The 230,686-nt window shown below is 55.0% G+C and carries 204 protein-coding genes, 5 tRNA genes, 3 rRNA genes and 10 pseudogenes (2 of these 222 cut by a window edge); 92 read left to right on the top strand and 130 right to left on the bottom strand.

Annotated elements, in window-relative coordinates; all coding sequences use genetic code 11:
• Both Electrica_RS22705 and Electrica_RS22700 read left to right on the top strand, forming a co-directional pair.
• On the top strand, positions 1 to 617 hold the 3' portion of the coding sequence (locus Electrica_RS22705) for a lactonase family protein (RefSeq protein ID WP_141965462.1). 535 nt of this gene lie to the left of the window's left edge; 617 of the gene's 1,152 nt are visible here — the last part of the coding sequence; its start codon lies off the left edge, out of view; its stop codon occupies positions 615 to 617.
• 22 nt (positions 618 to 639) lie between these two features.
• Positions 640 to 2,550, top strand: a complete 1,911-nt coding sequence (locus tag Electrica_RS22700) for a BglG family transcription antiterminator (protein WP_141965461.1) — start codon at positions 640 to 642, stop codon at positions 2,548 to 2,550.
• 6 nt (positions 2,551 to 2,556) lie between these two features.
• On the opposite strand, the gene nrdG is transcribed toward Electrica_RS22700, so the two are convergent.
• The 5 genes from nrdG to treR all read right to left on the bottom strand — a co-directional run bounded on the left by nrdG (position 2,557) and on the right by treR (position 10,047).
• A complete protein-coding gene (nrdG, locus tag Electrica_RS22695) occupies positions 2,557 to 3,021 on the bottom strand; it encodes an anaerobic ribonucleoside-triphosphate reductase-activating protein (RefSeq protein ID WP_100685375.1) in 465 nt (154 codons plus the stop codon).
• A gap of 195 nt (positions 3,022 to 3,216) precedes the next feature.
• A complete protein-coding gene (nrdD, locus tag Electrica_RS22690; protein WP_141965460.1) occupies positions 3,217 to 5,352 on the bottom strand; it encodes an anaerobic ribonucleoside-triphosphate reductase in 2,136 nt (711 codons plus the stop codon).
• A gap of 491 nt (positions 5,353 to 5,843) precedes the next feature.
• Positions 5,844 to 7,499 carry an alpha,alpha-phosphotrehalase gene (gene treC, locus Electrica_RS22685; protein ID WP_141965459.1) on the bottom strand — a complete coding sequence of 552 codons (1,656 nt, stop codon included), beginning with the start codon at positions 7,497 to 7,499 and terminating at the stop codon, positions 5,844 to 5,846.
• 52 nt (positions 7,500 to 7,551) lie between these two features.
• Entirely contained in the window at positions 7,552 to 8,970 is a 1,419-nt protein-coding gene (treB, locus tag Electrica_RS22680; protein ID WP_100685372.1) for a PTS trehalose transporter subunit IIBC, read from the bottom strand.
• A 129-nt stretch (positions 8,971 to 9,099) separates the two neighbouring features.
• Positions 9,100 to 10,047: a trehalose operon repressor TreR gene (treR, locus tag Electrica_RS22675; protein ID WP_141965458.1), complete on the bottom strand. Its 948-nt coding sequence runs from the start codon at positions 10,045 to 10,047 to the stop codon at positions 9,100 to 9,102.
• 179 nt (positions 10,048 to 10,226) lie between these two features.
• Here treR and mgtL point away from each other — a divergent pair, with 179 nt between their 5' ends.
• The 3 genes from mgtL to Electrica_RS28505 all read left to right on the top strand — a co-directional run bounded on the left by mgtL (position 10,227) and on the right by Electrica_RS28505 (position 13,680).
• Positions 10,227 to 10,280, top strand: a complete 54-nt coding sequence (gene mgtL, locus Electrica_RS29405) for a mgtA regulatory leader peptide MgtL (RefSeq protein WP_155417144.1) — start codon at positions 10,227 to 10,229, stop codon at positions 10,278 to 10,280.
• 143 nt (positions 10,281 to 10,423) lie between these two features.
• Positions 10,424 to 13,132, top strand: a complete 2,709-nt coding sequence (mgtA, locus tag Electrica_RS22665) for a magnesium-translocating P-type ATPase (RefSeq protein WP_131049436.1) — start codon at positions 10,424 to 10,426, stop codon at positions 13,130 to 13,132.
• Positions 13,133 to 13,425: 293 nt separating this feature from the next.
• The gene (locus Electrica_RS28505; RefSeq protein WP_266095173.1) at positions 13,426 to 13,680 is read left to right on the top strand and encodes a family 20 glycosylhydrolase; all 255 of its coding nucleotides are present in this window, start codon (positions 13,426 to 13,428) and stop codon (positions 13,678 to 13,680) included.
• 57 nt (positions 13,681 to 13,737) lie between these two features.
• Here Electrica_RS28505 and ridA read toward each other — a convergent pair whose 3' ends face one another.
• From ridA to Electrica_RS22635, 5 genes are all read right to left on the bottom strand, one after another.
• Positions 13,738 to 14,124: a 2-iminobutanoate/2-iminopropanoate deaminase gene (gene ridA / locus Electrica_RS22655; protein ID WP_004857278.1), complete on the bottom strand. Its 387-nt coding sequence runs from the start codon at positions 14,122 to 14,124 to the stop codon at positions 13,738 to 13,740.
• A 168-nt stretch (positions 14,125 to 14,292) separates the two neighbouring features.
• Positions 14,293 to 14,754 (bottom strand): aspartate carbamoyltransferase regulatory subunit, encoded by a 462-nt coding sequence (gene pyrI / locus Electrica_RS22650; RefSeq protein ID WP_100685369.1) that lies wholly within the window; start codon positions 14,752 to 14,754, stop codon positions 14,293 to 14,295.
• Positions 14,755 to 14,767: 13 nt separating this feature from the next.
• Complete coding sequence (gene pyrB / locus Electrica_RS22645; protein ID WP_131049437.1) at positions 14,768 to 15,703, bottom strand: aspartate carbamoyltransferase; 936 nt, start codon at positions 15,701 to 15,703, stop codon at positions 14,768 to 14,770.
• 2 nt (positions 15,704 to 15,705) lie between these two features.
• Complete coding sequence (locus Electrica_RS29155) at positions 15,706 to 15,765, bottom strand: pyrBI operon leader peptide (protein ID WP_112150686.1); 60 nt, start codon at positions 15,763 to 15,765, stop codon at positions 15,706 to 15,708.
• Positions 15,740 to 15,844: a pyrBI operon leader peptide gene (locus Electrica_RS22635; RefSeq protein ID WP_100685367.1), complete on the bottom strand. Its 105-nt coding sequence runs from the start codon at positions 15,842 to 15,844 to the stop codon at positions 15,740 to 15,742. The genes Electrica_RS29155 and Electrica_RS22635 overlap by 26 nt, the downstream gene beginning before the upstream one ends.
• A 193-nt stretch (positions 15,845 to 16,037) precedes the next feature.
• Between Electrica_RS22635 and Electrica_RS22625 the strand changes: the two genes are divergently transcribed.
• A complete protein-coding gene (locus tag Electrica_RS22625; protein ID WP_141965456.1) occupies positions 16,038 to 16,490 on the top strand; it encodes a YhcH/YjgK/YiaL family protein in 453 nt (150 codons plus the stop codon).
• A gap of 91 nt (positions 16,491 to 16,581) precedes the next feature.
• Here the strand turns inward: Electrica_RS22625 and argF are convergent, their stop codons facing one another.
• Positions 16,582 to 17,586: an ornithine carbamoyltransferase gene (gene argF, locus Electrica_RS22620; protein WP_141965455.1), complete on the bottom strand. Its 1,005-nt coding sequence runs from the start codon at positions 17,584 to 17,586 to the stop codon at positions 16,582 to 16,584.
• 163 nt (positions 17,587 to 17,749) lie between these two features.
• On the opposite strand from argF, the gene rraB reads away from it, so the two are divergent.
• Positions 17,750 to 18,175 carry a ribonuclease E inhibitor RraB gene (rraB, locus tag Electrica_RS22615; RefSeq protein WP_100685363.1) on the top strand — a complete coding sequence of 142 codons (426 nt, stop codon included), beginning with the start codon at positions 17,750 to 17,752 and terminating at the stop codon, positions 18,173 to 18,175.
• A gap of 175 nt (positions 18,176 to 18,350) precedes the next feature.
• The gene (gene miaE, locus Electrica_RS22610; RefSeq protein WP_131049441.1) at positions 18,351 to 19,115 is read left to right on the top strand and encodes a tRNA isopentenyl-2-thiomethyl-A-37 hydroxylase MiaE; all 765 of its coding nucleotides are present in this window, start codon (positions 18,351 to 18,353) and stop codon (positions 19,113 to 19,115) included.
• 120 nt (positions 19,116 to 19,235) lie between these two features.
• Here the strand turns inward: miaE and Electrica_RS22605 are convergent, their stop codons facing one another.
• From Electrica_RS22605 to pepA, 4 genes are all read right to left on the bottom strand, one after another.
• On the bottom strand, positions 19,236 to 19,739 hold the full coding sequence (locus Electrica_RS22605; protein WP_100685361.1) for a GNAT family N-acetyltransferase: 504 nt from the start codon (positions 19,737 to 19,739) through the stop codon (positions 19,236 to 19,238).
• Between the two features lie 115 nt (positions 19,740 to 19,854).
• Entirely contained in the window at positions 19,855 to 22,710 is a 2,856-nt protein-coding gene (locus tag Electrica_RS22600) for a valine--tRNA ligase (RefSeq protein WP_131049442.1), read from the bottom strand.
• On the bottom strand, positions 22,710 to 23,153 hold the full coding sequence (holC, locus tag Electrica_RS22595; protein ID WP_100685359.1) for a DNA polymerase III subunit chi: 444 nt from the start codon (positions 23,151 to 23,153) through the stop codon (positions 22,710 to 22,712). Before holC ends, Electrica_RS22600 begins: the two co-directional genes overlap by 1 nt.
• 122 nt (positions 23,154 to 23,275) lie before the next feature.
• Positions 23,276 to 24,787, bottom strand: coding sequence for a leucyl aminopeptidase (pepA, locus tag Electrica_RS22590; RefSeq protein WP_100685358.1), 1,512 nt, complete (start codon positions 24,785 to 24,787; stop codon positions 23,276 to 23,278).
• A gap of 391 nt (positions 24,788 to 25,178) precedes the next feature.
• Between pepA and lptF the strand changes: the two genes are divergently transcribed.
• Complete coding sequence (gene lptF / locus Electrica_RS22585) at positions 25,179 to 26,276, top strand: LPS export ABC transporter permease LptF (protein WP_131049444.1); 1,098 nt, start codon at positions 25,179 to 25,181, stop codon at positions 26,274 to 26,276.
• On the top strand, positions 26,276 to 27,358 hold the full coding sequence (lptG, locus tag Electrica_RS22580; RefSeq protein ID WP_100685356.1) for an LPS export ABC transporter permease LptG: 1,083 nt from the start codon (positions 26,276 to 26,278) through the stop codon (positions 27,356 to 27,358). Before lptF ends, lptG begins: the two co-directional genes overlap by 1 nt.
• A 144-nt stretch (positions 27,359 to 27,502) precedes the next feature.
• On the opposite strand, the gene Electrica_RS22575 is transcribed toward lptG, so the two are convergent.
• Both Electrica_RS22575 and Electrica_RS22570 read right to left on the bottom strand, forming a co-directional pair.
• Complete coding sequence (locus Electrica_RS22575; RefSeq protein WP_141965454.1) at positions 27,503 to 29,005, bottom strand: helicase HerA-like C-terminal domain-containing protein; 1,503 nt, start codon at positions 29,003 to 29,005, stop codon at positions 27,503 to 27,505.
• 98 nt (positions 29,006 to 29,103) lie between these two features.
• Positions 29,104 to 29,925 (bottom strand): TIM barrel protein, encoded by an 822-nt coding sequence (locus tag Electrica_RS22570; RefSeq protein WP_131049446.1) that lies wholly within the window; start codon positions 29,923 to 29,925, stop codon positions 29,104 to 29,106.
• Positions 29,926 to 30,276: 351 nt separating this feature from the next.
• Between Electrica_RS22570 and Electrica_RS22565 the strand changes: the two genes are divergently transcribed.
• Together Electrica_RS22565 and iolB are read left to right on the top strand one after the other, a co-directional pair.
• Positions 30,277 to 31,782 (top strand): CoA-acylating methylmalonate-semialdehyde dehydrogenase, encoded by a 1,506-nt coding sequence (locus Electrica_RS22565; RefSeq protein WP_141965453.1) that lies wholly within the window; start codon positions 30,277 to 30,279, stop codon positions 31,780 to 31,782.
• Positions 31,783 to 31,800: 18 nt separating this feature from the next.
• Entirely contained in the window at positions 31,801 to 32,610 is an 810-nt protein-coding gene (gene iolB / locus Electrica_RS22560; RefSeq protein WP_141965452.1) for a 5-deoxy-glucuronate isomerase, read from the top strand.
• Positions 32,611 to 33,046: 436 nt separating this feature from the next.
• On the opposite strand, the gene Electrica_RS22555 is transcribed toward iolB, so the two are convergent.
• Together Electrica_RS22555 and Electrica_RS22550 are read right to left on the bottom strand one after the other, a co-directional pair.
• Positions 33,047 to 33,907, bottom strand: a complete 861-nt coding sequence (locus Electrica_RS22555) for a MurR/RpiR family transcriptional regulator (RefSeq protein WP_100685351.1) — start codon at positions 33,905 to 33,907, stop codon at positions 33,047 to 33,049.
• A 149-nt stretch (positions 33,908 to 34,056) separates the two neighbouring features.
• The gene (locus Electrica_RS22550; protein WP_141965451.1) at positions 34,057 to 35,970 is read right to left on the bottom strand and encodes a bifunctional 5-dehydro-2-deoxygluconokinase/5-dehydro-2-deoxyphosphogluconate aldolase; all 1,914 of its coding nucleotides are present in this window, start codon (positions 35,968 to 35,970) and stop codon (positions 34,057 to 34,059) included.
• A gap of 527 nt (positions 35,971 to 36,497) precedes the next feature.
• Here Electrica_RS22550 and iolD point away from each other — a divergent pair.
• The 8 genes from iolD to Electrica_RS22505 all read left to right on the top strand — a co-directional run bounded on the left by iolD (position 36,498) and on the right by Electrica_RS22505 (position 47,761).
• Positions 36,498 to 38,438, top strand: a complete 1,941-nt coding sequence (gene iolD, locus Electrica_RS22540) for a 3D-(3,5/4)-trihydroxycyclohexane-1,2-dione acylhydrolase (decyclizing) (RefSeq protein WP_141965449.1) — start codon at positions 36,498 to 36,500, stop codon at positions 38,436 to 38,438.
• A gap of 47 nt (positions 38,439 to 38,485) precedes the next feature.
• Entirely contained in the window at positions 38,486 to 39,499 is a 1,014-nt protein-coding gene (locus tag Electrica_RS22535) for a Gfo/Idh/MocA family protein (RefSeq protein WP_100685347.1), read from the top strand.
• 126 nt (positions 39,500 to 39,625) lie between these two features.
• The gene (gene iolE / locus Electrica_RS22530; protein WP_141965448.1) at positions 39,626 to 40,525 is read left to right on the top strand and encodes a myo-inosose-2 dehydratase; all 900 of its coding nucleotides are present in this window, start codon (positions 39,626 to 39,628) and stop codon (positions 40,523 to 40,525) included.
• A gap of 180 nt (positions 40,526 to 40,705) precedes the next feature.
• A complete protein-coding gene (locus Electrica_RS22525) occupies positions 40,706 to 41,311 on the top strand; it encodes a hypothetical protein (RefSeq protein ID WP_141965447.1) in 606 nt (201 codons plus the stop codon).
• 188 nt (positions 41,312 to 41,499) lie between these two features.
• Entirely contained in the window at positions 41,500 to 42,408 is a 909-nt protein-coding gene (locus tag Electrica_RS22520) for a dihydrodipicolinate synthase family protein (protein ID WP_131050811.1), read from the top strand.
• Between the two features lie 14 nt (positions 42,409 to 42,422).
• On the top strand, positions 42,423 to 44,390 hold the full coding sequence (locus Electrica_RS22515; protein WP_141965446.1) for a YjhG/YagF family D-xylonate dehydratase: 1,968 nt from the start codon (positions 42,423 to 42,425) through the stop codon (positions 44,388 to 44,390).
• A gap of 359 nt (positions 44,391 to 44,749) precedes the next feature.
• Positions 44,750 to 46,129: a glycoside-pentoside-hexuronide (GPH):cation symporter gene (locus Electrica_RS22510; protein ID WP_100685343.1), complete on the top strand. Its 1,380-nt coding sequence runs from the start codon at positions 44,750 to 44,752 to the stop codon at positions 46,127 to 46,129.
• Positions 46,130 to 46,141: 12 nt separating this feature from the next.
• Positions 46,142 to 47,761, top strand: a complete 1,620-nt coding sequence (locus Electrica_RS22505; RefSeq protein WP_141965445.1) for a glycoside hydrolase family 43 protein — start codon at positions 46,142 to 46,144, stop codon at positions 47,759 to 47,761.
• 4 nt (positions 47,762 to 47,765) lie between these two features.
• Here Electrica_RS22505 and Electrica_RS22500 read toward each other — a convergent pair whose 3' ends face one another.
• The 7 genes from Electrica_RS22500 to ahr form a co-directional block, all read right to left on the bottom strand.
• Positions 47,766 to 48,524, bottom strand: a complete 759-nt coding sequence (locus Electrica_RS22500; RefSeq protein WP_100685341.1) for an IclR family transcriptional regulator — start codon at positions 48,522 to 48,524, stop codon at positions 47,766 to 47,768.
• 1,093 nt (positions 48,525 to 49,617) lie between these two features.
• Positions 49,618 to 50,922, bottom strand: a complete 1,305-nt coding sequence (locus Electrica_RS22495; RefSeq protein WP_141965444.1) for an ABC transporter substrate-binding protein — start codon at positions 50,920 to 50,922, stop codon at positions 49,618 to 49,620.
• A complete protein-coding gene (locus tag Electrica_RS22490; protein ID WP_141965443.1) occupies positions 50,915 to 51,988 on the bottom strand; it encodes an ABC transporter ATP-binding protein in 1,074 nt (357 codons plus the stop codon). The genes Electrica_RS22495 and Electrica_RS22490 overlap by 8 nt, the downstream gene beginning before the upstream one ends.
• Before the next feature lie 5 nt (positions 51,989 to 51,993).
• The gene (locus tag Electrica_RS22485; protein WP_141965442.1) at positions 51,994 to 52,818 is read right to left on the bottom strand and encodes a phosphodiesterase; all 825 of its coding nucleotides are present in this window, start codon (positions 52,816 to 52,818) and stop codon (positions 51,994 to 51,996) included.
• Between the two features lie 10 nt (positions 52,819 to 52,828).
• A complete protein-coding gene (locus tag Electrica_RS22480) occupies positions 52,829 to 53,716 on the bottom strand; it encodes a carbohydrate ABC transporter permease (protein ID WP_100684833.1) in 888 nt (295 codons plus the stop codon).
• Complete coding sequence (locus tag Electrica_RS22475; protein ID WP_131050795.1) at positions 53,706 to 54,578, bottom strand: carbohydrate ABC transporter permease; 873 nt, start codon at positions 54,576 to 54,578, stop codon at positions 53,706 to 53,708. Before Electrica_RS22475 ends, Electrica_RS22480 begins: the two co-directional genes overlap by 11 nt.
• Before the next feature lie 156 nt (positions 54,579 to 54,734).
• A complete protein-coding gene (ahr, locus tag Electrica_RS22470) occupies positions 54,735 to 55,754 on the bottom strand; it encodes an NADPH-dependent aldehyde reductase Ahr (RefSeq protein ID WP_131050796.1) in 1,020 nt (339 codons plus the stop codon).
• 278 nt (positions 55,755 to 56,032) lie between these two features.
• On the opposite strand from ahr, the gene Electrica_RS22465 reads away from it, so the two are divergent.
• Both Electrica_RS22465 and Electrica_RS22460 read left to right on the top strand, forming a co-directional pair.
• Positions 56,033 to 56,117: transfer RNA gene (locus Electrica_RS22465), tRNA-Leu, on the top strand.
• A gap of 89 nt (positions 56,118 to 56,206) precedes the next feature.
• Entirely contained in the window at positions 56,207 to 58,156 is a 1,950-nt protein-coding gene (locus Electrica_RS22460; protein WP_142255933.1) for a site-specific integrase, read from the top strand.
• Between the two features lie 198 nt (positions 58,157 to 58,354).
• On the opposite strand, the gene tnpC is transcribed toward Electrica_RS22460, so the two are convergent.
• From tnpC to Electrica_RS22420, 8 genes are all read right to left on the bottom strand, one after another.
• The gene (gene tnpC, locus Electrica_RS22455; RefSeq protein ID WP_141964155.1) at positions 58,355 to 59,911 is read right to left on the bottom strand and encodes an IS66 family transposase; all 1,557 of its coding nucleotides are present in this window, start codon (positions 59,909 to 59,911) and stop codon (positions 58,355 to 58,357) included.
• A 19-nt stretch (positions 59,912 to 59,930) separates the two neighbouring features.
• On the bottom strand, positions 59,931 to 60,278 hold the full coding sequence (tnpB, locus tag Electrica_RS22450; RefSeq protein ID WP_141964154.1) for an IS66 family insertion sequence element accessory protein TnpB: 348 nt from the start codon (positions 60,276 to 60,278) through the stop codon (positions 59,931 to 59,933).
• A complete protein-coding gene (tnpA, locus tag Electrica_RS22445; RefSeq protein ID WP_141964153.1) occupies positions 60,275 to 60,949 on the bottom strand; it encodes an IS66-like element accessory protein TnpA in 675 nt (224 codons plus the stop codon). The genes tnpB and tnpA overlap by 4 nt, the downstream gene beginning before the upstream one ends.
• Before the next feature lie 158 nt (positions 60,950 to 61,107).
• Positions 61,108 to 61,824: an HNH endonuclease gene (locus Electrica_RS22440; protein ID WP_045281728.1), complete on the bottom strand. Its 717-nt coding sequence runs from the start codon at positions 61,822 to 61,824 to the stop codon at positions 61,108 to 61,110.
• A gap of 374 nt (positions 61,825 to 62,198) precedes the next feature.
• Entirely contained in the window at positions 62,199 to 62,636 is a 438-nt protein-coding gene (locus Electrica_RS22435; protein ID WP_141965441.1) for a hypothetical protein, read from the bottom strand.
• Between the two features lie 227 nt (positions 62,637 to 62,863).
• Positions 62,864 to 63,196, bottom strand: coding sequence for an NIPSNAP family protein (locus tag Electrica_RS22430; RefSeq protein WP_112204405.1), 333 nt, complete (start codon positions 63,194 to 63,196; stop codon positions 62,864 to 62,866).
• A gap of 578 nt (positions 63,197 to 63,774) precedes the next feature.
• A protein-coding gene (locus Electrica_RS22425) for an IS5 family transposase (protein WP_141963343.1) occupies positions 63,775 to 64,619 on the bottom strand; the annotation gives its coding sequence in 2 pieces (ribosomal slippage) (positions 63,775 to 64,274 and positions 64,274 to 64,619; 846 coding nt in all).
• Positions 64,620 to 65,080: 461 nt separating this feature from the next.
• Complete coding sequence (locus Electrica_RS22420) at positions 65,081 to 66,001, bottom strand: hypothetical protein (RefSeq protein ID WP_111465017.1); 921 nt, start codon at positions 65,999 to 66,001, stop codon at positions 65,081 to 65,083.
• Between the two features lie 223 nt (positions 66,002 to 66,224).
• Here Electrica_RS22420 and Electrica_RS22415 point away from each other — a divergent pair, with 223 nt between their 5' ends.
• The gene (locus Electrica_RS22415; RefSeq protein ID WP_141965440.1) at positions 66,225 to 66,782 is read left to right on the top strand and encodes a recombinase family protein; all 558 of its coding nucleotides are present in this window, start codon (positions 66,225 to 66,227) and stop codon (positions 66,780 to 66,782) included.
• 152 nt (positions 66,783 to 66,934) lie between these two features.
• On the opposite strand, the gene Electrica_RS22410 is transcribed toward Electrica_RS22415, so the two are convergent.
• Positions 66,935 to 67,432, bottom strand: coding sequence for a hypothetical protein (locus tag Electrica_RS22410; protein WP_141965439.1), 498 nt, complete (start codon positions 67,430 to 67,432; stop codon positions 66,935 to 66,937).
• A 240-nt stretch (positions 67,433 to 67,672) separates the two neighbouring features.
• On the opposite strand from Electrica_RS22410, the gene Electrica_RS22405 reads away from it, so the two are divergent.
• The 5 genes and pseudogenes from Electrica_RS22405 to Electrica_RS29400 form a co-directional block, all read left to right on the top strand.
• Positions 67,673 to 68,137 carry a helix-turn-helix domain-containing protein gene (locus Electrica_RS22405; protein WP_142255932.1) on the top strand — a complete coding sequence of 155 codons (465 nt, stop codon included), beginning with the start codon at positions 67,673 to 67,675 and terminating at the stop codon, positions 68,135 to 68,137.
• 713 nt (positions 68,138 to 68,850) lie between these two features.
• Positions 68,851 to 69,778: pseudogene (locus Electrica_RS22395) on the top strand (tyrosine-type recombinase/integrase); the annotation flags it as partial.
• Positions 69,779 to 70,157: 379 nt separating this feature from the next.
• Positions 70,158 to 73,457, top strand: coding sequence for an STY4851/ECs_5259 family protein (locus Electrica_RS22390; protein ID WP_141965437.1), 3,300 nt, complete (start codon positions 70,158 to 70,160; stop codon positions 73,455 to 73,457).
• Between the two features lie 12 nt (positions 73,458 to 73,469).
• Positions 73,470 to 79,077, top strand: a pseudogene (locus Electrica_RS22385) (DEAD/DEAH box helicase); the annotation flags it as partial.
• An 86-nt stretch (positions 79,078 to 79,163) separates the two neighbouring features.
• Positions 79,164 to 79,790 (top strand): annotated as a pseudogene (locus tag Electrica_RS29400) (hypothetical protein); the annotation flags it as partial.
• A 40-nt stretch (positions 79,791 to 79,830) separates the two neighbouring features.
• Here the strand turns inward: Electrica_RS29400 and symE (Electrica_RS22380) are convergent.
• From symE (Electrica_RS22380) to Electrica_RS22350, 7 genes are all read right to left on the bottom strand, one after another.
• Positions 79,831 to 80,169 carry an endoribonuclease SymE gene (gene symE, locus Electrica_RS22380; RefSeq protein WP_167686256.1) on the bottom strand — a complete coding sequence of 113 codons (339 nt, stop codon included), beginning with the start codon at positions 80,167 to 80,169 and terminating at the stop codon, positions 79,831 to 79,833.
• Positions 80,170 to 80,519: 350 nt separating this feature from the next.
• Positions 80,520 to 81,890, bottom strand: a complete 1,371-nt coding sequence (locus tag Electrica_RS22375; protein WP_141965434.1) for a restriction endonuclease subunit S — start codon at positions 81,888 to 81,890, stop codon at positions 80,520 to 80,522.
• Entirely contained in the window at positions 81,887 to 83,476 is a 1,590-nt protein-coding gene (locus tag Electrica_RS22370; RefSeq protein ID WP_141965433.1) for an N-6 DNA methylase, read from the bottom strand. Before Electrica_RS22370 ends, Electrica_RS22375 begins: the two co-directional genes overlap by 4 nt.
• 70 nt (positions 83,477 to 83,546) lie before the next feature.
• Positions 83,547 to 87,056: a type I restriction-modification system endonuclease gene (hsdR, locus tag Electrica_RS22365; protein ID WP_141965432.1), complete on the bottom strand. Its 3,510-nt coding sequence runs from the start codon at positions 87,054 to 87,056 to the stop codon at positions 83,547 to 83,549.
• Between the two features lie 201 nt (positions 87,057 to 87,257).
• Positions 87,258 to 87,917 carry a winged helix-turn-helix domain-containing protein gene (locus Electrica_RS22360; protein ID WP_141965431.1) on the bottom strand — a complete coding sequence of 220 codons (660 nt, stop codon included), beginning with the start codon at positions 87,915 to 87,917 and terminating at the stop codon, positions 87,258 to 87,260.
• 34 nt (positions 87,918 to 87,951) lie between these two features.
• Positions 87,952 to 88,821, bottom strand: a complete 870-nt coding sequence (locus Electrica_RS22355) for a phosphorothioated DNA-binding restriction endonuclease (RefSeq protein ID WP_141965430.1) — start codon at positions 88,819 to 88,821, stop codon at positions 87,952 to 87,954.
• An 88-nt stretch (positions 88,822 to 88,909) separates the two neighbouring features.
• Complete coding sequence (locus tag Electrica_RS22350; protein ID WP_141965429.1) at positions 88,910 to 89,416, bottom strand: SH3 domain-containing protein; 507 nt, start codon at positions 89,414 to 89,416, stop codon at positions 88,910 to 88,912.
• A gap of 354 nt (positions 89,417 to 89,770) precedes the next feature.
• Here Electrica_RS22350 and Electrica_RS22345 point away from each other — a divergent pair, with 354 nt between their 5' ends.
• Together Electrica_RS22345 and Electrica_RS22340 are read left to right on the top strand one after the other, a co-directional pair.
• Entirely contained in the window at positions 89,771 to 90,124 is a 354-nt protein-coding gene (locus tag Electrica_RS22345; protein ID WP_141965428.1) for a hypothetical protein, read from the top strand.
• A complete protein-coding gene (locus tag Electrica_RS22340) occupies positions 90,073 to 90,471 on the top strand; it encodes a toll/interleukin-1 receptor domain-containing protein (RefSeq protein ID WP_167686255.1) in 399 nt (132 codons plus the stop codon). The genes Electrica_RS22345 and Electrica_RS22340 overlap by 52 nt, the downstream gene beginning before the upstream one ends.
• A 333-nt stretch (positions 90,472 to 90,804) precedes the next feature.
• Here the strand turns inward: Electrica_RS22340 and Electrica_RS22335 are convergent, their stop codons facing one another.
• Genes Electrica_RS22335 through srlA form a run of 4 tightly spaced genes read right to left on the bottom strand, consistent with a single transcriptional unit; the run spans position 90,805 to position 93,716 of the window.
• Positions 90,805 to 91,821, bottom strand: coding sequence for a Gfo/Idh/MocA family protein (locus Electrica_RS22335; protein WP_142255931.1), 1,017 nt, complete (start codon positions 91,819 to 91,821; stop codon positions 90,805 to 90,807).
• Between the two features lie 22 nt (positions 91,822 to 91,843).
• Entirely contained in the window at positions 91,844 to 92,824 is a 981-nt protein-coding gene (gene srlE, locus Electrica_RS22330) for a PTS glucitol/sorbitol transporter subunit IIB (RefSeq protein WP_141965426.1), read from the bottom strand.
• The gene (locus Electrica_RS22325) at positions 92,821 to 93,192 is read right to left on the bottom strand and encodes a PTS glucitol/sorbitol transporter subunit IIA (RefSeq protein WP_141965425.1); all 372 of its coding nucleotides are present in this window, start codon (positions 93,190 to 93,192) and stop codon (positions 92,821 to 92,823) included. Before Electrica_RS22325 ends, srlE begins: the two co-directional genes overlap by 4 nt.
• Positions 93,189 to 93,716 carry a PTS glucitol/sorbitol transporter subunit IIC gene (gene srlA / locus Electrica_RS22320; RefSeq protein WP_100684806.1) on the bottom strand — a complete coding sequence of 176 codons (528 nt, stop codon included), beginning with the start codon at positions 93,714 to 93,716 and terminating at the stop codon, positions 93,189 to 93,191. The genes Electrica_RS22325 and srlA overlap by 4 nt, the downstream gene beginning before the upstream one ends.
• A gap of 398 nt (positions 93,717 to 94,114) precedes the next feature.
• Between srlA and Electrica_RS22315 the strand changes: the two genes are divergently transcribed.
• A complete protein-coding gene (locus tag Electrica_RS22315; RefSeq protein ID WP_407081243.1) occupies positions 94,115 to 94,420 on the top strand; it encodes a helix-turn-helix domain-containing protein in 306 nt (101 codons plus the stop codon).
• Positions 94,421 to 94,659: 239 nt separating this feature from the next.
• Here Electrica_RS22315 and Electrica_RS22305 read toward each other — a convergent pair whose 3' ends face one another.
• On the bottom strand, positions 94,660 to 95,733 hold the full coding sequence (locus Electrica_RS22305) for an FUSC family protein (RefSeq protein WP_004118212.1): 1,074 nt from the start codon (positions 95,731 to 95,733) through the stop codon (positions 94,660 to 94,662).
• Positions 95,734 to 95,999: 266 nt separating this feature from the next.
• Between Electrica_RS22305 and Electrica_RS22300 the strand changes: the two genes are divergently transcribed.
• The 5 genes from Electrica_RS22300 (at position 96,000) to Electrica_RS22280 (ending at position 98,418) form a co-directional block, all read left to right on the top strand.
• The gene (locus tag Electrica_RS22300) at positions 96,000 to 96,497 is read left to right on the top strand and encodes a DUF2778 domain-containing protein (protein WP_141965424.1); all 498 of its coding nucleotides are present in this window, start codon (positions 96,000 to 96,002) and stop codon (positions 96,495 to 96,497) included.
• A complete protein-coding gene (locus Electrica_RS22295) occupies positions 96,478 to 97,014 on the top strand; it encodes a hypothetical protein (RefSeq protein ID WP_141965423.1) in 537 nt (178 codons plus the stop codon). The genes Electrica_RS22300 and Electrica_RS22295 overlap by 20 nt, the downstream gene beginning before the upstream one ends.
• Before the next feature lie 131 nt (positions 97,015 to 97,145).
• Positions 97,146 to 97,595: an STM2901 family protein gene (locus Electrica_RS22290; protein ID WP_141965422.1), complete on the top strand. Its 450-nt coding sequence runs from the start codon at positions 97,146 to 97,148 to the stop codon at positions 97,593 to 97,595.
• Entirely contained in the window at positions 97,589 to 97,915 is a 327-nt protein-coding gene (locus Electrica_RS22285) for a DUF1493 family protein (protein ID WP_141965421.1), read from the top strand. Before Electrica_RS22290 ends, Electrica_RS22285 begins: the two co-directional genes overlap by 7 nt.
• Before the next feature lie 17 nt (positions 97,916 to 97,932).
• Positions 97,933 to 98,418, top strand: a complete 486-nt coding sequence (locus Electrica_RS22280) for an Hcp family type VI secretion system effector (protein ID WP_141965420.1) — start codon at positions 97,933 to 97,935, stop codon at positions 98,416 to 98,418.
• 203 nt (positions 98,419 to 98,621) lie between these two features.
• On the opposite strand, the gene symE (Electrica_RS22275) is transcribed toward Electrica_RS22280, so the two are convergent.
• Positions 98,622 to 98,921 (bottom strand): endoribonuclease SymE, encoded by a 300-nt coding sequence (gene symE, locus Electrica_RS22275; protein WP_141965419.1) that lies wholly within the window; start codon positions 98,919 to 98,921, stop codon positions 98,622 to 98,624.
• A 515-nt stretch (positions 98,922 to 99,436) separates the two neighbouring features.
• Here symE (Electrica_RS22275) and Electrica_RS22270 point away from each other — a divergent pair.
• The 7 genes from Electrica_RS22270 (at position 99,437) to Electrica_RS22240 (ending at position 107,254) form a co-directional block, all read left to right on the top strand.
• Entirely contained in the window at positions 99,437 to 99,679 is a 243-nt protein-coding gene (locus Electrica_RS22270; protein WP_160702387.1) for a hypothetical protein, read from the top strand.
• A gap of 1,523 nt (positions 99,680 to 101,202) precedes the next feature.
• Positions 101,203 to 101,769 carry a hypothetical protein gene (locus tag Electrica_RS22265; RefSeq protein WP_141965418.1) on the top strand — a complete coding sequence of 189 codons (567 nt, stop codon included), beginning with the start codon at positions 101,203 to 101,205 and terminating at the stop codon, positions 101,767 to 101,769.
• Between the two features lie 35 nt (positions 101,770 to 101,804).
• Positions 101,805 to 102,509, top strand: a complete 705-nt coding sequence (locus Electrica_RS22260; RefSeq protein ID WP_141965417.1) for a fimbria/pilus periplasmic chaperone — start codon at positions 101,805 to 101,807, stop codon at positions 102,507 to 102,509.
• An 8-nt stretch (positions 102,510 to 102,517) separates the two neighbouring features.
• Positions 102,518 to 105,088, top strand: coding sequence for a fimbria/pilus outer membrane usher protein (locus Electrica_RS22255; RefSeq protein ID WP_228267379.1), 2,571 nt, complete (start codon positions 102,518 to 102,520; stop codon positions 105,086 to 105,088).
• Between the two features lie 64 nt (positions 105,089 to 105,152).
• The gene (locus tag Electrica_RS22250; protein ID WP_131050622.1) at positions 105,153 to 105,704 is read left to right on the top strand and encodes a fimbrial protein; all 552 of its coding nucleotides are present in this window, start codon (positions 105,153 to 105,155) and stop codon (positions 105,702 to 105,704) included.
• A gap of 146 nt (positions 105,705 to 105,850) precedes the next feature.
• On the top strand, positions 105,851 to 106,651 hold the full coding sequence (locus Electrica_RS22245; protein WP_141965416.1) for a hypothetical protein: 801 nt from the start codon (positions 105,851 to 105,853) through the stop codon (positions 106,649 to 106,651).
• Between the two features lie 216 nt (positions 106,652 to 106,867).
• On the top strand, positions 106,868 to 107,254 hold the full coding sequence (locus tag Electrica_RS22240; RefSeq protein ID WP_100684790.1) for a hypothetical protein: 387 nt from the start codon (positions 106,868 to 106,870) through the stop codon (positions 107,252 to 107,254).
• Between the two features lie 93 nt (positions 107,255 to 107,347).
• On the opposite strand, the gene Electrica_RS22235 is transcribed toward Electrica_RS22240, so the two are convergent.
• From Electrica_RS22235 to Electrica_RS22215, 4 genes are all read right to left on the bottom strand, one after another.
• On the bottom strand, positions 107,348 to 107,674 hold the full coding sequence (locus Electrica_RS22235; RefSeq protein ID WP_131050620.1) for an NIPSNAP family protein: 327 nt from the start codon (positions 107,672 to 107,674) through the stop codon (positions 107,348 to 107,350).
• A 169-nt stretch (positions 107,675 to 107,843) separates the two neighbouring features.
• Positions 107,844 to 108,314, bottom strand: a complete 471-nt coding sequence (locus Electrica_RS22230; protein ID WP_141965415.1) for a hypothetical protein — start codon at positions 108,312 to 108,314, stop codon at positions 107,844 to 107,846.
• 630 nt (positions 108,315 to 108,944) lie between these two features.
• Positions 108,945 to 110,624, bottom strand: a complete 1,680-nt coding sequence (locus Electrica_RS22220; RefSeq protein ID WP_141965414.1) for a glycoside hydrolase family 43 protein — start codon at positions 110,622 to 110,624, stop codon at positions 108,945 to 108,947.
• A gap of 61 nt (positions 110,625 to 110,685) precedes the next feature.
• Positions 110,686 to 112,125, bottom strand: coding sequence for an MFS transporter (locus Electrica_RS22215; protein ID WP_160702580.1), 1,440 nt, complete (start codon positions 112,123 to 112,125; stop codon positions 110,686 to 110,688).
• Between the two features lie 444 nt (positions 112,126 to 112,569).
• On the opposite strand from Electrica_RS22215, the gene xylA reads away from it, so the two are divergent.
• Both xylA and Electrica_RS22205 read left to right on the top strand, forming a co-directional pair.
• On the top strand, positions 112,570 to 113,889 hold the full coding sequence (gene xylA / locus Electrica_RS22210) for a xylose isomerase (protein ID WP_141965413.1): 1,320 nt from the start codon (positions 112,570 to 112,572) through the stop codon (positions 113,887 to 113,889).
• Between the two features lie 526 nt (positions 113,890 to 114,415).
• Positions 114,416 to 115,798 (top strand): carbohydrate porin, encoded by a 1,383-nt coding sequence (locus Electrica_RS22205; RefSeq protein ID WP_141965412.1) that lies wholly within the window; start codon positions 114,416 to 114,418, stop codon positions 115,796 to 115,798.
• Between the two features lie 110 nt (positions 115,799 to 115,908).
• Here Electrica_RS22205 and Electrica_RS29395 read toward each other — a convergent pair.
• Positions 115,909 to 116,061 (bottom strand): annotated as a pseudogene (locus tag Electrica_RS29395) (hypothetical protein); the annotation flags it as partial.
• Positions 116,058 to 116,303: a helix-turn-helix transcriptional regulator gene (locus Electrica_RS22195; RefSeq protein WP_032689680.1), complete on the bottom strand. Its 246-nt coding sequence runs from the start codon at positions 116,301 to 116,303 to the stop codon at positions 116,058 to 116,060. The gene Electrica_RS22195 and the pseudogene Electrica_RS29395, both read right to left, overlap by 4 nt.
• Before the next feature lie 125 nt (positions 116,304 to 116,428).
• Between Electrica_RS22195 and Electrica_RS22190 the strand changes: the two genes are divergently transcribed.
• Positions 116,429 to 116,689 carry a helix-turn-helix domain-containing protein gene (locus Electrica_RS22190; protein ID WP_141965411.1) on the top strand — a complete coding sequence of 87 codons (261 nt, stop codon included), beginning with the start codon at positions 116,429 to 116,431 and terminating at the stop codon, positions 116,687 to 116,689.
• A 475-nt stretch (positions 116,690 to 117,164) separates the two neighbouring features.
• Entirely contained in the window at positions 117,165 to 117,377 is a 213-nt protein-coding gene (cspE, locus tag Electrica_RS22185; protein WP_031520308.1) for a transcription antiterminator/RNA stability regulator CspE, read from the top strand.
• A 236-nt stretch (positions 117,378 to 117,613) separates the two neighbouring features.
• Here cspE and Electrica_RS22180 read toward each other — a convergent pair whose 3' ends face one another.
• Positions 117,614 to 117,772, bottom strand: coding sequence for a YqaE/Pmp3 family membrane protein (locus tag Electrica_RS22180; protein ID WP_141965410.1), 159 nt, complete (start codon positions 117,770 to 117,772; stop codon positions 117,614 to 117,616).
• Positions 117,773 to 117,990: 218 nt separating this feature from the next.
• On the opposite strand from Electrica_RS22180, the gene pspE reads away from it, so the two are divergent.
• Positions 117,991 to 118,329, top strand: coding sequence for a thiosulfate sulfurtransferase PspE (pspE, locus tag Electrica_RS22175; protein WP_131050713.1), 339 nt, complete (start codon positions 117,991 to 117,993; stop codon positions 118,327 to 118,329).
• A gap of 110 nt (positions 118,330 to 118,439) precedes the next feature.
• Here pspE and Electrica_RS22170 read toward each other — a convergent pair whose 3' ends face one another.
• Positions 118,440 to 119,984, bottom strand: coding sequence for an MFS transporter (locus tag Electrica_RS22170; RefSeq protein ID WP_131050714.1), 1,545 nt, complete (start codon positions 119,982 to 119,984; stop codon positions 118,440 to 118,442).
• 23 nt (positions 119,985 to 120,007) lie between these two features.
• Entirely contained in the window at positions 120,008 to 121,414 is a 1,407-nt protein-coding gene (gene uxaC / locus Electrica_RS22165; protein WP_141965409.1) for a glucuronate isomerase, read from the bottom strand.
• A 464-nt stretch (positions 121,415 to 121,878) separates the two neighbouring features.
• Between uxaC and uxuA the strand changes: the two genes are divergently transcribed.
• Positions 121,879 to 122,949, top strand: a complete 1,071-nt coding sequence (gene uxuA, locus Electrica_RS22160) for a mannonate dehydratase (RefSeq protein ID WP_131050716.1) — start codon at positions 121,879 to 121,881, stop codon at positions 122,947 to 122,949.
• Between the two features lie 113 nt (positions 122,950 to 123,062).
• On the opposite strand, the gene Electrica_RS22155 is transcribed toward uxuA, so the two are convergent.
• Positions 123,063 to 123,956: a LysR family transcriptional regulator gene (locus Electrica_RS22155; protein ID WP_141965408.1), complete on the bottom strand. Its 894-nt coding sequence runs from the start codon at positions 123,954 to 123,956 to the stop codon at positions 123,063 to 123,065.
• A gap of 116 nt (positions 123,957 to 124,072) precedes the next feature.
• On the opposite strand from Electrica_RS22155, the gene Electrica_RS22150 reads away from it, so the two are divergent.
• Positions 124,073 to 124,255: a 4-oxalocrotonate tautomerase gene (locus Electrica_RS22150; protein ID WP_141965407.1), complete on the top strand. Its 183-nt coding sequence runs from the start codon at positions 124,073 to 124,075 to the stop codon at positions 124,253 to 124,255.
• A 145-nt stretch (positions 124,256 to 124,400) separates the two neighbouring features.
• Positions 124,401 to 125,381 (top strand): DMT family transporter, encoded by a 981-nt coding sequence (locus tag Electrica_RS22145; protein ID WP_131050718.1) that lies wholly within the window; start codon positions 124,401 to 124,403, stop codon positions 125,379 to 125,381.
• 49 nt (positions 125,382 to 125,430) lie between these two features.
• Here Electrica_RS22145 and Electrica_RS22140 read toward each other — a convergent pair whose 3' ends face one another.
• The 3 genes from Electrica_RS22140 to Electrica_RS22130 form a co-directional block, all read right to left on the bottom strand.
• The gene (locus Electrica_RS22140) at positions 125,431 to 125,952 is read right to left on the bottom strand and encodes a DUF2867 domain-containing protein (RefSeq protein ID WP_167686254.1); all 522 of its coding nucleotides are present in this window, start codon (positions 125,950 to 125,952) and stop codon (positions 125,431 to 125,433) included.
• A 197-nt stretch (positions 125,953 to 126,149) separates the two neighbouring features.
• Positions 126,150 to 127,478, bottom strand: a complete 1,329-nt coding sequence (locus tag Electrica_RS22135; protein ID WP_141965405.1) for an OprD family outer membrane porin — start codon at positions 127,476 to 127,478, stop codon at positions 126,150 to 126,152.
• A gap of 77 nt (positions 127,479 to 127,555) precedes the next feature.
• Positions 127,556 to 128,338 carry a histidine phosphatase family protein gene (locus tag Electrica_RS22130; protein ID WP_141965404.1) on the bottom strand — a complete coding sequence of 261 codons (783 nt, stop codon included), beginning with the start codon at positions 128,336 to 128,338 and terminating at the stop codon, positions 127,556 to 127,558.
• Between the two features lie 544 nt (positions 128,339 to 128,882).
• On the opposite strand from Electrica_RS22130, the gene surE reads away from it, so the two are divergent.
• A complete protein-coding gene (gene surE, locus Electrica_RS22125; RefSeq protein WP_141965403.1) occupies positions 128,883 to 129,758 on the top strand; it encodes a 5'/3'-nucleotidase SurE in 876 nt (291 codons plus the stop codon).
• Positions 129,759 to 129,808: 50 nt separating this feature from the next.
• Here the strand turns inward: surE and Electrica_RS22120 are convergent, their stop codons facing one another.
• Genes Electrica_RS22120 through Electrica_RS22105 form a run of 4 tightly spaced genes read right to left on the bottom strand, consistent with a single transcriptional unit; the run spans position 129,809 to position 136,046 of the window.
• Entirely contained in the window at positions 129,809 to 132,967 is a 3,159-nt protein-coding gene (locus Electrica_RS22120) for a CusA/CzcA family heavy metal efflux RND transporter (RefSeq protein ID WP_141965402.1), read from the bottom strand.
• 11 nt (positions 132,968 to 132,978) lie between these two features.
• Positions 132,979 to 134,238: an efflux RND transporter periplasmic adaptor subunit gene (locus tag Electrica_RS22115; protein WP_141965401.1), complete on the bottom strand. Its 1,260-nt coding sequence runs from the start codon at positions 134,236 to 134,238 to the stop codon at positions 132,979 to 132,981.
• A gap of 45 nt (positions 134,239 to 134,283) precedes the next feature.
• Positions 134,284 to 134,631 carry a cation efflux system protein CusF gene (gene cusF / locus Electrica_RS22110; RefSeq protein ID WP_100684769.1) on the bottom strand — a complete coding sequence of 116 codons (348 nt, stop codon included), beginning with the start codon at positions 134,629 to 134,631 and terminating at the stop codon, positions 134,284 to 134,286.
• A 29-nt stretch (positions 134,632 to 134,660) separates the two neighbouring features.
• Positions 134,661 to 136,046, bottom strand: a complete 1,386-nt coding sequence (locus Electrica_RS22105; RefSeq protein ID WP_141965400.1) for an efflux transporter outer membrane subunit — start codon at positions 136,044 to 136,046, stop codon at positions 134,661 to 134,663.
• A gap of 173 nt (positions 136,047 to 136,219) precedes the next feature.
• On the opposite strand from Electrica_RS22105, the gene Electrica_RS22100 reads away from it, so the two are divergent.
• Both Electrica_RS22100 and Electrica_RS22095 read left to right on the top strand, forming a co-directional pair.
• Positions 136,220 to 136,903 (top strand): copper/silver response regulator transcription factor, encoded by a 684-nt coding sequence (locus tag Electrica_RS22100; RefSeq protein WP_141965399.1) that lies wholly within the window; start codon positions 136,220 to 136,222, stop codon positions 136,901 to 136,903.
• On the top strand, positions 136,893 to 138,344 hold the full coding sequence (locus Electrica_RS22095; RefSeq protein ID WP_141965398.1) for a Cu(+)/Ag(+) sensor histidine kinase: 1,452 nt from the start codon (positions 136,893 to 136,895) through the stop codon (positions 138,342 to 138,344). Before Electrica_RS22100 ends, Electrica_RS22095 begins: the two co-directional genes overlap by 11 nt.
• A gap of 56 nt (positions 138,345 to 138,400) precedes the next feature.
• Here the strand turns inward: Electrica_RS22095 and Electrica_RS22090 are convergent, their stop codons facing one another.
• Positions 138,401 to 139,522: a ribosomal protein uL16 3-hydroxylase gene (locus tag Electrica_RS22090; RefSeq protein ID WP_141965397.1), complete on the bottom strand. Its 1,122-nt coding sequence runs from the start codon at positions 139,520 to 139,522 to the stop codon at positions 138,401 to 138,403.
• Between the two features lie 627 nt (positions 139,523 to 140,149).
• Between Electrica_RS22090 and Electrica_RS22085 the strand changes: the two genes are divergently transcribed.
• From Electrica_RS22085 to rrf, 4 genes are all read left to right on the top strand, one after another.
• A 16S ribosomal RNA gene (locus tag Electrica_RS22085) occupies positions 140,150 to 141,689 on the top strand.
• Positions 141,690 to 141,774: 85 nt separating this feature from the next.
• Positions 141,775 to 141,850 (top strand) — tRNA-Glu (locus Electrica_RS22080).
• Positions 141,851 to 142,041: 191 nt separating this feature from the next.
• A 23S ribosomal RNA gene (locus tag Electrica_RS22075) occupies positions 142,042 to 144,949 on the top strand.
• A gap of 200 nt (positions 144,950 to 145,149) precedes the next feature.
• Positions 145,150 to 145,265, top strand: a 5S ribosomal RNA gene (gene rrf / locus Electrica_RS22070).
• The 16S, 23S and 5S rRNA genes sit together here with 1 tRNA gene alongside, the layout of an rRNA operon.
• Before the next feature lies 1 nt (position 145,266).
• Here rrf and Electrica_RS28500 read toward each other — a convergent pair.
• A complete protein-coding gene (locus Electrica_RS28500) occupies positions 145,267 to 145,443 on the bottom strand; it encodes a hypothetical protein (protein ID WP_167686212.1) in 177 nt (58 codons plus the stop codon).
• Positions 145,444 to 146,040: 597 nt separating this feature from the next.
• Here Electrica_RS28500 and Electrica_RS22065 point away from each other — a divergent pair.
• Both Electrica_RS22065 and Electrica_RS22060 read left to right on the top strand, forming a co-directional pair.
• The gene (locus Electrica_RS22065) at positions 146,041 to 146,358 is read left to right on the top strand and encodes a hypothetical protein (RefSeq protein ID WP_131049455.1); all 318 of its coding nucleotides are present in this window, start codon (positions 146,041 to 146,043) and stop codon (positions 146,356 to 146,358) included.
• A gap of 173 nt (positions 146,359 to 146,531) precedes the next feature.
• Positions 146,532 to 147,941 carry a GGDEF domain-containing protein gene (locus Electrica_RS22060; protein WP_141965396.1) on the top strand — a complete coding sequence of 470 codons (1,410 nt, stop codon included), beginning with the start codon at positions 146,532 to 146,534 and terminating at the stop codon, positions 147,939 to 147,941.
• Between the two features lie 18 nt (positions 147,942 to 147,959).
• Here Electrica_RS22060 and trpS read toward each other — a convergent pair whose 3' ends face one another.
• From trpS to Electrica_RS21935, 25 genes are all read right to left on the bottom strand, one after another.
• Positions 147,960 to 148,967 (bottom strand): tryptophan--tRNA ligase, encoded by a 1,008-nt coding sequence (trpS, locus tag Electrica_RS22055; protein WP_131049457.1) that lies wholly within the window; start codon positions 148,965 to 148,967, stop codon positions 147,960 to 147,962.
• Positions 148,968 to 149,240: 273 nt separating this feature from the next.
• Positions 149,241 to 149,570 carry a DMT family transporter gene (locus tag Electrica_RS22050; protein ID WP_004857466.1) on the bottom strand — a complete coding sequence of 110 codons (330 nt, stop codon included), beginning with the start codon at positions 149,568 to 149,570 and terminating at the stop codon, positions 149,241 to 149,243.
• Between the two features lie 17 nt (positions 149,571 to 149,587).
• The gene (locus Electrica_RS22045; RefSeq protein ID WP_100684704.1) at positions 149,588 to 150,007 is read right to left on the bottom strand and encodes a DMT family transporter; all 420 of its coding nucleotides are present in this window, start codon (positions 150,005 to 150,007) and stop codon (positions 149,588 to 149,590) included.
• Positions 150,008 to 150,021: 14 nt separating this feature from the next.
• A complete protein-coding gene (locus Electrica_RS22040) occupies positions 150,022 to 150,714 on the bottom strand; it encodes a hypothetical protein (protein WP_141965395.1) in 693 nt (230 codons plus the stop codon).
• An 11-nt stretch (positions 150,715 to 150,725) separates the two neighbouring features.
• Positions 150,726 to 151,346, bottom strand: coding sequence for a phosphate propanoyltransferase (locus Electrica_RS22035; RefSeq protein WP_141965394.1), 621 nt, complete (start codon positions 151,344 to 151,346; stop codon positions 150,726 to 150,728).
• Complete coding sequence (locus Electrica_RS22030) at positions 151,343 to 151,783, bottom strand: BMC domain-containing protein (RefSeq protein WP_100684701.1); 441 nt, start codon at positions 151,781 to 151,783, stop codon at positions 151,343 to 151,345. The genes Electrica_RS22035 and Electrica_RS22030 overlap by 4 nt, the downstream gene beginning before the upstream one ends.
• Positions 151,784 to 151,794: 11 nt before the next feature.
• A complete protein-coding gene (gene cutD / locus Electrica_RS22025) occupies positions 151,795 to 152,742 on the bottom strand; it encodes a choline TMA-lyase-activating enzyme (RefSeq protein WP_100684700.1) in 948 nt (315 codons plus the stop codon).
• Between the two features lie 54 nt (positions 152,743 to 152,796).
• The gene (cutC, locus tag Electrica_RS22020; protein WP_141965393.1) at positions 152,797 to 156,189 is read right to left on the bottom strand and encodes a choline trimethylamine-lyase; all 3,393 of its coding nucleotides are present in this window, start codon (positions 156,187 to 156,189) and stop codon (positions 152,797 to 152,799) included.
• A gap of 123 nt (positions 156,190 to 156,312) precedes the next feature.
• Positions 156,313 to 157,449 (bottom strand): 1-propanol dehydrogenase PduQ, encoded by a 1,137-nt coding sequence (locus Electrica_RS22015; protein ID WP_141965392.1) that lies wholly within the window; start codon positions 157,447 to 157,449, stop codon positions 156,313 to 156,315.
• Positions 157,450 to 157,464: 15 nt separating this feature from the next.
• Positions 157,465 to 157,722, bottom strand: coding sequence for a EutN/CcmL family microcompartment protein (locus tag Electrica_RS22010; protein ID WP_141965391.1), 258 nt, complete (start codon positions 157,720 to 157,722; stop codon positions 157,465 to 157,467).
• Between the two features lie 26 nt (positions 157,723 to 157,748).
• Entirely contained in the window at positions 157,749 to 159,350 is a 1,602-nt protein-coding gene (locus Electrica_RS22005; RefSeq protein ID WP_141965390.1) for an acetaldehyde dehydrogenase (acetylating), read from the bottom strand.
• Between the two features lie 53 nt (positions 159,351 to 159,403).
• The gene (locus tag Electrica_RS22000) at positions 159,404 to 159,682 is read right to left on the bottom strand and encodes a BMC domain-containing protein (RefSeq protein WP_015585230.1); all 279 of its coding nucleotides are present in this window, start codon (positions 159,680 to 159,682) and stop codon (positions 159,404 to 159,406) included.
• A gap of 14 nt (positions 159,683 to 159,696) precedes the next feature.
• Positions 159,697 to 159,981 carry a BMC domain-containing protein gene (locus Electrica_RS21995; protein ID WP_004857488.1) on the bottom strand — a complete coding sequence of 95 codons (285 nt, stop codon included), beginning with the start codon at positions 159,979 to 159,981 and terminating at the stop codon, positions 159,697 to 159,699.
• Between the two features lie 16 nt (positions 159,982 to 159,997).
• On the bottom strand, positions 159,998 to 160,276 hold the full coding sequence (locus tag Electrica_RS21990) for a BMC domain-containing protein (protein WP_010634659.1): 279 nt from the start codon (positions 160,274 to 160,276) through the stop codon (positions 159,998 to 160,000).
• A 407-nt stretch (positions 160,277 to 160,683) separates the two neighbouring features.
• Positions 160,684 to 161,202, bottom strand: coding sequence for a FidL-like protein (locus Electrica_RS21985; RefSeq protein ID WP_141965389.1), 519 nt, complete (start codon positions 161,200 to 161,202; stop codon positions 160,684 to 160,686).
• Positions 161,199 to 162,011 carry a winged helix-turn-helix domain-containing protein gene (locus tag Electrica_RS21980; RefSeq protein ID WP_141965388.1) on the bottom strand — a complete coding sequence of 271 codons (813 nt, stop codon included), beginning with the start codon at positions 162,009 to 162,011 and terminating at the stop codon, positions 161,199 to 161,201. The genes Electrica_RS21985 and Electrica_RS21980 overlap by 4 nt, the downstream gene beginning before the upstream one ends.
• 132 nt (positions 162,012 to 162,143) lie before the next feature.
• Positions 162,144 to 162,728, bottom strand: coding sequence for a TetR/AcrR family transcriptional regulator (locus Electrica_RS21975; protein WP_131049465.1), 585 nt, complete (start codon positions 162,726 to 162,728; stop codon positions 162,144 to 162,146).
• Positions 162,729 to 162,877: 149 nt separating this feature from the next.
• Positions 162,878 to 163,624: a 2-dehydro-3-deoxy-phosphogluconate aldolase gene (gene dagF / locus Electrica_RS21970; protein ID WP_141965387.1), complete on the bottom strand. Its 747-nt coding sequence runs from the start codon at positions 163,622 to 163,624 to the stop codon at positions 162,878 to 162,880.
• Positions 163,611 to 164,720 (bottom strand): D-glucosaminate-6-phosphate ammonia lyase, encoded by a 1,110-nt coding sequence (dgaE, locus tag Electrica_RS21965; RefSeq protein WP_141965386.1) that lies wholly within the window; start codon positions 164,718 to 164,720, stop codon positions 163,611 to 163,613. Before dgaE ends, dagF begins: the two co-directional genes overlap by 14 nt.
• Before the next feature lie 3 nt (positions 164,721 to 164,723).
• The gene (locus Electrica_RS21960) at positions 164,724 to 165,584 is read right to left on the bottom strand and encodes a PTS system mannose/fructose/sorbose family transporter subunit IID (protein WP_160702579.1); all 861 of its coding nucleotides are present in this window, start codon (positions 165,582 to 165,584) and stop codon (positions 164,724 to 164,726) included.
• Positions 165,581 to 166,330: a PTS mannose/fructose/sorbose/N-acetylgalactosamine transporter subunit IIC gene (locus Electrica_RS21955; protein ID WP_100684689.1), complete on the bottom strand. Its 750-nt coding sequence runs from the start codon at positions 166,328 to 166,330 to the stop codon at positions 165,581 to 165,583. The genes Electrica_RS21960 and Electrica_RS21955 overlap by 4 nt, the downstream gene beginning before the upstream one ends.
• Positions 166,331 to 166,354: 24 nt before the next feature.
• Complete coding sequence (locus tag Electrica_RS21950) at positions 166,355 to 166,840, bottom strand: PTS system mannose/fructose/N-acetylgalactosamine-transporter subunit IIB (protein WP_141965385.1); 486 nt, start codon at positions 166,838 to 166,840, stop codon at positions 166,355 to 166,357.
• Between the two features lie 10 nt (positions 166,841 to 166,850).
• Positions 166,851 to 167,279, bottom strand: coding sequence for a PTS sugar transporter subunit IIA (locus tag Electrica_RS21945; RefSeq protein WP_100684687.1), 429 nt, complete (start codon positions 167,277 to 167,279; stop codon positions 166,851 to 166,853).
• Between the two features lie 119 nt (positions 167,280 to 167,398).
• Positions 167,399 to 170,200: a transcriptional regulator DagR gene (gene dagR, locus Electrica_RS21940; RefSeq protein WP_167686286.1), complete on the bottom strand. Its 2,802-nt coding sequence runs from the start codon at positions 170,198 to 170,200 to the stop codon at positions 167,399 to 167,401.
• A gap of 191 nt (positions 170,201 to 170,391) precedes the next feature.
• On the bottom strand, positions 170,392 to 171,174 hold the full coding sequence (locus Electrica_RS21935; RefSeq protein WP_141965383.1) for an NAD(P)H-dependent oxidoreductase: 783 nt from the start codon (positions 171,172 to 171,174) through the stop codon (positions 170,392 to 170,394).
• 87 nt (positions 171,175 to 171,261) lie between these two features.
• Here Electrica_RS21935 and Electrica_RS21930 point away from each other — a divergent pair, with 87 nt between their 5' ends.
• From Electrica_RS21930 to Electrica_RS21915, 4 genes are all read left to right on the top strand, one after another.
• A complete protein-coding gene (locus Electrica_RS21930) occupies positions 171,262 to 172,170 on the top strand; it encodes a LysR family transcriptional regulator (RefSeq protein ID WP_141965382.1) in 909 nt (302 codons plus the stop codon).
• Positions 172,164 to 172,607 (top strand): FosA family fosfomycin resistance glutathione transferase, encoded by a 444-nt coding sequence (locus Electrica_RS21925; RefSeq protein ID WP_141965381.1) that lies wholly within the window; start codon positions 172,164 to 172,166, stop codon positions 172,605 to 172,607. The genes Electrica_RS21930 and Electrica_RS21925 overlap by 7 nt, the downstream gene beginning before the upstream one ends.
• Positions 172,608 to 172,941: 334 nt before the next feature.
• On the top strand, positions 172,942 to 173,229 hold the full coding sequence (locus Electrica_RS21920; protein WP_131049471.1) for a BrnT family toxin: 288 nt from the start codon (positions 172,942 to 172,944) through the stop codon (positions 173,227 to 173,229).
• Positions 173,216 to 173,518 (top strand): BrnA antitoxin family protein, encoded by a 303-nt coding sequence (locus Electrica_RS21915; protein ID WP_141965380.1) that lies wholly within the window; start codon positions 173,216 to 173,218, stop codon positions 173,516 to 173,518. Before Electrica_RS21920 ends, Electrica_RS21915 begins: the two co-directional genes overlap by 14 nt.
• A 140-nt stretch (positions 173,519 to 173,658) precedes the next feature.
• Here Electrica_RS21915 and Electrica_RS21910 read toward each other — a convergent pair whose 3' ends face one another.
• Positions 173,659 to 175,071 (bottom strand): aminotransferase-like domain-containing protein, encoded by a 1,413-nt coding sequence (locus Electrica_RS21910; protein WP_100684676.1) that lies wholly within the window; start codon positions 175,069 to 175,071, stop codon positions 173,659 to 173,661.
• 177 nt (positions 175,072 to 175,248) lie between these two features.
• Here Electrica_RS21910 and Electrica_RS21905 point away from each other — a divergent pair, with 177 nt between their 5' ends.
• The 4 genes from Electrica_RS21905 (at position 175,249) to Electrica_RS21890 (ending at position 178,601) form a co-directional block, all read left to right on the top strand.
• Entirely contained in the window at positions 175,249 to 175,413 is a 165-nt protein-coding gene (locus tag Electrica_RS21905; protein ID WP_100684675.1) for a DUF1127 domain-containing protein, read from the top strand.
• 598 nt (positions 175,414 to 176,011) lie between these two features.
• Positions 176,012 to 176,476, top strand: a complete 465-nt coding sequence (locus tag Electrica_RS21900) for a MarR family transcriptional regulator (protein ID WP_141965379.1) — start codon at positions 176,012 to 176,014, stop codon at positions 176,474 to 176,476.
• 3 nt (positions 176,477 to 176,479) lie between these two features.
• Positions 176,480 to 177,547, top strand: a complete 1,068-nt coding sequence (locus Electrica_RS21895) for an HlyD family secretion protein (RefSeq protein WP_141965378.1) — start codon at positions 176,480 to 176,482, stop codon at positions 177,545 to 177,547.
• On the top strand, positions 177,537 to 178,601 hold the full coding sequence (locus tag Electrica_RS21890) for a DUF2955 domain-containing protein (protein ID WP_141965377.1): 1,065 nt from the start codon (positions 177,537 to 177,539) through the stop codon (positions 178,599 to 178,601). Before Electrica_RS21895 ends, Electrica_RS21890 begins: the two co-directional genes overlap by 11 nt.
• 423 nt (positions 178,602 to 179,024) lie before the next feature.
• Here the strand turns inward: Electrica_RS21890 and Electrica_RS21885 are convergent, their stop codons facing one another.
• The 8 genes and pseudogenes from Electrica_RS21885 to Electrica_RS21855 form a co-directional block, all read right to left on the bottom strand.
• Positions 179,025 to 179,279, bottom strand: coding sequence for a DUF3343 domain-containing protein (locus Electrica_RS21885; protein ID WP_141965376.1), 255 nt, complete (start codon positions 179,277 to 179,279; stop codon positions 179,025 to 179,027).
• Positions 179,276 to 179,885, bottom strand: a pseudogene (locus Electrica_RS21880) (acyl-CoA dehydratase activase); the annotation flags it as partial. The pseudogene Electrica_RS21880 and the gene Electrica_RS21885, both read right to left, overlap by 4 nt.
• A pseudogene (locus Electrica_RS29005) lies at positions 179,876 to 179,941 on the bottom strand (hypothetical protein); the annotation flags it as partial. The pseudogenes Electrica_RS29005 and Electrica_RS21880, both read right to left, overlap by 10 nt.
• Before the next feature lie 94 nt (positions 179,942 to 180,035).
• The gene (locus Electrica_RS21875) at positions 180,036 to 180,275 is read right to left on the bottom strand and encodes a DUF2164 domain-containing protein (RefSeq protein ID WP_141965375.1); all 240 of its coding nucleotides are present in this window, start codon (positions 180,273 to 180,275) and stop codon (positions 180,036 to 180,038) included.
• Between the two features lie 37 nt (positions 180,276 to 180,312).
• Positions 180,313 to 181,557 carry a multidrug efflux MFS transporter MdtM gene (gene mdtM / locus Electrica_RS21870; protein WP_141965374.1) on the bottom strand — a complete coding sequence of 415 codons (1,245 nt, stop codon included), beginning with the start codon at positions 181,555 to 181,557 and terminating at the stop codon, positions 180,313 to 180,315.
• 57 nt (positions 181,558 to 181,614) lie between these two features.
• Entirely contained in the window at positions 181,615 to 182,907 is a 1,293-nt protein-coding gene (locus tag Electrica_RS21865) for a DUF445 domain-containing protein (RefSeq protein WP_100684667.1), read from the bottom strand.
• The gene (locus Electrica_RS21860) at positions 182,900 to 183,562 is read right to left on the bottom strand and encodes a LysE family translocator (protein WP_131049486.1); all 663 of its coding nucleotides are present in this window, start codon (positions 183,560 to 183,562) and stop codon (positions 182,900 to 182,902) included. The genes Electrica_RS21865 and Electrica_RS21860 overlap by 8 nt, the downstream gene beginning before the upstream one ends.
• Before the next feature lie 46 nt (positions 183,563 to 183,608).
• Complete coding sequence (locus Electrica_RS21855) at positions 183,609 to 184,424, bottom strand: AraC family transcriptional regulator (protein WP_141965373.1); 816 nt, start codon at positions 184,422 to 184,424, stop codon at positions 183,609 to 183,611.
• 216 nt (positions 184,425 to 184,640) lie between these two features.
• On the opposite strand from Electrica_RS21855, the gene Electrica_RS21850 reads away from it, so the two are divergent.
• The 6 genes and pseudogenes from Electrica_RS21850 to Electrica_RS21830 all read left to right on the top strand — a co-directional run bounded on the left by Electrica_RS21850 (position 184,641) and on the right by Electrica_RS21830 (position 188,209).
• Positions 184,641 to 185,558 carry an Rpn family recombination-promoting nuclease/putative transposase gene (locus Electrica_RS21850; protein WP_141965372.1) on the top strand — a complete coding sequence of 306 codons (918 nt, stop codon included), beginning with the start codon at positions 184,641 to 184,643 and terminating at the stop codon, positions 185,556 to 185,558.
• A gap of 211 nt (positions 185,559 to 185,769) precedes the next feature.
• Positions 185,770 to 185,892: pseudogene (locus tag Electrica_RS29000) on the top strand (hypothetical protein); the annotation flags it as partial.
• A gap of 48 nt (positions 185,893 to 185,940) precedes the next feature.
• Positions 185,941 to 186,123 (top strand): annotated as a pseudogene (locus Electrica_RS21845) (IS4 family transposase); the annotation flags it as partial.
• A gap of 702 nt (positions 186,124 to 186,825) precedes the next feature.
• On the top strand, positions 186,826 to 187,494 hold the full coding sequence (locus Electrica_RS21840) for a hypothetical protein (protein ID WP_141965371.1): 669 nt from the start codon (positions 186,826 to 186,828) through the stop codon (positions 187,492 to 187,494).
• Positions 187,481 to 187,720: a hypothetical protein gene (locus tag Electrica_RS21835; RefSeq protein WP_141965370.1), complete on the top strand. Its 240-nt coding sequence runs from the start codon at positions 187,481 to 187,483 to the stop codon at positions 187,718 to 187,720. Before Electrica_RS21840 ends, Electrica_RS21835 begins: the two co-directional genes overlap by 14 nt.
• A 9-nt stretch (positions 187,721 to 187,729) precedes the next feature.
• Entirely contained in the window at positions 187,730 to 188,209 is a 480-nt protein-coding gene (locus Electrica_RS21830) for an Hcp family type VI secretion system effector (protein ID WP_141965369.1), read from the top strand.
• Between the two features lie 210 nt (positions 188,210 to 188,419).
• On the opposite strand, the gene Electrica_RS21825 is transcribed toward Electrica_RS21830, so the two are convergent.
• The gene (locus tag Electrica_RS21825; RefSeq protein WP_100684660.1) at positions 188,420 to 188,965 is read right to left on the bottom strand and encodes a YfaZ family outer membrane protein; all 546 of its coding nucleotides are present in this window, start codon (positions 188,963 to 188,965) and stop codon (positions 188,420 to 188,422) included.
• Between the two features lie 35 nt (positions 188,966 to 189,000).
• Positions 189,001 to 189,845 (bottom strand): IS5 family transposase gene (locus tag Electrica_RS21820; RefSeq protein ID WP_141963343.1). Its coding sequence is split into 2 segments (ribosomal slippage): positions 189,001 to 189,500 and positions 189,500 to 189,845, totalling 846 coding nucleotides; the frame shifts between segments, so codons are not numbered across the junction.
• Positions 189,846 to 190,452: 607 nt separating this feature from the next.
• Between Electrica_RS21820 and Electrica_RS21815 the strand changes: the two genes are divergently transcribed.
• On the top strand, positions 190,453 to 191,145 hold the full coding sequence (locus tag Electrica_RS21815; RefSeq protein ID WP_131049493.1) for a hypothetical protein: 693 nt from the start codon (positions 190,453 to 190,455) through the stop codon (positions 191,143 to 191,145).
• A 240-nt stretch (positions 191,146 to 191,385) separates the two neighbouring features.
• Positions 191,386 to 191,865: an Hcp family type VI secretion system effector gene (locus Electrica_RS21805; RefSeq protein ID WP_141965368.1), complete on the top strand. Its 480-nt coding sequence runs from the start codon at positions 191,386 to 191,388 to the stop codon at positions 191,863 to 191,865.
• A gap of 49 nt (positions 191,866 to 191,914) precedes the next feature.
• On the opposite strand, the gene yjiA is transcribed toward Electrica_RS21805, so the two are convergent.
• The 5 genes from yjiA to hpaB form a co-directional block, all read right to left on the bottom strand.
• Entirely contained in the window at positions 191,915 to 192,871 is a 957-nt protein-coding gene (gene yjiA / locus Electrica_RS21800; RefSeq protein WP_131049496.1) for a GTPase, read from the bottom strand.
• Between the two features lie 11 nt (positions 192,872 to 192,882).
• The gene (locus tag Electrica_RS21795; RefSeq protein WP_004857555.1) at positions 192,883 to 193,086 is read right to left on the bottom strand and encodes a YbdD/YjiX family protein; all 204 of its coding nucleotides are present in this window, start codon (positions 193,084 to 193,086) and stop codon (positions 192,883 to 192,885) included.
• A 98-nt stretch (positions 193,087 to 193,184) separates the two neighbouring features.
• The gene (locus tag Electrica_RS21790; protein WP_131049497.1) at positions 193,185 to 195,335 is read right to left on the bottom strand and encodes a carbon starvation CstA family protein; all 2,151 of its coding nucleotides are present in this window, start codon (positions 195,333 to 195,335) and stop codon (positions 193,185 to 193,187) included.
• A gap of 333 nt (positions 195,336 to 195,668) precedes the next feature.
• Positions 195,669 to 196,181, bottom strand: coding sequence for a 4-hydroxyphenylacetate 3-monooxygenase reductase subunit (locus Electrica_RS21785; RefSeq protein ID WP_131049498.1), 513 nt, complete (start codon positions 196,179 to 196,181; stop codon positions 195,669 to 195,671).
• A 19-nt stretch (positions 196,182 to 196,200) separates the two neighbouring features.
• Entirely contained in the window at positions 196,201 to 197,763 is a 1,563-nt protein-coding gene (gene hpaB / locus Electrica_RS21780) for a 4-hydroxyphenylacetate 3-monooxygenase, oxygenase component (RefSeq protein ID WP_141965367.1), read from the bottom strand.
• Positions 197,764 to 198,091: 328 nt separating this feature from the next.
• Between hpaB and Electrica_RS21775 the strand changes: the two genes are divergently transcribed.
• Positions 198,092 to 198,727, top strand: a complete 636-nt coding sequence (locus Electrica_RS21775) for a hypothetical protein (protein WP_141965366.1) — start codon at positions 198,092 to 198,094, stop codon at positions 198,725 to 198,727.
• Here the strand turns inward: Electrica_RS21775 and hpaA are convergent.
• The 8 genes and pseudogenes from hpaA to Electrica_RS29390 form a co-directional block, all read right to left on the bottom strand.
• Entirely contained in the window at positions 198,666 to 199,556 is an 891-nt protein-coding gene (gene hpaA, locus Electrica_RS21770; protein ID WP_100684652.1) for a 4-hydroxyphenylacetate catabolism regulatory protein HpaA, read from the bottom strand. The two genes, Electrica_RS21775 and hpaA, sit on opposite strands and share 62 nt — an antisense overlap.
• Before the next feature lie 9 nt (positions 199,557 to 199,565).
• Complete coding sequence (gene hpaX / locus Electrica_RS21765; RefSeq protein WP_141965365.1) at positions 199,566 to 200,924, bottom strand: 4-hydroxyphenylacetate permease; 1,359 nt, start codon at positions 200,922 to 200,924, stop codon at positions 199,566 to 199,568.
• A gap of 21 nt (positions 200,925 to 200,945) precedes the next feature.
• Positions 200,946 to 201,743 carry a 4-hydroxy-2-oxoheptanedioate aldolase gene (gene hpaI, locus Electrica_RS21760; RefSeq protein ID WP_100684650.1) on the bottom strand — a complete coding sequence of 266 codons (798 nt, stop codon included), beginning with the start codon at positions 201,741 to 201,743 and terminating at the stop codon, positions 200,946 to 200,948.
• 11 nt (positions 201,744 to 201,754) lie between these two features.
• Positions 201,755 to 202,558 carry a 2-oxo-hept-4-ene-1,7-dioate hydratase gene (gene hpaH / locus Electrica_RS21755; protein WP_100684649.1) on the bottom strand — a complete coding sequence of 268 codons (804 nt, stop codon included), beginning with the start codon at positions 202,556 to 202,558 and terminating at the stop codon, positions 201,755 to 201,757.
• Positions 202,559 to 202,777: 219 nt separating this feature from the next.
• Positions 202,778 to 203,158 carry a 5-carboxymethyl-2-hydroxymuconate Delta-isomerase gene (locus tag Electrica_RS21750; RefSeq protein WP_141965364.1) on the bottom strand — a complete coding sequence of 127 codons (381 nt, stop codon included), beginning with the start codon at positions 203,156 to 203,158 and terminating at the stop codon, positions 202,778 to 202,780.
• A 9-nt stretch (positions 203,159 to 203,167) separates the two neighbouring features.
• Positions 203,168 to 204,025, bottom strand: coding sequence for a 3,4-dihydroxyphenylacetate 2,3-dioxygenase (hpaD, locus tag Electrica_RS21745; RefSeq protein ID WP_141965363.1), 858 nt, complete (start codon positions 204,023 to 204,025; stop codon positions 203,168 to 203,170).
• Between the two features lie 71 nt (positions 204,026 to 204,096).
• Positions 204,097 to 205,563, bottom strand: coding sequence for a 5-carboxymethyl-2-hydroxymuconate semialdehyde dehydrogenase (gene hpaE / locus Electrica_RS21740; protein ID WP_141965362.1), 1,467 nt, complete (start codon positions 205,561 to 205,563; stop codon positions 204,097 to 204,099).
• Positions 205,560 to 206,953 (bottom strand): annotated as a pseudogene (locus Electrica_RS29390) (fumarylacetoacetate hydrolase family protein). Before Electrica_RS29390 ends, hpaE begins: the two are co-directional and overlap by 4 nt.
• Before the next feature lie 289 nt (positions 206,954 to 207,242).
• Between Electrica_RS29390 and hpaR the strand changes: the two are divergent.
• The gene (hpaR, locus tag Electrica_RS21720; protein WP_131049507.1) at positions 207,243 to 207,734 is read left to right on the top strand and encodes a homoprotocatechuate degradation operon regulator HpaR; all 492 of its coding nucleotides are present in this window, start codon (positions 207,243 to 207,245) and stop codon (positions 207,732 to 207,734) included.
• 127 nt (positions 207,735 to 207,861) lie between these two features.
• On the opposite strand, the gene Electrica_RS21715 is transcribed toward hpaR, so the two are convergent.
• A complete protein-coding gene (locus tag Electrica_RS21715; RefSeq protein WP_131049508.1) occupies positions 207,862 to 208,395 on the bottom strand; it encodes a GNAT family N-acetyltransferase in 534 nt (177 codons plus the stop codon).
• A 32-nt stretch (positions 208,396 to 208,427) separates the two neighbouring features.
• Here Electrica_RS21715 and Electrica_RS21710 point away from each other — a divergent pair, with 32 nt between their 5' ends.
• Entirely contained in the window at positions 208,428 to 209,261 is an 834-nt protein-coding gene (locus Electrica_RS21710; protein WP_141965360.1) for a GNAT family N-acetyltransferase, read from the top strand.
• 41 nt (positions 209,262 to 209,302) lie between these two features.
• Here Electrica_RS21710 and opgB read toward each other — a convergent pair whose 3' ends face one another.
• The 6 genes from opgB to Electrica_RS21680 all read right to left on the bottom strand — a co-directional run bounded on the left by opgB (position 209,303) and on the right by Electrica_RS21680 (position 215,120).
• Entirely contained in the window at positions 209,303 to 211,594 is a 2,292-nt protein-coding gene (gene opgB, locus Electrica_RS21705) for a phosphatidylglycerol--membrane-oligosaccharide glycerophosphotransferase (RefSeq protein WP_141965359.1), read from the bottom strand.
• Between the two features lie 256 nt (positions 211,595 to 211,850).
• A complete protein-coding gene (locus Electrica_RS21700; protein WP_131049511.1) occupies positions 211,851 to 212,342 on the bottom strand; it encodes a DUF2501 domain-containing protein in 492 nt (163 codons plus the stop codon).
• A 65-nt stretch (positions 212,343 to 212,407) separates the two neighbouring features.
• Entirely contained in the window at positions 212,408 to 213,145 is a 738-nt protein-coding gene (gene dnaC / locus Electrica_RS21695) for a DNA replication protein DnaC (RefSeq protein ID WP_142255929.1), read from the bottom strand.
• Positions 213,146 to 213,147: 2 nt separating this feature from the next.
• Entirely contained in the window at positions 213,148 to 213,687 is a 540-nt protein-coding gene (gene dnaT, locus Electrica_RS21690) for a primosomal protein DnaT (protein ID WP_141965358.1), read from the bottom strand.
• 192 nt (positions 213,688 to 213,879) lie between these two features.
• Positions 213,880 to 214,353, bottom strand: coding sequence for a threonine/serine exporter (locus Electrica_RS21685; RefSeq protein ID WP_100684637.1), 474 nt, complete (start codon positions 214,351 to 214,353; stop codon positions 213,880 to 213,882).
• Positions 214,344 to 215,120 (bottom strand): threonine/serine exporter family protein, encoded by a 777-nt coding sequence (locus tag Electrica_RS21680; protein WP_141965357.1) that lies wholly within the window; start codon positions 215,118 to 215,120, stop codon positions 214,344 to 214,346. Before Electrica_RS21680 ends, Electrica_RS21685 begins: the two co-directional genes overlap by 10 nt.
• Positions 215,121 to 215,406: 286 nt before the next feature.
• Here Electrica_RS21680 and pobA point away from each other — a divergent pair, with 286 nt between their 5' ends.
• From pobA to bglJ, 4 genes are all read left to right on the top strand, one after another.
• Positions 215,407 to 216,591, top strand: coding sequence for a 4-hydroxybenzoate 3-monooxygenase (gene pobA / locus Electrica_RS21675; RefSeq protein ID WP_131049513.1), 1,185 nt, complete (start codon positions 215,407 to 215,409; stop codon positions 216,589 to 216,591).
• A gap of 22 nt (positions 216,592 to 216,613) precedes the next feature.
• A complete protein-coding gene (locus Electrica_RS21670) occupies positions 216,614 to 217,483 on the top strand; it encodes a helix-turn-helix domain-containing protein (RefSeq protein ID WP_100684634.1) in 870 nt (289 codons plus the stop codon).
• Between the two features lie 260 nt (positions 217,484 to 217,743).
• On the top strand, positions 217,744 to 218,487 hold the full coding sequence (locus Electrica_RS21665; RefSeq protein ID WP_141965356.1) for a helix-turn-helix transcriptional regulator: 744 nt from the start codon (positions 217,744 to 217,746) through the stop codon (positions 218,485 to 218,487).
• Entirely contained in the window at positions 218,436 to 219,113 is a 678-nt protein-coding gene (bglJ, locus tag Electrica_RS21660) for a DNA-binding transcriptional activator BglJ (RefSeq protein WP_165457178.1), read from the top strand. Before Electrica_RS21665 ends, bglJ begins: the two co-directional genes overlap by 52 nt.
• Positions 219,114 to 219,120: 7 nt before the next feature.
• On the opposite strand, the gene Electrica_RS21655 is transcribed toward bglJ, so the two are convergent.
• Entirely contained in the window at positions 219,121 to 219,588 is a 468-nt protein-coding gene (locus Electrica_RS21655; RefSeq protein WP_100684632.1) for a YbaK/EbsC family protein, read from the bottom strand.
• Positions 219,589 to 219,927: 339 nt separating this feature from the next.
• Between Electrica_RS21655 and Electrica_RS21650 the strand changes: the two genes are divergently transcribed.
• The gene (locus tag Electrica_RS21650; protein ID WP_131049516.1) at positions 219,928 to 221,271 is read left to right on the top strand and encodes a PTS sugar transporter subunit IIC; all 1,344 of its coding nucleotides are present in this window, start codon (positions 219,928 to 219,930) and stop codon (positions 221,269 to 221,271) included.
• A 43-nt stretch (positions 221,272 to 221,314) separates the two neighbouring features.
• On the opposite strand, the gene fhuF is transcribed toward Electrica_RS21650, so the two are convergent.
• Positions 221,315 to 222,103, bottom strand: coding sequence for a siderophore-iron reductase FhuF (gene fhuF, locus Electrica_RS21645; protein WP_131049517.1), 789 nt, complete (start codon positions 222,101 to 222,103; stop codon positions 221,315 to 221,317).
• A gap of 112 nt (positions 222,104 to 222,215) precedes the next feature.
• A pseudogene (locus Electrica_RS21640) lies at positions 222,216 to 223,263 on the bottom strand (GGDEF domain-containing protein).
• Positions 223,264 to 223,527: 264 nt separating this feature from the next.
• Here Electrica_RS21640 and Electrica_RS21635 point away from each other — a divergent pair.
• Positions 223,528 to 223,767, top strand: coding sequence for a DUF1435 domain-containing protein (locus tag Electrica_RS21635; protein WP_100684708.1), 240 nt, complete (start codon positions 223,528 to 223,530; stop codon positions 223,765 to 223,767).
• A 21-nt stretch (positions 223,768 to 223,788) separates the two neighbouring features.
• On the opposite strand, the gene Electrica_RS21630 is transcribed toward Electrica_RS21635, so the two are convergent.
• From Electrica_RS21630 to rsmC, 4 genes are all read right to left on the bottom strand, one after another.
• Positions 223,789 to 223,874 (bottom strand) — tRNA-Leu (locus Electrica_RS21630).
• Positions 223,875 to 223,905: 31 nt separating this feature from the next.
• Positions 223,906 to 223,991 (bottom strand) — tRNA-Leu (locus Electrica_RS21625).
• Between the two features lie 28 nt (positions 223,992 to 224,019).
• A tRNA-Leu gene (locus tag Electrica_RS21620) sits at positions 224,020 to 224,106 on the bottom strand.
• Positions 224,107 to 224,272: 166 nt separating this feature from the next.
• Complete coding sequence (gene rsmC, locus Electrica_RS21615; protein WP_141965355.1) at positions 224,273 to 225,301, bottom strand: 16S rRNA (guanine(1207)-N(2))-methyltransferase RsmC; 1,029 nt, start codon at positions 225,299 to 225,301, stop codon at positions 224,273 to 224,275.
• A gap of 204 nt (positions 225,302 to 225,505) precedes the next feature.
• Between rsmC and Electrica_RS21610 the strand changes: the two genes are divergently transcribed.
• The 7 genes from Electrica_RS21610 to Electrica_RS21580 form a co-directional block, all read left to right on the top strand.
• Complete coding sequence (locus Electrica_RS21610) at positions 225,506 to 225,919, top strand: DNA polymerase III subunit psi (protein ID WP_100682653.1); 414 nt, start codon at positions 225,506 to 225,508, stop codon at positions 225,917 to 225,919.
• Entirely contained in the window at positions 225,888 to 226,334 is a 447-nt protein-coding gene (gene rimI, locus Electrica_RS21605) for a ribosomal protein S18-alanine N-acetyltransferase (protein ID WP_100682652.1), read from the top strand. The genes Electrica_RS21610 and rimI overlap by 32 nt, the downstream gene beginning before the upstream one ends.
• A 101-nt stretch (positions 226,335 to 226,435) precedes the next feature.
• On the top strand, positions 226,436 to 227,113 hold the full coding sequence (gene yjjG, locus Electrica_RS21600) for a pyrimidine 5'-nucleotidase (protein WP_100682651.1): 678 nt from the start codon (positions 226,436 to 226,438) through the stop codon (positions 227,111 to 227,113).
• A 91-nt stretch (positions 227,114 to 227,204) separates the two neighbouring features.
• Positions 227,205 to 228,794, top strand: a complete 1,590-nt coding sequence (gene prfC / locus Electrica_RS21595; RefSeq protein ID WP_100682650.1) for a peptide chain release factor 3 — start codon at positions 227,205 to 227,207, stop codon at positions 228,792 to 228,794.
• Positions 228,795 to 229,009: 215 nt separating this feature from the next.
• The gene (gene osmY, locus Electrica_RS21590) at positions 229,010 to 229,621 is read left to right on the top strand and encodes a molecular chaperone OsmY (protein ID WP_141965354.1); all 612 of its coding nucleotides are present in this window, start codon (positions 229,010 to 229,012) and stop codon (positions 229,619 to 229,621) included.
• A 229-nt stretch (positions 229,622 to 229,850) separates the two neighbouring features.
• A complete protein-coding gene (locus tag Electrica_RS21585; RefSeq protein ID WP_100682648.1) occupies positions 229,851 to 230,012 on the top strand; it encodes a DUF1328 domain-containing protein in 162 nt (53 codons plus the stop codon).
• Between the two features lie 252 nt (positions 230,013 to 230,264).
• Positions 230,265 to 230,686: the start of a patatin-like phospholipase family protein gene (locus tag Electrica_RS21580; RefSeq protein WP_100682647.1), read on the top strand. 652 nt of this gene lie beyond the right edge of the window; the window shows 422 of its 1,074 coding nt (coding positions 1–422); it begins with the start codon at positions 230,265 to 230,267; the stop codon falls past the right edge of the window.

Here is a 230,686-nt window from a genome sequence, read left to right as displayed (position 1 = left end):
ATATGATCGCCGCCGATCCGAGCGGGAAATATGTCTATTCTACCGATCTGGGGCTGGATCGGATCTATCAGTACCGGCTGGACAACGGCAGCGGCAAGCTGACGCCGAACGATCCGCTGTTTATCGCCGCCTCTTCTGCCGGCGCCGGGCCGCGGCACTTTGTCTTTACGCCGAAAGGGGACGGCCTGTGGCTGATTAATGAAGAATCCTCGACGCTGACGTTCTATCATCTTGATAAGCAGAGCGGGCTGTTGCGCGAGGGCAAAACGGTCTCTGCGTTGCCGAAAGGGTATAAAGGCACCAGTTTCGCGGCGGGCCTGGCGCTGAGCGCAGATGGAAAACAGCTGTATGTCGCCAACCGTTTACATAACAGCATTGCGCATTTTAGCGTGATGGCCGATGGCAGCCTGAGCCATCAGGAAGATATCTGGACCCGCGGTGACTACCCCCGCACGCTGACGCTGGATACTCAGGGGCGGTGGCTGTACGTCATGAATCAGCGTAGCGATAATATTACCCGTTTTAGCGTGGCGCCACGGAGCGGCAAGCTGACCTTTGCCCCGGATTACACCCCGGTAGGCAGCCCATCACAGATGGTTATCTCCGCTCAACCGTGAGCCGTAAGATGAAGGAACCGACATGCGATTTCCCAACCAACGTTTAGCGCAACTGTTTACTTTGCTGCAAAACGAAACGCTGCCGCAGGATGAACTGGCGCAGCGGCTGTCGGTTTCTACTCGTACCGTGCGCGCCGACATTACCGCGCTTAACGCGTTGTTAGTGGAGTATGGCGCGCAATTCATGCTGACTCGCGGCAGCGGCTATCAGCTGAAAATCGACGACCCGCTGCGCTACCGGACCCTGCAGGAGCATGCGCCGAAGCCGCAGCAGATTCCGCGTACGGCGACGGATCGCATCAATTTTCTGCTGGTGCGCTTTTTAACCTCCGCGTTCTCCATCAAGCTCGAAGATCTGGCGGACGAGTGGTTTGTCAGCCGGGCGACGTTGCAAAGCGATATGGCCGAAGTGCGCGAGCGCTTTCAGCGCTATCAGCTGACGCTTGAGACCCGTCCACGGCACGGCATGAGGCTGTTTGGCAGCGAAGTGTCGATTCGCGCCTGCCTGACCGATCTGTTATGGCAACAGGCGCAGCAGGGGGGAATAAACCCGCTGATGGATGAGGAAGCGCTGAACTCGGATGTGCAGGAGCAGCTTGGCGATGTGTTGCAGGAGATCCTGACCCGCCACCATGTGCGCCTCACCGATGAAGGCGAGCGCTTTATCCGGATGTACAGCGCAGTGACGGTGCGTCGCGTCAGCCAGGGCTATCCGCTGGCGGAATTCAGCGCGGAGGATGTCGCGCAAAACGTGCGGGATGCCGCGCGCGATCTGGCCGGCGTATTGCAGCAGCTGGCGGGCAAGGCTCTCTCTCCGGCAGAAGAAGCGTGGCTGTGCGTGCATCTTGCCGCCCGTCAGGTTCAGGACGTCGATCCGGGCACTATCAGCGCCGACGATGGCGAAGCGCTGGTGAACTACATCCTGCGCTACATTAACAGCCAGTATAACTACAACCTGCTGGACGACGCCCAGCTACATGCCGATCTGCTGACCCACGTTAAAACCATGATCACCCGGGTTCGCTACCAGATAATGATCCCCAACCCTCTGCTCGATAATATTAAGCAGCACTACCCGATGGCGTGGGATATGACCCTCGCGGCGGTGACCAGTTGGGGGAAATACACGCCCTATGCCATCAGCGAAAACGAGATTGGTTTCCTGGTGTTGCATATCGGCGTCGGACTGGAACGTCATTACAACATTGGCTATCAGCGGCAGCCGCGGGTGCTGCTGGTGTGCGATACCAGCAATGCGATGGTGCGGATGATCGAAGCCATTTTGCAGCGTAAATATCCGCAGTTAGAAATCGCCGCCACCCTGTCACAGCGGGAGTATGAGCAGCAGACGGCGGTCGCTGAAGATTTTGTCATCTCGACCGTGCGGATTGGCGAAAAGGATAAGCCGGTGGTGACCATTGCGCCATTCCCGACCGATTATCAGCTGGAGCAAATCGGCAAGCTGGTGCTGGTGGACAGGACCCGTCCGTGGGTGCTGAATAAATATTTCGATGCGGCCCATTTCCAGGTTATCGATGCGCCTCTCGACCGCCAGACGCTGTTTGCCGGGTTGTGCCAGCAGCTGCAGCAGGAAGGATTTGTCGATGCCGGGTTCCATGACTCGGTGGTCGAACGCGAGGCCATCGTCAGCACCATGCTGGGCGACGGTATTGCGCTACCTCACGCCCTTGGCCTGCTGGCGCAAAAAACCGTGGTCTATACCGTCATTGCGCCAAACGGTATTGCCTGGGGCGATGAAACCGCCCATATCATCTTCCTGCTGGCGATCAGCAAAAGCGAGTATGAAGAGGCGATGGCGATCTACGATATTTTTGTCACCTTCCTGCGCGAACGCGCGATGACCCGGCTTGCCGCGACGCGCAGTTTCGAGGAGTTCAAAGCGGTGGCGGTGGAGTGCGTCAGCCGTTTTTGATTACCGTTATCTTAAGCGGTGGACGACCTGATTGCTGCTGCCGCGCCAGATCAGCGCCGGATCTTTTAAATCCTGCACGAACTTACCGTCGACCAGCACGTTAATCAGATCAACCACTTCCCGCTGCGCGTCGTTCAGCTCGTCGAGCTTATAACCGGTCCAGACCCAGATATCCTTCCCGGGGCATTCGGCGAGGATGCGGCGCACCAGCGCGAGGATCTCCGGCACGTTCTGCGGATGCAGGGGATCGCCGCCGGAAAGGGAGATCCCCTGGCGTTTGATTCGCGTGTCGTTGAGATCGGCAATGATACGGTCGGCCATCGCGGTTGTGAACGGTAGCCCGGAGTTGAGTCGCCAGGTGCTTTTGTTATAGCAGCCGGGGCATTCGTGGACGCAGCCGGAGACAAACAGGGTGCATCTTGTCCCTGGCCCGTTGACGATATCGACGGGGTAGTATTGGTGATAATTCATTGTTTCCTCTTCTCATTTGACGCTGCAGCGGCGTTGACTGCGCTCGCTCGCCCGGGTCACTTACTACAGTAAGCTCCCCGGGACTGACTCGTTTGCCGCCTTGCTACAATGCCAACTGATTTGAGGAAACCTACGCTGGTGCGTTGTAGCCCGGATAAGCCGCTGGCGGCGCTATCCGGGATGACGGTGGCGAGATTAGCCGAGTTGACCGTTGCCGAGATGTTTGACGCGGCGCTTCACCTCTTCCTGTTTACCGGCGTTGAACGGACGGGCGTCCGGGCTGCCGAGATAGCCGCACACGCGACGGGTCACCGACACCCGTGCCGCATCGTGGTTGCCACATTTCGGGCAGGTAAAGCCTTTACTGGTACATTCGAACTCGCCGGTAAAGCCGCACTCATAGCACTCGTCGATCGGCGTGTTGGTTCCGTAATAGGGGACGTGCTGGTAGCTGTAATCCCAGACATCTTCCAGCGCCCTCAGGTTATGCTGGATATTCGGGTACTCGCCGTAGCAAATGAAGCCGCCGTTGGCCAGCGGCGGATACGGCGCTTCGAAGTCAATCTTGTCGTACGGATTAACCTTTTTTTCCACATCGAGGTGGAAACTGTTGGTGTAGTAGCCCTTATCCGTTACGCCCTCAATAACGCCAAATTCGGCGGTATCAAGACGGCAGAAACGATCGCAGAGGTTTTCGCTCGGCGTGCTGTACAGGCTGAAGCCGTAGCCGGTCTCTTCTTTCCAGCGGTCGACGGCGTCACGCAGACGCTGGACGATGGCGACGCCTTTTGCACGCAGCGCATCGCTGTCGTACATGTGCTGATTACCCGACAGCGCGTTGATGGTTTCGTGGATGCCGATATAGCCCAGCGAAATGGAGGCGCGACCGTTTTTGAAGATCTCTGACACCTCGTCGTCGGCATTCAGGCGTACGCCGCAGGCGCCTTCCATGTACAGGATCGGCGCCACGCGAGCTTTCACCCCTTCCAGGCGAGCGATGCGCGTCATCAGCGCTTTGTAAGCCAGATCCAGACGGTTATCCAGCAGCTTCCAGAACGTCGCTTCATCCCCTTTGGCTTCCAGCGCAATGCGCGGCAGGTTCAGGCTGATCACGCCGATATTGTTGCGGCCATCGTGGATCTGCTCGCCGTTTTCTTCATACACGCCGAGGAAGCTGCGGCAGCCCATTGGCGTTTTAAACGAACCGGTGACTTTCACCACCTGATCGTAGTTGAGGATGTCCGGGTACATCCGTTTGCTCGCGCACTCCAGCGCCAGCTGCTTGATGTCGTAGTTCGCATCGCCGAACTTGTGGTTCAGGCCGTCGCGAATGGCGAACACCAGTTTCGGGAACACCGCGGTTTTGCGGTTTTTGCCAAGACCAGCGATGCGGTTACGCAGAATCGATTGCTGAATCAGGCGGGATTCCCAGCTGGTGCCGAGACCAAAGCCAAAGGTGACGAACGGCGTCTGCCCGTTGGCGGTATGCAGAGTATTGACTTCGTACTCCAGCGACTGGAAGGCGTCGTAGCACTCTTTCTCGGTGCGCGAGCGGGCATAGCCTTCCACATCAGGGATCTGCCACTGTTCGGCGATTTTACGGTGCTTGTTGCAGCTTTCTTTGACGAACGGCGCCAGCACTTCATCGATGCGGTTAATGGTGGTGCCGCCATAAATATGGCTGGCGACCTGGGCGATAATCTGCGCCGTCACCGCCGTGGCGGTGGAGATCGATTTCGGCGGTTCAATCTCCGCGTTGCCCATTTTAAACCCGTGGGTCAGCATACCTTTCAGATCGATAAGCATGCAGTTGAACATCGGGAAGAACGGCGAATAGTCGAGATCGTGGTAGTGAATCTCACCGCGCTCGTGGGCAAGCACCACATCGCGCGGCAGCAGATGCTGACGGGCATAGTGTTTGGCGACGATCCCGGCCAGCAGGTCGCGCTGGGTCGGGATGACTTTACTGTCTTTGTTGGCGTTTTCGTTGAGCAGGGACGAGTTGGTTTGTTCAACCAGACCGCGAATCTCCTGGTTCAGGCGGCCGCGTTTTTCACGCTCGATATCGCGGTCGTGGCGATATTCGATATAGGCGCGGGCCAGCTGTTTCCACGGCCCTGACATCAGCTGGTTCTCAACGGCGGTCTGAATCTCGTTGATATCAACCTGGCTACGGCCCTGCATCTGCTGGCTAACGACTTCTGCGACGGTGGCGCAATAGTCTGCGTCATCGACTCCCGCTGCTTTAGCTGCACGCAGAATTGCTTCTTGAATGCGCTCAGATTTGAACGGCACTTTACAGCCATCACGTTTCATCACATGCGGTGTCATGATCACTCCATACTTTATAAAACAGGTTATCCACAGAGGCGGAAGAATCACCGGCGTCGCCGGGGCTATACCTGCCGCCGTTTTACGTCGGTTCCGGCCCTTTTTATCCACATCCCACCACCGCCACAGAACGATGGGATGTGCTGACATAATAGACGATTAATACAAGATGTAGGGCCGGGATGCATTCTAAATTCTATATGTAGTGATTTGCATCAAAGATGTTTGCGATTTTATTGATGCAGAACAAAGTAAAAAGGTGAGAGTACGGATGGTGGGCGCTGGGACTTATGTAAATTTATCTGACTATAAAATAAGCAAAAATTGGCCTGGAGGGCGGAAGTATTCAGGCCGGAAATACCGTGCCTCAAACCATCACGGTGGCGTTGAGTCAATCGACCTGCTGCGGCAGGGGATAGCGTGCCGGTTGCGGGCTACGGGCCCGGCAAAGTTGGCCGACCCGTAGCCCGGTAAGCGCAGCGCGCCAGGGCTTATTCCTGTAACCACCATACCGCTTCAAACGGCCGCAGGGTCATGGCGGCAGGGCGATTCGCCGCTTCCGCGTAATTGCTTATCAATACCTGCCAGTCGCCGTCCGCCTCCTCCGGCTGCCAGCCCTGGAACTCGCGGCTCAGGTTTGCCGCGACGACCAGCGTTTTCCCTTGCCACTGGCGGCGATAGCACCACAGCGACGGATGCTCAGGCAGCAGATCCTGATAGTCGCCCCAGGTCAGCACCGGCGTGGTTTTACGCAGCGCAATCAGCTGCTGATAGGTGTAAAAGACCGAATCCGCATCCGCCAGCGCCGCCTCGACGTTGATCGTCTGATAGTTATCGCACAGCGCAATCCACGGTTCACCGGCGGTAAATCCACCCTGCTCGCGAGCGTTCCACTGCATCGGCGTGCGGCTGTTATCGCGCGATTTACTCGCCAGAATCGCCAGCAGCTCGTCGGGTGCCTGGCCCTGCGCCGAGCGCTCAATAAACATGTTATGGCTCTCGAGGTCGCGATACTCGTCGATCTGCGAGAAGTGCGGATTGGTCATGCCAATCTCTTCGCCCTGATAAATGTAGGGAGTGCCCTGCATGCCGTGCAGGACCATCGCCAGCATTTTTGCCGCCGCTACCCGATATTCGCCTTCATCGCCAAAACGCGACACGATGCGCGGCTGATCGTGGTTACACCAGAACAGCGCATTCCACGCCCGGTTGTGCATGCCCTGCTGCCAGTGGCTGAACAGCGCTTTCAGCGCCACGTAGTCCGGGCGCGCGAGGGTCCATTTTTCACCGCCGGGATAGTCCACCTTCAGATGGTGGAAGTTAAAGGTCATCGACAGCTCGCGACCGTCCTGTGCGGCATATTGCTGGCAATGTTCCAGTGAGGTGGAGGACATCTCGCCGACCGTCATCAGATTACGCGGCGTGAAGACATCGCGGCTCATCTCCTGCAGGAATTCGTGGACCCGCGGACCGTCGGTATAAAAACGGCGGCCATCGCCCTGGGTATCCGAGGGGAAGGTTTGATCTTTCGAAATCAGGTTGACCACATCGAGCCGCAGGCCGTCGACGCCGCGGTCGGCCCAGAACTCGCACACCTTTTTGAGTTCCGCGCGCACGGCCGGGTTTTCCCAGTTGAGATCCGCCTGTTCCGGCGCGAACAGATGCAGGTAGTACTGCCCGCTCTCTGCGTGCCACTGCCAGGCGTTGCCGCCAAACTTCGAGCGCCAGTTATTGGGCGGCGTCGTCGGTTCGCCATCGCGCCAGAGATAAAACTGGCGGTACGGGCTCTCTTTGTTTAACGACTCGCGAAACCAGGCATGGGCGGTAGAGGTATGGTTGAAAACCATATCCAGCACGATGCGGATGCCGCGGGCTTTCGCCTCGGCCACCAGTTCGTCGAAATCATCCAGCGTGCCGTAAGCGGGGTCGATGGCGGTATAGTTCGCCACATCATAGCCGTTATCGACCTGCGGAGAGACGTAGAAGGGCGTCAGCCAGATGGCGTCCACGCCAAGTTTTTGCAGATAGTCGAGGCGCGAGGTGACCCCACGCAGATCGCCGGTCCCGCTGCCGGTCGTGTCCTGGAAACTCTTCGGATAAATTTGATAAATAACGCCGTTTTGCCACCAGTGGGGGAGGGTATTCATATCGCTTTCCTGCTACAACGAAGGGGGCGCCAGCGCGCCCCGGAAGAAAAAATCAGACAATCTGTAACGTGCCCTGACGGAACTTACGCTGATAGACGACGGTGGTGAGCACAATCGGTACCACGACCGCGATGACCATCGCTAAACCGTACACCTGCCAGTAAGTCGGCTGAATGGAGAGAATGCCCGGCAGGCCACCGACGCCAATCCCGTTCGCCATCACGCCGTTCAGGCCGCACAACAACCCGGCAAGACCAGAGCCGATCATCGCGCAGAGCATCGGGAAGCGGTATTTCAGGTTGATCCCGTACATCGCCGGTTCGGTGACCCCGAGGTAGGCCGAGATAGCGGCCGGGACCGAGATCTCGCGTTCGTTCTGTTTGCGGCTGGCGATAATAATGCCGACCACGGCCGACGCCTGGGCGATGTTGGACAGCGCAATCAGCGGCCACACCGGCGTACCGCCCATGCTTTGAATCATCTGCATATCGATAGCCAGCGTGGTCTGGTGGACCCCGGTAATGACCAGCGGTGCGTAGAGGAAGCCGAACAGCGCGGCGCCAATCGGCGCGAAACTGCCGGTCATCAGGTGGCGCACGGCAAAGGCGACGCCGTCGCCGATCATCCGACCAAACGGACCGATAAAGGCGTGGGCGAGGAATACCGCCAGAATCAGCGAGCAGACCGGCACCACCACCAGATACAGATAATCAGGGACCATGCGTTTCAGGCGCGTTTCGATAAAGCCGAGCGCCAGACCCGCCAGCAGCGCCGGGATGACCTGCGCCTGATAGCCGACCTTCGCAATCGTAAACAGACCGAAGTTCCACACTTCCGGCACCTGCTGGCCCAGCAGATAGGCGTTCATCAGTTGCGGAGAGACCAGCGTGACGCCGAGCACGATGCCGAGGATCGGCGTGCCGCCCATTTTCTTCACCGCGGACCAGCAGATACCGACCGGCAGATAGAAGAAGATGGCTTCGCCAATCAGCCACAGGAAGTCATAAAGGGTTTTCAGCGACGGGTGCATTTGCGCCAGCGTCTGCCCGTTGCTCATCGGCAGATCGCCGATCACGTTACGGAAACCGAGGATCAGACCGCCGCTGATCAGCGCCGGCAGCAGCGGGAAGAAGATCTCGGCAAAGTGCGAAATCAGCTGCTCGTGCCACTTCATGTTTTGCCGCGCGGCCTGTTTCGCCTGCTCTTTATCGGCAGAGGCTTTGCCGGTGGTGGCCAGCAGGGCTGTGTAGTAATCGCCGACGTCTGTGCCGATCACCACCTGGAACTGCCCGGCGTTGGTAAAGCAGCCCTTCACCATGCGCAGTTGTTCAATTTCTTTCGGTCTGGCGATGGCCGGGTTATTCAGCACAAAGCGCAGACGGGTAATACAGTGACTGACGGTGGCAATGTTATCGCGCCCGCCGACCAGTTCGATTAATTTATCGATGTCCTGCTGATTTACTTTACTCATGATGAGGCCTCAAAACAGAGGGGAGAGATTGCGTAATGACCTGAGACGAATCCTAACCGCTCCGTTCAACTTTCAAAATGGGAACGTTCCCGAAACGCAGCAACGATCACATAAATCCCACAAACGGGCTTAAATCAGCGCGGCGGGGATGACGATTTGACGAGGTTCAGCGTGGCCGCCGATCTGGGCGATCAGCTGCTGGGCCGCCTGGCGACCGGCCTCGGCGTAACCGGGATTCACGGTGAGGATTTCCGGATGGAGGAACTTCATCAGCGGCGTACTGCCGACGCTGGCGACCTGCAGATGTCCAATGCGTTGCTCTTGCAAATACTTGCTGGCGCCGAGGGCGAGGGTATCAGTCGCGCACACCAGCGCGCTGGTATCGGGGGTCAGAACGCTGGCGACATTTTCATAACCCTGTTTCATGGCCAGGCCCGGCAGGGCGGCGGACGGAGTCAACCGATGCTGCTCACAAAAATTGAGGTACGCCTGATGGCGGCGCTGCCCGGTGGTGACGTCGCTATGCGGCACCCCGAGGAAGCTGATATGCCGATGGCCGTCATCGTACAGGCGCTGCATCAGCATGTTCACCGCGCCGTTGTCATCGTAGCAGACGGAGGCGAACCCCGGCGCATCGCGGGCCAGCAGCACCATCAATTCCCGCCACGGCGTCAGCATCTCTTCGCTAATACCGGTAAAGCCGAACAGCACCACGCCGTCGATATGGCGGCGGGCGAGGATCCCCAGGTGTTCGTTGACCAGCGCGGGAGAAAACTGGCTTTCCATCATAATCGGATCGTAGCCCTGCTCGTAAAAGGCGGGCAGCATCGTCTGTACGGCAAGGTTTTCCGACAGCGAGTCCAGACGGGTGACGATAATGGCAACCACTTTGTCGCTTTGACCCCGCATCGCCCGCGCTGAACGGGAGGGCGAGAAGCCGTGCTGCTGCATAACCGCCTCGACCCGTTCACGGGTGCGCTCATTGACGCCGCTTTCGTTATTGAGCACGCGGGATACCGTCGATTTCCCGACGCCGCTTAAGCGCGCGATATCTTTGATGGTCAGCCGGTTTTGCATGCAGAGGTCTCGTCGTAGTCCGCCAGAAGTGAGCCTAATGCTACTCAACCAAACCGCAATGAGCAAAGTCTGGTTTACGTCTTGTTTAGTTACGCGGGGTTATCATTCCGACAGTGGCGATAAAATGCCTGTTGCTCGCGGTTCTCTCGCGCCGCTTTTACTCACTTACCGGAGATTATATGGACCCCGATCCCACTCCTCATCCTCGATGGAGTTACATCCTTTTCCGGTAAGCCTGCTTAACACTGCTTTACCGGAAGCGTAAAGCAGTGACGTCCTTGATGTCCCTGCCATAAAAAAATAATACCTGACGGGTAAGGTTCTCGTACCTGTCTGTTTTGCCGCGTTCGCCTGTGCGAGCGTGGAGGGACTGTTTATGCTGAAAAATATCACCCGGCAGCTGTTTACACAGCTCAGCCGCCATTTGCCGCGCCGACTGGTGCAGCGCGATCCGTTACCTGATGCCCGCAATCTGGCCACTGCGCCGATTCCGGATTCGCTGGGTAAGCACTGCCTGAACGTCGCGGCGATGGACGAAAATGAAATCTGGCGCGCCTTCGAAAGCCACCCGGAAGGGCTTAACGACGCCGACGTAGCGCAGAAAATTGCCCGCTATGGCGATAACCAAATTCCGGCGCAAAAACCGGCACCGTGGTGGGTGCATCTCTGGACCTGCTACCGCAACCCGTTCAACCTGCTGCTGACCGTGCTGGGCATCGTCTCGTATTCGACGGAAGACCTGTTTGCCGCGGGAGTGATTGCGCTGATGGTGGGGATCTCCACGCTGCTCAACTTCATTCAGGAAGCCCGCTCGACCAAAGCGGCGGATGCGCTGAAGGCGATGGTCAGCAACACCGCGACGGTGCTGCGGGTGGTCAACGAACAGGGCGAAAGCCGCTGGTGCGAACTGCCGATTGACCGCCTGGTGCCAGGCGATATCGTCAAGCTGTCGGCCGGGGATATGATCCCGGCGGACCTGCGTATTCTCCAGGCGCGGGATCTGTTCGTGGCCCAGGCGTCGCTGACCGGTGAATCGCTGCCGGTTGAAAAAGTGGTGCGCAGCCGCGACCCGCAGCAGAGCAATCCGCTGGAGTGCGATACCCTGTGCTTTATGGGCACCAACGTGGTGAGCGGATCGGCGCAGGCGATGGTCTTCGCCACCGGCGGCAACACCTGGTTTGGTCAGCTGGCCGGACGGGTTAGCGAGCAGGAGAGCGAACCTAATGCGTTCCAGAAAGGCATCAGCCGCGTCAGCATGTTGCTGATCCGCTTTATGCTGGTGATGGCGCCGGTGGTGCTGCTGATTAACGGCTATACCAAAGGCGACTGGTGGGAAGCCGCGCTGTTTGCCCTTTCGGTAGCGGTGGGCCTGACGCCGGAAATGTTGCCGATGATTGTTACCTCAACTCTGGCGCGCGGGGCGGTAAAGCTGTCGAAACAGAAAGTCATCGTGAAGCACCTCGACGCGATTCAGAACTTTGGCGCGATGGACATCCTGTGCACGGATAAAACCGGCACCCTGACTCAGGATAAAATCGTACTGGAAAACCATACTGATATTTCCGGTAAGGTCAGCGAACGGGTTCTGCATTGCGCATGGCTGAACAGCCACTATCAGACCGGGTTGAAAAACCTGCTCGATAAGGCGGTGCTGGAAGGGGTGGATCTGGAGGCGGCACGCCAGCTTTCTGAACGCTGGCAGAAAGTCGATGAGATTCCGTTCGACTTCGAACGTCGCCGTATGTCGGTGGTGGTGAGTGAACAAGACGGCGTGCATCAGCTGATCTGCAAAGGCGCGCTGCAGGAGATCCTCAACGTCTCGACCCAGGTGCGCCACAACGGTGAAATCGTGCCGCTGGACGATACCATGCTGCGCCGTATCAAACGCGTCACCGATACTCTCAATCGCCAGGGGCTGCGCGTAGTGGCGGTGGCGACCAAATATCTGCCCGCGCGTGAAGGCGACTATCAGCGCATTGACGAGTCCGATCTGATTCTCGAAGGCTACATCGCCTTCCTCGACCCGCCGAAAGAGACCACCGCCCCGGCGCTGAAAGCGCTGAAGGCCAGCGGGATTACCGTCAAAATTCTCACCGGCGATAGCGAGCTGGTGGCGGCGAAAGTGTGCCATGAAGTGGGGCTGGACGCCGGCGAGGTGGTCACCGGTAGCCAGATTGAAGGTATGAGCGATGACGAGCTGGCGACGCTGGCTAAACGCACGACCCTGTTTGCACGTCTGGCGCCGTTACATAAAGAGCGCATCGTCACGCTGCTTAAACGCGAAGGCCATGTGGTCGGCTTTATGGGCGACGGCATCAACGATGCTCCGGCGCTGCGCGCGGCGGATATCGGTATCTCCGTGGATGGCGCGGTAGATATTGCGCGCGAGGCCGCGGATATCATCCTGCTGGAAAAAAGCCTGATGGTGCTGGAGGAGGGGGTGATCGAAGGTCGCCGCACTTTCGCCAACATGCTGAAGTACATCAAAATGACCGCCAGTTCGAACTTTGGTAACGTCTTCAGCGTGCTGGTGGCGAGCGCCTTCCTGCCGTTCCTGCCGATGCTGCCGCTGCACTTACTGATCCAAAACCTGCTGTACGATGTATCCCAGGTGGCGATCCCGTTTGATAACGTCGACGACGAGCAGATTCAAAAGCCGCAGCGCTGGAACCCCTCGGAACTGGGGCGCTTTATGGTCTTCTTTGGCCCGATAAGCTCAATTTTCGATATCCTGACCTTCTGCCTGATGTGGTGGGTGTTCCATGCCAACGTGCCGGAAGCCCAGACGCTGTTCCAGTCGGGCTGGTTTATTGAAGGGCTGCTGTCGCAAACGCTGATTGTGCATATGATCCGTACGCGGCGGATTCCGTTTGTGCAGAGCCGCGCCGCGTGGCCGCTGTTTGCCATGACGATGGTGGTGATGCTGATTGGTATCGCCCTGCCGTTCTCGCCGCTGGCGGGCTATCTGCAACTCCAGGCCCTGCCGCTGAGCTACTTCCCGTGGCTGATTGCCATTCTGGCAGGCTACATGACGCTGACGCAGATGGTGAAAGGCTTCTACAGCCGTCGCTACGGCTGGCAATAACCCGTCTTTGTGCCGACCGCTCTCCCTCAAGGGAGGGCGGTCTTTTGGGCCTTTCTCTTAAATTTCAGAAAGTTGTGAACCCCGCCGTCCCCTTGGCTTGACGCTCTTTTGCGCGCATGTTAACCCAATGTTTTGCTTTTTTTGGCCCGTCATCAACAGGAAAACTTATGCTGAACTCTGTGCGTTATGGCCTGCTGACCAGTTGATGCAGAACGGCGCTGAAATACGGCGATTCCTGACGTCACGATTGATGGCGCGCCCGCGGGCTGCTGCTGGATTCCGCTCGCCACGTCATGCCGCTGGAGGCGATCAAGCGCCAGATTGACGGCATGGTAGCGGCCAGGCTGAACGTCTTCCTCTGGCATCTGACCGACGATCGGGGCTGGCGCTTTGCCTCCACGCGCTATCTGAAACGGCAACAGAAGGCCAGCGACGGGCTGTTTTATACTCAGGCGCAGCTGGACGAGGCGGCGAAAACGCGGGATGAGCTGGCGATCGCGGCGGTGTATTCGCTGGAGAAACGGCTGCGGGCGACGAAGGTCGAGTAGTAAAACTCCCTCACCCGGCGCAGGGGGAAAAGCGTATGGGTGAGGGGGAAGCGAGGATTAGCGACGGATAGCGATCGCTTCGATCTCGATCTTCACATCTTTCGGCAGGCGAGCCACTTCAACGCAGGAGCGCGCCGGGAAGGTCGCGTGATGTTCGGTGAAGAACGCTTCATAAGCGGCATTCACGGTGGCGAAGTCGTTCAGATCTTTAACGAACACGGTGGTTTTAACAATATCGCCGACTTTCAGGCCAGCGGCTTCAACGATAGCTTTGACGTTGTCCAGAGACTGACGTGCCTGAGCGGCGACATCTTCCGGCACGCTACCGGTTTTCGGATCGACGGGGATCTGGCCGGAGGTGATGATCATGCTGCCCAGATCGACGCCCTGAACATACGGGCCGATGGCTGCCGGTGCATTTTCCGTCGCGATAGTTTTAGACATGAGTTCTCCTGAATAACAGCATTATTAAATGGGGAGGCAAAATCCTTCGAGTTGCATCGACGCGACAAGGGGCGAAGCGCCCGCACGGCCGACAAAGAAGCAGCTTGAAGGATAGCGCGTATGGAACCCGGCCATTATAGGGAGCCGGGTTGCCAATACCAACCTCAATTAGTTGGCCAGAACGACATAGTGCGAAAACTCTTTTTCGCAATATTTGCACTTCAGCGCGATATCGTTTTCGCGCTTTTTCACCGCAAAGCTGGAGGAAACCGGCTCGGCGTGGCTGATGCAGTTACTGTTCGGGCAGACCAGTACGCTGTTAATCCGATCCGGCAGATTCGGGCGTGACTTACCGACTACTTCATAATCATCGATGCGGTTGACCGTCGCCTGCGGCGCATACAGGGAGAGCTGGTTGACCTGCTCGTCGGTGAGGAAGGTGTTTTCGATTTTGATTAAATCTTTGCGACCCATCTCGCCTGACGGCAGGTTCAGGCCGATGGTGATACGCTGATCGGTTTCGGTCAGTTTGAACAAGGTCAGCAGTTTAAAGCCCACCTGCGCCGGGATGTGGTCGATAACGGTGCCGCGTTTAATGGCTTCTACCTGTAATTTATTGTCGTGTGTCATCTCTTTTTCCCCCTTAGAGTGCCAGATCGCGATTTAGTACCAGCGCCAGTAACGCCTGGCGGGCGAAGATGCCGTTGCCGGCCTGCTGGAAGTACCAGGCGTGCGGCGTTTTATCGACATCGGTGGTGATTTCATCAATGCGCGGCAGCGGGTGCAGCACTTTCATATTGTCACGGGCGCCTTCGAGGTCGGCGGCGCGCAGGACAAACTGCGCTTTCACGTTGGCGTATTCCGACGGGTCAAGACGCTCTTTCTGCACACGGGTCATGTACAGAATATCCACCTCTGCCATCACCTCTTCAAAGGTGCTGTGCAGGCTCCAGGCAATCCCTTGTTCATCCAGCATATCGAGGATGTACTGCGGCATCGCCAGCGCGTCCGGGGCGATAAAGTAGAAGCGGTTGCCGTTAAATTTCGCCAGCGCCTGGGTCAGCGAATGGACGGTGCGGCCATATTTGAGGTCGCCGACCATCGCGACGTTGAGGTTTTCCAGACGGCCCTGCGTTTCCTGGATGGTGAAGAGATCCAGCAGGGTCTGCGTCGGGTGCTGGTTAGCGCCATCGCCGGCGTTGAGTACCGGGATGCCGCCGGAAAATTCGGTCGCCAGGCGCGAAGCCCCTTCCTGCGGGTGACGCATGACGATGGCGTCAACGTAGGTGCTGATAACCGAAATGGTGTCGGCCAGGGTTTCGCCTTTTTTGCCCAGCGAAGTGTTGCTGCTGTCGGAGAAGCCCACCACGCTGGCGCCGAGGCGGTGCATCGACGTTTCAAACGACAGGCGGGTACGGGTCGAGGCTTCAAAGAAACAGCTGGCGATAACCTTATGCTTCAGCAGTTCCGGCTGTGGGTTGGCTTTCAGTTTTGCAGCGGTCGCCAGGACCAGTTCGAGGTCTTCTCGGCTGAGATCGTTTATGGAAATGATATGTTTTTGATATAGCGGGTTAGCCATGTTTATCTCCTGACGCCTGGGCAAAAAAAAAGCCCCTTAAATAAGGGGCTTCGAGAATTTATTGAGCAACGGAAAGAAAAACGCTACGCCAGCGCCTGTGTTCAGACGCGGTAAAACAGAATGTCGTACGCAGTAGACCATGCTTCCTCCCGGCAAATCGACCGGCATTATACGCAGCTCAAATTTCGGATCAAGCGATTAGTACACAAACAGGTAAACGATTGCTTCGATAAGTCTGCGTCAGTACAAAAAACCGCAAAAAAGATGTGGTATGGTAGTGTCAAGGGGCGTATAAAACAAAAAATGAAAAGCTGTTTTATCTTTGAGGGGTATTATGTTCGTTGGTCACATTCACCATCTGCAGGCCTGGCTGCCGGACGCGTTGCGCCAGGCGATTGAGCACGTTAAAGCGCACGTTAGCGAAGAGACGCCGCCCGGCAAATACGATATTGACGGTAATAACGTGTTTTATATGATTTCGGAAGATACGACCGAACCTCTTGTCGCCCGCCTCGCGGAATACCACGCGCACTATCTGGATATCCAGATAGTGCTACGCGGTCAGGAAGCCATGACCTTCAGCACCCGACCTGCCGGCGCACCGGACATCGACTGGCTGGCGGAGAAAGATATTGCGTTCCTGCCGGCCGGCGAACAGGAGAAAACCGTCATTCTGAACGAGGGTGATTTTGTGGTCTTTTATCCGGGAGAAGTGCATAAGCCGCTGTGTGCCGTGGACGAACCGGCCAAAGTGCGTAAGGCGGTAGTGAAGATGCTGATGGCGTAAAAATCCCCCGGTGGCGCTACGCTTACCGGGGCTACGGGAGAGGTAGCCCGGATAAGCGTCGCGCAATCCGGGACATACCGCGAGAGAACGACTATTTACTCAGCGTCGCCACCATCACCGCTTTGATGGTGTGCATCCGGTTTTCCGCCTGATCGAAGACGATGCTTGCCGGCGACTCAAAGACCTCGTCAGTCACTTCCATGCCGCCATGCAGGCCGTATTCCGCCGCCATCTGCTGACCAAGGGTCGTTTGATCGTCATGGAAGGCGGGCAGGCAGTGCAGGAACTTCACCTGCGGATTGCCGGTCAGCGCCATCATGTCGCTATTCACCTGATAAGCGCGCAGCAGCGCAATACGCTCCGCCCACTTCTCTTTGGCTTCGCCCATCGACACCCACACATCGGTATAGATAAAGTCTGCCCCTTGCACGCCCGCCGCGATATCTTCGGTCAGCGTGATGTTGCCGCCGTTTTTCTGCGCCAGCGCCCGACATTCCGCCACCAGGTTCTCTTCGGGCCAGCAGGCCTCAGGAGCCACCAGGCGCAGATCCAGCCCGGTCAACGCCGCGGCTTCGAGCATCGAGTTGCCCATGTTGTTGCGGGCGTCGCCTGCATACACCAGGGTCATTTCGTTAAAGGCTTTGCCCGGCAGATGCTCCTGCATGGTCAGCAGGTCCGCCAGCAGCTGGGTGGGATGAAACTCGTTGGTCAGACCGTTCCACACCGGGACACCGGCATAGCTGGCGAGCGTCTCAACAATCTCTTGCCCATGGCCGCGGTATTGAATACCGTCATACATCCGCCCCAGCACGCGGGCGGTATCTTTAATGGATTCTTTATGGCCTATCTGGCTGCCGCTTGGCCCGAGATAGGTGACGCGGGCACCCTGATCAAATGCGGCAACTTCGAAAGAGCATCGTGTACGGGTAGAGTCTTTTTCGAAGATGAGCGCGATGTTTTTGCCAGCCAGATGCTGGATTTCAATACCGTTTTTTTTATCGGTTTTCAGTCTGGCCGCCAGCGTCAGCAGGGCAGTGATTTCTGCAGGGGTAAAATCGAGTAACTTTAAAAAATGCTTCTGATAAAACGCGGACATGATTCCCTCACATGGCTTAAGCCCTATATTGAATTAAAATTCAATTTATATGTATGAATATTCATTTGCAACCCCGTTGCACAAATCTTTCGCGCAAAGGTGGAGGCAATCACGGCGGTATGTGACAATAGAAGTATCTGCCGCACATTATGAGGAACGAGCCATGGCAAACCCGGAACTACTGGAAGAACAGCGTGAAGAAACGCGTCTGATTATCGAAGAGCTGCTCGAAGACGGCAGCGATCCGGACGCGTTGTACACCATTGAACACCATCTCTCTGCCGATGACTTCGAAACGCTGGAGAAAGTGGCTGTCGAGGCCTTCAAGCTGGGCTACGAAGTGACCGAGCCGGAAGAGCTGGAAGTGGAAGAGGGCGAAGTGGTTATCTGCTGTGACATCCTGAGCGAAAGCGCCCTGAAGGTGGAGCTGATTGATGCCCAGGTTGAGCAGCTGATGACTCTGGCGGAAAAATTCGACGTCGAATATGACGGTTGGGGCACTTACTATGAGGACCCGAACGGCGAAGAGGGCGATGAAGAAGATGACGACGATTTCGTTGATGAAGACGATGACGGCGTTCGCCACTAAATAAACCCGCACGTCATCCTTCAGGCCGCGTCTTTGCTGGCTACACACAGAAACCCCGCTGACATCGTTCGCTATGTTGTCGGGGTTTTCGTCTCGTTATACCCTGAACAATAATATTGTGTCTGTCTGGATGCGATAACGGCCGCCAGCCGTTACCGTATAGCAAGGAACCTCAATGGACTACCCGCAAATACTCGCCCCCATACGCGACTTCCTGCACTGCCCAACCCCACAGGCGTGGATTGATGAAGCCCGTAAGCCGGAAAATCTCCCGCTGCTGCTGACTGACCATATGGTCTGCGAGCTAAAAGCGGCGCAAAACGCGTTGCTGCTGGTACGTAAATATGTTGCTGATAAAGAGGGGGCCGACGAGCTGCTGGCCTGCCTGAAGCCGTATGAGGACTTTACCTACCGCTGGGGGCCCGAGCCGGATTTCGTCGCGCTGCATAAACGGATTAATAAAAGCACCATGCCGCAGACCGACGATCCGTGGGGCCGTCAGCTGGTGGACAGCATGGTGCTGCTGATTAAAGAAGAGCTGCACCATTTCTGGCAGGTGCGGGAAATGATGCTGGCCCACGATATCCCGTACGTCAAAATCACCGCCAGTCATTATGCCCGCGGGTTACGCAGAGAAGTGCGCTCCCACGAACCGGTGATGCTGATCGATAAGCTGATTTGCGGAGCCTATATTGAAGCGCGCTCCTGCGAGCGCTTTGCCGCGCTGGCGCCGTGGCTGAATGACGATCTGCAAAAGTTCTATCTGTCGCTGCTGCGCTCGGAAGCGCGGCACTATCAGGATTACCTCGATCTGGCACAGCAGATTGCCGAAGAGGATATCAGTGAACGCATACGCCAGCTTGGCGAGGCGGAAGCGGCGTTAATTAATGCTCCGGAGGCGGAGTTTCGTTTCCACAGCGGCGTGCCGGTTATCGCCTGATGCGTTGTTCCCGGATAGCGGCGCTACGCGCCTTATCCGGGCTACCAAACCGCGCGCCTTGAGCCGTAGCCCCGGTAAGCATCGCGCGACCGGGGAACCGCGGCGGGTGGGGACGAGCGCTTACAGCGTTTTCAGCATCCGTACTTCGCAATCGACATGACCAGTGCGGCCAAGCGGCCCGTCGATATGTTCGAAGCCGAGGTGCTCGTATAGCCCGACGGCTTCTTTCAGGAAGGCGGTGGTTTCCAGATAGCAGCGTTTGAAACCCTGCTCGCGGGCATAATCTAACGCCAGCAGCGCCAGCTTTTTCGCCAGCCCCTGGCCACGGGCAGAGGTCATAAAATACATTTTCTGTAGTTCGCAGATATCCGGTTCGCTATGCGCCAGCGGGGCAACGCCGCCGCCGCCGACCACCCGACCATCCTGTTCAACCACCCAATAGGCGGAGCCTGGCTGGCTGTAGAGCTCAAAAAGCTCATCGAGGTTAGGGTCGGCGACCGTATAGCCTTTATCGGCCGTCAGGCCGTATTCCGCAGAAACCTGGCGGATAACGTTGGCGATAGCTGCATTATCTTCAGCGGTGATGCGGCGCAGCGACGCCGTGATGGTCGCGCTCGTATTCATACGATGACTCATAGCAAATGACGGATGGTGTTGTTAATAACATCGCGAGCGGGGGGAGCGCAAGCGGGTATCGCGGATAAAAACGCCCCTTGCCAGCCGGCAAGGGGCGGGAGGATTACAGCGCGGCGATGACCGCCTGCTGTTCGATCAGTTTGCTTTTCGCTTCGGCATAACCGTCCAGCTTCTCACGCTCTTTGGCGATCACCGCTTCCGGTGCGCGAGCGACAAAGCCTTCGTTGGCCAGTTTGCTTTCGATGCGGCTGATTTCCCCGTCGATCTTCGCCACTTCTTTCGCCAGACGCGCCAGCTCATCTTCTTTGTTGATGAGACCTGCCATCGGGATCAGCAGCTCGGCGCCGTCGATGATTTTGGTGACAGAAACCGGACCTTTGTCGTCGGCTGGCAGGACGGTGATGCTTTCCAGACGCGCCATGGACTGCAGGAAGCTCTGGTTGTCGGTCACGCGACGCTGAGCGTCAGCGCTGCAACCGCGCAGCAGCAGTTCGAGCGGTTTACCCGGGGCGATGTTCATTTCCGCACGGATATTACGTACGGCGATAATCGCCTGCTTCAGCCATTCGGTATCGGCCAGCGCCGCTTCATCAACCTGTGCCGCATCGTATGCCGGGAACGGCTGCAGCATGATGGTGTCCGCATCGATACCGACGATGGTTTTCACACGCTGCCAGATGGTTTCGGTGATGAACGGAATGATCGGGTGCGCCAGACGCAGCAGACCTTCCAGCACGCTCACCAGGGTGTGGCGAGTGCCGCGCAGTTCCGCTTCAGAGCCGCCGGTCATCACCGGTTTGGTCAGCTCCAGGTACCAGTCGCAGAACTGGTTCCAGGTGAACTCATACAGGATGCCCGCGGCGATATCGAAGCGGAAATTATCCAGCGCTTCGCGGTACGCTTTGATGGTCTGGTTAAATTCAGCCAGGATCCAGCGATCGGCGAGGGAGAGTACCTGTTCGCCGCCGTTAAAGCCGCAGTCCTGATCTTCGGTGTTCATCAGCACGAAACGGCTGGCGTTCCACAGCTTGTTACAGAAGTTACGGTAACCTTCCAGGCGCTTCATGTCCCAGTTGATGTCGCGACCGGTCGAAGCCAGCGCCGCCAGGGTGAAGCGCAGGGCGTCGGTGCCGTGCGGCTCGATCCCGTTCGGGAACTGTTTCTCGGTGCGTCTGGCGATTTTCTCCGCCAGCTGCGGCTGCATCATGTTGCCGGTACGTTTTTCCAGCAGATCGGCCAAAGAAATACCGTCAACCATATCCAGCGGGTCAATCACGTTGCCCTTGGATTTGGACATCTTCTGGCCTTCGTCGTCACGAATCAGACCGGTCATGTAGACGGTATGGAACGGTACCTGCGGTTTGCCGTTTTCATCTTTGATGAAATGCATGGTCATCATGATCATGCGGGCAATCCAGAAGAAAATGATGTCGAAACCGGAGACCATCACGCTGGTCGGGTGGAACTGACGCAGCGCGTCGGTGTTTTCCGGCCAGCCGAGGGTGGAGAAGGTCCACAGCGCGGAGGAGAACCAGGTGTCGAGCACGTCTTCGTCCTGGCGCAGCGCGACGTCGGCGGAGAGGTTGTTCTCCTGACGCACTTCGTCTTCGGTGCGGCCTACGTAGACGTTGCCTTCGTTGTCATACCACGCCGGGATACGGTGACCCCACCACAGCTGACGGGAGATACACCAGTCCTGAATATCGCGCATCCAGGAGAAGTACATGTTTTCGTACTGCTTCGGCACGAACTGAATGTCGCCGTTTTCCACTGCTTCTACGGCAGGCTTCGCCAGCACGTCGGCACGCACGTACCACTGGTCGGTCAGCATCGGCTCGATCACCACACCGCCACGGTCGCCGTACGGCACGGTCAGATCGTGAGGTTTGATCTCTTCAAGCAGGCCGAGCGCATCGATGGCTGCCACCACGGCTTTACGCGCCGCGAAACGCTCCAGCTTCTGGAATTCAGCCGGGATCTCTGCGGAGTAAACGTCGGACTCTTCGCCTTTGGTGTCGTACACCTGCGCGCTTTCGCGGATGTCGCCGTCAAAGGTCAGGATATTGATCATCGGCAGGGCATGACGTTTCCCGACTTCATAGTCGTTAAAGTCGTGCGCCGGGGTGATTTTCACGCAGCCGGTACCTTTTTCCATGTCAGCGTGTTCGTCGCCGACGACTGGAATGCGGCGGTTAATCAGCGGCAGCACCACGAATTTACCGATCAGATCTTTATAACGCGGATCTTCCGGGTTAACGGCCACGCCGGTATCGCCCAGCAGAGTTTCCGGACGGGTGGTCGCCACCACCAGGTAATCTTTACCGTCGGCGGTTTTTGCGCCGTCGGCCAGCGGGTAGCGGATGTGCCACATGGAGCCTTTAGACTCGCGGTTTTCCACTTCCAGGTCAGAGATGGCGGTGCGCAGTTTCGGGTCCCAGTTGACCAGGCGCTTGCCGCGGTAAATCAGATCTTCTTTGTACAGGCGAACAAAGACTTCTTTCACGGCGTTGGAAAGACCTTCGTCCATGGTGAAGCGCTCGCGCTCCCAGTCCACAGAGTTGCCGAGGCGGCGCATCTGACGGGTAATGGTGCCGCCGGATTCCGCTTTCCACTGCCAGATTTTATCGATAAAGGCATCGCGACCGTAGTCGTGGCGAGTTTTCCCTTCTTCTGCGGCAATCTTACGTTCAACCACCATCTGGGTCGCGATACCCGCGTGGTCGGTACCGGCCTGCCACAGGGTGTTTTTACCCTGCATGCGCTGGTAGCGAATCATGGTATCCATGATGGTTTGCTGGAAAGCATGACCCATATGCAAACTGCCGGTGACGTTCGGCGGCGGGATCATGATGCAGAAGCTCTCCTGGCTTTCATCACCATTCGGTTTGAAATAGCCCTGCTTTTCCCAGTGCTCGTAGAGCGGCTGTTCGATATCTTGTGGGTTGTATGTCTTTTCCATTATTTCCAGGTTGCCGTATTCAGGTTGAAACCAGCCATGCGATACGCTTTGTAGCGTTCGCGCGCCAGTTGTTTCAGAGAATCTTCGTAAGGGACAAAGTCTATCACTTCTGTGAAAGCGGTGGCAAAATCTGCAAAGTTTAGCCGCAGACTGATCAGAATATCCCGCGGGCTGCTGTTGCGCTTTTGCGGCCAGGCGATTTCCACCGGCGCGCCGCCTCTGGGGCCTTCTCCCGCCAGATTATGCGGGACGAAGCTTTCCGCAGGGCGGGCCCACAGCGCTTCATCCAGACGGATGGCCTGCTGTTCGTCTTCACAGGCGATAAGCACGCGTTTGCCGCTGCGCCAACGTTCTGCGGCGATGTCACACACCAGTTGCTCGACGGCGCTGAGGCCCTCAACGGTGTGGTCATTGTCCAGAAGGTAGAACGTTGCGTTTTTCATATATGGGGCTTCTTGTGGTGACTTTAAATGCTTAAGCCGGGTGGCGCTGCGCTGACCCGGCCTACAAACGGCATCTTTGCGTAGGCCCGGCAAGCGTAGCGCCGCCGGGCATCAGACGGCAATTACTCTTCGCCAGTAAACCCGGCGCGATTGAGCAGGAACTGCGACAGCAGGGCGACCGGACGGCCAGTAGCGCCTTTCGCTTTCCCGGAACGCCATGCGGTGCCGGCGATATCCAGGTGCGCCCAGTTGTACTTACGGGTAAAGCGCGACAGGAAGCAGCCGGCGGTGATCGCCCCGCCAGGACGTCCGCCGATATTAGCCATATCCGCGAAGTTAGACTCCAGCTGATCCTGATATTCGTCGCCCAGCGGTAAACGCCATGCGCGGTCGCCCGCCAGTTCGGATGCGCCGATCAGCTCATGAGCCAGCGGATTGTGGTTAGACATCAGGCCGGTGATGTGATGGCCGAGGGCAATCACGCACGCGCCGGTCAGCGTGGCGACGTCAATCACCGCTTCCGGTTCGAAACGCTCAACATAGGTCAGCACATCGCACAGCACCAGACGGCCTTCGGCGTCGGTATTCAGCACTTCAACGGTTTGACCGGACATGGTCGTCAGGACATCGCCCGGACGATAGGCGCGGCCGCCAGGCATGTTTTCACAGCCGGCGAGAACGCCAATCACGTTCAGCGGCAGCTGAAGTTCAGCAACCATGCGCATCACGCCGTAGACCGCCGCCGCGCCGCACATGTCGTACTTCATCTCGTCCATGCCTTCGGCAGGCTTGATGGAGATACCGCCGGAGTCAAAGGTCAGCCCTTTGCCGACCAACACAATCGGCCGCGCATCTTCCGCCGGGTTGCCTTTGTATTCAATCACCGACATCAGCGATTCATTCTGCGAACCGTTGCCGACCGCCAGGTACGAGTTCATGCCCAGCTCTTTCATCTGCTGTTCGCCGATGACGCGGGTGATCACATTCTGACTGTAGGTATCGGCCAGCTGACGGGCCTGGGAGGCCAGATAGGCGGCGTTACAGATGTTTGGCGGCATATTGCCGAGATCTTTGGCCGCTTTGATACCGGCGGCAATGGCCAGTCCGTGCTGGATGGCGCGCTCGCCGCTGGTCAGCTCGCGACGGGTCGGGACGTTGAAGACCATTTTACGCAGCGGGCGACGCGGCTCGCTTTTGTTGGTTTTCAACTGATCGAAGCTGTACAGCGTCTCTTTGGCGGTCTCAACGGCCTGGCGAACTTTCCAGTAGTTGTTACGGCCTTTCACATGCAGTTCGGTCAGGAAGCAGACGGCTTCCATTGAACCGGTATCATTCAAAGTATTAATGGTTTTCTGAATGACCTGCTTGTACTGACGCTCGTCCAGCTCACGCTCTTTGCCACAGCCAATCAGCAGAATACGTTCTGACAGAATATTGGGCACATGGTGCAGCAGCAGCGTCTGGCCAGGCTTACCTTCCAGTTCACCGCGACGCAGCAGCGCGCTGATATAGCCGTCACTGATTTTATCGAGTTGTTCGGCAATCGGGGAGAGGCGACGCGGTTCAAAGACGCCGACTACGATACAGGCACTCCGCTGTTTCTCCGGGCTACCGCTTTTTACACTGAACTCCATGCACTACGCTCCTGAATCTTAAAGACAACGACGGTGGCTACGGATAGAATTGAAAGCTTTCGTAACTCATGTCCGCTGTTGCGGTGACTTCGTGTTAATCTTAACGTTATTACGGCTTTGGTTCGTCAGAAAAAACCTGATATGCGGAACCAGTGAGTCATTTAATCTTAGCGATGATTTCGAAGACCAAAGAGAATAAATGACGTTTAAGCCATGAAACAAGCAATTTTCCAGCAACTGTGCTCTAAATTATTCGCGTTGCAGGAAGGCGGCAAGGCCGTGAACCCTCAGGAACATAGCTAACGATGTGACTGAGGTGAGCGGGTGCAGTCAACGCACCTGGAACGTGAAGAATAACGAGCAAAGACAGGTTTTAACGGGCGTATTTATAGTGATAATCATAAGATATCTGGTTCGTGAGACGCTGAAAAGCCAGTTGGCGATCCTGTTCATCCTGTTACTGATTTTCTTTTGCCAGAAACTGGTCAGGATCTTGGGCGCGGCGGTGGATGGCGATATCCCGACAAATCTGGTGCTCTCGCTGTTAGGCCTGGGCGTACCGGAAATGGCGCAGCTCATTCTGCCCCTGAGCTTATTCCTCGGGCTGCTGATGACGCTGGGCAAACTGTATACTGAAAGTGAAATCACGGTGATGCATGCCTGCGGCCTGAGCAAGGCCGTGCTGGTGAAAGCGGCGATGATCCTCGCGCTGTTTACCGGCGCGGTGGCGGCGGTCAACGTGATGTGGGCTGGCCCCTGGTCATCCCGTCATCAGGACGAAGTGCTGGCGGAAGCGAAAGCCAACCCCGGCATGGCTGCGCTGGCCCAGGGCCAGTTTCAGCAGGCCAGCGACGGCAGCGCCGTGCTGTTTATTGAAAACGTTAATGGCAAACACTTCCGTGATGTTTTCCTGGCGCAGCTGAGGCCGAAAGGTAACGCGCGACCTTCCGTCGTGGTGGCCGATTCCGGCGAGCTGACGCAGAAGAGAGACGGCTCGCAGGTGGTGACCATGAACCAGGGCACCCGCTTTGAAGGTACGGCGATGCTGCGCGATTTCCGCATCACCGATTTTAAAAATTACCAGGCCATTATTGGCCATCAGGCGGTGGCCTCGGATCCTGACGACACCGAGCAGATGGGCATGCGCACGCTGTGGCGCACCGATACCGACCGCGCCCGCGCCGAGCTGCACTGGCGCTTCACGCTGGTGGCGACGGTGTTCATTATGGCGCTGATGGTGGTTCCGCTGAGCGTGGTGAACCCGCGTCAGGGCCGCGTGCTGTCGATGCTGCCGGCGATGCTGCTGTATCTGGTCTTCTTCCTGCTGCAAACCTCGATTAAGTCAAACGGCGGTAAAGGTAAAATCGATCCGATGATCTGGATGTGGGGGATTAACCTGCTCTATTTCGCGCTGGCCGTGCTGCTGAACCTGTGGGATACGGTGCCGATGCGCCGCTTCCGTGCCCGTTTTAACAAAGGAGCGGTGTGATGCAGGCGTTTGGCGTACTCGACCGTTATATCGGTAAGACGATTTTCAACACCATCATGATGACGCTGTTCATGCTGGTGTCGCTCTCGGGCATTATCAAGTTTGTCGACCAGTTGAAAAAAGCCGGCCAGGGCAGCTACGACGCGCTGGGCGCCGGGCTGTATACCATCCTCAGCGTGCCAAAAGATGTGCAGATTTTCTTCCCGATGGCGGCGCTGCTTGGCGCCCTGCTTGGTCTGGGGATGCTGGCGCAGCGCAGCGAACTGGTGGTGATGCAGGCTTCCGGCTTCACCCGTTTGCAGGTGGCGCTGGCGGTGATGAAAACCGCGATCCCGCTGGTTCTGCTGACTATGGCGATCGGCGAATGGGTGGCGCCGCAGGGCGAGCAGATGGCGCGTAATTATCGCGCCCAGCAGATGTACGGCGGTTCGCTGCTGTCGACTCAGCAGGGACTGTGGGCGAAAGACGGGCATAACTTCGTCTATATCGAACGAGTGAAAGGGAACGATGAACTGGGCGGCGTGAGTATTTACACGTTTAACGACCAGCGCCGTTTGCAGACCGTGCGCTACGCCGCAGCGGCGAAATTCGACAACGACAATAAAGTCTGGCGCCTGTCGCAGGTCGATGAGTCTGACCTGACCGACCCGAAACAGATAACCGGCTCGCAGATGGTCAGCGGCACCTGGAAAACCAGGCTGACGCCCGACAAGCTGGGGGTGGTGGCGCTGGACCCGGATGCGTTGTCGATCAGCGGCCTGCATAACTACGTGACCTATCTGAAATCCAGCGGACAGGACCCGGGACGCTACCAGCTCAACATGTGGAGCAAAATCTTCCAGCCGCTGTCGGTGGCGGTGATGATGCTGATGGCGCTGTCGTTTATCTTCGGCCCGCTGCGCAGCGTGGCGATGGGGGTCAGGGTCGTCACCGGGATAAGCTTTGGCTTTATCTTCTACGTGCTGGACCAGATTTTTGGCCCGCTGACGCTGGTCTACGGCATCCCGCCGATTATCGGCGCGCTGCTGCCCAGCGCCAGCTTCTTCCTGATAAGCCTCTGGCTGATGATGAGAAAAGCGTAGTCATACGGATAACCCGGCCAGGCGCAAGCAATGCCGGGTTTTTTGTGTCTGCCGTTTTATTGGATGCCCTCGGCGTTTCGCCCCGTTGCCCTGTAGCCCGGGTAAGGCGCTTGCGCTGCAACCCGGGACCGGGCAGAGATTGTGCTAACGGCGTCTTCCTCCCAGTAGACTGCCCAGCATTCCCCGCACCAGTTGATTGGTCACCTGGCGAACCGCGCTTTTAGCGGCCGTTTGTACCAGACCATCATGCTTGCCGCCGCGCGGACCGGTGGTGCCGAACAAAATATCTTTTAGCCCGCCGAGCAGCCCGTCGTCATCGCCGCTTTGCTGGCCTTTCACCGGCGGCGAAGCCTGCTGTTCCGTAGCGATCTGCACGCCTTTTTGCAACATTTCATAGGCGGACTCGCGATCGACTTCTTCTTCATATTTGCCGTACAGCGCGGAGTGGTTAATCAGGCCATTACGCTCGTCGTCCGTCACCGGCCCCATTCGTGAGCAGGGGGCGATGACCATCGCGCGCTCAACCACCGAAGGGCTGCCTTTCTCATCGAGGAAGGAGATCAGCGCTTCGCCGGTGCCCAGCTCCTGGATGGCCTGTTCGGTGCTGAAAGCCGGGTTGGCGCGCATGGTCTGCGCCGCGGTTTTTACCGCTTTCTGATCTTTCGGCGTAAAGGCGCGCAGGGCGTGCTGAACGCGGTTGCCCAACTGGCCGAGAACCGCATCGGGAATATCCGACGGGTTCTGCGACACGAAGTAAACCCCCACGGCTTTGGAGCGAATCAGGCGGATCACCTGCTCGATTTTGTCCAGCAGCACCTGAGGCGCATCGTTAAACAGCAGATGCGCTTCATCGAAGAAAAAGACCAGCTTCGGCTTCTCGAGATCGCCCGCTTCCGGCAGGCGCTCGTAGAGCTCCGATAGCATCCACAGCAGGCTGGCGGCGTAGAGTTTCGGCATCTGATACAGCTTTTCGGCGCTGAGGATATTAATCACCCCTTTGCCGTGCTCATCGAGGCGCATCCAGTCCTGAATATCAAGCATTGGCTCGCCGAAAAAGTGTTCCGCGCCCTGCTGCTCAAGGGTCAGCAGGCCGCGCTGGATGGCGCCGACCGAGGCGCTGCTGATGTTGCCATACTGGTTTTGAAAGGTTTTCGCGTTATCGCCGATAAACTGGGTGATGGCGCGCAAATCCTTAAAGTCGAGCAGCAGCAGACCGCGATCGTCGGCGATGCGAAAGATAATATTCAGCACCCCGGACTGGACGTCGTTGAGATTGAGTAATCGCGATAGTAACAGCGGCCCGAGATCGGACACCGTTGCCCGGACCGGATGGCCTTTCCCGGCGAAAATATCCCACATCACCACCGGGTTAGTGTGGGGCTGCCAGTCGGTAACGCCGATTTTTTCCAGCCGCGCCTGCAGTTTCTCCGTGTTTTGGCCCGCGGCGGCAATCCCGGTCAGATCGCCTTTCACATCGGCCATAAAGACCGGCACACCGATTTCTGAAAAGGACTCCGCCAGTTTTTGCAGGGTGACGGTTTTACCGGTGCCGGTCGCGCCGGTAATCAGGCCGTGACGGTTGGCCATTCCCGGCAGTAAATGCAGCTGTTTTTCCCGCGTGCGGGCAATCAGCAGGGGTGAACTCATGATCGATTCCTCCATTTATCCTGCGTCGATTATAGGCAAACTGGCCGCAAACCGAGGTGAGAAATCGCAGCATTCGCCTGGCGTGGCGCTGATTTCTCTCAGGCGCAATGGTGTTGAATAAGCGCGATGCTCCGCTCCGTCTCGCGGCGGATATCCTCTTCGCTCCAGGATGCCAGCTCCGGCGCAAACGGTTCGAACGCATACACGCCCCGATAACCCCGGGCTTCGAGACGCTGGATTTGCTCACAGGTTTGCAGCCGATCTTTTGTCGTCAGCATGATACGTTCGTCGTCGGTCAGGTTTTCCCGTGGGCGGGCGTCCTCCACGCCGGAGAGGTGCACCAGACCGATGTCAGCGATATCCACCTGGCTAAGCCCGGCATCTGCCTGCGGATAGAGATAGTGGTGGAAGGTATCAATCAGTAGCTTAAACGGTACCTGCGCATCGCGGATAAGCGCCTGCGCCTGGGCGGCAGAGCGCAGTGAGCTTTGCGGGAAACCCAGCGGTTCAACCAGACCCTGCACGCCGTAAAACGAGAACCGCGGCGACAGATCGCGCAGCGCGTTCAGGGTTTCGCTGGCCGGCACCTCACTACCATCGTTGAGCGGGCACAGGACCAGCGATTTGGCGCCAATAGCCCTGGCCTCTTGCAACAGCGCTTCGGCCAGGCCGCGCACCTGCTCCGTGCGGCGGTTAAACGGGTACACCGCATTGATGGTCAGAATCTCAATATGGTAACGGTCGGCCAGCTCACGCACCTGCTGATGGCTCAGATCGTCGGTCACCTTGCCAGTGGGTAAATCATTACGCAGCTCGACCTTATTCAGGCCAAGACTGTTCACCAGACGGAAAAAGGCCTCGATGCTCAGGGATGGGGCGATCTTGCGATTAAGGCAGAAACGTTGCAGTGCGATAGCCATGCGGCTCTCCTGAATGACCATAGGTTGGGTTTATTCGACCGACTGTAAGTCAAAACATTTATTTCATAATTAGCAATGACTGAAATGGTGGATCTTTGAGCTGCTTCGCAAATAATCGTACTTTCGCTGTCGGAGTCGCATCGGGTGCAGGGGCCGTCGTAGCTGAATCTTATCGGACATGATTTCTTGACGAAGGGTGAGCGCCGCAGCCGGGAAATGCGACGGTCATCACCAAAATAGAATTTCATTCCATATCAACATTGAAATATAAGTTTCATTTTACTACGGTTATAGCACAGCAAAATCGGAAAGGGCCGCAGCGTTGGCCTTCCCACACCATGAGGCGAGAAGATGACGATCACAGGAAACTTTATTGGCGGAAAAACCGTCACCAGCAGCAGCAATGAAACGATGCCGGTGTATGACCCGGCGACGGGCAAGGTGGTGCGCGAAGTCACTTTGACGACCGCTCAGGAAGTCTCTGATGCCATTCAGGTTGCCCGTGATGCGTTTGAAAGCTGGTCGCGTACCACGCCGTTACGCCGCGCCCGCGTCCTGTTTAACTTTAAAATGCTGCTTGAGCAACATGCTGAAGAGCTGGCGGGAATCATCGTTAGCGAGCACGGTAAGGTCTGGTCGGACGCACTGGGTGAACTGACCCGTGGTCTGGAAGTGGTTGAATTTGCTTGCGGTATTCCGCATCTGATTAAAGGCGAATACTCATCTGACGTCGGCACTGGCGTGGACAGCTATTCGCTGATGCAGCCGCTGGGCGTGGTGGCGGGGATTACGCCGTTTAACTTCCCGGCGATGGTCCCGATGTGGATGTTCCCGCTGGCGCTGGCCTGCGGCAACAGCTTCATCCTTAAACCACCGGCGCTGGCTCCGACGGCCGCAGTACGCCTGGCTGAACTGCTGAAGGAAGCGGGCCTGCCGGATGGCGTCTTTAACGTTATCCATTGCAGCAACGACGATGCCGGGCAGCTGTATACCGATCCGCGCATTGCGGCGGTCAGCTTCGTAGGCTCTTCCGGCGTTGCCGAATATATCTACAAAACCGCCAGCGCCCACGGCAAACGCGTGCAGGCTTTTGGCGCGGCGAAAAACCACGCGATTGTGATGCCGGATGCGGATCTGGATGCCACGGTGAATGCGATTATGGGCGGCGCGTTTGGTTCCGCGGGCGAGCGCTGCATGGCGCTGCCGGTGGTGGTCGCGGTGGGCGATGAAACGGCGGATAAGCTGATTGCGCGTCTGAAGCCGCTGGTGGAAGCGCTGAAAGTCGGGCCGGGATGCATGCGCGGCAACGAAGAGAACGAAATGGGGCCGGTGGTTTCCGATACCCATCAGAAAAAGGTGCTGGGCTATATCGATAAAGGCGCCAGCGAAGGGGCGAAACTGGTCGTCGACGGGCGTAAGCTGCGCGTGCTAGGCTATGATGACGGGTACTATGTCGGCGGTACGTTGTTCGACAACGTGACGCCGGATATGACCATCTGGCGGGAAGAGATTTTTGGACCGGTACTGAGCATTGTCCGCGTGGCGGACTATCGCAGCGCGCTGGAGTTGGTGAACAGCCATGAATTTGGCAACGGCAGCGCTGTTTTCACCAGCAATGGGCACACCGCCCGTGAGTTCGTGCATGATGTCCAGGCCGGGATGGTCGGGGTGAACGTGCCGGTTCCGGTACCGATGGCCTTCCACAGCTTCGGCGGCTGGAAACGCTCGGTATTCGGCGCCCTCAACGTCCATGGTCCTGACGGCGTGCGCTTCTACACCCGTATGAAAACCGCCACCGTGCGTTGGCCGGAAGGGCAGCAAACCGTATCTGAATTCAGCATGCCGACATTAGGTTAATCGGCGAAGGAGAACGCCATGTCGTTACTGGCTAAATCGGGAAAAGAGGGGCAGATCCAGCACATCACGCCGCAAAGCGCCGGCTGGCGCTATATCGGTTTTGATGTGTGGATGCTGAAAAAAGGACAGAGCATGACGCTGGAAAGCGGCGAGCGCGAGCTGTGTCTGGTGCTGGTTGCCGGGCTGGCGTCGGTCAAAACGACGAAGGCCGATTTCCCGGGGCTGGGCCAGCGAATGTCGCCGTTTGAACGTACGCCGCCGTGGGCGGTGTACGTCCCGCCGCAGGATAAGGTGCAGGTGACGGCGGATTCTGACCTTGAACTGGCGGTGTGCAGCGCGCCGGGTAAAGGGACGCTGCCGGCGCGGGTGATTCGTCCGCAGGATGTGGGGGTTGAGCATCGTGGCAAAGGGCGTAACCAGCGTCTTGTGCATAATATTCTGCCGGATAATGCGCAGGCCGACTGTCTGCTGGTGGTGGAGGTGTATACCGACGAAGGCGCCACCAGCTCCTGGCCGTCGCATAAACACGATACCCCGCAGCCGGGGAAAGAGACCCAGCTGGAAGAGACCTACTATCACCGTTTCGATCCGCCGCAGGGCTTCGCCCTCCAGCGGGTGTATACCGATGACCGCAGCCTGGATGCCTGCATGGCGCCTTATAACCACGATGTGGTGATGGTGCCGCGCGGCTATCACCCGGTCGCGGCGATTGCCGGATATGACAGCTATTATCTGAACGTGATGGCCGGGCCGGAGCGCAAGTGGTTGTTTACCTGGGAAGACGACCACGCGTGGATCAATAGTCTTGATTATCCTCGTCACGACTGACGCATCGTAAGCGTTAACAGGGCCGCTAAGCTTGTGCTTAGCGGCCCTTTTTGTCTGCTGCTGTTCCCCGGTGGCCACCCGGTAATATTCCCCGGTGGCGCTGCGCTTACCGGGGCTACGTGGGACGGTAGCCCGGATAAGGCGCTGGCGCCGCCATCCGGGGGGGCCCGGTGGCGGAAATATTCTCCCGCGGGCACCGTTAATATTCTCCCGCAGGCAGCGTTAATATTCCCCGGTGGCGCTACGCTTACCGGGGCGACATGGGAGGGTAGCCCGGATAAGGCGCAGGCGCCGCCATCCGGGGAGTTACCCGGCGGTGGAAATGTTCCCCCGCAGGCAGCGTTAATATTCCCCGGTGGCGCTACGCTTACCGGGGCTACGTGGGACGGTAGCCCGGATAAGGCGCTGGCGCCGCCATCCGGGAGAGGGAGCGGGGTCAGGCGAGGCTCTGCTGGACTTGCGGTTCATTGCTGCTGCTCAGCGCCAGTGAAACGGCCAGCGTCTGGGCCAGGCACAGAGAGGCCACCTGGGAGCGGAAACCGTCAACCTGCGCTTCACGAACCACAAAGCAGACATCGCTGAAGGCTGCGAGTGGACTGACCTGGCTGTCGGTAATCGCAATCTGCCGCGCTTTGCGCTGGGCGCCCAGCTCAACCAGCTCGACAACTTCACGCGCGTAGGGCGAGAAGCTCACGGCGACCACCACATCTTTCGGGCCCACCAGGCTCAGTTGTTCGGTGAACATGCCGCCGAGGCCATCGATCAGAAACGCTTTACGGTCAAGATGACGCAGCGCATAGGTCAAATAGGAGGCGACGCTAAACGAGCGGCGCAGACCAATCACATAGATATTCTCCGCCTCCGCCAGCAGAGCGACCGCGCGCTCGAGCTCATCGCCAGAAGTCTGCATCGCCAGCTGCTGCAGCGCCTGAGTATTCACCATGGTGAACATATTGAGAATTTCAGTCGGTGTTTCCGGCGGCGACGTTTCATCATTGGTGGTCTGGCGGAACAGGCGTGCGCGTTCGGTATAGTTAGCGGTCTCTTCCATCAGATGTTGTCTGAACATCTGTTTCATTTCGTTAAAGCCGCTAAAACCGAACGCATTGGCGAAACGGATCAGCGTCGATGGCGGGACATCCGCCTGCTGGGCGATGGAGGCGACGGTGTCGAAAGCGACGCTATTACTGTTATCCAGAATATAGCGAGCCACCTGTTTTAAGCGTTTGCTTAATGTATCGTAGCGACGCCGGATTTCATCCTGCAGGATGGTCAGTTGGGTCGGATTATTGGCCATAGATTGCGCTCTGAGAAAATGAAAGGAATATAACTTCCAGTGTACCAAATGAAGCGAATTTTTCATTTTTTGCGATGAAATACGCGATTCATTTCACGAAGAAACAGAAAAAAACCCGCACCGGGAGATGCGGGCGGGTTTTATCGCGGTTAACCGCGGGCTTCGCGCCAGTAGTCGATGAGCGTCAGGTAGTTGCGTTTCACCTCGCCAATCAGCGCCTCATCGCTCAGCTCGCCCGCCATCCAGCGCCGTGAAGGCTGGCCAAAGATGGTGCGCCCGACGGCGAAGCCTTTGATGATCGGGTGGCTGGCGGCCTCGGCAAACCCGGCGCGCAGCCGATCTGACGGCGCATCGAGGCCGAGGAGCAGGATCCCGCGACACCAGGGATCTTCGCGCGCGATAAGGTCAGCTATCTTTTCCCAACTGGCGCCGGAGAGCGGCGGCAGTTTCCACCAGTCTGGCTGAATGCCGAGCCGGTAAAAATGTTCCAGCATCGTGTGATAGTGGCGCTCGTCTTTATCCGGGCCGTTTTCCGGCAGGATCACCTCCAGCAGCAGCTCGTGCCCGGACTTGTTGCAGGCCTGCCAGACTTCCAGCAGCAATGCATCCTGCTCCGCGCGCAGCGGCGCCGGATCTGCCGGATGATAGAAGACCAGGCATTTCACCACATGCTCCAGCGGCCAGTCGATCAGCTGAGATCCAATGTTGCCGTGCTCCAGACGCAGCGGGCGCGAACCCGGCAGCTCGACCGGACGACCAATCCACCAGCCTTTGCCGGTAATGGCGTTCAGCGCGCTCTGACCGTAGGTGCCGTCGGCGAGAATACCGCTACGCTGTTCCAGCCCCGCCTCTTTGGCGGCGGCTTCGGCGGCGGCCAGCAGCAACAGCTTAAGGCGGGGAATAGAGGCCGGATCGCACCCGGTTTCATCGGCCAGATCGGCCAGCTGTTTACGATGATCAAAAGCGAAGATGCACAGTTCCGGCCACGGCTGGCGGCGACTGGTGACGCGGTGTAAATGGTTTAAGCGCGCGTCGATATCCGGACGCGGGACGGATTCCGCCCGCAGCAGATAATCATCCAGCTCGACTTTGGTCGGCATCGCCGGCGCACAGCCGTGACGCGAGACCACCAGCGCGCCGCAGGCATTGGCGTAGCGACAGGCCTGCTCCCAGCCTTCGTCATTCAGCCAGCCGCGCAGCAGACCGGACATAAAGGCATCCCCCGCGCCCAGCACGTTGAGTACATCGACCCGCACCCCCTGCTGAAGCGGAATGCTGTCCCAGCTATCGGGAATATCGCCTTCCAGCACCACGCAGCCCATTGGACCCCGTTTGCAGACCAGCGTCGCTTTGGTTGCATGGCGGACATTTTTCAGCGCGGTCAGCGTATCGGTACTGCCGCCGGCAATATGGAACTCCTCTTCTGTCCCGACCACTAAATCGAACAGATGGAGCACTTCCTGAAGCTGACTGGTGACCGGACCGGATTCGATGAAACGCGTTTCACCGTCTCCCAGCGAGGTCAATCCCCACAGCACCGGGCGATAATCGATATCCAGCGCGGTGCGCAGGCCGTGACGGCGGGCGTACTCCAGCGCCTTCAATACGGCCGCACGGGTACTGGCATGAGAAAGGTGGGTGCCCGTTACCGCCAGCGCACGGGAAGAGGCGATGTACTCCTCATTAATATCCTCAGGCACCAGCGCCATATCGGCACAATTATCACGGTAAAAAATGAGCGGGAAGGTCTCCTGATCTTTAATTCCCAGCATCACCAGCGCGGTGAGACGTTGTTTATCCGTGATCAGGTATTCGGTATCGACCCCGGCCCGGCTGAGCGTTTCGCGTAAAAAACGGCCATTATGCTCATCGCCGACGCGCGCCAGCATGGCAGATTTTAATCCCTGAATGGCGGTGCCAAAGGCGACGTTGCCGGAAGATCCGCCCAGATATTTAGAGAAACTGGCAACATCTTCTAGCCTTGCGCCAATCTGCTGGGCATAGAGGTCGACAGCCACCCGGCCAATACAGATGACGTCGAGCCGCTTTACTGCTGCATTCATAGCTAGGGTTTCCTTTTACATATCTGCTGTACGGAAGGGTCGGAATGCCGACAAGGTCTCCACACACAGCCTGAGGGTGAACGGTTATTCCTAGTTTGAGAAATAAATATTTCATTTGCAAATGAGATCGAAATTAAAAAACCAAAAGTGTGAGGGATCTACCACTCTGCCGCGCCAGGCCCCGTTCGGCAAAGGATCGGCGGCGCGGGTGACACCTGGTGCGACATGGTCCGGTGAGAGCCTGCTTTATACATGATTTTAAAAGGGATATTTAAGCGGCGATGCGCCCTGAGCGGCCGAGGGCGGGGCGGCTGACGGGCGTGAAACGGGTGAAACAGGGAGAGAGTTTGATCCCTCTCGCAAAATGAAATATTTTTTCTGTATTTATATTTAATGAAAAAAATGTTTGCCTATAATCCAGAGGTATTCCAGTGGACGTTAACGATTTCCCGCAGCTGTGACAAGCGTGTAGCACGGGGAAAACGCGCTAACCCACACACAAATACTGAAAATAAGGATTGTGCAAGATGGGCAAACTGAGACTGACAGTGGCACAGGCGCTGGTGAAGTTCCTTGATAACCAGTTTCTCGAAGTCGATGGCGAAGAGCATAAATTCGTAAAAGGTATTTTCGCCATCTTCGGCCACGGCAACGTGCTGGGGCTGGGCCAGGCGCTGGAACAAGACAGCGGCGAAATGCGGGTCTACCAGGGGCGCAACGAACAAGGTATGGCGCATGTCGCCACCGGTTTTGCCCGCCAGTCTCTGCGCCGCCAGATCATCGCCTGCACCTCCTCCGTCGGTCCGGGCGCGGCCAATATGATTACCGCCGCCGCGACGGCCACCGCCAACCGCATTCCTCTGCTGCTGCTGCCCGGCGACGTGTTTGCTACCCGTCAGCCGGACCCGGTGCTGCAACAGGTTGAACAGAGCTATGACCTGAGCATCAGCACCAACGACGCCTTCCGGGCCGTCAGCAAATACTGGGACCGCATCACGCGCCCGGAACAGCTGATGAGCGCCTGCATTAACGCGATACGCGTGCTGACCGATCCGGCGGAAACCGGCGCCGTGACCCTCTGTCTGCCGCAGGATGTGCAGGGCGAGGCCTGGGATTATCCCGCTTCCTTCTTTGCGCGCCGCGTGCATCGGCTCGATCGCCGCCCGGCCAGCGCCGCCCAGTTGGCGGATGCGGTTGCGGCCATTAAAGCCAGCCGTAAGCCGCTGATTATCTGCGGCGGCGGCGTGAAATATGCCGGTGCCGGCGAGGCGTTGTCCCGCTTCGCCGAACGTTATGGCGTGCCCTTCGCCGAAACCCAGGCCGGGAAAGGGTCGGTGGTCTCCTCGCATCCGCTGAACGTCGGCGGCGTCGGGGAAACCGGCTGTCTGGCCGCCAATCTGCTGGCGAAAGAGGCCGATTTGGTTATCGGTATCGGCACCCGCTTTAGCGATTTCACCACCTCATCAAAATGGCTGTTCCGGCACCCCGGCGTGCGCTTTCTGAACGTGAATGTCAGCAACTTCGACGCCTGGAAACTCGACGGCATCCCGCTGCTGGCCGATGCCCGCGAAGCCCTGACGTCGCTGGACAGCGCGCTGGCCGACGAAGGCTGGCAGGCGGGCTGGGGCGCGCAGATCGACAGCGCTCAGAGCCGCCAGCTGCAAGAGACGCAGCGCGTCTATCAGGCCGTCTGGCAGGAAAAGGCTTTTGTCCCTGAAATCGATGATGCCCTCGATCGCGAGTCGGTGTACCGGGAATTTCGCCAGATAACCGACTCCACGCTGACCCAGAGCAGCGTGCTGGGGGTACTCAATGAGACGCTCGCGGCGGATGCGGTGATTGTGGCGGCGGCGGGCAGCTTGCCTGGGGATCTACAGCGCGTCTGGCGCAACCGGGCACCCAACACCTATCACGTAGAGTACGGCTACTCCTGCATGGGCTATGAAGTGAATGCCGCGCTGGGCGTGAAGCTGGCGCAGCCGCACAGCGAAGTCTATTCCCTGGTCGGAGATGGCTCTTTCATGATGCTGCACTCTGAGCTGGTGACCTCGTTGCAGGAGCAGGCGAAGATCAACGTTGTACTGCTCGACAATATGGCCAACGGCTGTATCAACAACCTGCAGATTGGTCACGGTATGGGCAGCTTCGGCACCGAGTTTCGCTATCGCTCAGCGGAGAACGGGCAGCTGCGGGGCGGCCTGATGCCGGTCGATTTCGCCACCATTGCGGCGGGCTATGGCTGTAAAACCTGGCGCGTCACTACCCTGAGTGAGCTGCGTCACGCCCTGGAGGCCGCGCGCCGCGAGACGGTCAGCACGCTGATTGATATTAAAGTGCTGCCGAAGACCATGGTGCATTCCTACGGCAGCTGGTGGAACGTCGGCGTCGCCCAAACGGCCTTGTCAGAACGTATTCGTAAAGTTGCTGAAATGATTAATGAAAAACGCGCCGAAGCGCGCGATTACTAAAACAGAATACTCACCTTGAACTCTACAGAATCACGGAGAAAACCACTATGTCACTCAAATTAGGTGTCATCGGCGCTGGCGCCATCGGTAAAGAACATATCCGTCGTTGCACCCAGGTCTTACAGGGCGCCACCGTGGTGGCGGTGTCCGATATCAATGTGGAGAGCGCGCGTGCGGCGGTGGCGCTGCCGGGCGTGCAGGCGGAAATCTACACCGACGGCCACGATGTTATCCAGTCCAGCGATGTCGACGCTATCCTTGTTACTTCGTGGGATCCGACGCACGAAGAGTATACCCTCGCGGCGATCGCCGCCGGCAAACCGGTGTTCTGCGAGAAACCGCTGGCGATGAGCGCGGAAGGCTGCCGTCGCATTGTCGATGCGGAAATGAAAGCGGGCCGTCGGCTGGTGCAGGTCGGCTTTATGCGCCCTTACGATGAAGGCTACCTGGCGCTGAAAAAAGTCATTGATGATGGCGATATCGGCGCGCCGCTGATGCTGCATTGCGCGCACCGTAACCAGTCGGTCGGTGAGAACTACACCACCGACATGGCGATCACCAACACTCTGATTCACGAACTGGATGTGCTGCGCTGGCTGCTCAACGATGACTATCGCTCGGTACAGGTGCGCTTTCCGCGCTCCACCTCCCACACCCATCCGCGTCTGAGAGATCCGCAGATTGTCTCCTTCGAAACGCGTAAAGGCACCCTGATTGACGTCGAAGTGTTCGTCAACTGCCAGTACGGCTACGACATCCAGTGCGAAGTGGTCGGGGAAACGGGGATTGCCCGTCTGCCGGAGCCGTCGGCTATCCAGATGCGTAAAAGCGCCAACCTGTCGACCGCGATCCTCACCGACTGGAAAGATCGTTTCATCAAAGCCTACGACGTGGAGCTGCAGGCCTTTATCAATGATGTGAAAGCCGGCCAGCTGCAGGGACCGTCGGCGTGGGACGGCTATGCGGCCTCCGTCGCGGCCGATGCCTGTCTGCAGGCACAGGAGAGCAGCGAACCGGTCGCGGTGACGCTGCCCGAGTGCCCGGCGTTCTACCAGCGCTAATCGACACTCTGCTTACGCAACGGTCAACGCTTGCGCGCCGTCCGGCAAACCGGCCGGTCGCGACGGGCATAAACCTCTCGAAGATAAATCGCCGCGTCGCCAGGATGCGGCGGCAGGAGCAATCTTATGAACCAAGATAACGTCAAGCTGGCCATCGCCCCGATTGGCTGGACCAACGATGATATGCCTGAGCTGGGCTGCGAAAATACCTTTCAGCAGATTGTCAGCGAAATGGCGCTGGCGGGGTTTAGCGGCAGCGAAGTGGGCAGCAAATATCCGCGCGATCCGGCGGTGCTGAAGCCGATGCTGGATATTCGCGGCATTCAGATCTGCAATGCCTGGTTCAGCACCTTTTTTGCCAACGGGCAGCGGGAAAAGACCATCGATGAGTTCGTGAATCACATGAATTTCCTGCATGCGATGGGGGCAAAAGTGATTGGCTGCTCCGAGCAAAGCGGCAGTATTCAGGGGCTGGAAAAACCGATTATCGGCGAGGCAAAACCCTGCTTTAGCGAGGAAGAGTGGCAGCGCGTCGCCGAAGGTTACAACACGCTGGGGCGCCTGGCTGCCGGGAAGGGCATGCAGGTGTGCCTGCACCATCATATGGGGACCGGTATCCAGACCACCGCAGAGATCGACAAATTTATGTCGCTGGTCGATGACAACGTCTTCCTGCTGTTTGACACCGGACACGCCTGGTATTCCGAAGGGGGCGAAGCGCCGATGCTGGCGATCCTCCAGAAATACCTGCCGCGTATCAACCACGTACACCTGAAAGACGTACGTCCGCCGGTGATTGAACAGGTCCGTCGCGAAGGGCTGTCGTTCCTTGATGGCGTGAAAAAGGGCACCTTCACCGTGCCTGGCGATGGCGTCATTGATTTCCGTCCGGTGTTCAAACTGCTGGATGATTTTGGCTACAAAGGCTGGATGGTGGTTGAAGCCGAACAGGATCCCGCGCTGGCTAACCCCTTCGAATATGCCCTCAAAGCGCGGAAATACATTCGGGAAACGGCAGGAATCTAATCGTTGATCCACTTTCAGGCCACACCGCGCTGTGGCCTGTTTTTTTCCGCTTTACGTGCCGCGCCATAAACGCGTCCATACCAGGCTAACACCTCGATCATTCCACTCGCCCAGCCCTTCGCCTGCCATGCGGGCCGCATTGCGAATACAGCATCTCCTGCAATCCAGAAACCTCCCCCGGTGGCGCTGCGCTTACCGGGGCTACGTGGGAATGGTAGCCCGGATAAGGCGCTGGCACCGCCATCCGGGGTTCCCGCCACCGGGGTGGACTCGGTGGCGGTGGAAATATTTCCCGCGGGCAGCGTTAATATCCCCCGGTGGCGCTGCGCTTACCGGGGCTACGTGGGAATGGTGGCCCGGATAAGGCGCTGGCGCCGCCATCCGGGGTTCCCGCCACCGGGGTGGATTCGGTGGCAGTGGAAATATTTCCCGCGGGCAGCGTTAATATCCCCCGGTGGCGCTGCGCTTACCGGGGCTACGTGGGAGGGTAGCCCGGATAAGGCGCTGGCGCCGCCATCCGGGGTTCCCGCCACCGCGGCCCGGAAATATCCCCCGGTGGCGCTGCGCTTACCGGGGCTACGTGGGGAGGATAGCCCGGATAAGGCGCTGGCGCCGCCATCCGGGGTTCCCGCCACCGAGGGGCCACCGCGGCCCGGAAATATTCCCCGGTGGCGCTGCGCTTACCGGGGCTACATGGAGGGTAGCCCGGATAAGGCGCTGGCGCCGCCATCCGGGGGGCCGCCACCGGGGAGGGACCCGCCACGGTCAGTCGGTGCCGGTGCGTAACCCGGGGGAGGTGGGGGCCGGGTTGTCGTGCGGATAGGGTGTTGCAGCATTTTGTGATCTAGTCTGAAAAACGTGCACTTGCGTCCATCGCCCCATTTACCTTCTCTTTGCCGGCGGCATAGTATGGTCATTAAATAAAAGAACGCTGTTCTATAATGTAGAACAAAGTAATTCAGCAAGGAGATCTCATGCCGCAAACCGTGCAGTTTTCGGGGATTATTCCGCCTGTCTCCACCATTTTTACCGCCGATGGCCAGTTCGATAAACCGGGCACCGCCGCGCTGATCGACGACATGATCGCTGCGGGCGTCGATGGCCTGTTCTTCCTCGGCAGCGGCGGGGAGTTCTCGCAGCTCAACGCCAGCGAGCGCAAAGCCATTGCCGCCTTCGCCATCGCCCACGTCGACCGCCGGGTGCCGGTGCTGATTGGCACCGGTGGCACCAACGCCCGGGAAACCATCGAACTCAGCCAGCACGCGCAGCAGGCCGGCGCCGACGGTATCGTGGTGATTAACCCCTATTACTGGAAAGTCTCTGAGCCCAACCTGATTCGCTACTTCCAGCAGGTAGCCGACAGCGTCACGCTGCCGGTGCTGCTGTATAACTTCCCGGCCTTGACCGGCCAGGATCTCACACCCGCGCTGGTCAAAACTCTCGCCGACTCGCGCAGCAATATTGTCGGCATCAAAGACACCATCGACTCGGTGGCTCATCTGCGCAGCATGATTGAGACGGTGAAACCGGCGCACCCGCGCTTCGCGGTGCTGTGCGGTTTCGATGACCACCTGTTTAACACTCTGCTGCTGGGCGGCGACGGGGCCATCTCGGCCAGCGGTAACTTTGCCCCGCAGATCTCGGTGAAGCTGCTGCAGGCCTTCCGCGACGGCAACCTGGCGGAAGCCGCGCGCTACCATCAGACGCTGCTGCAGATCCCGCAGCTGTACCAGCTGGATACGCCGTTTGTGAATGTGATTAAAGAGGCGATCGTGCTGTGCGGGCGGCCGATCTCCACGTATGTGCTGCCCCCGTCCTCTGCGCTGGATGAGGCGAAAAAGAGACAGCTCAAAACGCTGCTACAGCAGCTCAGACTCTGCTAAACCGGAAAATGAAGATGGCAATAGAGACGATTTTCACTCCCCAGGATGATGCGTTTTATGCGGTCATCACCCATGCAGCCGGTCCGCAGGGCGCGCTGCCGCTGACGCCGCAAATGCTGATGGAATCGCCGAGCGGCAATTTGTTCGGGATGACGCAAAACGCCGGTATGGGCTGGGACGCCAACAAGCTCACCGGTAAAGAGGTGTTGATTATTGGCACCCAGGGCGGGATTCGCGCCGGCGATGGCCGCCCGGTAGCGCTGGGCTACCACACCGGCCACTGGGAAATTGGCCTGCAGATGCAGGCGGCAGCCAAAGAGATTACCCGCAACGGCGGGATTCCTTTCGCCGCCTTCGTCAGCGACCCGTGCGACGGGCGCTCTCAGGGTACGCACGGCATGTTCGACTCGCTGCCGTATCGCAACGATGCGGCGATCGTGTTTCGGCGGCTGATCCGCTCGCTGCCGACGCGCCGGGCGGTGATCGGTGTCGCCACCTGTGATAAAGGCCTGCCGGCCACGATGATCGCCCTGGCGGCGATGCATGATCTGCCGACGATTCTGGTGCCCGGCGGGACGACGCTGCCGCCGACCTTCGGCGAAGACGCCGGTAAAGTCCAGACCATCGGCGCGCGCTACGCCAACCATGAGCTGTCGTTGCAGGAGGCCGCCGAACTGGGCTGTCGCGCCTGCGCTTCGCCGGGGGGCGGCTGCCAGTTTTTAGGCACGGCGGGCACTTCGCAGGTGGTGGCGGAAGCGCTCGGCCTGGCGCTGCCGCATTCGGCGCTGGCGCCGTCGGGGCAGGACGTCTGGCTGGAGATCTCTCGTCAGTCGGCGCGGGCGGTGAGCGAACTGGATAATCGCGGCATTACCACGCGCGATATTCTGACCGATAAGGCTATCGAAAATGCGATGGTTATCCACGCGGCGTTCGGCGGCTCGACCAACCTCCTGCTGCACATCCCCGCCATCGCCCATGCGGCGGGGTGCACCATTCCTGATGTCGCACACTGGACGCGAGTCAACCGCAACGTCCCGCGGCTGGTCAGCGTGTTGCCGAACGGGCCGGACTACCACCCGACGGTGCGGGCTTTCCTCGCCGGCGGAGTACCGGAAGTGATGCTGCACCTGCGCGATCTTGGCCTGCTGCATCTGGATGCGATGACGGTGACTGGGCAGACGGTGGGGGAAAACCTCGACTGGTGGCAGACTTCCGAGCGGCGTGAAAAATTCCGCCAGTGTCTGCGCCAACAGGACGGCGTCGATCCGGATGATGTGATCCTCCCCCCGGCGCGGGCGAAAGCCAAAGGCCTCACTTCCACGGTCGCCTTCCCGGTCGGCAATATTGCGCCGGAAGGATCGGTGATCAAAGCCACGGCGATCGATCCGTCGGTGGTGGACGACGACGGCGTGTATCGCCATACCGGACGGGCGCGGGTGTTTGTCTCTGAGGAGCGGGCGATCAAGGCTATCAAAAACGGCGAGATCGAGCGGGGCGATATTATGGTGGTGATCGGCGGCGGACCGTCCGGCACCGGCATGGAAGAGACCTATCAGCTGACCTCGGCGCTGAAACATGTCTCATGGGGGAAGACGGTGTCGCTGATCACCGATGCCCGTTTCTCCGGCGTGTCGACCGGCGCCTGCTTCGGCCACGTCGCCCCGGAGGCGCTGGCGGGCGGACCCATCGGCAAGCTGCGCGATAACGATGTCATTGAAATCGTGGTCGACCGTCTGGCCTTAACCGGCAGCGTCAACTTCATCGGCACGCCACAAAAGCGGCTGACGGCGCAAGAGGGGGCGGCGGAGCTGGCGGCAAGAGCGCCGCATCCCGATCTGCACGCCCATGATTTTTTACCCGACGATACCCGCCTGTGGGCGGCGCTGCAATCGGTCAGCGGCGGGACCTGGAAAGGCTGTATATACGACACAGATAAAATTATCGAGGTTATTAACGCCGGTAAAAAAGCACTCGGTATTTAATTAATTTCAGGTTCAATGTCGTCTGCGGAAATATTCCGCGGACGGCTTTTTTGTGCCTGCGTTAAATACATTTTTGGCTATATTTTATTTTTTATAACCATTTAAAAATTAAGACGAAAAAATATTATCACCTTCCTTTGTTTATAACGATGGCAATCACAAAAACCAAAAAACATAATTCATAAATTAAAAATGACCATTGCCGTAAAAATGCACATCTTCTTACACTCTATTAACACGAAAACGTGAACAGTAAGCATACGGATCATGGGTGATTTCCTGACGTTGCAGCGGGTACGTATTCCCTTTTCAGGTCCCTGACGTTTGCGCCATTCCACTCATTGGGGTTGGGGATAAATATGCAATTAACCATGAAAGATAAAATCGGCTACGGGCTGGGCGATACCGCGTGCGGTTTCGTCTGGCAGGCGACGATGTTTCTGCTGGCCTATTTCTACACCGATGTGTTTGGCCTCTCCGCCGGTATTATGGGGACGCTGTTTTTGGTTTCCCGCGTGCTGGATGCCGTCACCGATCCGCTGATGGGGCTGTTGGTGGACCGCACCCGTACCCGCTACGGTCAGTTCCGCCCGTTCCTGCTGTGGGGCGCCATTCCGTTCGGCATCGTCTGTATGCTGACCTTCTACACGCCGGACTTTTCCGCGCAGGGCAAAATTATCTATGCCAGCGTGACCTACATTCTGCTGACGCTGGTCTACACCTTCGTTAACGTCCCCTACTGCGCGATGCCGGGGGTGATTACGGCGGATCCGAAAGAGCGCCATGCGCTGCAATCATGGCGTTTTTTCCTCGCCGCCGCCGGGTCGCTGGCGATTAGCGGGATCGCGCTGCCGCTGGTTGGCTTTATTGGCAAGGGCAACGAACAGACAGGCTATTTTGGCGCGATGTGCGTGCTGGGGCTGATTGGCGTGGTGCTGCTGTACGTGTGCTTCTTCACCACCAAAGAGCGCTACACCTTCGATGTGCAGCCGGGCGCATCGGTAACGAAAGATCTTAAGCTGCTGTTCGGCAATACCCAGTGGCGCATCATGTGTGCTTTCAAAATGATGGCGACCTGCTCCAACGTGGTTCGCGGTGGGGCCACGCTCTACTTCGTGAAATACGTGATGGACCATCCGGAGATGGCGATGCAGTTCCTGCTCTACGGCAGCATCGCCACCATGTTCGGTTCGCTGGCCTCTTCGCGCCTGCTGGGACGCTTCGATCGGGTGAAGGCCTTTAAAGCGATTATCGTGATTTACTCCCTGATTAGCCTGCTGATTTTCGTCACTCCGGCTGACTATATCGCGCTGATTTTCGCGCTCAACATCGTCTTCCTGTTCGTCTTTAACACCACCACGCCGCTGCAATGGCTGATGGCCTCAGACGTGGTGGATTACGAAGAAAGCCGCAGCGGGCGACGTCTCGACGGGCTGGTTTTTTCCACCTATCTGTTCAGCCTGAAGATTGGCCTGGCCATCGGCGGCGCGGTCGTGGGCTGGATTCTGGCCTACGTGAACTACTCCGCCAGCAGCAGCGTGCAGCCGGTTGAGGTATTAACCACCATCAAAATCCTGTTCTGCGTGGTGCCGGTGGTGCTCTATGTCGGCATGTTCATCATGCTCTCACTGTACAAACTGAGCGATGCCCGGGTGGAGGCTATCAGCCAGCAATTACGTCAACATCGCGCGGAGCAGGAAGAGGATGTTTCTGCCGCCGCTGCCGCGACATCCCATTAAGCAGGAGGCAATATGTACACGATTACTAACCCTGTTCTGACCGGGTTTAACCCGGACCCGTCAATGTGCCGCCAGGGCGAGGATTACTACATCGCGACGTCCACCTTCGAGTGGTTTCCGGGGGTGCGCATTTACCACTCGCGGGATTTGAAAAACTGGTCGCTGGTGAGTACGCCGCTGGACCGCGTATCGATGCTGGATATGAAAGGCAACCCCGACTCCGGCGGGATCTGGGCGCCGTGCCTGAGCTACGCCGACGGGCTGTTCTGGCTGCTGTATACCGACGTGAAAATCGTCGATTCGCCGTGGAAAAACGGTCGCAACTATCTGGTCACCGCCCCCTCCATTGAAGGGCCGTGGAGTGAGCCGATAGCGATGGGTAACGGCGGCTTTGACCCGTCGCTGTTTCACGATTCGGATGGGCGTAAATATTATATTTACCGCCCGTGGGGGCCGCGTCACCACAGTGACCCGCACTGTACGATCGTCCTGCAGGAGTATTTCCCGCAGACGCAGACCCTGTCGAAGACGCGAAAAACCCTGTTTACCGGGACGGCGCTGCGCTATACCGAAGGGGCCCATCTGTACCATAAAGAGGGCTGGTACTATCTTCTGGTGGCCGAAGGCGGCACCAGTTATGAACATGCGGTGGTGGTACTGAGAGCGAAAAATATCGCCGGGCCGTACGAACTGCACCCGGACGGGACGCTGATGACCAGCTGGCATCTGCCGGAAAATCCGCTGCAGAAAAGCGGCCACGGTTCGCTGCTGGAGACGCACACCGGCGAATGGTATATGGCCTATCTCACCAGCCGCCCGCAGCGCTTACCCGGCGTGCCGCTGCTGGCCTCCGGCGGGCGCGGCTACTGCTCGCTGGGGCGGGAAACCGGCATCGCGCGCATCGCCTGGCACGACGGCTGGCCGTCGGTGGAAGGGGGCAAACACGCGCAGCTGAACGTGCCGGGGCCGCAAATGGCCGAAAGTCGTGTCGTGGCTGATGAGCGCTGGCGAGAAGAGTTCAACTGCCCGACGCTCGACCCGGAGCTGCAAACGCTGCGTATCCCCTTCGACGAGACCTTGGGCTCGCTGCATGCCCGGCCAGGTTTTCTGCGCCTGTATGGCAACGATTCGCTCAACTCGACGTTCACCCAGTCCACCGTCGCCCGGCGCTGGCAGCACTTTGCTTTCCGCGCCGAAACGCGGATGGAGTTTGCTCCGGAGAATTTTCAGCAGAGCGCCGGCTTAACCTGCTATTACAACAGCAAAAACTGGAGCTACTGCTTCGTTGACTATGAAGAGGGGCAGGGCAGAACCATTAAGGTATTGCAGCTTGACCACAACGTGCCGTCGTGGCCGCTGCATGAACATCCGATTGCGGTCCCGGATGCCGCGCAGAGCGTGTGGTTACGGGTTGATGTCGACCATCTTGTCTATCGCTACAGCTACTCGTTTGACGGCGAGCAGTGGCACACCGTGCCGGTGGAATATGCCGCCTGGAAGCTGTCGGATGATTACATCGGCGGGCGCGGGTTCTTCACCGGCGCTTTTGTCGGCCTGCACTGCGAGGATATCAGCGGCGACGGCTGCTATGCGGATTTTGACTACTTTAGCTATGAGCCGGTAGTCGGCTAAGTCTTCAGGCCGGGTAGCCCAGCGCTTTTGACAGCTGGCGCCCGGCCTCTTCCAGCAAGGCGCGGTAACGCGCGAGCTCGGCTTCATCGACGCGGGAGGTGAGCGTGGACAGGCTCAGTGCGGCAATGACCCGCGATTCATGATTCCACACCGGTACCGCCACGCAGCGCACGCCCTGCTCATTCTCTTCGCTGTCCTGCGCATAGCCCTGGGCGCGGGTTTGCGCCAGCGCCGCCAGCAGCGCCTCGCGGGAGGTCAGCGTCGCGGGGGTAAACGGCGTGTACTGATAGCCCTCCAGCAGGGTATTTTGCTCCGCCTCGCTCAGCCAGGCGATCAGCACCTTACCGATCGCCGTTGCGTGGATGGGGAGCCGGCGGCCGATGCGCGAGTAGGCGATGGCGGCGAGCCTGCCTTCGATTTTCTCGATGTAGACGCCTTCGTGGCCGTCAAGAATGCCGAGGTGGGTGGTCTGCCCGGTGCGCTGCGAGAGATCCGTCAGCCAGATTTTCGCCTGCTGGCGAATATCCATCGTCCCCACCACGAAATGACCGCGTTCGACCAGCTTCATGCCCAGGCGGTATTTATCATTTTCCGGGTTCTGATCGATATAGCCGTGCAGCTGTAAGGTTTTGAGCAGCGAATGGAGGGTGCTTTTACTCAGGCCCATCTGTTTACTGATGTCGGTTATCTTCAGTTCCGTGGCTTGTTCGTTAAACAGGTCGAGGATCGTCAGGGCTCGTTCAACAGACTGAATAATAGGCATAATGCACGACTGCTCACGCTGGGAGGGAAGGTGAAAACGTACCCTTTTTACGCTGGAAAATCAAACGGCTGGCGTGAAAAGGGCGAGCGATATCACCTCAGGGAACACGTTCCCGGATGGTGGGAACCCCGATGGCGGGAACCCCGGATGGCGGGAACCCCGGATGGCGGCGCGAGCGCCTTATCCGGGCTACCCGTCTCATGTAGCCCCGGTAAGCGCAGCGCCACCGGGGGAATTTCCGGGTGCGGTGGGCCCCCCCGATGGCGGGAACCCCCGGATGGCGGCGCGAGCGCCTTATCCGGGCTACCCGTCTCACGTAGCCCCGGTAAGCGCAGCGCGACCGGGGGGATATTTTCGGGTGCGGTGGGCCGCCCCGGTGGCGGGAACCCCCGGATGGCGGCGCGAGCGCCTTATCCGGGCTACCCGTCTCATGTCGCCCCGGTAAGCGCAGCGCGACCGGGGGGGATTTTCGGGTGCGGTGGGCCCCCCGGTGGCGGGAACCCCCGGATGGCGGCGCGAGCGCCTTATCCGGGCTACTATCCTCATGTAGCCCCGGTAAGCGCAGCGCGACCGGGGGGTATTTTCGGGTGCGGTGGGCCCCCCGGTGGTGGGAGCCCCGGATGGCGGCGCGAGCGCCTTATCCGGGCTACCAGTCTCATGTAGCCCCGGTAAGCGCAGCGCGACCGGGGGGATATTTTCGGGTGCGGTGGGAATTCCCCGGTGGCGGGAACCCCGGATAGCGGCGCCAGCGCCTTATCCGGGCTACTATCCTCATGTAGCCCCGGTAAGCGTAGCGCGACCGGGGGGTATTTTCGGGTACGGTGGGCCCCCCGGATGGTGGGAGCCCCGGATGGCGGCGCGAGCGCCTTATCCGGGCTACCCGTCTTATGTAGCCCCGGTAAGCGTAGCGCCACCTGGGGAATTTTCGGGTGCGGTGGGCCCCCCGGTGGCGGGAACCCCGGATAGCGGCGCCAGCGCCTTATCCGGGCTACCCGTCTTATGTAGCCCCGGTAAGCGCAGCGCGACCGGGGGGATTTTCGGGTGCGGTGGGCCCCCGGTGGTGGGGAACCCCCGGATGGTGGCAAGAGAGGGTTTACTTCACTTCGGCGAGAGCGGTTTTGTCGACGTAGGGTTTCATCAACGCATCGGCTTCCTTCTGCGCGGTCTGCACCGCCGCTTCCGGCGTCACTTTGGCGTCGTTGACTACCGCCGCCAGCTGGTTCTCCATCGCCTTACGCACGGCGACGGTCTCCCAGGTGGAGTACCACGGATGGGCGTACTTCAGCTGCTCCAGGGCAATCGCCGCACGCGGATCTTTTGCCAGATACTCTTTCATCTCCGGCGTATCGTAGGTGGCTTTGCGTGGCGAGAAGTAGCCGGTGAAGCGGCTCCAGGCGCCGTTGACCTGCGGGCTGACCAGATACGTCAGGAACTGATACGCCGCTTTCTTCTGCGCGTCGTTAATGCCTTTAAAGCTCACCAGGCTGGCGCCGCCGATCGGTACCGCGCGCTGTTCTTTCGCCGGCAGCATCGCCACCCCGAGCTCAAAGTCTTTGCTGTTCTCGCGCATAAAGCCCAGCGCCCCGGTGCTGAGCATCGCCATCCCCACCTTGCCGGAGAAGAAGCTGGCGCTGATCTGCTTCGAGTTGAGCACGCCGGAAGGCATCACTTTGTCTTTGTAGATCAGATCCTGCCAGAAACGCAGCGCCCCGATGGTGGTCGGCGCGTTGTAATAAACTTCACCCGGATAATCTTCGTTAAAGTATTTCCCGCCGTTGGCGCGCACCAGCGCCGAGAAGATCCAGCCGCCGTAGTCATCGTTGGTCGACGGCAGCATGATCCCCCACTGACCTTTGCTCTCGTCGGTCAGCTTTTTAGCATCCGCCAGCAGCTCGGCCCAGGTCTGCGGCGGCTGTTTGATCCCGGCCTGATCGAACAGCGTTTTGTTGTAATAGAGGATCGGCGTTGAGTTATGGAACGGGATCGCATAGGTGGTGCCCATCACCTGGGCATTTTTCTGCATCGCCGGCCAGAACTCTTTCACCAGGAAATCGCCCGCCTTTTGATCGCCATACTGGAACAGCTCGTCCATCGGCAGGATCTCATCCTTCAGCGCCAGATCGGTGGTGAAGTTGGCGGACATGATAACCAATGCCGGCGGCTGTCCGGCCTTCTGCGCCGATTCCGCTTTGATCTTAGTGGTGTCGTAGTTGCCGGTGAAGATCCCGCGCACTTCGACATCCTGCTGCGAATCGTTGAAGGCTTTGATGACGCGGGTCATCTCCATGGTCAGCTTGCCGTCTACCGGCGCCGGAAACATGAAATCGATCTTCTCTTTCGCCAGCGCCGTGCCGCAGAGGGCGAGGGAAAGCCCGACGGCTGTCAGGGTTTTAAGCATGGTCAATCTCCTGGAGTAAATTGTGCTGTTGCTCAGCATGAAAAAGATGAATATCGGCAGGCGAGAAGCCGAGGGTCAGCGTGTCGCCTTTTTCCGGCACCGCGCCGCGATGGCGGCGGCTAAAACGCAGGGTGCCGATGGGGGTGCTGACGTGGAGCAGGTAATCGGCTCCCATCAGTTCTCGTTGCAGGACGGTGGCGGACAGGCGCAGATGGGCCTCCTCCACGCGATCGCTGATATGTTCCGGACGAATGCCGAACCAGACCCGGGACTCGTCGCGGTAGCGCGGCGGCAGCGGATGGCGCAGTTCGCCAAGCTGTACCTCGCCGTCGGCGCAGGGCAGCGACAGCAGATTCATCGACGGCGAGCCGATAAACCCGGCGACAAACAGGTTGGCCGGGTGGGCGTAGAGGTACTCCGGCCGCCCGACCTGCTGGACGTGGCCGCCGTTCATCACCACGATGCGGTCGGCCATCGACATCGCCTCGGTCTGATCGTGGGTGACGTAGACGGTGCTGGTTTTCAACTGCTGGTGGAGGTCCATAATGCTGTCGCGCACTTCGCTGCGCAGGCGCGCGTCGAGGTTGGAGAGCGGTTCGTCCATCAGGAACAGGCGCGGGTTGCGCACAATGGCGCGGGCCATCGCCACCCGCTGGCGCTGGCCGCCGGAGAGTTTCGCCGGCTTGCGGTCCAGCAGCGTTTCCAGCTGTAGCATCTGCGCCACTTTATCGACCCGCGGCTGCCAGCTGGCCTTATCTTCTTTTCGCACCTTCATGCCGAAGGTGATGTTGTCCTGCACCGACAGGTGCGGGAACAGGGCGTAGTTCTGGAAGATCATCGCGAAGTTGCGCTCGCGCGGCGACTGGGCGGTGATGTTCTCGTCGTGCAGCCAGATCTCCCCCTCGCTCACCGGCTCCAGCCCGGCCAGCAGGCGCAGCAGGGTGCTTTTGCCGCAGCCGGAGGGGCCGACCAGCACCACGAACTCGCCTTCATGAATATCGAGCGAGAGGGCGTCGAGGGCCGGTTTACCGTCGAAACGTTTACTGATGTTTTGCAAACTAAGCATGAGGATTAACGCTCTTCCGTTGGACAACTGATTTTTTCGTCGTACAGCCACGGCCCGGCATAGTGCGCCAGCGAGTGCTGATAGCTGACCCACTGCTCGCCGACCTGGCGATGCATCAGGCATGACGCTGGCGACAGGTCGTAGTACGGGCGGGTATCTTCGTGGCAATAGGGCACCTGATGGACGGTTCCCGGCACGGTGGAGATGATCGCCTGGCGATACTGGGTCAGGGTCAGGCTGTGGTTATGGCCGCAGAAGATGCGTGTCAGCGACGGGAAACGCTCCACCAGCGCCAGCAGGCGATGGCCGTTTTCACAGGCGATGGGGTCCATCTGCGCGTTGCCCAGCGGCAGCGGCGGGTGGTGCATAAACACCGTCGCCGGCTTGTCGCCGCCGTCGAACAGCTGCGCTTCCAGCCATTTGATGGTCTCGTCCGTCAGCCAGCCGCTGGAGGTACCGGCGCGGCTGGAGTCGATAAACAGCAGGCGGGTGGCGAAGTCGTCCACCGCGTAGTGCATATTCTGCGGGTCGTTGCCGAGCTGCGGGCACAGCGGGTGCAGATATTCGAGAAACAGGGCTTTATCGTCGTGATTGCCGGGGATCAGATACAGCGGATAGTTCAGGTTGCCGAGGATCTGGCAGGCAACCTCGTACTCCTGCGGGCGGCCGCAGTTGACGATATCGCCGCTGACCACCACCGCGTCCGGGCGCTCCTGCAGGGCGTTGAGCTGGGAGACCACGTCGGCATTGGCGGCGTTAACGTCGATAAAACCGTACAGCTTCTGCCCGTGGCTGCGGAAATGGGTATCGGAAATCTGGGCTAACAGCATAGATAACTCCTTATTTGATCCCGGAGAAGCCGAAGCTTCGCAGGAACTGTTTCTGGAAAAGGATGAACGCCAGCATCAGCGGCAGACAGACCATCAGGGTCCCGGCGCCGATGGTGCCCCACTGGCCGCCGGATTCGGCGCCCATGGCGAAGGAGACCAGCCCCACGGTCAGCACCTGTTTATCGGGATCGTTGAGCATCATCAGCGGCCACAGATACTCGTTCCAGTGGTAGGTAATGCTGACGGTGGCGAAGGCCAGCACCGACGGCCACGACATCGGCAGCAGCACGCGGAACAGTACCTGCCACCAGCGGCAGCCCTCCATCAGCGCGGCTTCTTCCAGCTCTTTGGGGATGGCGAGGAACGCCTGGCGCATCAGGAACACGCCGAACGCCGAGGTGAAATAGGGCATCATCACCCCGGTGAGGGTGTTGAGCAGGCCGAAGGTCTTCAGGGTCAGCATGTTCGGCACCATCATCACTACCGGCATGATCATCAGCTGAACGAGGAACAGCAGGAACAGCGTCTGCTTGCCGCGGAACTCGTGGCAAGCGAAGACGTAGCCAGCGGTGGTGATGGTCAACAGCTGCACGAAGAAGGTGCCGAAGGTGAAGATAAGGGTGTTGGCGTACAGGCTCAGCCAGTCGGCGCTGGCCCAGGCGTCGCGGAAGTTATCCAGCGTCAGCGGCAGACGCGGCAGCAGCGAGGCCATATCTTCGCCGAAGGTGGTGGCGCTAAACGAGGCCGCCAGCATCCAGATAAACGGACTGACCCACAGCAGCGCCAGGCAGCACATCAGCACGGTGAGGGTGAACGGCTGCGAACGGCGCAGACGCAGCCACAGCGGATGCGACGCGCTCTGCGAACGAACAACCAGCGGAGTGGCTTCAGCGCTCATAGTGGGCTCCTTTCTCCAGCAGTTTGAGGTTAAGCAGCGAGAAGGCGAACAGCCCGGCCAGCGTCAGGAAGGTGGCGGCGGAGGCTTTGCCGAGGTCGTGGGTATCCCACGCCAGATTCTGGATGTAGTAGAGCAGCACGGTGGTGGCGTTATCCGGCCCGCCGCGGGTCATCACCGCCACGTGGTCAATCTGGGTGATGGAGTAGATCAGCGCCGTGGTGATGACGAAGCTCAGGGTCGGGCGCAGCAGCGGCAGCGTGACCTTAAAGAACACCTGGCTGCGGGTGGCCCCTTCCATAATCGCCGCTTCGCGCGTTGAAGCCGGGATGCTCTGTAACCCCGCGAGGAAAAACAGCATGTAGTAGCCAGCGAACTTCCACACGCCAATCAGCGCCAGCGCCAGCAGCGCGGTATTGCTGCGTCCCAGCCAGTTGTTGTTCATCGGCCCGAACAGCTTCGCCAGATAGTGGTCGAGCAGGCCGAGGCCGGGCATAAAGATAAACAGCCACAGCGCGGCGGCGCTGACCATCGGGATAATCATCGGGAAGAAGAAGGCGGTGCGCAGCCAGCGGTTGACGCGGTGGTTTTCGCTCAGCGCCACCGCCAGCAGCAGGGCCAGCGTCACGCCGGGGACCACCGTCAGCAGGATGTAGAGCAGGTTGTTGAGCAGCGACTGCCAGAAGACGTTATCGGCAAACAGGCGGACGAAGTTATCCAGCCCGACGAACGGCGCGTTGTCGCTGGCCATGCGGGTATCGAACAGGCTGTCGTACACCGAACGGCCCAGCGGGAACCAGGTAAACAGCAGTAAAAACAGCAGGGAGGGTGACAGTATCAGCCAGGGGAGCCAGGTTTTTCTCATGGTGGCAGACGTCTCGTTCAGGTGTTTATGGAAGCCAGGATTGTGAGAACGAATGACTGCAAGGGGATGGCGGGGAGATGACCGTTTAATGAACCTCAGCGGGCGCGGATGAGGGAACAGGCCGGGCAGACGGGCCGCCCGGCGGAGAAGGTGGCGTTAGAAGTCGGCTTTCAGCACCACGCGATAGCGGGCTTTACCCTCGCGCACGTGTTTCAGCGCGTCGTTGATTTGCGACATCGGGAACAGCTCGGTGGTCGGGGCCACTTTGCTGCGTCCGGCGAACTTCATCAGCTTGCGCAGCTCGGACGGGTTGCCGGTGGCCGAACCGGAGATGCTGCGGTCGCCGCCAATCAGGGTAAAGGCGGGGACCTGCAGCGGCTTCATCACCGCGCCGACGGTATGGAAGTTGCCGCCGTAAGCCAGCGCTTCGAAGTACGGCTGCCATTCGAGATCCACCGCCACGGTGTTGATGATCAGATCGAACTGGCCGGCCAGTGCTTTTAAGGCTTCTGGATCGCGGCTGTTCACCACCCGATCGGCGCCCATTGCCAGCACTTCCTGCTCTTTCGCCGGGTTGGAGCTGAAGGCGGTGACTTCAGCGCCCATGGCGCGCAGCAGTTTAATGGCGATATGGCCGAGGCCGCCGATACCAATGACGCCCACGCGGCTGGTGGCGGTGACGTGGTGCATCAGCAGCGGTTTAAAGACGGTGATCCCGCCGCACAGCATCGGGCCAGCGGATTCGATATCGATGCTTTCCGGCAGCGGGATCACCCATTGCCAGTCGGCGCGCAGTTTATCGGCGAAGCCGCCGCGGTTGATGATGGTCGGTACCGAGCCTTCGAGGCAGTTGATCTGGTTGCCGCCGATGCAGGCGTCGCAGTGCCCGCAGCTGCGCGCCGTCCAGCCGATGCCAACCTTCTGGCCGACTTTCAGCCCTTTATCCTGCGCCGCGCTGCCCAGCGCCGCTACGCGGCCAATCACTTCGTGGCCGGCAACCAGCGGATAGCTCGACATGCCCCATTCGTTGTCGATCATCGACAGGTCGGAGTGGCAGATGCCGCAGTATTCGACCTGCACTTCGACGTCCTGCGGCAGCAGTTCGCCCGCGTCGTACTCCCACAGCGACAGATCGGCGCCCGCTTCTTTGGCGGCGTAGCTTTTAATTGTGCTCATCACGATTTCCTTGGTTTGGCGGAGATAGACAGACAGTGTAGAGCATGAGGCAGGGCGATGCCTGGCAGAATGAGGCAGACAGACGGGCAATGGAAGGGGAGGGGGAGGCGGTCGCGCAGGGAGTTTTGCCGGGCAACAGAGGAGGAAAATGTGACCTGAGACGGTCCTGAGGGGGCCTGGCGCTGTTTTTTTCGACACTTAGCGTGGCGGAGACACGCTGCTGCTTGCATGGCGGCCATCGACAGGTATAATCCACAACGTTTCCGTATCCCTTCAGTGCCGAAGTGGCGAAATCGGTAGACGCAGTTGATTCAAAATCAACCGTAGAAATACGTGCCGGTTCGAGTCCGGCCTTCGGCACCATGACTCAATTAAATCCTTATTTTGTAAGGGTTTTTTTGTTTCTAGACCTCAATATCGCGTTGCCCTACTACAAAAGGGTATACGAAGCGATGTCTCAGCGTTATAACCTCTATCGTCGAACCAGCGGCATTTATATTGTCCGCATTAGCGTTCCCCAACGTTTTCGTCGATACGCAGGACAGTGTGAGATTCACACTTCAACAGGCACTCACGATCTTCATGAAGCAAAGCAGAAGTCCGCGCTCCTGTTGGCGGTCTGGTATCAGACCTTACAAGAGTATGAACAATTGGACTATCGAACTTTAAGTGACTGCGCCCCACTGCTTGCTGGTGAGGGTATGATCTCGCTTTCTAACTTTGCTCAGTCAATCGAGTTGCCTATATCGCAATTGATTCGAGAGGTGATTAATCGTAACCTCCCGGTATTCTGGCTGGCGACTGGTCAGTTCGGTTTCTATGTTGATGAATTTAATGCAGTAGAGCGGGAACCCGGTGCAAAACGAGAAAAACAGTCTGATGATGAAAAGGATCAACCTAAAGAAGTCATCATTCTCAATAGCGCGTTTGAGCTGGGTATCGAGAGCTTCGCAAATGGTTATCTCCGCCCCTTCAATCCCCGGCATACTTTAGATTGTCTGTTGAGCGCTGGAGTATCCGAAGGAGAGGCTGCATTTCGAACTAGTGGTGATAACCAAAGTGGAGGTTGGTTCTTCGATTTACCCGGCGTAGATATAACTGCTGATAGCCTCTTGATTAGCAAAGTTCATGCTGAAGGCCTTCGACTTACATGGCTGGTTAAGACCACGCCACCAGCAGTTAGCATTCACCCTGCCGTGCCTCTTGTCGCTCCTGTTATCGCTAACGAATATGTTCACCGCAAACATTACAATGAAAACTTGTCATGGCTTCGTGAAGAGTATTTGAAACATCGGCGTAAGGGCAAGGTATCAGAAGCGGCGCTCCGCGATATTCGCTATTACTTCGATTTGATGATTGAAGTGATGGGGGATATTCAGTTGGAAGATTTCGACCGTGATTTCCTCCGGGCTTATGAGAGCAAGTTGCGCACAATTCCTGCTAACCGTAATTTGATGAAAGGTAAGCACGGGGTTAAGACGCTGGATGAGTTAATCGCCAAAGCGGCAGAATGTGGCGATAAACTGATGACAGAAGAGTCTGTCAAAAAGTATATCAACGGCCTTTATGGTGCAATGGAGTGGGCTGTTGATGATGGTAAGTTTCTGAAATCGCCATGCGACAACTTTTTCCCTCCCGATGACAAAGGTGAGCGAGAGCAGGATCACACTGACATATTTGAACCGCATGAAATTAAGGCAATTTTTTCGCAACCGTGGTTTGTGGCTGGAACTGTTGAACGTAATGCGCAAGTGCGATTCCATCAATATTGCCCGTTTCACTATTGGGCGCCGTTATTGGGCTTGATGACGGGGGCAAGGGTTAACGAGATTGCACAGTTAATACTGGACGATGTTCTGGCAGATGACGGCGTTTATTACCTGAACCTTGAAAGCGATAGCGAAAACGGAAAGAAACTAAAAAACGCCAATCCCCGCCGCAAGATTCCGGTTCATTCTACGCTGATTGAACTCGGTTTTATCGAGTATGTGGATGCGTTGAAAGCTGCCGGGTATGACCGTCTTTTTCCCGAGCTTAAACCACATAAAACTAAAGGCTATGGTAGGCCGGTTTCCGCATGGTTCAATGAATCATTGCTTGCGGGTCGATTAAAACTTGAAAGAGACAGAAGCAAATCTTTCCACTCTTTCCGGCATTCTGTTTCAACTTTGCTTAAAGAGAAGGGTGTTAGTTCGGAACTGCGTGGGCAGCTACTTGGGCATGTGCGCGGCAAAACAGAAACTGAAGTGCGATACAGCAAAGATTTAAAACCGGTTCACATGGTTGAGGTTGTCGAAAAGATTGATTTTTCTTTGCCCGAGATAGCGAGATTCAACATTCCTGATGGGCTGGATGCTGTAAGAGATGCGCTGCGAAGAAAGCGTGGCAAACAAACAGGTTGAGTCAGTTACTATTCAGTTGAGTTATGCTCTTGAATGCGCTGGGACGCTTCCTGGCGCATTTTTTATTAAAGGTCGTGGATTTAATAGTGCCAAATTTGGAGACGCTTAAAATGCGTCTGGTGAGACTTGATTTGCATTAGCTCAGAATTGATCTGACGGTTTTCTCGTAAGCGCCTCGTGAAGGACGTGGGGTAAAAATTAGTTTACAGAGAGGGTGACGTTCCAGGGCAACAGATCTTTCACGCGGTTGGCAGGCCAGGTATTGATGACACTGATCACGTGGTGCAGCCAGGCCTCCGGCTCGATGCCGTTGAGTTTGCAGCTTCCGAGCAGGCTGTACATCACTGCCGCACTGTCACCACCACTATCAGAGCCGAAGAACATGTAGTTACGCCGTCCCAGCGCCACCACTCGAAGTGCGTTTTCGCACAGATTATTGTCGATCTCCACCCAGCCATTGCGGCAGTATTCGTTCAGTGCATCCCATTGTTTCAGCAGGTATGCGAACGCTTTCGCCGTATCTGAGTGACGCGACAGCGTGCCCATCTGCTGTTGTATCCAGTCGTACAGCGACTGCATCAGCGGAACACTTCTGGCTTTCCTGGCTGTCAGTCGCTCTTCTGCCGGACTACCGCGGATCTCCGATTCGATGGCGTACAGCGCCCCGATACGGTTCAGCGCCTCTGCTGTTACCGCCGTTGGATGGCGAACGTGAACATCGTGGAGCTTGCGTCGGGCATGTGCCATACAGGCCGCTTCGGTTACCCGCCCGCTTTCATAAAGAGCGTTGTAACCCGCGTAGGCATCGGCCTGCAGGATACCACTGTAGTCCGCCAGATGTTGCTGTGGATGGATACCTTTGCGGTCGGGAGAGTAGGAGAACCACACGGCAGCCGGCATGGTTGAGCCGGCGTTACGATCGTCACGAACATAGACCCACAGCCGCCCGGTACGGGTTTTACCCTGACCAGGCTCCAGTACACTCACCGGCGTGTCGTCTGCATGCACTTTACCCGGCATCAGCACATAGTGGTTCAGTTCATCATACAGCGGACGAAGTTGTTCTCCCATAATGTCAACCCAGCGCCCCATCGTATTGCGGCTCAGCTCCACGCCCTGCCGGGCGTAGATTTCCGACTGACGATACAGCGGCAGGTGTTCAGCGAACTTCGCCATGATAATGCGTGCCAGCAGAGCCGGACTGGCGTAACTGCGCTCGATGGGTTTTGGTGGCAGTGGTGCCTGCACGATGCAGTCGCACCGACTGCAGGCCAGTTTTGGGCGGACCGTTTCGATTACCCTGAACGCAGTGTTGATGATATCCAGCTGTTCAGAGATGCTTTCCCCCAGCGGTTTTAGTTTGCCGCTGCAGACCGGGCATTCGGTTTCTGCCGGGGAGATAACCCGCCTGTCACGGGGGAGTGTTACCGGAAGCGCTTTGCGGGCGGGAGTGTCTGATGTTTTTGATCCCGTATCTCCGGCCATTGAGGTGAGTTGCGACTGCGCCTCGCCAAGCCTGTTCTGGAGCTCGGTTATGCGCTTTTCTGCCTGCGCGATCTTCTTTTCTATCTTCTCGCGGTTTTTCTCGCTGCTGCGGCCGAACAACATTCTCTGCAGTTTAGCGACCAGCGCCCTGAGTGAGTCGATCTCGCGGGCATAGCCGGTTATTTCACCGGACAGACGGACGATAACCGCCTGCTGTGCGATCAGCAGGGCCTTCAGTTGCTCGATGTCGTCGGGGAGTGTGTTGTTCATTCCCCTGTTTTATCACGGGTTATATCCGTATACCAGGCCGTTCCGTCCGTTTTGGATGTTGCCACGCGATCCCCTCCAGAAGCATGGACAACTGGGCGGGTGTCAGATGCACTTTCCCGTCGCGGGTCACCGGCCACACGAAGCGGCCCTGCTCGAGGCGTTTGGCGAACAGGCACAACCCGTCACGATCGGCCCACAGTATTTTCACCATTTTGCCACTGCGGCCCCGGAAGACGAAGATATGCCCGGAGAACGGGTCATCTTTCAGCGTATTCTGCACCTTCGAAGCCAGCCCGTTGAAGCCACAACGCATATCTGTGACGCCAGCGATGATCCAGATTCTGGTACCGGTTGGCAGAGTTATCATCGGGCACCGCCTTTCATTTCGCGGATTAGCGCCCGTAACAGTTCCGGAGTGAGAGGGTCAAACAGTTTTACCACACCTGATTTAAGATGCAGCTCGCACCGTGGGACGTTTTCGGGATCGCACTCAGGGCACTCATCAGGCTTGTTACGCCAGAAGGGATTTGTAACTGGTCTGATCGGCTCTGGCGTATCAGTCAGTGCCACCGGGACAGGCATGCATTCCTGTATATCATCATCGCTCAGTAAGCCGTCCTCGTACTGGCTTTTCCATTTAAACAGCAGGTTATCATTGATATCGTGCTCTCTGGCGATCCGGGCAACAACAGCACCGGGTTGTAATGCCTGCTTAGCCAGACTGACCTTAAATTCACGGCTGTAGCTGGCTCGCCGTTCTTTTCGCCATTTTTCCTCGCTGATTTCAGGGCGAGTGGATTCATTTTTTCTGTTGGCATAAAGGATGGCGTCAAGCTGAGCGAATGAGACTGAATCGGGCAATGGCCATGCGATACCGGATGCAATAAAGCGCTGAAAAAGCGTATGTATTGTGGAATGACTGAGACCGAGGCGCTGAGCGATGGCCCGGATGGTCAGTTTATCTTCAAATCTTAAACGCAGGGCATCAGGCAAATAAGAACGGAAGCAGGGAATATCTTTTGTTGTCTGGGAATTCATCGTTCGTGTCCATCAAAATAGATGGGCGCGATTGTTGCCAGACAGGACAATTTTCACAAGACGTCGCAGATGGGGCGCTTACGTTTTCTCTGACAGCATACAATCAAGTCTAACAATCCGCCTTGAGCGAGGAGCAGACGTTGAGGGCTATAAGAAGACTACTTAATGTTAGTCGGCTTCAACACAAGCGTGCCGTAGTGTGCTTCGCGGTGACAGTTCGGACAGAGTGCAATAGCATTTTCAACAGAGTCCTCTCCACCGTTAGCAAGCCACTCCACATGATGCACTTCAAGATACGGTCTACCATCTTCCCGCTTGAATGGTGCGTCACGTAGGCAGCTTTGACACTTACCTCCAGCTAAGGCTAATACCTCTGCTACAACGAGGGGATTACGCTTGAAGGTATAGCTCTTTATAATGACCCTTTCTGGCGTGGTGTTGGCTGTAGCCAGCTTCTCTCTACGTTGTTCTGAGGTAAGTTGAGACGCTGTTTCTATGGCCTTTTCAAACTCACTTTTAACCGGACGTGTTAGCCATTTGCCGTCTGAAGCTTCATAGATTTCAAACACACCATGAAGTGCGGAATCATAGACCTCGAAAACGTTTCCGCGCTTGAAAAGTCGATCATATTCATGGTGGCGATGGGTGGCATCATCTGTTCGTCTGGCAGTCCTGTTAAAACTCCAGTGACCACGATTGCAGTTAACTGCGTTAACTATCAGATTCAAATAAGTATTGTCTTTGTAATGTGGAAATCTTTTCTTTAAAATTGCATCGACCTGAGCAGCCGTAGCCTTTCCAGCAAACTCGTTTTCCACTATCTCAGCGGTTGTTGTGCGGATTGGTTTATCACCATAAACATACTTACGAGCCATTTCTCTATTCCTTGAAAAGTTCTGGAAGGTGTTGCTGAAGCATAGGCGCGGTGAACATCTTTGACCTGCTCCCAGCAAACTAACATAGCATGATGTAAGCAAGTTCCGCTTCTGGCACTGAGAGGACTGTCACGCAGGGTAAGTCTCACATACTTCTGGTGATGGGCACTGCACATACCATTATCTTTAATCACAAAAGTCCAAAGCTTGCGCAATGCAGGCTTTGGTTATTAACACAGTTAAATTATATAATGAAATTGCACTCGAATTTTTGTTATGCCGGTTTTCTTAATAATCACAATCATGATTACTTATCATTCTCAATGTATTTTAACAATGAAAAGTATCGAGAACCAGCAATAATGTATTTATTACTATTCGTTAAATCGCTCAATGCTAACCCCAGTCGTTTTTATTTCTAACTTCTTTATATTTAGAAGTCTCTTTAATGCGTGTCTAAATTTATTTGTCTTATGACATTTCTTGCAAGAAATTTCAGCCTCAAATGTAAAATCATTCTCGTCTCTTTCTATTTTACAAACTTTGTATTCAAGGTTTGCTGCATCATTACAACTTGGACAAAGATAGCTATCACATTCAATTGGAATCATTGTTTCAGCAGCGGTGTACATCATTCCACACATCGGGCAACTGCATTCAACATGTAGAGCTCCTTTACCGTGGATCTTCCAACCGTAACTCAAATTCTTTTCAATAGTCATAACTTTAACGTCACTTACATAGTCAGATTGGCAGTGACGACATGAATCAGGCTGATGAAATACAATCTTTTGGTTTGGTAATGAGTTCATCCATATCTCTCTTCAGTGGCTTACTAAGTTCTTAATAGCATTTCTATCCTACCCTCAGCTATCAGGGCTAGATAAGATTATTGCGTATCCAATGATATGCAAAGCTCTTTTAAAGAGCATGAATTATTACAAACCGTCCGCTCCTGGCACAAAGCTGCCTGTCAGATTAGGTTTGGCTATCTGCCTTAGCTGTTTTAGGTCAAATCTAAGCTAATACACTTGATTACCTACGATTGCACTCGCAGCCCTTTCACGCTTTCTGATGGTAGGCTAATCACTGTTTTAATGCAGTTCTCTATGCTGCCAACGATGTCTTCGCGTGGGCCGCTGCGCCAGTCTGCGCTTGCGTAAAAAGCATCGAGAACCGAAGTCATGCTTTCAGCGCTGTCAAAGGCGCGAATCAAGTAGTAGCAATCCAGGTCATGAAGCGAGTTGCCAAACGAAACAACATCGATCCCGTGGCTTTGGTGTAGGGGAACACTGATTTCCTGCATTATGGCGTGAAAAGCGGCACCGCTGCCTTTACGTAAGGTGTATTGCAGTATTTCGACGGTTCTCAAGCGTTATCTCCGTGTTGCCCTTGGGGGGCTCCTAGTTGATAGCAATAAAGTAAACCGGACTGGGCCATGAAGCTACTGCTAATCAGACAGTCATCCGTAAGTAGAAGCTGCGATATGCGGTTCAAACGCGCTGTAAGGCTCTCTGGCGAGTGTTTTAAAGAAGGTAGTGAAATCATGGTGCAGAATTCGCGGCGCTCTCATAGAGTGACTGGCAAAGCCAGTTGAAACAAGCGTAGCGGAGTTCGAGCAATCAATGAGAAATCTGGGCGAGTTTTAGCTTTACCGCGTCGCTTAACATCCTAGGCCGTTTGCCTCTATAAGGAAAAGCCTGCAATCGCCGAAGTTTTTGAACGCAATGCCTGATAGGGGCGCTTCCAAACCTAGGAGATCCACTTTTCGGCGCGATAATTTTTCCGGTAGCTTTTGTCGTGTGGGTTAGGGGGTCTGGTGGGTTCTAAGTTGAAACTTCAAGACAACAAGAACTTGGTTCTTGTGTTGTCTTTTCTTTTTAACTTCTTGTTTTGTTTTTATATGTTTTATAAACCTCTTTTCTGGGGAGCAAAACTAGGCTGTGTCCTTTAATTGCATAATTTTTTGTAAAACAGTCTAATGCAACCCAGTTTCACCATCGCCAGATAATTCCTCGCCGTTTTGTCGTAACGCGTGGCAATGCGACGGTATTCTTTCAGACAGCCAAAACACCGCTCAACAACGTTGCGATTACGATAAGCATCACGATCAAGCTGTGAACGACCATCTGCTGCCATTTTTTCATTAGATTTCCGCGGGATAACCACTTTTATCCCTTTTCGTTTCAGCTCATTGCGAAGCGCATGTCCTGAGTAGGCTTTGTCAGCCAGCACCGCATAACCACGACGTTTCATGCTGCCGTTCTGGCGCTGAACACCAATTCCGTCCAGAAGGCGTAATGCGAACTGGCTTTCGTGAGCCTGTCCGGGACTCAGCACGATATTTAACGGGAGACCGCCTGCATCCGTCGCCATATGGATTTTGGTGCCAAAACCACCGCGAGAGCGACCCAGCCCATGATCTCCGGCGATATCGGGATGTTTTTTTGCGCGCCGGCGGCGCACCTGAGTGCCCGGATATTGCTGCCATCCAGCGCAGTAGCTGACCAGTCAACGAGGCCGTGAGCATCAAGAGAAGAAAGCAACCTGTTGAAAATAATATTAATCACACCCGACTTAGACCACCGGTTAAAGCGGTTATATACGGTTTTCCATGGGCCGTATCGTTCAGGTAAATCACGCCATGGGGCACCAGAGCACAACACCCAGAACATGCCATTGATGATCATACGATGCTCCGCCCATGGGCGTCCGGCCCGTGGTGTTGCAGGTTGAGCGGGCAGTAAAGGCTGGATGATATCCCATGCTTCATCGGGAAGGTCGTAGCGGGCCATAGTTCAATATGTTGTAGAAACAGATGGTTACTATAGCTCAGACGATTAAGGGACACAGCCTAGCCCTAAGGGCCAATGCGATGAGTTGCAGTGAGGCACTTGGCTAATCAGGCTTCCAGAGTTTTAACCTCTTCTCCGGGTCCCTGCTTGGATCGGCGATGTGAGCTACTCTGCTTTAAAAAAGGCTCACGACGTAAACCCTTTGCAAAACATGATAACTCACTATTCTTATTGGTTGTGCAAGTCCAAGACTCAGCACCTTACACAACCTCACGCACCCTGGCATACGCCGCCTTTCGGAACCAGACCAGTGGGTAACGGTGCGCCCGCTTTAAACCCCGGCTCCGCTAGTTGTAGAGCCTTGTTGATACGCCATTTTGGGTAAGCGTCTGTATACCAAAACCCCAAAATGTATACTGATAGTAACATTTTGAGGCTTCAGTGCAAGAGCGTTATCTTGTTTAGAGTTGTTCAATAAAGCGTTTAAAGGGGGCCGCTGCTCGTTCTCCATGATGTTCTTCCACCCAAAAGGCAAGCGGCTCAAGATTTGAAGCTGTCAGTAATTTTTGTGCAAGCGGTATGATCTCTTGGGCCATGTTAATTTTTGCTTGAATGTTGCTTGCTTCTTTGGACAATTGTGCAAGTTCACGAGACTTCAAATTATCGACATCACAATCTATTAATTGCCTTAGTGTTTGTGTAACGCTACGGATCAGTAGTTCTTTGAGATCATTGTCTTTAGACATTGCTTCGAGGTGGTTAATCGAGCCTGTAACGATAGTAATGTAATAAGGTTGGCCACGAAATTTATCCTCCAAAGACGGATTCATGGAAAAATCCCGCTCTCTTTCTTCTTTCGATGCAAGACGAGAAGAGAGTAGCTCTTTACGTCTCTCCTTAAGCATTTTACGAATTTCGTTAGCCGCTGCCTCACCAATTACACCGCGATTGCGGAGTCTCTCAATACGAGAGTAGATCCAATCAGCCCCTTTAGGCTGTTTCCGTAATCCCTCGACATGCTCAAGGAGTTGTGATGCAGTTTCTTTTGCCTTGCGGACGTTGTCGCGTTGTAGTGAGGTTTTAACATCTCGATCAAACCGCGTCTTCATTTCGACGAAATCTACGGAAAAGTAGTTTTTGCCACAATCTTTTCCGATGTTGGTTTCGTAACCTTCTTTTGTCACTACGATATAACCACGTTTATGCGGTTGATGACATGTTGTGAGTCCACACGGAACATCTTCTGGAAATTGGTAGCTACCGATGATCTCTTTAAGGTCAACGTTTGTAGGGTTGATGTTTGAGCGAAAATGCGGGCGCTCAACGATATCATGCCAACTGCTGATCTCAATGATTCCCTTGACTGTGTTGAGAGCAATCATTTTTGTTCCTTTTTTGGCCCAGAGAATTTCATGTTATGCCATCCGGTTTTCCGCGGCAACGCTCTGCTGTATGTATAAACAGATCCGGAGTGCCAACAAACGACCATTTTCTGGCACCTCTTCGCAAGTATCTTCCGGGATGTTGAAAAATTAGCCTTGGCAATTGTTGGCAGGCGTCCTATTGTTGACACCGTTTTCTGACAGGTATTGAGAGGTGTTGAGAATGGCGATTTTCGGCTACGGGCGTGTCTCTACCGCTCAGCAAGATACGGAGAACCAGAGGTTGGAGCTTGAGCAAGCTGGTTGGACGTTTGACTTTTGGTTTACTGATGTCGTTAGCGGGAAAACCCCTGCTATGCAGCGCAAAGCATTCTCAGAGTTGCTGGGCAAGATCAGGGACGATGAAACGCTGGTTGTAGCAAAACTTGACCGCTTGGGGCGTGATGCTATTGACGCGCTCCAGACAGTCCGATTGTTATCTGATCGCGGCATCAAGGTGATCGTCCACCAGCTTGGCACAACGGATCTCACCTCCGCTGCGGGTAAGCTTTTGTTGTCGATGCTGGCAGCAGTTGCGGAGATGGAGCGTGATCTACTGATTGAACGCACCCAAGCGGGTTTGTCGCGAGCAAAAGCCGAGGGCAAAAAATTGGGCAGACCTTCTAAAATCGCACCAGAAGCCCGTAGGGCGATTATAGAGAAAAAGAATAGCGGAACCAGTGTCAGTGCGTTAGCGCGTGAATACGGTGTTTCCAGAGCGACTATAGCCGCGTTGCTTTAAACGTTCATGCCCTTTCATTGCAATCTCGAGTTGGGGGGCGCGTGGGAGATTCAAAGCGTGAAAAAGATTGTGGCACCGTTTCCGGTTAGAGCAGCCAGGAAGATCTACGAGGTGGAATGCCCCCACTTATAAATTCGGGGGGCTTATGGTGGTTACTCAAATGAAGCCGCGATGACTTCCCCGGTGTTGGCGTTAAAAACACAAAAGTATTGTAGTGGTATCAGCATATTCATGCTGTTAATGGCCTTAGCCTGTTGTCCAAATGCTTGAATCGTTTTCTTTTGCTCGTTGTGCCAAAGGTAAGTGTTGAAAACTGGCCGCGCTTCACTTTCCTGCCACACATGGCTAAACGCTGCTTTCTTGTCCATTACCTGCTTGCACTCTTTGACGGGGTTGTGGTGCGCTTTTGCATAGCATTCCGGGGCGTTACCTAAGCACGATGTCTCGTTTTTCGCTGCTGGGTGTTCTGCGCTTACAGCAGAAAATGCGCACACGCCTAGCACCAATGAGAGAGTGCCAAGAATCCCCCATGAAACTGCGCGTAGCGTGCTGATCTGACGTTTTGAAACAATGCGAGCAACAAATCCATAGCTGACGCAACTAAGCGCGATACCCGCCACCATTGGTAATAAAAAACCTGATCCCGCCATGATTCCCTCATTTTCAAAACCACATCGCGCCTACTAGCGAATGTTGGGGACGACCAACCGATGACGATCATAATACTTTGTGGGTTTTAAATGTCACTATTGGTGTTCATTTTGAATCGTTAAGGGTTGTCATGAGGCAGGCGGCTAATGCGAGTGACTCAGCCCACTGAAGTTAGGGTGGATTCAAAATGTCTCATATGGAGCGTGGCCTTTCAGTGGTCAAAATTGCACATTCAGTGCATGAGAAAATCCCTGAGAATACAGTTTGGCGAGCGGGTAAAAGAACTGCGTATAGCCACCGGATTGAGCCAAGAGGCGTTTGCTGATCGGTGTGGGTTTGCTCGTAGCTATATGAGCCGCATTGAACGCGGTGGGTCTAATGCGTCTCTGGATGCGATTGAGGTGCTGGCTAACGCTCTGAGCGTTGAGCCGTGGCAGTTGTTAGCGTCTGACTCATCCGAAGATACCGACCTGGAACTGTTGGTTCCCTATGCGGCGGATGGCTCATGTTTTAATCCCGGTCTAGCTAGCTCCCGTGATGGTTCATTTGCAGTAGGTGAGAAAGTAGCGCAAAAGCGTTTTGGCACGTTTTTCGAAGCACTTGAGTATTTACGTAGCATGGAGACTGCAAAGTGGCGTAGGCCCAATGCCAGCGGCAATTGGGGCATTGTGTCAGCGGTGCGTTGGGACAAACTGGAAAAGTAACTTAAATGTAAGTTTATGAACTTTAACGCTGTATGGATGAACAGTATTCATTAGATGCTGATAGTCTTACGTTTCATCAGCCCTTGGTTTCTGTAAGAGTGAATAAAACAGCAAAATGCGGGTGCGTTACGTAGGCGTTACGGTGGCGTTTTACTTTGACTCTGAATGGATTAATTCATATCAATAACATTGAGTTAAATGGTTTTTCTGAACAATTTCTGCAGGGGTTTAACTGGTTTCAAAATCCGAACGCAGTGGCGTTTACTTACTACCCACATAGCTGACAAACGTTCTTGCCTCCCGACCCAGCATACCTCCATAAACATCAAAAGATAGGTATGATACGTTGGTGTTTTGTGGCGTCACGAACACTCGGTTTGATTTCGTTCACCGGATCAAACTTAAGATGTAGCCCCTACAACAAAAAGGTCCTACGATTGTTCTTTTAAAGGCTAACAGGAACGTGATTACAGCAGGTTGTGGAGACTTAGGTTCGAGTCCGGCCTTCGGCACCATCGGAACATCAATAGACGTCAACGGACGTCTTTTTTTGTGCCTGAAATCCAGTATCCGCAAGGCTTTCCTCGCTTTTTCATTCAACCTAAGTCAACCTGATTCAATCTACATCAACTTACTGATGCGGGTACAACTGCGGGTATATTCCGGTTCGATAATGTTTGTACCCACATAGAACCCTTGAAAGGATACTCATCATGGCTCTGAGTGATGTGAAGGTTCGTTCGGCTAAGCCTGAAGCAAAAGCCTATAAACTGACCGACGGTGAAGGCATGGTTTTGCTGGTTCACCCGAATGGCTCAAAATACTGGCGGCTTCGTTATCGCTTTGGTGGTAAAGAGAATATGTTGGCGTTGGGGAAATACCCTGAAGTCTCGCTGGCGGATGCCAGGGCACGTAAGGATGAGGCCCGTAAGCTATTAGCTAATGGCATCGATCCCAGTGAAAACAAGAAAGCCGTTAAGGTAGAGCAGGAGCAAGAGGCAATAACGTTTGAAGTGGTTGCCAGAGAATGGCACGCTAGTAATCAAAAATGGTCGGCATCGCATAGCGCTCGTGTATTGAAAAGCCTTTGTTTTGAAAAGCCTTGAAGATAATCTCTTTGCTGCTATCGGTAAGCGGAACATTGCGGAACTGAAGACACGGGATCTGCTTGTACCCATCAAAGCAGTCGAGTCATCCGGACGGCTCGAAGTTGCCGTCCGTTTACAGCAGCGTACTACCGCGATTATGCGCTTTGCCGTTCAGAGCGGCTTAATCGATTACAACCCCGCGCAAGAGATTGCTGGTGCGGTTGCTACAGCGAAAAGAAAGCACCGTGCGGCTCTGGATCTTGAACGTATTCCCGAATTACTTCACCGCATTGATCACTACTCTGGCAGACCGTTAACCCGACTTGCTGTCGAACTTACCTTGTTAGTCTTTATCCGCTCGAGCGAGCTGCGATTTGCTCGTTGGTCAGAAGTAGATTTTGAAACGGCCATGTGGACAATCCCCGGTGAGCGTGAACCGTTGGACGGTGTTAAACATTCTCAGCGTGGTTCAAAGATGCGGACTCCTCATCTTGTTCCCTTGTCGTGTCAGGCTTTAGGTATTTTGGAAAAGACCAAAGGTATGTATGGGAATTGAGAGTTGATCTTCACACCAAAAGATACAATCATGTCGCTCAAGAGCGGACTTTTTGTGTTTTTTCCATTAAAATAACTCACTAGTTTCCTGTTTCTCGATTTTCTGAACTCTCTGGGCCTATTCATTGCTATAGTTGTATGTGATATTTACATTTTCAATTATAGATAAAAGTTTAACATCTTCTTAGTGTATTTTTCTGTTAAATCAAATAATTGGAATAAGTGACACTATCTATCCTTCATTAAGGAACCTACTTAAATTTGGAGGTGGTGTCCATGCAGAAAGGATGTATACTGAACAGTTTTGAGTTTTATTTTACCATATAAAAATATCTTCCTATCATATTTATTCACTATGAAAATAAAAGGAGCATACTTTGAGTCATACAGAACATATATCAATACTTAAGTGTACTCCGTGGTTAGTCAAATTTCTAAATCGTAGAAGTTTAAGAAAACCTGATAATCGCCCTCTTTATGAGTACCATGCAACGAGTGATGAATATGGCGAATTGAAGCGGTTGCTGAGGGCGATAGGGTTACCCGATGGTTACAAAAGTGATAAAGGATACGCAGCCTGCTTCACATTGTTCTGCTCAGAGTGGTATCGAAGAGATTATGAAAGGGAGTGTGGATGGGCATGGGAGCCAATTTATAAAACGATAGGCGTATCAGCATCTTCCTCGGAAATGGGGAAAATAATCCCTAAAGGCCTGGACGAGTACTGGGGGCGCCCCGTGCGGTTCTATGATACAGAAAGGAGGAATTTTTTAGGGTCCTTATTCAGTGAAGGCGGTCTACCTTTCAGGTTGCTAAAGGAATCTAATAGCCGTTTTCAGTCGATGTTCTCTCTCATTCTTAATCAATACGATCAGGCCCAATCTTCTAACATTCCAACGTTTACTTTAGTTTATGCGGCGGTAGAAAAATCATCCCTGCCAGTCGTTTTCAAAGAGGATACTTCAGTTGAGCTTATTAGTCGGATGGCTGAACAGTTAGTGTCTCTTGTGCAAATTTATGACCTGAGTAACCACACCGAACCCGTAAAAGAGCTTGATCGTGTTCATCCTAAGTGGCGGGACAACTTCCCCGTTCCTCTTGATGACGATACAGGGACCAGTTTCCTTAATGGGCTTTTACGAACAGCGTCTACTGAATCCAAACCTCGCCTTCAAAAAAATAGAACAACCCTATGCCAGTTCTTATGGTCAGAAAATCATCCTGAGGCTTTACAGGCTCTCATTTCTCTGCCGGAAGAGCTGAGTTTTTCGATTGATAGTGAACCTTCTACAACGCGTTTCGAGCTTGCTATTTATGAAGATGGTAGCGAAATTGCGAGCCTGGGGCCTGCCTATGCAACGCTGAGCAATTCACAGGCTAAAATGAGAGTTCGTAAGCGTGAAATTAAGTTTTTTCGGAAAAAGCCCGCTGCCAGCTTGTTTATTGTGGCGAGAGCAGGAGGGATGCTTATCGGCTCCAGGCTGTTGGAGGGAAGTGAGGTTGCCGTTGGCGATGTGCCATTAGTTTTTGTTTTTGATAAAAGTGAATGGTTGCTACAAGGACAAGCATCTTGCAGCGTACGTGGCAGTCATGTGCTCATTGTATTGCCAAAGGATGGTTGTCTGGCCTCAGATCTCGAGGATTGCGAAACCGATTTTTCGCCTTTGGGATACCGTGCTCTGATTGTCAAAGGGCGCCAGGATATTCTGATTGAAGGCGATGAAACGTACCGGATAAAGACAGGAAGAGAGCAGATTATCCAGACTGGGTTCTCTTTCCAGGGGAGGCGATTAAACTGGACAAGCTACCCAGATGAGCTCTTCCTTGGTGTTCCTGGTATTTCCCAAAATTCTGAGAATCTATTAACTCATCATTATAAACTTTTTTTCAACGGCACATTTATAGATAATTGTGATGTGCAAGAGGAAATGGGTGCTCAGTTTATTTCAGTGCGTAACGAGAATAATGAAACGCTACTGCGCAAGAAAATAGGTATTCTTCCCAATGATTTTTGCCTGGAAATAAAAAATGGAGAACAAGCAAACGAAGGGTCTTTCATTATTAATACCAAACATCCTTGTTTGTATAGTTTGAAAGAAAAATCACTGGAGATTGATAGGAAGCGATTACCAGGCTGCACAGAAATAATGATGAAAACTGAGGGGGTTCCCCCGGCATCAATTTCACTGCAGATAACACCAAACCTTGCTGCAAATCCCGTTGTTATTTCTCTCCCTTTCCCTGCCCGAGGTTGCCTTGTCTTCGATAAAGATGAGAAACCTTTGCCGAAGAATTTAACAATTAACGATCTTTTGGGGGCCAGGGCTTTTCTTTTTGGAAAAAATGGCGAACCTACGCGATACCAACTTGAACTACGTTTACGCTCCCGTAGCGGAATGCAGGCATGGTATGAGTGGCGCTATAGTGCGGGAGAAAGCCCGGTAGAGCTTACTTTATACAGTTTAAGGGAGCATATTGACAATTTACTTTCCCTGGAAGAAGGGATTGATCAAACGGTGGATATGCGTATTGAGGGCGGAGGTAGTTCCTTTACCTGGCAAATCAGACGCTATAAATATAGCCTTGAGTATAATCGGGAAATGCAGCTGCTTCTTGCTAATTCAGTGAGCAATCGTACAGGACAGATCCCTTCACCCGTTATTATGTTACTCAGTGAGCCAGAAAGAAAGGCAATACCGCTTGTATCGAGAATGAGCGAAGGTGTACCGGTCGGTGAATTCGAATTAAGTTCGACAATACAAAAAAATGGCCCATGGATAGTTGTTCCAAAACAAGGTGAAGAAGCTTCATTTCGGCCTTGCTACATTGCAGGCGAGCCGGTCATCCAAAGCGATACTACGGCAATTCAATCCCTGCAAAAGGCAACGCAGCTTTTTAATCCCCGGTCGGGTGTAAATACCATTACGTTAGTTCTGGAACAAATGGCGAGCGACCCTGCACACTCGGGATGGCAGTTCTTACGTAACTTATACGATCAGTTTGGATATTTACCGCTGGCTACTTTTGAGGTATGGCGTGCCTTGGTCCAGCATCCACAGGCATTGGCAATGTCACTGTTTAAATTTGAGATGTCCATTGATTATCTCAGCCGTATTGAAAGCGAGTTTCCTGTTTTCTGGGAGTTTTTGCCTATTACCGAGGTTAAACACGCCGCGATGTGTTTTCGAGCGTTTCTGACTCATAAAGGTGCTCCGGAGGAAATGCAGACAAAGCTACTGGGTCGAATGTTCCAGCAATTAGGGACTGTATTTCCAACCTATGCCAGCGAGGTGCAAATATGGTTAGACCAAGGGAAATTACCACCGACTTTTCCGGCACAAATGATAAAAGACATCATTCATGAGTGGTATCAGGAGCTCTTACGTGAACATGGTGAATCTCGTTGGCCTGAGTTTGGCGGGCCGGGTCTTTTTCGTTGGTATACGTCGCAAAAGGATCCCGTTATAGAGGTTTCGCCTGATACTAGCTACCGATATTCCGTCACTTTGCTCCCCATATTTGCTGCCGCTGTTGCATGTGGCAAAACAACATTTGACAGCGTTTTTGAAAATAAACCTGGTGCCGTATTTTTCTTAAGACAAGTCAGAGATTTTGACTCGCGATGGTTTAATGCCATTTTCCAGTATTGCTTATTGCGTAATGTGGCTGAAAAATAAAAAGGAATAAGGATGACTACACGCTATTTTTCTTCGCTGATTGAACAGTCGTTATCTCGTTCGACGGAAGCTACGCTGAGCATAATGGGCGTAACCAACCCGCATCTTCGCGAGCACCTTGCGCAGCAGATGGCGGCTGAATGTGGAAAGGATGGAACATTTCTGGCTTCCCCCGTGTTTGAACAGACATTTGGCTGGAAAGAGTCAAATTTCACGATGAGGGATCTTGCCACAAAGCAAACGTTACTGAGTAAGGAGGTTGTTGATTCTCTCGATAACGAAGAAAACGGACGTTATCGTTTTGGCTCAACCTGGAAACCGTTCACACATCAGTTAGCCAGCTGGCAAGCATTACTTGATAAAAAACATTCGGTGGTTGTGACCAGCGGCACGGGCTCGGGTAAAACAGAGTGCTTCATGGTTCCGGTGCTGGAAGATCTTTATCGTGAACTACGGGACAACGGGAAAAAACCGCTCATAGGCGTTCGAGCCCTTTTCCTTTATCCCCTGAATGCCCTGATCAATTCACAGCGTGAACGTTTAGATGCCTGGACCCGAGGTTTTGGAACCGGGATTCGGTACTGTCTGTATAACGGTAATACTGAAGAGCTGCATGCCTCAGTAAAAAGTGAGCAGGCAAACCGGCCAAACGAGGTGCTTTCGCGTGAGAAAATGCGTGAGGAACCTGCGCCTGTTCTGGTCACAAACGGTACCATGCTGGAATACATGATGGTGCGTCAGGTTGATGCACCTATTATTCAGAAATCTAAAGCGGAAAAATCATTACGCTGGATCGTTCTGGATGAAGCCCATACCTATGTAGGATCTCAGGCTGCTGAACTGGCTTTACAACTCCGTCGTGTCATGACGGCATTTGGCGTTACACCTGATGATGTCCGCTTTGTTGCAACATCTGCGACTATTGCCGGAAATGATGCTGAAAAGCAGCTGAAAAAATTCTTATCTGAGCTGTCCGGTGTGCCACAGGAACGTATTGATGTTCTGGGAGGTAGCCGCGTCATTCCTGATCTGGAGCCGTGTCAGCATCTTTCTTTATCCCTGGATGAGCTTGAGCATATTCCTGATTCTTATGGGGACGGTATTAGCCTTGAGCGCTACACCGCGCTGACCCACTCACCGCAAGCGCGTCATCTCCGCGAAATGCTTGTGAGCCAACCCAAACCGATGAAGCTTGAGACGCTGACCCAGCGTTTGAATGAGCTAACAAAACATCAATACACTCAGCAGGATATTTTGCGCTGGCTCGATCTCTGCACCGGTACGCTTCCGAATGCGGAGGAACCGGCATTCCTGAAAGTCAGGGCGCATATTTTCCAGCGTAATACCCAAGGGATATGGGCCTGCGTGGATAAACAGTGTTCCGCTAAACTTAATACTGCGCTGGATAAAGGATGGCCTTTTGGCAATGTGTATGTGAATCAGCGGCAAAATTGCGAGTGTGGCAGCCCCGTATATGAACTCGCGTTCTGTAATGAGTGTAATGAACCGCATTTACTTGCCCGGGACAAAAAAGGAAAGCTTGTACAGTGGGATAATAAAGGCGGGGATGAGTTTTCGCTGCAGGATGAAGCACCTGATGATTTTGACTCTTCGAGTGAAAAAGTTCAAAAAGAACAGGTATTCCAGCCACCCCATATTATTGCCGCGGAATGTAATACCGAAATGGGCTATATCGTGCAGCGCCTCGATCGCCACACTCGAAGTATTGGCGTCGTTAACCCGGATAGTATTCCGCTGGCGATGAATGATATCGAGCAGGTCTGTAGCGCCAGCAACTGCGGTTATAGAGGGGGCAAAGGTAAACAGCCCTTCCGGCGGGCACTGTTAGGTGGGCCTTTTTATGTGACGAATATAGTGCCTACCGTGCTGGAATATTGTCAGGACTTTATCAGTGATGAAGGTAAAGAGGGGGTTGGCCCACTTTCTTTGCCTGGACGAGGGCGTCGACTGATCACCTTCACTGATAGCCGTCAGGGAACGGCACGAATGGCGGTGCGGATGCAGCAGGAAGCGGAGCGCAGCCGTTTGCGTGGTAGCGTGGTGGATATTCTCTCTTGGCATCAACGACAAAAAATAGTCAACAAACCTAACGATCAGGCCAATGTTAAAGAAATGATTGAAATGGCCGAGCAGGGAAAAATCAGGATTAAAAACTTACTGCAGTGGGGAATGCCTGATGCGGCAAAACAAGCTGAAGCAGAATTAGCCCTTCTTGAACAGGCTATACAACAAGCCACTGGCGGAAAAGTCGATACGGTTTTGATTTCTCTTTCCTGGCCTGAAATGGTCAAGGAATTGAAAGATAAGGCGGATATCAAAGGTCCTATCTTGCAGTATAACCACTATCTCAAGCCTGAAATCTTCACTGAAAATGGTGGTCCTTTAAAGCTCGCTGAAATGCTGCTTTTCCGTGAATTTATGCGACGCCCGAAACGCACCAACAGCCTGGAGACACAAGGGCTGGTTCAGGTGGGCTATCAGGGGCTGGAGAAGGCGCATAGCATTCCTGCTCATTGGCAAGATAAAGGGTTAACTCTGGATGACTGGCGTGATTTTCTTAGAGTTACGCTGGATTTTTATGTCAGGGAAAGCAACTACACCCAGCTGGATGAGGATCTGAAAAACTGGATCGGTAGCCGTTTCTCTTCAAAATTTGTCCGTAACCCCGATTCGAAAGAACCTGATGACAACCAGGTTAAACGCTGGCCGCAAATTCGTCACGGTAACGTCACGCAGCGCCTGGTCAAACTTTTGATCCTCGGCGCTAAATTCAGCAGCGTAAATACGGTCACAATCGATATCGTTAATGCGTGGCTAAAAGAGGCCTGGCTTCAGTTGACGGGGTCATTAGCGGTATTGAAATCCGACGGCAACCGTTTTTATTTACCTAAAGAGCATCTGACATTCTCTCTGGTACAAAAAGCCTACATTTGCCCGGTAACCAATAAATTACTGGCGACGGCTTTCAGAGGTCTGACGCCTTATCTGCCAATGCATATTCAGTTTGAACGGCTGACCAGTGCACAATATGACGCCTTTGTCGCCCAGGCGGTGACGCTGCCTGAGATTTGGCAGCACGATCGTTCTCAGGATGATTATGTCGATGGGTTAAGAAAAGTTCGTGACTGGCTGGGGCAGGACCCTCTGGTGGCGCAATTACGTTCGCAAAACCTCTGGACGGACATTAACGATCGCGTCGTTGAAGGTGGATTTTACTACCGCACGGCAGAGCATTCCGCCCAGCAATCATCCGAACGTCTGCAAAGTTATGAACGTATGTTTAAAAACGGACAGCTCAACGTTCTTAACTGTTCAACCACCATGGAAATGGGCGTGGATATTGGCGGGATTTCTGCTGTGGTGATGAATAACGTCCCGCCGCACCCCGCTAACTATTTGCAGCGTGCCGGGCGTGCCGGGCGTAGCAAAGAGTCCCGCGCTATTTCTTACACGTTGTGCAAAGGCAACCCGCACGATCGGCAGGTTTTTGCTAACCCTCTCTGGCCTTTTGAAACGGTGATCCCTGCGCCGATGGTGGCAATGAATTCTGAGCGCTTGGTACAGCGCCACGTCAATTCTCTGCTGCTGTCAGATTATTTGTGCCATGTCATCGGTGAAACCGAAAAAGAACGCACCAGCCTTAATAGTCAGTGGTTCTTTGGTGAAGAGCTTGAACAGTCGGTGTGTAACCGTTTCAAAGCCTGGCTGGAGCGTCCGACGCTGAGTATTGATGCAGCTTTGGTTCGCTTGGTTAAAGGCACCGCGCTTCATGGCGTTGCGGCAGAAAAGCTGCGGGATAAAACGTGCGACGCGATTGCGGCGCTGCAGAAGCGCTGGCTGGGAATTTATCGCGATCTTGTTAAGCAGGAAAGTGAATCGCAGCCCAATACGCCGTATCGCAAACGTCTGGAGCTAGAGAAAAAACGGCACTGCGGCGAGTATCTGCTGCGCGATTTGGCGGCCAGAACCTTCCTGCCTGGATATGGCTTCCCAACGGATGTTGTCACTTTTGATAACTTCACCATGGAAGATTATATCCGCGAGAAAACGTACAAAGTCCGTGATAAGAGCGATCGTGAAGATAACGTCTCGCGTTATAAAGGCTTGCCTTCACGCAACCTTTCCGTGGCGATCCGTGAGTATGCGCCGGGCGCGGAGATTATCCTTGATGGACGGGTCTTCCGCTCCGCTGGGGTGTCTCTGCACTGGCATAATCTCAATGCTGATACCAATGAAGCTCAGCGCCTGGATAGCGCCTGGCGTTGTCACAAATGCGGTACGTTAGGCTATGAGGAAGGTATTGGCGGTTCGGGAGATTTATTCTGTACCAATGATGCGTGCGGTGAGCGCATCACGCCTGAAAACCGACGTCAGGTTTTACAGCCTGCGGGTTTTGTGACGGATGCGCACGATCCGGTGACTAATAATATTGAGACCATGAAATTCATTCCGGTTGTGCCGGCCTGGGTATTTGTTAAGGCCGAGGGTGTACCGCTGCCGAACCCGTTGATGGGCTTTATGGCTTCCGGGGCGGACGGTAATGTGTTCCAGCAAAGTATGGGGGAAGGCGGCCACGGCTATGCGCTGTGCCTGAGCTGCGGTCGCGCGGAGTCGATGCTCAACCTCACGGATGCACCGAAATCCATGGAAGCACACTATCCGCCTCGTCCTGGAAAGGCCGACCGGGATAGTCAGAATCAGCGGATTATCTGCCCGGGTTCAATGGCGCTGAATAAAAATGTCACGCTGGGAGCGCTGGCCAGAACGGATGTCTTCGAGCTGATTGTCCGTCGCCCGCAGGACGGAGAGTATATTGCTGATAACACGGAAGAAGGGCGTATTGTTGCAATGACGCTGGCCGTGGCGCTGCGGCGCTCGCTGGCGAGCGTGCTGGGCGTTTCCGCAGCGGAGCTGGGCTACGCGGTGCGCCCGGTCAGGCTGGAGAACGAGCAATCCGTTCTGGCGGTACAGCTGTACGATATTATCAGCGGCGGTGCGGGCTTTGCTTCCAGCGCGCCATTGCATATTGAGGCCGTGCTGAAGGGAATGGTGAAGCAACTGGGCTGCCACCACTGCGATACCGCCTGTAGCGAGTGCCTGCTCGATTCACAGACCCGCCACGATCACGATCTACTGGATCGTAAAGCGGCGTTGGCCTGGCTGGGGGCGGATTTCAGCCACTATATTGGCTTGCCGGATGAGGAGAAATTCTCTCTGGCTGATGCGCAATATTGCCCTGGGAGCATTGAAGATACTCTGCGGCGGGCCATCAACGATGGGGGGCGAAAGCTCACGCTGTGGATGAGTGGGCCGTTGAATGAGTGGGATCTGTATGCCCGTCAGTTCCGCACCGCGATCCAGAACTACCGGCTAAAATATGATGTTGAGGTGGTGCTGGTTATCCCGCGAAACATTGACGATCCGGAGATCTTTCTGGAACTCGCGCAGTTTACGGCGATAGGCGTGCAGCTGTGCCAGTCTGAGCAGGATACGGATACGCCGCTCGTTGCGCAGGTGACGTTTGACGATCGTCTGATGACGTTAATTTCTCGCAGCCATGACGCGACCATCCCCGGGCCGAACTGGCATCTGAATAGCCAGATGGTTATTCGCAGCCATTTGCAGGCGCCGATAGCGCTTTATAAAGCCGAGTTGCCATCCGAGGATACGGGCAGCAAAGGCCTGGTTAACGATATTGAAATCCATAAGCAGCTTAACGGCCAGGTTTCTCAGTTTGGCCAGCGCTTCTGGAACCTGCTGACCGAGTCTCAGGATGATATTCAGCGCCTGCTGACGGAATGCCGGGTGACGCGTATCCACTATAGCGATCGCTATCTTCAAAACCCCGTAGCGCTGGCGTTGTTAGGCGGGTTGTTGAAGACGTTGAAACCGATGCTGACACAAGAGGCGGAAGTGACGATTGATACGCTGTTCAGGAGTAAAGAGCGCCCGGGGAACAAACCGTTCCATGACTGGATGAGTGAAGCAGACTTCCAGGATTTCGCCGACCAGTGGTTTGCGGCATCCATGGGACGAGCCGTGGAGATTCAGGCGTTCAACTCTGGCCGCGACATTCCGCACCACCGTAAGCTGATGGTGAGTTTTGATAATGGCCAGGCGCTGAGAATCCGCTTTGATCAGGGGATGGGATACTGGCGTATTAACTTTGCGCGAGCCTGGCGTGATTTTAACTTTAATGACGACGTCTCTTTCCAGCTGGGGAATATGGCGCAAGCCTGCGCAGAAGGCCTGGTAGTGAACAGCGAGGAGAGCTGGGCAACCGATGTACTGGTGCAGGTTATCGCACCTTAATCAGGAACCGCTCCCGACTTACGGTCGGGAGCGGTTAGCGTCAGGCGGAACGTTTACCTGAAATCACGTCGATAAAGTCCTGTACCTGCCGCTGCTTACGGGCGGACAGCTTACCCACCCGATGAAAAGACTGAAGCAGAGTAGAGTCTTTCGGCTGCGGCGGTTTTGCCGTTAGCACAATACAGCCGTTCATCACCTTCACATCCACCTCGGTACCGGTGGTAAAACCGGCAGCTTCCAGCCACTGGCCCTTCATGGTGAGCGCGGGAATACGGGTGTAATCCGGATAGCGACTCGCATAACTCACGGTAAGATGACGGTTATTTGTTGGGGAGACTTCTGGATCGCACGGATCTGCAATAGAATGGACGGTAGTCATGATGGCTATTCTCCTGGAATAGTGATTGTGATGAGCGATATGGCCGTGTTCCACCACGGCCATATCGCGCTAAATACCTGTACATAACATCAGTAAATAAAAGAAAAGTCCAGCTGAAAATAGAAAGTAATGGGAATGTTCAGGAAGAAACTGGATATATTTTTGATGGTTATGATTGCGGATAAATAATATACACAAAATCATTCGAGCTGCATCAAGACGGCAAGAGAACGAGTCCCCAGGAGCGTATATTAATACGTGACTGGGGTGAGCGAACGCAGCCAACGCCGAGGCAGCTTGAAGGATGAAGTGTAAAAAAGCGCACCGGTCAGGTGCGCTTGAAATAAGTATCAGGCTTTTTTACGCGCGGTTTTTTTACCGCCGCTGGCGGCGCGTTCGGCCTTAATTTTTTCCAGCAGGGCGGCGGCGCTGTTTTCACCGCTGATGAGTTCAGGGTTTTCGGCACGCCACTGGGCGGTAAGCTCGCCGCGGAAGGCTTTTGCCAGGATTGACTGGGTGAGGCTGTTGACGCGGGCCAGTGCGCTGTTGACCTGCTTTTCGATGGTGTCGGCGTAGGCGAAGAGTTGCTCGACACGACGGACGATTTCAGCTTGTTCTGGGAGTGGTGGGACATTTATTACTATTGATTGAATATGCTGCGAACCAACATTACCTTGATTCACCCCACCGGTCTCCCCTTTAAAAAATTGCTCTCTAAATAGTTCTGATCTAACAAATAAAGATAGATATTCTGGTAGTATTGAAGTCTTAATTGGGATGAGTCTTCCAACTCGTTGGTTGATTAAAACTCTGTGTTTTTGAGTTATGATACATCCAAAGCCATAATCTTTTTTGAATCTCGTACCAGTCATGCTAATTAAAGTATCGCCTATATTTGGTGAGAATTTACTAAACTCAATTCCTTTATCATCATTAACATACGTTGGAGCATTTTCTAAAAAAAGATGCCCGTCTCTAATATTTGCTAATTTTATAACTTGATAAGAGCCTTTTTTAGCGAACCAACTACTTTTAAATGCAAAGCCATTTTGAAAAGAGCATACATCTGAAATCTTCTTTTCGATAAACTTTGATGACTCAGTTAGTTTCTTTGTGAAAGCAGCAGCCAGCACAGCCTGACGAAAACGCTTCAGGATTTGCGGGATTTGCTCAAGACGTGCTTTGGTGCTATCTACCTGTGCCAGTAGCGTATCGAGTTTCTCGGTGATGATTTTTTGTTCGGCGAGTGGAGCCATAACGAAGGGAAGTGTTTTAGCTGCGCTCCCCGAGATTTCTTTAAATGTTGTACCCGTTCCCATTTCTTCCGCAAGATGCCTGATATTACGGAGATAGTAATAAGCATAATCGGGGTAAATATCATTTGTAAAAACGAAACTTTTGAATCCCTGATTAGTTGAAATCTCATTTGATGCAACCGCAACGTAGCCTATGGGGGCTCTACTGCTAAACAGTATTGCTCCTGCTGGCATCAACTTTGCTGAACACGATGAGTAACCTTGTGTCGATAAGTCTCTGGCTCCATGAGAAATATTCTTCTCTTTGTATCCGCTTAGGTCTGCTGGCGTTAGCCAGGCAATACCTTCACCAGAGGGGGAGAAATTTTCTGCGATCCCTGATTTTGGCGTACCACCTGAGATAACGTCGGCAATATCACCTATTTCTGTTTCACCCCACCCTTCCGGCAATTTCCCCCCACTCATGCCTTCACCTCACCAAACGCTTCATTCAACAACTGACGCTGCGCATCCGCTTCATCCCCCGCGTCCAATTCGCGCATCAGCGCATCCAGCTCGCCCAGCGCCTGCACCAGCTCGCCCATCGCTTCTGCGGCTAACACGTCCGGCTCCGGCAGGCTGTCGGCGTCGATGCTGTCCTTATCCTTCAGCCAGGAGATATCCAGCGAATCGGATTTTGCGCTGCGGATCCACTCGCGGCTGAACTTGCGCCAGCGGCTGGTGGCCTGGTGCTGGTCGGTGTTCTTGTTCTCTTCGCTATCGGCAACTTCGCTCTCTTCGGCGTTAAAGCTCCACTCGCCTTCGGTACGCGGGCTTAAGCCGTGCGGATCTTCGCCGTAGACGGTTTCAAACGGCTGTAGGTGCTGTTCGGTAAACGGCGTGCGCTTGCCGAAGCTCGGCATATTGGTCCGCAGGTCATACACCCACACGTCGTCGGTGCAGTTTTTATCCTGATGCGGATTGGCGGCCGTGCCTTTGGTAAAGAACAGCACGTTGGTTTTGACGCCCTGGGCGTAAAAGATGCCGGTCGGCAGACGCAGGATGGTATGCAGATGGCATTTGTCCATCAGGTCGCGACGAATATCGGTGCCCTTGCCGCCTTCAAACAGGACGTTATCCGGCACCACCACCGCCGCGCGGCCGCCGGGGCGCAGAGTTTCAATAATATGCTGCATAAAGCACAGCTGCTTATTGCTGGTCGGATGCACGAAGGTGCGGGTAATGTTGGTGCCCGCGGCGCTGCCAAACGGTGGGTTGGTGGCGACGATATCGGCCTGCGGTAAATTCTCGCCGTCGCTGCCCAGCGTGTTGCCCAGACGGATGGCGCCGCCGTGGTCGAGGTTGCCTTCAATATCGTGCAGCAGACAGTTCATCAGCGCCAGACGGCGGGTGCCGGGCACCAGTTCGAGGCCGATAAACGCGCGGTGGATCTGGAAATCCTGGGTGTCGCCATCAAGGTCATCCAGATCGTTGGTCTGCGACTTCACGTAACGGTCGGCTTCAATCAAAAAGCCCGCCGTACCTGCAGCCGGATCCTGCACCACTTCGCGCGGCTGCGGCTTCAGCAGATGGATAATGGTTTTGATCAGCGGACGTGGGGTGAAGTACTGGCCCGCGCCGGATTTGGTTTCGTTGGCGTTCTTCTGCAGCAGCCCTTCGTACATATCGCCGAAGTCATCGCGAGACTTGCCGTGGTTGCCATTGTACCAGTCCAGCGCGTCCATATAGCTGACCAGCTCAGTCAGTTGTTTGGGTTGCTCAATGGTGGTGCTGACATTATGGAATACCGCCTGCACCAGCTTTTTCTCATCAGAACCTAACTGAACCAGCAGGTTGCGGTAGAACTGCATCTGATCCTGGCCAATGCGCGATTTCAGGTCGTCCCAGCGGTAGCCTTCCGGCAGGTAGTCCGCTTCCTGGCCGGTCTCTTTGCACATTTTCAAAAACAGCAGCGAGGCGAGTTCATTGACGTAGTTTTGATAGGAGACGCCGCCGTCGCGCAGGTTGTCGCACAGTTTCCACAGCTTGGCGACCAGATCGTTATTGTTCATTGAAGATCCCATGTAAAACAGCGGCCCTTATCGGGCCGCAGAAGAAGAAATTGCCGGGGATGATAACGCGTCAGGCCAGCTCGTCCCAGATATAATCGCTGAACTTATCCAGCACGCTGTCGAGGTTGTCGTCAAAGGTGCGCTGTAACATTGGCTTACCGCCGCGGCGGTGGAAATTGCCGGTTTTGAAAACGTCGTCGTCGAGCACCACTTTCTCTTTCAGCGCCTGCGCTAAACGGTCGAGCCAGCTTAGCTGCTCATCGCTCCAGTCGTTCTCACCCTTGATGCGCGTCAGCGCGTGATCGACACGTTCGTCGAACGGTTTAAGCGCATCGCCTACCGCCGCGCGGCGGATATGACCAATCAGCCTGGCGGCAATATCCTGATTGCGCGTCGCTTTCCACGCGCTGCGCAGGGACGACTCTTCAAAATGCTGGCGGTCAAACCACTCCTGCAATTCCACCAATCCTTTGCGGGTGAGGTCGCGCGGGCGATTGATCACCGCCTGCAGTGCTGGCTGGGCGTTAGGAGCGTGCTGCACCAGCGCATCGAACGCTTCGAGGAAATCCTGCGGCGTGTCGTAATCGCCGTACAGCGGTTTGGTGCCGATTACCTCATCGTCAATATCGAGGAAGATGGGGGCCTCGCGTAGGGCGTTGATATCGGTTTTCAGCCTTTCCAGGCGGGCGATAAAGCCGGGGAGCTTATTGAAAATCTCGGCACTCCAGTGCGGCCCTTTTTCCCGCAGGCGTGAAGCCAGACCGCCGAAGTTGACGCCTGCGGCATCCAGGCATAATTCGTCCAGGCGGCGGAACTGCTTATCCACCGCTTCGCTGCGATCGCGGTTATAGGTGGCAAGACCAATGATCCGCTGCAGCTTGGTGACCAGTTGTTCATGGCTGTGTTCGGCAAAGCTGCGGCCATCCGCTTCAATAGTTTTGTAGGTTTCTGAGTCGGTAATTTCATTAACCAGCGTTTGCAGTTCCACCTGCGGACGCACAACCACCGGACGCATGGTGTCGACGCTTTCCAGCGAGCTGTAGATATCCACGCAGTCGAAAATCTTAAAGCTGGTTTTCCCCACCGACGGGCACAGACGCGTGGCGCGGCCTTTCATCTGCTCGTAGAGAATGCGGCTTTTGACTTTACGCAGGAACACAATATTACAGATAGACGGGATATCCACGCCGGTGGTCAGCAGGTCGACGGTGACCACGATATTGGGCAGTCGCTCTTTGTTGAAGCGGACGATCATGCTTTGCACTTTCTTCGCGTCTTTATCGGCATCACCGGTGATCTTGATGATCGCGTCGTGTTCCAGCTGTGGGTACTTTTTCTTAAACGCGGTGCGCAGCTCGTCAACCACCATGTCGGCATGGGCGTTGGTGACGCAGAACACCAGCGTTTTTTGCTGCCCGGTGGGATCCAGGTAGTCGGTGAGCTCGGCGCATACCGCGCGGTTAAATCCCGGGATCACCAGACTGCGGTTAAAGTCAGCGACCTCAAAATCCTGATCGTCGGCCAGTGTGTCGTTGATCAGCTCGCCCTGTGGGTTCAGGCGTTCCACCTGTTCACCCTCGGAAAGATAGACGCCATCCTGTGCGTTGCGGGTGACGATCTGAATAGGGGGATCCTGGTCAATCAGGTAGCCATCGATCACCGCCGTACGGTAGGTGTAGCGGTAAACCGGTTCGCCGAAAATATCGACCGTGTGCAGTGCTGGCGTGGCGGTCAGGGCAATTTTTACCGCGTCGAAATGATCGAGAATGCGACGATAGGCGGAAACGTAATCCAGCTGGCTGCGGAACTGCAGCTCGCCTTCGGTCTGCTCTTTATCGAGAATGTAGCCTCGGTGCGCTTCATCGACGACGATACAGTCGTAGCGACCGACTGGCATCGGTTCATCAGATTGCAGCGTGCGCTTGACCAGTGACTGCACCGTGGCGACGTGAATTTTGGTGCTGTCTTCCGGGAATTTGTCGGTCAAGCCTTTGATATCGAAAATGCTGTTAAAGGTGTCGCCGTTAATTCGAGTATCTTCAAACGAACCCAGCGCCTGTTCGCCGAGCGAGCGACGGTCGACCAGGAACAAGACGCGTTTGAAACGCTGCGACTGGATCAGACGGAACATCAGGGCGATGGCGGTACGGGTTTTACCTGTACCGGTCGCCATCGCCAGCAGGATTTCTTGCTGGCCGTTAACGATAGCCTTTTCCACCGCGCGGACGGCATTTTCCTGGTAATAGCGCAGACCGAGTTCGCTCATACCAGGGTTTTCATCAAACCACTGATTTTGTTTCTGTGGATCGCTGCCCAGCATACCCAGCAGCTCTTCCGGGCGATGCCATTCCGGCAGCGCTTTTGACATGTTGGTGGTATGGCGGACGTCGCGATACCAGATGCCGCTTTTGGTCTTCATCGCCGCGCGGTATTCGCGCCCGTTGGTGGAGTAGCAGAAAGGGATTTTAAAGCGCTGTTTACCGCTGGTGTCCTGCCAGCTGATTTCATATTCCGGTACGGCTTCGTGTACTTCGTCGGGAGCGTAGTGCTCCAGCAGCGTGTCGCGTAAGAAGGCGTTATCGAAGTATTTGCTGTAGCGGTAAGATTCGTTGAGCTTGCTGGGTACATCGGTATTTTTGCGTTTTGCTTCAACGACGGCAATGGGCTTAAGGCCAACGAACAGCACGTAATCAGCAAAGCCTGTTTTACCTGTTTCATCTGTACCCGTCGGCCATTCGGCTATCGCTTTGTTGACGCCGGGTTCCGGGCGAGCGCCTTTGGCAAAGCGTAACGTTTTGCTATCGGCCTGCCAGCCCGCTTTACGCAACTGGGCGTCAATCAGGAAGCGACTCTCTTCTTCGCTGAGATTCAGCGTGCGCTTGATAGCCTGGTCGGTGATTTCTTTATGATAGGCCTTGCGTTCCTGTTCGGTCTGTTTTGCTAACTCGGCATTTTTGGCAGCGAGCTGTGCTTCCAGGGCAGCCACGCGGGCTTTGGTCTGGGCTTCGGTTTCCTGTTGCTTACCTTCGAGAACGGCAATGTAGCCATTGAGTGCAAGTAAGCGTTGCTGCTGAGCTTCCAGCTCTGCCTGGCTGTGTACTTTTTCCAGTGCCTGCTGCTCCAGCTGCTGTTTGAGCGTGAGAACTTCGGCGTGATAGCGATCCTCGCCGTGCTCAGGCATCACAAAAGTTGGCACCGGGAAATCGTAATCTTTGGTCACCAGCCGGTAGTACCAAACGGCAAGACGGAATCCGAGGCGCAGACACATCTGGGCATCATCGAGATCGTTATGGTATTCGTGAACGGCCTGATTGCCGATGCGGCGCAGCTTATGGAAAACGGACAGAATGCTGTCGTCAATGAAGGCAATTTTACCCAGTTCACGCAGCAGGTCGTGTTGGTTTTCGCAGGGAGGAATATCCAGTAATAGCCCCAGGTGTTTGGCCGTCGCTTCGCCAAACATGCGCATTTTTACCAGTGTCGTATTCGGGTCGTCGGGGTAGTTGTTTTCCGCCGCGCAGGCAATGGCGTAAGTGAAATCGTTTACGCCTTTTAGAAAATCGAAGTTGGATTTGTTCATGCACGTTCCGCGTTCAGGCCAGCCTTCGGAATGCTGACGTATTAGGATAATCCGTTAATGGATGAGGCATCAGTGCATGCTACCTCTCTCCCGTTGTACATTCAATCGTCAGAATTTAATGTAACTCACTATTTTGTAAGTATGTTCTCAATTTCCTGTACCGCTTTTGTTTGGTGTTTAACAGGCTGTCCTCACTCGTTCTTATTTTTGTGCCTTCTTCATTAAGACTTTCAATGCCTCAATAGTGAGTGAAGGTTTTTGTCTGTGGATCATGGCATGGCAATTGGGGCAGACAGGACGAAGGTCTTTTACGGGATCCAGTTTGTAACGCTCTCCAATATCAGCCAGCGGTGTAATATGGTGGACGTGAATATAGTCCTTCCCGGTTTCACCATACGTTTCCTCAAAATCCATATTGCACACGCTGCACTGACAGCCGTAATGATCTATGCATTTGTCTCTTGCCGTTTTACTACGTTCGTATTTGTTAACTTTGATTTGCTTTACGGCACCTTCGTAAAAGGTTTCCGGAACATCATCTGGATAATCGATATTCAATCGGGCGGAAAGCGATTCTGCTTTTTTGATGCCATCTGGTGTGAGCTTCCAGATACCAAGGCCTGACTCTTTTGCATTGTGGAGGTACTTGTAGTCAACAAGCTTTTTCCTCGCCCATTGGACCATATTGTTCCATTGAGGGCGATTAGTATCATCAGGGAGTAACATGTTCATTTCTTCGTTGGTCAGGCCGAACTCCTTGCCCAACGGCTCGTAACATGAGGAGGAACTTACTTCTCCCCCTCCGTTGTAGATATTTAAAAGCAGGGGGATTTCTATCTCTTTATAACTTGGAAAGGGCATATTTATCACCAATGATTAGTTAAATTTTCTATTGTTATGTTCTGAAAACTTCTCGCTTATGCCACTCAATAAAGCTGTCTCTCGGGTAGTTATCTTTCTCCGGCGGTAACCCAATCAGTTTTCCATCAAAATCCCAGAACAGCTTTCCGACTATGCTGCCGCCGTTAACCGCAGGCGAAACCTGTACCCGCATGTTCTCGTCCAGGCCAATCGACCCTTTATCAAATGCCTTGTGGTGAATAGCACACAGCGTCAGGCCATTAGAGATCTCGCATGGCCCTCCGTGTTGCTTCCATTTGATATGCGCCGCTTCCAGTGCGACTGAGGTATTATCGTGGCGCATATTAAAACCGCAGATAGCACACTCGTAGTTATAGGCGCGCAGCACCCGCTGGCGGAAAAGCGGATCGCGTTCTCTGCGAGTTTTTTGGATATCAAAACCCATCTCGTCAGCGATCTCTTCCTGAATACTCTCAGGGAAGTGGGCTGCTAATATCTGATGCGCCAGCGTATTGATCAGCTTTTTGTTTGCGGCGAGTAGTGAGTAATGCTCTTCATCAAAACCGCCTGCCACATGACAGGACTCCAGCTCTTTAGCAGGAGGCTGTTTGCTGCCCGTGGTCGAGCAGTGCTCAGCGTTTTGTAGTTCCCAAAAGCCGTCGCCCTTCAGTCGCCAGAAGGGCATATCAGGTCGGTACCGGGCTCGCTGTGGGCCAAAGCGCTCCAGTAAGCTATGTAGCTGATCGCGTACTTCTGAGGCATAGTCGAACATCCGCGAATGTCCGTGCTGATACTGAGATAGTACGTGGAGCAGCAACAGCGGCTTATGCGGCGCGCGCTGTTCCCCTTTGCGCCAGATAGTGATGTCGGCAATTGCTTGTTGTAGGGTTTTACTGGAAGGCATTGCATTACGTCATCTGCTAAATAATTGCGATGATGCTCGCAAAACACCACCCGATCAAGTTGATAGGCCTGAAAGAAGCGCCTTTTATCTAAACGCCATAACGTTTATTTCCGCCAGAAGTAATGCAGTAACGTCCTCCTCGAGGCCCTATGCATACCGTGCCTGAAGAGCAGGGGCACGATGAACCATAGTTCTGTGGGGTCGGGTGCTGCAGATAGGGGGTTGATCGATGTTCCGTTCGTAATTTTGCTGGGGAAGGTGGCGTGACTTTTTTGACATAGCAATTGGTTGATTCACATAAATAAGATGATGATACCCAACGCTCTTTTTCATTAGCGGCACTTATTCTGCTCCAGTCATTTTGTTGCTCATATACTTTGACCTGAGCCCCTCTTTGTAACGATTCCAGAGGTGAACCGTTAGGTGTTGAACGTACTTTTAGCGCATTAGCATTAACATAGCCAATCTTCGCTTGTTCAGATATGCCTGATTTTTGTGTAGGTTCATCTGCAAGGGAGCTGGGGGTTTTATTATCCTTAGCAAAAAAACAGGCAAGTAATGCAATAGCAATGAATCCGATGCTTTTATTCTTCATTTTTATTCACACTCACGTTTATTGTTATCTAAATTATATAATATTTTTATGAGTTATGAATGTGAATTTTATCATCAATCAGGATTTTAATTGATGTTAGGTTATCAGGCATCGTTATTGGCCTCGTTTTTTGCTATTTCAGTTCCGTGATCCTACCTCTTTAATCAACTAAATATGCTTGATTTAATTTACATTAGTTGTATATTGGATTTTATTTGTTGCTTAAAATTCTAAGGGAGATAAATGATGGAACAGAATTATCTATACATGTTTGAGTGTGACTATGCATCTCGTACGCGCTAAAAAAAATTTCTGAAGGATATTTTAAATAGTTTTGATAAAGATTATGCGACAATGGTAGGTGTTGTTGTAAATAATAATCCATACTGCTTAGCATTTCATATTGCAGTCAATTTACAAAAAGATCCTATTTTCTTTGAGTCATGGTTGAAAGATAATTATCCAGGAAAGCTAAAAAGATATAATATTTTCACAAAAGATATTCCGCAGTATAATGTTCAAACTTTTATTGATGCCGACATGGTCGATTTTGCTATAACACCTGAAGGAGGTGGCTATTTATTTCTTTGGCCTGAGCGTGAATTATTTGAAAAGCAACATCCACAATATAAAAAATTAATGAAAAGCAATCCAAGGTGTTTATTAGTCATTCCTCAAAAGATAAGCTTAATATTGTCAATCCATTAAATGCTTATTTACAGGCTAATGATATAGCAACATGGCTAGATAGTTATGAAATTGATTATGGAGACAATATTTTCATCAAGGTTAATGAAGGGATTGAAGAGTCTGCTGTTGGCTTGTTCGTCCTGACTGATAATTTTTTTAATAGTGAAAGTGGTTGGCCCTTAGCCGAGTTCTCCACCTTTTTCACGGATCTGATGAAGTCAAATAAAAAAGTGCTTATGTTGGATGCAGGTGTGTCACCAAAAAATATGTTAGGAATGATGAAAGCTTACCGCTATATCTCCTGGAATAATGGTGCAAGTCTACCGGGAATTGCTAACGCTATTAATAAGATAATAAAACGATGAGATTCTGAAGTTACTAATTGCAATGTTGTATTTGGGATTAAGGCAAGTATTTTAGTGCAGCTTAAATACTTGTCTCTAAAAATTATATTATAATTTTGTTATATGTGTTTTTGTAAGCATCCCTGCAAAACGAACTATTCACTTTTAGAGATCTTCCGACATGCTGCTTATGTCCTCCGAGGAGATCGCCATGCGTAAAGCCCGATTCACCGAACACCAGATCATTGCCGTTCTGAAGTCCGTGGAAACCGGACGTACCGTCATCCGGCCATCGGCTAACACCCGTAACCGGATGAATAACGTGACAAGGGAACATCCCTGTTCCCGAAGCCCTTAAACCAGCAGCTCTGCCTGGCCGCTCAGCAGGCTTTTATGCGCCGTCTCGCAAATCCGGCTGGCCTGTAGCCCGTCATCTGCGCTGGCGGCATACGGGGTATTGCTCTTCACCGCTTTAATAAAGTCATTAATCGGGTCAATACCAAACCCGCTGGCGACGCCGTCGCGGTAGGTAATGAAGTAGCTGTTCGGGGTCTTAACCGTTTGCTGGCCGAAGATCTCCAGCCCGCGGTTTTGTGAATCGGAGCGGATCCAGGCGTTATCGCACAGCACCGCCATGCGCCCGTCGTTGTCTTTCGGGAAAGCGGCGGGCAGGACCCAGCTGTTTTCAATCACCCACGAACTGCCGTCCTCCATCAGCAGGGTGCTCTGCACGCTGTCCCACGTGTCCAGCCCTTTGCTCGCCAGCAGGCGTTTCTGCCCGACCGCGTAAACCGATTTCACCTCCTGCCCGCTGATATAGCGCACCATGTCGAAGCAGTGCGAGCCGAGGAACCACACCGGCGAACTGTGCGCCGACCAGGCCAGCCATTTGCTGGGAACGGCGATCACATCATCCATATTGATATAGCCGCGCAGGATCCTGCCGCTTTCCGCCTTCTGCACCTCCATGCGTACGCGGATCGCCGCCGGGTCCCAGCGCTTGTGAAAATCGACGCCGACGGTTACCTCATGCTCTCTGGCGGCGGCAATAATCGCCTCGCAGTCGGCCACCGAGGTCGCCAGCGGTTTTTCAATCAGCACATGCTTACCGTGGGCAATGGCCTGCAGAGCCGGTTCCTTATGAAATGGATCGGACGTCGCCACGGAAATGATATCCACCTGCTGTTCATCCAGCAGGGTGGACAGGCTGACGTACCCGGCGATGCCCAGCTCATCCGCCGCGGCATGGCAGCGCTCGATGTTATTGTCGCAGACCGCGACCAGCTCCACGTCCGGGTTATGCAGATAGGCGTTGATATGGTGCTTGCCATAAATCCCCGCGCCGACAACGGCCACTTTTAACTTGTTCATCATGACGTTCCTTATATGTCTGTTAAAACAGTCCCAGGGAGAATGCCCAGCCAATCATCACGGCCAGCGGGCCGGTCAACTGGCGGGAAAGCAGGAAGGCCGGTACGCCGCTGGCGATAGTCTCCGGTTTGGCCTCCTGCATCGAGAGGCCGACGGGCACGAAGTCGCAGCCCACCTGTACGTTAATGGCGAACAGAGCGGGCAGGGCGAAGGCTGGTGAGATATTCCCCAGCCCAATCTGGGTGCCAATCATCACCCCTACCACCTGGGTAATCGCCGCGCCGGGCCCGAGAATAGGCGACAGAAAGGGGATGCCGCAGATCACCGACAGCAGCAGCAAGCCCCACAGCGAGTTCGCCATCGGCGTCAGGGCGTGGGCGATCACGTTACCCAACGACGTGGCCTGGACGATGGCGATCAGCACGGAGACAAAAGCCATAAACGGGATCACCGTTCGCACCGATACGTCCACCGCCTCACGGCTGGCGGCAAACAGCAGGGCGATCACGTGGCCGGTCCTATTACCCAGCGTTTCCACCGCCAGAATCAGCTGATTGCCGAAAGTGGCGGGCGGCGGCGTCTGTGCGACCGGTGAGGCAGGCTCCACAACGATCGCCTGCGGCTCATCCGGCATCGCGTCTGTCGCCACGCGGGTGATCTGCCCTTCATGCACGTCCGACACGTAGTTGCTGGTGTTAATAAACTGCGCCAGCGGCCCGGCTTGCCCGGTAGGCATCACGTTAATCGTCTTGATGCCTTTTTTCGGATACAGCCCGCAGCGCAGCGAGCCGCCACAGTTGATCACCACGCACAGCGTCTCTTCATCCGGCGGAACGGCCTGAAAGCCGTTGATCACCTCCGATTGCGTGAGTTCGCCCAGCCGACGGGCGACGGGATGGATCTCCCGCCCGGTCAGCGACACCACCTTCAGCCCGCTGCCGATCGGCAGCCTCAGCCCGGTACCGAACCCTTCGGCGCCGGGAGCAACGTTGATCAGGTTCATTGCGCACTCTCCTTAACGATCAGATAGCCCTGCAACAGCGCAAGCGCAGGGACTTTGCCGGCAAGATGTAGCGTGCCCTGATGGCGCGGCGTGCTGGCGCTATCGAACACCAGCGTCAGGTGTCCGAGCTCCAGCAGCGCCTGCAGGGCGCAGCTGCCAACGGCGGTGATGAGGTAGTCCTCGCCCCCGAGCGTGAATCGATCGCCCGCTAGTAGTCGGGCATGCTCGTGCTGAAAAACGGGCCGCAGGGCCAGGGCGTAATCCAGGCAGTCCGCCGGGCCGTCGGCGCGAAAGGTAATCAGCAGGTTATCCGCCAGACCGTCCGCCACATGGGGGCCGACGCGTTCGATATGGGCCTGATAGATCATGCCGCACCTCCCGTTGCCTTATGGCGCAGGCGCAGGAACAGATATTCGGTGATCATGCCGCGCAGCAGGCCAATCACGATGGCGGCGGCGATATAGCGCAGGGCCAGTTCGGTCACCGGCAGGCCGAGGGTTTTGATCCCGGCGGCGACGCCCAGCCAGATGAACAGCTCCGAGGGCACCACGTGGGGGAACAGGCTGGTCAGCGGGTGGGCAGTGGTGCCCAGTGCGTCCTCATATCCGGGTTTGCTCTTTTCCGGCAGCAGCTTGCCGAGCGTCAGTGCGCCGGGGCTGCTCATAAAGAACCAGCCGAGGATCGGCAGCAGGCCATAGGTGAGGATCCGCGAGCGACCAAACAGCGTCGCTACCCGTTCCATGCGCTGCTGGCCGACCAGCTTCATCAGAAAGTTGATGGCGAGCAGCAGGCAAATCAGCATCGGAATGATCCCGCTCATCATGTCGAGAAAGACCTTCCCGGCGAGCTGGAAAATATTGATAAAGCTTTCAGCAAGGGTAACCAGAAACATGGCGACCTCCTTGCGTGGGGCGGGTTGGCAGTGCGACAGCGGTGGTGATTTTCATAAGTAAAGTTCCCTGTATTGGTTAAGGTTACAAACGAAATTCATTGCTTTTAGCGGGCTTGTATTTGCTCTCTTTGGAGGTCAAGTGGGCCAGATGAATGACTGGTGTGTTAGTCGTTTACCCGTTCACTTTCTGTAGGGATGTTCCAGCCTGGAAGATGCCATTCCGAGAGGACTATTTCCCCCTGTCTGTCCATGAATCTTTTCTCTGGATAACCATATAAATTCATGGATTACTTTAATGATGGCTCTTTTTTAATCATTAATTCAAGCATTACATTAATTTGCATTGTTATACGTGAAGTGGTGCGCAATCCAGAGGGAGATAATTCTCGTCTTCGGAGATGAACTGGATGGCAAACGTGATCGGAAAGCGACTGAAAATAGCCAGAGTGACCGCCGGTATGACTCAGGCGACATTAGGTGTCAACGCGGGCCTGGAAGAGGAATCCGCAAGCTCCCGTATTAGCTCATACGAAAAGGGCGTCCATGCCCCCGATTTTACATTAGCCTGCAAGCTGGCGGCGGTACTTGATGTACCGGAAGCCTACTTCTACGCGGTAGATGACGATTTGGCGGAGTTGATATTGCAGTACCATCGTTTTAAGAAAAACAATCCAGGGAAGATGGTATTGATCGGGCCAAACTAAATGGCATACATCAGGTTTATATTCGAATTGATCCCCTTATGCGATGGGTTGTCCGCGGCCTGACAGTTTATAAAGCTTATATGAATGGCTCCCTCAGATTCAGGCTCTCTTTGGGACCCATATTAAAAAGCTCAGGTTGCAATCTGGCCTCTCCCTGGAGGCAAGTGCGGACTCGTTCGCGCTGACATCAGCGGCATCGAACGCGGAGTCACAAACCCAACCTTTACGGTGCGTGTCAATTATGCGTCGCGTGAGCCCAGCAGTGCCTGTAAGGCATGCTCCAGCTGCCGTGCATTATCTTCTACCGTGAGCCATTCTGGCGGTAGTTCATGGCGCTGGTCAGCGGTGGACTGAGGTGGTGTTCCCATACAAGCCTGCGGGTCACTTTCTTTAAGCGCAACAACGGCGGATTGACGGGCTAGTACCATGCAGCTATCCGACAACCACTGGCAATACGTCATCACGACAGTTGGTGGTGGAGTATGGGTGTGTGACATGGCCCGGCTGAGACTTTCCGCTAATAAAAGGGAAGTCGCGTATACCCGGATTGCATGGCGGTCGTAACGCTGTGTGACGGTGGCAAGCCGCCCGGCGTTTAGCCGACCCCGTAGTGACCAGCGTTTACTGACCTGTGCTTCAGCTACAGCGGCGCGAAGAGCGGCCAGAGCGGCCTGAGCCTCTGAAAGCTGACTCAAAGCGGCTTCTGCTCCCTTACTGCTTTGCACCTCACAGGCTCGTAGCATTCGATCCAGTCCATTACCAATCTGACGCAGGAAGTCAGAGGTTGAACGCCCAATGTCACTGAATGGATTAGACGTAAAGAGCACCTGGCTGAATAATAATCCGACAGAGGCTCCCAGCAGAACGTCCACTAAACGCGTACCGCCCGCGCTTTCAGGCCCCATGGCAAGAACCAGAGCCACCGATACTCCCGCCTGGATGGGGACCACCGGAGCCGGGCCGATGGCGGCGCCCAACAAAATAGCGAAGAACATACCAATGCTCATCCGCACCAGTGGATGAGTATCGGGGAGCTGCCACATCAACTCCCCCATCACGATACCGAACGTACAGCCAATAACCAGATTTCTGGCCTGTTTCAGGTGACTGGGTACACCCGGAGCAAGACATACCACGGCGCTGACGATGGCAAACGTAGGATGCTCATGCCCTAACAGCCATACCGCCAGTAACCATGCCAGCAGGCAGGCCAGTGCCGTAGCAAGCGCATCGCGTGCTGCCAGCCTTGCACGTGAAGGAAATCCAGTGGTGATTTGGCGCCAGGCCAGGCGTAGACGAACTAACCAATGCAACAGGAAACTCCTCAGCGATGATGCGCATGATAATTCACGGTTCTGGACGACCCGCACAGATGCCCGAAATAGTAGATCACATTGCGGGAAAAGGGGGGCAGGATTATGCGTTCTGATGCTTCTCTGGGCATTGATATACCGCCGTCAGGCGCTGACTACCAACATAAAATAAGATTATTTCAAATAAAATCATATTATTAACATAGATTGTCTACTAAGCAGCCTGTACCTTAATCCACAGTTCAGAAAAGGATATTGGGTGGTGTATGACTCTGCATGGAAGGTGTGTCATCAACGATGCGCATGACTCGCCGTTATCGTTTGCTGGGGCCGGAACATTTTTAGCGTTTTCTGGCGATGGTATTTATCGCAATCGAGGGGCTTGTGACATGAAGCTGACCGCAGGCCCGGTTTCGGCGGGTAAATACTGGATTGTTAAGCGTCCTGCAGGTGGAGCCCGATCGCACGTTAATGCCGGTGTTCGGGATCGTTACAACCATGTCATGAATGGTGCGACGTTCAGATACAGGCGGGATGATTGGGGAATCGACGATGACACATGGAATGAGGGGGTTAAACGCGGTAACTTCCGTTTGCATCCTGCCGCGCTATCAAAAGGGGGATCACTCATGCTACATGCTTCAGATTTGGCCATGTTGCACAATGCGTTACTGAGAACACCGCAGGTGGATGTTCCTTGTATGAGTAAACTCAAGGCATTCGGCACAATTGAGGTGATCGCCAATGGCAAAACATGCCCTTAGCTTGTTGCTTAAAATAATGCTGTTTTATGTGGTTATGCTGATCGTCGCTAAGGCCATTCCTTCCGACGGCTTCGTCAGTTCAATCATCGGTCTTTTCGATTTCCAGAGCGCCAGTCGTGTTACTCGTTTCATACTCGGTGAACCGGATTTAGACGTGTGGGAATCGTTACATTTTTACTGCGATATCCTGATTAATACCCTGATCGGTATTCCTGTCATGAGCGCGATGATTACCGCTTACAACGGTGTGACACGCAAAGTTAATCCAACCGGCCTCTTTGGTAACTGGATTTTATCCACACTGCGACGTCTGGCTAAGGTATTTGCGTTCATGTTTCTGTTCTGGGCACTGTTCCGCTTTCTGCCTTACTCGTCTTTTTTTCCTGATGGAGAAACATATTCAGCTTTCATTACTGCGTCTGCCCTGGCTTTCAATCTGCTGCTAACCATGGCTTGTTATTGGCTCATCATGAATGAAATCACCAGCAAAATTTATTCTTTATTTAATGCGATATGACCGCGCTATCTGCTGATTTTTACTGCGAATTTTATGGGTGTTTTGTTTTAAAAATAATAATATGACTATATTGCGGCTGAAAAATAACCGCTATGATTGTCATTGCCACATTAATCAGAACGGATTGTGATATGGATTCAGCAGAAGAGCTCAATGGAACATACTTTTATAAGGGAATCTGTAATATTTCTTCAGGAGAGCTATTCTTCTGGGTTTTTCTCGACAAAATTGATGAGCAATTTGGTGGGATTACCGATCTCTTAGGGATGGCTTGTATCGTTCTTGGGTTGCCGGTGTTGAAAACCAGAAGTAAACCTTACGGAGCAACGCCTGGTACATCCATCGCCTCGAAATATTCTCGGGAATTTCTCAACGTGAACCTGTCCGTCAGGCTCCCCACTCTGACAAATGCCAGCATCCGAGCACTAAAACCAATGATGACAAACAATTTAGGTGCATTCGTTGGGCGCACGATTCCTGTCATTGGTTGGGCATTATTGGCAAGCGATGTTGCTATGATTACTTATAAAACGGTGAATACCTACAACACCATAGCCAGAAAAGAAGATCGCGTATGGTGACGGATAACGACGTGTTGGCGTTTTTCAGGGGCGAGTTATCTCTTGCAGTGACGTTTACTTTTAAGCCTGTCCCAATTGAGTTTGATACGCCGTTGCAAGGCTATGCCGAATGGGATGAATTACCTTATGCCATTGATGATTTCGGTAAGACATTTAACGTCGATGTATCAGCGATCAATTTTGATGCCTACTACCCGTGGGAAAGAGAGTCTGTGTATCGCAAATGGTTTAACAAAGAGCCGATTAAGCAAGTATCAAAACCGCTAACTGTACGAATGTTCGCAGAGTCAGCTAAAGCTGGCCGCTGGTTATATGACTAATTAAAAGGAGTTTAAGAATGGCTGTTCCCGTTCACCTGTTTTTGAAAGATGATGGCGGCGCAATGATTCGCGGTGGTTCAGATGTTCAGAATCGTGAAGGCAGTATAGAACTGCGCGGTTTGACTCATAATCTCAGTATTCCTACGGATGGTAATACAGGAAAACTAACCGGTACCCGTAAACATGCCCCGTTTCTGTTCGATAAGGAGATCGATGCTTCCAGCCCATACCTCTACAAAGCTGTTGCGACTGGCCAGACGTTGCAAAGTGCCGAACTCAAGTTCTATCACATCAATTATGCAGGACAAGAGGAGGAATATTTCAATATTCTAATGGAAGGTGTAAAGATTGTCTCAGTTACGCCTGTTGTCCACGACACGCGGACAGTAACCGGTACGGGCCATCTGGAAAGTGTGCAGCTACGCTATGAAAAAATCACCTGGCGTATTGTGGATGGAAATATCCAATATACAGACGCCTGGAGCGAGCGCGCTACGGCATAAATAATTGTCCCGCGTTATGCTGAACAATATTCACTATCAGGTTCCTCTGTCGGCGACCAAAGAAGATGAGAGTGCGGTGCTCAAAACTGACCTGACTCCAGGCTACCTTAATTGCCATGCAACATTGCACAGAAAAAACCGCTATTTACCCCACGCCGGCACCTGAAAAATAACCACTCCTGACGCATCAGGAGCGATATTTATTATCTCCGTGCTGCTTTCCCTGCAATCACCCCGATAAACTCCCGGACCTGCTTCTGCTTCCTCGCCGACAGCTTCTCAACCCGGCGCATCGCTTCTTCCAGCTCCGGTACCGGCTCTGCCGCCGTCAACACAATACAACCCGCCATTACCCGCACTTCCACCTTTGTACCCGTCGCAAACCCCGCCGCCTCCAGCCACTGACCCTTCATCGTTAACGCCGGAATACGACTATAATCCGGAAAACGGCTCACATAGCTCACGGTTAACTGACGCTTATTCCATCCGGCGAATACACTCACCGCCCTTAGTGCTGACGCTCATTCGCAGGGCAGTACATCCCCAGTAACCGGATGAATAACCTGAGCGACCAGAGCAGGGGAATATCCCTGTTCCCGGAACCCTTAAACCAACCGCTCTGCCTGCGATATAGCGCACCATGTCGAAGCGCTGGCGGCAGGACGATAATGAATGCCGGCCTCACTGAGCGCTGAGTTATCTGACCTCACTGGAGGTACCTCAGGATGGCGAAATGAATAATCCACCGTGGCATTTAATTCTGCGCCAGGTCAATATTACAAAGAAATATGACTTATAATATATTTTTATCAAGAATGAGATTTTTCACTTATTCCTGGTCAAATATTCGCTGCATTATCATCCTTCTGTTCGGTTTATCCTTGTGTCTTTTTATAATAAAATATAAGTAATTATAAGGACTATTTCTATGGGATTTCATTGTAACGTGTAAAAAATGGCTTATGCTTAAAAATCGACATTGTGTCGAATGGGAAAAACAAACAACAAAGGAGGTTATATGTTTGATTTTTGCCCCAAGTCCATGAAGACTAACGTAGATTTTATTGCATTTACTGTTGCAAAAATGGAGCATGAACAGCGAGGATTGTGTGTGCATGCTGTCTCTGGAAATATGCCTTTAGAAATGTCTGAGTTATTTCATCAGCGTTTAAGATTTTACCGCGAAAAAATAAAGTATTTGGCCTCACGGCGTAGTCCGTTCCATTCCTGCGAAAAAAATGATGTTCTTGATTATAGTTGATATTTTATCTTACGCCCCAGATACATCGTTGGGGCGAATCGTCATTGACCGGCAGGGGTATGAATTATCAGGACGGTGAAAGGGATCCACTTCTGTGTACTGGATGGGGTACCGAACGCGATAATCATGCGGCTGCTCGTCATTCTCCACTCCCTCCAGCGGTATCGTTCATTGTTGTGATGCCGCTTTGCTTACCAGACAGACTCGCGCAGAAATTTGTGGCCGCAGAGGCTGTAGCGGCTCAATACCAATGCCTGTTTGCGGTTCATTATCGTTTTCAAACCTGTATCCCCGGACAACGACTCACTTTTCCGGATAAGGTGTTTTCTATGGCTATGCCTGACGCCGGGAGACGTTGGCGACGGTTATTGCCTGATAGCGACTTTATCGCCGATTTGTAGCGTTTCTTTGCGCAGCACAAGTCACGCTTTATCAGGGATGGCTCTTATGGGCGACATCACTCGGTCCGGCTGGTGAGGATGATTTGGTGATTGAGCCGATCGCACTATCCAGGCGGAATATCATTCACGAGAATTATGATTGTGACCGAAGCGCCGGGTTTAAGACCGGCCGGGTCTGGCGATTCAACACCATGTCACCATACATCCGGGGTGAAAAACAGAGTGATAAGTTCTGCTGTGAATGCTGTCGATAACCTCGATATTCAGATTTTTACCATTAATAGTGATGTTGTCAGGGGGAAATGAATTTTCTTTTACCGATCTGAAGGCCATCAAGTAAAGAGACGACATGTAAATGGCATATTGCATGACGGAAGCAAAGAAGTGACTGAATGAGGCTAAAGAAGTGAAATTTAAGTAATGGTCGAAAGTTTTTATGAGTGCCGTATTGTTAATATTTACAACTGGTCGTTCCATGACTCATAGTTAGTTACATCAATCTTCTTCGGATTGGCTGGAGAATTATTTGTCAGGGTGATGTGTGGATTGATGGCAGATCGTGTGGCAATGATCTTCAGGGAATGTAATCAAATGCCTGTATTCATAACTTGTCATCGCTGAGTCATTAGTTCACAAAAGATGATTAAGTTCTCTTTTGTGAAGTAAATATGCCCTTTGCTGCAGGTGAAATTATTCTGATGGCAATGGGATAACACGTTAATTCGGGGGCTGATTTTTTTAGAAAAGCCTTTCTGTCAATCAATAAAATCTAACGGAAAATTCCTACGTAAAAAGGATGGTTAATTTAAATTTGTTTTTATTTTAATTTTTAAATTTTATTTTTTTATTTATCTTTCATGTGGTTATGTGTTTTTTATGGTTGCTTTTGTTTTGTGATAAAACAAAATATATCTGTTTTAAATTAATGTTTCTTATGCATTTTGAATTACTATTGCCGATCAATATTGTTATGTTTGATAGTCAATATCTATCATTGTTGGTGTATCAAACGTTCTAAACAATTATGAAAAAATATTTCCATGAGTTACAAATTAAAAGGTGAATAACTGACAGAGAAATCCGTTTGTCCTAAAAATAGATCTTTAATCGAATGAGTCCTTAATGCATTGTTATTTTATTTCAGACAATAAATTTATCCTGTCGGCTGTGCAGGAACTGCCAAGGTATACAGAGGGTGAATATATATTTCTCTGTGCCACCAATCCGATATACAGAGAAATCCAACCGCTTTGCGAGGACATCGTTGTTGTGGCTGTTCAGGACAGGGAGCTGCGCCGCAGAATACTTCATGTCCCGGCAATGAATAGCTGTCGTGTTATTATTCTCGTGAATATAAGACGCGTATCACTGCGTGGCCTTTCCCGGACATTCCCGTGGGTGTTCAGCGAAAAAATGTCCCTGAATACATTGAGCCGCATTTTGAGGCTGGCGACACGGTTACCGGTTATCAGGAACAAAGTCACAGAACGGGAAACACTCCTTTTCGATTATCTCTGCAGGGGATATTCATTCACCAAAATGGGCCGCAAGATGAATTTGAGTGCGAAATATCTTTACTCACTTAAACGAACCACTTTAGTGAAATATGGCCTTCCGGAGTACGGCTGCACGGGCATTCAGGTCTGTCGGGATATTATCGGTATGCGTCAGGGAAAAATCAGTAAATAACCCAACCTGCAGTATTTGACTGAAAGGAAATAGTTATGTCGTCCGTCGTCTTTTTTTTACGAAAAAGCCTCGTTATTGTCTTTATGCTCATGTTGTCCGCCGTTGCCATGGCTGAGGGCGGGATTTCAATTCAGGGAACCCGCATTATTTATCCACTGAATTCCCGGCAGGAAAGCCTCTCCATTCGGAATTCTTCCGCGGCAGACTCATTCCTTGTGCAGTCGTGGGTTGAAAATGCTGACGGAAGTAAAAGTCGGGATTTTGTGGTGACGCCTCCCCTTTATCTGAGCGGGCCGGGGAATGAAAATATTCTTCGCCTGATGCGGGTTGCAGGATCGCCTTATCAGGACAGGGAATCGCTTTATTATTTTATTGCGAAAGCGATCCCCTCCGTGACCGAGGGTGATAACAGCGGTAAAGCCGTGCTGCGCATTGCTGCGGCCAGCCGTATCAAACTGTTCATCCGTCCTGCCGGACTGAGGCCAGCGGTGGATAAAGCGCCTGCTGAAATGCGTTTTCGTCGTGCCGGTAACCGGCTGGAAATTATTAACCCGACCCCTTACTACATCACACTGACTGAGATTAAGGCCGGCGACATCTCCCTCGATGGCGTCATGGTGGCCCCCGTAAGCACCGCCACCGTCAGTCTGCCTGCGGCCTCCGGCAGCCGGATTACGTTCCGGACCATTAATGATTACGGCGCTGTTTCAGCACCTGTTATTGCCCGTTTTTCATCATAGGACCGGGTATGCTGAAATATTTACTTCGCCAGCCGCTACTGAATGCTTCAGTCATGTGCGCGGTTTCTCTGCCGGCAAGCGCCAGACTGCATTTTGACCCCTCTATGCTTTCAGGTAACCCGGTTGCGGTGGCTGACTTGTCACTTTTTTCATCCGGCGGCTCACAACTCCCGGGAGTCTATCTGGTTGACGCTTATCTCAACGGTAGCCGCGTGGCAACCCGTTCGGTCCGTTTTGTTGCCGTTCAGGCGGGGGAGGCACAATCCGCGGTGCGAGATAATACAGGGCTTCAGGCTTGTCTGAGCCGTGAAGAACTGTCGGATATGGGGGTGAATGTCCCGGCATTTGCGGAATTAGCCGCCCAGCCGGATGAGCAGTGTGTGACCCCGGGGCTGTTTATTCCCCAGGCCTGGACGGCGTTTGACTTCCAGAAAATGCGCCTCGATATCAGCATTCCCCAGGCAGCCATGCGCAAACAGCCGGATGGCTGGATAGCGCCGGAACGATGGGATGAGGGCATTAATGCCGCCCTGGCGAGCTGGCGGTTCAGCGGCAGCGAAAGCCGGGGAAAATACGGTAACAGCCGCAGCCAGTTTCTCAATCTGACCAGCGGCGTCAATCTCGGGGCGTGGCGGCTGCGGGATAACAGTACGTGGAGCTATCAGGAAAATGACTATGGCCGTCGGCAACACTGGCAGCATCTGAACACCTGGTTACAGCGTGCGATCATTCCGTTGCGTAGCGAACTGACGCTCGGTGATGGCACGACCAGCGGCGATGTGTTTGATACGGTCTCTTTTCGCGGCGTACACCTTGCGACCGACGACAGTATGTATCCCGCCAGCATGCGGGGATATGCGCCGGTGATTCGCGGCACCGCAGGCAGCAGCGCTGAGGTCAGCATTCGACAGAATGGTCACGAGATATACCGGATCAATGTCGCTCCCGGCGCTTTCGTCATTGACGATTTACCGCTCCTTTCATCCGGTGGCGACCTTGAGGTCATGATAACGGAAGCGGATGGTCAGGGACGCATGTTTACCGTGCCTTACTCTTCGGTTCCTGTACTCCAGCGCGAGGGGCATCTGCGTTATGGCATTACCGCCGCTCGCTATCGCAATGTCAGCGTCAGCTATGACGACCCGCTGTTTATGCAGGCCACCCTCCTGTGGGGAATGCCGCATAACGTGACGGCATACGGCGGTACCCGGCTTGCGGAGAACTACCGCGCCGCCACGCTGGGGATGGGATTCAACACCGGCGTATGGGGGGCCGTGTCGGCAGACATAACGCATGCCGACAGCATTCTGGCCGACGGTTCCCGTCACCGGGGGGAGTCCCTGCGCTTCCTCTATGGACGCTCGCTGGTGTCTACCGGAACCACACTGCAACTGGCGGGATACCGCTACTCAACCCGCGGTTTCCATACGCTGGATGACACCGCGCTGAAAAGTATGGCCGGCTGGACCGGGGATTCGGAAGGGGCCGTCGATGCCGCTGGCCGCCCGGTAAAACGTGACTGGATAAATTATTACAACCTGAACAACAACAAGCGCGAGCGTCTGCAGGTCAGTCTTTCCCAGCAGCTGGGAAACGTCGGTTCCCTCTCCCTGACGGGGAGCCGCCAGACATACTGGGACGAAGTGGCGGCCACCTCTTCATTGCAGGCGGCTTTCAGCAGCTCGCTGGGACGGGCCAGTTACAACATTTCATATGCCCATACCCGCTACAACGGACAACCGAGGGCAGATAACGTGCTGTGGTTCTCCCTGTCTCTCCCCCTCGACGGCTGGCTGAGTCAGAACGTATGGGCCACATATAGCACTCATCGGGGGACTGACGGCCAGCTCTCACATCGGGCGGGGATCAGCGGTTCACTACCCGATAGGGAAAATGTGAACTGGAGCGCGTCGCAGGGGTACAGCCGGCAGGACGGAAACAGCGGCGACGCCGCCGTGGACTACCGGGGAACCTATGGTAATGCTTCGGCGGAGTACAGCTACAGCCGTAACTACAGACAGTGGCGCTACGGCACATCGGGCAGCGCGGTGCTTCACCGGGAAGGGGCAACCTTCGGACAACCGCTGGGGACCACAAACATTCTGGTGGCGGCCCCCGGCGCCGCGGGCCTTCCCGTCGATAACGCCACCGGCGTACAGACCGACTGGCGCGGCTATACCGTGGTGCCGTGGGCCAGCCAGTACCGGGAGAGCCGGGTGGCGCTGGATGTCAGTAAGCTGGATAGCCATGCGGACATCGACAACGCCGTATCGCGCGTCGTCCCCACCCAGGGGGCGCTGGTGAGAGCTGATTTCCGGGTACGAACGGGAGTCCGGGCCCTGATAACGCTCACTCATAACGGAAAACCCGTGCCGTTCGGGACCACGGTCAGCGTGGCGGACGGCGGCGGCGGCCTGGTGGGCGATGACGGGCAGGTTTTCCTCTCTGGGTTGAAGCTGAAGGGAGAAATTAACGCGCAGTGGGGAAACCGGCCCGACCAGCGTTGCTCCGCCCGCTACACCCTGCCGGAAGCGGCCCTGAAATCCCCTGTGACATGGAGCCAGGTTATCTGCAACTGATTAGCGGAAGTGATTATTCCGCACCCACAAGTTTTATACACACAACATAACAGGAGTTGTAAACATGACGTTGATGATTAAGAAAACTTTATTAACCGCAGCAACCGTATCCCTGCTGGCGCTTTCTCCGGGCATTCAGGCCGCATCGGATTCCGCCACCGTGAATATCACGGCGACCGTGGTGGATAATACCTGTACCCCTCAGTGGAGTACGAACGGTGTGGATGTTGCAATGGGCCGGGTTTCCCTGAAAGATTTTGGCAGCGATAAAATCGGGGCAACCGAGGCATTCACCCTTAACCTGGCTGGCTGCGGCAGCGGCGCAACCAGCGTGAAGGTCACGGCAAGCGGGGAGCCAGATACTACCGATTCCTCTTTATTTAAAAACACCGAGACAACAGAAGGAGTCGCCGCGACAGGCGTCGGTGTGGAGATCTGGGGAGACAGCGCTCAGGCCACTAAGATGGCGCCTGATGGTAGCAACAGTGTGATGTATCCCATTGCAAACAGTAAGGCTGACATGACCTTTCTGGCCAAGCTGAAGCAGAGCGGAGCCACGGCCCCGGGAGCGGGGGCCGTCAAGAGTGTGGTGACGATGATCTTTGATTATCAGTAACGCCATCGCGTTGTTCCGCAGACAAAGCCGATAAAACCAGCGAACATCGATTCCGTCTGCGGTTAATATTCGCCTGGCGCTTCATGCCATAAGTCGGCTGGCGCCAGGCTCATTATTGATACTGAGATTAATTCAGGAATGAATATATGAAAGCCTCCTGGGGATATTTGGGGATTCTGGCGTTTTTTTCCGCAAACACGCTGGCGGCATCCACCATCAGTTGCAGCGCCGTACCCTATGCAACAATAAGTCTGAGCGACAGTGATTACAGCGATCGTGGATGGGCCCCTGGCGCGGTCATATTTCATTATCAGATTTATGTCAGGGACTGGCCGGCAGATTTACTATCCGCGGAGATAACCTCCTGCCGGTTTGATAATGGTGCGCCATGCTACGTCAGGCTCGATATCGGTTCTAAACTGGATGCTTACGGTACCGCGGTGAACCTTATCTGGAATGGCACCACGCACGACTGGGGAAGGGTGAACTGGAGCGGAAACTTTACCTTCCGGCTGAAGGAAGGCTTGGACAGGAATACGGTGCTTACCTACAGCTTAGAGAAACTGGGAAACAACGGTATCGTCTATGACACGCACACATCAGCCACTCCCTATCAGTCTGGTCATGTGAATATTACCAGTGAAGCCCCGTTTGGAAAGGTGTATCCAGGCAAACAGGATAAACAGCTGAGCATTACCTCTGATGCCAGCGGTGACGCGTTATTAACATTCACGCCAGGCTCCGCTAATGGTCAGTCGGGAACGCTCAAAAATTCGACCGGCGATGAGATCGGTTATTCTGTCCTCAACGCCGAGTGGAATAATGGCAAATGGACGAGCAGGCTGACAACCGGGCAGAATTATATGTTGCAACTCAATGATATTGCTAAAGGGACGACGGCCGGGAAATATGAGGGGAATCTTACCGTAACGCTGACATGTGAATAATAAAAAAGGCAATCAGAATAATTAAAACTCCTGGCGTTGATAAAATCATTCTTGATAACGGGGGATTTTCGTCGCGCGGCCTTTCTTTTTATTTCACTGGACGATGGTGTCAGGCGTATGGTAAACCAACGAATCATTAAGAATAGAAGGAGGGCTGATGGATACCGTCGAAGAACTAAACGGAACAGACTTCTATACGAAAAAGGAAAAGAGAAGATGAAACCGTCCGTCAAGTATGAATTTCATCACTTGGGTATACCGCTGCAGGATGAAAAATTCGAAGGCATTTTCAGCGAAAAAGCGGGGATGTATACCACGGATAACCCGGGAAAATTCAGAATACAGTGGCACCGCTTTACCCACGATTCCCCCTTACATCCTTTGTTGAAAACCATCCCCCATGTTGCGTTCAAAGTTGATAATCTTGAGCAGGCTATCGCGGGGGAAGAGGTCATTCTTGGCCCTTATGAACCAATAGATGATTACTTCGTGGCTGTTATCAATGATGCCGGGGCGCCTGTCGAGTTGATCCAAACCACGTTATCAGATGAAGAACTCTGGCAGCGTGCAAGGTCTGGCAAAGGCAGTTTATACCGCAAGTAGGGATATCCTGGCCTTCAGCGCGAGTCCGCCGCGTTTATTGCCGATAAGTGTGGAATCCGCAGGCCATCGCCAGGCGAATCCCGATGGCGCCCCTTACCTGCGTAGGCCATCCACGCTTTCCGCCGGCAGGTTGATCACGGTTTTCATGCTGGTCTCGATGCTGCCAATGATCTCCCCGCGCGGCCCGCTGCGCCAGTCGGCGCTGGCATAAAAGGTATCAAGAGCCGTCGCCATGCTCTCGGGGCTGTCGAAGGCGCGAATCAGGTAGTAGCAATCCGGGTCATGCAGCGAGTGACCAAACGAAACAACATCGATCCCGTGGCGTTGGTGCAGGGGAACGCTGATTTCCCGCATGATGGTATGAAAAGCGGTGCCGCTGCCTTTGCGTAAGGTGTATTGCAGTATCTCGACGGTTCTCACAGCGTTATCTCCGTTAATCGCCTCTGGGGGCGTCCTTGGTGGTGATGATAAAGTAAACCGGATGGATTCGTGAAGCCACGAAATACCGCTGTACCTGCCGTTTACGGGAGAGGGTGCGTAAGGGCAACAGGTCACGCGGTCTGAAAGGACAAACCGCCCCGGAGTCTTCTCAATAGTGAAGCGATATTGTTTTCTTTTTCTCTTTTATTTTATAGATGACATACAATAAGCCACCCCATGATAAACCGGTGGCAATACCTGAGCCTGCGCCCCACAGACATTGAAATGATAAGTTCATTAATAATTTCGGGTCATTTTCCGTAAGGCAGGTCATGACAAATTTAAAAATAAAAGATCCAATAATCAACGTGAGAATAAATGGGCTGCCAGGACGCGTCACTACTCCAGTGGCGGCATTATATTCAACTGGGGAGTGCCATAAAAATGCCATTCTGACAATACAAAATATTATTAATGTGGTGATATAGAGCGGGATGGTGGGGAAAAAACTAAATCCAGCTAAATGATAGATGCTCGCCGCTAAGAATAACACCGGTATGATGAAGATGTTTTTTACGGACGTTTCCCGGCAATGCAGTGCAGATATCCCTCTTTTTATTAAAAAAGTAAAAGGATCCACACCCAGACCGGGGTGTTTGAAAATATAGCTATAGTCGTCGTCATGTGCTGCCTCTTTTTTGCCGTTCGTCGTGCTTTACGGGTAAGTGAATATGGCCCGGCTGAAGAGCTTCAACCACGCCATATTAACGACAGCAGGCAGACAACCTGGCGACAATCACCTGACGCGTTATTGCAACGTAGCCATGTTATTATCTGTAAACAGAGTATAGTGCTGCGGGTAGCCAATAAATAAGGGAGATATGCATCATGGGGAGACACGTTCTGGTCTGTATTTTCGTGCTGTTTGCTTGTTCTGCCAGTGCCGGACATGGTGGCGCTGGAGGGAAAGGCGGGGATGGCGGAAATGGCGGATATATGGGCCAGCCTGGTAAACCCGGTGCCGATGGCGGGAATGGCTCGGACGGAGGCAGTTCAGATAATTCATCGGGGCGGGCAGGGTGTCCGGGAGGAACGGATCCCGATGAGAACGGCAATTTTTATCTTCCGGGAACAAAAGAACAGTGCAATCCAGGTCCGCAGGACTCAGTGAAAAAGGGGCGCGCTCTGTAGAGCATAAGAGGCTAAGCGGTCATGGCCTGTCCCGGCAAAAACCTACGTTATCGTTAAGATAACGTAGGTTCGCCATGACTTAATTAAAACGTGATTCGCTGGCTTGCCAGCTATATGTGCCATCGGCCATTAACGCATCGCCCAGCTCCTGATAATGGAAATCATAAAACTCTGCGCTGGCGTCATAACCTGAGTAGTCGACAGCTGCAAGGCCAACGAACGCTCCGGTAAAGAACCCGCCATAGCTTTGCAGCACATAATCGTCGGAAAGAATGGCGGCATCTAATTGAACAGGGATTTCAGTAAAGCTGACCCCATCAAAGCTGTATTCATAGCTATACGTTTGTTTGCGCACTTTGCTGCGGAACCAGACATATTCGGTCCCTTCCGGGATCTTGATGGCATCATCTTTCAAATATGACGTGTATTTCCCACGGTTATTTTCGCCGATCTCAATGACTGCGCCATTAATTTCGTTCCAGGTGATGAACACAAAACTCCAGTGGCGATCGTTGTAGTAATTCGTTAATCCGGCCATCTGCTGATAATTGAACGGATCAAATTTCACTTTAACCTGGGCATCAAAGTAGAAGGCTTGCCAGCGTCGGGCAATAAGCGACAGGTTATGCGTATTCGCTAATGAACCTTGCCCGATTAAAGTCAGCTTGCCATCGCCGGTGGTCCCCATTTTTTCTGTGAACGGGACACGCAGCGTATTCCAGTTAGGGTCGAGGGTTGATGTTTTAAACTCATCGTACTGGCTATGCTCTTTGGCGCTTTCGGTGTAAATGGCATCGCCTGGCCCTTCGACAAAGGTTTTTCCGCCATGACCTCCTGCGATACGCGGCCAGCCATCCGCATCCCAATACACTTTCTGGATTGAGGTTTCTCTGCCCAGGGTTGACCAGCCACGAGGATCATAGGCCGACTCACCTGGACGATTCCACGGACGGGCGCAGAGCGAGGCATAATACCATTCACCTTTGGGGGTGGAGACCAAAGCGCCATGCCCTTGCTTCTGGATGTAGCTGTCTGGTGTGTCGACGTTCGTTAAGAAGACTTCCCCAGGCTCGGTTTCAAAGCTGTTGGCATCCAGGGTTTTAGAACGCGCAACAACTTCCTGGTGGGTGAAAACGGTCCCCCCCTGGGCGGCGAAAAGATAATAATAGCCGTTCAGTTTGTAGAGGTGTGGCCCCTCAACGAGGGCGACGGCGGTGCCCCGATAAATGGTCCGCGCTGTCGCCGGTTTTAATTTCAGGGTCTTCGTATCAAGCTCAGTTAACGTGATGCCATCGAAGGGGTGATGATATTCCCGATGGTCCCAGGTTTGCTGAACGATATATTTACGCCCGTCATCGTCATGGAAAAGCGAGGCATCAAAACCGACGCCGTTCAGTTTGATGGGGTCTGACCACGGACCACGGATATCGGTCGCGGTGGTCAGATAGTTGGTCATGTCTTTAAACGCGCCTTCGGTGATTTTCACATCGGTATACACTAACCAGAATTTGCCATCGGCATACGAAAGCGCCGGCGCCCAAATCCCACCGGATGAAGGGTTGCCTTTCATATCTAAAAGGGTGGTGGTAGACAAGGGACTGGGGAGCAGATTCCAGTGCTGTAGATCCTTTGACTCATGTAAACGAACGCCAGGGAACCACTCAAATGTAGAGTTTGCGATATAGTAGGTGTCCCCTACACGGATAATACTAGGGTCCGCATTAAATCCAGGTAATACAGGGTTTTGAATAAGTGACATATCATTCTACCTTTTTAAAATTTATCATTCAGAACTGCGTAATTTTTAATTTATTTTTTCACTATGCCCGTATCTCATCAAGCTGACGGTTGATCTCGATGACATTTTTGTCTGAGACAGGATAGAGTTGAATAATGATCATCGAAATCGCGGCTAACACGATTGGCATCCACACCGCGGTCATAATGATTCCGTCGATCGCGCTTGCGCTTTGTTGCGCGCCGGTTTCGTTAAAGCCATAAGCGGCCAGTAACCACAATGGAATCGCGCCGCCAATCGTAAAACCAATCTTAAAGAAGAGCCCCATAATCGCATTAATGATTGCGGCATTACGCTTGCCTGATTTTAATTCGCCATAGGCAATGACTTCTGGCACCAGCGCCCACATGAAACCGGTCGCCGAGGTTAAACCCCATTGTTTAATGAATGTTGCGATATAAGCAAGCCACAGAGCATCATGCATGCTTTCGCGTGACCATACGTAGGTCAGCAATTCACCCACAATAAACATGCCAAGGAAAAGATGGAAGAAGCCTTTTTTACCAAAAATTTTCTTCAGTTTTGGCCAAAAGACAGGGAAGACAATGCCGGGAATTGAGGCAATAAGACCAATAGCCCCCATCCATTCAGAATGGCCGACAACAAACTGATTGAAAAAGCCATTAACCGTGTTCATGAAAAACATGAAGGTAAAGGCTAACATGAAAAATAACCCGAGAATGACCAGCGGGCGGTTATTCTTGAGTTCAAGGAATAAATCGGTTGTTTTTACGTTAGCCGTCTGTTCGGCCGTCGCGACAACGCGTTCTTTGGTGAATTTATAGCAGAGGTAAAGGGCTACCGCGCCGATCAACATATAAATTGAGTAAACGCCAAACCACGCATAGTTAGCTGAGGGATCGGTATAGTTACCCATATTGAGCTTAAGGCCAAAGAAACCCGTATCTTTGAGGCTGCGATCTTTGGGGGAGGCCATCTGTACAAACATAGGGAACAGGGTATAGACCAGCAGGTTGGCGCTGTTTGCCAGCATCATGCGCGTACTTGTCAGCTTATCAATCGATTCAGGATCCCGGGTCAATGAGGCATTCAGAGAGCCATAGGGAATATTCACCAGTGAATAAACTAAATCCAGTGCCAGATAAATGATAAACGCGAAAGGAACCGAGCCCCTTATTCCAGGAATGGGCGCGAAAAGTAACGCGGAAAGAATCACGAGCGGAATGCCGGCTCTTAAAAGCCAGGGGCGGTATTTCCCGGCGCTTGAACTTCTTTTGTCAACGTAGGTACCGACCATCGGGTCCCAGAAAACATTCACGATGCGGACAAACAGGAATATAAATCCTGCGGTGGCGGTGCTGATTGTATTTACCGTCAACATGTGAAGAGCAAGAAAACCACCTATGGTACCAAAAACAAGGTTTTGCGCAAAATCACCCATCCCATAACCAATACGTTCTCCGCGAGTTAATTTATGATATTCATCATGCCGACTTTGCAGTATGTTTTTGCTCATTCTAATCAAGTCTCCGGTTTCTTACGTGAATGTGAAATACTTTGTTACACGGATGGACTGGGAGAATCCATTACGTTTTTACATTAATTTGTTATGTTTTTTTACTTCTGTGATCATCGAAACTAAGGCTCTCCACAGGCTGCGTATCTGGCATGTTGAGCGGTCGTCCATAAACATTATCCACAGTATACGAGTACCACTAAAAAACAGGGTTTTATTTTTGTGAGTCATCAGATAAATTCCGTAGAAAAAGACGGGTTAATATGACTATAAATGGCCTGAATATATGGCAATGTTATTTGCGAGATGGTTCACAGTTGTGCATTTTCTTAATTGCTGAGTGAAATAACGTAATTGAGCAACCTCCCAGGAAAATACAGGATAGGTCCAAATTATTTATTTTTCGCTTCCTGAATTATGGAGTTCATTATGCCCGTTTATTTCGATCAACTTGACAGAGTACGTTTTGAAGGTCCAAAAACAGCCAACCCGCTGGCTTTTCGCCATTATAATCCGGATGAAATCGTGCTGGGAAAAAGGATGGCGGAGCACCTGCGCTTTGCCGCCTGCTACTGGCACAACTTCTGCTGGAATGGCGCAGATATGTTTGGCAGCGGGTCTTTTGAACGGCCATGGCAACAGGCCGGGGATGCGCTTAGCCAGGCAAAATTTAAAGCTGACGTCGCTTTTGAATTCTTCCATAAGCTCAATGTGCCGTATTACTGCTTCCATGATGTGGACGTTTCGCCGGAAGGCGCATCGTTGAAAGAATATCGCAATAACCTGGCAAAAATGACCGAAGTGCTGGCGCAAAAGCAGCAAGAAACCGGCGTGAAATTGCTGTGGGGGACGGCCAACTGCTTTACTCACCCGCGCTACGCTGCCGGGGCGGCAACCAACCCTGATCCGGACGTCTTTTCCTGGGCGGCGGCGCAGGTCGTTGCCGCCATGAACGCCACCCAGCAGTTGGGCGGTGAAAGCTATGTTCTGTGGGGCGGGCGTGAAGGTTACGAATCCCTGCTGAATACCGATTTGCGTCATGAGCGCGAACAAATTGGCCGCTTCCTGCAGATGGTGGTTGAGCACAAACATAAAACGGGTTTCCGTGGCACGTTGCTTATCGAACCTAAACCGCAAGAACCGACTAAGCATCAGTACGATTACGATGTTGCTACGGTATATGGATTCCTGAAGCAGTTTGGTCTGGAAAAAGAGATCAAGGTGAACATTGAGGCCAACCACGCAACGCTTGCCGGGCATTCTTTCCACCATGAAATCGCCAGCGCCATTGCCCTAGATATTTTCGGCTCCGTTGATGCCAACCGCGGCGATGCTCAGCTCGGCTGGGATACCGATCAGTTCCCGAACAGCGTCGAAGAAAACACGCTTGTTATGTATGAGATCCTCAAAGCCGGCGGTTTTACCACCGGTGGCCTGAACTTTGATGCCAAAGTACGCCGTCAAAGCACCGATAAATATGATCTGTTCCATGGTCATATTGGCGCAATGGATGTGATGGCGCTGTCACTCAAAAAGGCCGCTCGCATGATTGAAGACGGCAAACTGGAACAACGCGTGGCAAAACGCTATGCCGGCTGGAGTGGTGAAGTGGGGCAGCAAATTCTGCAAGGGAAAATGTCGCTGGCGCAAACCGCTCAATACGCTGAACAGCATAACCTTAATCCTCAGCATCAAAGCGGGCATCAGGAATTACTCGAAAACCTCGTCAACGCTTATCTCTTCGACTGAATTTGGCGTAAGTGCCCCTGCGGGGGCACTGATTGAACATGCCATTAATCGTTACGGCAATTGATTTCGGCACATTCGGTGAACCCGATACGCTACAGATAGATTGACGATTCCTGCGTACTGAGCCATGCGCTTTAAGCAATATCAAAGCGCCGCCGCGACAGCGAGTTATTGGGGGCACACAAATCGCGGGTAATGAAGTTAACGAGGACGATTTATGCAATATGCCTTTGCCAAAAACCGCTGCCGGGGCCGCGCCTGTTCTGCACTGCCAGCCAGGGAGGAGGGCCAAAGACTGCGGTAACGCAAACCATCGATAATGCTGGCTTATGAATTAGGCGAAATGATTCATCTGCCCGGCGCGCATACGTAAATATCACTCATGGAGATACTGTCACGATAATAGCGCAAAGCCTCTGAGACCGTAAAAATAACAATTATATTGTTCTTATGATAGCGACATATTCTGTCACCCCAGAATGGGATTGTTATTATCTGAATAAAATTAAACTATATTGAGATAAACATGAATATGATAAAAAAACTTCCATTAGCTATGGCGGTTATCGCCACTCTTTGCCCTTTTACCTCCGTTATGGCGCAAGAATTTACTCAGGAACAAATTGACGCCATTGTGGCGAAAGCCGTCGATAAGGCGCTGGCGGACCGCCAGGCGAAAATGGACGCCGCCGCCGCGAAGAAGGTGGATCTGGAGACCAATCCCCAAACCGTCGCGCAGTCACCGGATATGGCGATTCCGTTCGGCCTGAAGTTTAGCGGCTACGCCCGCTACGGCGCCCATTTCCAGACCGGCGATCAGAAATATATCGGCGTCGATGGTTCCTATAACGGCGCCTCGGCCATCGGCCGTCTGGGTAACGAAAGCAACGGTGGCGAATTCCAGATAACCAAAGCCTTTAAGAGCAGCCAGGGCGCTATCTGGGATCTCAACGTCATGTTCGACCACTGGAGCGACGAAGTTAACCTGAAAAAAGCCTACGTTGGCGTCACCAACGTGCTGGAATCCAATCCGAACGCCTACATCTGGGCCGGTCGTGACTTCCATCAACGTCCGCAACAGGGCATCAACGACTACTTCTGGATGAACCACGATGGCCAGGGCGCCGGGGTGAAAAACTTCGATATCGGCGGCGTGCAGTTCGACGTGGCGGGGGTGTCGCAGGTGAAATCCTGTAGCCCGGAAGTGATGGGGGATGAATCTAACCCCTCGCGCATTACCTGTACCGGCGGGTCTGATACCGGCGACAGCGGTCATTACGCGCTGACGACCAAAACCCACAATATCAAGGCGGGTCCCATCGACGTTGAAGTCTATGCCAACTACGGCTTTGACTCTAAAGCGGTGGATAACGACGCGCAGATTGATGCCTGGCAGGGCGGCCTGCTGTTGAGCCACACCAACGACAGCGGCGTGAACAAAGTGATTCTGCGCTATTCCGATAATGCCGATAACAGCGTGTACGACAAAACGGACGGGTTAACGACGGTTTACGCCAGCTTCGAGGGGCTATACAAGTTCACTCAGCAGGCGCAGGTCGAGTATCTGCTGGCCTTCCACAACTATGACAACAGCAAGGACAACACCGACAACCGGAAGAATTACGGTGCCATCGTGCGTCCGATGTACTTCTGGAACGACGTGCATTCGACCTGGCTGGAAGCGGGCTATCAGCGCGTTGACTACGATCGGGGCGGGGATAACCACGGCTGGAAACTGACGCTGTCGCAGAACATCGCCATCGGCATGGGGCCGGAGTTCCGTCCGATGCTGCGCTTCTACGTCACCGGCGGTCAGGTCGACAACAAACGCACGGCGAAGGTGAACGGCACCAAAGACGATCAGCTGGATTCACTGAACGTCGGCGGGATGTTTGAGGCATGGTTCTGATATAACGGCAAGACCCTTTTCTGGTGTGTCGCCCGGCTTAGCCGTTCGGCGCACCAGAATATGCCCTTAGCCTGCATCACGAATGCGGGGCGGCGACAGGGTATATACGCTTAAATGCTATCCATACGATGACGGATTGTCCGTGTGCGCGAATATCGCCGTGGGCTACCGCCAGCTTCAGGCCATCGGGCGATTAAGGCAAACACGCCCCAGCCCAGGTCTTCCCGGAACCAGGTCACGTGGCGTCCGGGAGCCATCGTCAGCGCTGATACCAGCCCGCCACCACTTCCGCCAGATCGTCTTCAACCGTATAGAAATAACAGGCCGGGATCTTCAGCACTTCTGCCAGCCGACAGGCCAGCGCGAAGTCAGGAGTGTGGATGCCGCGTTCATACTGGTTCATCCGTGCGCTCGCCGTCGCCTCATCAATACCCGCGAGGATACCCAGTTTTTGTTGGGAAAGTCCCGTTCTGAGGCGCGCTTCTTTTAAACGGTGCGGCAGCATGATGATCCTGAAAGACTGGAAACAGAATCACGATTCTGGTAGCTGTTAGTTGAAAATGTACTAAGTATTACTTAGTGTGGTGGTGAGAATATGTACGACTTCACTAACGCAAAGGAATGAATGAGATGAACAGAACTGATATGCATCCGGCTGATATCATTGCGCAATTAAAAAAGCGCAACCTGTCGCTGGCGGCGGTGTCGCGCCAGGCGGGGCTGAGCTCGTCGACATTGGCCAACACGCTGTCCCGCCCGTGGCCGAAGGGGGAGTTTTTAATCGCGCAGGCGCTGGGTATCGACCCTGCGGAAATATGGCCGAGTCGCTACTTCGATCGGGAGGGCAACCCAATCGACAGAAAGAAACTGATTCGGGACAGGCATGAATAATCCGTTTTGACGGCAGGCCGGATGCCTGTCCGTAAGGCAGTACATCCGGCCTGCCCGCAGAGCCGGTATTTATTCAGGTTTTCTCTCGGGATATCTATGCCGGTGGCACAGGTATTATTTATACGTTGCAAAAGACGCGCGCGAATACCGCGAAATATCAGGCGTATCGCGATTCGGCAAAACTGAGATGGCGATTGATGTTATCGCTGGCATTTTACGGACATATAGCCATCCAGGTGTTTAAGTGGGTAAAATAAAAAACATAAACCTTGCTATAATAATTTCGCTATGTCTTAATGGCGCCATCGGTTTGGAATACAGACCTTATGAAAGCAGTTTTAGTCAAGCAGTCCTCAGTTCAAGTGCTATCCACAGATACTCTTCTTCATGAGCCTCCTCCTAAGTGCCAAATAAGTCACTCTAAATACAGGCCATCATCGCCGCGCTTAGTGGCTCATTAATTAAGGAAGTATCTATGTCTAATAAAATGACTGGTTTAGTAAAATGGTTTAACGCAGATAAAGGTTTTGGCTTTATCACTCCGAACGACGGCAGCAAAGATGTATTCGTACATTTCTCTGCTATCCAGAGTGACAGCTTCAAAACCCTTGATGAAGGCCAGCAGGTTTCCTTCACCATTGAAAATGGCGCTAAAGGCCCGGCAGCTGGCAACGTTACTCCGCTGTAAGCCCTTATCAGCGACGCTTACAATAGCGATGAAGGCGATGGCCTGAGCAGTTAAGCTCTGCTGATAATGAAATGAACCCGCCACGTGCGGGTTTTTTGTTGCCTTCCGTTCGCCGAATCTAACTCCGTTCTCCACCCACTACCGGCCAGTGATGGCGTAAATGTGAAATATAAGACTCCGATGGAAAATACCTGGCGAAAATAAACGGCGCCGATGCGCCGTCATGATGATGCGGGTTAATCGCGCGTTTGCACCCAGAATGCGTGAATCAGACCCGGGATATAGCCCAGCAATGTCAGTACAATATTCAGAATAAATGCCCAGCAGAATCCTTTACCCAGTAATACGCCAAGTGGCGGCAAAATAATCGTTAAAACAATTCTCCAGAATCCCATATATACTCCCTATAAAAATCAACGTTGTAACAGGTGACGTTAACTTTAAGCATAGTAATTTTAACGGAGACTGCCAGTTTGCCTGCGGCGTGGACTCTGCGCTCATATCACCGATTATCGCTTTGTCCCCATTTTCCAGATCAGGTCAAAGATCGCCCGGGATACCTTCGTTAGTATGATTTCGGGTGACTAAGAAAAATAAAAGGAGAACTGTCGTTATGTTTAATCTGCCACAGGTCATGAAAAAAACGCTCCTGACCGGCGCCATGCTGATGGCGTCGGCCTCATTGTGGGCGGCTGAGCACTGGATTGATGTCCGTACCCCTGACCAGTTTCAGGCAACGCACGTTGAAGGGGCGGTGAATATTCCGCTGAAAGAGCTGGATGCGCGCATCGGCGAAGTAGCAAAAGAGAAGAATGACACGCTGCACCTGTACTGCAATACAGGGAACCAGTCCGGCAAAGCAGAAAAAATGCTGCGCAGCATGGGGTATCAGAATGCCGTCAACGAAGGCGGGCTGCAGGATGTCGAAAAAACGCAGAAGATGGTGAAGTGATCCGCTTGCCCCATCGTGAGGGCGCGTCTTAAATCGGCTGGCCCTGAAAGGGTCAGCCGGGCAGGGCAACCGCACGGCAGCAGGCATTATGCTGCTGCCGGCGGCAGCGGTTAACTCAGTACCGAGGTTGCTTTCCCCGCTTTTGCTCGCTCGGGCGGGGTGTTACGCCAGAGCGTGTCATAGCTATAACCCGTCAGGTCTTCAACCACATGGCGCGCTTCAGGCGTGACGTCCTGCTGAAGACCGTTCGCCTTCAGGCGTTCAACTTCATCGACAAAAATCTTGTGCGTACGTTTGTTCAGATGGAAGGTCAGCGCCTGCCATAGCGCAATCAGCAGCAGGACGGCGGTGCCGGCAAACAGCAGCGTCGCGATGGTGTTAATCGCTTCCTGAGGCTGAGTCTGGCTCCCTTTCACGAAGCCACCGCTTTGCAACAGCAGGCCCACGGCAAAGGTGGCGATGGCGACCGTCGTTTTACGCGAGAACGTCATTACCGCGGCAAACAGACCTTCGCGACGCTGACGGGTAATCATTTCGTCAATATCGGGAATAAACGGGAAGACGTTCCACGGCGTAAATTCCAGCACGCAGCGACCAACCTGGTAGATACCGGCGATGATCACCAGCAGCATGACCTTGTTGTCGGTCGGGAACTGATACACGAGGAAGAACCCGCCAAGACACAGCAGCATCAGGCTATAGGCGAAGACATAGAGGCGAGAAGGGCCATACTTAATGATAGCCACCCCCGCCGCCAGCGTAACCGGCAGCCCGACGATACTCATCGACAGCAGCGTGCCCGCCAGCGAGGATGAGACGTTCAGACAGTAGACGCAGAAAAAGACGAACACGGTGTTGTAGACGTCCTTCGCCGTAAAGGAAAAGAGATAAATCGCCAGGTGCTTACGGAACGCCCGTACCTTGAGGGTCGAGGCATATTCCTTAAACAGGTTGCCAAAGGCGGCAAGCTTCTCGGCTGCCGTTGTGGATTTGCGCTCTTTTTCCATTTCCGCCAGCATTTCCGGCGTCAGCTCGCGCTCCCATGTCACTTTCCACGAGATAAAGACGCAGACCATGAACATCACGGCAAACACCACGCCGTTCACCAGATAGGCATCGGCATTATTTTCACCCAGCGCGCCAATCAGCAGGCCGGGGATAAAGGTGGCAAGAAAGGTCCCGGATGCAGACAGGAACATACGGCATGTGGAAAGTTTGGTCCGGCTATTAAAATCTTTGGTCATCTCGGAAGGCAGCGTTTCCCACGGGATCAGCACCATGGCGGCAATGATCTCAAAGGCCAGATACACCGCGAGATAGAACCAGTAGTTCATGCCGTTTAGCCACAGCAGGGTGTAAACCAGCATGAGCGGCGCGCCGATCAGCAGGAAAAACCGGCGTCGGCCAAATTTCTTACCCAGATAGTTTTTATAAAAATGGTCGGTGAAGCTGCCCATAAACAGGCTGACGACGGCATCAACGATACGGGCGATCGCGACAATCGACGCCGCTTCAATCGGCGACAGGCCAACAAAGGTGGTATAGAAGAAAAGCAGCCACGCGCCAATTACGGTAAATGCGCCGCCGCCCATGATATCCGTCAGACCGTAGCCGATACTGACGGGGATGGTCACTTTTCTGTTCTTACGAGTCATGGTTTATCCCTGTATCCGACGGTTCAAAAACGAAAATAACGACGGGCATTGTCCACGCAAATACCGCGGATCATGGCGTCGAGGATGGCGCGATCTTCCGGCACTTCACCTTTCTCTACCCAACTGCCAACCAGGTCACAGAGGATCCGGCGGAAATAATCATGTCGGGTGTAGGAGACGAAGCTGCGGGAATCGGTCAGCATGCCGATAAAGTTGGCCAGCAGCCCCTGATCGGCCAGGGTATTGAGCTGGTTAACCATGCCGCGTCGGGTATCGTTAAACCACCACCCGGAACCGAACTGCAGCGGTGATTTCATGCCATCCTCGCCGCTCTGGAAGTTGGCGAGGGTCGAGGCGACCACGTCGTTATAGCTGGCGTTGAGGTTATAAAGAATGGTTTTCGGCAGACCGTCATTTTCCACCATGGCGTTCAGCAACGCGTTCAGGTTCTGCGCAAGGTGCGTTTGATCGCCAATAGAGTCAAAGCCGCAGTTGATGCCGACCTTGTTGAACATGGTCACGTTGTTGTTACGAATGGCGCCAAAGTGAATCTGCATTGCCCAGTCGCGCTGTTTGTACATTTTGGCCAGCGCGACAAAAATCATACTTTCCCAGGCCTGGAGCGCGCGCTCATCCAGCGCTTCTCCCGCCAGCCGGCGCTGAAACAGCGTGCTCTGTCCGGCCTCATCAAGCGGGCAAAAACCGATTGCCAGCGGGCCGTGGTCCGACACGCGACAGCCCGTGCTGTGGAAAAAATCAATACGCGCTTCGAGAGCGGCCAGGAACTGATCCAGCGAGCTTATCGTCCGCTGGGTTTTCTGCGCCAATCGCGAGACAAACGTCAGGAAGCGCTCGGGGCTGGTGTCGAACAGCTCGTCAGGACGAAATGTCGGCAAAACAGCAGTGGAAAAATCACTTTTTGCCGCCAGCAACTGATGGTATTGCAGATCGTCGAGCGGCCCGTCGGTCGTGCACAACGCTTCAACGTTTGAACGGCGGATGAGCGACTGGGGTAAAAAGTCGTCGTGGCGTAATTGCGCATTACACCGCGCCATAATATCGCGCCAGTTTTTGCTATTAAGCGTTTCGTCGATAGCAAAATAATGTTTCAGTTCAAGGTGGGTCCAGTGATAAAGGGGATTGCCAAAACTGGCTTCTACCGTTTGCGCCCAGGCTTCAAATTTTTCTTCGGCGCAAGCCTGGCCGGTAATTTTGTGCTCAGATATTCCATTCGCCCGCATGGCCCGCCATTTGTAATGATCGCCCTCCAGCCATAGCTGAGTAATATCCGTGAACGGTTTATTTTCCCAAATGGCTCTGGCATCAAGGTGACAGTGGTAATCAATAATCGGTAACGCTTGTGCTACCTCAGAATACAGCCGCTGACCTGGCGCATTGTTTATCATGAAGCTATTATTTATCAGTGACATACCTACTCCGTACACGATATTACTTTTACGACGAATCCCCAGCGTTAAGCCGGGGTCGGTGTATGACGGGAACATAATGGCGTTGAGGGTAAGCTTCCTCTTCACTCATTGTCTACTACCATACAAGATATGATGATAAAATTGTGACTTAAATCATATTATTTTTTCAGTGATATTCGGGACGTAAAATAAATGCCTGTTATGAATTTAGTGGATAAAAATCAAGTCGTGTTATAGATGGTGATGAATTTAAAGTAAATTCGTTATTATTTTTTACAAAATAAAAACAATTAACCCTGGCAGAAATAATAAAACCCATGCTCAGGCCATGCCTCTTTTTATCGCGCCGTCACGCTTTTTTAACGCGGTGGTTGATCAAACGATAATTACTGCATATGCTAGTCAATACTAGTATGGTACACCTTGTAAACATGCACAGATGCAACGATTAAGGCGGATACAAAATGCAGATGACAATGCGCTGGTTTGGGCCACAGGAAGACAAAATCCCACTGGAGTATATCCGGCAGGTGCCGGGTGTGGAGGGGGTTGTCGGGGCACTGTATGACGTTGCTCCCGGAGAAGTCTGGCCAGTCGAAAAGATTAAGGCTCTGGTTGACCAGGCCCATGCCGCGGGCCTGACAATGGAAGTGATTGAAAGCGTCAACATTCACGATGACATCAAAATAGGCACCCCGGCACGCGATCGCTACATTGAAAACTATAAACAGACGATCCGTAATCTGGCGGGCTTTGGCGTCAAGGTCATCTGTTATAACTTCATGCCGGTCTTCGACTGGATGAAGACCGACATGAACTACGTCCTGCCAGATGGCTCGCTGACGATGGCTTTCGAAAAGAGCGGCATCGATAAGAGTCTGGAAGAGGTCGTCAAAGAGGTACTCGATAACGCCAACGGTTTTGCGTTACCGGGATGGGAGCCCGAGCGGCTGGCTAAAGTGCAGGAGCTGTTCGCCCGCTATAGCGGCGTCGATGATAATAAACTGCGGGAAAACCTGTTTTATTTCCTCAGAGAAATTATTCCGGTGTGCGAGGAAGTCGGGGTGAAAATGGCGATTCATCCGGACGATCCGCCGTACTCTATTTTTGGCCTCCCGCGGGTGGTGAAAAATCAGGATGACCTGACGAAGATTTGCGATGCCGTGGATTCACCGGCAAATGGCATCACGCTGTGTACCGGCTCAATTGCGGAAGATCCGGATAATAACGTCTATGAAATTCTTGCCGAATTTACGCGTCGCAAGCGTCTCCATTTTGCCCATGTGCGCAACATTAAGCTGATTAAGGATAAAGACTTCTACGAATCCGCGCATCCGTCGCAGTATGGCTCGCTGGATATGTATCGCGTCATGCAGGCCCTCCATGATAACGGCTTTGACGGCTATATTCGCCCGGATCACGGCCGCTTTATCTGGGGCGAAACCGGCCGTCCCGGATACGGTCTTTACGATCGCGCGCTGGGGGTAACCTACCTGCTGGGGTTGTGGGAAGCGCTGGAGAAGAAGTCGCAATAAATCCGCCTGCCGGAGGCCACTTGGTCTCCGGCTGTGTATTTTTTGCCGTTGTGAAAACAGGCACGTTGCTCCGACGGGGCGGCGCAGAATCAGGTCTGCTGGCGTTTTTTCCGTTATTGCTGCGCGCCAAAGCGCTGTATCAGAAAATCGATCACGCTGCGCAGCTTGGCTGATGGGCGTGTATCCTGTTGATAAATAAGATATATCGGCGTTGGCTTATACGACCACTCGGGCAGCACCGGCACCAGGCGTCCCTCGGCGATATCGTCCTGAAGCAGCGATTCCGGTTGCAGCACGATACCGCAGCCATTCAGGGCGGCAATCCTCAGCGCCTGACCCTGGTTAGACATAAACCGGCCTTTCACCACCGCTTTAAATATCTCGCCGTCGGGGCCCATCAGCTCCCAGCGATCCTGATGTATCCAGTAGGAGATCCCCAGACAGCTAAAGCGACTCAGCTGATCCGGATGCGTCGGCGTCCCGTGCTGGCGGAGGTAGTCGGGAGAGGCGGCAAGGATTCGGCGATAGGCGCGCAGCGGCCGGGCAACGATATCTGGCTGATGAATTTTACCGATATGAATAGCTAACTCAGCATCCCCGCTACTCAAGCTGGGCGTCTGATTATCCAGCGTCAGCATGACGTTGACCTCCGGGTTTTGCGCCATGTAGACGCTCAACGCCGGGACCAGTATCTGACAACCGAAGCTGACCGGCGCCACCATATGGACCAGCCCTTTGGCCGTCGATTGCAGCTCCATGGCGCTATGCTCGGCGAGTGAAAACTCTGCCAGCACCCGGCGACAGCGCTCATAGTAGAGCTGCCCGACTTCGGTCAACTGTTGGCGACGGGTGGTTCGATGCAGCAAACGTGCGCCAAGCCGCTGCTCAATCGCCCGAATCTGTTTGGCCACCATCGTGGCCGATACGTCGCTGACATTGGCCGCGGCGGCAAAGCTGCCGCACTCGACAACCCTGACAAACATCTCCATTCCGGCAAGTTTATCCATGATTAACAACCTGTAGGTTCTGATTCACTCAACCTGATGCACATTTATTGCTCCTCGCCTTTCGGTAAAGATGAATTTATCGACCCCAGACGGGGTCCCAAACGGAGAGGAAAAATATGCCTGTTTTACGTTTAGAATTACAGCCGGGCCGCACGCCGGAACAAAAGCGCGATTTTGCCCGTGAAGTGACCCGGGTCGTGGTTGAAACGCTGAAATGCAAAGCGGAGAGCGTGGATGTGATCATTGTCGAAATCCCCAAAACGCACTGGGCCAAAGCGGGCGTCTTGCCCACGGAATAGCTGTCGGGCCACGTGACGCGTCGCCGGCGCGGAATCACCGTGCCGGCTAAACGTCGCACCATCCAGATAAATTATCTCCCCCCACCGTGGTTTCTCTGCAACCGGCAATCTCTGCCGTTGCAGGGATATGATTGGATATATCGCGATGAAAAATACCTATACGACCGGCGTGATGTGTTGCCTGTTAGCCACCTTATCCTGGGGGGCGACGTTCCCCATTATGACCAGCGCCTTGACGCGATGCGATCCTTATACTTTTACCACGCTGCGCTATGGCTTTGCCGGACTGGCATTAGTGGTGGCGCTCGGTTTGCGTGAGGGCAGGCAGGGGCTGAGCCTGAAGGGGCAGCGCGTCGGACTGGCCTGGCTCCTGGGCTCGGCGGGATTTGTCGGTTTTGGCTTTTTGGTCTTCTCAGGGCAGCAGATGGCCGGGAAAGACGGGGCGTTGACGGCCTCTATCATGATGGCCACGATGCCGATGCTCGGGATTCTCGTTAACGGGATCGTGCGTCGGATTGCGCCGCCCGCGCTCTCCGTTGGCCTGGTCATGCTGTCATTTTTTGGCGTCATTACCGTTATTACCAAAGGGCAGTATGGCAGCCTGCTGAACAGCCCTTCCAGTTATGTCGCCAATGCGCTGATGATTATGGGAGCGCTATGCTGGGTGATTTATACGCTGGGAGCAGGCTTGTTCCCGCACTGGTCGCCGTTAAAATATACGGCAATGACCACCGGGCTTGGCATGACGAGCATCCTCACGCTCAATGCCGCGCTGTATCTCAGCGGCAAGGTGTCAGTCCCCGCGCCTGCTGATTTTGTCTTTATCATTCCTCATGTTTTTTATACGGCGGTGATTGCCGGTTTTATCGGCATTCTGTGCTGGAATATGGGAAACAAAATTTTGACGCCGATGAATGGCGTGCTGTTTATGGATGTGGTGCCCCTGACCGCCTTCTCTATTTCGGCGATGACAGGCGTGACGCCCACCGCGGCGGAAATAACCGGCGCTGGTATGACTGGCGCGGCGTTGATCCTCAATAACCTCTATTTACGCTATCGCGGCGCGAAAACGGCGATGCTCGCCCGACCGATGCAGGAGGAGAGGCTGCCGTCGCGATGTGACTGACCGCCTCCGTCACGAGCTGATAGCCGCGCGGCGGAGGTTCTGGGCGCGGTTATCGCCAGCCCCTTGCCGTCGCTCGCTTGAGCATGGCGCGCACCACCAGGCGATGGAACGGGGCAATCAACGTGATGTAAAGCTTCCCGGTTCGGTTGTGGCAGTGCACTACGGAGGCCAGCACCACCTCTTGTTCATTCGCCTGCGCCTCGCGGCGCTGGCGAACCAACACCGCGATTCTGAAATCGAGATGGCTGTCATTGGCCCCGACGATAATCTCGTTGGCCTCTACCGCGAGCACCGGGAAAAAATCGATGTGGGGCGTGCCGTCTGCGACCAGTTTTGCGCGCATCTGAGCGGAGGACTGAATGCCGAAGGGCTTGACCATCAGATCCCGGCAGGCCAGCAGCCATCTGAACCAGCGCGGTGGCCTCGCCAGCACCTGATGAGCCAGAGTCTTGATATCAGCAGGGGCATCAGGAGGCAGGGTGACGGCGAAAGCGTCCGCAAGTTCGGAGGAAGGAAAGAGGTTCACGATCCGGCTTTCACCGGGTAACGGCACGGTACGAATGGTTGACAAGGCAATCCCTCGGCAGTCGGTGGGCAGAATAGCGGCGCGCCATCATCGAGTATCCTGGCGCGCCGCTGTTCTATTGTTTCACGAAAAAGAGACGCGATGACAGTGTCCCGCCAGTTTACCGACGTAAAACTATTTTACGCGCGCCGATCGTGCTGTATCGCGTGATTGCCGGTATCACTGCGTACGGCGGCGAAGGCTCAGAACAGCGTAAACCGATACTCGATGATGACCTCGGAAGAGAGTGAATTGGCCCGGATGTAGTGACCATCGTTCAGCACCGGCGTTTTTCCGTTCATGCGATAGGACCATCCCGGCCCGAACATCGCCCAGACGGTCAGGTTTTTCAGCTGCGGATGCGTTGGCGCCCAGCGGCTAAACGCGTTGATTTCCCCGGTACGCACGCGGTTGCCCTTGTAGTTGAACTGCGCAATGTTGCCCGCCAGACCGACCGCCAGCTCTGGCGTCAGGTTGTAGTCTGACATATTCGCCAGCACCAGCTCCCCGTCGCGCAGGTAGTCGCTACCGGCGTAGGCCATCGAAATAAAGGTACCGCGCGAGTTTTTGCTCATATGTCGGGGGAAAAAGCCGATTTCGTCGGCTTTTTCGGCATCGGTATAGCCCAGCCCCCACTTCGTGCTCCAGTTGTCCGCCTGCCATTTCACATCAATGGCAAAATGCCGGGCATCGCTGTCGAAATCACGCTTGCTGGCCGGCATCGCTTTATATTCATCCAAAGCATGAGTGGCATAAATCTGCGTGCCGATATTCAGTTGCTTCAGCGGTTTGAGTTGTGTGAACAGCACGTGGCGGCGTAGGTAATTATCGCTTTCGCCATAGCCGTACTGTACATTCAGCCGCTCGCCCTGCCACAGGATATCGCCGCTGGCGATGTGGTTGAGGTACCGTCCGGTATTGGTCTGGAAGCGCTTCTTATCCGGCGAGTTACGTTCCATCGAACTTTCGATATAGGCGCCGCGCAGAGTCACGTCATCGTAGTTGACGCTGCCGCTCCAGCCGAGATAAGTCGTCGGCGACAGACGGGTAGAGGTAGAGATGACGCCCGTGTTTTTAATCATCTGCCAACCCCAGCGGGCGTTCAGATTGAGATCGGCGAGTTGATATTTCAGCTTTATGTTGCGCTGACCAAATTTGGAAAAACCTTGGGCATTGCTCTTTTTATTACCGTTCCCCTCGTTGTAGAGCACGCCGCGCGAGTTAAAATAATCGCTGGCACCTAGCTTGATGGCGCCATAATAAATTGCATCGAAGCCAATGATATCGGCGAAATAACCTGACTGGTAATCCACGGCAACGCCCTGACCCCAGGCGTTGTGCACTTTCTTTGGTTCTGTCTCCTCTTCCTTAAGATATTTCCAGTAGTTTTTAAGCGACAGCGTCATATGTGACTGGCTAAAAAGAGGATCGGCAAATACCGTATCCATCATATCCGGTTGCGGAACGCTATTTGCTGACCAGGCGCTGACAGGAAGGGTCAGAAGCAGCATCGTCATGATATTATTTTTCATTATAAACCCCGAGGCGAGACACCGCGAGCCAACTGGGGCTGGCGGCAACAGTTATCTGTAATAATATAATTAAGCGATCAGTTATTTTTATTGAGAGCCTGCTTTCCGGCTGCGATATATTTCATTGTGCCGATTTCTGCAACGGAATATGTGCCATCTTTATAGACAATTTTTACCACCGCCGCGTTGGCCAGCGGTTTATTTTTTGCCGCATCGTCGGTCAGATCGGAAATCATAATTTGCATCGAGGTGCCGGACGAAATGGCGAGAATATTTTTGTCGCCATGGGTTATGGCATTTTCAACGATGGTATGTAGCGCCGCCTGAGTCCGACGTTTTACCTGCTGATAGTTTTCCGCCATGCCCTGTGGGTCGGCAGCGGCCAGTGCGTTCTGGCTTTCATCTACCGGCAGGGTGCCCACTTTCATTTTGCTGAACAGGGCGGCGCTGTCTTTTAAGCCCAGCTGTTGTGCGCCGGCCGCTGCCATATCCTTGTTGAAGCCGCCTTCAAAGCTGCCAAAGAAGGCTTCGCGCAGGCCTGGCAACTCGATCAGGCGATAATCGTTGATCCCGGCCTGTTTCAGAATCACCGCCATAGTTTCTCGCTGTCGTCCGGCATCGCTGGAATAAAAACGGTCGAACTTCACCTCTTTTAAACCTTCGCCGAGATAACGGGCAACGCGGATACCGTCTTCCGTCAGCGGAGAATCGGCCCATCCCTGCACGCGGTCGAAGGTATTTAATAGCGTTTTCCCGTGTCGGGCAAAATAGATATTAATGCTGCCATCGTCTTTCATTTCCGCGGCTGAACAGGTTGCTGCGCTGGCGAACATGATGATTGCGGTTAGCCATTTTTTCATATTGTTCTCCTGTTTATTATGTTAAAGCCAAAAAAAAACCTACGTCAGTGACTCGGGATGGGCATAGTGTATGATGCCGCCGGAGTCTCTGACGTAGGTTTTGCCTGTGTTGAAAACAGTAACAATCCACTACCACCGACCTTATCATGTCAGGGAGGGAAAAACAGGTGGAATTTTTTTTGATATTAATAAATGTGATCGTTCGCATGCCCTGTGATTTGTTACCAATAACATTTTAACTCTCCGGGTATTGTCAGGGAATAACAGGGAAGATTCTTAATAATTAGATGTCGGGATTCCGGGGGGAATATCATTTGATACCCTTTGCTTTTGGTGGAATAGTTTTTTGTTATTGATCGTAGTCACATAATAAACCTGTTGCCTGTGGATTATTCTGTCGATACGGGGTATTTTCCCCTTGTCCTGGGATTGTAACGGAATAACGGCAAAACCTAAGAGACCTGGCGCAAGTCAATTTGCGTGCAGGTTTCTTAGGTTTTTTTTTGCGCCAGACAAATATCTTGATACTGACTAAGGAGTCATCGTGAAAATCAACATTCTCGCCGCTGCGCTGCTCACCGTACTGACCGCCTCGACCCAGGCGGCGGAAAAACCGCTCAGAATTCTGCTGGTTAACGACGATGGCTGCCAGTCGGTTGGCACCACGTCGTTGCAGGAAAAGCTGGCCGCCAAAGGGTATGACGTGTGGATGGTGGCGCCCGACACTAACCAGAGCGGCATCGGCTCAGCGATAACCTTCAAACCGGGTAAAACGTTCGACGTTAAGAAAGTCGCCGACAAGCGCTACTGCTTCCCGGGCACGCCGGCGGATGCCGTGGATTTTGGCCTGTGGGGGGTGATGAAAGAGGCGGCGCCGGACCTGGTCATTTCAGGGGTGAATGACGGGCCGAATACCGGCATGGCGCAGGTAAACTCCGGCACCGTCAGCGCGGCGGCCCGCGCGCTGCGTTACGGTTTCCCGGCTATCGCCGCCAGCATTGGCTATCGCTTCACGCAAGAGGAGATGAAAAACAAATGGCCGAGCACGCATAAATACTGGCCTGACTCCGTGGATTACGTGGTGACGGTGGTGAATAAACTGAACGCTACGCGCCAGCCCGGCGTGGCGCTGCTGCCGAAAGGCTCCGGGCTGAGTATCAACTATCCGCCGCTGCCGACCGCTGAAATTAAAGGCGTCCACTATATCGACAATCAGCAGTTTCCAACGCCGCAGATCGGTTATGAACTGCAGGCGGACGGTACGGCGAAGCAGACGATGAACCCGGCATCGCTGGAACCCACGACAGCAGATAACGACAGCGGCTGGTTGAACAAGGGCTATATCACTTACACCTTGTTCGATGGTTCGTGGAATGCGCCGCAGTTCCAGGCGCAGTATGAGAAATTACTGGGCCGTTAATCCGGCGCTGAAATCGTAAAAGCGGGTGCCGTTCTGGCCCCCGCTTGATATCAGGCCGACATCGATTTCCGCCTTTGCCGATGGCGGTACAACCACATCAGCTTATATGCCGCCGGAATAATAAACAGCGACAGCAGCGGGGCGGTGATCATCCCGCCAATCATCGGGGCGGCGATGCGGCTCATCACCTCCGAGCCCGCGCCAGTCCCCCATAAAATCGGCAGCAGACCGGCGATAATCACCGCCACGGTCATCGCCTTTGGCCGCACGCGCAGCACCGCCCCCTGATACAGCGCCTCGTCGAGTTTTTCGACGCTGAAGGTGTGCGGGTTTTCCAGCGACGGGTCGGCCTCGATGGCGTGGCGCAGATACATCAGCATCACCACGCCAAACTCCGCCGCCACCCCGGCCAGCGCAATAAACCCGGTGCCGGTGGCCACCGACAGATGGAACCCCATCCCATACAGGAACCAGATACCGCCAACGAGGGCGAACGGTACGCTGGTAATGATCAGCAGTGCCTCGCCAAAACGGCGGAACGCCAGGTAGAGCAGGACGAAGATGATCATCAGCGTCATCGGCACCATTAGCTTCAGCTTCTGATTGGCGCGTTCGAACAGCTCAAACTGCCCGGAGTATGACACGCTGATCCCCGGTTTCAGCTGCACCTGCTCGGCGATGGTTTTTTGCAGATCGTGAACCACGGAGACCATGTCGCGATCGCGGGCGTCGATGTAGATCCAACTGGCCGGGCGGGCGTTCTCGGTTTTCAGCATCGAAGGACCGGTCACCACCTTCACCTCGGCGACGTCGCCGAGGGTGATTTGCTGCTTCATCGGGGTCAGAACTGGCAGCTGGCGCAGGGCTTCCGGGCTATCGCGATAGCTTTGCGGGTAGCGGATGTTGATCGGATAGCGCTCGACGCCTTCTACCGTTTCACCCACCATGGCGCCGCCGATGGCCGACGACACAAACAGCTGAACGTCGCCCACGGTCATGCCATAGCGGGCCGCTTTTTCGCGGTTGATATCGATATTAAGGTAGCGCCCGCCCACCAGACGTTCTGCCAGCGCCGAGGTGACGCCCGGCACGGTTCGGGCGACCACTTCGATCCGTTCGGCAACCTCGTCGATATCGGAGAGGACCGTGCCGGAAACCTTAATGCCGATCGGGCTTTTGATCCCGGTAGAGAGCATATCGATGCGGTTACGAATCGGCGGTACCCACAGGTTGGCCAGTCCCGGCAGGCGCACGGTTTTATCCAGCTCGGCGATAATCTTCTCCATGGTCATCCCCGGTCGCCACTGTGCCTGGGGCTTGAGCTGAATGGTGGTTTCGACCATTTCCAGCGGCGCGGAGTCGGTGGCGGTCTCCGCCTTACCGGTCTTGCCAAACACGCGGGCCACTTCCGGCACGGTCATGATCAGTTTATCGGTTTTTTGCAGCATATCCGCCGCCTGCGCGGCTGAGATCCCCGGCAGCGTCGAGGGCATATACAGCAGATCGCCTTCGTTGATCTGCGGTAAGAACTCGCCGCCTGTTCGGTTCAGCGGCCAGATAATGGTCAGGATCGACAGCAGCGCAACCAGCAGCGTGGTTTTCGGCCAGTGCAGAACTTTCAGCAACAGCGGATGATAAATGCGGATCAGAAAACGGTTGAGTGGGTTGCTGGCTTCCGCCGGGATCTTGCCGCGGATCCAGAAGCCCATCAGGATCGGGATCACCACGATCGCCAGCAGCGCCGCACCCGCCATCGACCAGGTTTTGGTAAAAGCGAGGGGGCCAAACAGCTTCCCTTCCTGACCTTCGAGGGTAAAAATCGGGATAAACGACAGGGTGATAATCAGCAGGCTGATAAACAGCGCCGGACCGACCTCCACCGAGGCATCGGTGATAATTTTCCAGCGCGTGTCGTTGGCCAGTTTCTGCCCCGGGTTGTGGTGCTCCCACTCTTCCAGCCGCTTATGGGCGTTTTCGATCATCACGATGGCGGCGTCAACCATCGCCCCCACGGCGATGGCGATACCGCCCAGCGACATGATGTTGGCGTTCAGCCCCTGAAAATGCATGATAATAAAGGCGATACATAGACCAAGCGGCAGGGAGATAATCGCCACCAGGGCGGAGCGGATGTGCCACAGGAACAGCGCGCAGACCAGCGCCACGACGATGAACTCCTCCAGCAGTTTGTGGCTGAGATTGTCGATCGCCCGGTCGATCAGCTGGCTGCGATCGTAGGTGGTGACGATTTCCACCCCTTCCGGCAGGCTGCTTTTCAGGGTCTCAAGCTTGTCTTTAACGGCGGAAATCACGTCGCGGGCGTTTTTGCCGGAACGTAGGATCACCACGCCGCCGGCCACTTCGCCTTCGCCGTTGAGTTCGGCGATGCCGCGGCGCATTTCCGGGCCGATTTGCACCCGCGCCACATCGCGTAAAAAGACCGGCACGCCGTTCTCGCCGGTTTTCAGTACGATATTATTGAAGTCATCCAGCGTCTGCAGGTAGCCGCTGGCGCGCACCATATATTCGGCTTCCGCCAGCTCGACGGACGAACCGCCAGCCTCCTGGTTGGAGACATTCAGCGCGGATTTTACCGCTGACAGGCTGATGCCATACTGGGTCAGTTTCTGCGGGTCGACGACAATCTGATACTCTTTGACCACGCCGCCGACCGACGCCACTTCCGAGACATTGGGGATGGTTTTCAGCTCGTATTTTAAAAACCAGTCCTGCAGCGAGCGCAGTTCGGCGAGGTCGTGTTTACCGCTGCGATCGACCAGCGCATATTCGAAGACCCAGCCCACGCCGGTCGCATCCGGTCCCATTTCGGCGCTGACGCCCGCTGGCAGTTTGCCCTGCACCTGGTTGAGATATTCCAGGACCCGGGAGCGCGCCCAGTAGGGGTCGGTGCCATCCTCAAAAATGACGTAGACATAGGAGTCGCCAAACTGCGAGAAGCCGCGTACCGTTTTGGCTCCCGGCACCGACAGCATGGTGGTGGTCAACGGCCAGGTGACCTGATTTTCGACGATTTGCGGCGCCTGCCCCGGATAGCTGGTTTTCACGATAACCTGCACATCCGAGAGATCCGGCAGCGCATCGACCGGCGTATGGACTATCGTCCACGCCCCCCAGAGGCTGAGAAACAGCGCGCCCATCATCACCAGAAAGCGGTTAGCCACCGAGCGACGGATTATCCATTCAATCATGTGTCATCTCCTCAGTGGGCGTGCGCGGCAGGCGTCTGCGCGCGCATCCTGTCGAGAGCGCCGGAAATATTGGCTTCCGAATCAATCAGGAACAGGCCGCTGGAGACCACCTTTTCGCCTTCGCTGAGACCGGCGCTGACCGCCGTGACGCCGCCGGATTGCTGGAACACGTCGATACGTTTAGGGACAAAGCGCCCGTCGTTATCCACCGTAATCACCCGCTGCTCCGTGCCGGTATCGATCAGCGCTTTTGACGGAATCAAGAGCATCGGCTGGCTTTGAGTGTTCAGCCGCAGCCAGGCGTTCATCCCCGGTTTGAGCATCTCATCGGCGTTATCTACCTGCAGGCGTAGCTGTAGCGTGCGGGTCGTGGCATCTGCGCTGGGCAAAATCGTCCATTTGCGGATGGTGAAGGTTTTCCCCGGCCAGGCCGGTACGGAAATCGTAAACTGCGCGCTGTCTTTAAGCAGCCAGGCAACCGATTCTGGCACTGCGGCGCTGATCCACACCGGATCCATGCCCTGAATTTTCGCCACCACGTTATCTTTGGTGATGTTCATCCCGCTGCGTAAATCAAAGGCGGTGATAACGCCGTCGATCGGCGCTTTGAGGGTGAAACGGGTCTGAATTTTGCGCGTCGCTGTTAAGCGGCGAATATCCTCTTCCGGCATGCCGGCGAGGCGCAGACGCTCCAGAATCCCCTCCACCTGGGTAGCGGTGCCGCCGGTATCCCGCAGCAGCAGATATTCGCTCTGGGCTTCGACCCAGTCCGCAATGGTCAGATCGACCAGCGGCGTGCCCTGGCGAATTTTATCGCCGACGGTGAGGGGATAGACCTTTTCGATAAACCCCGCCGAGCGCGCCTGCACAATCACAAACTGATATTCGTTAAAGCTGACGCTCGCCGGGAGCAACTGCTCGAAATGCAGCGGGCCACGGCGAACGGGTTCAGTTTTTAGCCCCAGGTTTTGGGTCTGGGTGGGATCGATACGCACGCCGGGCGTGGAAGCGGGGGCTCCCTCTTCGTCGGCATACTTCGCCACCAGGTCCATATCCATAAACGGTGATTTCCCCGGTTTATCAAAGCGCGTATTGGGGTACATCGGGTCATACCAGAACAGCACTTTACGGGCCTCTGTTGTACCGGTTGGCGCCGCGCTGTCCGCGGCGGTGGGCGGCGAGAACCAGGCGTACAGGCTTGCGGAGGTCATGCCGCCAATAAGCATACTGCCGATAATCAGCGCGCTGTTTTTGAGGGTAAACGAGGCCATATCTGTGTCCATTCCGGTGTGATTGGGAAGCTATCTCCGCGGGCGTTACTGTGCGAGATGGATATCCTGTAATAAGGAGAGATTGCCCTGCTGAATAAAGGTAAAGGCGACTTTGCTGCCGGCTTTAATGTTGTTGAGCGGCGTTTGCGGGGTAAAGGTGAAACGCATGGTCATCGGCGGCCAGTTCACCGCCGGAATCGCATCATGGGCGATGGTGACCTTTTTGCTCTCCGTATCAATGGATTTAACCTCGCCGGTGGCGCTGATGGCCTGTGTCTGCTGCGCGGCTGGCTGGGCATTCATCATGTCGCCATGCTGGTGTTCGTTGGCCTGCGCGCTGAACATGAGCGCAGAAAGAAGGCTGAAAATGAAGGTTTTAGTAAGGTGATTCATGCTGCATACTCCTGAAAGTAAATGATGATTTATTCCACCCAGCCGCCACCCAGGGCGGTGAATAGCTTGATTTCGTTGACCTGACGGGCGTAGTTGAGGTCCAGCAGGGTTTGTCGCGTGGTGAACAGCGAACGCTCGGCATCGAGCACTTCGATATAGCTCACCGCGCCATGCTGATAGAGCGCCCTGGCGCGTTGCCGCGTCGTTTGCAGTGAGGCGAAGTAGCGTTGCTGAGCGCTGATCTGGTCAGCCAGGCTCTGGCGCAGGGCCAGCGCGTCGGCGACCTCTTTGAAGGCGGCCTGGATTTTTTGCTCGTAGTTCACCACCGCCTGCTGCTGGCGGATTTTCGCTAAATCGAGGTTGGCCTGATTGCGCCCGGCATTAAAAATCGGCAGTTCGATTTTGGGGACGAAATTCCACATTCCGCTGGCGGGGTTAAACAAGCGGGACAAATCCGCGCTGCTGCCGGAGAGCGAACTGGTTAAGGTTATCGACGGGAAAAAGGCCGCGCGGGCGGCGCCGATATTGGCGTTCGCGGCACGTAAACCGTGCTCGGCTTGTAAAATATCCGGCCGCTGTAGCAGGATCTGCGAGGACAGCGTTGGCGGCAAGGCGACGCCGTTGATATCAAGGAGGCTGCTAGCCGCGTCATCAGGCAGATGCTGATAGCTGCCCAGTAGCAGCTGCAGGGCGTTGTTGGCCTGCGCCAGTTCGCCTTCACGTCTGGCGATATCGGCACGGGTACTTTCGATGACCCCGCGTGCCTGCTCCAGCGCCAGGACCGTGGTGCTGCCGGTCAGCAGCTGTTTCTCGACAAAGGCGTAGGAACGCTGGTAGTTCTGCAACGTCTCCTTCGCCACCTGCAGCTGAGCCCAGGCCAGGCGCTGGTTGAAATAGCTCTGCGAGACATTCGAGACTAATAGAATATGAACCGCCCGGCGGGCTTCCTCGCTGGCGAAATAGTTTTGCCTGTCCGCCTCGCTTAAGTTTTTCAGACGGCCGAAGAAATCGAGGTCAAAGCTGAGGTTAAGCCCGGCCTGATAGTCGCTGGCGGTGGTGGTGTCACCTTTGAGCTTGCCGCTCCAGGTGGTGCTGGCGGCGCTATTCAGCTGCGGGTAGCGATCGGCGTCGGTGACGCCATATTGCGCTCTTGCCTCCTGGACTTTGAGCGTCGCCATGCGCAAATCCCGGTTGTTCAGCAGCGCTTCGCCAATCAGCGACTTCACCTTTGGGTCGACGAAAAACGTCCGCCAGCCGCTCTCCTGATAAGGCGCGGGTATGGCGACCAGCTTGTTCTGGCTGCGCGAGAACTGCTGCGGCACCGGCGAGGCCGGCTGCTGGTACTCCGGAGCGAAAGAGAGGCAGCCGGTCAGAACAAAAATCACGCTGAGCGTGATGAGCTTTAATTTGCGCATAGGGCAGGACGTTTTTCGGCGGCGAATGAATGACGGCTACTCTACAAAACGGCCGCTGTTCGATGCGTGACAGGAAAATGACAAATCTGTCATTTTCCTGAGAATTCATTGCTATCCGGTTTAGCTCCTCTAAAATTGGAAACCCGCACTCAAAGCGCGTGAAGGAGCATGTCATGAAGATTTTGATCGTCGAAGATGAGAAGAAAACCGGGGAGTACCTGACCAAAGGGCTGACGGAATCCGGTTTTGTCGTTGATCTCGCCGATAACGGTCTGAACGGCTATCACCTGGCGATGACCGGCGATTATGACCTGCTGATTCTCGATATTATGCTGCCTGACGTGAACGGCTGGGATATTGTCAGAATGCTGCGCGCCGCCAGTAAAGGCATGCCCGTCCTGCTGCTGACGGCCCTCGGCACCGTTGAGCATCGGGTCAAGGGGCTGGAACTGGGCGCGGACGACTATCTGGTGAAGCCCTTTGCCTTTGCCGAGCTGTTGGCGCGGGTCAGAACCTTGCTGCGCCGCGGCGCATCAACAATAGCGGAAAGCCAGTTTCAGGCGGCGGATCTGTTCGTCGATCTGGTGAGTCGTAAAGTGACTCGCGGCGGAACGCGTATCACCCTGACCAGCAAAGAGTTCACGCTGCTGGAGTTCTTTCTGCGTCACCAGGGGGAAGTGCTGCCCCGGTCGCTGATTGCCTCCCAGGTCTGGGATATGAACTTTGACAGCGATACCAATGCCATCGACGTGGCGGTCAAGCGGCTGCGGGCCAAAATCGATAATGACTTTGAACCGAAGCTTATCCAGACCGTGCGCGGCGTGGGCTATATGCTTGAGGTTCCGGATGTTGAGTAAGTGGTTCCCGCGGCCTTTTTCGCTGGCTTCGCGACTGACTTTTTTTATCAGCCTGGCCACGATCGTGGCGTTCTTTGCTTTTACCTGGATAATGATCCATTCGGTCAAAGCGCACTTTGAGGAGCGTGACGTTCACGACTTAAAGCAGCTCGCGACAACGCTTGAAACGGTACTTAATCATGACGACTATCCGCAGGCGCAGCGGCTGGATATCTTAAAAAACGTGATTGCGGGTTACGCCAATGTCTTTATCTGCCTCGATGATGCCAACGGGAATATTCTGTTCCAGTCGCCGAATGGCCCGGATCTGAGCCATATCATGAGCACCCCCGGGCTGGCGGCCCGTCTGCAGGGCGGGCGTGTTACCTCGTGGAGCGATCCGTATCCGCAGGCGGTGACGCATGATAACCACCCGATGCAAAGCCGCGCCTGGCGGTTGATTATGCTGCCGCTCGGCAACACGGCGGAGGGCAAACCGGCTTATCATCTGCTGATGGCGTTATCGATCGATTTCCACCTGCACTATATTAATGAGCTGAAGGCGAAGCTGATTTCAGCCGCCTCGGTGATCAGCATTCTTATCATCTTGATTGTGCTGCTCGTGGTCTATCAGGGGCACAAACCGATCCGCCAGGTCAGCCGGCAGATTCAAAACATCACGTCCAGAGATCTCGACGTCCGCTTAAATCCCGGGAGTGTGCCGGTGGAGCTGGAACGGCTGGTGATTTCGTTTAACCATATGCTGGAACGTATTGAAGATGTTTTTACCCGCCAGTCCAACTTTTCTGCCGATATCGCCCATGAGATCCGTACGCCGATTACCAACCTGGTGACGCAAACGGAAATAGCCCTCAGTCAGACCCGCAGCCAGAAAGAGCTGGAGGATGTGCTGTACTCCAGCCTGGAAGAGTTTTCGCGGATGTCGCGGATGGTGAGCGACATGCTGTTTCTGGCGCAGGCGGACAACAATCAGCTGATCCCCGAGCAGAAAACCCTGAACCTGGCCGATGAGGTCAACAAAGTGTTCGACTTCTTTGAAGCCTGGGCAGAAGAGAAAGAGGTGACGCTGCGTTTTACCGGCAATGCATGCTGGGTCACCGGCGACCCGCTGATGCTGCGGCGGGCCATCAGCAACCTGTTGTCGAACGCGATTCGCTATACGCCGGGTCAGCAGGCGGTGACGATTCAGGTCAGTGAAATCGCCGGGCAGGCGAAGCTGGTGGTAGAAAATCCGGGGACACCGATTGCGGCTGAGCACTTACCGCGGCTATTCGACCGTTTTTATCGCGTCGATCCTTCCCGGCAGCGCAAAGGGGAGGGGAGCGGTATCGGCCTCGCGATCGTGAAGTCTATTGTCACCGCGCATCACGGCAGCGTGGTGGTGGAGTCCGATAGTCGCTCAACGCGCTTTATTCTGATCTTGCCCAAACAGATGCCGTAAATGCCGAAAGCCGGGTAGAACCAGGCTTTCGGGGGACCTCCGTGCGGGGCGGTGGATTACTCTTCGAAGTACCAGTAGCCCTGATTGATCAGACGCGTCAGTTCACTCACGAACGCCGGATTCTGTAGACCGCTGCCGAGCTCTTCTTTACCGAGTGAGGTATAGCGGCACAGGGCATCCAGCGCTTCAGCATCGGTGGTGTCCAGCTGTTCGCTATGCGCGAAGAAGCTGTCGCCGATATGCAGAACGCGCAGGCCGCTGAGGCGAGAAAGCTTTTCGCCGCCCATTAGCGCATCGACCACTTCCTCTTCTGCATACGCCGGTTCCGCCGGCGCAATATCCAGCTCGTGGCGCGGGGTGGTCACGAAGCTGCCGAACCACTGTTTAAAATCTTCCGGCTGGCGAATCATATCGATCATCATCGACCGCAAGCGCTCAAGCTCATACTCTTCAACCCGGCCAGGATGCTCACGACAGGTGAGGTCCGGATCGCTGTAGTGCTCGCCGCCAAGATCGTTTTCCAGCACATAGTCGGCAAAGCTGCTGATCAGATCGCGACCGTTCGGGCCACGGAAGCCGACGGAGTAGTTCAGCGCGGTTTCGTGGGTAATGCCATCGTGCGGGAATCCTGGCGGGATATAGAGGATATCGCCCGGTTCGAGGTCTTCATCAATAATCGGCGGGAATGGGTCGACATGCAGCAGCGCCGGGTGCGGACAGAACTGGCGCATCGGCAGTTTGTCACCCACGCGCCAGCGACGGCTGCCCATGCCCTGAATAATAAAGACGTCGTACTGGTCGATATGCGGACCCACGCCGCCGCCGGGGACGGAGAAGGAGATCATCAGATCGTCAAGGCGCCAGTCCGGCAGAACGCGGAAAGGGCGTACCAACTCGGCAGCTGGCATATGCCAGTGGTTCACCGCCTGCGCCAGCAGAGACCAGCCGGTCTCGCCCAGACCGTCAAAATGTTCAAACGGCCCGTTGCTGGCCTGCCAACGATCGTTAACCAGGCTCACCAGGCGACTGTCGACTTCGGGTTCCATGGCCAGACCGGCCAACTCATCCGGCGTAATCGGATCGACGAAGTCCGGGAAAGCATTCTTTAATACCACCGGCTGCTTTTGCCAGTACTTCTCTAAAAACTCGGGCCAGTTGATGTTCAGTTGATAAGCCATAGGTTCACACCAGTAATGTAGAAACGGGCCTGATTATAGAAAGGAGTCGACCGGCGGCGCTTTGTCATGAGTCAAGACAGCCGCTTAATTCGCCATCCGCGATGGCGCGCCGTAAGGGGATTAAAGAAAGAAAGGGGGAAAAATGCCGATAGTGAATACCGCGCGCGCTTTTTTACTCCTTGCGGGATTTGGCCTTGTTGCCGCTGTAAGCCGCGTGGATACTGGGTTTCTTCGCTTTATGGCTACGGGGTGAAATACGAGGAAGTTCAAATAATGAGCGTTTGATAAGTTTTTTGTATTTTAAGGCTTGCCATGGAAACAAAACTCCCTATAATGCGCTCCCACTGACACGGCGAATGTGAACGAGTTCACAGATTAAGCCGGGTCGGCAGAGAAAAAATTCTGAAATTCAGGGTTGACTCTGAAAGAGGAAAGCGTAATATACGCCACCTCGCGACAGAGCGCTAAAGCGCGTCGCAACTGCTCTTTAACAATTTATCAGACAATCTGTGTGGGCACTCAAAGTGACATGGATTCTTAACGTCCTCGGACGAAAAATGAATACCAAGTCTCAGTGAGTGAACATGCGTAATTCATTACGAAGTTTAATTCATGAGCATCAAACTTAAATTGAAGAGTTTGATCATGGCTCAGATTGAACGCTGGCGGCAGGCCTAACACATGCAAGTCGAACGGTAGCACAGAGAGCTTGCTCTCGGGTGACGAGTGGCGGACGGGTGAGTAATGTCTGGGAAACTGCCTGATGGAGGGGGATAACTACTGGAAACGGTAGCTAATACCGCATAACGTCGCAAGACCAAAGTGGGGGACCTTAGGGCCTCATGCCATCAGATGTGCCCAGATGGGATTAGCTAGTAGGTGGGGTAACGGCTCACCTAGGCGACGATCCCTAGCTGGTCTGAGAGGATGACCAGCCACACTGGAACTGAGACACGGTCCAGACTCCTACGGGAGGCAGCAGTGGGGAATATTGCACAATGGGCGCAAGCCTGATGCAGCCATGCCGCGTGTATGAAGAAGGCCTTCGGGTTGTAAAGTACTTTCAGCGAGGAGGAAGGCGTTAAGGTTAATAACCTTAGCGATTGACGTTACTCGCAGAAGAAGCACCGGCTAACTCCGTGCCAGCAGCCGCGGTAATACGGAGGGTGCAAGCGTTAATCGGAATTACTGGGCGTAAAGCGCACGCAGGCGGTCTGTTAAGTCAGATGTGAAATCCCCGGGCTCAACCTGGGAACTGCATTTGAAACTGGCAGGCTTGAGTCTTGTAGAGGGGGGTAGAATTCCAGGTGTAGCGGTGAAATGCGTAGAGATCTGGAGGAATACCGGTGGCGAAGGCGGCCCCCTGGACAAAGACTGACGCTCAGGTGCGAAAGCGTGGGGAGCAAACAGGATTAGATACCCTGGTAGTCCACGCTGTAAACGATGTCGACTTGGAGGTTGTTCCCTTGAGGAGTGGCTTCCGGAGCTAACGCGTTAAGTCGACCGCCTGGGGAGTACGGCCGCAAGGTTAAAACTCAAATGAATTGACGGGGGCCCGCACAAGCGGTGGAGCATGTGGTTTAATTCGATGCAACGCGAAGAACCTTACCTACTCTTGACATCCAGAGAACTTAGCAGAGATGCTTTGGTGCCTTCGGGAACTCTGAGACAGGTGCTGCATGGCTGTCGTCAGCTCGTGTTGTGAAATGTTGGGTTAAGTCCCGCAACGAGCGCAACCCTTATCCTTTGTTGCCAGCGATTTGGTCGGGAACTCAAAGGAGACTGCCAGTGATAAACTGGAGGAAGGTGGGGATGACGTCAAGTCATCATGGCCCTTACGAGTAGGGCTACACACGTGCTACAATGGCATATACAAAGAGAAGCGACCTCGCGAGAGCAAGCGGACCTCATAAAGTATGTCGTAGTCCGGATTGGAGTCTGCAACTCGACTCCATGAAGTCGGAATCGCTAGTAATCGTAGATCAGAATGCTACGGTGAATACGTTCCCGGGCCTTGTACACACCGCCCGTCACACCATGGGAGTGGGTTGCAAAAGAAGTAGGTAGCTTAACCTTCGGGAGGGCGCTTACCACTTTGTGATTCATGACTGGGGTGAAGTCGTAACAAGGTAACCGTAGGGGAACCTGCGGTTGGATCACCTCCTTACCTGAAAGAACCTGCCTTTGTAGTGCTCACACAGATTGTCTGATGAAAAGTAAAAAGCAAGGCGTCTTGCGATTGAGACTTCAGTGTCCCCTTCGTCTAGAGGCCCAGGACACCGCCCTTTCACGGCGGTAACAGGGGTTCGAATCCCCTAGGGGACGCCACTTGCTGGTTTGTGTGAGTGAAAGTCGCCGACCTCAGTATCTCAAAACTCATCTTCGGATGACGTTTGAGATATTTGCTCTTTAAAAATCTGGATCAAGCTGAAAATTGAAACGACACACATGTTATGTGTGTTCGAGTCTCTCAAATTTTCGCAACACGAGCCGTTTTACGAAACAGTTTCGGGTTGTGAGGTTAAGCGACTAAGCGTACACGGTGGATGCCCTGGCAGTCAGAGGCGATGAAGGACGTGCTAATCTGCGATAAGCGTCGGTAAGGTGATATGAACCGTTATAACCGGCGATTTCCGAATGGGGAAACCCAGTGCAATTCGTTGCACTATCGTTAAGTGAATACATAGCTTAACGAAGCGAACCGGGGGAACTGAAACATCTAAGTACCCCGAGGAAAAGAAATCAACCGAGATTCCCCCAGTAGCGGCGAGCGAACGGGGAGCAGCCCAGAACCTGAATCAGTTTGTGTGTTAGTGGAAGCGTCTGGAAAGTCGCAGGGTACAGGGTGATACTCCCGTACACTAAAATGCACAGGCTGTGAGTTCGAAGAGTAGGGCGGGACACGTGGTATCCTGTCTGAATATGGGGGGACCATCCTCCAAGGCTAAATACTCCTGACTGACCGATAGTGAACCAGTACCGTGAGGGAAAGGCGAAAAGAACCCCGGCGAGGGGAGTGAAAAAGAACCTGAAACCGTGTACGTACAAGCAGTGGGAGCCTCTTTATGGGGTGACTGCGTACCTTTTGTATAATGGGTCAGCGACTTATATTCTGTAGCAAGGTTAACCGAATAGGGGAGCCGCAGGGAAACCGAGTCTTAACTGGGCGTTAAGTTGCAGGGTATAGACCCGAAACCCGGTGATCTAGCCATGGGCAGGTTGAAGGTTGGGTAACACTAACTGGAGGACCGAACCGACTAATGTTGAAAAATTAGCGGATGACTTGTGGCTGGGGGTGAAAGGCCAATCAAACCGGGAGATAGCTGGTTCTCCCCGAAAGCTATTTAGGTAGCGCCTCGTGAACTCATCTTCGGGGGTAGAGCACTGTTTCGGCTAGGGGGTCATCCCGACTTACCAACCCGATGCAAACTACGAATACCGAAGAATGTTATCACGGGAGACACACGGCGGGTGCTAACGTCCGTCGTGAAGAGGGAAACAACCCAGACCGCCAGCTAAGGTCCCAAAGTCATGGTTAAGTGGGAAACGATGTGGGAAGGCACAGACAGCCAGGATGTTGGCTTAGAAGCAGCCATCATTTAAAGAAAGCGTAATAGCTCACTGGTCGAGTCGGCCTGCGCGGAAGATGTAACGGGGCTAAACCATGCACCGAAGCTGCGGCAGCGACGCGTATGCGTTGTTGGGTAGGGGAGCGTTCTGTAAGCCGTTGAAGGTGGCCTGTGAGGGTTGCTGGAGGTATCAGAAGTGCGAATGCTGACATAAGTAACGATAAAGCGGGTGAAAAGCCCGCTCGCCGGAAGACCAAGGGTTCCTGTCCAACGTTAATCGGGGCAGGGTGAGTCGACCCCTAAGGCGAGGCCGAAAGGCGTAGTCGATGGGAAACAGGTTAATATTCCTGTACTCGGTGTTACTGCGAAGGGGGGACGGAGAAGGCTATGTTGGCCGGGCGACGGTTGTCCCGGTTTAAGCATGTAGGCGGAACGATTAGGTAAATCCGGTCGTTTATTCAACGCTGAGGTGTGATGACGAGGCACTACGGTGCTGAAGTGACAAATGCCCTGCTTCCAGGAAAAGCCTCTAAGCATCAGGTAACATCAAATCGTACCCCAAACCGACACAGGTGGTCAGGTAGAGAATACCAAGGCGCTTGAGAGAACTCGGGTGAAGGAACTAGGCAAAATGGTGCCGTAACTTCGGGAGAAGGCACGCTGATGGTAAGTGAAGTGACTTGCTCATGGAGCTGAACTCAGTCGAAGATACCAGCTGGCTGCAACTGTTTATTAAAAACACAGCACTGTGCAAACACGAAAGTGGACGTATACGGTGTGACGCCTGCCCGGTGCCGGAAGGTTAATTGATGGGGTTATCCGTAAGGAGAAGCTCTTGATCGAAGCCCCGGTAAACGGCGGCCGTAACTATAACGGTCCTAAGGTAGCGAAATTCCTTGTCGGGTAAGTTCCGACCTGCACGAATGGCGTAATGATGGCCAGGCTGTCTCCACCCGAGACTCAGTGAAATTGAACTCGCTGTGAAGATGCAGTGTACCCGCGGCAAGACGGAAAGACCCCGTGAACCTTTACTATAGCTTGACACTGAACACTGGTCCTTGATGTGTAGGATAGGTGGGAGGCTTTGAAGTGTGGACGCCAGTCTGCATGGAGCCGACCTTGAAATACCACCCTTTAATGGCTGGTGTTCTAACGTAGACCCGTCATCCGGGTTGCGGACAGTGTCTGGTGGGTAGTTTGACTGGGGCGGTCTCCTCCCAAAGAGTAACGGAGGAGCACGAAGGTTAGCTAATCCTGGTCGGACATCAGGAGGTTAGTGCAATGGCATAAGCTAGCTTGACTGCGAGCGTGACGGCGCGAGCAGGTGCGAAAGCAGGTCATAGTGATCCGGTGGTTCTGAATGGAAGGGCCATCGCTCAACGGATAAAAGGTACTCCGGGGATAACAGGCTGATACCGCCCAAGAGTTCATATCGACGGCGGTGTTTGGCACCTCGATGTCGGCTCATCACATCCTGGGGCTGAAGTAGGTCCCAAGGGTATGGCTGTTCGCCATTTAAAGTGGTACGCGAGCTGGGTTTAGAACGTCGTGAGACAGTTCGGTCCCTATCTGCCGTGGGCGCTGGAGAATTGAGGGGGGCTGCTCCTAGTACGAGAGGACCGGAGTGGACGCATCACTGGTGTTCGGGTTGTCATGCCAATGGCATTGCCCGGTAGCTAAATGCGGAAGAGATAAGTGCTGAAAGCATCTAAGCACGAAACTTGCCCCGAGATGAGTTCTCCCTGACTCTTTGAGAGTCCTGAAGGAACGTTGAAGACGACGACGTTGATAGGTCGGGTGTGTAAGCGTAGCGATACGTTGAGCTAACCGATACTAATGAACCGTGAGGCTTAACCTTACAACGCCGAAGCTGTTTTGGCGAAGAGACGAGATTGATTTTCAGCTTAGATTACAGATTAGCGAAAACGAAAGATTTTGCGCTGAGGCAAGGCGGCAAGCGAAGTAAAGGAAGGAGCATACAGGAGTATGTGACTGAGTTTACGAGCGAAGGCAACGCAGCATCAGAGTAAAAGATTCGTTTTGAGCACCAAGAATTTGCCTGGCGGCACTAGCGCGGTGGTCCCACCTGACCCCATGCCGAACTCAGAAGTGAAACGCCGTAGCGCCGATGGTAGTGTGGGGTCTCCCCATGTGAGAGTAGGGAACTGCCAGGCATCAAATAAAGCAGAAGGCCCGGTCGAAAGACCGGGCCTTTTGTTTTATCTGTTGTTTGTCGGTGAGTGACTCTTTGAGCAGGACAAATCCGCCGGGAGCGGATTTGAACGTTGCGAAGCAACGGCCCGAAGGGTGGCGGGCAGGAAAGCCCGCCATAAACTGCCAGGCATCAAACAAGCGAAGAAACCTCATGCGAAAGCATGGGGTTCTTTTGTTTGTCTGGTGTTTATGGCGAAAGCAGCCCGTCCTCACGGACGGGTTTTTTGCGTTTTTGTCCCGATAATCCGTCAGTCAGGCGTCTGGCAGCAATCTGTCTGTTCAGACGACATAAAAGCCTGCATGACCACCTCCCCACCATATTTCACTTTATTCCTGTTCAATATCTCCCTTCTTTTTTGCCACTGTATCGATTAATGGAAAATATTATTACCGGGACTTATTAATGACGGCAGAATATAAAATCAAAAATCCATTTTTATATTCAGAAGTATTTTTTTGATTTATATTTTAAATTTAATTCATTATTTATCAATATGTTAGATTAATTTTCTCATATTTGACGATACGTGCTGTTGTAACTGGACTTTAGTGGGTAAATGTTTTAGTGTCATTAACAGTTTGTTAACTCGATCGAGTTCGTGTCACGGTAATATCGATATAATGTAGCGCGTACGATCTATATTAATGCTATCCCGATGTCGCTGAGATCCCTTCACCCGACGCAGTCCGATGGGGGTGGCATCAAGGTTATCGAGCGGCACGATGAGAATATCAATGAAGATCCTTTTAAAATGGTCGCCTTTGCGCCAGTTCATCCGTTACCTGCAGGAACGCTTCACCTTTTTGGTTCTGCTATGCTGGCCGGCGATTATCTGGGTTGCTTGTCGGGTGTGCGTCTGGGCCGTTGACAGCGTAATGCTGTTGATGGGTAAACCGCTAAGTGAATCCTTTACCGTCTACCTGCAACCGCTGATGACGTTCAGCGCGTTAGTGCGGATTTCTCTGAGCTGGGTGGTTCTGCTCTTTATCCTGTTTGGCATGGCGATGGGTTTTACCTGGCTGCTACGTCGCGTGATCAACCGCAAGCACTAACCACGTCCTTATCGCCGGTGGCCGCCACTGACGCCACCGCGCCCATTGCCGCAAATGCCCGGACGGGAGAAGGTTAAGCCCGGTTGCTGAATTTTTAATCTGGTTGACCAGAGCGAACTGTTGTATTATTTGCGGCCTTGAAAATAGACCTGTATCGACGAGTGCTTTATTCAATGAGCGATGAAAGCAAGAAATATATCTCCGTTATTTTTAAGGAATGGTTACCGTTGTATGACGGTCTGACGCCGGAAGTGAAGGCGATTCTTAAAAATATTGCCGCTGAGCAGTCTGAAGCTCTGGCCACTCGTTTTTATGACTTCATTTTTCAGGATCCCGATATCGCCAGCCACCTGACTTACGATCTGGTTCAGGAACGTCTTAGTCGTTCTCTGGCCGTGTGGGTCAACGATATTTTGACCAGCGAGAAAGAGCAGCTGCAGGCGCTGGCAGAAAGGCAATACCATATCGGCAGTATTCATGCGCGCATCGGTATCCCCGCCGAGGCTGTACTGCGCGGCGCCCGCCAGCTTAAGGCCGGGCTGATTGAGTATGTGCGGGATAACGATAAAATTGACTACCAGAATGGTCTTGCAACCATCCGCTACGCGGTGATGGCGATTACTATGGCGATCGAGATGATGTGCCATGCCTACACCTTGTCGCACTATCGGGCGACGAAAAATGAAGAAGCCTATCGTCTGTATAGCCTGATGGATAATGTGCCAATGGAATATGGCAAACAGCAGGCCTCGCTCTCCGGTTGGGAGAATAGCGCGATTTATAATATCGTCAGTGAAAACCGGGCCGATATTAACGGGACGTTATTATCTGAATCAGAGTTTGGCCTGTGGTTCCGTCATAAATGCGTTCGTTATTTTAATAAGAATGCGCAGATGGAAGAGATAGCCGACTTGATTGCGCAGGTAGACAATTATATCACCGGCTGGAAATCCTCAGACAGCGGCGCAGAATATAAAAATACGCAAGCTTTGCTCCAGAGTATCCACATCCATTGCCAGAAAATCAGCAGTCAGCTCGGGGTTATCTTCAGCAGTCTGTCGCAGATGCAAAACGGCAAAGACTCCCTGACCAGCCTGCTCAACCGCCGCTATCTGCCGGTGGTCCTCAAGCATGAGGTCACGCTCGCCATGGAACATGAACTGCCGATGACGGTGGCGATTGTGGATATCGACCATTTTAAAGAGATTAATGATAGCTGGGGTCACATGGTGGGCGACCGGGCAATCAAGCACGTTGCCGACCTGCTCAGCAATAACATCCGCTCCAGCGATTATATCTTTCGCTATGGCGGCGAAGAGTTTCTGCTGGTTCTGGTGGAAACCGGCGCGGCTGAAGCCTTTGCGCTCCTTGAACGCTTACGTAAAAGCATCAGCCAGCTGCCGTTTAACGTCGGGGGAGAGACGAATATCGCCATTACCACCAGTACGGGCTATGCCGTGCATACCGGTCACCCGGATTACAACCGGCTGCTGCGCAATGCTGACAGCGCGCTGTACGTGGCCAAGCGCAGCGGGCGCGATTGCGTGAAGATGCATCAGGATGAGCAGGGCCCGCAGCATTAAAGCGTCGCCCCCCGGCGCTCAGAACAGGACCGGCAATCCTAATCCACGCATCACCTCATGCAATGTTTGCTGCGTGAGGCGATGCGCCCGCTCACTACCCTGACGCAGCAGCTCCAGCAACATGCCTTTATCCGCAATATACGTCGCCCGGCGTTGGCGAATGGGCGCCAGCAGCGTCTGCAGACACTCCTCCAGCGCGTTTTTACACTGTCGGTCACCCAGCCCGCCGCGTTGATAATGCGCCTTCATCCCGGCGACGAAGGCTGGATCCGGATGAAAAGCATCAAGGTAAGTAAAGACAACGTTGCCTTCGATTCGGCCAGGATCGCTGACCCGCAGATGGTTCGGGTCGGTATACATAGCGCCGACCGCGCGGTGAATCTGCTCTTCGCTGGCCGAAAGCGTGAGCGTATTACCCAGCGATTTTGACATCTTGGCGCCGCCGTCAATGCCCGGCAGGCGGCTGACATCGCTGAGCAGCGCCCGGCAGTGCTGCAACACCGGCGTCGTGGTCAGGCTATTCATTTTGTGGACGATCTCATTGGTCTGTTCGATCATCGGCAGCTGATCGTCGCCAACCGGTACCAGGCCGGCCTTAAACGCGGTGATATCGGCCGCCTGGCTGATAGGGTAGGCCAGAAAGCCGACCGGTAGCGAACGGGAGAAGCCCTTCTGGGCGATTTCATTTTTGACCGTCGGGTTACGCTCGACGCGGGCGACGGTGACGATATTCATATACAGCGCGCTCAGCTCCGCCAGGGCGGGAAGCGCCGATTGCAGGCAAATCGTGGTTTTGTGCGGATCGATACCTACCGCCAGATAATCGGCCATCACCTCAAAGATATTGCTGCTGATTTTCTGCGGGTCGCTGCCGTTATCGGTTAACCCCTGCAGATCGGCGATGAGGATAAACTGTTGATGGTCGTGCTGCAGCTGCACGCGCTGGCGTAGCGATCCGACGTAGTGACCGAGATGCAGCTGGCCGGTGGGGCGATCGCCGGTAAGAATGGTCGGGTGGGTGTTCATCAGAGACTCCTTACGTTGCTGTTAAGCCGAAAGACGTCGCTGAGAAACAATAAAGCCGCCTTCCGGCGGCTTTAAAAATGGAAATGTGAATCGTGCCGCCTGTTATGCAGGCAGCCACCAACGATACGGGCGGGCAATGACGACGATTCTGTTCATCGGACTATCCTGCCACGAAAAGCGGCGAAAGTGAAAGCGGTTTTTTATTGCGGCAATATGGCTTATCGAGTGAGGTTTTTGCGCCCTCATGGAACTCAATGAAGGCGCAGGCCGGGTTTACATGCTGGAGAAGACGTTCATGATGATGCCGCCGGAAATAATCAGCACCATGGCGAGGATCGCCGGCAGATCCGGTTTTTGTTTGTAGAGGATCATCGAGCAGATGGTGACGCCGACGATGCCAAAGCCGCACCACAGCGAGTAGGCGACGCCCACCGGGATCGTGCTCATCGCGCGAGTGAGGGCGAAGTAGCACAGGCCGTAGGCGCAGACCACCAGCACCGATGGTGCCAGTTTGCTAAAGCCGTTGGTCTTTTTGATCATCGAGGTACCGGTGATTTCGGAGCCGATAGACAGCGCCAGCCATAAAAATCCGAGGTTAAACATATGCGATTCCTTTTTTGTTAGTTGGCGACTTTTTTATTCAGGGATGAGGCTGAATCAGCCGGTTCAGCAGGCGTTTCTTCGCTCTCTTCGCTACCCATTTTGGAAAACAGGTTCATGATAACGATACCGGCGGCAATAATGGCCATACCGATAATCGCCGCGGTATCCGGATGCTGACCGTAAAACGCCATCCCTAGCGTTGAAACCACCAGAATCCCGGTACCGGACCAGGTGGCGTACGCCAGGCCAACGGGAATATCTTTCACCGCGCGGGATAGCGAGTAGTAGCAGGTGCAATAGAGGACGATCAGCAGCCCGAGCAGCAGCATTTTGGTGGTCCCTTCGCTGCTACCGAACATTTTCAGGGTCGAAGTGGCCGAGGTTTCCGAAAGGATAACCAACAGCATCCATAGCCAGCATTTTGTTTTGGAAGACATAATAAACTCCGGATCTATTTATTAAGGTAGGGTTCTTTTTTTCTGTTTTTCAAAAAATCGATAGCGGCATCGGTTAACTGCGCGTCAGGTGCGCAGACCAGCGCCGGATTATTCACGATGTCTGTGACAGTGAGATAACGCCGCGCGCCGAGGGCCGGGGCCTGAGCGGGCGCCTTGGTTCCCGCAGCCAGCTGCGCCAGCAGCTCATTCATGGTGCACAGCGTAACACCGCATGCCGTCAGCCGCGTCAACGTGGACTGCATATGTCCGGCATAGGGCGTCGTGCTCACCGCCCCGCGCAGCTGGTTTAGCTCGCTGGCCGGGTCGCAGTGATAGCGCAGCGCCAGCACCGGCAGGCCGGCAAGCAGAACGTCATGCAATCGTCTGGCCTGCGGGTTTTGCAAGGTGCCGTTAAGCAGATCGGCCGCCAGCGGATAGTCGAGAAACGGCACCACCACGGCGCGCCAGCTCTCTGAAGACAGCGCTTCTAGCCAGGCGTTGCACGGCAGCGTTTCACCGATCGCCTGCCACTGCGCGGCATCCTGCACGTTTTCGTCCAGTGCCAGCTGCAGACGCTGCCCGCATCCCGCCAGACGGCTGCGGATGGCCTGGCGATAGCCCGCGGCCGGGCCAACCATCACCAGCACCGGCGGCCGCAACCTGTGGATCATTCGCGTGACCAGACGGTCGATCTCTTCATCGGTCATGGCGGCCTCCGTTAAGCGATGAGCGTGACCTGCGCGCCGTTTTTCAGTCCGGCGGCGTTGGCCTCTTCGGTATCAATATGGAACTCCAGCACGAAGTCTTCGCGCACCCGCACCACCACTTCATCGAAGGTCAGCTGGCGTTCGCCGTGACTGCGGACGCTCACCTTCTGGCCGTTAGCGACGTTCAACTGCCGCGCATCCTGCGGCGACATATGGATATGCCGCCAGGCGCAGATCACCTGAGAGCGCAGTTCAACGTGGCCTGCCGGGCCGATCAGCAGCGCGTTGCCCGCATTATCCAGCTGGCCGGATTCGCGCACCGGCGCTTTAATGCCGAGAGTAAAGCAGTCGGCGCGCGAGATTTCCAGTTGAGTGACCGGCCGGGTCGGTCCGAGGACGCGAACCTGGGCGAGTGAGCCCTTCGGACCGACGACGGTCACGCACTCCTGGGCGGCAAACTGCCCCGGCTGGCGCAGGGGTTTAAACGGCGTCAGCGCATAACCCTGGCCAAACAGCACCTCGACATCCCGCTGTGACAGATGGACGTGGCGGTTAGAGATACCGACCGGGATATCGGGCGCGGAGCGCGTCAGTCGGGTGGCGATTTTTTCATGGAGCAGGGTGTCGATCATGCCTTTTTCCCTTTCTTCATCGCGGCATTTTTATCTTCCGGCTCGCCCGACGCCGGCGGAGAGGGCGGCGTTTGCGGTCCGACTTTTTCGGCGGGCGCCGACACACCGTGTTGCGCCTCAGCATTTTTCACATCGGCGTGGCTGGCGAGCGGTTTTGCCTGCGGGCGGCCTTTCAGATGGCTCAGCGCTACCACCACGCTGGGTTCCGGACGGGCGATGACCAGCGACTTGACGCATTGCGCCGCGCCCGCCACCTCGACGCCGCGCTCAATGGCGGTGTGGATGGCGCTGATCTCGCCTTCGAAGCAGACGCTGACCAGCCCCGATCCGATTTTGCGATAGCCAATGCAGGTCACGCCCGCAGCTTTACAGGCGGCGTCTACGGCCTGAATGGCGGCGACCAGCCCTCGCGTTTCAATTACGCCTAAACTTTTCATGTCGGCTCCTGTTAATGGCGGACTAAGCGAATATCAAAATCAAACTGTGTAAAGAACGTCTCCAGCTGGTTCAGCTCTTCGGGCGAATAAGACGGGTCCTGGGTAATGGGGTAGGGCATATCCAGGCGCTCGTATTTTTTGCGGCCCAGCTGGTGGTACGGCAGCATATCGATGCGGCGGATATTTCCGCGCTTCGCCAGTTTCTGCACGTAATCAATAGCTCCGGTAATGGCATCGAATGAGTCGTTATAGCCGCGAACCAGCGGCATACGAATAATCACGTTGGCGCCGGAATCCACCAGCCATTCCAGATTGCGGCGAATACCTTCGTTGCCAATGCCAAATAACGCTTTATGGTGCTCGCTGTTAATTTGCTTAATATCGAATAAGAAGGTGTCGGTCACCGGCGCCAGCTTTTGATAATTAGCCAGCGGCGTGGTGCCCTGGGTTTCGATAGCGGTATTGAGCATCATCTTTTTGCATTCGCTGAACAGCGCCACGGCGAAATCGGTTTGCAGGCTCATTTCGCCGCCGCCGATGGTCACGCCGCCGCCGGAAGCGATGTAGAAGTCATAATCTTGCATGATGATGTCCATCAGCTCGCTGACGGTGACGTCTTTACCCATAATATCCAGCGCGTTCTGGGTGCAAATCTCTTCGCATTTGCGGCAGCCAATACAGTCTTTATGACGGTCGACAAAATGCTTCATCTCGCCGTTTTCTGCTGCCCGATAGTGAATGCCGGCCGGGCAGACGTTGACGCAGTCACCGCAGTTAATGCATTTATCCTGCGAGAACATCACCTGGAACTGACTGTTCAGCCCTTCCGGGTTGGCGCACCACGGGCAGCGTATATTGCAGCCTTTGAAAAAAACCAGCGTGCGAATCCCGTCGCCGTCGTAGATTGAATATTTCTGAATATTGAAGATTCGCCCGGTTAATTCTTGTTTTGCGCTCACACATACCTCCAGTAAAACGATCGGGACATCCGTGTCCAAAAACGTCCGTGTTTATCAGAACTTCTCAATCACCGTACGGCTGATAATCTCGTCCTGAACTTCCTTGCACAGCTCAACGAAGTAGGCGCTGTAGCCCGCCACGCGGACGATCAGGTCGCGATATTTTTCCGGCTCCTGCTGCGCTTTTTTCAGGACTTCGTTATCGACGTAGCTGAATTGCATCTGGCCGTTGCCGAGAATCGATGCCGTGCGCAGCAGGGTAATCAGGCCATGGCGCCCTTCCGGCGTGTCCAGCAACCCTTTGAGGAACTTGAAGTTATGCACCATGCCGATATTCATGGTCTCCACGTTCATCTTGCTGACTGACTTGATAATGGCGGTTGGCCCCTGCTTATCCGCCCCCTGCGTCGGGCTGATTCCGTCGGAGAGTGGCATCCACGCCAGACGGCCGTTCGGCGTGGCGTTGGTCAGCTCGCCAATCGGCGTGTTGTTGGAGATAGAGAGGGTGCCGTGGCTCAGCGTGGAGTAGAGCATTTTGTATTTGCGGCACTCGCGCTCGGTCCACTCGGTGATATCCAGCGCGTACTGGTCAACGTAGTTATCGTCGTTACCGTATTTCGGCGCGTTCAGGCAGTCGCGGCGCAGGGCCTCAAAGCCTTCAAAGTTCGCCAGCATCGCATCGCGCATCTGTTCGAGGGTGTATTGCTTATCTTCGAACACCAGCTTACGGATCGCTGCCATGGAGTCGACGTAGGTCGCCAGGCCGGAGAAGATCAGCCCCGGACCGTGGTTGATCACTGCGCCGCCAGCGGCGACGTCTTTGCCGCTCTCCATACAGCCTTCCACCAGCAGCGACATCAGCGGTTTCGGCGCCACGTCGCGGTGTACGCGCTGGCTGATCACCGTGCCAATCGCCGACAGACGAACGATATGGGCAATCTGCTGTTTCACCGCTGCGTCAAACTCTTCGAAGGTGCGCAGCTCACGCAGGTCGCCGGTATCCAGCCCCTGATAGCTATCAAACAGCACCATCCGGCCGCGGTTTAAGACGAACTCGATGGCGATAGGCCACTGGGTGTAGCCGGTGGAGGTCCACTGATAGATGCGGCCGGATTTCTGCGGTTCGACGCAGCCCATCAGGCAGTAGTCGCGGGCATCTTCAAAATCGAAGCCCTTACGCAGCATCATCTTGATATGGGAGTCATCGAAGTGGCAGGCCGGGAAACCCATCCCCGCCTTGACGACGTCGACGATTTTTTCCATGTACTTCTGCGGCGACTGGTTGTGAATACGGCAGGCCAGCGACGGCTGGTAAACCTTCACAAAGCGCACGGCGTCCATAATCAGGTAAGTCAGGTCGTTACAGGCATCGCCGCCGGAGCGCTTCTGGCCGCCAACGGTCAGGTTGATAAACGGCTGATAACCGGCGAAGTATTTCGCCCCCAGCTCGCTCGACATCCACATCAGCTCGGCACATTTGATGATAAACGCCTGCAGCAGCTCCAGCGCGGTGTCGTGAGTCAGGCGGCCTTCGCGAATATCGGCTGCAAACATCGGGTAGCAGTACTGGTCCACGCGGCCCAGCGACAGGCCGGTCTGGTTCTCTTCGATTTCAAACAGTGATTCGACGGTCCAGATACTTTGCAGCGCTTCCTGCAGGGTCTTCGGCGGATTCGCCGGGACGTTCTGGTTCACTTCGGCAATGGTCAGCAGCTCGGCGCGCCGCTGGGCGTTTTGCTCAATAGCGGCCAGCTCGCGGGCGCGCGCGGCGATGCGATGCGCATAGTTAATCACCCCTTCGCAGGTTTCAATCGCCGCCTTGTAGTAGTAGATGCGGTCGATATCTTGCGGGTTTTCCATACTCAGGCTGGCAAGATGCGTCTCGGCATCGGCTTTAATGCCGTTCATCCCTTTGGTGAACAGCAGCACGTCATAGCCCGGACAGGTATCGCCGCCGCCGTTGATCTGATGGTAGGAGAGGTCGCTGACGAAGGTTTCGCCGCTGAATGCCCACACCCCCGCTTCGCGGTACTGGGCTTCGCAGATCTCATCCAGCGAGCGGCCTTCCCAGAACGGGACGATCTCTTCGCGGATGGTTTTCTTATCTTCTTCGCTGATCTCAAACGGATCCTGCGGACGGGTGCTCATGGTATCGAGTTCGTCACGCACCCAGCGCCAGGCGATATCCGGCGAGAAGGCCCCGGCGCGCGGCTTGCCGCACGGATGGCCGACGATCAGCTCATCGTCCTGAATCAGAATCGGCGCGGTTTCGCAGGCGTGACGGAAAGCTTTGGCGCGCAGCAGAATGGTCGGCATGCCCGGATTGGCTTTCACCACCTCGGTAAAGGCCAGCGCGCGATAGATAGAGACGCTCGGGCGTACCGTCAGGTAGTGGTTGCGCAGACGCTGCATGCGCGGAGTCAGCCCTTCTGCTGTTGTCGTTTCGCTACAGGCGGCAAACGGCGCGGCGGAGACCTTTTGTTCGCCGTGGAACAGACGCACCGGCAGATTGAGCGCGCTCAGATTCCGCTGTGCGCAGAGGAACAGCGCGGAAAGTTCGTTGATGATTGTGCTGGGGTCATCGAGGCTGGCGCCGTGGCGCAGGGCGTCGAACATCGGGTAGCCGTCGATAGCGCAGGCGGCGCGGACTTCGCTCAGTTGCGCCAGTTTGAACCACAGGCACTCCACGATTTCGTAGGCCTGCTGCGGCGTCAGGGTGCCGTTGGCGATGTCGCGCTGATACCACGGCAGCAGAGCCTTATCGGCACCTTCCGGGTTCACCGCGTAGCTGCCGTTGTCCAGCTGCAGCGCCAACTGAAACAGATAAAATGCCTGGCAGGCCTCTTTGAAGCTACGCGCCGGGTGGGCCGGAACGTGATGCAGAATCGCCGCGCTCTCCAGCAGCTCGGCCTGGCGATACGGGTTGCTTTCCGCCGCCGCGAGCGTTTCGGCGCTGGTGGCCAGATTCTGCGCCAGGGCGAGGAGGGCGTCGCAGGCGTAAATGGCGGCCCGGCAGCCGTTGACTTCATCCATACCGCTGCGGCTGACGGCGCTACCCAGGCTGCGGGTTTTCTCTTCCAGCTGGTGTTTAATCGCCAGCACGCCTTTTTCAATAATCAGCCGGTAATCCGGGGAGTCCAGGTCGCTGCTGAGATTCAGGAAACGGAACGCCGACGGACGCTGCGCGGCGCTGTCATCGTGAAAAATCGCCCCGTGCGGTTTGCGGGTTTGATCGCCGACAATAAGCTCATCGGGGCTGATGCACAGCGGCAGCTGGCGCATCAACTCATAGAAACGACGCGCTGGTTTGACGGCGGCGGGAATGCCGGCAATATCGCCATCAAGGGCGTTCAACGTGGCGGCATGCTCGGTGCACAGAGTGCTTTTTTGTGAGAGTAAACGGTCTGCCAACACGTTGACGCGCGGCGTTAAGCTGTAGTGTGCCATGAAGTATTCTCCAGATGTTCTTGTTAGTTGCCCGCATTGTTGCCGGGTGGCGCTGCGCTGACCCGGCCTACTAGCGCGTTATCCGTAGGCCCGTGCAAGCGGAGCGCCGCCGGGCGATTCCAGTCAACCGGACCAGGCCCGGCGATAAAGCCCGGTTAACGCGTTGGCGTCCGGCGTGCGTGGATTGGTCGGCGTACAGCTGTCGCGTAGCGCCTGGCCAACCATCTCCGCCAGGCGCTGTTCAAACTCGCCTGCCTCGACGCCGGTATCGCGAATGCCGGCCGGCATCGTCATTTCGTCTTTTAACGTCTGAATGGCGACCAGCAGGCTGGCGACGCCCTGGCGGGGATTGGCCGCCGGCAGATCCAGCAGATGGGCTAAGCGCGCATATTTGTGGGCGGCCTCGGTCGCGCACTGCCCGTGATAATCGGCGTTCCAGGCCACCACTTCGGCCATTAACAGCGCGTTCGCGCGGCCGTGGGGGACGCGAAAGACGCCGCCAAGCGCATGGGCCAGGCTATGGGTTATGCCCAGAGAGGCGTTGGTGAACGCCATGCCCGCCATGCAGGAGGCGTTGTGCATCTTCTCGCGAGCCAGCAGGTTGTCGCCGCTGCGCCAGCAGGTGGGCAGATAGCGGAAAACCTGCTGCACCACTTTTTCCGCCAGCGCATCGGAAAAGTCGCTGGCGGCGCGGGAGACGTAGGCTTCCAACGCGTGGCACAGCACGTCCATCCCGGTGTCGGCGGTGATTGCGGGTGGTACTGAGGCCACCAGCGCCGGGTCGAGAATGGCGATATCCGGCAGCAGCGTCGGGTCCACCAGCACCAGTTTTTCAGCATGCGCCTTGACGACCGAAAAGGCGGTCACTTCGGAACCGGTGCCGCTGGTGGTGGGGATCGCCACAAAGCAGGGACGCTGGCGCCCGGCCTGCGGACGGGTCTGCGCGAGGGCGAAAATAACCGCTTTGGCCGCGTCAATCACCGACCCGCCGCCCAGCGCCACCACCAGATCCGGATAGCGGGCATCCATCACCTTCATCCCGCGTACGATGGTGGCGATATCCGGATCCGCCACCACGTCATCCCAGACCTGGAAAGCGATGCCGCGCTGGCGCCAGGGGCCAGTCACGCGTTCGGCGAGGCCAAATTTGACCATCGCCTTGTCGGTCACCAGCAGCACGTTGCGGGCGGGCAGCTCGTTCAGGATGGCAAGCGCATCCTGACCAAAGCGGATCCGGGGTTTCAGCAAAAATTCACTCATTGGGTTATTCACTCCTTAAGCGTCCCGAAACACGTTCTCGACAATGGCGACCACCGACATGGCTTTGTAGCGTTCGGTGTTGAGCGCGAAATACTCTTCAGCCAGGACGATGTCGTGCATGCCGGCGCCGACGCTATCGACGGCGACCCAGGTCTGGTCCTTCATGGGCTGCTGGTTATCGTCGAGTTTGACGATCAGCAGCAGGTTACTGCCGCGTAGCTCTGCGCATTTCTGCGTGGCGACGACATGTCCGACTACCTTTGCGAGAATCATTGTTTTTATCGCCTTATTTCAATGCATTACTGGCCCAGACGCTCAAGCACCTGGCGGATGATGCGTTCCACGTTTTGCTCGTTGATCTCACCTTCCGCTTCGACGGCGGCGGCGACCGCAAAACGATCGTCCGCCGTTGCGCTAAGGGGCGCCGGGGCGTCGGCCGGCGCGGTGAAGCGCTCGTCGTCGAGAATGCTGCGCTGCGGGTTATCCGCTGGCGTGACGATGGTCGGCTGCGGTTCAGGGCGGCTGCCCGGAGCGCGCAGTTCATCAATGGAGCGCACGCCGTAGCCGACCCGGCGGATGTTGAGCAGGTTCATCGGGCTGACGTTATCGGAGCTGGAACCGCCGCCGACTGCGCCGCAGCCGAGGGTCAGCGCCGGGGTGATATTGGTGGTCGCGCCGATGCCGCCCAGCGCCGCCGGGGTGTTGATCAGAATGCGGTTAACCGGTTTTTCGAGGCAGAACTGGCGAATCACGTCCTGATTGCGGGTATGGATAACCAGCGTATGGCCGAGCCCTTCGTTGGTCAGCAGTTCCATCACCCGGTGGCAGGCCGCCTTCCAGTCCTCTTCCACGTACAGGCCGAGAACCGGACACAGTTTTTCGCGGGAGTAAGGGTTCTGGTGAGAGACGGTAGTCTGCTCGGCGATCAGCACTTTGGTGCTGGCCGGAACGCTGAAACCGGCAAGCTGGCTGAGATACAGCGCGGTTTTACCCACCACTTTCGGGTTGATGGTGCCGTTCGGGCGCAGCAGCAGAGCCGCCATTTTCGCCGCTTCACCTTCATTCATGAAGTAGGCGCCCTGGGCTTCGAGTTCACGATGCACATCGTGATAAATGCAGCGTTCGACGATGATTGACTGCTCGGAGGCGCAGATCATGCCATTATCGAAGGTTTTGCTGGTGATAATATCTTTCACCGCGTGATGAATATCGGCGCTGCGCTCGATAAAGGCCGGTCCGTTTCCCGGGCCGCCGCTAATGGTCGGGGTGCCGGAAGCGTAGGCGGCGCGAACCATGCCTTCGCCGCCGGTCGCCAGAATCAGCGACACGTCTTTGCTGTGCATCAGTTCTGAAGTGGCTTCGAGGGTCAACTGGCTAATGGCGTCGACGCTGCCCGCCGGCGCGCCTGCCGCTTCAGCCGCGCGTTTGACTATCTCAATCGCCTTCCAGCTACACTGACGGGCGCCCGGATGCGGGGAGAAGATAATCGCGTTGCCGGCCTTCAGGGCAATCAGCGTTTTGTAGATCACGGTAGAGGTGGGGTTGGTTGACGGGACCAGCGCACAAATCACCCCCAGCGGCACGCCCACGTCCATCACTTTTTTTAGCGGATCGTCATGAATGATGCCGACGGTCTTCATATCTTTGATGGCGTCGTAAACGCGCAGCGAAGCGAAACGGTTCTTCAGCACTTTATCCTGCCAGTTGCCAAATCCGGTCTCTTCCGCAGCCATTTTCGCCAGCGCTTCGGCGTGGTGCGCGGCTTCCTGGGCCACGTTTTTCACGATGGCGTCGATTTGTTGCTGCGAAAAGGTGGCCAGAATCGCCTGAGCCTTTTTGGCGCTGCGCACCAGTTCCCGCGCGTTCTGGCGGGACTGCAAATCGTTATCCAGTTCAATCATGAGTCTATCCTTCATCAGACTAAAAGAGTGGAGACGGGGCGCGCCCTGTCAGGTCATGCTTTATGCTGCGACGCGATTTTTTCGATGTCGTTATGCGGACGCGCGATGACGCGAGAGGTGACGACTTCGCCGATGCGTTTCGCCGCTTCCACGCCGGAGTCAACGGCGGCGTTAACGGCGCCGACATCGCCTTTCACCATCGCGGTGACCAGCCCGGAGCCGACGTTTTCATAGCCAATCAGCTCGACGTTGGCGGCTTTACACATCGCATCGGCGGCTTCAATACAGGCCACCAGACCTTTGGTTTCGATAAGCCCTAGCGCTTCTTTCATCATGTTGTCTCCCGTTATTCCGTCACTTTGTAATGTGCGACGATCTTGTTGATGTCGTTATGTGGACGGGCGATAACCAGCGAGGTCACCACTTCCCCAATGCGCTGCGCCGATTCGACGCCGGAATCCACCGCCGCTTTCACCGCGCCGACGTCGCCTTTCACCATCGCGGTGACCAGCCCGGAACCGACGTTTTCATAGCCAATCAGTTCCACGTTGGCGGCTTTACACATCGCATCCGCGGCTTCGATACAGGCCACCAGCCCTTTGGTTTCAATCAGACCTAATGCATCACCCATTTGCGTTCTCCTGGCCTTAAGCCTTGTGTTTAATGACGATTTTGTTGATGTCGTTATGCGGACGAGCGATAACCAGCGAGGTCACCACTTCCCCGATGCGCTGCGCCGATTCCACGCCGGAATCCACCGCCGCTTTCACCGCGCCGACGTCGCCCTTCACCATGACGGTGACCAGCCCGGAGCCGATGTTTTCATAGCTAATCAGCTCGACGTTGGCGGATTTGCACATCGCGTCCGCTGCTTCAATGCAGGCCACCAGACCTTTGGTTTCAATAAGCCCCAATGCATCACCCATTGTTTCTCCTCCAGAGCAGGTTTTGTGATTCGGGAAAACCGTCCGCGTAACGGCGTCAACACGCGGCAGCGGCGTTCGAAATCCACTATAGGGAAATGGAAAAGGAGTGAAATTTAAATCCGTGAGGGGTTTGTTTTTAGTTTTTTACTCTGTGATTTAGCCTTTTTTAGCCATTGATTTATCTGTTTATGCTGATCGGTCGTGCGAGATTTGGCGTTGCCGCAGGCGGTTTTTGGCGCGTTGAGACGCGCGGCGGGGAATGTTAACGGGGTGCTAATTTATTGCGCACGCGGGGTAATATATCCCTCCATTAAATGTGGGTATAATCATGTTTTTGCCCGCCAGATAAATGCAAAAAGTGCGCTTTCGCGGCGAGGGCGAAACCAGGAAGGCGGGGGGGAGCGGGGTCAATCGAACTGGCTGCCGGATTTCAGGGTGCAGACATAGAGCGGAGAGTTGATGGAGCTCAGCAGAATCGCTTTCTCGTTGAGCTTCTGGGCGTTGAGAAACAGGCCATCGTGGCTGTCGGACATTTCACGCATAAAGTAGGCAAAGATAACGTCCGGGGACTCATCGATTGACGAGGCGCTGGATTCCCACTTACTGATGTGGTAGTGGCGTTCGGTCGATGAGATGCGTTGGCTGGTCCAGTTAAACTGGACGTAGCGCTGCAGATAGAGCCAGCCGGCCGCGGAGTCGGTATAGCCCTCGACGACCATCGATCCCTTGCCGTTGGCGGCAAAATTAAAATGAATATTGCCGTTGACGTTCTCTTTCTCCATGTTTTCAAAACGCATGATCGCTTTGCTTGAGCAGCTCATCATGCCATTTTTTTCAACGGGCAGCAGTTTCCAGGCGCTGACTCCGGCCGCGACGATCAATACCAGCGTAGAGAGGGCGAAAAAGGGGCGAGGAGCGAGTCTCATTGCGGCTTCCAGGAGTAGTAGAAATAGTTATCGCAGTAGCTGAACGGGTTATCTTCATGCATCGCGCAGTGGGCGAGAAACACCCGGCCCAGGCCGTTAGTTTCCAGCCTGTCGCCATAGAAGAAGACGAAGCGTTCGCCGGGTTTACACTCCAGCTTCAGCCGCTGGCGCACCTCATCAAAATTTTTGCCGTAGGCGGTGGCGGAGACCGATCGCAGCATCTCGTCGCTGGCCAGCAGTTCGCACTGGCTGTGGCGCATTTGCGTCAGGGTGATGGGGTGCGATGTGCTGCCGCCGAGAAAACTGCAGACCACCAGCAGCAGGGCGATGGTGAGCAGGCAGCCGCCGGCGAGATACCAGCAGGTGCCTCGCGCATGCCGGGAGGGGGCGGAGGTTTCCTCGGCGCGGGTGAAGGGGGGCCTGGAATCCTGCATCGGCGCGACTTCCGCCGCGGGCTCAGACGGCGCCTCCGCTATGTCGTCAATGATGGCGATGGTTAATTCGGGGTTGAGCTGCAGCATGCCGCGCGACACCGTGACGATGATGTTCTCGATATCATAATGGCGGAAGGTTTTGCGCAGCATGCTCAGATACTGGTTAAGGTTGCTGTTGGATGAGGTTAACCCGTTGTCGTCCCAGACTTTTTTCAGTACCTCATCGCGGCTGATAACATCGGTATGGCGCAGGAAATAGTAGAGCAGCGCGCTGGCGGTGATAGACAGCTGGCTGTCCGGTTCGCTGCTTCCCGGTAGGGTGAGTGTGCCGTCCGTTGCATCATAAATGAGACGGGCATTGATGTTGTAGCGCATCGCGGCCTCGATCTAAGAGCCTTCATGAGGCGATTTTATTTGTCTGTCTGGTCCCGGGTACTCACGTATGTCCGGGTGCTCCAGACGGCCTGCAACCCTGCATAACGCCTGACCGGGCAGGTTTTTCCGGCATCATGCCGGCAGCGTCATTTGCGTCAGATCGCGCACCAGCGATCGCCGGTGGTCGGCGCCCATGGTGCGCCCCTCCGTCAGTTCCGACAGCCAGATACCGTCCGCCGCATAGCGCACCAGGGTACCGGTATGGCTATTATCCAGCGCATCGCCCTGCGCCAGATGCCCCAGCATCCAGTCGCGCCAGCATTTTCTCAGCACCGGCTCATCCGGCATCGCCAGCGACAGCACCATCAGCTGGCGGCTTTCGTGGGTATCCGTCAGTTCCGGGTTGGACAGATAGTGCAAATAGGCGCGGGTAAAGCGTCCGTAGGCGATATTATCGGCGGCCATCAGCTCGCTTATCGCCTTTTCCATAATCGCCAGCAGCCGGGCGAACAGAGCGAAGATCAGCGCCTGTTTATTGGGAAAGTGGTGCAGGAGTCCGCCTTTACTGACTCCCGCCTCGCGCGCGACGGCGTTCAGCGAGAGTGCGGCGATACCATCCCGACCGGCAATCATCGCCGCTGACTCAAGCAACTGGCGGTGCAGACGGACGGGATCTTTTTTTCGGTGCTGGGCTTCTGTATTCATGGCCCGAATCATACCGACCAGACGGTATGATTATTTTTGATCGCTATCAATGTGAGGGGGCGTGTGCGGCGGTGGAATGTCGTTATTGCGCGGAGGCTCACAATTTGTCATAGAAATCAGCGCGTGGCGTGCGGCAGTCGCTGCCGCACGCGGCCGAGTCTTTAATCGACAAGATCCTTCACGATACTCATCAGCTGGCGAATATCTTCCGGGCGGGTATTCCCGCTCTGCGGGTCGATGATTGAGCTGTAGATATGCGGCATCACCTGCGCAACGCCGGCCTGCAGGCAGGCCTGCAGAATGGCGGCGAAGTTATTCAGGTCGATACCGCCGGTGGGTTCAATCAGCGTCATGCCGTTTTGCGCGGCGCTTTGGGCGAGGAGCTTTAGCTCGTCCAGGGAGCGTTCGCCGTCCATAGGAAAGAATTTTGCAGCGTGCGCGCCCATATCCTGAATCATCCTCACCGCCGCATCGGCGGAGACCTTGGCCGGCGTTCCCTGCGCGCTGCTGACTCCAGTCGAGATAAGTACCTCTCCGGGCCTGCCGGTGGGGCTTATCAACGCATTGATCCGCGTGTTTTGCCCGCCGGTGGCGGCCAGCGCGCCTGCGGCAAAGCCGCAGCCGGTAAAGGTCTGATTAACATGGGCGGGATGAAGCTTCGCCGAAATCATCGCCGCTTTATAGAACTGTGCCGGATCGCCTGCCCCCAGGCCGACGGAAATAGCGGGAATTTCTGTCATCCAACGGCGCACTTCTGCCACACCTTCATCCACGGTAGAAAATTGTGCGGATAAAACGCCGATCACCGCATGGCCTTCGGCGGCGTCGTAAATCTCACGGGCGTTGGCGATATCTTTTGCCAGAACGTTAATCGCGACCCGTCGGCGGTAAAAGTTAATCTGCTGCATGTTCGGTAATCTCCTTGAGTCGCGCGATAATAAGCGGCATCTCACCTTCGGCAATGGTCCGCGGATCAAGGCTAAACACGCCCTGATGCAAAGCGTAGCGGCGGGCATAAATGGCAATTTCGCCACCGCGTAGCCTGGCTTCGACTTCGTTGGCGTTGAGGCCCAGGGCTTCTTTATCGACCCTGACCCGAATGCGCCAGATGGCCCGTCCTGCCTCATCCTGTTCGATATCCGCCTTCAGCCCGCGTAGGGCGGATATCGCCTCGGCGAAGGGACGCAGGGTGGTCGCATCGGGCGCTGGAGCGGCCGACTGATAGCGGTTGAGGGCGTACACCAGGCCCACCATATTTTCTTTGCCAACCTTCATCGCTCTGGCGATGCCGTTATGCTGCGCTTTGCAGGCCGCGATCCAGTTTCTTTTTCCGCTAACAAAGCCGGAGGTTGGGGCATTGAAGGCTTTGGCGCCACTGTAAATCACCATATCTGCGCCGGTCGCAACCCACTGCCGAAGATCCTCTTCGGCGGCGGCATCGATAATCAGCGGCAGGTTATGCTGGCGGGCAACCTGCAGAAAGTCGTCAATGCCCAGCATCCCTTTTTGCACGCAGTGGTGCGATTTGACAAATAGTAGCGCCGCCGTACGCTCGCTGACGGCACTCTCCAGTTGCCAGCGTGCGGCGAGATTGCTGGACCCGACCTCGACAATCCGTCCTCCGCCGAGTCGAATCGCGCTGGTAATCGGCGCGCCGTAATCGACGTTGTGACCGCGCAGGATAATGATTTCGTTTGCCAGACCGCTGCTGTCCGGCATCTGCGCGACCTTATCCGGCTCGCCGCGGGTGATCGCCGCCGCTACCGCGATAGCAATTCCCGCCGAGGCGCACGACGTCAGGTAGCTATCCTCGGCGCCGGTGTGGGTGGAGATAAGTTCCCCGGCTCGGTCGGTGAGCTTATCGATTTCAACGAATGCTCTGGCGGCTTCGGTGGCGGCCTGCATCACCTCCGGGTCAACGGACGATACGCCGAGGATCGTCATTTTGCCGCAGGCGTTAATTACCCGCTTTAGTCCGAGCTGTTGATAAATATTACCGTTCATGGCCTACAGCACTCCCGTCAGTGAACAAACGATGCTGATTGCGACAATAGACAGTAAAATCGTGGTGTAGCGCGGACCCTTTTTCAGCAGATAGAAGTAGACGGCAAAGACCGCCGCCAGCGGCAGCAGACCCGGAGCAATAGAGTCGAGGATCTGCTGCACCACCACATCAGAGCCTTTCAGCGCGCTGATTTTCAGCGGCGTGGTGATTTTGACATAGCTTGCCGAAAGCGCGCCCATCATGATCAGACCCAACACGTTGGCGCCGTAGATGAGCTCCTTAATGCGCCCCCCTTGCAGCAGGCCAATTATCGAATCACGCCCGAGGGTGTAGCCTTTATGCACCAGCCCGTAGCTTATCGCCATGGTGATTGCCGGATAGAGGATCAGCGGCGCAATACCGCCGAAGGCGCTGCCGTTGGCGGCAAAGGGGATAAAGATCGCAATTAGCAGCGGCATAACTGCGGCCCAGATTATTGAGTCGCCCATTCCGGCCAGCGGCCCCATCAGGCCGGTTTTGATGCCGGTAATGGAGGCGTCGCTAATCGGTTCGCCGCGGGTTTTCTGCTCTTCCATGGCGATAGATATACCCTGGATAACCGAGCCGAAAGTTTGCTCGGAGTTAAAGAAGTTCAGGTGGCGTTTCAGGGCCTCGGCCTGTTCTTCTTTCTCCGGATACAGCTTTTTGATAATCGGCGTCATCGAGGCGCAGAACACCAGGCTTTGCAGACGCTCGTAGGAGCTGGAGACTTCCGCCCCCAGCCAGTAAATCAGCCAGGCCCTGGTGATATCGGCCTTGCTCAGCGCCCGGCTTTCGCGGGCCCGTTCAACCAGCTCATGTTGCATGACATCGCTACTCATTATGCCGCCCCTTCATTTTTGGCGAGGCCTTTAATCAGGAAGGCCACGCAGGTACCGAAAATCGCCATCGCCATGATGTCCACCTTCAGGTAGAGCACCGCAAAGAATCCGCCGATAAACCAGGGCAGCAGGCTCTTCTTACCAATCACCATGATGGTGATGGCGAAGCCCAGCGCGGGCAGGATGCCGCCCATAATTTCAAACGAGTGGGTCAGCCAATGCGGCATTAGCTTGAGGAACTTCTCGACCACGTTTTGTCCGAAGTAGTTGGCGGCAAAGACCACCGGGAAGCGCAGCAGCAACCCAAGCAGGGCTGGGTAGATAAAGGCGCAGCGCATGATCCCCGCCATATTGGCGCTTTCGGCATGTTTATCAGCCATATGGACCCATGCTGCGTTCAGCGTCCGACGTAGCTGATCGAGGAATACCCCGATCACGCCAAACGGAATCGCCAGCGCGATCGCCAGGTTCGGCTCCATCCCCGCCTTTACGGCAATAGGTATGGCGATACAGGCGGCCAGCGCCGGATCAGACGGGACGTTACCGCCCGGCGTCGAGGTGACGCCCAGATACACCAACTGCATACCTGCGCCGATGATCATCGCGGTCTTCATATCGCCCAGCAGCAGGCCGACGAAAACGGCAACCACGACGGGCTGCAGCAGCATGGCGGAGAAGGTATAGCCTAAACGTAATCGAGCGAACCAGTAATAGAGTCCCATCAGGCTCGCAAAAAGCAATGTGTCCATAGTTTTTACCTGCTTATCAACTGGTTAGAATTTTTTCAGGATGTCGTCCAGTGACTGTGGCTTATCTTCCGGGATCGTCTGGAAGAACACCTGAATTCCGCTGTTTTTCAGCTCACCCAGGATCCCGACGTCTTTTTCATCGAGGGTGATGTTCTGAAATACGGCTTTCCGGTTTGGCCCGCCGCCAAGTCCGCCGACCTGGATCGTGGTGATGTCGAAACCCTGCTGCACGGCCTGCTGGATTGCGCTGAGGGACGGAAACAGCACCAGCACGTTTCCTTCGCCAAGCTGGTTCTCCCGCCAGGCTGCGGTAAAGCCGGCATTGCTGAAACAGTCGACTTTGATATTCGGCGGCGCCGCCATCAGGTAGATATTTTTCATAAACGGATCGGCGTCGAGCTCGTCGCTGACCACGGCGATACGGTTCGCCTGCGACTGGCCGACCCACTTGGTGACAACCTGGCCGTGAATCAGACGGCTATCGATACGACATAAAACGATTTTTGCCATGAAGGGCTCCTTAATGATTTAACTGGTTCACGTGGGCGACGACGTCGCGACAGCTGCTGCGTCCAGCTTCCACCAGCTCGTTGACGCAGCCGGTCAGCGGCCCCTGTTCGCGTTTATCCAGCGCTTCCAGCAGCAGCGAAGCGTTGAGGCCGCAAATCACGGCGATCGGATAATCGGCGCTCAGGCGGGCGGCGACGTTAGAGGTGGTGCCGCCAATAAAGTCGGTGAGGATCAGCGAGCCTTCCGGCATGGACTTCACCATCGCTTCAACGCGCTGGTAATACTCGCCGAGGGTATCGACGGGCATCAGGGCGATTTCCGTCACGCCTTCGATTTCGCCCGTGACCATGCGCAGGCTGTTGCAAAGCGGCGTACCCCAGCCGCCGTGCGTCAGCAGCAGAATTTGCGGTAATGGGTGTGCAGGTACAGTAGATGACAAGGTGGCCTCCTGGCGCCGTTTTATAGACGCTATGGATAGAGCAAAGGCCGTGCCAGCATTAGTGTCATCTGCGGGGGAGGAGGGGACTGGCGGGCCGATGGGCCGCGCCAGTAAAGGGATCAGCTATACAATAATTCGTAGATATAAATATATTCCGCATCCGATAAGCGGATGGCGTAGGCCTCCTCCACCGGGTGAAAGGCGGATTTAATGACACTAAACGCGTGAGTATCCATATCGGGCTTCATTTCCAGCGCCATCTGTAACGGTTTGCGGTTAATCACGATACGCTCGACCATACAGCAGCAGTGGATCAGAAAGCGTAGTGTCACCTGGCGGCTGGGGGCGATCGCCAGGGTCGCGCGCAGCTGGCTGAGGACGCCCTCCATCTCTTTGAGGATGCGCTGCGGGTTGAGCACCGAAATATGGTTGATGATGCTCTCCATGGTCAGGGCGCTGATAAATCGGGACGCGCTGCGCTCCATCTCCAGCCGCCTCTCGGCGCTGGAGAGATCGGGAGTCAGCAGGCTTAACACCAGCTCCGGGCCCTGCTCGGAAAACAGCTCCTCCAGCGAGATAAACGGAATATCCGGCAGCCCGGGCTGGAAGGTCCCGACAATCCCCGCCAGCCGCTCGTGGGCGTTAATGGCCTGCTGCACGCGCTCCGGGCTGCGCACTTCGTTATAGTCGAGGATCACCATGCGGGTATCCTGCGACATTAGCTCGCCGAAGCTCTCCTCCAGCACCGTTTTGATTTTCTCCGCCGTGCCCATGCCGGTAATGCAGGAGATGACCAGCACCTTGCCGACGTTTTCCTGCTGCGGGGTGCACAGCTGGCTGGGGATGCCTTTTTCCTGCATAAGCGCCGCCAGCCGCGGCAGCTCGCTGGTCTCGTAGCTCAGATCGAGGCCAATCTCCAGCAGGCTGGTCAGGGTGATGTCCGGCATCAGCAGGACGTCTATCTGGAATAGCTTGCTGATGGTGCTGCCGAAATGCACCAGCGAGCCGATATCGACGATCAGGATCAGCCGCTGCCAGCGCTGCGCCTGCATAAGCCGGATTAATGCATCCAGGGTGTCGTGTACCGACTGTTCGAACGGCATATCGATGGCGTTGAACAGCTCGCGTTCCAGCACCCGATTGACGTACTGCGCCATGCTGGTGGCGGTGGTGGCGCCGTGGGCGATCAGTATCACGCCGCAGTCGGGGCTGACGCCGATCCGCTGGCGGTAATGGCGGCACTCTTTGAGGAACAGGCACAGCCAGACCACCTCCGTCGCCGGGCACTGAATATTCAGCAGATCGTTGATTTTCCTGCATAGCTGGGTGGCGTTCTCATATTCATCTTTACAGCGATCGAGAATTAAACTGGAGGAGTAGAGCTGCGGGATCAGCCCCCGCTGGACGTAGCCGATCAGCGCCAGCAGGTGCTTGCGCAGCGGATTGACCAGATTTTCCGGCAGGGAAAAGCCCAGGATCTGCTCGACATAGCTAATCAGCAGGGCGACGCGCTCTTCAATCTGGTCGCCATAGCGCGGTGATCGCGTACCGCTGTCGCGGCTGTAGAGGCCATATTCGAAAATGGAGCTGAGCTTGTTTTTGAGAATGGCCAGCGTCTCTGCAGGCGGAACGTTACTGTTGCGTAGATTGACGTATTCGCGGGTCAGGAAGCTATAAAACAGATCGCTCTCTTCGATGCCGCCATCGCCGCCCGCCGGGCTTTTAAGCTGGGGCAGCGTGCGGGCGTCAATACTGAGCAGGGTTTTACCATTGAACAGCGCGTCGACCAGTATCCGCTGCTCCTGGGTGGGGTTAGTGGAACCGTCCGCCAGCTTGCCATCCAGCAGTAGAACATCGTGCTGCGCCGCCATCCCTGACGCCCAGGCCTGGGCGCATAAAAACTGGATATCGCTTTTTAGCTGGCCGATATTGCCTTCCAGCGGCTTATTCAGCAGCCACAGCAGCAGCGTTTTATCGATGCTTACCGAGCGCTCAATCTTGCGGCTCTCCCGCTGCAGGAAGCCGATAATCAGTTCGATCTGCTCCTCCAGCGAACGCTGGCGGATGCCGGGAAGATCGATGGTGACCTGAATGCGGCGTTGAAAAGTCCGCAGCAGCGACGAGCTCACCGGCTCGGTGGTGGCGCAGATAAGGCGTACGGTGATGCTTCGCGCCGGGCCGCTGGCGCCCAGCGGGCGATACTCGCCTTTATCCAGCAGCGAGAAGAGCTTTTCCTGGCCTTCATAGGGCAGGCGATGGACTTCGTCGAGTAGCAGATAGCCGCCGTCGGCCTGTTCAATCAGCCCCGTCTTGCTCTCCGTTGCACCGGTAAACGCCCCCTGTCGATGACCAAAGAGATGGGAAGAGAGTAGCTCCGGGTTGTTGGCATACTCGGCGCAGTTAAAGTAGACGAGAGGCGGAGGGCTATCACCGCTATGCTCGCAGGCATAGCGGTGCATCAGTTCGGCGAAAAAAGTCTTTCCGACGCCCGAAGGGCCGGTCAGCAAAACGTGTAGCCCATGCGGATAGAGCACCGCCGCTTTACCTTTTTCCACCGCATCCCGCAGGCTGCGATCGTGGCCGATCAACAGCGCGAACGGATCGCTAATCGACGGTAGATTCCTGTCAGGCAGCAAATCGCTAATGGCGCCGATCTCACGCTCCGACTCTGCTAGCGGCCGTTCGAGCAGGGTTTGCGTCGCCTGCAGATGCAGAAAGAATACCGGGCGTCCGCGGGTTTTGATAACCAGCCCGTCGCTCCACAGCTGGTTTAAATCCTTGCTGACAGAGTTGCGCGCCAGGCCGAGGTTAAAACCGATTTGCTCTGCGGTGAAAGCGCTGGTGCCAAGGGCCAGATCGTCCCGGCTGATGGTCTTCGTCAGCCGCTCCAGTTCACGCAGTACTACCTCAATACGTCTCATCTCGTTACCGGATTGCTTAAAGGTGATGCTTGAGAACATACACCATCCTGGCCGATGAGAAAGAGACGGGAAACCAAGTTGCGGGCGTCTGACTACAACAAATAGCCGTTTCGGGATAAATAAGCGTGTCAGGGACTAAATCAGCATTTTTGAATGGCGACGCCGGGTGGCCGGGCATCGCCTTGCTGCGCTTAATCCACCCGGCGATGGATGGCCAGCCCGCTTTCCCCGACCGCCAGCTCCGGGCGCAGCGTCAGGGACGGGATCAGATAGTCGCCGTGGTTTTGTCGGCGGAACGGGATGGGGGACGTTTCCGCCAGCGTATCCAGCCGCTGCGTCAGTTCGCGGCACTGCTGCGCAAAGCGCTGCTCGTCCGTTTTCTCCGTGCGGTAGAACACCAGCGGCGGCAGCACCTCAAAGCCGGGATAAAACAGCATTCCGTGCTGGATCGGAAACAGGATATCGTTAATCGGCCCGTTAATGCCGCGCGGGGCGTAGTGCTCCTCCCAGCCGCCGGTGGTGACAACCAGCATCGCCCGTTTACCCGCCAGGGTGCCTTCGCCGTAGCGGTCGCCCCAGTGGCGGTCGCTGTGCTCGCCGACGCCGTAGGCGAAACCATAGGCATAAACCCGGTCGATCCAGCCTTTCATAATGGCGGGCATGGAGAACCACCACAGCGGAAACTGGAAAATTACCGTATCCGCCCACAGGAGCTTCTCTTGTTCCGCAACGATATCCGCGCTTTGAGTACCTTGTTCAAAGGCCTGTTTTGAATCGAGCGTCGAACGCCAGAACTCGCCGACCGGCGGGGCGCTGCTGTCGTCGGCATCAAAACCGGCTTTCCAGCGCATGGCGTAGAGATCGGAAACCTGCACTTCATGGCCGGCGTTTTGCAGATGCCGGACGGCAAAATCTTTTAGCGCACCGTTCAACGAGCGTGGTTCCGGATGGGCGTAAATCAGCAGTACTTTCATGGCAATCACCTCTGAGCTATTGAGAGCTGCAGAGTAAGTAAGCTGAAGCTATAGTAGAAATTAATTACTTAAATCTCAGGTATAGCCGTGATTAATTTACAGCGTCTGGATCTCAATCTGCTGCGCACTCTCAATGTGCTGTTGAGCGAGCACAACGTCACGCGGGCGGCGCAGCGGCTTAACTTGTCGCAGCCATCGGTCAGCATCCAGCTGGCGCGCCTGCGGGACATTTTTGCTGACCCACTGCTGTTGCCCGGACCGCGCGGGATGCTGCCTACTGCCCGCGCCGATGAACTGCGCGGACCGCTGCGCGATGCCCTGCAGGCGCTGGAGCTGGCGGTCGCCCCCGCCGACAGTTTCGACCCGCTGACGGCGGCGCAGACCTGGCGCATAGCGGCGACGGACTATATGGCCTCGGCGATCCTGCTCCCGGCGCTGCACACGCTGCGTCGGGCCTCCCCGGGCAGCCGCCTGGCGGTCTTCGATCTCCAGCCTTCCCGCCTGGTGCAGCAGGCGGAGAGGGACGAGGTCGATCTGTTCTTTCATACCCGCGACGGCGCTCCGCCGGAGCTGCATCAGCGGCTGCTGTTCAGCGAGCGCTACGTGTTGGCGGGCCGGGCGGGGCATCCGGCGCTGCAGGCGTCGTTGAGTCTGGCGCAGTTTTGCCAGCTGGATCAGGTTATGGTCTCCCCGGACGGCGGCGGTTTCAGCGCCGCAACCGATACTGCGCTGGCCAACCTTGGGCTTTCGCGGCGGGTTGTCCTTTCGGTGCCACATTTCCTGTTTATGCTGGAGACGCTGCGCAATAGCGATCTGGTGGCGGTGCTACCGGAGCGGCTGGTGCGTGGGGTCAGCGGCCTGATGGTCGTCGAGCCGCCGCTGGCGGTGGCCGGGTTTGATATGTTGATGCTGTGGCACGAGCGCTGGCATCGTGACCCGGCCCATCAATGGCTGCGTCAGCAAATCGAGATGTCATTAGAGGAAAAGTCATGTTAAGCGGATTGAATCACCTGACCCTGGCGGTCAGCAGCCTGGCGCCGAGCGTGGCGTTTTATCAGCAGCTGCTGGGGATGAGGCTGCACGCGCGCTGGGATAGCGGCGCCTATCTCTCCTGCGGCGACCTGTGGCTGTGCCTGTCACTCGACCCGCAGCGGCGCGTCACTCCGCCGGAAGAGAGCGACTACACCCACTACGCCTTTAGCATTGCCGAAGCCGATTTCGCCGGGTTCAGCGCGCGGCTGGAAACGGCCGGGGTGGCGGTGTGGAAGGTGAACCGCAGCGAAGGGGCATCGTATTACTTCCTCGACCCCGACGGTCACAAGCTGGAGCTGCATGTCGGTAGCCTCGCCCGGCGACTGGCCGCCTGCCGCGAGCAGCCGTATAAAGGGATGGTGTTTTATGACGAGGATCCACAGGCGGCCGGAAACCCGTAGCCCCGGTCAGCAAAGCGCCACCGGGGGAAATAGCCTGAATCGCCCTGCGGTTTCTCCCCGGAGGCGGCGCCTGGCGCGCCTTATCCGGGCTACTGGCTCCATCGGCTGCAAACCCGTAGCCCCAGTAAGCGTAGCGCCACCGGGGGTGCCTGGCGTGCCTTATCCGGGCTACTGGCTCCATCGGCTGCGAACCTGTAGCCCCGGTAAGCGTAGCGCCACCGGGGGAAATCTTTACAAACTCTACTCTGAAAATGTGAGGTTTTTTCCAACGCGGTTAGTATAATCTTCAGACAATTGTCTATACTTTTTTGTATATACAATCAGGATGAATGCTATGCCAATGGAGTTTGAATGGGATGCAAACAAGGCAGCAAGCAATCTGAGAAAACATGGGATTCGGTTTGAAGAGGCGGTACTAGTCTTTGACGATCCGCAGCATCTTTCCCGACAAGATCGCTATCAAAATGGTGAATATCGATGGCAAACCCTCGGCCTTGTACACGGAATTATCGTTATTCTTGTTGCGCATTCGGTTCGTTTTGAAAGTGGAACGGAGGTCATTCGTATTATCAGCGCCCGGAAGGCAGATAAGAAAGAGAGGAGTCGTTATGAACATGGTTAAACATAAACGCGATAACCCGGCCGCGCTTACCGCCCAGCGTGAAGACGAACTCAAAGCGCTGGCGAAAAAATCAGATGATGACATTGATTACAGCGACATCCCCTCTTCGGACGATGAGCAGTGGTCAGAGGCGGTTCGCGGTAAATTTTATCGGCCGCTAAAAACGCAGGCCTCTGTGCGCATCGATGCTGATGTTATGGCGTGGCTTAAACGCCCGGGAAAAGGTTATCAAACCCGGCTGAACGCGATTCTGCGGGAAGCCATGCTGCGCGAGCAGAATAAGAAATAAGTCTATAGGCTGGTCTATGCCTTCTCTGAGGCGGCGCTTGCCGCGCCTGGCCCGCTCACCATCCCGCAGACGGTTGCGAACCGTAGCCCCGGTAAGCAAAGCGCCACCGGGGGACAAGCCAGTTTGCCACGGCGAAAAACTCACTCCATCGCCACCTTCACCGCCTCGCCCAGCTTCACCATCACCTCCCGGTGCTTCTCGATCGGCGGCAGGGCGCAGTTGATCCTGACGCAATTGCGATATTTCCCGGACGCCGAGAACAGCGAACCCGGCGCGACCTGGATTTTCATGCGGCACAGTTGCTTCGCGACGCAGACCATATCGACATGCTCCGGTAGCTCAACCCACAGCATATAGCCGCCTTTTGGCCGGGTGACGCAGATCCCACACGGAAAATACTCCCGCAGCCAGCAGGTATAGATTTCCATATTGCGCTGGTAGATCTGCCGCATCCGCCGCACGTGTCGGTGGTAGTGGCCTTCGCGAATAAAAATGGATGCCGCCAGTTGCGTCGAGGGAACGTTGGTGCCGCTGGCGGCGTATTTCATCTGCAATAGCCGGTCGTAATAGCGGCCGGGCGCGATCCAGCCGATGCGCAGGCCCGGCGCGATAGTTTTAGTAAAAGAACTACACAACATTACCCGTCCGTCGATATCCCATGAATGGATGGTGCGCGGACGCGGGTAGTCGGTGGCCAGCTCGCCGTAGATATCATCTTCAAAAATAACGATATCGTGACGTTGGGCGAGGGTGAGTATCGCGCGTTTGCGGGCGTCCGGCATGATAAAACCCTGCGGATTATTGCAGTTCGGCACCAGGATAACGCCTTTGATCGGCCACTGATCTAATGCCAGCTCCAGCGCTTCCAGGCTGATCCCGCTATCCGGATCGGTCGGGATCTCAATGGCCTTCAGCCCCAAACCGCGCAGCAGCTGCATGGTGCCGTAATAGGTCGGGGACTCCACGGCGACGATGTCGCCAGGCTGGCACACCGACAGCAGGGCCAGCGACAGGGCGCTATGGCAGCCGCTGGTGATCACTAAATCATCGACGGTGACCACGGAACCGCCGTCGAGCATCAGGCGGGCGATTTGTTCGCGCAGCTCTCGGCGCCCGGCCAGTTCGTCGTAGTTCAGCACTTCGTTGATATTGTGCTGGATAACCCGACTCAGCTCACGCCACAGCGGCTTCAGGCTGGGTTGAGTGACGTCCGGCGAGCCGCCGCCGAAGGGAATAATGCTTTTGTCATTGCGGGCGTCGAGCATGGTCAGCACCTGATCCCACTGGGTGATCTCCACCGGGCGCTGAACCGGGCGCGACATCGGCGGCACCGGCGGCTGCGCTTTACGCGGGGCGACAAAATAGCCGGAACGCGGCTGCGGGGTGATTAGCCGCTGCTGTTCCAGCATTTGATAGGCCTGCTGGACGGTGCTGATGCTGACACCGTGCTCCTGACTCAGGCTGCGTACCGACGGCAGTTTTTCGCCGTCGCGATACAGCCCTTGCTCAATACGTTCTGCCAGCAGGCTGGCCAGATGTTGGTAACGCGTCATGCTGTATCCCTTATTGCCGCCATACAGATAGATAAACCAGTACAGATGAATGAAAAAAAAGCCACGCAGATACCGTTTTAGCCAATCTGTATGTTAAAGAAAAGAGTTTTGTGCATCTGTATTGTCTGGCCTCCGATCCGCGAAGATAAAGACTCTGGCAAGGTGAGGAGGTGGAGTATGGAATTTCATGAGAACCGGGCAAGACAGCCGTTTATCGGCTTCATATTACTGGGCAGAATGATAAGAAAATGGTGGCTTCGGCAGCAAACGCGACGGATTTTGCAGCGAATGAGCGATGAACAGCTGAAAGATGTCGGCCTGCGGCGCGATCAGCTCAATTAAAAAGTCCGGTCTTTCACCCTGCGCTTGTCCGTAGCCCCGGTAATCGGCAGCGCGGGCGGGGTTTTCCCGGAGGCGGTGCTACGCACCTGTCCGGGTGACAAAACCCACGGTGTGTGGCTCCGGTAAGCGACAGCGCGGGCGGGGTTTTCCCGGAGACGGTGCTACGCAGCTGTCCGGGCGACAAAACCCACGGTGTCGTGGCTCCGGTAAGCGACAGCGCGAGCGGGGTTTTCCTGGAGGCGGTGCTACGCAGCTGTCCGGGTGACAAAACCCACGGTGTGTGGCCCCGGTAAGCGACAGTGCGAGCGGGGTTTTCCCGGAGACGGTGCTACGCACCTGTCCGGGCGACAAAACCCACGGTGTGTGGCTCCGGTAAGCGACAGTGCGAGCGGGGTTTTCCCGGAGGCGGTGCTACGCACCTGTCCGGGTGACAAAACCCACGAGGCCATAGCCCCGGCAAGCGGTAGCGCGACCGGGGAAATGTCCGCCAGGGTTATTACATTCACAATATTTATCAATTAATGCTTCTGCGTCCACCGTTTCTTGATACTTATCCTGATAAGTATTATTTTCTTCTCAGCTAACTGAGGAAAGAAACATGACCGAAGACGAACTGTTCGCCCGCCGCCCGATGGGAATGCGGATGGCGATGGTGGTACGCCAGTGGCGCGCGACCATCGACTCTGCTATCACCGATACCGGCCTGACCCAGTCAAGCTGGACGGTGCTGATGCAGCTGCATCAACTGGGGGATAACGTCTCGGTCAGCGAACTGGCGGAAGTGCAGGGTATTGAACTGCCGCCGCTGATGCGCACCCTCACGCAGCTCGAAAGTCAGGGCTATCTGCTGCGTTCAACATCGCCCTATGACAAACGCATACGCCTGCTGACGCTGACGGCGGAAGGCCGGTCGATACTGGAAGATCTGAACCGTGTGATTGAGACCTATCAATCCCGGGTCACCCGGACCATTCCTGCGGACGATCTCGCCACCTTCAGCGCCACCTTAAATCACATCGCCTGCAATTTGCGGACAATCCGCGAAGAAGATAACAAGATCTAAACTATGATGACCCCTGAACAAAAATTTGCCCGCTGGGTAAGGGTGAGTATTGCCGCTTTCCTGGCGATATTCGCCTGGTTTATCGTTGCCGATATCTGGATCCCGCTGACGCCGGACTCGACCGTCATGCGGGTGGTGACGCCCGTTGCACCGCGGGTCTCCGGCTATGTGTCGCAGGTTTATGTGCACAACAATAGCCAGGTGAAGAAGGGAGACCTGCTCTATGAGCTGGATCCGACGCCGTTTATCAATAAAGTCCAGGCGGCACAGATTGCGCTTGCCCAGGCGAAGCTGAGCAACCAGCAACTCGATGCGCAGATCGCCGCCGCGCGCGCCAACCTCCGCACCGCGCAGTACACCGCCCGCAACGATAAGGTCACCCTCGATCGCTACCAGCGCCTGAGCACCATGCAAAACGTTTCGCAAGCGGATCTCGATAAGGTACGCACCACCTGGCAGACCAGCGAACAGGCGGTAAGCGCGCTGAATGCCAGCATTCAGAATCTGCTCATTCAACGCGGGGAGCGCGACGACAGCCGTAACGTGACGCTGCAAAAATACCGTAACGCGCTGGAAGAGGCGCAGCTCAACCTTGGCTGGAGCAAAGTCTACGCCGAAACGGACGGGATGGTGAGCAACCTGCAGCTCAACCCCGGCCTGTATGCCACCGCCGCCACGCCGCTGCTGGCGCTGGTCAGCAACCATACCGATATCGTCGCTGATTTTCGTGAGAAGAGTCTGCGCCACACCGGGGTGAATACCGATGCTGCGGTGGTTTTCGATGCGCTACCGGGCAAAGTCTTTCCGGCGCACGTCACCAGCAGCGATGCCGGGATTTTAGCCGGCCAGGAAGAGGTCAACGGCCAGCTGTCGCAGCCGGAGCAGTCTACCCGCTGGGTGCGCGATGCCCAACGCATGCGGATCCACGTCGCCCTCGATGAACCGCTGGACAAACCGTTGCCGACCGGCGCCCGCGCTACGGTTCAGCTCTATAACAGCGACGGTCCGTTCGCCCGCACCTTCGCCGGTCTGCAGATCCATCTGGTGAGCCTGCTGCACTATGTCTATTAATACGCTGGCTCGCGTTTTCACCCCGCACGGTAATATCGTTTACACGGCGAATGACTTTCGTCAGACGCTGCGGATCGCCTTCGCCGGGATGATAGCGCTGAGTATCTCGACCTTCTACGACGTGCAGTACGGCGTCTTCTTTGTCGTCTATCCGCTGATGCTGCTGTCGCTGGTGCCGGTCTTTAATCGTCACGTCGCCAGGCAGTTTATGTTCAGTGCAGCGGTAAACTGCGTCGAAATGGTGCTGATCGTCGGATATTTATCGCAATGGCCGATTGTGATGACGCTGGTGGTTTTTGGCCTCTATGTGATGCGTTTTCGCTTTATGAGCCAGGGACCGCTGTTTCTGCTGGGGTCGATGGGGGTGGTCTGTCAGAGCACGATGCTCAACTTTATGAGCTATCCCGCCAGCAACTGGCACACGCTGCTGTTCTCTAATATGGAAGCCTGCGTGATGGCGGTGGCGCTCAGCGCATTAATGAATTACCTGATTCCGGATGTCGAACCGCGTAAGCCGCCGCCGCGAATCGAGAAAGACGCCGCCCGGGTGCGCCATGAATCGCTGCTCTCCGGCACCGTCGCCACCCTGATTTTCGTGGTCTTCCAGATCTGCGATCTCAGCGATTCTCTTTCGGCGCTGATGGCGGGGATCCTGATCCTGTTCCCGATGCACTATCGCGGCGCGGTAATAAGCTCGCTGTGGCGCGTTGTGGGCGTGGTGTTGTCCTGCCTGTATATTCTGGTGGTACAATTGCTTATCTATGATTTCAGCAATCATATGATATTGATGATGCCGCTGATTGGCCTGGGGCTGGCCTTTAGCGCCCGCCTGCATGTTATGGAAAAGGTTGGCGCCGGGGTCGGTTTCGCCAGCATCACCACCATCGGGATTATGTTCGGCCAGAACCTGCATCCGGACCAGGATCTGATCTTCAGCGACCTCTATCGCATTACCTCGGTAACCACCTCGCTTATCGTCACGCTGACGCTGGTTTTCCTCGTGCACCGGATTCTGAACTGCTTTGCGCCGACGCGGTTTGTCATCACGGAATAACCTCAGGCTGCCAACGCGCGCTGCTGGCGATCGGGTGATTGACGGGGGATCGCAATGGCCACTGTGCTCGCTTTACGCCGGGTGGCGGCTGGCGCCTTACCCGGCCTACAAAATTGCCGCTGTGCTTGCGTTATGCCGGGTGGCGGCTGGTGCCTGACCCGGCCTACAAAATTGCCGCTGTGCCTGCTTTACGCCGGGTGGTGGCTGGCGCCTTACCCGGCCTACAAAACTGCCGCTGTGCCTGCTTTACGCCGGGTGGCGGCTGGCGCCTTACCCGGCCTACAAAATTGCCGCTGTGCGCGCTTTATGCGGGGAGCGGCTCGGCCTACAAACAGACCGGGGCAGGGCAATCCACGATCGACTGTAGGCCCGCGCAAGCGAAGCGCCGCCGGGCGATAATTGACGCCCTGGCAGGGACAGCCCTTACGCCTGCTGCGGAAAGTTAGCCAGCAGCTGGTAATCATCCCCGGCAACGTGAAATATGGCTTCCGTTTGGCCGGGGATAACCCACTGCTGCTCTTCTCCCGGCAGACAGCGCAGATAAATGCACAGCCCGCAACCGCCGCGCAGCTGGCGTGGGATATCCTTGACCTGAAAGGATAATCCCGCCGCCTGCGGGGCTTTGCGCATCCGTACCATCCCTGCCGTCGAATGAAATAAAAACAGATATACCGTCATCCTTGTCGCCTCTGGCGTTGGCCGATCAGTGCCGCGCCGATGGCTCCGGCAAACTGGGCTTCCGGGTGTCTGTGCACCGTCATGCCGAGGTGGCGCTCCAGCATCGCGGCGAACGTCGCGCAGCGGCTGACGCCGCCGGTAAACAGCAGCGGCCCCTGTGCCGGCAGTCGACCGATGAAGTGAGCGCTGCGCCGGGCCATGGCGTTAATCACCCTGGCCAGAATGGCCTCTGGCGGTACCCCCGCCGATCGCAGGCTGATCGCCTCGGACTCGGCGAAGACCGTGCACATGCTGGTGATGGCGTGCGGCGCAACGCCCTCGGTGAGGGTATCCATCCGCTCGACGCTGGCGCCGAGCGTGCGCGAAATCACCTCGAGAAAGCGCCCGGTACCCGCCGCGCATTTATCGTTCATCAGGAAGTCGCTGAGATTGCCGTGCTCATCAAGCTGGATAACCTTACTGTCCTGGCCGCCGATATCAATCACCGTGCGGGCTGCGGGAGCCAGGCCCGTGGCAGGCAATCTCCGTCACCTGCTTATCGGCGAAATCCACCAGTTGGCGGTCATAGCCGGTTAAGGTCAAAAACGGTCGGGATGCCAGCCCTGCTGGCGGGCTTCGGAGAACTGATCGAAAATAGCGGGTAGATCGGTGATAAGGGACATGGTTTTCCTTCCCCGTACACGGGAGATGATGAAAGAACCTGTATTATAACCCTGTTAATCGTATGTTTATTGATCTCCGCAGGCGTTGACCGGGCTAATAGACCTTTTTCAGATCCATCTCCTCCTGAATCCGCTCGCTCCAGGCGAGATGGGTCCGGATGGCCTCCTCGATACCGGCGTTGTAAAACAGCGGCCCCAGCTCTTTGGCGATAAAGTCGACAAAAAACTCGGCGTCGAACTGCTCCAGTTCGAGGTCGAAATGGGTTTCGCAGTATTTTCTTAGCTTTTCGCATAACAGGTCGCGCTGCGGCAGGCTGAGTTCAATATCGCTCATCTTTGCTCTTTCTCCGTGTGGTTATGTGCCGGGGTCATCAGGATTGCCGGGCTTCGATGGCCGCTTCCGAACGTTGGCGCAGGTTGTGCAATAACCCGACCAGGCAGCAGGAGGCCGCGATCCCGGCGACCACCGCCAGCATGTGGAACGGCAATCTGCCGCCGTGAAACCATAGCCAGCGTGCCCCCTCAATGGAAAGTGCGCTGACGCTGAGGATCACGATATTCAGCGACGCGGAGACGGTGCCCTTCGGCAGATCGTTGGAAAACAGGGTAAAGCGGAACAGCGTCGGGAAAATCAGCCCGATGCCGAAAGAGTAGAAGCAGGTCCCCAGCACCGACCAGAGCCAGACGTGCGGCCATGCCAGGTTGCCGAAAATCAGCAGCGCCAGTCCGATGGCCTGGATGGGGACCGCGCTCAGCACAAAGCGCGGGCGCGTGGGGTCCCGCACCCAGCGCGCTACCGACAGGTTGGCGATAATCACCGCGCTAAAGACCGGCACCTGCACCCAGGCGAATTCGCCGCTGCTGAGCCCGCCGTCATCCATTAAAATAACCGGCGAGACGGCGACCCAGCTCATCAGCGGGATATAGCTCAAGGAGAGCGTGGCGGCGCCGGATAAAAAGATCCGATTGCGGAAGACGTCGCGGAAGTCACGAACCACGCTACCGGCGCTGAAGGGCACGTCGCCGCGACGCACCGTTTCCGGCATGTTCAGCAGCAGCCCCAGCCAGGCGATAAATCCCATCGCGGCGATAATGCCGAACAGGACTTTCCAGTGGACGAAGTGCATCAGCGCCGCGCCGGAAAGCGGGCCGACGATCGGCGCTATCAGCACGATCGAGGTGATCACCGCCATCAGCTTAATCGATCTTTTCTCGTCAAAGGCCTCCTGCACGGTGACGTAGCCGACCGTGGCGATAAAACAGATGCTGGTGCCCTGAACGAAGCGCGCGACGAGGAACTGCGTCATGGAGGTGGTCAACATCGTCGCGAGGCAGGCAAGAGTGAAGATCAGCGCCCCGGCGAGCAGCACCGGTCGACGGCCGATACGGTCTGAGAGCGGTCCCAGCAACCACTGCAGGGCCATGCCGCCGGCCATATACACGCTGACCGAAGCCGGCGCCAGCGCCACGTCGGCGTTGAAATCACGCACCACGTGGATGATCCCCGGCTGGATAAGGTCGGTGGTCAGATAGGCGGAAAAATCATAGAGAATCAACGCGATGGGAAAGACAAGCGTCGCGGAATGACGAGCAAATAGTCGCGATATCCATAACATAGCCTGCTCCCTCCTTATCGGGTCGTTATCGCCGGAAGCGTTGTGATGCTACCATTTTCAACCAATCTTAAGATGTAGCAGCGTCGGGATCTGCGAGAACAGCCACAGCAGCAGGCCGATAGAGCCGCCGACCAGGGTGCCGTTGATACGGATAAACTGCAGGTCTTTGCCGATATTGAGCTCAATTTGCCGCGACATATCCCGCGCATCCCAGCTTTTGACCGTATCGCTGATGTGCCGGGTCAGGAAGGCGGCAAACTCCGGCGCCACCCGATGTGCCGCCTGCTCCAGGTGTTCGTTCAGCGACTCGCGCAGCGCGTCATCGTGGAGCAGCGTTTCGCCAAACCACTGCCCGGCATCGGCAATCCGCTGTTGAATCTGTGAGTCGTCGCGGGTGACATCATTTTTAATCCACGTCCGCAGGTCGGCCCATACCTCGCCAAGGTAGCGGTTGAAAGTCTCATCGTTTTTCAGATATGCCTTCATATTCTCCGCTTTTTCCGCCAGCAGCGGATCGGTTTTCAGGTTATCGATCAGTTTTAAGGTGGCGCGATCGAACGCCTGGCGGATCTGATGGCTGCGATCCTGGGTGACTTCGTCGAGCAGGGTATTGACCGCGTCGGTCACCATGTCGGCGCTGTGTTCGCCCAGCCATTCGGTGGGCAGAATTTTGGCCTTCAGCGGGTGCTCGGTCTCCAGCCAGTGGACAATACCGCGAGCAATAAACGCGCGCGAGCTGTCGCGCTGCAGTAACGCAATGAGCTGGCTAATGAGCGAATCCAGCAGCTTCTGATGGCGATGGTTGCGGGTTAATCCCTCCAGCATCATGGCGCTGGTCTGCGTCAGATCGACCTTATCAATCGCTTTATGTACCGCCCGGCGCAGCAGGCGCTGGATGCGGGCATCGTCGGTCAGTTCCAGAAAACCGCTCATCACCTGCAGCAGATGGTGACCCACTCGCCGGGCGTTTTCCGGCTGGCTGAACCAGTTGCCAAGCATCAGGGCCGGTTCATAGCGACGGATGAGCGCCACCAGTGAAGGGGTATCGAGGAATTTTTCCTGCACGAAATAGCCAAGATTATCGGCGATTCTGTCCTTATTGCGGGGAATAATCGCCGTATGCCGGGAGATAAACGGCAGCGGGATACGGCGAAACAGAGCCACCACCGCGAACCAGTCGGCCAGCGCCCCGACCATCGCCGCTTCGGAGATGGCTTTTAGCGCGCTGACCCACGGCGTTGGCGGCAGTAGCAGCGTGGTGATAAAAATGGCGACCGCAATCAGCAGTAGCGACAGCGCCAGCAGTTTGGCGCGTTTTAGTTCAGCGATTTTTTCCATAGGCTTAAGCATATAGCCTGACGGCGGACTCGTGCAAAAACTGCCACACAATCCAGCCGCCAAAAGCCATCAGTATACCGCCCGCCGCCCGCTCAACGCGCCAGACGACGGCGGAAAGGCGACGCTGCACCGCTGGCAGGGCAATCATCGTCACCAGCAAGAGATCCCACAGTAGCACGATACTGGTCATCCAGACTCCGCTGACGGCCTGTTGCGTCAGGGTGACGTCCGGCCCCAGCAGCGAAGTCATCAGCGCCAGATAAAACAGGGCGTTTTTGGGATTGAGCAGCGAAGAACCCAGCCCCAGCAGAAGCTGTTTTGCCAGCGACGGGCATGAAGCCGAGGCACCGTCGGGAGCCAGCGCCGATGGGCGACTTTGCAGCAGCCGACTGCCAATCCACAGCAGATATGCCGCCCCCAGCAGCTCGACAACGGTAAACAGCAGCGGCGCCTGACGCAGCACGCCCCAGCCGATAATCGCCAGCACGATGTACAGACCGTTTCCGGCGGCGATACCGACGCACAGGCCGGCGCTGCCGCGCAGGCGATAGCGGATGGCGTAGCCCATCAGTAAAAAGAAATCCGGCCCCGGACTCAGCAGAGCAACGAAGTGGGAGAGTGCCAGCGCCGGAAACGCGGGCGGGAAAAACGACGTAAACATGTCCATAGCGACCTCAGAAAGAACCTGAGATCAGCCTATGGCAAGCGGAGCGCTAATTATTGTCTGATATTGATCGACCCAGCGCGTACTGGCGCGGCGTGGCGGCGGTGTAGCTGACAAAGGTTTTGTGGAAATGGCTCTGGTCGGCAAACCCGGCCTGGTAGCCGACGTCGGCGATCTCATCCCCGGCGCGCAGGCGCGTTTTGGCAAATTCGATACGCGCCATATTCATAAAGCTGGCGGGGGTCAGGCCGGTGTCCTGCTTAAAGGTGCGGATCAGCGTCTCTTTGCGCAGGGCGAACTCGTGGGCCAGCGCATCAAGAGAGGGCGGCTGCTGTAGATCGGCCGCCAGGCGACTGAAAAGCTGTGAACTGGTCGCGCGCAGCGGTAGTGGCGGGGCGGCATAGAGCGGGAGCGCCCGGAGCAATTGCGCGATCTGTTCGGGGAGCGCTGCCGTTTGCTGCCGATCCATCAGCGCCACAATCTGCTGATATCGTGCGAAAAGCTCAGGATCGCGGATCACCGGATGCGGCGCGTTCATCTGCGCCTGGCTCGGGAGAAGCGGCAGCTGTTGCCGGCACCACGTCATGTCGAGGTACAGCATATGGTAGCTGCGCGGCCGGCCGTCGCGCGGGTTACAGCTGTGCGGCGCTTGAGCGGGGATAATGATCAGATCGCCGGGACGCAGCAGATATTCCTGCCCGTTGCACAGACAGCACGTTTCCCCTTCGATAATCGCCCCCAGAGAGAGCTGCGAATGGCGGTGCCGTTTATAGGCCTGGCGGCTTTGCCGGGTGCTGCGCAGTTCCAGCCAGGGCAGCTGTTCGTCGCGCCAGAAGGTTTGCAGGATATCGCGCGTATGGCTCACGAAAGACTCCTTAGCGAAGGGGATAGGGGGTTATAGCATGTCCTCCGGGGCCTGTCTGCGGGGGCGTTCTGAGAGCGGGCAGGCAAAAAATTGTCGTTATTACCGCCGGATAAAAATATCTTCCGTCCCGGCGCGCAAAGAGATAAGCGGCGGCGTGTGTGCTGGGCTACCGGCGGGTAGAGTCGTTTTCGTGTCCCTCCGCGCAGGCCATTTACCATGCAAAAAGGCTCAACGTCGACGCCGCATGATGCGGTTTTCAAAAAGTTTCTCCGGCATACGGAGACCGCGCGAGATTTTTTGGATATCCATCTGCCGTCCTCGCTACGCCAGCTTTGCGATCTGCAGACGCTACGGCTTGAATCCGCAAGTTTTATTGAGGAGGACCTGCGTGCTTGCTACTCCGATGTGCTTTGGTCGTTAAAAACCACCGCCGGAGAGGGCTATATTTACGTCGTTATTGAGCACCAAAGCTCGCCGGATGCCCATATGGCCTTCAGGCTGATGCGCTATGCCATTGCGGCAATGCAGCGTCATCTGGATGCCGGACATAAACACCTGCCGCTGGTAGTACCCATGCTGTTCTATCACGGTATTGCCACGCCTTATCCGTATTCGTTGTGCTGGCTGGATAGCTTTACCCACCCGGTTCATGCCCGCGGATTATATACGACCGCTTTTCCGCTGGTGGATATTACGGTGATCCCGGATGACGAGATCGTCCAGCACCGACGCGTAGCGCTGCTGGAGTTCATGCAAAAGCATATCCGCCATCGCGATTTGACGGGGCTGGTTGAGCAGCTAATTGTCATTTTGGTTAAGGAATATACTAATGACGGCCAGCTAAAAACGTTGTTTAATTACCTGGTATATTCCGGCGATGCCCCCCGTTTTGGCAGGTTTATTCGTGAGCTTGCCCGGCGGGCGCCGCAACATCATAAGGAGGGGCTGATGACTATTGCGGAAAGACTCAAGGAAGTTGGGCGTAGAAAAGGGCGCCGCGAAGGCCAGATTGTGGGCCAGAGAATTGAAGGGCTGCGTATTGCCCGTATGATGCTGGCGAATGGCATCGTTCTGGAGACGGTGCTGCGCGTCACCGGTCTGTCAGAAGAGGAGATTACCGCTGCTAAGCGTTGATTGCGTCGCCACATGGCCTTATCAGGCGGCCTGGCCGCCATTACTACTTCCTCGTTAAGCCTGTTCCTCGCCGGATATCGTCTGACGATCTCCGGCCGGAATCCTCCGTAAATACCTGACTTTACCTTCATGTCTGGCCATCTCTACTAATTTTAATACTCTGAGTGGTTTTTATGACTACGTAAATAGAGATAAAAAGGAGACATACGATATGGCTTATCAGACGGTGAATCCTGCTAATAATCAGCGGATTAAACAGTACGCTGCGCACAGCGATGCGGATGTCGAAGCGGCGCTGCAGAAGGCGGATGCGCTCTATCATTGCGCGTGGGCGTAGGGGGATATCGACCAGCGTTTACCCGTTCTGCACAGGCTAGCGAATCTTATCCAGGATGAACCGATCTGGTGCTCACTGGGTAAACCGGGGACGATCCCGACGAAGCTGAAGAAAATGCGGGAGAATGTGAAGCAATTTATCCTGCCGGAAAAGAGAAAACGGCCCAAAAAGTGGACCGTTCGAATCTCAAAAAACCAGTCCCCCGTTCTCTCAAAACATCTTAAGTGAACGGTGTGAGCCGGATGGCAGGTTTTTTTACGCTGACAGGTGGGTCAGAAGGTGATGCTCCATTGCCTGTAGTTTTTCACGCTGTTATTCAGACCTTCCGGTGCGGCATAACCTTCGCATTCTTATGTCATGCACGCCTCGGCAGGTTTAACGTCTGGTCTGTTTTTTTATATTTTCATTGGCATCCGGGTAATTGATTTACATCAAATGAGGTCTTGTTTAATACGTCTTGTGTACTTTTAGTACTATCGACTAAAAGCGATGCAATATAAAGGTTTTTATCTGGTGTGTAATATTTTAATTGTCAATATTGAGCTGGTTAAATGAGCTTTGTAAGCATTGGTGTTTATTGCATAAATTGGCAGGGTGAGATTTTTATCTTAAAACAAGAAACTCTGGCAATATATAAAAGAACAGTTGATGTTATAGTGTATGCTCATTCAAAAGAAAGTGCCCTCGGCTTCACTTTATTATTCATGGTATGTATTACATCTCCGCCAGTAACCGGGATATCTATAGCTGAGGAGAATAAAACAGATAATTTTGTGACATGTAATCAATGCCAAATCACCTATGCAACGAAGTGAAGAGTGTACCATTTTAAATAATCCAGCATTAAATAATGGGGCTGATGTGTAGAATCTATTATTGTCGCCACGTGGGAAAGGTATGCTATTGATATGGTGAATATATTAGGGAGATATGATGACAGCAGGAAGTCTTGGAAAAATAGCCGGCAGGATTGCAGATATTATTTTATCGCCAGAGACCATTCCGGGATTGATAAATGGCACTTTAACTATACCTCTCGACCTCGGATATCTTGCTCGTGGTTTTTTTGACACCGATAATCGATTTGCTCACCAGACACAACGAATCAGAATGGCACAAGCTATTCATAATGACATTCTTAACTATAACCACATCATCAATGCTGTAGAGCTTATCTTCGAAAAATTCAATAAATACCTGACTATTCATCAACAAGACGCCGTGTATCGTGCCGTTGTTTCATCCGTTGCAGGCCGCTTCCTGGCAGCGAAAATCTCCGCCACTATTGCTGGTGCCGTTCTCGCACGTCTTTCATTCATCAGCGCTAAAAGCGGAGCAAGAGCCACCAGTCAAATAGCTATGCTTATGCTTATTGGTGGAATGAGCGAGCGTTCCATAAGGACTTCTGAAAGTCTTGCCAATGAAGATCCAGAAGTGTACGAGATCCTACGTCCACATGATTATGATTTGACATATTTCCTCATTGAGCCTGCGGTCAAACCGTTCGTGGATGCTATCCACATTGCCGTCACCCGCGGGCAGTCCGCATTTGACAATATAATGAATATCGTTGGGGAGAAGCTCAGTGTCTTTCAATAAGATCTCACGCGGCTTGTTAGATATGCTGCTGTTTGCCATCGTAAATATCTGGGATATTTTCCAGTCGGTGATTTTTGTCGGTGGTTTTATTGTTTGCATCATGCTGCCAGTTGTATGGCCGATGAAATTTTTCTATATGGTAGTATGGTTCATTACAGCCTATGCCATATCTAAACTCGTTGATCGTTTAGACGAGTATCGTAAAAAAGGTAAAAATATAAATTAAGGAAATGGCATGTCAAATCCAGCCTGTTTGTGGTTTACCGATGAGAATGGATCTCCGATTGTCGGCGGTTCCATGGTGCTCGGGTGCGAAGGTTCAATTGAGATAAAATCACTCTCTCATCACCTGGCTATTCCGACTGACCGCAACACGGGGAAATTAACCGGTACGCGGATTCATACCCCAATTCTGATACAAAAAGAATTCGACCGCACCACGCCTTTGCTGGCTCGCGCTATCTGCAAAGGGATTACGCTCAGGTCTGCAGAGATAAAAATGTATCGTATTAACGAGGCAGGGTTTGAGGTCGAGTATTTCAACATTCTTTTAGAAAATGTAAAGGTAACAGGCGTCACTCCCAGTCTACATCCAGGAGCTGTATCGGGAACACATCTGGAAAATATTGAACTGCGTTATGAAACCATCCAGTGGAAGTATACGGACGGGAACATCATCTTTAAAGATGGCTGGAACGAACGAGCGACTGCGTAGCTGGAGGCTGCCTGTCAAAGGCCCGAATTTTTGGGACTAGCCTTGAACGAAATATCTTAGCCGGGCGCACGGCAGGTACAGCATTAATCACTGGCGGGTCTGGGAATTAGGGTGTTTGTGAACCAGAAGCTGGTGGTGAGTTGCCGGTAAGCCATAGATACTAAAGAAAAAACCTGCCGGATGGCAGGTTTTTTTACGCTTACAGGTGGGTCAGAAGGTGATGCCGCCGCCAACATAGGCGCCATCAATCAGGGTATGGTTCGGACGACCGTCTTTCCCGTCAACGCTTACATGGCGGTAACCCACTTTCAGCGTTACCGGGGTAATGGGCGTCCAGCTCACGCCGCCGTTGGCTTCAACGTAGTTTTTCACGCTGTTGTTCAGGCCTTCCGGTGCGGCATAACCTTCGCCAAATACGTGGATGCTGTCGGTCAGCGCAACGTTAACGCCGCCCCCGATAGGGAACGCCACGCCGTTATCGCCTTTTTTCGGGCCCATGTAGATGGCCTTCGCGCCGGCATTGAGCATCACCGGGCCAACTTCCAGGTTATAACCTGCGCCAACGCCGCCGGTCTGGGTACCGTCATCGGTATTTTTCAGCCAGTTGCTTTCGGCATAAAGACCGGAGGAGGATTTACCCAGTTCCATATTAAGGTTGGTAAAGTTTTTACCCTGCTCGACGGTAAAGCCCATCGCCATGGCAGATCCGGAAACAGCGGTCAGCGCGGAAAGAATAAGGATATTGAGCTTTTTCATGGTAGATGCCTCGTCGTAAAACTAGGCTGTGTCCTTTAATTGCATAATTTTTTGTAAAACAGTCTAATGCAACCCAGTTTCACCATCGCCAGATAATTCCTCGCCGTTTTGTCGTAACGCGTGGCAATGCGACGGTATTCTTTCAGACAGCCAAAACACCGCTCAACAACGTTGCGATTACGATAAGCATCACGATCAAGCTGTGAACGACCATCTGCTGCCATTTTTTCATTAGATTTCCGCGGGATAACCACTTTTATCCCTTTTCGTTTCAGCTCATTGCGAAGCGCATGTCCTGAGTAGGCTTTGTCAGCCAGCACCGCATAACCACGACGTTTCATGCTGCCGTTCTGGCGCTGAACACCAATTCCGTCCAGAAGGCGTAATGCGAACTGGCTTTCGTGAGCCTGTCCGGGACTCAGCACGATATTTAACGGGAGACCGCCTGCATCCGTCGCCATATGGATTTTGGTGCCAAAACCACCGCGAGAGCGACCCAGCCCATGATCTCCGGCGATATCGGGATGTTTTTTTGCGCGCCGGCGGCGCACCTGAGTGCCCGGATATTGCTGCCATCCAGCGCAGTAGCTGACCAGTCAACGAGGCCGTGAGCATCAAGAGAAGAAAGCAACCTGTTGAAAATAATATTAATCACACCCGACTTAGACCACCGGTTAAAGCGGTTATATACGGTTTTCCATGGGCCGTATCGTTCAGGTAAATCACGCCATGGGGCACCAGAGCACAACACCCAGAACATGCCATTGATGATCATACGATGCTCCGCCCATGGGCGTCCGGCCCGTGGTGTTGCAGGTTGAGCGGGCAGTAAAGGCTGGATGATATCCCATGCTTCATCGGGAAGGTCGTAGCGGGCCATAGTTCAATATGTTGTAGAAACAGATGGTTACTATAGCTCAGACGATTAAGGGACACAGCCTAATCTGCGGATACCCTATCAAACGATTTTTAAAACTGCAAACATGATTATTTTCGATGCTTTATTCTGATCTTGTTATTTAAATGCTTTACAGATGTTGTAAATTGGTTTCTTTGTCGCAGCGTCAATCATTAACGTTTTGCTGTTTAGGGTCAGTTTAGCTGTTTGGCTAAACCTGAATTGAACAAACGGGGAAAATGAGTTGCCGATAAAATAGTCTACCTCTGTTATTATTCTTGAAAATATTTCAATCGTAACTAATAAAAATTTTAATTTACATTTTTGCTGATAAATTGAGCGGAAGTCGTTCATGCCCAACGCGATATCGCTGAGTCGGGTGAAAGATTATGCCCCGACTGCCATCAGCGTATTACCGTGTGATGGGCAGAAAAGCGGGGCGATAGTGGTGTACTATTTCATGAATTTAACTTATTTTTTTTGAATTAAGATAAAATTGTTGAGAACGAATATATCTTCCGGCGCGCATTTCTTGTCAATATAGCCTTCCGATGTCCTTTCGCGGAATCCATAATGGCCAGGAGCGGCTATGTACTACAGAAATGAAGTCATCAGTTATTTACAATCCAATAATATTCTCGCATTGAAACTTGACCATGCGCTGGCGGGCGTTGAAAACGCGCTGGCAGATCAGATTGCATTGACCGGTGCTGGCGCAAAACGCGCGTTGTATTACGCATCCTGTTTTACTGATGAATATCAGGATGTTTGTCAGCGGCAAAAGACAGAGGATGTACGATTTACTCTCGCAGTCATTCACCTTTTTCAGCATGGCGATGTTGTTTATGAAATGCTCAAAGTATATTTTGAGGAAATATTTAAATACAAAACATCCGCTCAAATAGAGTACATCAAGAAAATGCTCATGGCGGTAAATGTACACATTGCGGCGAGTTCCCTAACCAACGCAGGGGTCGCTTTAGCGGTTGCGACATCGGTTGCTGTTGGCCTGAACCTAAGTCTTAACATGAGCAAATGGGCTGGCCGTCAGTTGGGAACCGTTGTAGGTGGTATCCGACTTTATGGCATTGTACAGAAGGCCGCTGATAGCGCCTGGCGTCTGCATATTACCTGTCCTGCGTATTACGATGCATTGTATGTGCGTGAGCTTGAAATGATGTTTTTCCTGGTTGAGCCTCTTTTTGAACAGGCTGGTGCCTTTAGCGCTAATCGGATTTCTGATTCAGGAATAGCGGATATCATAACTAAAATGATTCGATAGCAATGATTAAATTTCTCAAAAGGTTTTTATGGTGGCAATGTCGGTTCTTATTTTCCATGTATGCTCCCGGCGTACTAACACTGATGTTTGCAATGGCTGAGCAATATTTTTTTCCTGGCAGCCCGATTTGGCCTGTCGGCGTATTCGCTATATTCATGATAGTGATAGTAGGTTGCTACGTGAAATGGTAAACACCCAGAAATAACCGGTTTGTTACATTTATTGATAAGGAAATTATATATGTCTACTCCCGCACACCTCTGGCTTGAGGATGAAAACGGTTCGCCGATTGTTGGCGGCTGTTTAATGCCCCTGCGTGCAGGCTCTATCGAATTAAAATCATTCTCGCACGGCATCACCATTCCCGTTGATCCGCACTGGGGTAAACTTACCGGTACGCGCGTTCATCGGCCGATCGCCATTGTGAAAGAGTTCGACCAGACGACGCCTGTTCTGTATCGCGCGGTGTGCGAAGGCCGTACCCTGAAAAAAGCGACGATCAAGATGTACCGTATTATGGCATCAGGCCTTGAAGCCGAGTATTTCAATATCGTCCTCGACAACGTCAAAATCACCACGGTTGCACCGTACCTTTCTCCCACCGGTCTGAGCAGCACGCACCTTGAAACACTCGAATTGCGTTATGAGGCCATCGTCTGGAAGTACACCGAAGGGAACATTATTTATCGTGATACCTGGAATGAATTCTGTACCGCCTGACGCCTTCACGTTGACCTCCTCCCTCCGGGAGAGGGAGAAGTCCGAACCGTTACTTGCGCAATCCGGCAAACGCCGCGCGAATCTCCTCTTCCGGCAAATTAATGCCGATAAACACCAGCGTGCTGTGGGGCGCTTCATCACCCCATGGACGATCCCAGTCGGCGCTGTATAAGCGCTGGACGCCCTGGAACAGCAGGCGATTTGGCTCGCCGTCAATCCACAGCATCCCTTTGTAGCGCATCAGCTGTTCGGCGAAAGAGAGCAGCAGGTTTTCCATCACCCGCGACACTTCGCTGATATCGACCGGGTAATCCAGCTCGACCACGATAGACGCGACGTCGTTTTGCTTATCGGCGATAAAGTGGAAGCGCGGCGCGCTGCTCACAACGTTCTCTTCCAGCATAAAGCCGCTGGTATTAAACAGCGGGCTCAGATCGATATTACCGTGGGTCACAGTATAAACCGGCGCCCGGGCGTTGATGCGCGCCAGCCGTTCGCGCAGCTTGTCGCTGTCGCCCGCCACGTCCGTTTTCGTCAGCAGGATCCGATCCGCATAGCCCACCTGCGACTGGGCGATGGTGAACTGGTTCATCTGCTGGTCGGCATGGACCGCATCCACCAGCGCAATCACGCCGTCGAGCAGATAGCGTTCGCAGAGAACCTCATGGGAGAAGAAGGTCTGAATTATCGGACCGGGGTCGGCCATGCCGGTGCACTCGATCACCAGCCGGTCAAAATCAATGTCGCCGCGATCGCGGCTGTCGAGCAGGTCGAGCAGCGCATCTTCCAGCTCGTTGGAACGGGTGCAGCAGATGCAGCCGTTGGTCAGGGTTTTGATCTGCGTGGCGCGGTCGCCAATCAGCTGATCGTCAACGGAGACTTCGCCAAATTCGTTTTCGATGACGGCAATTTTAAAGCCGTGCTGCGCATTGAGAATATGGCGCAGCAGGGTGGTTTTACCTGCGCCGAGAAAACCGGTCAGCAGGGTGACTGCAATCGGTGCCATGTTTGCCTCCATTAACAGCAGCGTACGCCGCCTTTGCCATCGCCGCCGTAGCGAGCCTGCTGGCGTTCGCGGAAAAATTCGTTATAGGTCATGTAAGGCTTATCCGGATGGTTGGCTTTCATATGTTCGACGTAGTTGTCGTAGTCCGGAATGCCAATCAGCATTTTGGCTGCCTGACCCAGGTATTTTTTTGCTTCGCCTAAGTTACCAAACATCGTGAGTTCCAGATAGAAAAAGCCCGGTGGCGCTACGCTGACCGGGCCTACAGGACCTTTACAGACCGGATAAACGTAGCGCTATCCGGCCTTAAGGCTTAGTGATGGGAGGAGGTTTTTACGCCGCCTTCCGGTACCGGCACATACGGGGTCTCTTTGTCGGTGCGGACTTTGTTGTTACGCACGTTGAGCCACGTTTTGATGCCGTAGAAGATGATGCTGTAAACCACCACCAGGAACAGAATACTCAGACCGGCGTTAGTGTAGTTGTTCACCACGATATGGTTCATGTTAGCAATCTGCTGCGCGGTCAGTTCGCCGCCGGAAGCAATCTTCTCTTTATACTGCTGAGCCATGAAGAAGAAGCCTTCCATCTGCGGGTTGGTGCTGAACAGTTTCAGACCCAGCGCCCAGGTGGTGCACAGCAGCAGCCATGCGGCCGGGATCACGGTAACCCAGATGTATTTAGTACGCTGCATTTTGACCAGTACCACGGTACCAAGCACCAGCGCCACGGCGGCCAGCATCTGGTTAGAGATACCGAACAGCGGCCACAGGCTCTTCACGCCGCCCAGCGGGTCGACCACGCCCTGATACAGCAGGTAGCCCCACAGCCCGACGCAGCCCGCGGTGCCAATCACGCCCGCGACCAACGAATCGGTTTTCTTCAGGAACGGCACGAAGTTGCCCAGCAGATCCTGCAGCATAAAGCGGCCTGCGCGGGTACCGGCATCCAGCGCGGTAAGGATAAACAGCGCTTCAAACAGAATACCGAAGTGGTACCAGAAGCCCATATCCGCCATCGGCATGATTTTGTGGAACACGTGAGCGATACCGACGGCCAGCGTTGGCGCGCCGCCCGCGCGGTTCAGTACCGACGGTTCGCCGATATCTTTCGCCGTCTGCAGGATTTGCTCAGGTGAGATCACAAAGCCCCAGGAGCTGACGGTCGCCGCTGCGTGCGCGGTCACATCCTTCAACTGCGCGGCAATCAGCGCGGCATTTTCACCGCCCATTTCGTGCAGGTTTGGCATCACAATGCCCAGACCGGCCGGCGGCGTGTTCATGGCGAAGTAGAGGCCTGGCTCAATGATCGACGCCGCAACCAGCGCCATCACCGCCACGAAGGACTCCATCAGCATCGCGCCGTAGCCGATAAAGCGGGCGTCGGTTTCGTTAGCCAGCAGCTTCGGCGTGGTGCCGGAGGCGATCAGCGCGTGGAAGCCGGACACCGCGCCACAGGCGATAGTAATAAACAGGAACGGGAACAGCGCACCTTTCCACAGCGGACCGGTACCATCGATGTACTGGGTGACCGCCGGCATTTTCAGATCCGGGTTGAGGATCACGATGCCCAGCGCCAGGCCAACGATAACGCCGATTTTCAGGAAGGTCGCGAGGTAATCACGCGGCGCCAGAATCAGCCACACCGGCAGCAGCGCGGAGATAAACGCGTAGCCGATCAGGGTAAAGGTGATAGTGGTGTCTTTAAAGGTCAGCGCCGGGCCCCAGTACGGGTCGTGGGCAATGATGCCGCCGAAGTAAATGGAAGCCACCAGCAGGACGATACCAATCACCGACACTTCACCCACGCGACCCGGGCGCAGGAAGCGCATATAGATCCCCATAAACAGGGCAATCGGTACAGTCGAGCAGACGGTGAAGACGCCCCACGGACTTTCCGCCAGCGCTTTCACCACGATCAGCGCCAGCACCGCGAGGATGATTATCATAATCAGGAAGCAGCCGAACAGCGCAATGGAGCCCGGAATTGGCCCCATCTCTTGCTTGATCATCTCACCCAGCGAGGCGCCGTTACGGCGCGAGGAGATAAACAGCACCATAAAGTCCTGTACCGCCCCGGCCAGCACTACCCCTGCCAGCAGCCACAGGGTACCCGGCAGGTAGCCCATCTGCGCGGCGAGAACCGGGCCCACCAGCGGACCGGCACCGGCGATAGCGGCAAAGTGGTGGCCGAACAGCACGTAGCGGTTGGTCGGGACGTAGTTCAGACCATCGTTGTTAATGACCGCCGGCGTAGAACGCGTAGGATCGAGCCTCATCACCTTTTGCGCGATATACAGGCTGTAATAGCGATAGGCGACGAGGTAGACGGAAACCGACGCCACCACGATCCACAGCGCACTGACGTGCTCGCCGCGGCGCAGAGCGACGACTGAGAGGCAAAATGCCCCGATGATTCCAAGAATCACCCAGGGTATGTGCTTGAATAACTTTTTAGTATCCATAGTAAACCTGGCGTTAATTAGATGAATAATGGGCCGAAGCCGTCTGGGTTTAAGTTAGGGTTTGAGGAGGTATTGGTTAGCTATGCTGGAGACGATCTTGCCAGAACTCCGCGCGCGTAAAGTTGGGTAAATCTGCGAGTGGTTATATGTGGGGTTAAGCGGTTGCCAGGCGGGATAAGCGGTTGGGCAGGAAATGAGCAGCGGGTAAACATGTGATTGAGATCACAAGATTTTTTCCACCTCTTTTTCCTCCCCGCAGGGGAGAGGAAAAAGAGAGGAGAACAGAGAACAGGGCACAGAAAAGAGAATGTCAGAAGCGAAGGTGGCAGAACGTTATACCGCGACCTCGATTTCCATCATCACCGGATGGAAACGGCGCTTAAAGTAAATCAGCCCATGGCCTTCCTGGCTCAGGGTGATGTTCTTGATCTCGACCAGATAGACCAGGTGGCTACCGATGGTCTGCACCTGGCTTATCTCCCCTTCAAGGCTGGCCAGCGCCCCTTGCAAAACCGGCTGTCCCAGGGCCCCTTTTTGCCAGCAGGAGAGGCTAAAGCGCTCTTCCATGGCCATGCCGGTCATGCCGGCGAAATGGCGGGCCATCACTTCCTGTTCATGATTCAGCACGTTAATGCACAGTTTGCCGTTCCCCTGGAATACCGGGTTCATCGCGCTGTTGGCATTGATGCACACCATGACCGACGGTGGCGTATCGGTCACCGAGCACACGGCGGTCGCGGTGATGCCGCAGCGGCCGGCGTCGCCCTCGGTGGTTATGACGTTGACCGCAGCCGACAGGCTGGACATGGCATCGCGAAAACGCAGACGTTGTTCATCTAATTGCATTGTGACCTCCCGCTGTGAATTACTTCAGCAGCTTATCCAACATATTGATATCAGCGTTATTGTGCAGGTGTGGCACCGTCCAGCCGTTCTGGTCGTACTCGGACAGGCAGCGGTCGACCATCGCCATCATTTTGTCCATGTTGCCGGAGCTTTGCGCCTGACGCAGACACTGCAGGCGGATTTCATCCTGGCTCCCGGAATAGTTGATTTCATACAGCTCGTGGCGGCCGCCGAATTCGCTGCCGATGGCATCCCACATCAGTTTGAGGATCTTGATACGCTCAACGTGATCCATGCCGTTGGAGCCGCGAACGTATTTCGCCAGATACTGGTCGATCTGCGGGTTATTCAAATCGCGGGCGCTGGACGGCAGGTAGATCAGACCGCTGGTGACGCTGCGCTCGATAATGTTTTTGATTTTGGCGTAGGCCATCGGCGCCATCACGCGATAGGTTTGCAGCGCGGCGTGATCCGGCAGGTATGCGCCGTTTACCCACGGGGTGGCTTCGGCGCACATGGAGTCGCTCAGCGCCCAGAACATATTGCGCCAGGCGACCACTTCGCCGAGATCTGCCTGCACGCCGCGGAACTCCAGGGTGCCGGTACATTCCAGCGAGCGCTTGAGCAGGGCGGTGATAAAATCGAGTTTGACCGCCAGGCGTACGCAGGCCTGCAGCGGATACATGCGCGCAAAGCCGCCTTCCATCGTCCAGCGACGGCAGCGATCGAAATCGCGATAGATCAGCACGTTTTCCCATGGAATCAGAACTTTATCCATCACCAGGATCGCATCGTTTTCGTCGAAGCGGCTGGAGAGCGGGTAGTCGTACGGCGATCCGGTGACCCCAGCAACCATCTCATAGGAGGCGCGGGAGATCAGTTTGACGCCTTCGGCATCCATTGGCGCGACGAACATCAGGGCGAAGTCCGGGTTTTCCCCCATCACCTGCGCAGAACCAAAACCAATCATGTTGTAGTGGGTCAGCGCCGAGTTGGTGGCGACCACTTTCGCCCCGCTGACGATGATCCCGGCGTCGGTCTCTTTTTCCAGCTTGATGTAGACGTCTTTCACTTCGTCGGCCGGTTTATGGCGGTCAATCGGCGGGTTGACGATGGCATGGTTAAAGTACAGGCCGGTTTCCTGAATGCGGGTGTACCAGTTGCGGGCGTTCTGTTCGAACTGGCCGTAGAAGCCCGGGTTCGCGCCCAGTGCGCAGCCAAAGGCGGCTTTGTAATCCGGGGTGCGGCCCATCCAGCCGTAGCTCAGGCGTGACCACTCGGCAATCGCATCGCGCTGCTGGCGCAGGTCGTCGGCGCTTTTCGCCACGCGAAAGAATTTATGCGTATAGCCGCCGCTGCCGGTATCGGTGTTCCAGCACAGGGAGTCCTGCATTTCTGGTTTGTGCAGCGCATCGTACAGCTGGGCGACGGAGGCGGCGGCGTTGCGGAAGGCGGGATGCGTGGTGACGTCTTTGACGCGCTCGCCGTAGATGTAAATTTCGCGGCCATCCTGCAGGCTTTTCAGGTACTCTTCACCGGTTAACGGGCGTTTCGCGTCTGCGCGGAAATTTTCAGGTTTCATAGGGGCCTCTTCAGTATTTATCGGAATATCCCGTCCTGCTTCGGGCTGCCTGTCGGGTGGCTGCCGGCGCATGATTTCGGATATTAATGTTAAATTTATGTTTTGTTTTTGTTGTTCAATTGAAGCGGTTATTGCGCTATTCGTGAAGGGACGTTTGCGACAACGACAGGTACTTTTCAGGGGGAGTGTGGTTCTGTGATCGAGGTGGTGTTTTCGCTGCCGAGGCTCGTCTTTTTCCCGGCGCGGCTACGCTGGGCGGGCTCGACTGCCGGTTTTTCGGCGGGTGGCGCTGCGCTTACCCGCCCTTCGGACCGTACCCGCTGGCGCTGTGCTTACCCGCCCTGCGGGCTGTACCCGCTGGCGCTGCGCTTATCCGCCCTGCGGGCTGTACCCGCTGGCGCTGTCGCTTACCCGCCCTGCGGGCTGTACCCGCTGGCGCTGCGCTTATCCGCCCTGCGGACCGTACCCGCTGGCGCTGCGCTTACCCGCCCTGCGGGCCGTACCCGCTGGCGCTGCGCTTATCCGCCCTGCGGACTGTAGCCGCTGGCGCTGCGCTTATCCGCCCTGCGGACTGTACCCGTTGGCGCTGCGCTTACCCGCCCTGCGGACCGTACCCGCTGGCGCTGTGCTTACCCGCCCTGCGGACCGTACCCGCTGGCGCTGCGCTTACCCGCCCTGCGGACCGTACCCGCTGGCGCTGCGCTTACCCGCCCTGCGAAGCGTGCCCGTTGACGCCGGGTTTACCCGCCCTGCGGGCTGTACCCGCTGGCGCTGCGCTTACCCGCCCTGCGGGCCGTACCCGCTGGCGCTGTGCTTATCCGCTCTGCGGGCTGTACCCGCTGGCGCTGCGCTTATCCGCCCTGCGGACTGTAGCCCCGCTAAGCGCAGCGCCAGCGGGGGAATTAAGACACCGGTACTTTTTGCGCACGGTAGCTGCTCGGCGAGCAGCCGACCAGGCGACTAAAAAATCGCGCAAAATAGGCCGGATCTTTAAACCCTAATTGCCAGGCTATCTCATTGACCGCGCTGTCGGAAAACAGCAGCAGCCGTTTGGCCTCGCGCAGCTGGCGGTCGAAGATCAGCCGCTTCGGCGGCCGGTTGGCAAAGCGGCGGCAGATGTCGGTCAGCCGTGATTCGGTAACGTGTAACTCGCTGGCATAGTCCGGTACCGCCCAGTGCTGGTGGTAGTGGCTGTCGATCATCTGGTTAAAGCGCTGAAACAGCTTTAGCTCGCCGCGCATCCCGCTGGCGGCCTGGTCGTCGAGCCTGGCATTACGCAAAAGCAGAGTGAACACCGCCTGCGCCAGTAGCACCAGGGTATGCTCGCGCCCCGGCAGTCGGGCGGTCGATTCGCGAGTGATCAGCTGCCAGTAGTGCGCCAGCGCCGCCAGCTCATCGGGTTTATCCGCCAGCGACAGACAGATCCCCGGCAGCCCGAACGCTTCTCGTGTCCCGGGATAGAGGACCTCCAGCAGCGGCCAGATCAGCTCTTCGCGTACGGTCAGTACGTGCCCGTCGCTGTCGGACTCGGTGATAAAAGCGTGCGGCACCGACGGCGGCGTCAGGACAAACAGCGGCGCCTGCACCGAGTAGCGGTGATCGTCGAGCTGCAGTTCAATCTGTCCGGTATCGAGAAAGTGCATCTGAAAATACTGGTCGTGTCGATGCGCCTGCATGTCGCGGCCAAAAAAGGCCGCCATGCGGGCAAACGACTGATAGTGCACATCCTCGGTCCCCAGACTCTCATCGTAATCTTTGTTGATATCGATATTGGTGATTGAGGGCTGACACATGGGCACTCCTTAATGGCTCTTCTGGGCGGCGAGTCCTGCCTCTGCGGCGGCGTCTTCCCGCGCACTCATCGGAATTCGGGTCAGCACCAGCGCGCCGACGATCAGCAGTCCGGCGACAAACCACAGCCCGGAGCTAAAGCTGCCGGTGGTATCACGCAGAATACCGATCAGCAGTGGGCTGACGGCGGATCCGATGTTGCCGATAGCGTTGATCACCGCCAGCGCCACCGCCCGCGATTGCAGACTGATCACCCGATCCGGGGTGGTCCAGAAAATCGCCATCGCGGTAAAAGAGCCCAGGGAAGCCATGATGATGCCGAGCAACTGGATCAGCGCATGGTGGGTGGCGGAGGCCAGCAACCACCCGGCGGCGGCGAACAGATAGGGCAGGATGGTATGCATCTTGCGTTCTTTTCGTCGGTCGGATCGCCGGCTCCACCAGATCATGCCGAAAATCGTACAGAACTGCGGAATCGCCGCCAGCATCCCAATCACAATGTTGCTACTGCCGGTGTTGAAGCTTTGCAGGATCTGCGGAGTCCAGATATTAATCGCGCTCAGGGTATTGGTCAGACAGAAGTAGGCGAGCGTGTACATCAGCACCGCCGGCGTCAGCACTTCCCGCAGGGTAGAGCGTCCGGAGGTCGGGAGGACGGTGGCGTTTTCGCGCTCGCGTTCAATCATCGTTTTCAGCGCCTGCTTCTCCTCCTTGTCCAGCCAGCTGGCCTGATCCGGGGTATCGTTGAGGAAGAACCAGGTGACCACGCCGAGCACCACCGACGGCAGCCCTTCCAGCAGGAACAGCCACTGCCAGCCCTTCAGGTTCCACAGGCCATCAAGCGCCAGAATATAGCCGGAGAGGAGGGAGCCAAGCATCATGGTCACCGGCATCGCTATCATAAACAGGGCGTTGGCGCGGGCGCGGTGATAGGCCGGGAACCACCAGGTCAGGTAGACCAGGATCCCGGGCAGGAAGCCGGCTTCAGCGATACCGACCAGCATGCGCAGGATATACAGCGTATGCGGGTTGGTGGCAAACATCGTACAGGTTGACGCGATCCCCCACACCACCATGATCCCGGCGATCCAGCGGCGGGCGCCGACCTTCGCCAGCATGATATTGCTGGGGATCCCGCACATCACGTAGGTGACGTAAAACAGCGTCGCCGCCAGACCAAACATGGTGGAGGTCAGACCGAGATCTTTACCCATCGTCAGCCCGGCGAAACCGATATTAATGCGATCCAGAAACGAGAAAACGAACAGCACGAACAGGAAGGTGATGAGGCGGCGGAACAGCTTTTTGATCACCCGGTTTTCTACTTCAACGACTTTATTTTCATTATGTTGCAGGGTAGAGGTCGTCATGATGCGCTCCACATTCTCCGTTCAGTAGACGGATTTATTGTTATCAGTTGTGGTGGGGATTGCGTCGGTAAAGCGTGCCGCCAGCGCTTCTGCGCTGCGGGCCAGCAGGGTGGTGTCGACGCCGACGGCGACAAACAGCGCACCCAGTTCGAGGTAGCGTTTCGCCAGTTGTTCATTGGCCATCAGAATGCCCGGGGCTTTACCCGCCTCGCGAATCAGGACGATGGCGCTTTCAATAGCCGCCTGCACCTCAGGATGCTGCGGATTACCGCCGAAGCCCATATCCGCGCTCAGATCCGCCGGGCCGATAAACACGCCATCGACGCCTTCTACCGCGAGGATCTGCGGCAGATTTTTCAACGCCTCGCGGGTTTCAATCTGCACCAGCACGCACATGGCATCGTTGGCCTGATGGATATAATCCGCAACGCGGTTCCAGCGAGAAGCGCGCGCCAGGGCGCTGCCGACGCCGCGAATACCGGCTGGCGGATAGCGGGTGGCTTTCACCGCCAGCCGCGCTTCATCGGCGTTTTGCACCATCGGCACCAGTAACGTCTGTGCGCCGATATCCAGCAGTTGCTTAATCTGCACCGGATCATTCCACGACGGGCGAACCACCGGTTGGCTGGGGTAGGGGGCGATCGCCTGCAGTTGGGTCAGCACCGTTTGTACATTATTCGGCGCGTGTTCGCCGTCGATCAGCAGCCAGTCAAACCCGGCGCCGGCCAGCAGTTCGGCGCTGTAGCTGCTGCACAGCCCCAGCCACAGGCCGATTTGCGGGCGCCCGGCCCGCAGCGCCTCTTTAAACGTGTTATGCATTATCTTTCCCCTTATACAAAGCGGCAGCTGATTGCGCCCATGTTGCCGTAATCGACGTGGAAGGTGTCACCCTTACGCGCCGCGACCGGGCGGGTAAACGAGCCGCCGAGGATTATTTGCCCGGCTTCCAGCTGGACGTCGTATGGCGCCAGCTTATTCGCCAGCCAGGCGACGCCGTTCGCCGGATGGTTGAGCACTCCGGCGGCAACGCCGGTCTCTTCGATCACCCCGTTGCGGTACAGCAGGGCGGAGATCCAACGCAGATCCAGCTCGTCGGGTTTAATCGGCCGCCCGCCGAGGATCACCCCGGCATTGGCGGCGTTATCGGAGATGGTGTCGAAGACTTTGCGCGGGCGCTGGGTTTGCGGATCGATGTTGTGGCAGCGGGCGTCGATCAGCTCCAGCGCCGGGATCACATAGTCGGTGGCGTTATAGACGTCGAACAAAGTGCAGTTCGGGCCACGCAGCGGTTTCGCCAGCACGAAAGCCAGCTCGACTTCAATGCGCGGCACGATAAAACGGTCGGTCGGAATGTCGCTGCCATCGTGAAAAAACATATCATCGAGCAGCGCGCCGTAGTCCGGCTCGCTGATTTGCGAACTGGCCTGCATCGCTTTTGACGTCAGGCCGATCTTATGGCCTTTCAGCACCCGCCCTTCGGCGATCTTCATCGCGACCCATTCGCGCTGGACGGCGTAGGCGTCCTCAATGGTGATCGACGGATAGTCCAGCGAGATCGCGCGGATCTGTTCACGTTGTTTTTCGGCCTGATTCAGTCGCTGGGCGATCTGGGTGCGGGTTTGTTTATCGAGCATAGTGGCTTCCTGTTACCTTGTTCGGTGTCGCGTTGTCGCGGCGCCGGGTGGCGCTGCGCTTACCCGGCCTACGGTTGGTGCATTGTGCTGGGCGTTATCGGGCTTACCCGGCCTACGGTTAGTGCGTTGTGCTGGTCGTTGTCGGCCCGGCAGGTGGTTCGGCATCGGTTTGCCTTTTGTAGGCCCGGTAAGCGCAGCGCCACCGGGCGAAAAGGCGCGCTATTTAAACAAGGCGTGGACGTTGTTTTGTTTGTAGTTCAGCGTCGGGTGCAGTTCTTCAATCTCAAATGACAGCGCCAGATAGCGGCTCTCCATCAGCGCGGCGAAGTGGCTTTTAATCAGCCCGAACAGCATTTCGCCCACCTCTTCACGGCTCGCCAGACTCCGCCCGCTGCCGATTTTCAGCGTCATATGCACGAAGGCGTAATCCTGCTTGCCGTCGGCCATCTGCCAGGTGTCCAGCCAGATGGCGCGGCTGCGGATGCCACCCAGCGGGAAGATGCCGGTGGCGGCCAGCGCCTGATTGACCTGGGCGAACAGGGCGGGTAAATCAGCCTGTTCGCGGATGTTTTCGGTACACTCAGCGATAAAATGCGGCATAGTGGCTCCTTACGCCTGTGCCGGAAGCGGGAACACGGCGTTCACCTGGCCGGTGCCGGAACTGGCGAACAGGTCGGTAATAAACTCCACCTTGCCGTCGTATTTATCCCAGCCGAGCACGCCGAGCAGCATCACCGTGTCGTGCATATTGCCTTCGCCGTAGCAGTAGTCGGCGTATTCCGGCAGCATGGTGCAGAACTCTTTGAATTTGCCTTCACGCCACAGCTTCACCACGCGTTCATCCATTTGATGGTCAAACTCGCGGGTGTAGCTGTTCATCCCCTCTTCGGCGCGCTGGTCGTCGATAAAGCGGTGCGACAGCGAGCCGCTGGCGAAGACCGCCACGGTACCGTCATATTTTTCAATGGCTTTGACGATGGCTTCGCCCAGCTTGCGGCTGTCGGCAAAATCGTGAACGGTGCAGAACGCGGAAATCGACACCACTTTGAAATGCTTGTCGCTGTTCATGTAGCGCATCGGCACCAGCGTACCGTACTCCAGCTTCAGGCTGGGGATGTTGTGCGCTTTCGCCCGCACGCCCAGTTTGACCGCTTCGTCGGCAATCAGCTGACCCAGCTCCGGGTTGCCGTCGTAGTCGTAGGTCATGTCGCGGATAAAGTGCGGCAGTTCGTTGCTGGTATAGACGCCTTTAAAATGGTCGGCGCAGTTAATGTGGTAGGCGCTGTTGACCAGCCAGTGGGTATCGAAAACGATAATGGTATCAACGCCCATTTCACGGCAGCGCCGGCCAATTTCTTTATGGCCGTCGATGGCAGACTGACGGCAGCCATGATTTTTCCCCGGTAGTTCAGAGAGATACATTGACGGCACGTGAGTGATTTTGGCGGCTAACGCTAATTTGCCCATGCGGTGTTCTCCTTACATAACCTGAATAGTGTGAGCCGCAGCCCGCCAGGGCGCGGCTCGACGGATGACGGTTATACGCCCCATTTCGGGATCGGATGGTCACCCATGGAAATACAGACGTTTTTCATTTCGGCGAACACTTCAAAGCTGTACTCGCCGCCTTCACGGCCGGTGCCGGAGGCTTTCACGCCGCCAAACGGCTGGCGCAGGTCGCGGACGTTCTGGGTATTGACGAACACCATGCCAGCTTCGATACCGCGCGCCAGACGCAGCACTTTGCTGATGTCCTGGGTCCAGATGTAAGACGCAAGGCCATACTCGATGTCGTTCGCCAGGCGCAGCCCTTCCGCTTCGTCTTTAAACGGCAGCAGGCAGGCCACCGGGCCAAAAATCTCTTCCTGTGCGACGCGCATGCGGTTATCGACGTCCGCCAGCACCGTCGGACGCAGGAAGTTGCCGCCTTGCAGATGCGCAGGCAGATCGGACGGCTTGTCCGGGCCGCCGGCCAGCAGGGTGGCGCCTTCTTCGATCCCGAGGCGAATATAGCCGGAGACTTTTTCCCAGTGCTGTTGGCTAATCAGCGCCCCGACCTGGGTAGTCGGATCGGTCGGATCGCCGACGCGCAGGCGGTTGGCGCGTTCGGCAAAGCGTTTTACGAATTCCGCATAGATGCTCTGCTGAATGAAGATGCGCGACCCGGCGGTGCAGCGTTCGCCGTTGATTGAGAAGATGGTGAACAGGGCGGCATCCAGCGCGCGCTCGATATCGGCATCTTCAAAAATCAGCACCGGCGATTTGCCGCCCAGCTCCATGGAATACTTCTTCAGGCCGGCATTTTTCATGATGTTGCGCCCGGTGGCAGTACCGCCGGTAAACGACACCGCGCGGACGTCGTGATGACGCACCAGGGCATCGCCGGCGCTGGCGCCGTAGCCCTGCACCACGTTGAGTACACCAGCCGGAATACCCGCTTCCAGCGCCAGCTCGCCCAGACGATCGGCGGTCAGCGGCGACAGCTCAGACATCTTCAGCACCGCGGTGTTACCCAGCGCCAGGCACGGCGCGACCTTCCAGGTGGCGGTCATGAACGGTACGTTCCACGGCGACACCAGCGCGCACACGCCGACCGGCTGCACGAGGGTGTAGTTGAGCATCTTGTCGTCAACCGGATAGGTCTTGCCGTTCATCTGCTGGCACACTTCGGCGAAAAACTCGAAGTTGTGCGAAGCGCGCGGGATCAGCACATTTTTGGTCTGATGAATAGGCAGGCCGGTATCGGCGGTTTCCATCGCCGCGATCTCCGGGACGTTTCGATCGATCAGATCGCCCAGCCGACGCATCAGGCGCGCGCGCTCTTTCATCGGCAGGTTAGCCCATTTCGGGAACGCCTCTTTCGCCGCGGCAACGGCCTGATTCACTTCGGCTTCGCCGCCGGAGGCGACTTCCGCCAGCACTTCGCCGCTGGCCGGATTGGTGGTATGGAAATACTCGGTGCCTGCGACGTTTTTGCCGTTGATCCAATGGTTAATTTTTTTCATGACAGCTTCTCCTCATACGCTTGCTGGCTGATGATGCGGTTGACCAGGCGACCGACGCCTTCGACTTCGACGATCGCTTCATCGCCCGGCACCACGTCCGACAGCCCCTTCGGCGTGCCGGTGGCGATCATGTCGCCCGGCTGCAGGGTCATAAATTCGCTGAGGTAAGCGATCAGGAACGGAATGCTGAAGATCAGATCGGCGGTGGTGCCCTGCTGGCGCAGTTCGCCGTTGACCCAGGTGCGCAGCGCCAGGTTGTGCGGATCCGGGATCGTCTCTTTAGCGACGATCCACGGGCCGATCGGCGTCAGCGTGTCGCGGCTTTTGACCCGCAGGTTGGGGCGATAGTAGTTTTCCAGATAGTCGCGGATGGCGTAGTCGTTGCAGACGGTGTAGCCGGCAACATAGTCCATGGCATCGGCTTCGGCGACGCGGCGCGCGGTTTTGCCGATCACCACCACCAGTTCGGCTTCGTAATGCATGTACTCCACGTTGTCCGGGCGTACCGACTCTTGTTCATGACCGATAAAGGTGTTCGGCGCTTTGATAAAGACCAGCGGCTCTTCCGGCGGCTTAAATTCCAGCTCGCTGGCGTGGTCGGCATAGTTCAGACCCAGCGCGAACAGGGTGCCGTCGGCGGGAGGCAGCCAGCGAAAGTCACCGGCTTTAAGCAGGGTGCCATCGGTGAGGCGAACCTGGTCGCGTTCGTCGACCTGTACGTCGTAGCGGACGCCTTGCCATTCAATACGTGCCTGTTTCATGCCAGCTCTCCTTCTGCAACAACCGGGTTTTCCAGCGCCGGGAAACCTTCGGCGAGGATCCGCACGCGATCGCCGGGTTGCAGCGTGACGCGAGCGTGAGGGGTGCCGATCAGAATGGCATCGCCGGGATTCAGGGTGGCAAATTCGCTCAGCGCGCTTAACAGTTCGGCGGCATTGCGCTGGAGATCGCCGGTATTCCAGCTGTCGGCTTCGCGGCCGTTGATTTCAGTGATGATGGTCAGATTGTCCACGCTATGCACCGGGGCGAGAGCGCCGACGGGGCAGAAGCCATCGCGGCATTTGGCCTTAATCGCCGGGCGGTAGAAGCTCTCTTCCGGCAGGCTGACGTCATTGGCCAGCGCATAGCCGGCGATAAAAGAGGCGGCGTTGTCAGCGGAAACCTTACGTGCGGTTTTGCCGACAATCAGCGCGACGGTTGCGCCGCTTTGTACGCTTTCGCCCTGCGGGTAGGGAATCGCCTCGCCCGCACCGATAACGGTATTGCGGGGTTTGATAAACCAGACCGCGGTCTTCGGCGGCGTTTTGTAAGGGGCCTGTTGGAACGCGTCGCGCCAGGCGTCAAGCTGGCTGCGATGGTTGAGCGCAACGGCGAAGATGGTACCTTTCATTCACCACTCCTCTGGTACTGATGTCGGATGCTAAGGGATATTCATTAATATGTTAATGATCATCTTTTATTCTTTGTGGCGGGGTTTGGCAAACAGAAGTGAATGTTTTGTGATCTGATTAACAATAAATTTACAGTGTAAATATTTATGTGTTATTAATCAGTGTATTAATGTTTTTTATTGTTCCGGCTGGTACTTTTCAGGTGCAGAAACCGGTTGCGTCATGGCAGGATAGGCGCTAATTATTAACTTATTAATAAACATAAGAGTGCGATGTCGAGGGTATGTGATGCATGATTCGTTAACCATTGCGTTGTTACAGGCGCGGGAAGTGGCGATGGGCCATTTCCGGCCGATCGTTAAACGCCATAATCTCACCGAGCAGCAGTGGCGCATTGTGCGCATTCTCGCGGAAAATCCGTCGATGGATTTTCACGATCTGGCGTTCCGCGCCTGCATCCTGCGCCCCAGTCTGACCGGTATTTTGACCCGTATGGAGCGCGATGGTCTGGTGTTGCGCCTCAAGCCGGTCAACGATCAGCGCAAGCTGTATATTTCGCTGACGTCGGCGGGCTATACGCTGTATCAAAGCGCGCAGGCGCAGGTGGAAGAGGCGTATCGCCTGATTGAAGCGCAGTTCACCAGCGAAAAGATGCAGCAGTTGACCGCGCTGCTGGAAGAGTTTATCGCGCTCGGCAACCGTCAGGACGCCGGGCGCAGTAATGACAGTGATGAGGAAGAGTCGATCGGCGCGTCGTCCGGGTATGGGCCGGCGCGATAAGCGTTACGGTTCTGGCGGGAGGTAGGCCCCCGGTGGCGCTACGCTTAGCGGGGCTACGGGAGAGCGGGTTTTCGTCGATAAGGCGTCAGCCGCTATCCTGCTTATCGCAGCCCTGACAGGAGACGGTTTACAGCGTCAGGCGCATGGCGCAGCGCGTTTCTGGCGCCAGTCCGTGGGCAGTTTCCTGCTGTCGCTTCGCCGCCAGACCTGCTGGCAGCGCTTGTTCATTGAGCATACGAAACCCCAGGCGGCTGTAAAACGGCGCATTCCAGGGGACATCGCGGAAGGTGGTGAGGGTCACCGCCGGATACGCCGCACGGCGGGCATGGTCAATGATCTTCGCCATCATCGCCCGGCCGATGCCCTGGCCTTGCCACGTCTGGTGAACGGAAATCTCGACGATAAACAGCGCGTCATCCAGCGCTTCGGTCAGCAGGAAGCCGGCGAGCTGTCCGTCGGCGACGGCGACCAGACTGTGGCCATCCTCAACAGAGAGGCGATGTTGCCGGAGGTCGATCGTCGGACTTTCTGCCAGCCAGGCGAGGTGCGGAATGAGGCGAAACGCCTGGGCCGCCGAGCGTTCGATTGCGGGCAAACCGGGGATATCGCTCTGCGTGGCCAGGCGAAAAGTCGTTGCGGCGGTTATAGTGTTATTTTTCATCGCTTCAGCATAGCAATCTTCGGGAGAAATGCATGGCATTGATAGCCGTCTCCGCCATCAGTTTTAGCAGCGAGCAGTTAAGCTCGATTCTCAACGACTGTTTTGAAGATTATCTGGTGCCGGTTTCGCTGCCGGTGGCGGCGTTCGTTCAGCGCTTTGGCTCTGAAGGACTGAGCCTGCTCGACTCCTGCGTCTGGCTTGACGGCGAGACGCCAGCGGCCATCGCCATCGTGGCCCGGCGTGGCGATGAGGCGAGGCTGGCGGCCTTTGCGGTGCGTCCGGCCTGGCGTGGAAAAGGCACCGGCCGTCGGCTGATGATCCCGCTCATGGCCTCGTTACGGGAACAGGGCGTGCGGCGGATGTGGCTGGAGGTGATCCGCGAAAACTATGCCGCGGTGGCGTTGTACCAGTCTTTAGGCTTTGTAGTACATCATGGGCTGTGCGGATTTGTCAGTAGCCGGGCAGAGGATGCCGCGGCGGCGTTGGAAGAGAGCGATGTGCTGCCTCTGTTGCGCAGGTCCGCAGCGGAGGTAAACGGTCGTCTGCCGTGGCTGATGGACCCGCTCACCTTCGCCACTCTGCCCTGCCGGGCGCTTACGCTGAACCAGCAGGTTTTTGCGGTGCTGGCAACCTTAACCTCCACGCCGCAGCTACAGTTTTTGTGGGTTGAGCCCTCCGTCCGCGGCCGCGGGCTGGCGCATGAGATGCTGAGGGCGCTGGCCCGCCAGTTCCCTGGCCTGAGTACTTCGGTGATCATTCCCGAATCATTTACGCCGCTGTTTAGCGCGGCGGGGTATGCGACCCTGATGCTGAAACAGTATGAGATGTGCGTGGAGTTCAGCCGCTTACCACCTGCCGAATGCTAGCGGATACGCCCCGGCTCAGGCCATGCGCCGGGGCAGCAGCGTTAACCGTCGCTTTTTACCACTTTCAGATCCACCATGCCGATGCCCAGCTGGCGCGGCGCGTGGCCAAGGATATTCCCTTCGTTGGTGGACTGCGGATCCGGCGGAACGATAATCAACGTATCGCTGCGCGCCGGGTTATCGAAATGCAGCGTGGTGGTGGAGACCTCGTTGGCCAGGGTGAGAATGTGCTCACTGTCGCCCACGCGAACCGGGATCGGTTTATTGGCGTTCGGCCCGTAGGCTTTGGCGGTAATCACCAGATCGAATTTTTCCGGTAGCGGTTCTTTATATTCAATCTTCACCTCGCTGCCGAGCTGGGCGTTGGACCAGCGGCCCCACGATTCCGGGCGCGAGATCCCGCTGAACTGCCTGACCTCTTCCGGCGCACCGGCAACGTTGAAGACGAAGCTGTCGGCTTTGTAACGAATATCGTTATCGACGATCTTCAGGGTATCGACGTTGCCTTTGTAGCGCTGCATATCGATAACGGTATCTTTAAACGCCGTTTTTCCCTGCCACCTGGGCTTATCAACATGTTGCACCTTTTGTTCGCCGCCGAGCTGGCCCTGGGAAACGCACCAGTCGGTGGAGAGCGCCAGCTCAGTGGACCACAGCTGGCCCATTTTGTAGCAGCGATCGATCCACACGAAGTTGTCCCGTGGGGCAAAATCGGCCAGCTGGAAGCGCAGCGGGGCGGAATATTCGCTCTCCGGCAGCGGCTCAACGCGTTTATCGGATACCCGCAGCAGCAGGGGTAAGCGGAAATGGCTGCCGGAGAAGGCGATGGTGTTCTTCTGGCTGTCGATGGTGAAGTTTTTCATCTCTTTCGGGAAGTTCCACAGGCGGATGATATCCGGTTTCCACGCCAGCACTTTCTCTTTCATATTCATGAAAATACCGGACAGCGATTGCCCGGAGAGGCTGCTGCGTCCCAGACCGATAAAGTTATCGCCGCCAAGGATGTCCAGCACCGTGGCGCCGTTGTCCATGGTATTGCGCTTCACGGCCAGCGTCTCCTGCTGCGGCTGGTCGCCGCGCAGGATAAAGAACAGGTTGCTGCGATCCTGCTTGTTGAGATAATCCCAGGCGGTGTTTTTCATCGCCAGATGGTCGGAAGAGACCACGATGACCGTATTTTTGAAATACGGCGATGCTTTGATTTTCTCAATTAATGCCGCGATATGCTCCTGACTACAGGTGACCGCGCTAAAAGAGAGGTTCTTTTTCCCGTCGATATCATAGCTTTTACGCTGGCAGGTACGGGAGATAAAGCCGTCAGGATGGTGGGTGTCGACCGTCAGCGCAAAGAGCGAAAAGCGTTTACCGGATTGAGAAAGCGCTACGAATTTTTTCCAGGTTTCATCCAGAACCGTGTCGTCGTAGAAGCCCCAGTCATTGCGGTAAGCGGGGTCGGCGACCGTGGTTTTCAGCTCTTCAGCGCCGTACAGGTAGTCAAAACCGTGTGATTTCAGAAACACATCTTTGCCAGCGAAACGCAGGTTGGCGCCCTGCACGAAATAGTTTTCATAGCCGGAATTTTTCAGAATATCGCCGAGACAGATATTCTGCGGGAAGAAACTGGAGACCGAGGCGGAGGCGTTGCCTTCAAACGGCGCAAACAGCGGAATGCCGCACTGGGAAGCCACCATGCCGGCGATGGTGTAATCGGTACCCGGCAGCTGGGCGGTATGGCTGAAATCGAGGCCTTCGTTTTTCAGTTTGCCGAGTTCAGGCGTCAGGTCGGGAAAGGCATTGTTATCGAACCAGGTGCGTTCAAGGCTTTCCCCGTAGATATAGACCAGGTTCAGCTTCGGGTGCGGAATGCTCTTCGCCGGTTCTTTGTAGTAGGCGATAAAATCGGGATCGCCATCGCGGGACTGCGATTTGACCAGCTCGCTGATTTGACGAAACGCCGGGCTGGCATCGACGGAGGCCAGCGCCAGAACCAGCGCCAGCAGGCTGTAGCCGAAGTGATGAGGATGGTGGCGACGACGGCGCAGCACCCATCCCAGCGCGCTGAATACGGTCGCCAGCGCTGCCACCAGCCCGATGCCGGGAAGAATATATTTACTGACGCCAGCCCCGGTCAGGCTGTTGGTCAGCGTGTAGAGGACCGCGTCGTTAATTCCGTCCCCGGTGAAGTAGTCGCTGGCATAGAGGGTAATATTAAGAACCACAAACAGCCCCAGTACCGTTAACGTGGCGGCAAACCACCAGGTATTACGACCGGCTTTTAAGGCATAAATCACCACCGAGGTGAGGAACAAGGCGATGGATAACAACTCTGACACAATTCATCCTCATTAGCGCCAGTTGACCGCTGGCAGGATAGACTATTTTTCACGCTACACTGTAATTGCAGTGTCATATAGCTGCAATTGTAGAGTCATTAAACTGTGCAGTAGTTCAGAATTGGTTTAGAAATCGTCATTTTTGAGTAGTATCACATCGCTGAACAACGCGGATCGTGCGGTGAAAAATGACGAAAATCATGGCTGGAACCGCGTTGAACGCGCTAAGGCGTTAAACGCGGCATCAGTGAGAGAATCAGGAGAGGAAGTTAAGGCCCTGTTTTAAGACCAGATCGCAGGCTTTGGTTTTCACTTTCTCCGCCAGCGGGCTGCTGCCGAGGGTGTTGAGGTTCAGCTGCTGACCGCTATTATTGCTCAGAAGGCCCTGCAACCCTTCCAGATAGCTGGTGTCCTCTTTTTGTTTTTCCGGGGTGCTGAGGCCGAGTTTATCCAGAACCTGATTTTTGACGTTTTCCGTGTTGGTGACCGAGGCCAGCTTTTGTTTGGCGCAGTAGGACATAATCCCGGCGGCATTGTTCATGCTGCTGGCGCTCAGGGACTGAGTGCCGCCGTTCAGCAGGCCGGTCAGTGAAGACATCGACAGGGCGCCGCTTTCATGAGAGCCGCTCTGGCTAAGCTGGCTGGCGGCGCTGGACAGGGAGTCCTGCCAGGAGGCAGCGTGGGCGCCGGCGGCAAAAAAAATGCCGGCAATCAAGGTGGTACGGAATAAGCGTTTTGCAGATTTCATCGGTGTACTCATCATGGTTACTTACGCATTTCTGCAGTATAACCCCGGCTGGGTTCGGAAATATCTCAATACTCTTTGCCGGTGACCCGATGACGATAGCTATCCCAGTTGAAGATAACCCACAGGCTGTTGCCAAGACGCATACGATCCATGACGCGCTCGCCGAGCAGCTTGTTCATCTCGTCCATGTTGCTGTTAGTCAGCATCCCGGTCGGGCGCTTTGAGGAGGAGCGGCGATCGACTATCTGGTTGATGATCACTTTCTCGTAGCGTGACTCCGTCTGCATCCCGATCTCATCGATCACCAGCAGATCGACCTTGCTCAGATCGTTAATGAGCTGTTCTTCGCTGGTTTCCCGATTGCCAAAGGTCTCTTTCATCGCCGACATAATATCGGCGACGGTGATGATCAATACCGATTTCCCGCGGAGCAGCAGCTCGTTGCAAATGGCGGCAGCCAGGTGGTTTTTGCCGGTGCCGGGTTTGCCGGAAAAGATAAAACTGGCGATGTTGCCATCAAACTCTTCAACGTACTGGCGCGCCCTGGACAGCGCGTTCATCTGGCCTTCACACTCGACCCGGTAATTTTCAAATGAACAGTTCTGATGCAGCGGACGGATGCCGGAGCGGTTAAACGTTCGCTGCATTTTCATGGCGCGGTTTTCGCGCTCCAGCGCTTCAGAACGCAATTTGCCCTGCTCTTTTTGCCAGGCCAGCAGCTCTTCGCCGGTTTTAAACGCCGGTTCGACATGGGCTGGCATCATTTTTTGCAGACGCTTCATCAGGTCGCCAACGTTTTTCATGCTCATCCTCTGAAACCTCGTGGAATATGGCTATCCGGTTCGCTGACCGTATTCACATCGCGCCGCGGCTGGCCGCCGTTGCTGGCCCGGCCGATCTGTACGCTGCGCGCCAGCTTTTGCTGCCATTGCACATGATGAAAGACTTTGCCTTCCGCCTGCCAGTAGGCGACAAATGCCGCCAGCTCTTCCGGCGTCACCGGCTGGCTGAGGGCGATGCCCCACAGCGCGGCCATGCGCTGGAAATCAGCGTCCGGCTGCCAGTCGGCATACATGGCGAATTTCCCCACGGGGATAGCGGTTGGCGCTGCGCTGGGTTCGTCGAAAAACTGCGTATCGAGCGTAACATCGCTGCCGGGGCGAGCCAGTTTTGCTTCCAGTTCAAGCAACTGCGCCAGACGTTCCGGCGTGAGCGCGTAGAACGCTGGGGCGTTGTTGGCAAAAACGGCAACCGCGCCGCCGGCCGATTTGGCGAGAACGGCCGCGTGGTCCTGAATAAAATCATCCAGGCCGCTAAAATCGGTGGTTAATATTCGCGAAGACATAACACTATCTCAATTCTGAACAACTATAGAGAGGGGTCACCGCCCCCGGATACCTGTCGTCTTTCAGGCGCTTTTGTGCTGACTGAGGGCGTTCATCCGACCCGCTGGCATCAGCGCAGCGTCTCGGGCTGTCGCAGTCAAGCAAACTGAAATCCATTGGCTATAGTAGCACAGCGTCCGGCCAAATCCCTGCTATACCCGCGGGCGCTTACGGTACAGCCAGAGACCCGGAATGGAAAGACCGATAGAGAGGGCGCCAACGATGGAGGAGGCCTTGAGAAAATTACTCAGCAGCATGATCATCATCTCTTCCGAGTAGCCGAAATGGCTGATTTTTACCGCCGAGATCATCGCCGTATAGGCGGAAATACCGGGGAACATCGGGATCACGGCCGCGACGGTGAAAATTTTGGGATGCGCCAGATACCAGCGGGACCATTGAATACCAATACAGCCAACCAGCAGAGCGGCGAGGAACGTCGCCCATTCAATATTGAACCCTGCGCTCATCATCACCATACGCGAACCGTGGCCGATTGCGCCCAGCAGCGCACACCAGCGCAGCGCGCGCTGCGGTACGTTAAACACCATGGCGAACCCGGCGGCCGGAATGGCCGACAGCGCCATATCCTGAAGCAGAGCGAACAGATACGAGATTATGCCCATCCGCGTAGCCCCCACATGGTCATTGCCATCACCACGCCAATGCAGGTGGCCAGCGTCAGCAGGCTGGCCAGCGCCCAGCGCGCCAGGCCGGTATTGATATGCCCCTTGAACATATCCGCAACGGCGTTAATCAGAGGGAAGCCGGGAACCAGCAGCAGCACGCTGGCGGCCATCGCCACCGTTGAGGTGTGGGTAAAGGCGGGAAGGCGCAGCATCAGCCCGGAGATGGTGGTGGCGACAAAGGCGGTGAGACAGAAGTTAATCTGCGGATGCATCGAGCGATGGGTCAGGAGCTGGCGAATATACATGGCGATAGTGCTGGCGCAGAAGGTGACCAGCGCCCCGTCCCAGCCGCCCTGGTTGAGCTTGCAGAAACAGGCGCAGGAGAGTCCCACCATCAGAACGACCAGCCAGCGCGGATAGCGCAGCGGCTTAATCTGCGTAAAGCGCTTCTCCACATCTTTATAATCCAGCAGCTTATGCTCGGCCATAATCACAATATGCTGCACTTCCGTCACCACGTGCATGTTGATGCCGCGATCGACGTTTTTACGCGTAGAAGTCAGGCATTCGCCGTCTTTAATCGTCGTGAGCACGATCGCATTCGAGGAGATAGCGCTTTCAACGCTGTCCATGCCGAGCGCCCGCCCCAGACGCGTCGAGAGCTCCTCAACCAGCGCGCTCTCTGCGCCATGCTGTAACAAGAAAAGTCCACACTGAATACATAGTCGCGTAATTGTGCGCTGCACTGCCCGATCTGTTTGCATAAGTACCCGCTGTTCGTTACATCCGATGCCGTCGTGTCTGTTGCTACTTTAACCTGAACTCGCGCTTTCTCTGAGGGGGAGCGGATCAAACAATATGCAAAAAGTCGCCGCGGGCGGCCGGAACAGAATTTGAACTCCGCCACACTTTCTAAAAACTGTTGGAAAGTGCATTTTTTATACGGATTTTTGCCTTCTTTTTCCCGTCCGGGTTATCAAAAATGCAGGAGAGTACTTTTATTAAACAAAAAATAAACAAATAATTAACCATCGAGCGTGAGGCAATCCTATGAAAACACAGGTCGCGATTATCGGAGCTGGCCCTTCCGGGCTGCTGCTGGGGCAACTGTTGCATCGTGCCGGGATCAACACCGTTATTCTCGAACGGCAAACGCCGGAATATGTGCTGGGGCGCATTCGGGCGGGGATTCTGGAAAGCGGTACCGTCGAACTACTGCGGGAAGCGGGAGCTGCGCAGCGCATGGATGTGGAGGGGCTGGTGCATCATGGGGTTGAGTTTTTATTTGAGGGGCAGCGGGTACCGGTTGCGCTGACGGAGTTGACCGGCGGAAAAAGCGTGATGGTATACGGTCAGACCGAGGTCACCCGGGATTTAATGGCGGCCCGTGCTGAATGCGGAGCGCCGGCTATTTATGGCGTCAGCGACGTGATGATTCATGATGCGAAGAGCGACCGGCCGTCAGTCTCCTTTGTCAGCGGTGGGGAAACCTGCCGTCTGGAATGTGATTTTATCGCCGGTTGCGATGGTTTTCATGGTGTCTCGCGACAAAGCATCCCGCGCGACATTCTTAAAGAGTATGAAAGCGTCTGGCCGTTTGGCTGGCTGGGGCTGTTGTCGGACACGCCGCCGGTCAACCCGGAGCTGATTTATGCTCACCATGAGCGGGGATTTGTTTTATGTAGTCAGCGCTCACTAACAAGAAGTCGCTACTATTTGCAGGTCCCGCTGAGCGAAAAGGTTGAGGCATGGTCGGACGAACGCTTCTGGGATGAGCTGAAGCGCCGCCTGCCGGATGAGCTCTCTGGCAAGTTAGTGACTGGTCACTCACTTGAGAAAAGCATTGCGCCGCTGCGCAGTTACGTGGTGGAACCGATGCAGTACGGGCGGCTGTTTCTGGTGGGCGATGCGGCGCATATCGTGCCGCCGACCGGAGCCAAAGGGCTGAACCTGGCCGCTTCCGATGTGAACTATTTGTGGCGCATTCTGCGGGAATATTATCACCGCGGCCGCACCGATCTGCTGGCGAGCTACTCTCGTTTTGCCCTGGATCGGGTGTGGAAAGGGGAGCGGTTTAGTTGGTTCATGACCCGCCTGTTGCATGATTTTCCGCAGCAGAGCGAGTTCGATAAAAAAATGCAGGCGGCGGACCGCCGCTATTACCTCGGATCGCGCGCCGGGCTGACCACCATAGCGGAAAACTATGTGGGCTTGCCCATGGAGCGCGTGGCGTAGGGGATCAACAGCCGGAGTTGTTATGCAGGCCACCAATACCGTTCCCGTTTTTAAATTGTATGGCGAAGAGCGCGACTGGCCGACGCCCGATCTTCTGCACTGCGAGTCGATTTTGCAGCGCAGCAGCCTGTATGAGTGGCATATTCGTATGCATCAGCATGCAGAGCTGGTGCAGCTGCTCTATTTACATAAAGGCAGGGCGGAGATCGAAATTGAAGGGACAACCACCGTGATGACGGAATCCTGTATTCAGGTGGTGCCGGCGTTGTGCATTCATGGGTTTCGTTTTTCACCCGGCACCCAGGGTTATGTTTTGTCGCTGGCGCTGCCGCTGCTCAGCCATTTTGAACGCCAGTTTGGCCGCCAGCTTGATGTCCTCGGCCAGCCGCGGTGCGTGCCCGTTAAGCGCTCCCGCGGGCATATCCGCGCGCTGTTTACGGCATTACGGGAAGAGTATTGCGAAGAGCTGGACGCCCGGGAGATGATGCTGCACTCGCTCTTAGGCGCGCTGTTGGTTTGGCTAAACCGCCAGTGCCTCCCGGCGCCGATCGCCGAAGGAAAAGCGGAACGAAAGCGCAGCGTCATGCGACATTTTTCTCGTCTTATTGAAAGCCATTACCGCGAACATTTGCCGCTGGCGGAATACGCCCGCCAGGTTGGGCTGTCGCCGACGCACCTCAATTATTTGTGCCGTGAATTTCATGGCTGCAGTGCCTTAGGGGTTTTGCACCAAAGATTGATGCTGGAGGCGCGGCGTAATTTGCAATATACCGCCATGACTGTGACTCAACTTTCTGATTATTTAGGGTTTTCAGATGCGACTTATTTTTCGCGGTTTTTTCGCCGCTATAGCGGCGTGTCGCCAAAAACATTCAGGAATGAAATTAAATAAAACCGGTGTGATACATTTGCATAATTGTTTCTAAAGTCTGCTTTCATTTTTTCTAATTTATTGTTGGTCTTTATGTATGCTACTGTCGTTTATTGCTAAGGCCAGCAATGCTATTCCCCACACTAAGATTTGGTACAGAGCGTAGGGCCGAAACGTTCGCCAGGGGTGACACAGATTCACCTGGCAAAATAATATTATGGTTGCCAGGGGGCCATCTGTTTTATGCCAGACGTGAATCTTCTACAGAAAACGGAGGATTTATGTTACCAGGACATGATCAGCACGGCATCATCGTCAGCAAAATTCCGGTTATGCAGGCCGGCTTAAAAACAATCACCAGTGAATGTCTCCCCAACTATACATTCAGTTGCTGCCGTTCATCGGAGGCGCTCACGCGAACCGAACTGAGTCGAGCCCGGCTGGTCATTGTCGATCTGTCCGGTGATATCAGCCAGCCTCAGGCAGTTTGTGAATATTATTGTTTTTTAATGGCTCAGTATAAAGACATTCATTGGGTTTATATTGTCGGGCGTGTCAGCGATCGTGAGGCCCAGATCTTTTTAGCCCGCGATGACAGCACATTAGTTTCCGACGGGGCGCCGGTGGCGCGTTTAAGTGAAGCGATATGCGCGAGGCGCCCGGATGATTTGTCTGCCGCGCATGCGAAAGTGACTTCTCTCAATATGAACGCCGATCGTGTGTCGATAAGCCCGGAGATGATAAGCATTCTGACTTTATCTGAGCGCAAAGTTTTACGGCTTCTGGCGAAGGGTTGGGAAATTAATCAAATCGCCTCTTTATTGAAAAAAAGCAATAAGACAATTAGTGCGCAAAAGAATAGCGCCATGCGCCGTTTATCTTTGAATGGCAATGCGCAGATGTATGCGTGGATTAATAGCGAACAAGGGATGAAAGAGTTGAATATATACTCAGAACACGGAGAGCTGCAGGAATGGATAAGCGCAACGAAGCGCAACGTATTGCTGTCGTCGAACAGTGCGTAATGACGGAGACGGCGCTTCGTTTTATCTTAAACGATCGTGATAACGAAAATACGTGTGTTCATTTTTTTAAAGATGTGCAGTCGCTGGCGCAAGCATTGAATATCAGACATGTTACTGCGATTATTTTTTCACTTTCCGGTCACCGCCAACCACGACTGGAAAGTTTACTTTTCTTTCAGGAGATTGCTTATACCCATCCGGATGTTTTGCGAATTATTATGGCGAACAGTCGAGGGGAGCGCGACTTAATTACTCAGCTGGTACCATTTCATTTGCACGGCGTTTTAAATAAAGCCAGCGGTCGTGAAACGTTGCAGGAACAGTTATTTCGACTACTTGCCCAACAAATGCCGCCGATTGACGAACCCTGCCGTCGGAAGGTGCTCCACGGGCATCGCCTCAGTTCAATAGAGCAGGCGATTCTTCGCTATATAGCCTGCGGCTATTCATTGTCAGAGATAGCGGTTCAACTGGACCGGGATATCAAAACCATTCGTGCGCACAAGTACAATGCGATGCTCAGGCTGGGTATCAGCTCGGCTCTCGGGCTGCTGAGCGCAGCCGATATTCTTATCCATCTCCCGCCACCGTGCGGCAAAGACGCTGCGGGGGCAGGGATAGCGTAGCGGTGCTTCAGGAATGAGACTGGCAAACATCAATCCAGGTGGCTTCGGTCAACTGGGCCATTCTGTCGGGTGAAATGCGTACTGCGCTATGGACAGCGCCTGCCGCCGGTAAGACTTCCGGGTACTGTTTTAACGAAATATCACAGTAGATAGCCAGCGGGTTTTCCAGCCCGAACGGGCACACGCCGCCCACCGGATGCCCGGTCAACATCACGACCTCGTCGCTGCTGAGCATGCGCGCTTTCGCGCCAAATGCATCCTTTAGTTTTTTATTATCCAGCCGGGCGTTGCCGCTGGCGACGACAAGGACGACCCGTTCTTTTACTTTTAACGAAAGGGTTTTGGCGATTTGACCGGGTTCGACATGATGCGCGGCAGCTGCGAGGGCAACGGTGGCCGTACTTTGATTTAACTCGATGATGTCGATATCGGGGGCATGTTCGGCAAAAAACTGCCGCACGGACTGCAGGCTCATTGGGATCTCCTGATGAATGACCGATTTAATCTGTCACAAGCCTGGCGGAGTGTAAATATTGCCGATGGTGAATCAGGAATTATTCCAATTTCTGGATCTTCTTCACAATCACCGTAACCGGTTACTGTAACCGGTTGCCGTTCTGCTCGCTCAGATGAATACTGGATGAGTAACTTCCCTGTATCACATATAACAAAGAGCCGCGTATGAATCGTGCTGACTTGAACGGTATAGAGAGTGGAATAGCCAGCGTGGTTGTCCGTTCACAGAACATCTTTCATCACAACGGCAGAATAATCGTTGTTGGGCCAGTATCTAAAGCCTGTCAGGAGGGCTGCTATGTCTGCTAACCATGCCGCGTTTAATCTGATATTTCGCTTTGTAGAAAATTATATAAGCCCTGTCGCCGGGCGAATCTCGTCGCAGCGCCACGTGATGGCTATCCGTGACGGTTTCATTTCGGCGATGCCGTTTATGATTGTCGGGTCATTCCTGCTGGTCTTTGCCTACCCGCCGTTTTCGCCAGATACCACCTGGGGGTTTGCGCGCGCCTGGTTGAATTTGGCGAAAGAGTTTGAAGGGCGCATTCTGACGCCGTTCGATATGACGATGGGCATTATGTCTATCTACATTTGTGCCGCGATCTCTTATAACCTCGGCAAGCATTATGAGAAGAGCAACCAGCTCGATCCCTTCATGTGCAGCATGTTGTCCATTATGGCTTTTCTGCTGGTGGCGGCGCCAAAAACGAACGGCACCCTGCCGGTCGATAGCCTTGGCGGCACGGGGATTTTTACGGCGATTCTGGTGGCAGTGTACTGCGTTGAAATGATGCGTTTCCTGAAGGCGCACAATATCGGTATTCGCCTGCCGGATCAGGTGCCGCCGATGATCAAAAACTCCTTTGATCTGCTCATTCCGGTGCTGGTGGTGGTGGTGACGCTGTATCCGCTCAGCCTGTTTATTCAGCACCATTTTGACATGCTTATTCCGCAGGCCATCATGGCCATCTTTAAACCCCTGGTATCGGCGGCGGACTCGCTGCCGGCGATTTTACTGGCGGTGCTGATCGGCCATCTGCTGTGGTTCGCCGGGATCCACGGCGCGGCGATTGTGTCTGGCATGCTGCAAATGTTCTGGCTGACCAACCTGGGGATGAACCAGCAGGCGCTGGCTCAGGGCGCGCCGCTGCCGCATATCTTTATGGAGGCGTTCTGGACCTTCTTTATTGTTATAGGGGGATCTGGCGCCACAATGGGCCTGGTCTTCTGCTACCTGCGTAGCCGGTCGGCGCATCTGCGTTCAATCGGTCGACTGAGCGTGGTGCCAAGCCTGTTTAACATTAACGAGCCGGTTATTTTCGGCACGCCTATCGTCATGAACCCGGTGTTCTTTATTCCGTTCCTGCTGGCGCCGATGGTTAACGCAGTACTGGCCTGGGCGGCGATGAAGATGGATCTGATTGGGCGAGTGATTTCAGTGGTACCGTGGACGGCTCCGGCGCCGATTGGCGGCGCATGGGCGTTGGGCTGGGATTTCCGGGCAGCCATCCTGGTGGTTATTCTGGCCTGTGTCTCTGCGATTATCTACTTCCCGTTCTTTAAGGTGTACGAGAAACAGCTGCTGGCCCAGGAGGCTGAAGAGGCGGAGCGCATGGCGGAAGAGAACCGACAGACGGCATAAGATAACCGGCGGGCGGCCCGAATGCCGCCCGCGGTGAACGGCGCTATTTCAGCGTGCAGTCCCCGCACTGATGAACGTCGGGCAGGCGATGACGTTGACAGCAGGTGCGCCGCACCAGCAATCCTTCACGTAAAATGACCGTTCGCCACAGCGGATTGTCCTGGCCATCAGCAAACTGCTTTTCAAAGAAGCAGTGTTGGCGCAGGGCGGCAACCTGTTCGTCACCCAGCAGCGCTTTCATTTCCCCCAGATACCAGTTGATCAGATTGCCGGTATTGCTCCAGATAAGCTTGCTATTGATATCGCCGGTGGTTTCCAGCGCCTGCACTACCGGCTGCAGCGCGTTGGTCACCAGCGTTTCCATACGGGTTTGCGGCGAATGGGTTCTGGCGCAATCGTCCGCGCTGACCTCGATCCAGAAGCAGGCCGCGCGACCCGTTTCGTGAAATTCAACGCGAAAACGCTCCGGCGCGACGCTGATGGCGGTCTCTTCGCTGAGCAGTGCCAGCATCAGCGGGGGTACCAGCAGGCCGATATACCATTGTGCCCAGAGTGAAAGCAGCGGCTTTTGTTCACGCGGCATCGTTGGCTGGTGGCGATAGATATGATCGGACCAGGTTGCCAGCAGGGATCTGAGTACCGTGGGCGCTGACCATTCAGCGAGCGTCAAGGCACAGGGCGGAGCCTCTTCATCCAGGCGAAGAAAATCCAGCAGATGGGGGCGAAGGGCGGTGATTTTTTCCCGAATCGCCTTCGCCAACGCATCTTCGGCTGGCGGCAACGGAGCCTGCCAGATGATGTCATTGCTGAATGAAGGAGAACGGTAAGCCATCAAATCGCCAGATATGAATCTAAATGATAATGATTAGTGATACTAGTTATTTGCCCGGGCGATGGCAAGAAATTTGTCTGCGCCGTGGGCTCAGCAGCACACGGCGGCGAGATTAACTGGCGAGGATAATGTTGCGTCCCTGGCCTTTTGCTTCGTAGAGCGCCGTATCGGCTCTTTTCAGGGCGCCATCGATATCGGTCTCCAGCAGGGGGGGTCATGCCAATACTGATGGTGACATTGGTGGCGACGCTTTCATTAAACATATGGGGAATTTTCAAATCGTAGACCTGCTGGCGGATACGCTCTGCGGCCAGCAAAGCCGCTTCCGGCGTACAGTTTGTTAACAGCACCATAAACTCTTCACCACCAAAGCGCGCGACGATATCGCGCGATCGCACGGCATTGCGAATGGCTGCGGAGACCTGAATCAATGCCTGATCGCCCATCATATGGCCGTAGTGATCGTTGTAGGCTTTAAAGTGGTCAATATCCAGCAGCAGCACATGATGCCCGCTGTCACTCACCGACAGAAGGGTATCCAGGCGGTTCTGCAGGCCGCGCCGGTTATATAAGCCGGTGAGCGGGTCCAGCATACTCAGATCGTTCAGGGTGTTACGTTCGCGCAGGAGTTTATCCATCAGCCCCTGGGTGAAAGCATCGTTGCGTTTTTGCATGATGCCCTGCAACGTAATGCCGGCAATGGGGAGCGTGAGGCAATACAGCATCCGTAACCACTGTTCGCTTTCGGCAAGGAACAGACAGGCGATAAACGTGGGGACAGAATGCAGGGTAAAGGCAATGATATTATTGGGGAATGCGATAGCGCCAATAAACAATATGCTTAATAACGCAATGACCAGAAAGTTAAAATGGGGCTCTGGCAGCGACAAGGCTTTTTCTGTTATATGTGACGCCCACAGTACGCCAAATATCAGAGAAATAAACAAAATATTTATTTTGTGCTGTGAAAACTTCCAGTGCCATAGCGCCAGGGTAGCGCTGAGAATAACGATCAGCATGCAGGGAAGGGTGTAGCTGACGGGGGTATAGAGCGGACTGACTAGTGATAAAACCGCTGAAATAAAATTCAGCAGCAAAAAGAGCCGTAATGAATATTGATATTTTTTGTCATAATGCTTTTGCCAGGATTGCGCAGTCATATTGGGCTTGTCGTTATTAGTCATTAAATTTCAAAATGATGGCTGCCAAAAATGAACGATAAAAAGCACTGCACGCAGTGCGCTTTTTGCGAAATAGTCAAATATTTTAATGCATTAGTATGCCTCGCTTAATTTATCACCTTCACCAATCTATGTCATCAGGTCGAACGTAAAGAACGGAATATCCTGACGGGCAAAAGCATGACAAATGATAAAAGCTATCATATGATATTGGTTATCATTATCGATTGGATGGGTGGAAACATGTTGCAGCGAGCTTTGGGCAGTGGATGGGCAGTGCTGCTTCCAGGCATACTGGTGGCTGTACTGGGAGGGGCTGGTCTGTCGGTAGAAGCCTGGCGTGGGCTGGTCACGGTCGGGCTATTGATGTCGGCATTGATGATCTGGCACCGGCGCTTGCGGCATTTCGTCCTGTTACCGTCATGTGTGGCGTTAATCAGTGGGATTATGCTAATGGCGTTGAATTTGAAGCTGACAGGATAATACAGAGAAGGGTAAGAATATTGGTGCGAGGGGGGGGACTCGAACCCCCACATCCTAAGGACACTAACACCTGAAGCTAGCGCGTCTACCAATTCCGCCACCTTCGCACAGTATTCTTTATTTTTGATATCGCCTCGTTGGTGCGAGGGGGGGGACTCGAACCCCCACATCCTAAGGACACTAACACCTGAAGCTAGCGCGTCTACCAATTCCGCCACCTTCGCACAGTGCGAGCGATATCTGCGTGGTTTATGGTGCGAGGGGGGGGACTTGAACCCCCACGTCCGTAAGGACACTAACACCTGAAGCTAGCGCGTCTACCAATTCCGCCACCTTCGCATTCCATCGATACTCAGAAAGTATCGTTACCACGGAGGCGCATTCTAGTGGTTTTCAGCTATTCGTCAATAGTTAATTGTGTGGCCTGGATTGATTGTTGCAAAAATGGTCGGATGTGAGGGAGGGAACCGGCGGCGGGGTGGCGGCCGCCGGAGAAGCGGAAAAATTATTTTTTCGCCTGACGGGTCATGACGGTACGGTAAACCTTAAAGCGGCCGGTCTGGGCAATCACTTCATGGAAGCCGAAGACTTCATCCAGCACATCCGGATACGGCAGGAAGGCGTTGGCGACAATACGCAGCTCCCCGCCGCTGTTCAGATGACGGACCGCGCCGCGAATCAACGTTTGCGCGGCTTCCTGGCTGGTCTGCAGGCCATCGTGGAACGGCGGGTTGGAGATAATCATGTCGAAACGACCGTTCACTTCGGAGAACACATTGCTGGCGAACACGTCGCCTTCAATGCCGTTAGCGGCGAGCGTGGCGCGGCTCGCTTCAACCGCCGGCGCGCTGACGTCACAGAGCGTCAGGCGGACCTTCGGCGAGTGGCTGGCCAGTACGGTCGCCAGTACGCCTGCGCCGCAGCCGACATCGAGGACTTTACCCTTGGTGTGCGGCGTCAGCGTTGACAGCAGCAGCTGGCTGCCAATGTCCAGTCCGTCACGGCTGAATACGCCGGGCAGCGTTTTAATGGTCAGATTTTCCAGCGGGTATTCACCCCAGTACTGTTGCGCATCGAACGTCGGCTGTTTTTCCAGACGCCCGTGATACAGCCCGCAGCGACGTGCGCTGTCCACTTTCGTCAGGGGGACATATTCGGCCAGCATCTGTTCGGCGCTGCGAACGCCGCTGCGGTTTTCACCGACGACGAAGACGTCAATCCCGACCGGCAGCAGCGACAACAGATTCATCAACTGAAACTGCGCTTCCGGTTTGTTCTTTGGCCAGTAGTAAATCAGCGTATCGCAACCGGCAACATCGCTGGCTTCGGCGACCAGGCTAAAACGAACGTTTTCGCCCATCTGGCCGTTCAGCGCTTGCCAGTGGTGAAACTGCTGGGTATGGGCGCGACTGGCCGCGGTGTCCAGACGTGCGGGCAGGTCATCCTGCAGGTCACCGGCAAACAGAACGCGTGCGGGTTCGAAATCATCACTGTGGCGCAGCAAGACTTCACTTGCCGGGGTAAAAGCAGACATGAAACACTCCTTCATTAAGACTGGCGCCGATTATACACGTTATCCAAAATGCTGCCTCTTTGTTGGCGCTGCTGGCGCCGCCCGCGCGCGGATAACGTTACGCCGGTCATCTCCGGGCGAACGGCGGGCGCGTCTACGTAGTTTGTTGGCGCAGATAAGCGGGATTTGCTATATTGCGCGCTTAATTCACAGGAGTGTTGCGCTATGACTTCCCGACGAGAGTGGCAATTACAGCAACTGGGTATCACCCGGTGGTCGCTGCGTCGCCCCGGGGCGTTACAGGGTGAAATCGCTATCTCGCTTGCCGGGCATATTCGGTTGGTGATGGTGGCGGAAAACCCGCCGTCGCTGACTGAACCGCTCATCAGCGATATTCTCCGTGCTCTGGCGCTGTCGCCGGATCAGGTACTGCAGCTCACGCCGGATCGCGTGGCTATGTTGCCGCAGGATAGCCGCTGCAACAGCTGGCGGCTGGGTACTGACGCGCCGTTACTGCTGGCGGGCGCACAGGTTTCGACGCCCGCTTTTGATGAACTCCAGACCAGCGCGCCTGCCCGTATGGCGCTCTGGCAACAAATCTGCGCTCATGAACACGATTTCTACCCTCAACACGGCTGATTTGCCCCGTGCCTGGCAAATAGAACAACGCGCCCACGCTTTTCCGTGGAGCGAGCAAACCTTTGCCAGTAATCAGGGTGAGCGCTATCTGAACCTTCAACTGACGGTTGATGGCGAGATGGCGGCCTTCGCGATTACGCAAATTGTCCTGGATGAGGCGACGCTGTTTAACATCGCCGTCGACCCTGCTTTTCAGCGGCGTGGCCTTGGGCGAGCGCTGCTGGAACAGGTGATTGATGAGGTCGAGAAACGCGGGATCGTGACGCTATGGCTGGAGGTGCGCGCGTCGAACGCCGCCGCCATCGCCCTTTACGAGAGCTTAGGTTTTAACGAGGCAACCATTCGTCGTGGCTATTATCCCACGGCCGACGGGCGTGAGGATGCGATCATAATGGCGCTGCCAGTCAGTATGTAACAGCCTGTACGCCAGGCTTTTTTAAGGGCAGGTCTGACGCTGCGATGTTCAGATCTGCTGTAACAAGACGCCTGTGGGGCGGGCAATGACAGGGTGATACGATGAAGTGGGACTGGATTTTCTTTGATGCCGACGAAACGCTGTTTACGTTTGATTCTTTTACCGGTCTGCAGCGAATGTTTCTCGACTATAGCGTGACCTTTAGCGCCGAAGATTTTCAGGACTATCAGGCCGTGAATAAACCCCTGTGGGTGGATTATCAAAACGGCACGATCACTGCGCTGCAGCTGCAACATCAGCGTTTTAATAGCTGGGCGGAGCGCCTCAGCGTGCCGCCGGGCGAACTCAACGACGCCTTTATGAATGCGATGGCCGAGATCTGCTCGCCGCTGCCGGGAGCGGTATCGCTGCTGAATGCGCTGCAGGGCAAGGTGAAGATGGGGATCATCACCAACGGGTTTACCTCCCTGCAGCAGATCCGTCTGGAACGTACCGGCTTGCGCGATCACTTTGATTTATTGATTATTTCTGAAGAGGTTGGCGTAGCGAAGCCGGACGCGCGCATTTTCGAATACGCGCTGGCGCAGGCGGGTCATCCCGATCGTTCCCGCGTACTGATGGTCGGCGATACGGCGGAGTCCGATATTCGCGGCGGGGTGAATGCCGGCCTGGCCACCTGCTGGCTGAACGCCCATCAGGGGGAATTGCCTGCCGATCTTCACCCCGACTGGACGGTGACCTCTTTAAGCGACCTGGAGCAGCTCCTGTGTAAACACTGATTGCCTCCCCCCCATTGATGGGTAAAATAGCCGCAATTTTTCGTATTCCACATGCGTGGCCGGTTGCCGCGTTTACTAAGAAGAATCAATTATGACGTTGTCTCCTTATCTGCAAGAGGTGGCTAAACGCCGCACTTTTGCCATTATCTCTCACCCGGATGCCGGTAAAACGACCATCACCGAGAAGGTATTACTGTTCGGACAGGCGATTCAGACCGCCGGTACCGTTAAAGGCCGTGGTTCCAGCCAGCATGCCAAATCGGACTGGATGGAGATGGAAAAGCAGCGTGGTATCTCCATTACCACCTCGGTGATGCAGTTCCCGTATCACAACAGCCTGGTTAACCTGCTGGATACCCCGGGCCACGAAGACTTCTCCGAAGATACCTACCGTACTCTGACGGCGGTGGACTGCTGTCTGATGGTCATCGATGCGGCGAAAGGCGTTGAAGACAGGACCCGTAAGCTGATGGAAGTTACCCGTCTGCGCGATACGCCGATCCTGACGTTCATGAACAAACTCGACCGTGATATCCGCGACCCGATGGAGCTGCTGGATGAGGTGGAGAACGAGCTGCGTATCGCCTGCGCGCCGATCACCTGGCCGATTGGCTGCGGTAAGCTGTTTAAGGGCGTGTACCATCTCTACAAAGATGAGACCTATCTCTATCAGACCGGTAAGGGCCACACGATTCAGGAAGTGCGGATCGTGAAAGGGTTGAATAACCCGGATCTCGATCAGGCGGTCGGCGAAGATCTGGCGCAGCAGCTGCGCGATGAGCTGGAGTTGGTGCAGGGCGCTTCAAACGAGTTTGATAAAGATCTGTTCCTCGCAGGTGAAATCACCCCGGTCTTCTTTGGTACGGCCTTAGGTAACTTCGGCGTGGATCATATGCTGGATGGCCTGGTGGAGTGGGCGCCGGCGCCGATGCCGCGTAAAACCGATACCCGTGAAGTGACGGCGGAAGAAGAGAAATTTACCGGTTTCGTCTTTAAAATTCAGGCCAACATGGATCCGAAACACCGTGACCGCGTGGCCTTTATGCGCGTGGTATCCGGTCAGTATGAGAAGGGCATGAAGCTGCGTCAGGTGCGTACGGGTAAAGACGTGGTGATTTCCGATGCGCTGACCTTTATGGCCGGTGACCGTTCTCATGTGGAAGAGGCCTGGCCGGGCGATATCATCGGTCTGCACAACCACGGCACGATTCAGATCGGCGATACCTTCACTCAGGGCGAGATGATGAAGTTCACCGGTATCCCGAACTTTGCACCGGAGCTGTTCCGTCGCATTCGCCTGAAGGATCCGCTGAAACAGAAACAGCTGCTGAAAGGGCTGGTACAGCTTTCTGAAGAGGGCGCGGTACAGGTCTTCCGTCCGATCGCCAATAACGACCTTATTGTCGGCGCGGTCGGTGTGCTGCAGTTTGATGTGGTCGTGGCTCGCCTGAAGAGTGAATACAACGTTGAAGCGATTTACGAATCGGTGAACGTGGCGACCGCGCGTTGGGTGGAGTCCACCGACGTGAAAAAATTTGAGGAATTTAAGCGCAAAAACGAAATTCAGCTGGCTCTCGATGGCGGTGATAACCTGACATATATCGCGCCAACCATGGTTAACCTGAATCTGACGCAGGAACGCTATCCTGACGTGATGTTCCGTAAAACTCGCGAGCACTAATCCCTTCCGGAGCGCGGTTCTCCCCGCGCTCCACGCTATTTTTTCGTCGTTTCCCGCGCTATAGAAAGTTCTTAAAGATGCCGTCAGCGTAACTTTTTGTACATATTTTCCGTCTCTTTGATGACCTTCTACTATATTTAATAAGTAATTTTTAAGATTCTGGCTTAATTAACTACTTATTTTGCTTTAGCGGTAGAAATAACGAGGACAGAGAGATGACAAGACTAAAGAATGCCGGGACGTTGCTGGCTCTCTTCTTAGGCTCGGCCATGATAAGCGCCTCGGCATATGCAGAAAATCCGCCGGCGGGCAGCGCACAATCGGTTGCCACCTGTGCGGGCAAGGCCGTCGACAGCTCGCTGAATAAAGTCGGCGATTTTATGGATGACAGCACGATCACCGCCAGGGTGAAAGCGGCGTTGATTGACGATAAAAATATTCGCAGCAGCGATATCTCCGTGAAAACAGAGAATAAAGTGGTGACGCTAAGCGGTTCGGTTGACGGCGCGGGGCAAAAAGATCTGGCGGTGAACGCCGCGAAAACGGTCAAAGGCGTGACCAGCGTGAATGACCAGCTGCGCGTGGTCGCAGAGCCATCTGCTAGCCTGAAGGGATATGCAGGCGATACGGCTATTACCAGTCAAGTCAAAGCCAAACTGTTGGCGGATGACATTGTGCCGTCGCGAAAAGTCACGGTTGAAACCCGCGGCGGAACCGTCCATTTATCCGGGACCGTTGATTCTCGTCAGCAGGCGGACCGTGCGGCAGACATTGCCAAAGCCGTTTCTGGCGTAAAAAACGTAGAAAATAATCTCAGCGTTAAATAATCCCATTCATTTAATAACGTTATTTCCCGCGAACTATTCACCTGTGGGAGGTAAATAAATGAATCCTCTGGCGCTTATTCAGGTCATTTTATCGAGGAACACGGGCATCGCCCAACCACCAGCAATTCGACGTATGACGAGTTAAGAAAAAGAGCATGACAGGGTTGGTTTATGCGCGGCCTGAGCGCGCAGAAACGCGGCCGTTATCCACTATGGTAAGGAGCACATTATGTTTCGATGGGGCATTATTTTTCTGGTCATTGCACTGATTGCCGCCGCGTTAGGATTTGGTAGCCTGGCGGGTACGGCTGCCTGGGCTGCAAAAATCGTCTTTGTCGTCGGTATTATTCTGTTCCTGATTAGCCTGTTTACCGGGCGCCGGCGCCCATAGAAAGCGATCTTTCCCTGTCGCGCAAGATGCGAAAGGCGTTTCACTGACATAGCGTTTTACATAAAGCCAGTCCTCAGGACTGGCTTTCGTGGTTTATGGGGGGTAATAATTGCAGGACGGCGCGGCGCTGGACGTCAGGATTCCTGAACGCGTGCGGGCGGCGGGCATCGTCCGACGGGCCGGGTGCGCTGGGGGGGAGACCCCAGCGGATCTTTTTGGGCTGGTACAATAAAAACATAACAGGAAAGCAGGGTGGGACATCGAATTCCCGTAACGCTTGGCAATATTGCACCGTTGTCTGTCAAACCATTTATTCCGGGCAAGCTTGGCCTGGTGTGTGAGGGCGGCGGTCAGCGTGGTATTTTTACCGCCGGAGTACTCGATGAGTTCATGCGCGCGGGATTCAACCCCTTTGACATTATGTTGGGGACATCCGCCGGAGCGCAGAACCTGTCGGCCTACATGTGCAACCAGCAGGGCTATGCCCGCAAGGTCATCACCCGTTACACCACGGCCCGGGAATTTTTCGATCCTATGCGTTTTGTCCGCGGCGGCAATCTTATCGATCTTGACTGGCTGGTGGAGACCGCGGCGCAAAAAATGCCGCTGGCGATGAGCTATGCGGAAGAGCAGTTCGCCCAGGGGAAAGAGCTGTGGATGTGCGCCTGCCGGGG

The sequence above is a fragment of the Klebsiella electrica genome, assembly GCF_006711645.1.
Classification (GTDB): domain Bacteria; phylum Pseudomonadota; class Gammaproteobacteria; order Enterobacterales; family Enterobacteriaceae; genus Klebsiella; species Klebsiella electrica.
Note: the sequence above shows the minus strand (reverse complement) of the source record. Positions and strands in the feature narration are given on the sequence as shown.

Excerpts from the sequence above, each read along its gene's own strand:
- Electrica_RS22700 (WP_141965461.1), top strand. The coding sequence starts at position 640 with ATGCGATTTCCCAACCAACGTTTAGCGCAACTGTTTACTTTGCTGCAA.
- nrdG (WP_100685375.1), bottom strand. The coding sequence starts at position 3,021 with ATGAATTATCACCAATACTACCCCGTCGATATCGTCAACGGGCCAGGG.
- nrdD (WP_141965460.1), bottom strand. The coding sequence starts at position 5,352 with ATGACACCGCATGTGATGAAACGTGATGGCTGTAAAGTGCCGTTCAAA.
- treC (WP_141965459.1), bottom strand. The coding sequence starts at position 7,499 with ATGAATACCCTCCCCCACTGGTGGCAAAACGGCGTTATTTATCAAATT.
- treB (WP_100685372.1), bottom strand. The coding sequence starts at position 8,970 with ATGAGTAAAGTAAATCAGCAGGACATCGATAAATTAATCGAACTGGTC.
- treR (WP_141965458.1), bottom strand. The coding sequence starts at position 10,047 with ATGCAAAACCGGCTGACCATCAAAGATATCGCGCGCTTAAGCGGCGTC.
- mgtA (WP_131049436.1), top strand. The coding sequence starts at position 10,424 with ATGCTGAAAAATATCACCCGGCAGCTGTTTACACAGCTCAGCCGCCAT.
- Electrica_RS28505 (WP_266095173.1), top strand. The coding sequence starts at position 13,426 with ATGCCGCTGGAGGCGATCAAGCGCCAGATTGACGGCATGGTAGCGGCC.
- ridA (WP_004857278.1), bottom strand. The coding sequence starts at position 14,124 with ATGTCTAAAACTATCGCGACGGAAAATGCACCGGCAGCCATCGGCCCG.
- pyrI (WP_100685369.1), bottom strand. The coding sequence starts at position 14,754 with ATGACACACGACAATAAATTACAGGTAGAAGCCATTAAACGCGGCACC.
- pyrB (WP_131049437.1), bottom strand. The coding sequence starts at position 15,703 with ATGGCTAACCCGCTATATCAAAAACATATCATTTCCATAAACGATCTC.
- Electrica_RS22635 (WP_100685367.1), bottom strand. The coding sequence starts at position 15,844 with ATGGTCTACTGCGTACGACATTCTGTTTTACCGCGTCTGAACACAGGC.
- Electrica_RS22625 (WP_141965456.1), top strand. The coding sequence starts at position 16,038 with ATGTTCGTTGGTCACATTCACCATCTGCAGGCCTGGCTGCCGGACGCG.
- argF (WP_141965455.1), bottom strand. The coding sequence starts at position 17,586 with ATGTCCGCGTTTTATCAGAAGCATTTTTTAAAGTTACTCGATTTTACC.
- rraB (WP_100685363.1), top strand. The coding sequence starts at position 17,750 with ATGGCAAACCCGGAACTACTGGAAGAACAGCGTGAAGAAACGCGTCTG.
- miaE (WP_131049441.1), top strand. The coding sequence starts at position 18,351 with ATGGACTACCCGCAAATACTCGCCCCCATACGCGACTTCCTGCACTGC.
- Electrica_RS22605 (WP_100685361.1), bottom strand. The coding sequence starts at position 19,739 with ATGAATACGAGCGCGACCATCACGGCGTCGCTGCGCCGCATCACCGCT.
- Electrica_RS22600 (WP_131049442.1), bottom strand. The coding sequence starts at position 22,710 with ATGGAAAAGACATACAACCCACAAGATATCGAACAGCCGCTCTACGAG.
- holC (WP_100685359.1), bottom strand. The coding sequence starts at position 23,153 with ATGAAAAACGCAACGTTCTACCTTCTGGACAATGACCACACCGTTGAG.
- pepA (WP_100685358.1), bottom strand. The coding sequence starts at position 24,787 with ATGGAGTTCAGTGTAAAAAGCGGTAGCCCGGAGAAACAGCGGAGTGCC.
- lptG (WP_100685356.1), top strand. The coding sequence starts at position 26,276 with ATGCAGGCGTTTGGCGTACTCGACCGTTATATCGGTAAGACGATTTTC.
- Electrica_RS22575 (WP_141965454.1), bottom strand. The coding sequence starts at position 29,005 with ATGAGTTCACCCCTGCTGATTGCCCGCACGCGGGAAAAACAGCTGCAT.
- Electrica_RS22570 (WP_131049446.1), bottom strand. The coding sequence starts at position 29,925 with ATGGCTATCGCACTGCAACGTTTCTGCCTTAATCGCAAGATCGCCCCA.
- Electrica_RS22565 (WP_141965453.1), top strand. The coding sequence starts at position 30,277 with ATGACGATCACAGGAAACTTTATTGGCGGAAAAACCGTCACCAGCAGC.
- iolB (WP_141965452.1), top strand. The coding sequence starts at position 31,801 with ATGTCGTTACTGGCTAAATCGGGAAAAGAGGGGCAGATCCAGCACATC.
- Electrica_RS22555 (WP_100685351.1), bottom strand. The coding sequence starts at position 33,907 with ATGGCCAATAATCCGACCCAACTGACCATCCTGCAGGATGAAATCCGG.
- Electrica_RS22550 (WP_141965451.1), bottom strand. The coding sequence starts at position 35,970 with ATGAATGCAGCAGTAAAGCGGCTCGACGTCATCTGTATTGGCCGGGTG.
- iolD (WP_141965449.1), top strand. The coding sequence starts at position 36,498 with ATGGGCAAACTGAGACTGACAGTGGCACAGGCGCTGGTGAAGTTCCTT.
- Electrica_RS22535 (WP_100685347.1), top strand. The coding sequence starts at position 38,486 with ATGTCACTCAAATTAGGTGTCATCGGCGCTGGCGCCATCGGTAAAGAA.
- iolE (WP_141965448.1), top strand. The coding sequence starts at position 39,626 with ATGAACCAAGATAACGTCAAGCTGGCCATCGCCCCGATTGGCTGGACC.
- Electrica_RS22520 (WP_131050811.1), top strand. The coding sequence starts at position 41,500 with ATGCCGCAAACCGTGCAGTTTTCGGGGATTATTCCGCCTGTCTCCACC.
- Electrica_RS22515 (WP_141965446.1), top strand. The coding sequence starts at position 42,423 with ATGGCAATAGAGACGATTTTCACTCCCCAGGATGATGCGTTTTATGCG.
- Electrica_RS22510 (WP_100685343.1), top strand. The coding sequence starts at position 44,750 with ATGCAATTAACCATGAAAGATAAAATCGGCTACGGGCTGGGCGATACC.
- Electrica_RS22505 (WP_141965445.1), top strand. The coding sequence starts at position 46,142 with ATGTACACGATTACTAACCCTGTTCTGACCGGGTTTAACCCGGACCCG.
- Electrica_RS22500 (WP_100685341.1), bottom strand. The coding sequence starts at position 48,524 with ATGCCTATTATTCAGTCTGTTGAACGAGCCCTGACGATCCTCGACCTG.
- Electrica_RS22495 (WP_141965444.1), bottom strand. The coding sequence starts at position 50,922 with ATGCTTAAAACCCTGACAGCCGTCGGGCTTTCCCTCGCCCTCTGCGGC.
- Electrica_RS22490 (WP_141965443.1), bottom strand. The coding sequence starts at position 51,988 with ATGCTTAGTTTGCAAAACATCAGTAAACGTTTCGACGGTAAACCGGCC.
- Electrica_RS22485 (WP_141965442.1), bottom strand. The coding sequence starts at position 52,818 with ATGCTGTTAGCCCAGATTTCCGATACCCATTTCCGCAGCCACGGGCAG.
- Electrica_RS22480 (WP_100684833.1), bottom strand. The coding sequence starts at position 53,716 with ATGAGCGCTGAAGCCACTCCGCTGGTTGTTCGTTCGCAGAGCGCGTCG.
- Electrica_RS22475 (WP_131050795.1), bottom strand. The coding sequence starts at position 54,578 with ATGAGAAAAACCTGGCTCCCCTGGCTGATACTGTCACCCTCCCTGCTG.
- ahr (WP_131050796.1), bottom strand. The coding sequence starts at position 55,754 with ATGAGCACAATTAAAAGCTACGCCGCCAAAGAAGCGGGCGCCGATCTG.
- Electrica_RS22460 (WP_142255933.1), top strand. The coding sequence starts at position 56,207 with ATGTCTCAGCGTTATAACCTCTATCGTCGAACCAGCGGCATTTATATT.
- tnpC (WP_141964155.1), bottom strand. The coding sequence starts at position 59,911 with ATGAACAACACACTCCCCGACGACATCGAGCAACTGAAGGCCCTGCTG.
- tnpB (WP_141964154.1), bottom strand. The coding sequence starts at position 60,278 with ATGATAACTCTGCCAACCGGTACCAGAATCTGGATCATCGCTGGCGTC.
- tnpA (WP_141964153.1), bottom strand. The coding sequence starts at position 60,949 with ATGAATTCCCAGACAACAAAAGATATTCCCTGCTTCCGTTCTTATTTG.
- Electrica_RS22440 (WP_045281728.1), bottom strand. The coding sequence starts at position 61,824 with ATGGCTCGTAAGTATGTTTATGGTGATAAACCAATCCGCACAACAACC.
- Electrica_RS22435 (WP_141965441.1), bottom strand. The coding sequence starts at position 62,636 with ATGAACTCATTACCAAACCAAAAGATTGTATTTCATCAGCCTGATTCA.
- Electrica_RS22420 (WP_111465017.1), bottom strand. The coding sequence starts at position 66,001 with ATGATTGCTCTCAACACAGTCAAGGGAATCATTGAGATCAGCAGTTGG.
- Electrica_RS22415 (WP_141965440.1), top strand. The coding sequence starts at position 66,225 with ATGGCGATTTTCGGCTACGGGCGTGTCTCTACCGCTCAGCAAGATACG.
- Electrica_RS22410 (WP_141965439.1), bottom strand. The coding sequence starts at position 67,432 with ATGGCGGGATCAGGTTTTTTATTACCAATGGTGGCGGGTATCGCGCTT.
- Electrica_RS22405 (WP_142255932.1), top strand. The coding sequence starts at position 67,673 with ATGAGAAAATCCCTGAGAATACAGTTTGGCGAGCGGGTAAAAGAACTG.
- symE (WP_167686256.1), bottom strand. The coding sequence starts at position 80,169 with ATGACTACCGTCCATTCTATTGCAGATCCGTGCGATCCAGAAGTCTCC.
- Electrica_RS22375 (WP_141965434.1), bottom strand. The coding sequence starts at position 81,890 with ATGAGTGGGGGGAAATTGCCGGAAGGGTGGGGTGAAACAGAAATAGGT.
- Electrica_RS22370 (WP_141965433.1), bottom strand. The coding sequence starts at position 83,476 with ATGAACAATAACGATCTGGTCGCCAAGCTGTGGAAACTGTGCGACAAC.
- hsdR (WP_141965432.1), bottom strand. The coding sequence starts at position 87,056 with ATGAACAAATCCAACTTCGATTTTCTAAAAGGCGTAAACGATTTCACT.
- Electrica_RS22360 (WP_141965431.1), bottom strand. The coding sequence starts at position 87,917 with ATGCCCTTTCCAAGTTATAAAGAGATAGAAATCCCCCTGCTTTTAAAT.
- Electrica_RS22355 (WP_141965430.1), bottom strand. The coding sequence starts at position 88,821 with ATGCCTTCCAGTAAAACCCTACAACAAGCAATTGCCGACATCACTATC.
- Electrica_RS22350 (WP_141965429.1), bottom strand. The coding sequence starts at position 89,416 with ATGAAGAATAAAAGCATCGGATTCATTGCTATTGCATTACTTGCCTGT.
- Electrica_RS22345 (WP_141965428.1), top strand. The coding sequence starts at position 89,771 with ATGGTAGGTGTTGTTGTAAATAATAATCCATACTGCTTAGCATTTCAT.
- Electrica_RS22335 (WP_142255931.1), bottom strand. The coding sequence starts at position 91,821 with ATGAACAAGTTAAAAGTGGCCGTTGTCGGCGCGGGGATTTATGGCAAG.
- srlE (WP_141965426.1), bottom strand. The coding sequence starts at position 92,824 with ATGAACCTGATCAACGTTGCTCCCGGCGCCGAAGGGTTCGGTACCGGG.
- Electrica_RS22325 (WP_141965425.1), bottom strand. The coding sequence starts at position 93,192 with ATGATCTATCAGGCCCATATCGAACGCGTCGGCCCCCATGTGGCGGAC.
- srlA (WP_100684806.1), bottom strand. The coding sequence starts at position 93,716 with ATGTTTCTGGTTACCCTTGCTGAAAGCTTTATCAATATTTTCCAGCTC.
- Electrica_RS22315 (WP_407081243.1), top strand. The coding sequence starts at position 94,115 with ATGAACTGGATGGCAAACGTGATCGGAAAGCGACTGAAAATAGCCAGA.
- Electrica_RS22300 (WP_141965424.1), top strand. The coding sequence starts at position 96,000 with ATGACTCTGCATGGAAGGTGTGTCATCAACGATGCGCATGACTCGCCG.
- Electrica_RS22295 (WP_141965423.1), top strand. The coding sequence starts at position 96,478 with ATGGCAAAACATGCCCTTAGCTTGTTGCTTAAAATAATGCTGTTTTAT.
- Electrica_RS22290 (WP_141965422.1), top strand. The coding sequence starts at position 97,146 with ATGGATTCAGCAGAAGAGCTCAATGGAACATACTTTTATAAGGGAATC.
- Electrica_RS22285 (WP_141965421.1), top strand. The coding sequence starts at position 97,589 with ATGGTGACGGATAACGACGTGTTGGCGTTTTTCAGGGGCGAGTTATCT.
- Electrica_RS22280 (WP_141965420.1), top strand. The coding sequence starts at position 97,933 with ATGGCTGTTCCCGTTCACCTGTTTTTGAAAGATGATGGCGGCGCAATG.
- Electrica_RS22270 (WP_160702387.1), top strand. The coding sequence starts at position 99,437 with ATGTTTGATTTTTGCCCCAAGTCCATGAAGACTAACGTAGATTTTATT.
- Electrica_RS22265 (WP_141965418.1), top strand. The coding sequence starts at position 101,203 with ATGCATTGTTATTTTATTTCAGACAATAAATTTATCCTGTCGGCTGTG.
- Electrica_RS22260 (WP_141965417.1), top strand. The coding sequence starts at position 101,805 with ATGTCGTCCGTCGTCTTTTTTTTACGAAAAAGCCTCGTTATTGTCTTT.
- Electrica_RS22255 (WP_228267379.1), top strand. The coding sequence starts at position 102,518 with ATGCTGAAATATTTACTTCGCCAGCCGCTACTGAATGCTTCAGTCATG.
- Electrica_RS22250 (WP_131050622.1), top strand. The coding sequence starts at position 105,153 with ATGACGTTGATGATTAAGAAAACTTTATTAACCGCAGCAACCGTATCC.
- Electrica_RS22245 (WP_141965416.1), top strand. The coding sequence starts at position 105,851 with ATGAAAGCCTCCTGGGGATATTTGGGGATTCTGGCGTTTTTTTCCGCA.
- Electrica_RS22240 (WP_100684790.1), top strand. The coding sequence starts at position 106,868 with ATGAAACCGTCCGTCAAGTATGAATTTCATCACTTGGGTATACCGCTG.
- Electrica_RS22220 (WP_141965414.1), bottom strand. The coding sequence starts at position 110,624 with ATGTCACTTATTCAAAACCCTGTATTACCTGGATTTAATGCGGACCCT.
- xylA (WP_141965413.1), top strand. The coding sequence starts at position 112,570 with ATGCCCGTTTATTTCGATCAACTTGACAGAGTACGTTTTGAAGGTCCA.
- Electrica_RS22205 (WP_141965412.1), top strand. The coding sequence starts at position 114,416 with ATGAATATGATAAAAAAACTTCCATTAGCTATGGCGGTTATCGCCACT.
- Electrica_RS22195 (WP_032689680.1), bottom strand. The coding sequence starts at position 116,303 with ATGCTGCCGCACCGTTTAAAAGAAGCGCGCCTCAGAACGGGACTTTCC.
- Electrica_RS22190 (WP_141965411.1), top strand. The coding sequence starts at position 116,429 with ATGAACAGAACTGATATGCATCCGGCTGATATCATTGCGCAATTAAAA.
- cspE (WP_031520308.1), top strand. The coding sequence starts at position 117,165 with ATGTCTAATAAAATGACTGGTTTAGTAAAATGGTTTAACGCAGATAAA.
- Electrica_RS22180 (WP_141965410.1), bottom strand. The coding sequence starts at position 117,772 with ATGGGATTCTGGAGAATTGTTTTAACGATTATTTTGCCGCCACTTGGC.
- pspE (WP_131050713.1), top strand. The coding sequence starts at position 117,991 with ATGTTTAATCTGCCACAGGTCATGAAAAAAACGCTCCTGACCGGCGCC.
- Electrica_RS22170 (WP_131050714.1), bottom strand. The coding sequence starts at position 119,984 with ATGACTCGTAAGAACAGAAAAGTGACCATCCCCGTCAGTATCGGCTAC.
- uxaC (WP_141965409.1), bottom strand. The coding sequence starts at position 121,414 with ATGTCACTGATAAATAATAGCTTCATGATAAACAATGCGCCAGGTCAG.
- uxuA (WP_131050716.1), top strand. The coding sequence starts at position 121,879 with ATGCAGATGACAATGCGCTGGTTTGGGCCACAGGAAGACAAAATCCCA.
- Electrica_RS22155 (WP_141965408.1), bottom strand. The coding sequence starts at position 123,956 with ATGGATAAACTTGCCGGAATGGAGATGTTTGTCAGGGTTGTCGAGTGC.
- Electrica_RS22150 (WP_141965407.1), top strand. The coding sequence starts at position 124,073 with ATGCCTGTTTTACGTTTAGAATTACAGCCGGGCCGCACGCCGGAACAA.
- Electrica_RS22145 (WP_131050718.1), top strand. The coding sequence starts at position 124,401 with ATGAAAAATACCTATACGACCGGCGTGATGTGTTGCCTGTTAGCCACC.
- Electrica_RS22135 (WP_141965405.1), bottom strand. The coding sequence starts at position 127,478 with ATGAAAAATAATATCATGACGATGCTGCTTCTGACCCTTCCTGTCAGC.
- Electrica_RS22130 (WP_141965404.1), bottom strand. The coding sequence starts at position 128,338 with ATGAAAAAATGGCTAACCGCAATCATCATGTTCGCCAGCGCAGCAACC.
- Electrica_RS22120 (WP_141965402.1), bottom strand. The coding sequence starts at position 132,967 with ATGATTGAATGGATAATCCGTCGCTCGGTGGCTAACCGCTTTCTGGTG.
- Electrica_RS22115 (WP_141965401.1), bottom strand. The coding sequence starts at position 134,238 with ATGGCCTCGTTTACCCTCAAAAACAGCGCGCTGATTATCGGCAGTATG.
- cusF (WP_100684769.1), bottom strand. The coding sequence starts at position 134,631 with ATGAATCACCTTACTAAAACCTTCATTTTCAGCCTTCTTTCTGCGCTC.
- Electrica_RS22105 (WP_141965400.1), bottom strand. The coding sequence starts at position 136,046 with ATGCGCAAATTAAAGCTCATCACGCTCAGCGTGATTTTTGTTCTGACC.
- Electrica_RS22100 (WP_141965399.1), top strand. The coding sequence starts at position 136,220 with ATGAAGATTTTGATCGTCGAAGATGAGAAGAAAACCGGGGAGTACCTG.
- Electrica_RS22095 (WP_141965398.1), top strand. The coding sequence starts at position 136,893 with ATGTTGAGTAAGTGGTTCCCGCGGCCTTTTTCGCTGGCTTCGCGACTG.
- Electrica_RS22090 (WP_141965397.1), bottom strand. The coding sequence starts at position 139,522 with ATGGCTTATCAACTGAACATCAACTGGCCCGAGTTTTTAGAGAAGTAC.
- Electrica_RS22065 (WP_131049455.1), top strand. The coding sequence starts at position 146,041 with ATGAAGATCCTTTTAAAATGGTCGCCTTTGCGCCAGTTCATCCGTTAC.
- Electrica_RS22060 (WP_141965396.1), top strand. The coding sequence starts at position 146,532 with ATGAGCGATGAAAGCAAGAAATATATCTCCGTTATTTTTAAGGAATGG.
- trpS (WP_131049457.1), bottom strand. The coding sequence starts at position 148,967 with ATGAACACCCACCCGACCATTCTTACCGGCGATCGCCCCACCGGCCAG.
- Electrica_RS22050 (WP_004857466.1), bottom strand. The coding sequence starts at position 149,570 with ATGTTTAACCTCGGATTTTTATGGCTGGCGCTGTCTATCGGCTCCGAA.
- Electrica_RS22045 (WP_100684704.1), bottom strand. The coding sequence starts at position 150,007 with ATGTCTTCCAAAACAAAATGCTGGCTATGGATGCTGTTGGTTATCCTT.
- Electrica_RS22040 (WP_141965395.1), bottom strand. The coding sequence starts at position 150,714 with ATGACCGATGAAGAGATCGACCGTCTGGTCACGCGAATGATCCACAGG.
- Electrica_RS22035 (WP_141965394.1), bottom strand. The coding sequence starts at position 151,346 with ATGATCGACACCCTGCTCCATGAAAAAATCGCCACCCGACTGACGCGC.
- Electrica_RS22030 (WP_100684701.1), bottom strand. The coding sequence starts at position 151,783 with ATGAAAAGTTTAGGCGTAATTGAAACGCGAGGGCTGGTCGCCGCCATT.
- cutC (WP_141965393.1), bottom strand. The coding sequence starts at position 156,189 with ATGGCACACTACAGCTTAACGCCGCGCGTCAACGTGTTGGCAGACCGT.
- Electrica_RS22015 (WP_141965392.1), bottom strand. The coding sequence starts at position 157,449 with ATGAGTGAATTTTTGCTGAAACCCCGGATCCGCTTTGGTCAGGATGCG.
- Electrica_RS22010 (WP_141965391.1), bottom strand. The coding sequence starts at position 157,722 with ATGATTCTCGCAAAGGTAGTCGGACATGTCGTCGCCACGCAGAAATGC.
- Electrica_RS22005 (WP_141965390.1), bottom strand. The coding sequence starts at position 159,350 with ATGATTGAACTGGATAACGATTTGCAGTCCCGCCAGAACGCGCGGGAA.
- Electrica_RS22000 (WP_015585230.1), bottom strand. The coding sequence starts at position 159,682 with ATGAAAGAAGCGCTAGGGCTTATCGAAACCAAAGGTCTGGTGGCCTGT.
- Electrica_RS21995 (WP_004857488.1), bottom strand. The coding sequence starts at position 159,981 with ATGGGTGATGCATTAGGTCTGATTGAAACCAAAGGGCTGGTGGCCTGT.
- Electrica_RS21990 (WP_010634659.1), bottom strand. The coding sequence starts at position 160,276 with ATGGGTGATGCATTGGGGCTTATTGAAACCAAAGGTCTGGTGGCCTGC.
- Electrica_RS21985 (WP_141965389.1), bottom strand. The coding sequence starts at position 161,202 with ATGAGACTCGCTCCTCGCCCCTTTTTCGCCCTCTCTACGCTGGTATTG.
- Electrica_RS21980 (WP_141965388.1), bottom strand. The coding sequence starts at position 162,011 with ATGCGCTACAACATCAATGCCCGTCTCATTTATGATGCAACGGACGGC.
- Electrica_RS21975 (WP_131049465.1), bottom strand. The coding sequence starts at position 162,728 with ATGATTCGGGCCATGAATACAGAAGCCCAGCACCGAAAAAAAGATCCC.
- dagF (WP_141965387.1), bottom strand. The coding sequence starts at position 163,624 with ATGCAGCAGATTAACTTTTACCGCCGACGGGTCGCGATTAACGTTCTG.
- dgaE (WP_141965386.1), bottom strand. The coding sequence starts at position 164,720 with ATGAACGGTAATATTTATCAACAGCTCGGACTAAAGCGGGTAATTAAC.
- Electrica_RS21955 (WP_100684689.1), bottom strand. The coding sequence starts at position 166,330 with ATGGACACATTGCTTTTTGCGAGCCTGATGGGACTCTATTACTGGTTC.
- Electrica_RS21950 (WP_141965385.1), bottom strand. The coding sequence starts at position 166,840 with ATGGCAAAAATCGTTTTATGTCGTATCGATAGCCGTCTGATTCACGGC.
- dagR (WP_167686286.1), bottom strand. The coding sequence starts at position 170,200 with ATGAGACGTATTGAGGTAGTACTGCGTGAACTGGAGCGGCTGACGAAG.
- Electrica_RS21935 (WP_141965383.1), bottom strand. The coding sequence starts at position 171,174 with ATGAAAGTACTGCTGATTTACGCCCATCCGGAACCACGCTCGTTGAAC.
- Electrica_RS21925 (WP_141965381.1), top strand. The coding sequence starts at position 172,164 with ATGTTAAGCGGATTGAATCACCTGACCCTGGCGGTCAGCAGCCTGGCG.
- Electrica_RS21920 (WP_131049471.1), top strand. The coding sequence starts at position 172,942 with ATGCCAATGGAGTTTGAATGGGATGCAAACAAGGCAGCAAGCAATCTG.
- Electrica_RS21915 (WP_141965380.1), top strand. The coding sequence starts at position 173,216 with ATGAACATGGTTAAACATAAACGCGATAACCCGGCCGCGCTTACCGCC.
- Electrica_RS21910 (WP_100684676.1), bottom strand. The coding sequence starts at position 175,071 with ATGACGCGTTACCAACATCTGGCCAGCCTGCTGGCAGAACGTATTGAG.
- Electrica_RS21905 (WP_100684675.1), top strand. The coding sequence starts at position 175,249 with ATGGAATTTCATGAGAACCGGGCAAGACAGCCGTTTATCGGCTTCATA.
- Electrica_RS21900 (WP_141965379.1), top strand. The coding sequence starts at position 176,012 with ATGACCGAAGACGAACTGTTCGCCCGCCGCCCGATGGGAATGCGGATG.
- Electrica_RS21895 (WP_141965378.1), top strand. The coding sequence starts at position 176,480 with ATGATGACCCCTGAACAAAAATTTGCCCGCTGGGTAAGGGTGAGTATT.
- Electrica_RS21890 (WP_141965377.1), top strand. The coding sequence starts at position 177,537 with ATGTCTATTAATACGCTGGCTCGCGTTTTCACCCCGCACGGTAATATC.
- Electrica_RS21885 (WP_141965376.1), bottom strand. The coding sequence starts at position 179,279 with ATGACGGTATATCTGTTTTTATTTCATTCGACGGCAGGGATGGTACGG.
- Electrica_RS21875 (WP_141965375.1), bottom strand. The coding sequence starts at position 180,275 with ATGAGCGATATTGAACTCAGCCTGCCGCAGCGCGACCTGTTATGCGAA.
- mdtM (WP_141965374.1), bottom strand. The coding sequence starts at position 181,557 with ATGTTATGGATATCGCGACTATTTGCTCGTCATTCCGCGACGCTTGTC.
- Electrica_RS21865 (WP_100684667.1), bottom strand. The coding sequence starts at position 182,907 with ATGCTTAAGCCTATGGAAAAAATCGCTGAACTAAAACGCGCCAAACTG.
- Electrica_RS21860 (WP_131049486.1), bottom strand. The coding sequence starts at position 183,562 with ATGGACATGTTTACGTCGTTTTTCCCGCCCGCGTTTCCGGCGCTGGCA.
- Electrica_RS21850 (WP_141965372.1), top strand. The coding sequence starts at position 184,641 with ATGCAAAAAGGCTCAACGTCGACGCCGCATGATGCGGTTTTCAAAAAG.
- Electrica_RS21840 (WP_141965371.1), top strand. The coding sequence starts at position 186,826 with ATGATGACAGCAGGAAGTCTTGGAAAAATAGCCGGCAGGATTGCAGAT.
- Electrica_RS21830 (WP_141965369.1), top strand. The coding sequence starts at position 187,730 with ATGTCAAATCCAGCCTGTTTGTGGTTTACCGATGAGAATGGATCTCCG.
- Electrica_RS21825 (WP_100684660.1), bottom strand. The coding sequence starts at position 188,965 with ATGAAAAAGCTCAATATCCTTATTCTTTCCGCGCTGACCGCTGTTTCC.
- Electrica_RS21815 (WP_131049493.1), top strand. The coding sequence starts at position 190,453 with ATGTACTACAGAAATGAAGTCATCAGTTATTTACAATCCAATAATATT.
- Electrica_RS21805 (WP_141965368.1), top strand. The coding sequence starts at position 191,386 with ATGTCTACTCCCGCACACCTCTGGCTTGAGGATGAAAACGGTTCGCCG.
- yjiA (WP_131049496.1), bottom strand. The coding sequence starts at position 192,871 with ATGGCACCGATTGCAGTCACCCTGCTGACCGGTTTTCTCGGCGCAGGT.
- Electrica_RS21795 (WP_004857555.1), bottom strand. The coding sequence starts at position 193,086 with ATGTTTGGTAACTTAGGCGAAGCAAAAAAATACCTGGGTCAGGCAGCC.
- Electrica_RS21790 (WP_131049497.1), bottom strand. The coding sequence starts at position 195,335 with ATGGATACTAAAAAGTTATTCAAGCACATACCCTGGGTGATTCTTGGA.
- Electrica_RS21785 (WP_131049498.1), bottom strand. The coding sequence starts at position 196,181 with ATGCAATTAGATGAACAACGTCTGCGTTTTCGCGATGCCATGTCCAGC.
- hpaB (WP_141965367.1), bottom strand. The coding sequence starts at position 197,763 with ATGAAACCTGAAAATTTCCGCGCAGACGCGAAACGCCCGTTAACCGGT.
- hpaA (WP_100684652.1), bottom strand. The coding sequence starts at position 199,556 with ATGTGTCAGCCCTCAATCACCAATATCGATATCAACAAAGATTACGAT.
- hpaX (WP_141965365.1), bottom strand. The coding sequence starts at position 200,924 with ATGACGACCTCTACCCTGCAACATAATGAAAATAAAGTCGTTGAAGTA.
- hpaI (WP_100684650.1), bottom strand. The coding sequence starts at position 201,743 with ATGCATAACACGTTTAAAGAGGCGCTGCGGGCCGGGCGCCCGCAAATC.
- hpaH (WP_100684649.1), bottom strand. The coding sequence starts at position 202,558 with ATGCTCGATAAACAAACCCGCACCCAGATCGCCCAGCGACTGAATCAG.
- Electrica_RS21750 (WP_141965364.1), bottom strand. The coding sequence starts at position 203,158 with ATGCCGCATTTTATCGCTGAGTGTACCGAAAACATCCGCGAACAGGCT.
- hpaD (WP_141965363.1), bottom strand. The coding sequence starts at position 204,025 with ATGGGCAAATTAGCGTTAGCCGCCAAAATCACTCACGTGCCGTCAATG.
- hpaE (WP_141965362.1), bottom strand. The coding sequence starts at position 205,563 with ATGAAAAAAATTAACCATTGGATCAACGGCAAAAACGTCGCAGGCACC.
- hpaR (WP_131049507.1), top strand. The coding sequence starts at position 207,243 with ATGCATGATTCGTTAACCATTGCGTTGTTACAGGCGCGGGAAGTGGCG.
- Electrica_RS21715 (WP_131049508.1), bottom strand. The coding sequence starts at position 208,395 with ATGAAAAATAACACTATAACCGCCGCAACGACTTTTCGCCTGGCCACG.
- Electrica_RS21710 (WP_141965360.1), top strand. The coding sequence starts at position 208,428 with ATGGCATTGATAGCCGTCTCCGCCATCAGTTTTAGCAGCGAGCAGTTA.
- Electrica_RS21700 (WP_131049511.1), bottom strand. The coding sequence starts at position 212,342 with ATGAAATCTGCAAAACGCTTATTCCGTACCACCTTGATTGCCGGCATT.
- dnaC (WP_142255929.1), bottom strand. The coding sequence starts at position 213,145 with ATGAAAAACGTTGGCGACCTGATGAAGCGTCTGCAAAAAATGATGCCA.
- dnaT (WP_141965358.1), bottom strand. The coding sequence starts at position 213,687 with ATGTCTTCGCGAATATTAACCACCGATTTTAGCGGCCTGGATGATTTT.
- Electrica_RS21685 (WP_100684637.1), bottom strand. The coding sequence starts at position 214,353 with ATGGGCATAATCTCGTATCTGTTCGCTCTGCTTCAGGATATGGCGCTG.
- Electrica_RS21680 (WP_141965357.1), bottom strand. The coding sequence starts at position 215,120 with ATGCAAACAGATCGGGCAGTGCAGCGCACAATTACGCGACTATGTATT.
- pobA (WP_131049513.1), top strand. The coding sequence starts at position 215,407 with ATGAAAACACAGGTCGCGATTATCGGAGCTGGCCCTTCCGGGCTGCTG.
- Electrica_RS21670 (WP_100684634.1), top strand. The coding sequence starts at position 216,614 with ATGCAGGCCACCAATACCGTTCCCGTTTTTAAATTGTATGGCGAAGAG.
- Electrica_RS21665 (WP_141965356.1), top strand. The coding sequence starts at position 217,744 with ATGTTACCAGGACATGATCAGCACGGCATCATCGTCAGCAAAATTCCG.
- bglJ (WP_165457178.1), top strand. The coding sequence starts at position 218,436 with ATGGATAAGCGCAACGAAGCGCAACGTATTGCTGTCGTCGAACAGTGC.
- Electrica_RS21655 (WP_100684632.1), bottom strand. The coding sequence starts at position 219,588 with ATGAGCCTGCAGTCCGTGCGGCAGTTTTTTGCCGAACATGCCCCCGAT.
- Electrica_RS21650 (WP_131049516.1), top strand. The coding sequence starts at position 219,928 with ATGTCTGCTAACCATGCCGCGTTTAATCTGATATTTCGCTTTGTAGAA.
- fhuF (WP_131049517.1), bottom strand. The coding sequence starts at position 222,103 with ATGGCTTACCGTTCTCCTTCATTCAGCAATGACATCATCTGGCAGGCT.
- Electrica_RS21635 (WP_100684708.1), top strand. The coding sequence starts at position 223,528 with ATGTTGCAGCGAGCTTTGGGCAGTGGATGGGCAGTGCTGCTTCCAGGC.
- rsmC (WP_141965355.1), bottom strand. The coding sequence starts at position 225,301 with ATGTCTGCTTTTACCCCGGCAAGTGAAGTCTTGCTGCGCCACAGTGAT.
- Electrica_RS21610 (WP_100682653.1), top strand. The coding sequence starts at position 225,506 with ATGACTTCCCGACGAGAGTGGCAATTACAGCAACTGGGTATCACCCGG.
- rimI (WP_100682652.1), top strand. The coding sequence starts at position 225,888 with ATGAACACGATTTCTACCCTCAACACGGCTGATTTGCCCCGTGCCTGG.
- yjjG (WP_100682651.1), top strand. The coding sequence starts at position 226,436 with ATGAAGTGGGACTGGATTTTCTTTGATGCCGACGAAACGCTGTTTACG.
- prfC (WP_100682650.1), top strand. The coding sequence starts at position 227,205 with ATGACGTTGTCTCCTTATCTGCAAGAGGTGGCTAAACGCCGCACTTTT.
- osmY (WP_141965354.1), top strand. The coding sequence starts at position 229,010 with ATGACAAGACTAAAGAATGCCGGGACGTTGCTGGCTCTCTTCTTAGGC.
- Electrica_RS21585 (WP_100682648.1), top strand. The coding sequence starts at position 229,851 with ATGTTTCGATGGGGCATTATTTTTCTGGTCATTGCACTGATTGCCGCC.